This is a genomic window from Curtobacterium sp. PhB25, assembly GCF_004365375.1.
Classification (GTDB): Bacteria; Actinomycetota; Actinomycetes; order Actinomycetales; family Microbacteriaceae; genus Curtobacterium.
Window position 1 is genome coordinate 1 of the sequence record NZ_SODR01000008.1, and the last position, 225885, is coordinate 225885.

General features: G+C 71.2%; 224 protein-coding genes and 4 tRNA genes. 120 read left to right on the top strand and 108 right to left on the bottom strand.

The annotated features are described in order from the left end of the window. Positions 1–153: 153 nt before the first annotated feature. On the top strand, positions 154–768 hold the full coding sequence (locus tag EDF51_RS14920) for a TetR/AcrR family transcriptional regulator (protein WP_131844991.1): 615 nt from the start codon (positions 154–156) through the stop codon (positions 766–768). Between the two features lie 102 nt (positions 769–870). Here EDF51_RS14920 and EDF51_RS14925 read toward each other — a convergent pair whose 3' ends face one another. Beyond that, positions 871–1986 carry a Gfo/Idh/MocA family oxidoreductase gene (locus tag EDF51_RS14925; RefSeq protein WP_111083744.1) on the bottom strand — a complete coding sequence of 372 codons (1116 nt, stop codon included), beginning with the start codon at positions 1984–1986 and terminating at the stop codon, positions 871–873. Beyond that, on the bottom strand, positions 1983–2783 hold the full coding sequence (locus EDF51_RS14930) for a sugar phosphate isomerase/epimerase (protein WP_207906619.1): 801 nt from the start codon (positions 2781–2783) through the stop codon (positions 1983–1985). The genes EDF51_RS14925 and EDF51_RS14930 overlap by 4 nt, the downstream gene beginning before the upstream one ends. A gap of 255 nt (positions 2784–3038) precedes the next feature. Between EDF51_RS14930 and EDF51_RS14935 the strand changes: the two genes are divergently transcribed. From EDF51_RS14935 to EDF51_RS14955, 5 genes are all read left to right on the top strand, one after another. Next, positions 3039–4337: an MFS transporter gene (locus EDF51_RS14935; protein WP_123294465.1), complete on the top strand. Its 1299-nt coding sequence runs from the start codon at positions 3039–3041 to the stop codon at positions 4335–4337. Between the two features lie 4 nt (positions 4338–4341). Next, positions 4342–5574 carry an MFS transporter gene (locus tag EDF51_RS14940; RefSeq protein ID WP_131878030.1) on the top strand — a complete coding sequence of 411 codons (1233 nt, stop codon included), beginning with the start codon at positions 4342–4344 and terminating at the stop codon, positions 5572–5574. Between the two features lie 10 nt (positions 5575–5584). Then, positions 5585–6907, top strand: a complete 1323-nt coding sequence (locus tag EDF51_RS14945) for a carboxylesterase family protein (RefSeq protein WP_131878032.1) — start codon at positions 5585–5587, stop codon at positions 6905–6907. Positions 6908–7004: 97 nt separating this feature from the next. Next, positions 7005–7595, top strand: coding sequence for a TetR family transcriptional regulator C-terminal domain-containing protein (locus EDF51_RS14950; RefSeq protein ID WP_131878034.1), 591 nt, complete (start codon positions 7005–7007; stop codon positions 7593–7595). Positions 7596–7673: 78 nt separating this feature from the next. After that, positions 7674–8114 (top strand): NUDIX domain-containing protein, encoded by a 441-nt coding sequence (locus tag EDF51_RS14955; RefSeq protein WP_131878036.1) that lies wholly within the window; start codon positions 7674–7676, stop codon positions 8112–8114. A gap of 69 nt (positions 8115–8183) precedes the next feature. Here the strand turns inward: EDF51_RS14955 and EDF51_RS14960 are convergent, their stop codons facing one another. Continuing rightward, positions 8184–8441, bottom strand: a complete 258-nt coding sequence (locus tag EDF51_RS14960; RefSeq protein ID WP_166673569.1) for a hypothetical protein — start codon at positions 8439–8441, stop codon at positions 8184–8186. 7 nt (positions 8442–8448) lie between these two features. Further along, on the bottom strand, positions 8449–8817 hold the full coding sequence (locus EDF51_RS14965; RefSeq protein ID WP_131878040.1) for a VOC family protein: 369 nt from the start codon (positions 8815–8817) through the stop codon (positions 8449–8451). A 54-nt stretch (positions 8818–8871) separates the two neighbouring features. Between EDF51_RS14965 and EDF51_RS14970 the strand changes: the two genes are divergently transcribed. Continuing rightward, complete coding sequence (locus EDF51_RS14970; RefSeq protein ID WP_131878042.1) at positions 8872–9510, top strand: nucleoside/nucleotide kinase family protein; 639 nt, start codon at positions 8872–8874, stop codon at positions 9508–9510. Between the two features lie 37 nt (positions 9511–9547). Beyond that, a complete protein-coding gene (locus EDF51_RS14975) occupies positions 9548–10381 on the top strand; it encodes an SDR family oxidoreductase (RefSeq protein ID WP_132099269.1) in 834 nt (277 codons plus the stop codon). A gap of 115 nt (positions 10382–10496) precedes the next feature. On the opposite strand, the gene EDF51_RS14980 is transcribed toward EDF51_RS14975, so the two are convergent. The 4 genes from EDF51_RS14980 to EDF51_RS14995 all read right to left on the bottom strand — a co-directional run bounded on the left by EDF51_RS14980 (position 10497) and on the right by EDF51_RS14995 (position 14702). Beyond that, positions 10497–11819: an MFS transporter gene (locus tag EDF51_RS14980; RefSeq protein ID WP_243837135.1), complete on the bottom strand. Its 1323-nt coding sequence runs from the start codon at positions 11817–11819 to the stop codon at positions 10497–10499. Then, a complete protein-coding gene (locus EDF51_RS14985) occupies positions 11816–12472 on the bottom strand; it encodes an HAD hydrolase-like protein (RefSeq protein WP_123294473.1) in 657 nt (218 codons plus the stop codon). The genes EDF51_RS14980 and EDF51_RS14985 overlap by 4 nt, the downstream gene beginning before the upstream one ends. A gap of 193 nt (positions 12473–12665) precedes the next feature. Next, positions 12666–13361 carry an endonuclease NucS gene (nucS, locus tag EDF51_RS14990; RefSeq protein WP_111083752.1) on the bottom strand — a complete coding sequence of 232 codons (696 nt, stop codon included), beginning with the start codon at positions 13359–13361 and terminating at the stop codon, positions 12666–12668. Between the two features lie 9 nt (positions 13362–13370). Then, positions 13371–14702 (bottom strand): MFS transporter, encoded by a 1332-nt coding sequence (locus EDF51_RS14995; RefSeq protein WP_243837136.1) that lies wholly within the window; start codon positions 14700–14702, stop codon positions 13371–13373. Positions 14703–14820: 118 nt separating this feature from the next. Between EDF51_RS14995 and EDF51_RS15000 the strand changes: the two genes are divergently transcribed. After that, positions 14821–15948 (top strand): LacI family DNA-binding transcriptional regulator, encoded by a 1128-nt coding sequence (locus EDF51_RS15000; protein WP_208321855.1) that lies wholly within the window; start codon positions 14821–14823, stop codon positions 15946–15948. 57 nt (positions 15949–16005) lie between these two features. Here the strand turns inward: EDF51_RS15000 and EDF51_RS15005 are convergent, their stop codons facing one another. Further along, on the bottom strand, positions 16006–16602 hold the full coding sequence (locus EDF51_RS15005) for a TetR-like C-terminal domain-containing protein (RefSeq protein WP_123294474.1): 597 nt from the start codon (positions 16600–16602) through the stop codon (positions 16006–16008). Next, positions 16599–17690 (bottom strand): amidohydrolase family protein, encoded by a 1092-nt coding sequence (locus EDF51_RS15010; RefSeq protein ID WP_123294475.1) that lies wholly within the window; start codon positions 17688–17690, stop codon positions 16599–16601. The genes EDF51_RS15005 and EDF51_RS15010 overlap by 4 nt, the downstream gene beginning before the upstream one ends. 48 nt (positions 17691–17738) lie before the next feature. Between EDF51_RS15010 and EDF51_RS15015 the strand changes: the two genes are divergently transcribed. Further along, positions 17739–18668 carry an amidohydrolase family protein gene (locus tag EDF51_RS15015; protein WP_134195486.1) on the top strand — a complete coding sequence of 310 codons (930 nt, stop codon included), beginning with the start codon at positions 17739–17741 and terminating at the stop codon, positions 18666–18668. Here EDF51_RS15015 and EDF51_RS15020 read toward each other — a convergent pair. Continuing rightward, positions 18634–19272, bottom strand: a complete 639-nt coding sequence (locus EDF51_RS15020; protein ID WP_123294477.1) for a TetR family transcriptional regulator — start codon at positions 19270–19272, stop codon at positions 18634–18636. The genes EDF51_RS15015 and EDF51_RS15020 overlap by 35 nt on opposite strands. Positions 19273–19388: 116 nt before the next feature. Here EDF51_RS15020 and EDF51_RS15025 point away from each other — a divergent pair, with 116 nt between their 5' ends. Together EDF51_RS15025 and EDF51_RS15030 are read left to right on the top strand one after the other, a co-directional pair. Next, positions 19389–21128 (top strand): CocE/NonD family hydrolase, encoded by a 1740-nt coding sequence (locus EDF51_RS15025; RefSeq protein WP_134195488.1) that lies wholly within the window; start codon positions 19389–19391, stop codon positions 21126–21128. Beyond that, positions 21125–21781, top strand: a complete 657-nt coding sequence (locus EDF51_RS15030; protein WP_123294478.1) for a hypothetical protein — start codon at positions 21125–21127, stop codon at positions 21779–21781. Before EDF51_RS15025 ends, EDF51_RS15030 begins: the two co-directional genes overlap by 4 nt. Before the next feature lie 100 nt (positions 21782–21881). Here the strand turns inward: EDF51_RS15030 and EDF51_RS15035 are convergent, their stop codons facing one another. The 6 genes from EDF51_RS15035 to EDF51_RS15060 form a co-directional block, all read right to left on the bottom strand. Next, on the bottom strand, positions 21882–22685 hold the full coding sequence (locus EDF51_RS15035) for a MerR family transcriptional regulator (RefSeq protein WP_185094124.1): 804 nt from the start codon (positions 22683–22685) through the stop codon (positions 21882–21884). After that, complete coding sequence (locus EDF51_RS15040; protein WP_123294480.1) at positions 22678–23214, bottom strand: VOC family protein; 537 nt, start codon at positions 23212–23214, stop codon at positions 22678–22680. The genes EDF51_RS15035 and EDF51_RS15040 overlap by 8 nt, the downstream gene beginning before the upstream one ends. Positions 23215–23392: 178 nt before the next feature. Next, positions 23393–24199 (bottom strand): isocitrate lyase/phosphoenolpyruvate mutase family protein, encoded by an 807-nt coding sequence (locus EDF51_RS15045; RefSeq protein WP_132099274.1) that lies wholly within the window; start codon positions 24197–24199, stop codon positions 23393–23395. A gap of 101 nt (positions 24200–24300) precedes the next feature. After that, on the bottom strand, positions 24301–24537 hold the full coding sequence (locus tag EDF51_RS15050) for a hypothetical protein (RefSeq protein WP_132099276.1): 237 nt from the start codon (positions 24535–24537) through the stop codon (positions 24301–24303). A 226-nt stretch (positions 24538–24763) separates the two neighbouring features. Continuing rightward, the gene (locus tag EDF51_RS15055) at positions 24764–25936 is read right to left on the bottom strand and encodes a hypothetical protein (RefSeq protein WP_132099277.1); all 1173 of its coding nucleotides are present in this window, start codon (positions 25934–25936) and stop codon (positions 24764–24766) included. Positions 25937–26004: 68 nt separating this feature from the next. Next, the gene (locus tag EDF51_RS15060; RefSeq protein WP_243837137.1) at positions 26005–27342 is read right to left on the bottom strand and encodes an MATE family efflux transporter; all 1338 of its coding nucleotides are present in this window, start codon (positions 27340–27342) and stop codon (positions 26005–26007) included. 137 nt (positions 27343–27479) lie between these two features. On the opposite strand from EDF51_RS15060, the gene EDF51_RS15065 reads away from it, so the two are divergent. The 3 genes from EDF51_RS15065 to EDF51_RS15075 all read left to right on the top strand — a co-directional run bounded on the left by EDF51_RS15065 (position 27480) and on the right by EDF51_RS15075 (position 29567). Continuing rightward, the gene (locus tag EDF51_RS15065; RefSeq protein WP_132099278.1) at positions 27480–28070 is read left to right on the top strand and encodes a hypothetical protein; all 591 of its coding nucleotides are present in this window, start codon (positions 27480–27482) and stop codon (positions 28068–28070) included. Between the two features lie 85 nt (positions 28071–28155). After that, entirely contained in the window at positions 28156–28563 is a 408-nt protein-coding gene (locus tag EDF51_RS15070) for a hypothetical protein (RefSeq protein WP_132099279.1), read from the top strand. A 107-nt stretch (positions 28564–28670) separates the two neighbouring features. After that, on the top strand, positions 28671–29567 hold the full coding sequence (locus EDF51_RS15075; protein ID WP_132099280.1) for an exonuclease domain-containing protein: 897 nt from the start codon (positions 28671–28673) through the stop codon (positions 29565–29567). A gap of 129 nt (positions 29568–29696) precedes the next feature. On the opposite strand, the gene EDF51_RS15080 is transcribed toward EDF51_RS15075, so the two are convergent. From EDF51_RS15080 to EDF51_RS15090, 3 genes are all read right to left on the bottom strand, one after another. After that, positions 29697–30509 carry an isocitrate lyase/phosphoenolpyruvate mutase family protein gene (locus EDF51_RS15080; RefSeq protein ID WP_131880852.1) on the bottom strand — a complete coding sequence of 271 codons (813 nt, stop codon included), beginning with the start codon at positions 30507–30509 and terminating at the stop codon, positions 29697–29699. A gap of 22 nt (positions 30510–30531) precedes the next feature. Further along, on the bottom strand, positions 30532–30933 hold the full coding sequence (locus EDF51_RS15085) for a hypothetical protein (RefSeq protein ID WP_132099281.1): 402 nt from the start codon (positions 30931–30933) through the stop codon (positions 30532–30534). A 179-nt stretch (positions 30934–31112) separates the two neighbouring features. Next, complete coding sequence (locus EDF51_RS15090; RefSeq protein WP_132099282.1) at positions 31113–32450, bottom strand: solute carrier family 23 protein; 1338 nt, start codon at positions 32448–32450, stop codon at positions 31113–31115. Between the two features lie 81 nt (positions 32451–32531). On the opposite strand from EDF51_RS15090, the gene EDF51_RS15095 reads away from it, so the two are divergent. Then, a complete protein-coding gene (locus tag EDF51_RS15095; RefSeq protein WP_132099283.1) occupies positions 32532–34496 on the top strand; it encodes a M13-type metalloendopeptidase in 1965 nt (654 codons plus the stop codon). Beyond that, complete coding sequence (locus EDF51_RS15100; protein WP_131880861.1) at positions 34496–35434, top strand: serine hydrolase; 939 nt, start codon at positions 34496–34498, stop codon at positions 35432–35434. The genes EDF51_RS15095 and EDF51_RS15100 overlap by 1 nt, the downstream gene beginning before the upstream one ends. Before the next feature lie 9 nt (positions 35435–35443). Here EDF51_RS15100 and EDF51_RS15105 read toward each other — a convergent pair whose 3' ends face one another. From EDF51_RS15105 to EDF51_RS15115, 3 genes are all read right to left on the bottom strand, one after another. Next, positions 35444–36718, bottom strand: a complete 1275-nt coding sequence (locus EDF51_RS15105; RefSeq protein WP_132099284.1) for a hypothetical protein — start codon at positions 36716–36718, stop codon at positions 35444–35446. A 140-nt stretch (positions 36719–36858) separates the two neighbouring features. Then, positions 36859–37278: a GNAT family N-acetyltransferase gene (locus EDF51_RS15110; protein ID WP_123937197.1), complete on the bottom strand. Its 420-nt coding sequence runs from the start codon at positions 37276–37278 to the stop codon at positions 36859–36861. 137 nt (positions 37279–37415) lie between these two features. Then, positions 37416–38129: a DUF4232 domain-containing protein gene (locus EDF51_RS15115; RefSeq protein ID WP_123294503.1), complete on the bottom strand. Its 714-nt coding sequence runs from the start codon at positions 38127–38129 to the stop codon at positions 37416–37418. 99 nt (positions 38130–38228) lie between these two features. On the opposite strand from EDF51_RS15115, the gene EDF51_RS15120 reads away from it, so the two are divergent. Further along, the gene (locus tag EDF51_RS15120) at positions 38229–38504 is read left to right on the top strand and encodes a hypothetical protein (RefSeq protein ID WP_123294504.1); all 276 of its coding nucleotides are present in this window, start codon (positions 38229–38231) and stop codon (positions 38502–38504) included. Between the two features lie 3 nt (positions 38505–38507). Here EDF51_RS15120 and EDF51_RS15125 read toward each other — a convergent pair whose 3' ends face one another. Together EDF51_RS15125 and EDF51_RS15130 are read right to left on the bottom strand one after the other, a co-directional pair. After that, the gene (locus tag EDF51_RS15125; RefSeq protein WP_279586157.1) at positions 38508–38948 is read right to left on the bottom strand and encodes an NUDIX domain-containing protein; all 441 of its coding nucleotides are present in this window, start codon (positions 38946–38948) and stop codon (positions 38508–38510) included. Next, complete coding sequence (locus EDF51_RS15130; protein ID WP_123294506.1) at positions 38945–40267, bottom strand: glutamyl-tRNA reductase; 1323 nt, start codon at positions 40265–40267, stop codon at positions 38945–38947. The genes EDF51_RS15125 and EDF51_RS15130 overlap by 4 nt, the downstream gene beginning before the upstream one ends. 47 nt (positions 40268–40314) lie before the next feature. Between EDF51_RS15130 and hemE the strand changes: the two genes are divergently transcribed. From hemE to EDF51_RS15190, 12 genes are all read left to right on the top strand, one after another. After that, positions 40315–41412, top strand: coding sequence for a uroporphyrinogen decarboxylase (hemE, locus tag EDF51_RS15135; protein ID WP_134195489.1), 1098 nt, complete (start codon positions 40315–40317; stop codon positions 41410–41412). Beyond that, the gene (locus EDF51_RS15140) at positions 41409–42749 is read left to right on the top strand and encodes an FAD-dependent oxidoreductase (RefSeq protein ID WP_243837138.1); all 1341 of its coding nucleotides are present in this window, start codon (positions 41409–41411) and stop codon (positions 42747–42749) included. Before hemE ends, EDF51_RS15140 begins: the two co-directional genes overlap by 4 nt. 100 nt (positions 42750–42849) lie before the next feature. Next, on the top strand, positions 42850–43104 hold the full coding sequence (locus tag EDF51_RS15145; RefSeq protein ID WP_017887727.1) for a hypothetical protein: 255 nt from the start codon (positions 42850–42852) through the stop codon (positions 43102–43104). After that, on the top strand, positions 43101–43559 hold the full coding sequence (locus EDF51_RS15150; protein WP_134195491.1) for a phage holin family protein: 459 nt from the start codon (positions 43101–43103) through the stop codon (positions 43557–43559). Before EDF51_RS15145 ends, EDF51_RS15150 begins: the two co-directional genes overlap by 4 nt. Before the next feature lie 32 nt (positions 43560–43591). Then, positions 43592–43822, top strand: a complete 231-nt coding sequence (locus EDF51_RS15155; RefSeq protein ID WP_111083767.1) for a DUF3618 domain-containing protein — start codon at positions 43592–43594, stop codon at positions 43820–43822. A gap of 67 nt (positions 43823–43889) precedes the next feature. Further along, on the top strand, positions 43890–44633 hold the full coding sequence (gene hemQ, locus EDF51_RS15160; protein WP_243834039.1) for a hydrogen peroxide-dependent heme synthase: 744 nt from the start codon (positions 43890–43892) through the stop codon (positions 44631–44633). Further along, complete coding sequence (locus tag EDF51_RS15165) at positions 44630–45865, top strand: ferrochelatase (RefSeq protein WP_134195493.1); 1236 nt, start codon at positions 44630–44632, stop codon at positions 45863–45865. The genes hemQ and EDF51_RS15165 overlap by 4 nt, the downstream gene beginning before the upstream one ends. Then, on the top strand, positions 45862–46821 hold the full coding sequence (hemC, locus tag EDF51_RS15170) for a hydroxymethylbilane synthase (protein ID WP_134195495.1): 960 nt from the start codon (positions 45862–45864) through the stop codon (positions 46819–46821). The genes EDF51_RS15165 and hemC overlap by 4 nt, the downstream gene beginning before the upstream one ends. Positions 46822–46937: 116 nt before the next feature. Further along, positions 46938–47573: a uroporphyrinogen-III synthase gene (locus tag EDF51_RS15175; RefSeq protein ID WP_243837146.1), complete on the top strand. Its 636-nt coding sequence runs from the start codon at positions 46938–46940 to the stop codon at positions 47571–47573. Then, entirely contained in the window at positions 47570–48625 is a 1056-nt protein-coding gene (gene hemB, locus EDF51_RS15180) for a porphobilinogen synthase (protein WP_260154506.1), read from the top strand. Before EDF51_RS15175 ends, hemB begins: the two co-directional genes overlap by 4 nt. Further along, positions 48622–49953 carry a glutamate-1-semialdehyde 2,1-aminomutase gene (gene hemL, locus EDF51_RS15185; protein ID WP_123294513.1) on the top strand — a complete coding sequence of 444 codons (1332 nt, stop codon included), beginning with the start codon at positions 48622–48624 and terminating at the stop codon, positions 49951–49953. The genes hemB and hemL overlap by 4 nt, the downstream gene beginning before the upstream one ends. Positions 49954–50021: 68 nt before the next feature. After that, positions 50022–50486 (top strand): DIP1984 family protein, encoded by a 465-nt coding sequence (locus EDF51_RS15190; protein ID WP_123339224.1) that lies wholly within the window; start codon positions 50022–50024, stop codon positions 50484–50486. Between the two features lie 227 nt (positions 50487–50713). Here the strand turns inward: EDF51_RS15190 and EDF51_RS15195 are convergent, their stop codons facing one another. From EDF51_RS15195 to EDF51_RS15215, 5 genes are all read right to left on the bottom strand, one after another. Then, positions 50714–51307 carry a hypothetical protein gene (locus EDF51_RS15195; RefSeq protein ID WP_131844969.1) on the bottom strand — a complete coding sequence of 198 codons (594 nt, stop codon included), beginning with the start codon at positions 51305–51307 and terminating at the stop codon, positions 50714–50716. Positions 51308–51449: 142 nt separating this feature from the next. Further along, positions 51450–52280, bottom strand: coding sequence for an ATP-binding cassette domain-containing protein (locus EDF51_RS15200; RefSeq protein ID WP_243837139.1), 831 nt, complete (start codon positions 52278–52280; stop codon positions 51450–51452). A gap of 19 nt (positions 52281–52299) precedes the next feature. Next, on the bottom strand, positions 52300–53007 hold the full coding sequence (locus EDF51_RS15205; RefSeq protein WP_123294516.1) for a GntR family transcriptional regulator: 708 nt from the start codon (positions 53005–53007) through the stop codon (positions 52300–52302). A gap of 88 nt (positions 53008–53095) precedes the next feature. Continuing rightward, entirely contained in the window at positions 53096–54073 is a 978-nt protein-coding gene (locus EDF51_RS15210) for an MDR family oxidoreductase (RefSeq protein ID WP_134195499.1), read from the bottom strand. Positions 54074–54215: 142 nt separating this feature from the next. Then, on the bottom strand, positions 54216–55244 hold the full coding sequence (locus tag EDF51_RS15215; RefSeq protein ID WP_111083779.1) for a 6-phosphofructokinase: 1029 nt from the start codon (positions 55242–55244) through the stop codon (positions 54216–54218). Positions 55245–55332: 88 nt separating this feature from the next. Here EDF51_RS15215 and EDF51_RS15220 point away from each other — a divergent pair, with 88 nt between their 5' ends. Continuing rightward, positions 55333–56355, top strand: coding sequence for a DNA-3-methyladenine glycosylase 2 family protein (locus EDF51_RS15220; RefSeq protein ID WP_347876524.1), 1023 nt, complete (start codon positions 55333–55335; stop codon positions 56353–56355). Positions 56356–56453: 98 nt separating this feature from the next. On the opposite strand, the gene EDF51_RS15225 is transcribed toward EDF51_RS15220, so the two are convergent. The 3 genes from EDF51_RS15225 to EDF51_RS15235 form a co-directional block, all read right to left on the bottom strand. Next, a complete protein-coding gene (locus tag EDF51_RS15225; RefSeq protein ID WP_134195503.1) occupies positions 56454–57311 on the bottom strand; it encodes an NAD-dependent epimerase/dehydratase family protein in 858 nt (285 codons plus the stop codon). Positions 57312–57382: 71 nt separating this feature from the next. Further along, entirely contained in the window at positions 57383–58393 is a 1011-nt protein-coding gene (locus EDF51_RS15230; protein WP_134195505.1) for a TerC family protein, read from the bottom strand. Between the two features lie 109 nt (positions 58394–58502). After that, the gene (locus tag EDF51_RS15235) at positions 58503–58835 is read right to left on the bottom strand and encodes a hypothetical protein (protein WP_134195507.1); all 333 of its coding nucleotides are present in this window, start codon (positions 58833–58835) and stop codon (positions 58503–58505) included. 74 nt (positions 58836–58909) lie between these two features. Here EDF51_RS15235 and EDF51_RS15240 point away from each other — a divergent pair, with 74 nt between their 5' ends. The 3 genes from EDF51_RS15240 to EDF51_RS15250 are packed head-to-tail and all read left to right on the top strand — an operon-like array spanning position 58910 to position 60815. Further along, positions 58910–59599, top strand: coding sequence for a YceI family protein (locus tag EDF51_RS15240; RefSeq protein ID WP_134195509.1), 690 nt, complete (start codon positions 58910–58912; stop codon positions 59597–59599). Beyond that, positions 59596–60111, top strand: a complete 516-nt coding sequence (locus EDF51_RS15245; RefSeq protein WP_123294523.1) for a sigma-70 family RNA polymerase sigma factor — start codon at positions 59596–59598, stop codon at positions 60109–60111. The genes EDF51_RS15240 and EDF51_RS15245 overlap by 4 nt, the downstream gene beginning before the upstream one ends. Continuing rightward, positions 60108–60815: a zf-HC2 domain-containing protein gene (locus EDF51_RS15250; protein ID WP_134195511.1), complete on the top strand. Its 708-nt coding sequence runs from the start codon at positions 60108–60110 to the stop codon at positions 60813–60815. Before EDF51_RS15245 ends, EDF51_RS15250 begins: the two co-directional genes overlap by 4 nt. Positions 60816–60965: 150 nt before the next feature. On the opposite strand, the gene EDF51_RS15255 is transcribed toward EDF51_RS15250, so the two are convergent. Further along, positions 60966–61442 (bottom strand): MarR family winged helix-turn-helix transcriptional regulator, encoded by a 477-nt coding sequence (locus EDF51_RS15255; protein WP_131921995.1) that lies wholly within the window; start codon positions 61440–61442, stop codon positions 60966–60968. Positions 61443–61595: 153 nt separating this feature from the next. On the opposite strand from EDF51_RS15255, the gene EDF51_RS15260 reads away from it, so the two are divergent. Further along, on the top strand, positions 61596–61856 hold the full coding sequence (locus EDF51_RS15260; RefSeq protein ID WP_166673570.1) for a DUF4190 domain-containing protein: 261 nt from the start codon (positions 61596–61598) through the stop codon (positions 61854–61856). A 79-nt stretch (positions 61857–61935) separates the two neighbouring features. Continuing rightward, positions 61936–65508 carry a bifunctional proline dehydrogenase/L-glutamate gamma-semialdehyde dehydrogenase gene (locus tag EDF51_RS15265; protein WP_134195514.1) on the top strand — a complete coding sequence of 1191 codons (3573 nt, stop codon included), beginning with the start codon at positions 61936–61938 and terminating at the stop codon, positions 65506–65508. A 15-nt stretch (positions 65509–65523) separates the two neighbouring features. Here the strand turns inward: EDF51_RS15265 and EDF51_RS15270 are convergent, their stop codons facing one another. The 8 genes from EDF51_RS15270 to EDF51_RS15305 all read right to left on the bottom strand — a co-directional run bounded on the left by EDF51_RS15270 (position 65524) and on the right by EDF51_RS15305 (position 70195). After that, a complete protein-coding gene (locus EDF51_RS15270) occupies positions 65524–65721 on the bottom strand; it encodes a hypothetical protein (RefSeq protein WP_123339214.1) in 198 nt (65 codons plus the stop codon). Positions 65722–65731: 10 nt separating this feature from the next. Continuing rightward, entirely contained in the window at positions 65732–66274 is a 543-nt protein-coding gene (locus EDF51_RS15275) for a dihydrofolate reductase family protein (protein WP_134195516.1), read from the bottom strand. A gap of 65 nt (positions 66275–66339) precedes the next feature. Beyond that, entirely contained in the window at positions 66340–66681 is a 342-nt protein-coding gene (locus EDF51_RS15280; RefSeq protein WP_131844960.1) for a hypothetical protein, read from the bottom strand. Then, positions 66678–67673 (bottom strand): SDR family oxidoreductase, encoded by a 996-nt coding sequence (locus EDF51_RS15285; RefSeq protein WP_134195518.1) that lies wholly within the window; start codon positions 67671–67673, stop codon positions 66678–66680. The genes EDF51_RS15280 and EDF51_RS15285 overlap by 4 nt, the downstream gene beginning before the upstream one ends. Before the next feature lie 73 nt (positions 67674–67746). Further along, positions 67747–68520 (bottom strand): DUF2071 domain-containing protein, encoded by a 774-nt coding sequence (locus tag EDF51_RS15290; protein ID WP_208321856.1) that lies wholly within the window; start codon positions 68518–68520, stop codon positions 67747–67749. Beyond that, positions 68517–69350: a nitroreductase family protein gene (locus EDF51_RS15295; RefSeq protein WP_134195520.1), complete on the bottom strand. Its 834-nt coding sequence runs from the start codon at positions 69348–69350 to the stop codon at positions 68517–68519. The genes EDF51_RS15290 and EDF51_RS15295 overlap by 4 nt, the downstream gene beginning before the upstream one ends. 22 nt (positions 69351–69372) lie before the next feature. Next, positions 69373–69747, bottom strand: coding sequence for a hypothetical protein (locus tag EDF51_RS15300; RefSeq protein WP_123937217.1), 375 nt, complete (start codon positions 69745–69747; stop codon positions 69373–69375). Between the two features lie 10 nt (positions 69748–69757). Then, positions 69758–70195 (bottom strand): Lrp/AsnC family transcriptional regulator, encoded by a 438-nt coding sequence (locus EDF51_RS15305; RefSeq protein ID WP_111083794.1) that lies wholly within the window; start codon positions 70193–70195, stop codon positions 69758–69760. A 246-nt stretch (positions 70196–70441) separates the two neighbouring features. Here EDF51_RS15305 and ddaH point away from each other — a divergent pair, with 246 nt between their 5' ends. Beyond that, entirely contained in the window at positions 70442–71344 is a 903-nt protein-coding gene (gene ddaH / locus EDF51_RS15310; RefSeq protein ID WP_123294534.1) for a dimethylargininase, read from the top strand. After that, entirely contained in the window at positions 71344–72573 is a 1230-nt protein-coding gene (gene rocD, locus EDF51_RS15315; RefSeq protein ID WP_134195521.1) for an ornithine--oxo-acid transaminase, read from the top strand. The genes ddaH and rocD overlap by 1 nt, the downstream gene beginning before the upstream one ends. A gap of 105 nt (positions 72574–72678) precedes the next feature. Here rocD and EDF51_RS15320 read toward each other — a convergent pair whose 3' ends face one another. Then, positions 72679–73671 (bottom strand): SDR family oxidoreductase, encoded by a 993-nt coding sequence (locus EDF51_RS15320; protein WP_131844953.1) that lies wholly within the window; start codon positions 73669–73671, stop codon positions 72679–72681. Between the two features lie 378 nt (positions 73672–74049). Between EDF51_RS15320 and EDF51_RS15325 the strand changes: the two genes are divergently transcribed. Beyond that, positions 74050–75060: an aldo/keto reductase family protein gene (locus EDF51_RS15325; protein WP_134195523.1), complete on the top strand. Its 1011-nt coding sequence runs from the start codon at positions 74050–74052 to the stop codon at positions 75058–75060. 68 nt (positions 75061–75128) lie between these two features. Here EDF51_RS15325 and EDF51_RS15330 read toward each other — a convergent pair. The 3 genes from EDF51_RS15330 to EDF51_RS15340 all read right to left on the bottom strand — a co-directional run bounded on the left by EDF51_RS15330 (position 75129) and on the right by EDF51_RS15340 (position 75405). Then, positions 75129–75201 (bottom strand) — tRNA-Phe (locus EDF51_RS15330). A 1-nt stretch (position 75202) separates the two neighbouring features. Then, positions 75203–75279 (bottom strand) — tRNA-Asp (locus EDF51_RS15335). Between the two features lie 53 nt (positions 75280–75332). Next, positions 75333–75405, bottom strand: a tRNA-Glu gene (locus tag EDF51_RS15340). 258 nt (positions 75406–75663) lie between these two features. On the opposite strand from EDF51_RS15340, the gene EDF51_RS15345 reads away from it, so the two are divergent. Both EDF51_RS15345 and EDF51_RS15350 read left to right on the top strand, forming a co-directional pair. Further along, positions 75664–76941, top strand: coding sequence for a M23 family metallopeptidase (locus tag EDF51_RS15345; protein ID WP_131844951.1), 1278 nt, complete (start codon positions 75664–75666; stop codon positions 76939–76941). 33 nt (positions 76942–76974) lie between these two features. Continuing rightward, complete coding sequence (locus EDF51_RS15350; RefSeq protein WP_134195525.1) at positions 76975–78426, top strand: C40 family peptidase; 1452 nt, start codon at positions 76975–76977, stop codon at positions 78424–78426. Between the two features lie 201 nt (positions 78427–78627). On the opposite strand, the gene EDF51_RS15355 is transcribed toward EDF51_RS15350, so the two are convergent. Further along, the gene (locus EDF51_RS15355) at positions 78628–79119 is read right to left on the bottom strand and encodes an inorganic diphosphatase (protein ID WP_134195527.1); all 492 of its coding nucleotides are present in this window, start codon (positions 79117–79119) and stop codon (positions 78628–78630) included. Positions 79120–79183: 64 nt separating this feature from the next. Here EDF51_RS15355 and tilS point away from each other — a divergent pair, with 64 nt between their 5' ends. The 14 genes from tilS to EDF51_RS15420 all read left to right on the top strand — a co-directional run bounded on the left by tilS (position 79184) and on the right by EDF51_RS15420 (position 91934). Further along, positions 79184–80203 (top strand): tRNA lysidine(34) synthetase TilS, encoded by a 1020-nt coding sequence (gene tilS, locus EDF51_RS15360; RefSeq protein WP_134195529.1) that lies wholly within the window; start codon positions 79184–79186, stop codon positions 80201–80203. A 9-nt stretch (positions 80204–80212) separates the two neighbouring features. Beyond that, a complete protein-coding gene (hpt, locus tag EDF51_RS15365; RefSeq protein ID WP_111086933.1) occupies positions 80213–80764 on the top strand; it encodes a hypoxanthine phosphoribosyltransferase in 552 nt (183 codons plus the stop codon). Between the two features lie 135 nt (positions 80765–80899). Further along, positions 80900–82888, top strand: coding sequence for an ATP-dependent zinc metalloprotease FtsH (ftsH, locus tag EDF51_RS15370; RefSeq protein ID WP_123294542.1), 1989 nt, complete (start codon positions 80900–80902; stop codon positions 82886–82888). A 9-nt stretch (positions 82889–82897) separates the two neighbouring features. Then, the gene (gene folP / locus EDF51_RS15375; protein ID WP_208321857.1) at positions 82898–83764 is read left to right on the top strand and encodes a dihydropteroate synthase; all 867 of its coding nucleotides are present in this window, start codon (positions 82898–82900) and stop codon (positions 83762–83764) included. Further along, a complete protein-coding gene (gene folB / locus EDF51_RS15380) occupies positions 83761–84150 on the top strand; it encodes a dihydroneopterin aldolase (protein ID WP_123294543.1) in 390 nt (129 codons plus the stop codon). Before folP ends, folB begins: the two co-directional genes overlap by 4 nt. After that, complete coding sequence (folK, locus tag EDF51_RS15385; protein ID WP_123339201.1) at positions 84147–84704, top strand: 2-amino-4-hydroxy-6-hydroxymethyldihydropteridine diphosphokinase; 558 nt, start codon at positions 84147–84149, stop codon at positions 84702–84704. Before folB ends, folK begins: the two co-directional genes overlap by 4 nt. After that, positions 84701–85189, top strand: coding sequence for a DUF3180 domain-containing protein (locus EDF51_RS15390; RefSeq protein WP_134195531.1), 489 nt, complete (start codon positions 84701–84703; stop codon positions 85187–85189). The genes folK and EDF51_RS15390 overlap by 4 nt, the downstream gene beginning before the upstream one ends. 58 nt (positions 85190–85247) lie before the next feature. Beyond that, positions 85248–85769 carry a PH domain-containing protein gene (locus tag EDF51_RS15395; protein WP_111086938.1) on the top strand — a complete coding sequence of 174 codons (522 nt, stop codon included), beginning with the start codon at positions 85248–85250 and terminating at the stop codon, positions 85767–85769. 9 nt (positions 85770–85778) lie between these two features. Next, the gene (locus tag EDF51_RS15400; protein ID WP_134195533.1) at positions 85779–87536 is read left to right on the top strand and encodes a PH domain-containing protein; all 1758 of its coding nucleotides are present in this window, start codon (positions 85779–85781) and stop codon (positions 87534–87536) included. Continuing rightward, a complete protein-coding gene (locus EDF51_RS15405; protein ID WP_166673571.1) occupies positions 87533–88225 on the top strand; it encodes a Rossmann-like and DUF2520 domain-containing protein in 693 nt (230 codons plus the stop codon). The genes EDF51_RS15400 and EDF51_RS15405 overlap by 4 nt, the downstream gene beginning before the upstream one ends. A gap of 217 nt (positions 88226–88442) precedes the next feature. Continuing rightward, positions 88443–89969, top strand: a complete 1527-nt coding sequence (gene lysS / locus EDF51_RS15410; RefSeq protein WP_134195537.1) for a lysine--tRNA ligase — start codon at positions 88443–88445, stop codon at positions 89967–89969. Positions 89970–89998: 29 nt separating this feature from the next. Then, positions 89999–90202: a hypothetical protein gene (locus EDF51_RS15415; protein ID WP_111086942.1), complete on the top strand. Its 204-nt coding sequence runs from the start codon at positions 89999–90001 to the stop codon at positions 90200–90202. Positions 90203–90365: 163 nt separating this feature from the next. Continuing rightward, positions 90366–90497, top strand: coding sequence for a hypothetical protein (locus EDF51_RS20460; RefSeq protein ID WP_258373406.1), 132 nt, complete (start codon positions 90366–90368; stop codon positions 90495–90497). 378 nt (positions 90498–90875) lie between these two features. After that, the gene (locus EDF51_RS15420; RefSeq protein WP_134195539.1) at positions 90876–91934 is read left to right on the top strand and encodes a sigma-70 family RNA polymerase sigma factor; all 1059 of its coding nucleotides are present in this window, start codon (positions 90876–90878) and stop codon (positions 91932–91934) included. Positions 91935–92083: 149 nt separating this feature from the next. Here EDF51_RS15420 and EDF51_RS15425 read toward each other — a convergent pair whose 3' ends face one another. Then, positions 92084–93016, bottom strand: a complete 933-nt coding sequence (locus EDF51_RS15425) for an NAD(+)/NADH kinase (RefSeq protein ID WP_111086944.1) — start codon at positions 93014–93016, stop codon at positions 92084–92086. 70 nt (positions 93017–93086) lie between these two features. Here EDF51_RS15425 and EDF51_RS15430 point away from each other — a divergent pair, with 70 nt between their 5' ends. After that, positions 93087–93563: a Clp protease N-terminal domain-containing protein gene (locus EDF51_RS15430; protein ID WP_165901136.1), complete on the top strand. Its 477-nt coding sequence runs from the start codon at positions 93087–93089 to the stop codon at positions 93561–93563. A gap of 222 nt (positions 93564–93785) precedes the next feature. After that, on the top strand, positions 93786–96305 hold the full coding sequence (locus EDF51_RS15435) for an ATP-dependent Clp protease ATP-binding subunit (RefSeq protein WP_123294552.1): 2520 nt from the start codon (positions 93786–93788) through the stop codon (positions 96303–96305). 85 nt (positions 96306–96390) lie between these two features. Here the strand turns inward: EDF51_RS15435 and EDF51_RS15440 are convergent, their stop codons facing one another. Further along, positions 96391–96843: an SRPBCC family protein gene (locus EDF51_RS15440; protein WP_132099306.1), complete on the bottom strand. Its 453-nt coding sequence runs from the start codon at positions 96841–96843 to the stop codon at positions 96391–96393. A 98-nt stretch (positions 96844–96941) separates the two neighbouring features. Between EDF51_RS15440 and EDF51_RS15445 the strand changes: the two genes are divergently transcribed. Beyond that, complete coding sequence (locus EDF51_RS15445) at positions 96942–97484, top strand: amino-acid N-acetyltransferase (RefSeq protein ID WP_173170102.1); 543 nt, start codon at positions 96942–96944, stop codon at positions 97482–97484. 64 nt (positions 97485–97548) lie between these two features. After that, complete coding sequence (locus tag EDF51_RS15450; protein WP_132099307.1) at positions 97549–98217, top strand: hypothetical protein; 669 nt, start codon at positions 97549–97551, stop codon at positions 98215–98217. A 92-nt stretch (positions 98218–98309) separates the two neighbouring features. Here EDF51_RS15450 and EDF51_RS15455 read toward each other — a convergent pair whose 3' ends face one another. Together EDF51_RS15455 and EDF51_RS15460 are read right to left on the bottom strand one after the other, a co-directional pair. Continuing rightward, entirely contained in the window at positions 98310–99041 is a 732-nt protein-coding gene (locus EDF51_RS15455; RefSeq protein WP_132099308.1) for a DUF3800 domain-containing protein, read from the bottom strand. Positions 99042–99115: 74 nt separating this feature from the next. Then, entirely contained in the window at positions 99116–99325 is a 210-nt protein-coding gene (locus EDF51_RS15460; RefSeq protein ID WP_017887662.1) for a cold-shock protein, read from the bottom strand. 281 nt (positions 99326–99606) lie between these two features. On the opposite strand from EDF51_RS15460, the gene EDF51_RS15465 reads away from it, so the two are divergent. After that, complete coding sequence (locus EDF51_RS15465; RefSeq protein WP_132099309.1) at positions 99607–99990, top strand: SseB family protein; 384 nt, start codon at positions 99607–99609, stop codon at positions 99988–99990. 4 nt (positions 99991–99994) lie between these two features. On the opposite strand, the gene radA is transcribed toward EDF51_RS15465, so the two are convergent. Together radA and EDF51_RS15475 are read right to left on the bottom strand one after the other, a co-directional pair. Then, complete coding sequence (gene radA / locus EDF51_RS15470) at positions 99995–101356, bottom strand: DNA repair protein RadA (RefSeq protein ID WP_185021261.1); 1362 nt, start codon at positions 101354–101356, stop codon at positions 99995–99997. A gap of 10 nt (positions 101357–101366) precedes the next feature. Continuing rightward, on the bottom strand, positions 101367–102332 hold the full coding sequence (locus EDF51_RS15475; protein WP_133938706.1) for an SGNH/GDSL hydrolase family protein: 966 nt from the start codon (positions 102330–102332) through the stop codon (positions 101367–101369). A 143-nt stretch (positions 102333–102475) separates the two neighbouring features. Here EDF51_RS15475 and EDF51_RS15480 point away from each other — a divergent pair. Further along, a tRNA-Ser gene (locus EDF51_RS15480) sits at positions 102476–102565 on the top strand. Positions 102566–102667: 102 nt separating this feature from the next. Here the strand turns inward: EDF51_RS15480 and EDF51_RS15485 are convergent. Genes EDF51_RS15485 through EDF51_RS15525 form a run of 9 tightly spaced genes read right to left on the bottom strand, consistent with a single transcriptional unit; the run spans position 102668 to position 113576 of the window. Then, positions 102668–103087: a hypothetical protein gene (locus tag EDF51_RS15485; RefSeq protein ID WP_131844908.1), complete on the bottom strand. Its 420-nt coding sequence runs from the start codon at positions 103085–103087 to the stop codon at positions 102668–102670. Between the two features lie 41 nt (positions 103088–103128). After that, positions 103129–103542 carry a hypothetical protein gene (locus EDF51_RS15490; RefSeq protein ID WP_134195541.1) on the bottom strand — a complete coding sequence of 138 codons (414 nt, stop codon included), beginning with the start codon at positions 103540–103542 and terminating at the stop codon, positions 103129–103131. Between the two features lie 56 nt (positions 103543–103598). Continuing rightward, positions 103599–104207, bottom strand: coding sequence for a biotin transporter BioY (locus EDF51_RS15495; RefSeq protein ID WP_134195543.1), 609 nt, complete (start codon positions 104205–104207; stop codon positions 103599–103601). Between the two features lie 45 nt (positions 104208–104252). Beyond that, positions 104253–104945: a TetR/AcrR family transcriptional regulator gene (locus tag EDF51_RS15500; RefSeq protein ID WP_134195545.1), complete on the bottom strand. Its 693-nt coding sequence runs from the start codon at positions 104943–104945 to the stop codon at positions 104253–104255. A gap of 26 nt (positions 104946–104971) precedes the next feature. Then, on the bottom strand, positions 104972–106708 hold the full coding sequence (gene atzF, locus EDF51_RS15505; RefSeq protein ID WP_134195547.1) for an allophanate hydrolase: 1737 nt from the start codon (positions 106706–106708) through the stop codon (positions 104972–104974). Continuing rightward, entirely contained in the window at positions 106705–110394 is a 3690-nt protein-coding gene (gene uca, locus EDF51_RS15510; protein ID WP_208321858.1) for an urea carboxylase, read from the bottom strand. The genes atzF and uca overlap by 4 nt, the downstream gene beginning before the upstream one ends. Further along, positions 110391–111095 (bottom strand): urea amidolyase associated protein UAAP2, encoded by a 705-nt coding sequence (locus tag EDF51_RS15515; protein WP_134195549.1) that lies wholly within the window; start codon positions 111093–111095, stop codon positions 110391–110393. Before EDF51_RS15515 ends, uca begins: the two co-directional genes overlap by 4 nt. Continuing rightward, positions 111095–111934, bottom strand: a complete 840-nt coding sequence (locus EDF51_RS15520; RefSeq protein WP_134195551.1) for an urea amidolyase associated protein UAAP1 — start codon at positions 111932–111934, stop codon at positions 111095–111097. Before EDF51_RS15520 ends, EDF51_RS15515 begins: the two co-directional genes overlap by 1 nt. Before the next feature lie 13 nt (positions 111935–111947). Then, complete coding sequence (locus EDF51_RS15525; RefSeq protein ID WP_134195553.1) at positions 111948–113576, bottom strand: amino acid permease; 1629 nt, start codon at positions 113574–113576, stop codon at positions 111948–111950. Between the two features lie 224 nt (positions 113577–113800). Between EDF51_RS15525 and EDF51_RS15530 the strand changes: the two genes are divergently transcribed. Both EDF51_RS15530 and EDF51_RS15535 read left to right on the top strand, forming a co-directional pair. Further along, positions 113801–114820 (top strand): phosphotriesterase, encoded by a 1020-nt coding sequence (locus EDF51_RS15530; RefSeq protein WP_132099326.1) that lies wholly within the window; start codon positions 113801–113803, stop codon positions 114818–114820. A 46-nt stretch (positions 114821–114866) separates the two neighbouring features. Next, the gene (locus EDF51_RS15535) at positions 114867–116321 is read left to right on the top strand and encodes an aldehyde dehydrogenase family protein (RefSeq protein ID WP_111086482.1); all 1455 of its coding nucleotides are present in this window, start codon (positions 114867–114869) and stop codon (positions 116319–116321) included. On the opposite strand, the gene EDF51_RS15540 is transcribed toward EDF51_RS15535, so the two are convergent. Continuing rightward, entirely contained in the window at positions 116308–117510 is a 1203-nt protein-coding gene (locus EDF51_RS15540) for an MFS transporter (protein ID WP_159572869.1), read from the bottom strand. The genes EDF51_RS15535 and EDF51_RS15540 overlap by 14 nt on opposite strands. Beyond that, the gene (locus tag EDF51_RS15545; protein ID WP_131844897.1) at positions 117507–118013 is read right to left on the bottom strand and encodes a RidA family protein; all 507 of its coding nucleotides are present in this window, start codon (positions 118011–118013) and stop codon (positions 117507–117509) included. Before EDF51_RS15545 ends, EDF51_RS15540 begins: the two co-directional genes overlap by 4 nt. Before the next feature lie 100 nt (positions 118014–118113). Here EDF51_RS15545 and EDF51_RS15550 point away from each other — a divergent pair, with 100 nt between their 5' ends. The 5 genes from EDF51_RS15550 to EDF51_RS15570 are packed head-to-tail and all read left to right on the top strand — an operon-like array spanning position 118114 to position 125392. Continuing rightward, complete coding sequence (locus EDF51_RS15550; RefSeq protein ID WP_131844896.1) at positions 118114–119355, top strand: aminotransferase class V-fold PLP-dependent enzyme; 1242 nt, start codon at positions 118114–118116, stop codon at positions 119353–119355. Continuing rightward, positions 119352–120446, top strand: coding sequence for an FAD-dependent oxidoreductase (locus tag EDF51_RS15555; protein WP_131844895.1), 1095 nt, complete (start codon positions 119352–119354; stop codon positions 120444–120446). The genes EDF51_RS15550 and EDF51_RS15555 overlap by 4 nt, the downstream gene beginning before the upstream one ends. Beyond that, on the top strand, positions 120443–121990 hold the full coding sequence (locus EDF51_RS15560) for a gamma-glutamyltransferase (RefSeq protein ID WP_131844894.1): 1548 nt from the start codon (positions 120443–120445) through the stop codon (positions 121988–121990). The genes EDF51_RS15555 and EDF51_RS15560 overlap by 4 nt, the downstream gene beginning before the upstream one ends. A gap of 28 nt (positions 121991–122018) precedes the next feature. Then, complete coding sequence (locus EDF51_RS15565) at positions 122019–123959, top strand: primary-amine oxidase (RefSeq protein ID WP_131844893.1); 1941 nt, start codon at positions 122019–122021, stop codon at positions 123957–123959. Next, entirely contained in the window at positions 123959–125392 is a 1434-nt protein-coding gene (locus EDF51_RS15570) for an amidase family protein (RefSeq protein ID WP_134195555.1), read from the top strand. The genes EDF51_RS15565 and EDF51_RS15570 overlap by 1 nt, the downstream gene beginning before the upstream one ends. 102 nt (positions 125393–125494) lie before the next feature. Here EDF51_RS15570 and EDF51_RS15575 read toward each other — a convergent pair whose 3' ends face one another. After that, on the bottom strand, positions 125495–126190 hold the full coding sequence (locus tag EDF51_RS15575; protein ID WP_208321859.1) for a GntR family transcriptional regulator: 696 nt from the start codon (positions 126188–126190) through the stop codon (positions 125495–125497). Between the two features lie 110 nt (positions 126191–126300). On the opposite strand from EDF51_RS15575, the gene EDF51_RS15580 reads away from it, so the two are divergent. The 10 genes from EDF51_RS15580 (at position 126301) to EDF51_RS15625 (ending at position 137075) form a co-directional block, all read left to right on the top strand. Beyond that, positions 126301–126801 (top strand): hypothetical protein, encoded by a 501-nt coding sequence (locus EDF51_RS15580; protein ID WP_111086474.1) that lies wholly within the window; start codon positions 126301–126303, stop codon positions 126799–126801. A 142-nt stretch (positions 126802–126943) separates the two neighbouring features. Continuing rightward, positions 126944–127705 (top strand): amidohydrolase family protein, encoded by a 762-nt coding sequence (locus EDF51_RS15585; RefSeq protein WP_133938734.1) that lies wholly within the window; start codon positions 126944–126946, stop codon positions 127703–127705. After that, entirely contained in the window at positions 127702–128253 is a 552-nt protein-coding gene (locus EDF51_RS15590; RefSeq protein WP_208321860.1) for a hypothetical protein, read from the top strand. Before EDF51_RS15585 ends, EDF51_RS15590 begins: the two co-directional genes overlap by 4 nt. A gap of 113 nt (positions 128254–128366) precedes the next feature. After that, on the top strand, positions 128367–128972 hold the full coding sequence (locus tag EDF51_RS15595; protein ID WP_134195556.1) for an isochorismatase family cysteine hydrolase: 606 nt from the start codon (positions 128367–128369) through the stop codon (positions 128970–128972). Continuing rightward, positions 128965–130356, top strand: coding sequence for an amidohydrolase family protein (locus EDF51_RS15600; protein WP_134195558.1), 1392 nt, complete (start codon positions 128965–128967; stop codon positions 130354–130356). Before EDF51_RS15595 ends, EDF51_RS15600 begins: the two co-directional genes overlap by 8 nt. A gap of 110 nt (positions 130357–130466) precedes the next feature. After that, positions 130467–132047 carry an ABC transporter substrate-binding protein gene (locus tag EDF51_RS15605; RefSeq protein WP_166673572.1) on the top strand — a complete coding sequence of 527 codons (1581 nt, stop codon included), beginning with the start codon at positions 130467–130469 and terminating at the stop codon, positions 132045–132047. A 100-nt stretch (positions 132048–132147) separates the two neighbouring features. Next, positions 132148–133209: an ABC transporter permease gene (locus EDF51_RS15610; RefSeq protein ID WP_134195561.1), complete on the top strand. Its 1062-nt coding sequence runs from the start codon at positions 132148–132150 to the stop codon at positions 133207–133209. Beyond that, positions 133202–134962, top strand: coding sequence for a dipeptide/oligopeptide/nickel ABC transporter permease/ATP-binding protein (locus EDF51_RS15615; RefSeq protein WP_243837140.1), 1761 nt, complete (start codon positions 133202–133204; stop codon positions 134960–134962). The genes EDF51_RS15610 and EDF51_RS15615 overlap by 8 nt, the downstream gene beginning before the upstream one ends. Then, the gene (locus tag EDF51_RS15620; protein WP_243837141.1) at positions 134959–135777 is read left to right on the top strand and encodes an ATP-binding cassette domain-containing protein; all 819 of its coding nucleotides are present in this window, start codon (positions 134959–134961) and stop codon (positions 135775–135777) included. Before EDF51_RS15615 ends, EDF51_RS15620 begins: the two co-directional genes overlap by 4 nt. A 20-nt stretch (positions 135778–135797) precedes the next feature. Then, positions 135798–137075, top strand: a complete 1278-nt coding sequence (locus tag EDF51_RS15625; protein WP_134195563.1) for an amidohydrolase family protein — start codon at positions 135798–135800, stop codon at positions 137073–137075. 30 nt (positions 137076–137105) lie between these two features. Here the strand turns inward: EDF51_RS15625 and EDF51_RS15630 are convergent, their stop codons facing one another. Together EDF51_RS15630 and EDF51_RS15635 are read right to left on the bottom strand one after the other, a co-directional pair. Continuing rightward, entirely contained in the window at positions 137106–137792 is a 687-nt protein-coding gene (locus tag EDF51_RS15630; RefSeq protein WP_134195565.1) for an alpha/beta hydrolase, read from the bottom strand. Next, positions 137789–138439, bottom strand: coding sequence for a cyclase family protein (locus EDF51_RS15635; protein ID WP_134195567.1), 651 nt, complete (start codon positions 138437–138439; stop codon positions 137789–137791). Before EDF51_RS15635 ends, EDF51_RS15630 begins: the two co-directional genes overlap by 4 nt. A gap of 76 nt (positions 138440–138515) precedes the next feature. Here EDF51_RS15635 and EDF51_RS15640 point away from each other — a divergent pair, with 76 nt between their 5' ends. After that, positions 138516–139325: an N-acyl homoserine lactonase family protein gene (locus EDF51_RS15640; RefSeq protein WP_166673573.1), complete on the top strand. Its 810-nt coding sequence runs from the start codon at positions 138516–138518 to the stop codon at positions 139323–139325. 10 nt (positions 139326–139335) lie between these two features. On the opposite strand, the gene ppk2 is transcribed toward EDF51_RS15640, so the two are convergent. Further along, positions 139336–140244: a polyphosphate kinase 2 gene (ppk2, locus tag EDF51_RS15645; protein WP_123339522.1), complete on the bottom strand. Its 909-nt coding sequence runs from the start codon at positions 140242–140244 to the stop codon at positions 139336–139338. Positions 140245–140403: 159 nt separating this feature from the next. Between ppk2 and EDF51_RS15650 the strand changes: the two genes are divergently transcribed. After that, complete coding sequence (locus EDF51_RS15650; protein ID WP_131844884.1) at positions 140404–141405, top strand: aldo/keto reductase; 1002 nt, start codon at positions 140404–140406, stop codon at positions 141403–141405. A gap of 91 nt (positions 141406–141496) precedes the next feature. Here EDF51_RS15650 and msrA read toward each other — a convergent pair whose 3' ends face one another. The 3 genes from msrA to EDF51_RS15665 form a co-directional block, all read right to left on the bottom strand. Continuing rightward, the gene (gene msrA, locus EDF51_RS15655) at positions 141497–142018 is read right to left on the bottom strand and encodes a peptide-methionine (S)-S-oxide reductase MsrA (RefSeq protein ID WP_134195571.1); all 522 of its coding nucleotides are present in this window, start codon (positions 142016–142018) and stop codon (positions 141497–141499) included. A gap of 99 nt (positions 142019–142117) precedes the next feature. Beyond that, entirely contained in the window at positions 142118–142939 is an 822-nt protein-coding gene (locus EDF51_RS15660; RefSeq protein WP_134195573.1) for an aldo/keto reductase, read from the bottom strand. A 141-nt stretch (positions 142940–143080) separates the two neighbouring features. Then, the gene (locus EDF51_RS15665) at positions 143081–143539 is read right to left on the bottom strand and encodes a DUF4383 domain-containing protein (RefSeq protein ID WP_111086495.1); all 459 of its coding nucleotides are present in this window, start codon (positions 143537–143539) and stop codon (positions 143081–143083) included. 177 nt (positions 143540–143716) lie between these two features. Here EDF51_RS15665 and EDF51_RS15670 point away from each other — a divergent pair, with 177 nt between their 5' ends. After that, positions 143717–144073 carry a VOC family protein gene (locus tag EDF51_RS15670; protein ID WP_132099339.1) on the top strand — a complete coding sequence of 119 codons (357 nt, stop codon included), beginning with the start codon at positions 143717–143719 and terminating at the stop codon, positions 144071–144073. 79 nt (positions 144074–144152) lie between these two features. Here the strand turns inward: EDF51_RS15670 and EDF51_RS15675 are convergent, their stop codons facing one another. Genes EDF51_RS15675 through aztB form a run of 4 tightly spaced genes read right to left on the bottom strand, consistent with a single transcriptional unit; the run spans position 144153 to position 148403 of the window. Then, on the bottom strand, positions 144153–145337 hold the full coding sequence (locus EDF51_RS15675) for a hypothetical protein (RefSeq protein WP_134195575.1): 1185 nt from the start codon (positions 145335–145337) through the stop codon (positions 144153–144155). A gap of 20 nt (positions 145338–145357) precedes the next feature. Beyond that, positions 145358–146287: a metal ABC transporter substrate-binding protein gene (locus EDF51_RS15680; RefSeq protein WP_134195577.1), complete on the bottom strand. Its 930-nt coding sequence runs from the start codon at positions 146285–146287 to the stop codon at positions 145358–145360. Then, the gene (locus EDF51_RS15685) at positions 146284–147504 is read right to left on the bottom strand and encodes an ABC transporter (RefSeq protein ID WP_134195579.1); all 1221 of its coding nucleotides are present in this window, start codon (positions 147502–147504) and stop codon (positions 146284–146286) included. Before EDF51_RS15685 ends, EDF51_RS15680 begins: the two co-directional genes overlap by 4 nt. Then, positions 147501–148403, bottom strand: a complete 903-nt coding sequence (aztB, locus tag EDF51_RS15690) for a zinc ABC transporter permease AztB (protein WP_243837142.1) — start codon at positions 148401–148403, stop codon at positions 147501–147503. The genes EDF51_RS15685 and aztB overlap by 4 nt, the downstream gene beginning before the upstream one ends. Positions 148404–148453: 50 nt before the next feature. On the opposite strand from aztB, the gene aztA reads away from it, so the two are divergent. Further along, on the top strand, positions 148454–149086 hold the full coding sequence (aztA, locus tag EDF51_RS15695) for a zinc ABC transporter ATP-binding protein AztA (RefSeq protein WP_235036059.1): 633 nt from the start codon (positions 148454–148456) through the stop codon (positions 149084–149086). Positions 149087–149101: 15 nt separating this feature from the next. On the opposite strand, the gene EDF51_RS15700 is transcribed toward aztA, so the two are convergent. From EDF51_RS15700 to EDF51_RS15715, 4 genes are all read right to left on the bottom strand, one after another. Continuing rightward, positions 149102–150343, bottom strand: a complete 1242-nt coding sequence (locus EDF51_RS15700) for an MFS transporter (protein WP_131922048.1) — start codon at positions 150341–150343, stop codon at positions 149102–149104. A gap of 49 nt (positions 150344–150392) precedes the next feature. Further along, positions 150393–151421, bottom strand: coding sequence for a Gfo/Idh/MocA family oxidoreductase (locus EDF51_RS15705; RefSeq protein WP_243837143.1), 1029 nt, complete (start codon positions 151419–151421; stop codon positions 150393–150395). Further along, the gene (locus tag EDF51_RS15710; RefSeq protein ID WP_134195581.1) at positions 151418–152437 is read right to left on the bottom strand and encodes a Gfo/Idh/MocA family oxidoreductase; all 1020 of its coding nucleotides are present in this window, start codon (positions 152435–152437) and stop codon (positions 151418–151420) included. Before EDF51_RS15710 ends, EDF51_RS15705 begins: the two co-directional genes overlap by 4 nt. Positions 152438–152518: 81 nt before the next feature. Further along, complete coding sequence (locus EDF51_RS15715; protein WP_131844878.1) at positions 152519–153541, bottom strand: LacI family DNA-binding transcriptional regulator; 1023 nt, start codon at positions 153539–153541, stop codon at positions 152519–152521. A 216-nt stretch (positions 153542–153757) separates the two neighbouring features. On the opposite strand from EDF51_RS15715, the gene EDF51_RS15720 reads away from it, so the two are divergent. The 6 genes from EDF51_RS15720 (at position 153758) to EDF51_RS15745 (ending at position 160857) form a co-directional block, all read left to right on the top strand. Continuing rightward, positions 153758–155791 (top strand): beta-galactosidase, encoded by a 2034-nt coding sequence (locus EDF51_RS15720; protein ID WP_134195584.1) that lies wholly within the window; start codon positions 153758–153760, stop codon positions 155789–155791. Further along, a complete protein-coding gene (locus EDF51_RS15725) occupies positions 155788–156699 on the top strand; it encodes a sugar ABC transporter permease (protein ID WP_134195586.1) in 912 nt (303 codons plus the stop codon). The genes EDF51_RS15720 and EDF51_RS15725 overlap by 4 nt, the downstream gene beginning before the upstream one ends. After that, the gene (locus tag EDF51_RS15730; RefSeq protein ID WP_243648935.1) at positions 156696–157646 is read left to right on the top strand and encodes a carbohydrate ABC transporter permease; all 951 of its coding nucleotides are present in this window, start codon (positions 156696–156698) and stop codon (positions 157644–157646) included. Before EDF51_RS15725 ends, EDF51_RS15730 begins: the two co-directional genes overlap by 4 nt. 64 nt (positions 157647–157710) lie before the next feature. Then, positions 157711–159051 carry an extracellular solute-binding protein gene (locus EDF51_RS15735; protein ID WP_131844876.1) on the top strand — a complete coding sequence of 447 codons (1341 nt, stop codon included), beginning with the start codon at positions 157711–157713 and terminating at the stop codon, positions 159049–159051. Positions 159052–159187: 136 nt separating this feature from the next. Next, a complete protein-coding gene (locus EDF51_RS15740; protein WP_134195588.1) occupies positions 159188–160315 on the top strand; it encodes an XRE family transcriptional regulator in 1128 nt (375 codons plus the stop codon). Positions 160316–160317: 2 nt separating this feature from the next. Further along, positions 160318–160857 carry a hypothetical protein gene (locus tag EDF51_RS15745; RefSeq protein WP_131881016.1) on the top strand — a complete coding sequence of 180 codons (540 nt, stop codon included), beginning with the start codon at positions 160318–160320 and terminating at the stop codon, positions 160855–160857. A gap of 49 nt (positions 160858–160906) precedes the next feature. On the opposite strand, the gene EDF51_RS15750 is transcribed toward EDF51_RS15745, so the two are convergent. The 3 genes from EDF51_RS15750 to EDF51_RS15760 are packed head-to-tail and all read right to left on the bottom strand — an operon-like array spanning position 160907 to position 164386. After that, positions 160907–161647, bottom strand: a complete 741-nt coding sequence (locus EDF51_RS15750) for a copper homeostasis protein CutC (protein WP_131881018.1) — start codon at positions 161645–161647, stop codon at positions 160907–160909. Next, positions 161644–163209 carry a M81 family metallopeptidase gene (locus tag EDF51_RS15755; protein WP_207895506.1) on the bottom strand — a complete coding sequence of 522 codons (1566 nt, stop codon included), beginning with the start codon at positions 163207–163209 and terminating at the stop codon, positions 161644–161646. The genes EDF51_RS15750 and EDF51_RS15755 overlap by 4 nt, the downstream gene beginning before the upstream one ends. Then, the gene (locus EDF51_RS15760; RefSeq protein ID WP_111085915.1) at positions 163202–164386 is read right to left on the bottom strand and encodes an ROK family protein; all 1185 of its coding nucleotides are present in this window, start codon (positions 164384–164386) and stop codon (positions 163202–163204) included. The genes EDF51_RS15755 and EDF51_RS15760 overlap by 8 nt, the downstream gene beginning before the upstream one ends. A 216-nt stretch (positions 164387–164602) precedes the next feature. On the opposite strand from EDF51_RS15760, the gene EDF51_RS15765 reads away from it, so the two are divergent. From EDF51_RS15765 to EDF51_RS15785, 5 genes are all read left to right on the top strand, one after another. Beyond that, positions 164603–166399, top strand: coding sequence for a peptide ABC transporter substrate-binding protein (locus EDF51_RS15765; RefSeq protein ID WP_131881022.1), 1797 nt, complete (start codon positions 164603–164605; stop codon positions 166397–166399). A gap of 93 nt (positions 166400–166492) precedes the next feature. Next, the gene (locus EDF51_RS15770) at positions 166493–167452 is read left to right on the top strand and encodes an ABC transporter permease (RefSeq protein ID WP_131844871.1); all 960 of its coding nucleotides are present in this window, start codon (positions 166493–166495) and stop codon (positions 167450–167452) included. A 55-nt stretch (positions 167453–167507) separates the two neighbouring features. Then, complete coding sequence (locus EDF51_RS15775) at positions 167508–168401, top strand: ABC transporter permease (RefSeq protein ID WP_111085912.1); 894 nt, start codon at positions 167508–167510, stop codon at positions 168399–168401. Continuing rightward, positions 168401–170089 (top strand): ABC transporter ATP-binding protein, encoded by a 1689-nt coding sequence (locus tag EDF51_RS15780; RefSeq protein ID WP_131881024.1) that lies wholly within the window; start codon positions 168401–168403, stop codon positions 170087–170089. Before EDF51_RS15775 ends, EDF51_RS15780 begins: the two co-directional genes overlap by 1 nt. Next, entirely contained in the window at positions 170086–171009 is a 924-nt protein-coding gene (locus EDF51_RS15785) for an ROK family protein (protein WP_207895507.1), read from the top strand. The genes EDF51_RS15780 and EDF51_RS15785 overlap by 4 nt, the downstream gene beginning before the upstream one ends. A gap of 23 nt (positions 171010–171032) precedes the next feature. Here the strand turns inward: EDF51_RS15785 and EDF51_RS15790 are convergent, their stop codons facing one another. Next, entirely contained in the window at positions 171033–171749 is a 717-nt protein-coding gene (locus EDF51_RS15790) for a hypothetical protein (RefSeq protein ID WP_134195596.1), read from the bottom strand. A 122-nt stretch (positions 171750–171871) separates the two neighbouring features. Here EDF51_RS15790 and EDF51_RS15795 point away from each other — a divergent pair, with 122 nt between their 5' ends. The 3 genes from EDF51_RS15795 to EDF51_RS15805 all read left to right on the top strand — a co-directional run bounded on the left by EDF51_RS15795 (position 171872) and on the right by EDF51_RS15805 (position 176694). Further along, positions 171872–173158 (top strand): HupE/UreJ family protein, encoded by a 1287-nt coding sequence (locus EDF51_RS15795; protein WP_134195598.1) that lies wholly within the window; start codon positions 171872–171874, stop codon positions 173156–173158. Between the two features lie 114 nt (positions 173159–173272). Further along, positions 173273–175408 (top strand): metallophosphoesterase family protein, encoded by a 2136-nt coding sequence (locus EDF51_RS15800; protein WP_165918707.1) that lies wholly within the window; start codon positions 173273–173275, stop codon positions 175406–175408. A gap of 236 nt (positions 175409–175644) precedes the next feature. Beyond that, the gene (locus tag EDF51_RS15805) at positions 175645–176694 is read left to right on the top strand and encodes a carboxypeptidase-like regulatory domain-containing protein (RefSeq protein WP_131881030.1); all 1050 of its coding nucleotides are present in this window, start codon (positions 175645–175647) and stop codon (positions 176692–176694) included. Positions 176695–176710: 16 nt separating this feature from the next. Here EDF51_RS15805 and EDF51_RS15810 read toward each other — a convergent pair whose 3' ends face one another. Beyond that, complete coding sequence (locus EDF51_RS15810) at positions 176711–177193, bottom strand: hypothetical protein (RefSeq protein WP_131881032.1); 483 nt, start codon at positions 177191–177193, stop codon at positions 176711–176713. A gap of 148 nt (positions 177194–177341) precedes the next feature. Here EDF51_RS15810 and EDF51_RS15815 point away from each other — a divergent pair, with 148 nt between their 5' ends. The 4 genes from EDF51_RS15815 (at position 177342) to EDF51_RS15830 (ending at position 180261) form a co-directional block, all read left to right on the top strand. Continuing rightward, complete coding sequence (locus EDF51_RS15815) at positions 177342–178073, top strand: S1 family peptidase (RefSeq protein WP_131881034.1); 732 nt, start codon at positions 177342–177344, stop codon at positions 178071–178073. Positions 178074–178194: 121 nt separating this feature from the next. Next, complete coding sequence (locus EDF51_RS15820) at positions 178195–179082, top strand: SDR family oxidoreductase (protein WP_131881036.1); 888 nt, start codon at positions 178195–178197, stop codon at positions 179080–179082. 29 nt (positions 179083–179111) lie between these two features. Further along, the gene (locus EDF51_RS15825) at positions 179112–179417 is read left to right on the top strand and encodes a Dabb family protein (protein ID WP_165932417.1); all 306 of its coding nucleotides are present in this window, start codon (positions 179112–179114) and stop codon (positions 179415–179417) included. Positions 179418–179511: 94 nt separating this feature from the next. After that, a complete protein-coding gene (locus EDF51_RS15830; protein ID WP_131922061.1) occupies positions 179512–180261 on the top strand; it encodes a hypothetical protein in 750 nt (249 codons plus the stop codon). 10 nt (positions 180262–180271) lie between these two features. Here the strand turns inward: EDF51_RS15830 and EDF51_RS15835 are convergent, their stop codons facing one another. Further along, positions 180272–181120: a helix-turn-helix transcriptional regulator gene (locus tag EDF51_RS15835; RefSeq protein WP_123294637.1), complete on the bottom strand. Its 849-nt coding sequence runs from the start codon at positions 181118–181120 to the stop codon at positions 180272–180274. Positions 181121–181206: 86 nt separating this feature from the next. Between EDF51_RS15835 and EDF51_RS15840 the strand changes: the two genes are divergently transcribed. Then, entirely contained in the window at positions 181207–181989 is a 783-nt protein-coding gene (locus EDF51_RS15840) for an SDR family oxidoreductase (RefSeq protein WP_134195600.1), read from the top strand. A 91-nt stretch (positions 181990–182080) separates the two neighbouring features. Here the strand turns inward: EDF51_RS15840 and EDF51_RS15845 are convergent, their stop codons facing one another. Beyond that, a complete protein-coding gene (locus EDF51_RS15845) occupies positions 182081–183574 on the bottom strand; it encodes a putative Ig domain-containing protein (protein WP_131881042.1) in 1494 nt (497 codons plus the stop codon). Positions 183575–183715: 141 nt separating this feature from the next. Then, positions 183716–184558 (bottom strand): helix-turn-helix transcriptional regulator, encoded by an 843-nt coding sequence (locus EDF51_RS15850; protein WP_123937270.1) that lies wholly within the window; start codon positions 184556–184558, stop codon positions 183716–183718. Between the two features lie 101 nt (positions 184559–184659). Between EDF51_RS15850 and EDF51_RS15855 the strand changes: the two genes are divergently transcribed. Continuing rightward, a complete protein-coding gene (locus EDF51_RS15855; protein ID WP_123339147.1) occupies positions 184660–185343 on the top strand; it encodes an SDR family NAD(P)-dependent oxidoreductase in 684 nt (227 codons plus the stop codon). A 66-nt stretch (positions 185344–185409) separates the two neighbouring features. Here EDF51_RS15855 and poxB read toward each other — a convergent pair whose 3' ends face one another. Beyond that, on the bottom strand, positions 185410–187134 hold the full coding sequence (gene poxB / locus EDF51_RS15860; protein ID WP_134195602.1) for a ubiquinone-dependent pyruvate dehydrogenase: 1725 nt from the start codon (positions 187132–187134) through the stop codon (positions 185410–185412). Positions 187135–187223: 89 nt separating this feature from the next. On the opposite strand from poxB, the gene EDF51_RS15865 reads away from it, so the two are divergent. Next, positions 187224–187922 (top strand): phosphatase PAP2 family protein, encoded by a 699-nt coding sequence (locus EDF51_RS15865; RefSeq protein WP_134195604.1) that lies wholly within the window; start codon positions 187224–187226, stop codon positions 187920–187922. A 96-nt stretch (positions 187923–188018) separates the two neighbouring features. On the opposite strand, the gene EDF51_RS15870 is transcribed toward EDF51_RS15865, so the two are convergent. After that, positions 188019–189260, bottom strand: a complete 1242-nt coding sequence (locus tag EDF51_RS15870) for a multidrug effflux MFS transporter (protein ID WP_134195606.1) — start codon at positions 189258–189260, stop codon at positions 188019–188021. Positions 189261–189306: 46 nt separating this feature from the next. On the opposite strand from EDF51_RS15870, the gene EDF51_RS15875 reads away from it, so the two are divergent. Further along, positions 189307–189747, top strand: coding sequence for a MarR family winged helix-turn-helix transcriptional regulator (locus EDF51_RS15875; protein ID WP_243837144.1), 441 nt, complete (start codon positions 189307–189309; stop codon positions 189745–189747). Here the strand turns inward: EDF51_RS15875 and soxR are convergent. The 3 genes from soxR to EDF51_RS15890 all read right to left on the bottom strand — a co-directional run bounded on the left by soxR (position 189744) and on the right by EDF51_RS15890 (position 191876). Next, positions 189744–190226: a redox-sensitive transcriptional activator SoxR gene (gene soxR, locus EDF51_RS15880; protein ID WP_134195608.1), complete on the bottom strand. Its 483-nt coding sequence runs from the start codon at positions 190224–190226 to the stop codon at positions 189744–189746. The two genes, EDF51_RS15875 and soxR, sit on opposite strands and share 4 nt — an antisense overlap. A gap of 97 nt (positions 190227–190323) precedes the next feature. Continuing rightward, positions 190324–191370 (bottom strand): YdcF family protein, encoded by a 1047-nt coding sequence (locus tag EDF51_RS15885; protein WP_134195610.1) that lies wholly within the window; start codon positions 191368–191370, stop codon positions 190324–190326. A 50-nt stretch (positions 191371–191420) separates the two neighbouring features. Then, on the bottom strand, positions 191421–191876 hold the full coding sequence (locus tag EDF51_RS15890; protein ID WP_134195612.1) for a DUF1801 domain-containing protein: 456 nt from the start codon (positions 191874–191876) through the stop codon (positions 191421–191423). Between the two features lie 134 nt (positions 191877–192010). Here EDF51_RS15890 and mgrA point away from each other — a divergent pair, with 134 nt between their 5' ends. Next, on the top strand, positions 192011–193054 hold the full coding sequence (gene mgrA / locus EDF51_RS15895) for an L-glyceraldehyde 3-phosphate reductase (RefSeq protein ID WP_123294639.1): 1044 nt from the start codon (positions 192011–192013) through the stop codon (positions 193052–193054). 8 nt (positions 193055–193062) lie between these two features. On the opposite strand, the gene EDF51_RS15900 is transcribed toward mgrA, so the two are convergent. Beyond that, entirely contained in the window at positions 193063–194109 is a 1047-nt protein-coding gene (locus EDF51_RS15900; protein ID WP_134195614.1) for an aldo/keto reductase, read from the bottom strand. Positions 194110–194315: 206 nt separating this feature from the next. Between EDF51_RS15900 and EDF51_RS15905 the strand changes: the two genes are divergently transcribed. Beyond that, positions 194316–195581, top strand: a complete 1266-nt coding sequence (locus EDF51_RS15905; RefSeq protein WP_134195616.1) for an MFS transporter — start codon at positions 194316–194318, stop codon at positions 195579–195581. 3 nt (positions 195582–195584) lie between these two features. Here EDF51_RS15905 and EDF51_RS15910 read toward each other — a convergent pair whose 3' ends face one another. The 7 genes from EDF51_RS15910 to EDF51_RS15940 form a co-directional block, all read right to left on the bottom strand. After that, positions 195585–195932 carry a monovalent cation/H(+) antiporter subunit G gene (locus tag EDF51_RS15910; protein ID WP_243648940.1) on the bottom strand — a complete coding sequence of 116 codons (348 nt, stop codon included), beginning with the start codon at positions 195930–195932 and terminating at the stop codon, positions 195585–195587. Between the two features lie 5 nt (positions 195933–195937). Next, positions 195938–196282, bottom strand: coding sequence for a sodium:proton antiporter (locus tag EDF51_RS15915; RefSeq protein WP_123294605.1), 345 nt, complete (start codon positions 196280–196282; stop codon positions 195938–195940). Further along, positions 196279–196863, bottom strand: coding sequence for a Na+/H+ antiporter subunit E (locus EDF51_RS15920; RefSeq protein WP_123294606.1), 585 nt, complete (start codon positions 196861–196863; stop codon positions 196279–196281). Before EDF51_RS15920 ends, EDF51_RS15915 begins: the two co-directional genes overlap by 4 nt. Then, a complete protein-coding gene (locus tag EDF51_RS15925; RefSeq protein WP_111085886.1) occupies positions 196860–198551 on the bottom strand; it encodes a Na+/H+ antiporter subunit D in 1692 nt (563 codons plus the stop codon). The genes EDF51_RS15920 and EDF51_RS15925 overlap by 4 nt, the downstream gene beginning before the upstream one ends. Further along, positions 198548–199000 carry a Na(+)/H(+) antiporter subunit C gene (locus tag EDF51_RS15930; protein ID WP_111085885.1) on the bottom strand — a complete coding sequence of 151 codons (453 nt, stop codon included), beginning with the start codon at positions 198998–199000 and terminating at the stop codon, positions 198548–198550. Before EDF51_RS15930 ends, EDF51_RS15925 begins: the two co-directional genes overlap by 4 nt. Continuing rightward, positions 198997–201909, bottom strand: coding sequence for a Na+/H+ antiporter subunit A (locus EDF51_RS15935; RefSeq protein ID WP_134195619.1), 2913 nt, complete (start codon positions 201907–201909; stop codon positions 198997–198999). Before EDF51_RS15935 ends, EDF51_RS15930 begins: the two co-directional genes overlap by 4 nt. A gap of 109 nt (positions 201910–202018) precedes the next feature. Further along, a complete protein-coding gene (locus EDF51_RS15940) occupies positions 202019–202963 on the bottom strand; it encodes a zinc-binding alcohol dehydrogenase family protein (RefSeq protein WP_134195621.1) in 945 nt (314 codons plus the stop codon). A gap of 81 nt (positions 202964–203044) precedes the next feature. On the opposite strand from EDF51_RS15940, the gene EDF51_RS15945 reads away from it, so the two are divergent. Beyond that, positions 203045–203452 carry a MarR family transcriptional regulator gene (locus tag EDF51_RS15945; protein ID WP_111085883.1) on the top strand — a complete coding sequence of 136 codons (408 nt, stop codon included), beginning with the start codon at positions 203045–203047 and terminating at the stop codon, positions 203450–203452. Positions 203453–203456: 4 nt separating this feature from the next. Here EDF51_RS15945 and EDF51_RS15950 read toward each other — a convergent pair whose 3' ends face one another. Further along, on the bottom strand, positions 203457–204206 hold the full coding sequence (locus tag EDF51_RS15950; RefSeq protein WP_134195623.1) for an SDR family NAD(P)-dependent oxidoreductase: 750 nt from the start codon (positions 204204–204206) through the stop codon (positions 203457–203459). A gap of 45 nt (positions 204207–204251) precedes the next feature. Between EDF51_RS15950 and EDF51_RS15955 the strand changes: the two genes are divergently transcribed. The 6 genes from EDF51_RS15955 (at position 204252) to EDF51_RS20465 (ending at position 209387) form a co-directional block, all read left to right on the top strand. Further along, positions 204252–204974 (top strand): SDR family NAD(P)-dependent oxidoreductase, encoded by a 723-nt coding sequence (locus EDF51_RS15955; RefSeq protein ID WP_134195625.1) that lies wholly within the window; start codon positions 204252–204254, stop codon positions 204972–204974. Beyond that, positions 204971–205630 carry an FCD domain-containing protein gene (locus EDF51_RS15960; protein ID WP_131844846.1) on the top strand — a complete coding sequence of 220 codons (660 nt, stop codon included), beginning with the start codon at positions 204971–204973 and terminating at the stop codon, positions 205628–205630. The genes EDF51_RS15955 and EDF51_RS15960 overlap by 4 nt, the downstream gene beginning before the upstream one ends. A gap of 66 nt (positions 205631–205696) precedes the next feature. Further along, positions 205697–206317 (top strand): VTT domain-containing protein, encoded by a 621-nt coding sequence (locus tag EDF51_RS15965; RefSeq protein WP_165901140.1) that lies wholly within the window; start codon positions 205697–205699, stop codon positions 206315–206317. Between the two features lie 37 nt (positions 206318–206354). Further along, positions 206355–207233, top strand: coding sequence for an SMP-30/gluconolactonase/LRE family protein (locus tag EDF51_RS15970; protein WP_243837145.1), 879 nt, complete (start codon positions 206355–206357; stop codon positions 207231–207233). 7 nt (positions 207234–207240) lie between these two features. Continuing rightward, complete coding sequence (rlmC, locus tag EDF51_RS15975) at positions 207241–208392, top strand: 23S rRNA (uracil(747)-C(5))-methyltransferase RlmC (protein WP_134195629.1); 1152 nt, start codon at positions 207241–207243, stop codon at positions 208390–208392. 302 nt (positions 208393–208694) lie between these two features. Continuing rightward, positions 208695–209387, top strand: coding sequence for a transglycosylase family protein (locus EDF51_RS20465; protein WP_131844842.1), 693 nt, complete (start codon positions 208695–208697; stop codon positions 209385–209387). A gap of 88 nt (positions 209388–209475) precedes the next feature. Here the strand turns inward: EDF51_RS20465 and EDF51_RS15985 are convergent, their stop codons facing one another. Both EDF51_RS15985 and EDF51_RS15990 read right to left on the bottom strand, forming a co-directional pair. Then, entirely contained in the window at positions 209476–210516 is a 1041-nt protein-coding gene (locus EDF51_RS15985; RefSeq protein WP_134195631.1) for an LCP family protein, read from the bottom strand. Between the two features lie 78 nt (positions 210517–210594). Beyond that, positions 210595–211008 carry a MarR family transcriptional regulator gene (locus EDF51_RS15990; protein ID WP_131844840.1) on the bottom strand — a complete coding sequence of 138 codons (414 nt, stop codon included), beginning with the start codon at positions 211006–211008 and terminating at the stop codon, positions 210595–210597. A 122-nt stretch (positions 211009–211130) separates the two neighbouring features. Between EDF51_RS15990 and EDF51_RS15995 the strand changes: the two genes are divergently transcribed. Then, positions 211131–213260: an efflux RND transporter permease subunit gene (locus EDF51_RS15995; RefSeq protein ID WP_134195633.1), complete on the top strand. Its 2130-nt coding sequence runs from the start codon at positions 211131–211133 to the stop codon at positions 213258–213260. Between the two features lie 12 nt (positions 213261–213272). Then, positions 213273–213923 (top strand): GntR family transcriptional regulator, encoded by a 651-nt coding sequence (locus tag EDF51_RS16000; RefSeq protein WP_123294620.1) that lies wholly within the window; start codon positions 213273–213275, stop codon positions 213921–213923. Between the two features lie 193 nt (positions 213924–214116). On the opposite strand, the gene EDF51_RS16005 is transcribed toward EDF51_RS16000, so the two are convergent. Together EDF51_RS16005 and EDF51_RS16010 are read right to left on the bottom strand one after the other, a co-directional pair. Then, the gene (locus EDF51_RS16005; RefSeq protein ID WP_123294849.1) at positions 214117–214893 is read right to left on the bottom strand and encodes an IclR family transcriptional regulator; all 777 of its coding nucleotides are present in this window, start codon (positions 214891–214893) and stop codon (positions 214117–214119) included. A gap of 29 nt (positions 214894–214922) precedes the next feature. Beyond that, on the bottom strand, positions 214923–217169 hold the full coding sequence (locus tag EDF51_RS16010) for an FAD-dependent oxidoreductase (protein ID WP_134195636.1): 2247 nt from the start codon (positions 217167–217169) through the stop codon (positions 214923–214925). Between the two features lie 108 nt (positions 217170–217277). Here EDF51_RS16010 and EDF51_RS16015 point away from each other — a divergent pair, with 108 nt between their 5' ends. The 3 genes from EDF51_RS16015 to EDF51_RS16025 all read left to right on the top strand — a co-directional run bounded on the left by EDF51_RS16015 (position 217278) and on the right by EDF51_RS16025 (position 221029). Next, positions 217278–218630 (top strand): MFS transporter, encoded by a 1353-nt coding sequence (locus EDF51_RS16015; protein WP_123294851.1) that lies wholly within the window; start codon positions 217278–217280, stop codon positions 218628–218630. A gap of 88 nt (positions 218631–218718) precedes the next feature. Continuing rightward, positions 218719–220212: an LCP family protein gene (locus EDF51_RS16020; RefSeq protein WP_134195638.1), complete on the top strand. Its 1494-nt coding sequence runs from the start codon at positions 218719–218721 to the stop codon at positions 220210–220212. Positions 220213–220246: 34 nt separating this feature from the next. Beyond that, positions 220247–221029 (top strand): endonuclease/exonuclease/phosphatase family protein, encoded by a 783-nt coding sequence (locus tag EDF51_RS16025; protein ID WP_132099372.1) that lies wholly within the window; start codon positions 220247–220249, stop codon positions 221027–221029. A gap of 1 nt (position 221030) precedes the next feature. On the opposite strand, the gene EDF51_RS16030 is transcribed toward EDF51_RS16025, so the two are convergent. Further along, on the bottom strand, positions 221031–221747 hold the full coding sequence (locus EDF51_RS16030) for a hypothetical protein (RefSeq protein WP_133938963.1): 717 nt from the start codon (positions 221745–221747) through the stop codon (positions 221031–221033). Between the two features lie 198 nt (positions 221748–221945). Here EDF51_RS16030 and EDF51_RS16035 point away from each other — a divergent pair, with 198 nt between their 5' ends. Then, a complete protein-coding gene (locus EDF51_RS16035) occupies positions 221946–222872 on the top strand; it encodes an SDR family oxidoreductase (RefSeq protein WP_131881094.1) in 927 nt (308 codons plus the stop codon). A gap of 110 nt (positions 222873–222982) precedes the next feature. Here the strand turns inward: EDF51_RS16035 and EDF51_RS16040 are convergent, their stop codons facing one another. Continuing rightward, positions 222983–223300 carry a hypothetical protein gene (locus tag EDF51_RS16040; protein ID WP_123937293.1) on the bottom strand — a complete coding sequence of 106 codons (318 nt, stop codon included), beginning with the start codon at positions 223298–223300 and terminating at the stop codon, positions 222983–222985. 179 nt (positions 223301–223479) lie between these two features. Here EDF51_RS16040 and EDF51_RS16045 point away from each other — a divergent pair, with 179 nt between their 5' ends. Further along, entirely contained in the window at positions 223480–224163 is a 684-nt protein-coding gene (locus EDF51_RS16045) for a TetR/AcrR family transcriptional regulator (RefSeq protein WP_131881101.1), read from the top strand. Between the two features lie 37 nt (positions 224164–224200). Here the strand turns inward: EDF51_RS16045 and EDF51_RS16050 are convergent, their stop codons facing one another. Next, on the bottom strand, positions 224201–225730 hold the full coding sequence (locus EDF51_RS16050) for a threonine/serine exporter family protein (RefSeq protein WP_123937295.1): 1530 nt from the start codon (positions 225728–225730) through the stop codon (positions 224201–224203). Positions 225731–225885: the final 155 nt, after the last annotated feature.

Here is a 225885-nt window from a genome sequence, read left to right on the forward strand (position 1 = left end):
CTGCGCACTCGTCAACGACGACGCGGTACCACCCACACGAACCATCCCCGGATCTCGAACCGACTAATCAGTCCAAGAACCGGGGACCAGTCCACGGATCGCTGCGGGCCTCCAGACGGTGGCGGAAAAACCTTCCAGCGGTAAGTTGGGTGCATGACGCACCCCGCCGACGACGACGCGGCCCCGCCGCGACGCGGCGGGTACCGCAAGGGAGCCGAGCGCCGGACCCAGATCCTCGACGAGATGATCCGCATGGTCGCGGAACAGGGCGTCGACGCATCGTCGCTGCGGTCCGTGGCCGAGGCCCTCGGGATCACCCACGCGGCGCTCCGCCACTACTTCCCCAGCCGTGACGAACTGCTGCTCGCCGTCTACCGCGAGCACGAGGTGCGCGAGCAGGGGGCGCCCGACCGGTTGAAGTCGGCGATCGGGGACATGCGCGACAGTGCCTCGCGCAACCGTGCGGTGCCGGGCCTGGTGCAGCTCTACACGACGCTCGCGGCCGACGCCGTGCAGGAGGGGCACCCGGCGACCCGTGACTTCATGCGGGAGCGGTTCACGCGGCTCCGGGCCGACCTGGCCGCGTTGATCGCGGCGGACCAGGCGGCGGGACGGATCCGCGGCGACCTGGACCCGGTCGACCTCGCTTCGCTGAGCATCGCGGCGTCCGACGGGCTGCAGGTGCAGTGGTTGCTCGACCCCGAGGCCGTCGACGGCGAGAAGGTGCTGCGGTTGCTCGAGCAGATCGTGCCCGCGCCGCCGGAGTGAGCGCGGCGCGTGCGTTTCGTGAGCAGAAATGGTCGGGTCCCCGTTCGGGACCCGACCATTCCTGCTCACCAGGTGCGGCGCGGTGCGCGACGCACGACGTGACTACGCGTTCGCGGCCTCGGCGAGGACCGCGGCGGCGGGGTCGAAGTCCTCGGGGAGCGGCTGGATCGGGTCGATCGACGAGGTGATCTCGACGGACTGACCCGACTCGGCGGCATCGCGGATGCCGAGCATGACGTCCAGCGCGTGCGACGCGACGGCACCGGAGGCGCGCTCCGGGCGGCCCTCGGCGATCGCGCGGGCCAGCTCGACGACGCCCGTGCCGCGGCCCCAGGTGGAGCCCTTGTGCGTCAGCGTGGTCGGCTCGTCCTTGCCGAGCGTCCACAGCGTGCTGTCGCCGTCGAAGACGTTCGGGTCCGGCAGCACGATGGTGCCCTCGGAGCCGTTGATCTCGACGAAGCCGTTGCGGGGCAGCGCGTGCTGGAACGACAGGGTCGTCTGCGCCGACTGGCCGCCCTCGAACGAGATGAGCGCTGCGTGGTGCGTGGGCACCTCGACGGCGAACTCGGTGCCGGCGCGGGGGCCGGAACCGATCACGCGCGTCTCGCGGGACTTCGACGACACGGCCTGCACGCGCGAGGCGGCGCCGAAGGCGTGCAGGAGCGTCGTGACGTAGTACGGGCCGATGTCGAACAGCGGACCGGCACCCTGGGCGTACAGGAACTCGGGGTCCGGGTGCCACTGGTCCGGTCCGGGCACGTGGAACATCGTCGTCGCGGTGAGCGGCGTGCCGATGTCGCCGCGGGCGATGGCGCGGATGGCGGTCTGGATGCCGGCACCGAGGACGGTGTCGGGGGCGCAGGCGTAGCGGACACCGGCAGCGGCAGCGGCTGCGAGCAGCTCCTGCGCGTCCGAGGCGTTCGTCGCGACCGGCTTCTCGCTCCAGGTGTGCTTGCCGGCAGCGATGATCTGCTGGCCGACCTTGGCGTGCTCGGCGGGGATCGTGATGTTCACCACGATCTGGATGTCGTCGCGGGCGAGGAGCTCCTCGACCGTGCCGGACGCGGGGACGCCGTACTTCTCGGCCTGGGACGCGGCGCGCTCGAGGATGAGGTCGGCGACCATCAGGACCTCGACGTCGGCGAACTGGGTCAGGTTCGTCAGGTACTGGTCCGAGATGTTCCCCGCACCGATGATGCCGACTCCGATGCGGCTCACTTGTCGTTGTCCTTCAGCCATGCGAGGGACTCGGTGATGCCCTGGAAGACGTCGCCCGAGTAGGCGTCGAACTCGACGACGCGGATGGCCTGCGGCGCCGCGGCGAGGATGCCCGCCACGTCCACGTCGCCCTGGCCCGCGGGGGTCTGGTTCTCGAACGCACGCTGCAGCGCCTCGGGCACGACGAGCGCGCTCTCCGACGAGGGCAGTGCGGTGAGGATGTCACCGTCGACCTTGCCGTCCTTGACGTGGATGGCGACGACGCGGTCGCCGAGTGCCTTCAGGACGGCGGGGGCGTCGGCGCCACCGACGGTCGCCCAGAAGGTGTCGAGCTCGAGCACCGTCTCCGGGCTGATCTGCTCGACGAAGTGGTCGTAGACCGTGCGGCCGTCGACCTTGTTCGTGAACTCCCACTGGTGGTTGTGGTAGCCGAACTTCAGGCCGCGCGAGGCTGCCTCAGCGGTCAGGACGTTGACGCGCTCGGCGATCTTCGCGACGTCGTCGGCGGTCTGCCAGCGGTCGGTCGGGATGAACGGGTCGATGACCGTCTGGATGCCGAGGCGCTCGGCGGCGTCCCAGATCGGCGCGGTGTCCTCGGCGTCGATCACGGCGACGTGGCCGGACGGCGCCTTGAGGCCGGTCGCGGCGAAGGCACGCTCGAGGTCCGTGGCACGCTCGACGAACGCGTAGGGCTCGACGTTCTCGTACCCGATCTCGGCGACGCGGGCGATGGCCTTGTCGAGGTCTTCGGCGATGGCGTCTCGCAGCGAGTACAGCTGCACAGAAGTGGTGGGCATTGCAGAGGCTCCTTCGGTCCTGTCTGGGTGTCGCGGCGACCAGGTGTCGAAGCACCGGGTGTCGCAGTCCGTCGAGGAGCGATGCTCCACGGCGAGATCGATGACGACGCTACCCCAAAAACCACCCGGTGTGTAGTTTTTGCGTCCCCCCGTGTCGCACGTCGGTACATGAACGACACCTGTCGATGTATGCTCAGCCAGTCAAAACCGTGCACAGGACGGTTTTGGCCACCAGCATCGACTCGAGGAGGCGTCATGAGCACACCCGAACCCGGCAGCCCGGCACTGTTGCACCCCGAAGAGGGCATCACCCAGCCGATCAGCACCGTGAAGGTGGGCATCGGCTACCAGATCGCCCTGTTCCTCGGGCAGTTCGGCCTCTTCGTCGCACTCATGGCACCGGTCTACGTCAGCATGCAGCTCAAGGCGCAGGCCCTGGTCGGCGACGACGCGGCGAACGTCATCGGCTCGGTGCTGCCGATCGGCGCGTTCGGTGCGCTCATCATGAACCCCCTCGCCGGCGCGCTGTCCGACCGCACCCGCACCCGTTGGGGTCGTCGTCGGCCCTGGCTGCTGAGCGGTGTCGTCGTCTTCGCGATCGCCCTCGCCTGGATCGCCTACTCGCCCGACGTCCTGAACCTGACGCTGGCCTGGCTCCTCGCCCAGCTCGCCGCCAACGCGACGCTGGCCACCCTGCTCGCGAGCTTCGCCGACAACGTCCCCCAGCTGCAGCGCGGCCGCTCGTCGAGCATCATCGCCCTCGCGCAGAACATCGCCGTGCTCGCCGGCACCTACCTGTCGGTGTTCTTCGTCGCGAACCTGCCCGTGCTGTTCATCGCACCCGGCATCCTGGCGATCATCCTCGTCGCGGTGTACGCCGTGGTCGCCCGTGACGACCTGCCGACGTACAAGCTGAAGAAGTTCACGTTCCTGAACCTCATCGCCTCGTTCTGGACGAACCCGATCAAGAACCCGGACTTCGCGTTCGCCTGGTGGTCGCGCTTCCTGATCATCTTCGCCACCTTCATGTTCACGACCTACCGCCTGCTCTACATGGAGAAGCACCTCGGCATCGAGGACGCGAAGGAGGCCACCGCGGCCGTCGCCTTCGGTGTGCTGCTCTACACGATCGCGCTCCTGGTCAGCGCGGCGCTGTCCGGCTGGGCGTCCGACAAGATCGGCCGTCGCAAGGTCTTCGTCGGCGGTTCGACGGCGATGTTCGCCGTCGGCCTGGTCGTGCTCGCGCACGCCGACACCGTGAACGGCTTCTACGTGGCCGAGGTCATCATGGGCTTCGCGTACGGGATCTACTCGGCCATCGACACGGCGCTGGTCGTCGACGTGCTGCCGAACGCCGACCGCCCCGGCAAGGACCTCGGGGTCATCAACATCGCCAACGCGCTGCCGCAGTCGCTCGCTCCGGCCGTCGCACTGTTCTTCCTGAAGATCGGGTCGGGCGACGCCGCCGACAACTACACGCTCATGTGCTGGGCCGCCGGTGCGATCGCCATCATCGGTGCCCTTGTGGTGATCCCCATCAAGCGGGTTCGATAGCCGGATGCACACCTCCGGGGTCGACGTGGACCGCAGCCAGCTCGCCGGGTGGCGGAACGCGATCATCGTCGCGTTCGCCATCGGCGGGATCAGCCTGGCCGGCTGGGGTCCCCGGCTCCCGGAGCTCCGCGTCGAACTCGGTGTCGACATCGGCACCATCGGTCTCATGCTCGGCGGTGTCACGATCGGCTCGATCGGCGGCCTGCTCAGCGCCGCCCCGCTGCTCCGGCGCCTGGGCGGCCGACGCGCCCTGACGGCGGTCGCCGTCCTGGTCCCCGCCGCACTGGCACTCATCGGCATCGCCGCTGCGCTGCACTCCGTGCCGCTGGCGAGCGTCGGGTTCGTCGTCGCCGGTGCCGGGATCGGCGCGCTCGACGTCATGGCGAACGTCGAGGGCACGGCGATCGAGGCGCTCGCCGGTCGCACGTTGCTCCCGTTGATGCACGCCGCCTGGTCGGGAGGCGCGGCCCTCGGCGCCGGGATCGCCGCCCTCTGCGCATGGCTGGGCATCGCCCCCTCGGCCCAGTTGATCGGTGAGGCCGTCGTGATCCTGGTGGTCGGCGTGATCGCCATGCGTGCGATCCCGGACGGCACGCGCGCCGAGGAACACGACACGACGCTCACCCCGCGGCAGCGCCTGCGGCAGTGGGCGCGAGGCTGGGCGGACGTCCGACTGCTGCTGATCGGCGTCGTGATGCTCGGCGTCGAACTCGGCGAGGGGTCGGCGAACAACTGGCTCGCCCTGGCGGCCACCGACGGACACGGCCAGACGGCGACGGTCGGGGCCCTCTTCTTCACCGTGTTCGCGGTCTCCGAGGCCGCGACGCGCGTCTTCGCCGGCCCCGTCGTCGATCGACTCGGACGGGTCCGGACGGTCCGCTGGACGACCGCGCTCGGCATCCTCGGCGCCGTCCTGTTCATCGTCGGCACGACCTGGTGGCTCACGCTCATCGGCGTGGTCCTCTGGGCGGTCGGCGTCTCGATGGGGTTCCCGCTCGGCATGTCGGCAGCGGCGCAGAGCGGCCCGAACCCGGCTGCCCGGGTCAGCGTCGTCGCGTCGATCGGGTACTTCGCGAACTTCGCCGGCCCGCCCGTCATCGGCGCGATCGCCGAGCAAGTCGGCGCGCTCAGCGCACTCTGGTTGATCGCCGTGCTCTTCGTGGCCGCCTTCGCCGCATCCGGGTCGCTGCGTCCGGTCGCCGAACCGACCCACGAGCGGGTCAGCGACCCTCGGTAGCGTGGAGCCCATGCTCGACGCGACGCCTGCCCCGTTCGACACCCCGGCCGGTCGCATCGTCGGGACGGTGGACGGCGACGTCGTCCGCGTGCTCGGGATCCCCTACGCGCGGGCCGACCGGTTCGCGCCGCCGGAGCCGATGCCGCCCTTCGCGAGCGAACTGCACGCGTCGACGCCGTCCCCCGTGGCGCCGCAGCCGCACGCGCAGTTCGTCGACCAGCTGCTCGGCGAGGTCGAGGACATCACCGTCGACGAGCACTGCCAGCGCCTGTCGATCACGCTGCCCGCCGACGTGACGCCCGACGAGCGCCTGCCCGTGATGGTCTGGATCCACGGCGGCTCGTACGTCATCGGCGGCGGCGACCTGCCGATCTACGACGCCCGCGACCTCGTGACCGAGCAGCGCGTGATCGTGGTGTCGGTGACCTTCCGGCTCGGGGTCCTCGGGTTCCTGGGCGACGGGGCGTCGATCCCGGCGAACCTCGGACTGCTCGACCTGCTCGAGTCGCTCCGCTGGGTGCAGGCGAACATCGCCGCGTTCGGTGGCGACCCCGACCTCGTCACGGTGTTCGGGCAGTCGGCCGGCGGCGACGCAGCAGCCCACCTGATGATCAGCGACGGCGCGGCCGGGCTGTTCCGCCGGGCGATCATCCAGAGCGCACCGCTCGGGCTGTCGCGCGGTCGGTCCCGGATGAACCGCGCGATGATCCGGGCCGTCGGTGCCGTGCACGCCGACACCCCGCTCGACGACCTGCTCGAACGGCAGGCTCTCGGCACCCGGGCGGCCGCGCCGTACGGACTCGCGGGCGGGATGCCGTTCGGCACCCAGTACGGGTTCGCCCCGTTGCCCGTCGAACGCGACCTCGACGACGCCTGGAGCCGAGTCGCTCCCGACGTCGACGTCCTGATCGGTTCCGCGACGGACGAGACCGGCATGTACGTGCCGTTGGTCCGCGGTCTGTCGCGGGTCGCTCGGTCACGGATCCTGCGCCCGGCGCTCCGCTGGTGGGTGGTCCGTCCGCTCTCCGACGTCATCTACGGCCGCGACGTCCGACGCTTCACCGCGCGGCACCGCCGAGCCGGCGGGCGAGCGACGTCCTACCGGCTCCTCCGTGGCGTGACGACCGCGCCGACCGGCGCCGTCCACATGAGCGACCTGCCGCTGTTGCTCGGCGGCCGCGAGGCCTGGGCCGGCACCCGCTTCGTCCCCGAGCGCGACTGGCCCGAGGTCGAGCGGCGCGGCCGGGCCTTCCGTGCGATCTGGGCCGAGTTCGCCCGGACCGGCGCCGTCACCGCCCCGGACGACGAGACGCTGACCTTCGACCGGCACTGACGTTCGACTGGCACTGACCTTCGATCGGCTCTGACCGTCTTCGCGCCCCCTGAACTGGCGGTCGCGTGGTCGCCCCCGGGACCGGACAATCGTCAGCATGCCCACGCCCGACGCCGATCTCCGTGCACGCATCGTGTCCGGTGCGATCGCGGCGTACCGCGCGACGGACTTCCACCGGGTCGGACCGGACGAGGTCGCCGAGCACGCCGAGGTGCCGGTCGCCGAGGTCAGCCGAGCGTTCCCGATGTGGGAACTCCTCGTCGTCGCGGTCATCGACCGGTGGAACAACGGCAGCCGACTCGCGCTGTGGCCCGTCGCCGAACGGGACGGTGCCGTCGCGTACCTGCGTGCCCGGCTCGAGGCCGGCGTCACGGACCCGGCGCTCGTCCGGCTCCGGATCGCCGTGCTCAGCGCCGCGTCGAACCCCGGCCACCCCGCAGCCGGGTGGTTCCGTACCCAGTACACCCGGGCGTTCGAGGACCTCACCCTCGCCCTGGTCCGTGACGTCGTCGCTGCCCGCGAGCCACGGGGCGCCTCGCCCCGGCACGCCGCCGAGCAGCTCATGGCACTGTTCGAGGGGCTGCAGCTGCAGGCGATGGTCCGCGACGACGCCGAGCCGCTGAGCGGCTTCGACCGCGCCGTCGCCCGGATGCGGGTCGGCTGGGCAGCAGCGCGCGTCGACGCCTGAGGGCTCCGAGCGGGAGCACGGAGGGGAGGCACGGCGCGGCTTGCGTGCGTCGGCGCGCCCACCTGGCATGGTCGGCCCATGGAGTACACCGACTACGACACCCGGCTCGCCGCGTACGGCGTGATCACGGACGGTGACCGGGTGCTCCTGGCGAAGCTGCGCTTCCCCGAAGCCGGCACGTGGACGTTGCCGGGCGGTGGCGTCGAGTTCGACGAGACCGTCGAGCAGGCCGTCGTGCGCGAGGTCCGCGAGGAGACCGGGTACGAGTCCGAGGTCGGCGCCCTGCTCGGCGTCCGGCACCACGTCGTCCCCGCGGAGCGCCGGATCCACGCCAACGGGCGCCCGATGAAGGCCGTGCAGGTCGTGTTCCGCGCGACGGTCGTCGGCGGCGCACTGCGCGACGAGATCGACGGGTCCACCGACGAGTCGCGCTGGCTGCCGATCGCCGAGCTCCCGCACCACCGGCACGGGCTGCTCGTACCCGTTGCACTGGCGTGGGCGGGTGCGCTCACGCGCTGACCCCTCATCCGGCGGCCAGCGTCGCGAACTGTGCCAGGACGTCAGTGGGTACCGGCGTGGCTGACTCGGTCATCGCTCGCCCAGCAGGAATGAGATGCTGTCGAGCCAGTCCTGAGGCAGGTACTCGTCGGTGAAGAGATCGCGCCACTGCTCGGTCGGCGCGAACTCTCGTTCATCGAGGTCCCACTGCGCCCGGACCCGCGCGCGTTCGATGAGGAGTTCCTCGCGGGTCCAGTGTCGTCCCACTACAGCGGTCATGGCCGTCCTCTCGTCGGTGTGGGACGACGGTAGGGCGGTCAGTGGGGCCGGCGCGAGCTTTCTGAACACAACATGTTCAATCGGCGACGACGCTCAGGACGTTGCCCGACGGGTCGGTGAACCAGGCGATGAGCGGGCCGCCCTTGCGGTTCACACCCTTCTCGTCGGTCATCCCCTCGTACTGCAGGAACGTGATGCCCTTCGCGGTGAGCTCGTCCACCGCGGCGTCGACGTCCGGCACGGGGAAGTTCAGCACCGTGAAGGCCGCGGGTTCGTGCGCAGGCCCCTTCGGGTAGACGAGGACACCGTGGCCGTCGCCGAGCTGCAGGAAGAGCATGCCGTGGTCCTCGGAGACCTCGACCCCCAGGACGTCCTGGTAGAACTCCTTCGCCTCCGGGACGTCCCGTACCGAGAACCCGCTGAACGCCTTCGTCGCATCGACCATGCCGCCAGTGAACCACCCCGGTCCGGTGTCGGCGCGCTCTGCCAGGATGGGGCCGTGAGCCACCCGGACAGCAGCGTCGACGACGCCGTCGAGCGTGCGGTCGAGCTCGCCTCGGCGGGGCCCCGGGCAGTGCTCGGCATCGCGGGTGCTCCCGGTGCCGGCAAGTCGACCCTGGCCCGCCGCGTGGTCGCCGCCGTCGACGAGCGACTCGGGGCCGGCACGGCGGTGCAGGTGCCGATGGACGGCTTCCACCTGTCGAACGCGGCGCTCGACGCCCTCGGCCGGCACGACCGCAAGGGCGCCGTCGACACGTTCGACGCCGACGGCTACGTCGCCCTGGTCCGACGACTCGTCGCTGCCGACACCACCGTGTGGGCGCCGGACTTCGACCGCCGCATCGACGAGCCCGTCGCCGGCAGCATCGCCGTCCCGCCGACCGCCCGGCTCGTGGTCTCCGAGGGGAACTACCTGCTCGACGATGCCGAACCGTGGGCAGCGCTCGGTGACCTGTTCACCGAGACCTGGTTCTGCGCCGTCGACGACGGGGTGCGGGTCGACCGCCTGGTCGGTCGGCACATGCGCCACGGACGCGACCACGACGCCGCGCGCGCGTGGGCGGTGGAGGTCGACGGCGTGAACGCGGCGAGGGTCGCGCCCACGGTGATCCGTGCCTCCAGGACGGTGCGGACGTGACCAGCAGACCGACGCGACACCGATCGAAGGAGCGACCATGACCATCGCCATCACCGGAGCGACCGGCAACATCGGGGGCGCCGTCGCACGCGCGCTCGCCGCGGACGACGTGCCGTTCCGGATGATCGTGCGCGACGCAGCGCGCGCGCCGGAGCTGCCCGGCGCCGAGGTAGCGGTCGCGACGTTCGCCGACGCCGACGCCAGCCGGGCGGCGCTCGAGGGGGTCGACGTGCTCCTGATGGTGTCGGCGGCCGAGGCCGAGGACCGGCTCGACCAGCACCGCACCTTCGTCGCAGCAGCTGCCGAAGCCGGTGTGCGGCACGTCGTCTACACGTCGTTCCTCGGCGCGGCCGAGGACGCGACCTTCACCCTCGGGCGCGACCACTGGGCAACCGAGCAGGCGATCCGCGCGACCGACACGGCGTACACGTTCCTGCGGGACAGCTTCTACCTGGACTTCGTCGAGGACCTGGTCGGCGAGGACGGCGTGATCCGCGGGCCGGCAGGCGACGGCGCCATGGCGGCGGTCGCCCGTGCGGACGTCGCACGGGTCGCGACCACCGTGCTGCAGGACCCGGGTGCGCACGTGGACCGCACGTACGAGCTGACCGGGCCGGCGGCGTTCACGCTCGCCGAAGCCGCCGCGGTGGTGACCGAGGCGCGTGGCCGCACGGTGACGTACCACCCGGAGACGTTGGACGAGGCGTACGCGTCTCGTGCGCAGTGGAACCCCGAGCCGTGGCAGGCAGACGCGTGGGTGAGCACCTACACGGCGATCGCCGAGGGGGCTCTCGCGCACGTGTCCAGCGACGTCGAGCGGATCACGGGGCGGCGCCCGATGTCGCTGCGCGAGGTGCTCGCCGCGCGGTAGTGGGCGCGGGCGGGACTTCGTGAGCAGAAATGGTCGGGTCAGGTGCGGCGACCCGACCATTTCTGCTCACGAAGCGCCCCGCAGCGCAGCGCAGCGGGCGAACAAGCGGCGCCGCTCAGGACACGCGGCGCGCGGCGATCGTGCCGACGACCCCGAGCGTCAGCACCGACACGAGCACGACGAGCAGCGGCGCCGTCCAGTCCCCGGTCGCACCGTGCAGCGCCCCGGCGACGAGCGGCCCGGCCGAGCCGATCAGGTACCCGCCGCCCTGCACGAACGCGGACATCCGACGGGCATCGGCGTCGCTCGACACGATCCGCACGATCACGATGAAGATCACGGTGATGCCGCCGCCCTGGGCTGCGCCGCCGAGCACCGACCACAGCAACCAGAGCTGCGGGGCGAACAGCAGCCCGAGTGGCATCGCCAGCCACAGGAACGCGACGAGCGCGATGATCGCCCGCGGCCGCCACTTCGCCGCGAGCAGCGGGACCCCGAGCGCACCGACCACGGCCAGGATCTGGAACACCGACGAGCTCGCCCCGGACGACGCCTTCGAGAACCCGATCTCGTCGTGCAGCAGGGTCGGGATCCAGGCGGTCAGGGCGTAGTACGAGAACGCCTGGCCACCGAAGGCCAGCGTGAGCCCCCACGTGATGAGTCGTCGTGCGGGACGGACCGGCTCGGCGGCGGTGGCAGCAGCGGCCGCCGCGGCCCGGTCGGCGCGGATCGTCCGGATCGCCCCGGTGTCGAGCACCTGGTCGATCGGACCGGTGATCGGCAGGGGCTCGTCGTCGTCGGAGCGCACGGGGCGGCGCCACGCGGCCCGGGCACCCACTGCGTACGTCCAGGCGAACCCGGCGATGACCGCGAAGACCGCCCACACGGCGATCGCGACGGGCCAACCCCACAGCGCCGCCAGGGGAGCGGTCGCGAGTGAGGTGATCATCGACCCGACGTTGAGCGCCGACGTGTAGACGCCGGTGACCAGGCCGACACGCTCCGGCGAGGTGTCCCGCCGGATGACGACGGGAATCACCACGTTGCCGATCGTGATGCCGATGCCGATCACCGCGGTGCCGATGAGCAGTGCGGCGGACGACGGCATCGAGCGCACCACGGTGCCGGCGAGCACGATGACGAGCGACAGGGACACCGCACGCTCGGGGTCGGCCTTCGCGATGACCCAGCTGGCGAACGGCGTCGCCAGGGCGAAGCAGAGCACGGGAATCGTCGTCAGCAGCCCGGCGATCGTGGACGTCAGGCCGAGGTCGAGCCGGACGTCGCCGATGACCGGGGCCGTCGCGACGATCGGCCCGCGGAAGTTCAGTGCGATGAGGACGATGGCGGCGGGCAGCACCCACGCGGCGGCACGCAACCCCTGCCGCGTTGCGCCGGTCCGGCCGCGGCCGCTCGTCGCGTCGGTCCCGTCCGTCACGGCAGCAGGATCGGGAGCAGGTCCAGCGGGGTGGCGGCCGTGGCGATGGTGCCCTCGGCCTCGGCGGGGGAGCCGTACCCCCACTCGGCGAAGACCACCGGGACACCGTGCACCGTGGCGCCCTCGACGTCGTGCACCCGGTCGCCGATGAGCACCGGACGGCTGATGTCGAACCCTCGGGCGTCGAGGCGGCGCAGCGCTTCCTCGACGACGTCGGCCTTGCTCGACCGGACCTCGTCGTCGCTGGCGCCCGTGATGATGTCGATGTCCCCGGTGAGCCCGTAGTGCTCGAGGATGTACGTCGCCGGCGTCTCGGGCTTGCTCGTCGCGGTCGAGATCGGCAGCCCCGCGTCGTGCAGCGTCCGGAGCACGACGTCGATGCCGGGGAACATCGTCGAGTCGAGGGCGCCGTGCGAGAAGTAGTGCTCGCGGTACACGGCGAGGGTGTGCTCCGCCTGCGCCTCGTCCATGCCCATCGCGACCCGGAACGTGTCCATGATCGGCGGGCCGACGAACGACATCAGGGTGTCGTGGTCGGGCACCGGGACGCCCACGGTGCGGAAGGTGTGCGTCAGGCTCTCGAGGATGCCCGGCGCGGAGTCGCTGATGGTGCCGTCGAGGTCGAACAGGATGGCGGAGAACGGGCTGGTCATGTCCTGCCCACCCTACCGGCGGCGGTCGACGGGACCATCCTGGTGCCGCGCGCGACGGGGCGGACGTGCGCCGGGCCTCCCGGTCGGGCGGCGGCCGTCGGGCGGAACCTGGTTCCGGACACAGCACCACGCGATTCCGCGGTTCCGTGTCCGGAACCTGGTTCCGGCGGGAGACCCACCAACGCGACCGCGCTCAGAACAGGCGGGTGTGCCCGCCCTCGATGCCGCGCATCGCGTCGTAGTCGAGCACGAGGACGCGGATGCCGCGGTCCTCGGCGAGGGTGCGCGCCTGCGGTGCCACCGTCTGCGCCGCCAGCACGCCCTGCACCGGCCGCAGGTGCGGATCGCGGTTCATGAGTTCGAGGTAGCGCGTGAGCTGCTCGACCGCGTCGATGTTGGCGTTCCGCTTCATCTCGACCGCGACGCTCGCCCCGGCGTCGTCGCGGGCCAGGATGTCGACCGGCCCGATGGCGGTCATGTACTCGCGGCGGACCAGCGTGTGGCCGTCGCCGAGCAGTTCGATCTGCTCCGCGAGGAGCTGCTGCAGGTGCGCCTCGACCCCGTCCTTCACCAGACCCGGGTCGACGCCGAGGTCGTGGGTCTGGTCCGCGATGACCTCGTGGATGGACACGATCAGGCGGTCCTGGGTCTTCTTCTGCGTCACCGTCCAGACCTCGGTGATGCCACCGACGGTCTGCTCCTCGTCCGGCTCGCTCATCTCGATCGAGCACGGCGGGCTCATCCAGTTCAGCGGCTTGTAGCTGCCACCGTCGGAGTGCACGAGCAGTGAGCCGTCCGCCTTGAGCATGAGCAGACGGGTCGCGAGCGGCAGGTGGGCTGAGAGCCGTCCGGCGTAGTCGACGGAGCAGCGGGCGATGACGAGACGCACCCGGGAAGCCTAACGGGCGTCGCGTCCCGACCCGGACGGCGCGCTCGTCGCGTTGTCGGCGTTGCCGGCGCTGCCGGCCGGGAGGCGCGGCTCGCCCCCGCCGTGTCCGTCGCCGCCCCCGCGGGTCGGCCGGGCGGCGGCGCCGGTCTCACGGGCGGCACCCGACGCGAGTCCCGCCGCGATGATGAACACGAAGACGACCAGGAGCGCACCGAGCAGTCCGACGTGCTCGCCGAGGAACCCGATGAGCGGAGGACCGGCCAGGAACGCCACGTACCCGATGGTCGCGACGGCGCTGACCTTGGCGGCGGCCGTGCGGGGGTCGTCGGCAGCGGCCGACATGCCCATCGGGAAGCCGAGGCTGGCACCGAGGCCCCAGAGCACGACGCCCACGATCGCGAGCGGCACGTTGTCGATGAAGATGAGCATGCCGAGGCCGATCACCGCGACGGCGGCGCTGATGCGCAGGATCGGGACGCGCCCGAACTTGTCGATGAGGGGGCTGCCGGCGACGCGACCGACGGTCATCGCCGCGAGGAACACGGTGAGCACGCCGGCACCGGCGGCGTTGTCGAGCCCGTGGCCGTCGATCATCGCGAGCGGCAGCCAGTCGTTCGCGGATCCCTCGGCCAGGGCCATGCCGAGCACGATCACGCCGATCAGGATCGTGGACGGCTGTGCCCAGACCTGCATGCGGGTGAGCGGCGTCGCGACCGGGCTGGTGTCGGTGGAGACCTGCTCGGCGAAGCGGTGCTCGTCCTGGAACTTCGTGACGGCGACGAGCATCGCGGCGCTCGTGATGACGACCAGCACGATGAAGTGCACGGAGACGGGGATCTCGAGCCGCTCGGCCAGGGCACCGAGCCCGGCGCCCGCCAGCGTGCCGAGGCTGAACGCGGCGTGGAACAGGGGCATGATCGTGCGCCCACCGGCCTTCTCGGCTGCGGCGCCGGAGACGTTCATCGACACGTCGCACAGGCCGTTGCCGAACCCGAAGGCGATCAGGGCGATCCAGATGGCGGCGAAGCCCCACCCGAGCGTGACCGCGATGCCGGCGAAGACCATGCCGAGTGCCAGACAGGCGGCGGCGATCTGGATCCCGCGGCGTGCGCCGAGCTTGGCGACGATGTGGCCGGCGAAGGTCAGGCCACCGATCGAACCGACGGCCATGCCCAGGACGAGCAGACCCATCTCGAACGTGCTCGCGCCGAGGGAGTCGCGGACGCTCGAGATCCGGCCGAGCCACGTCGCGATGTCGAGCCCGGACAGGGTGAACACCACGAACACCGCGATGATCCAGGCCCTGGTGGTCGGGACGGTGCGGGTGGACGGCGTCGTCATGGTGGTCCCATCGTGCTTCGTTGCTGGTGGTCGTCGTGCGGGTCGCGCTGCGCGTTTTGTTCTGGGTCGGCCGCTATCGAATCGATTCGACCGCTTGTTCCCGCTACGCTAACCGGCGATGGACGAACCGGCAACAGCACTCGGCGCGTCGCCTTCCCGCGGCGGAGTCACCCGTCGGTCGCGCCCGACGCTGGCCGCGGTCGCCCGTGCCGCCGGTGTCGCGCCGTCGACGGCCTCGCTCGCGTTCAGCGGCAGCGGCCCGGTGTCCGAGGACGCCAAGGCCCGCGTGCTCGCCGCCGCCGCAGAGCTCGGGTACGGCGGTCCCGATCCCCGTGCGCGTTCGCTCCGTCGAGGGCGTTCCGGCGTCATCGGCGTCGTGATGGACGAGCGCCTGAGCGATGCCTTCCGCGACCCGGTCAACGTCCTGACGCTCGACGGCATCGCCGAGGTCGCCGGGGCTGCGGGGGCTTCGCTCTTGCTGGTCCGGAGTCCGCTCGACGATGAGCAGGGTGCCGGCCCGCTGGTGGATGCCCCGATGGACGCCGTCGTGCTCGTCGGGTGCAACGTCCGGATCGACCCGGCCGTGGCGGTGCTGCGGCGCCGGCAGATCCCCGTCGTCGCGATCGAGGCGGACGAGATCGAGGGTGCCGTGCCCGTCCAGCTCGACAACCGGGATGCCTCGCGCCGTGCTGCTGCGTACCTGCAGGACCTCGGGCACACTGCGGTCACGGTGGTGACGCTGCCGCTCGACGCTGCTCGTCGGCGGGGGCCGATCGACGACGACCGGTTCGCCTCGGGCATCGCGTTCACGACGCTCGAACGGCTCCGGGGCGTGCGCGAGGTCTACCCCTCCGTCGTGGCGGTCGAGACGGCGGGGAGCTCGGTGGAAGAAGGACGCCTGGCCGGCGTGGAGCTCTTCGCTGCCGATGGCCCTCGCCCCACCGCCGTCATCGCCCAGAGCGACCTGATCGCCGTCGGGGTGATCTCGGCTGCCCTCGACGCCGGGCTGCGGGTGCCCGAGGACGTCAGCGTCGTCGGGTTCGACGGCATCACGGTGGACGACAGCCTGTTGCACCGCACGCCGATCCGGCACCTGACCACGCTCGTGCAGCCGTTCGTGCAGAAGGGCCAGGCTGCCGCTCGTGCTGCGTTGGCGATGCTCGAGGGGGCGGAGCCGCAGCCGGCGTCGTTCATCTCGGAGTTGCGAGTGGGGGACACGACGGGGCCGCCGCCGGCTGTGCGCTGATCCCACCCCCGGATTCCGCCACACCCCTACGAGTCGGTCAGCGCAACTTCGCGACGATCACCGCGACAGGGCGGGAAGTACGACGTCATCGACGACCTCGACGATGTCGTCGCGGGACAGCGGGCCAGTGGTGAGGTGACGGGCGAGCACGAGTGCGGCGCCAGCGCTGACGCGTGATGGGCTGACAGCGCTCGAGGGGATCTCGCCACGGGCCGCGGCGCGTCCGAATGCTTCGGTCACGAGGCGTTGGCGCGGCTCGATGAGCAGTGCGACGATGCGCTGCCACATCTCGGGTCGTCGCTCTCGCTCCAGGAGAAGTGGTGCGAGGACCCGTCCGACGGGGGTGGTGAGCCCGTCCGCGAGATCGGACAGGAACGCGATGAGTTCGTCGCGGAGGTCACCGACCGGCTGGAGTCGGGTCCCCCCGGGGTGATCGCTCCGCTCCGCGGTGTCTTCGGTCCAGGCGAGGGCAGCGAGGACGAGCTGCTCCGGATCGGTCCAGCGCCGGTAGAGCGAGGCCTTGCCCGCACCGGCTGCCGCGGCGACGTTCTCGAAGGTGAGGCCCGCCATGCCGTGGTCAGCCAGCTGTTCGAGTGTGGCGGCGAAGATCGCGTGCTCGAGGTCAGCACCGCGCCGCCGGACGGGAGCGTTCACGAGATGAGTGTCCCACCGACCCACACAGCGCCCGGCTGAGCGAGGACGGCTGGGTCGACGAGGGGATCGCCGGTCGTGAGCAGGAGGTCCGCACGCAGCCCCACTTCCACACGCCCGCGGTCGTGCAGACCGAATGCCGCCGCTGCCCCGTCCGTGGCAGCGGTCAGTACCGCGCCGTTCGTCATCCCGGTGTCCCGCAAGAGGAGCATCTCCTCGTGGAGGGCCTCGCCGTGGCGAACCGGCGCGAACGGGGTCTCGTTCGCGTCCGTGCCGGCGACGACTGGCACACCGGCGGTGTGCATCCGGCGCACACTCTCGACGGCGTTCTCGAATGCGGCGTCGGCACGGTCCCCGAGCCGCGCGCGGGCCATCGCGCGCATCATGACGAGGGTCGGTGACGCGATGGTGCCCTGGTCGACCATCCGACGGACGGTCTCGCCCGGCAGCGGCCGGTCGAGCGGTGCGTGCGTGAGGATGTCGACCCCGGTGTCGAGCCCGCGGACGAACGACGCGGCGGTCACGACGTGGGCCACGGTCCGGAGCCCCCGGCGGCGTGCACCGTCGACCAGGGCCGTGATCGTTGCGACGTCGAGCGCGGGGACGTCGGTGGCGTCGGGGTCCTCGATGATGATCTTCACCAGGTCCGACCCGTTCGCGGCCCGCCAGTCCAGGTACCGCTCGGCATCGGCTGCGCTGCTCACGCCGCTCGCGTCCGGGAAGCCCATCCGAGCGATCTGGGTGCTGCCCGGTGCCGAGGCGGCCGAGCCCGCGCTGAGGAGCCCCGGGGCCCCCGGTGCTCGTCGCTGCTCGTCGACGAGGGAGTCCGGGTGTGTCCCGAGGTCGACCATCGTCGTGACGCCGGCTCGGACTGCGGACGACAGCGCCGCCGGGGAGCCCAGGTGGACGTGCGTGTCGATCAGGCCCGGAACGAGGAACTGCCCCGTTCCGTCGACGACCGGACCGCCGGCTGGAGCGACGGTCCCCGCGGGACGGACCGTGCTGATGTGTTCGTCGAACTCGACGTCGACAGCCTCGGTTGTGGTCACCCCGCCGGAGCTGGTGCGGACGTTGCGAATGGTCGTGGTCATGCGGTCTACGATACAGAATCGTTCACTACATGCAACGAGGAGCCATCGATGTCCGAACTGATCGACGTCCACGCACACTTCGTCACCGCGGACTACGTCGCAGCGGCCCGAGCAGCCGGGTACGAACAGCCGGACGGCATGCCCGCCTGGCCGAGCTGGTCGCTCGCCAGCCAGCTCGGTGACATGGACCGCCGCGGGATCGCCCGAGCGGTCCTGTCCGTCTCGTCGCCCGGAGTGCACTTCGGGGACGACGACCGAGCCGCGGAGCTCGCGCGGACACTCAACGACGAAGCCGCCGCGATCGCGGCCGCGCACCCGGACCGGTTCTCGTACTTCGCGTCCCTCCCGGTGCCGGATGTCGACAGTGCGGTCCTGGAGGCCCGGCGCACGTTGCAGGGACCGGGTGCGGTCGGCGTCGTCCTCGAGTCCAACGCGCACGGCCAGTACCTGGGAGATCCCGCGTTGGAGCCGCTCTGGGCCGAGCTCGACGCCCGCGGCGCGGCCGTCTTCGTGCACCCGACCTCGCCCGTCGGGTGGGAGCACACCGCCCTCGGGCGTCCTCGCCCGATGCTGGAGTTCATGTTCGACAGCACCAGGAGCATCGTCGACCTGGTGTTCGCCGGCGTCCTGGACCGGTACCCGGACCTGCGCGTCATCGTGCCGCACTCGGGTGCGACCCTGCCGGTCCTCTCCGACCGGATCGCCCTGTTCCAGCAGTTGTTCGGCGCCGCCGCCGGCACGATGCCTTGGAAGGACGCGATGCGGCGGCTCTGGTTCGACACGGCAGGCACGCCGTTCCCACTCGACGTGCCAGTCCTCGCCGAGGTCGCCGGGACGGATCGGCTGCTCTACGGCAGCGACTCGTGCTGGACACCGACGCAGGGCGTGGACGCGCAGATCGCCGCGCTCGACGATGCGCGCGACGCGACGAGTTGGCGGGAACTCACGACCCGGAACGCTCGGCGTCTGCTCGACTGACTCCGGCGAGGACGCTCTGGATCGCGGGTCCGGCGATCGCGACGACGGTGTCGTGGTCGGCTGCGAGCACGGCAGGGACCCCGAAGACCTGCCGGCTCGTGATGATCCCGACGAGCATGGCCGCGGCGAGCCCGGCCCGGAGCGCACGGTCCTCGTGATCGGCGCCGGAGGCTCCGTGCACGAGGCGGGCCTGGATGAAGTCCCGCAGCTGCGCCGTCGCGTCCTCGTTGACCATCGCACCTCGGAGCATCGCCATCAGCGGTTCCGACTCCTCCGGGGCGCCTTCCCAGGCCTGTAGGAACGCCCGGACGACACGCTCGCCGAGATGCTCGTCCGGACCCTCGAAGGCCGTGTCGAAGCGCCGGAGCGCGGACGGAGACACGGCCATCACCGCTGCGAACAGGTCGGCCTTCGACCCGAAGAACTGCATCACCTGCGAAGGGTCGACGCCGGCGTCCGCCGCCACGGCCCGGATCGTCGTGCCGGCGAAACCGTCGCTGGCGAACCGCGCACTCGCCGCCGCGAGGACCGTCGTGCGGGTGCTGGCCGCCCCGGGACGGCGACCCACGCGGGAGGTCGTCGCTGCTTCCGTCGTTCCGTCCATGCCCGCAATCTACTCCGCCGACGGGTTTCTCAACACGCGTTGAGTTCTTGCCGGATCGGACGTACGCTCGCCTCGACGACGAGCCCACGGAGGACTCCCGCACGAAGGAGAACACGATGACCGACCAGAGGATGACCGTCCCCTCCACCCCGCTGCCCGCTCCGCGCACGGGTGTGCTCACCCCCTTCGAGCCCGGCACCCGAACCCTCGAGGCCGGGTTCCGGATCGCGCCGCAGTTCAAGCCGCTGCCCGTCGACACGGTGTTCGACAAGGACGTCGCGATGCAGCTGCGCGACGGCACGACCATCCACGTCGACGTGTTCCGCCCGGTCGGTACCGAGCCGGTGCCGGTGATCGTGGCATGGAGCCCGTACGGCAAGGCGCAGGGCACGTCGCTCAGCGTGATGGGGGTGTTCGGGCTCGTCGGGCTGCCGAACAGCACGGTGTCCGGACTCGAGAAGTTCGAGGCACCGGACCCGGCGTACTGGGTCGAGCACGGCTACGCGATCTGCAACGTCGACATCCGCGGCGTGGTCGACTCCGAGGGCGACAGCGTGCTCTGGGACCGGCAGGAGGGCCGCGACGCGTACGACGTCATCGAGTGGCTGGCCGAGCAAGAGTGGTGCGACGGCAAGGTCGGCATGAGCGGCACGAGCTACCTCGCCGTGTCGCAGTGGTTCACCGCCGCCGAGCAGCCCCCGCACCTCGTCGCGATCAACCCGTGGGAGGGCGTCAGCGACGTCTACCGCGACCTCGTGAAGCGCGGCGGCATGCCCGACACCGGGTTCGCGCAGCAGCTGCAGGACGGCAGCTTCTTCGGGAAGGGCAAGAAGGAGGACATCCTCGCCGAGGTCGGCGCCCACCCGCTGATGACCGACCTGTGGGAGCAGAAGATCCCTGACTTCTCGAAGATCGAGGTGCCGGCGTACGTCGTCGCGAGCTACTCGAACACCCTGCACACCGCCGGGACCTTCCGCGCCTGGCGTCGGATCGCCAGCGACGAGAAGTGGCTCCGGATCCACAACACCCAGGAGTGGCCGGACTACTACGACCCGGCGAACGTCGAGGACCTCCGCCGGTTCTTCGACCACTTCCTCAAGGGCGCCGACAACGGGTGGGAGACCACTCCGACCGTCCGGTACTCGGTCCTCGACCTGCAGGGCGGAGACGAGGTCGCCGTGCCGGCTGAGTCGTTCCCGCCGCAGGACGCCGCTTCGACGAAGTACTTCCTCGACGCCCGGACGCGAACGCTGACCACGGCCGCGCCCGAGGCACCTGCAGAAGCGTCCTACGCCGTCGACGCGAACCCGGACGCCGTCTCGTTCCTGACCCGCTTCGACGAGGAGACCGTCCTGGTCGGATACCCGAAGGCGCACCTGTTCGTCGAGGCCCGGGGCGCCGACGACATGGACCTGTTCGTCCTCGTCCAGAAGCTCGACCGCTGGGGAACGCCGCTGCAGGCGTTCACCGTGCCGAACCAGTCGGCGATGGCGCACGACCTCACCGACCACGGCGCGACGATCCTGCGTTACAAGGGCTCCGACGGACGCCTCCGCGTGTCCGCCCGGCACCTCGACGAGGCGCTGTCGACCGACGACGTCCCCGCGCACTCGTTCGACCGCGTCGAGAAGCTCGCTGCCGGGCAGGTCGCCAAGATCGAGATCGACCTGTTCCCGGTCGGCCTGCGCTTCCACGCGGGCGAGCAGCTGCGGTTCATCGTGAGCTCCCGCAACCTGCTCGGCACGCTCATGCCGGCGATCCGCGAGTACGTCGGCGCGAACACCGGGCGGCACGTCGTGCACACCGGCGGCGACCAGGCCTCGTACCTCCAGCTCCCCGTCCGGGCCGCACGGTGACCGGCGCGACCGTCCGCCTGGCCGGCGAGGACACCGACTCGACCATCGACGGGTTCGAGCTGTTCTCCGCCCGCCGGGCGCTCGCGCTCCTGAAACGGAAGCTCGGCCGGGTCCAGCTGCTCGAGCTGCTCGAGGACGAGATCGCTGCGGGTGACGCGTTCCTCCGCGCCCACCTCGGACGCTCCGGCGGCGAGCAGGCAACCGGCACGACCACGCTCCGTGCACGGGGCATCAGTGCCGCGCAGTTCGGTGCGTGGCTCGGCGCCGCGTTCGCCCGCGAGGACGTCATGCTCGCCGGACACCCGGAGCACTACGGGATCCACGCCGAGCCGGGGCGCAACGTGAACATCGTCGAGACCCTCGACGAGTACGTCTGCTCGTTCTTCATGCGCCCCTGGGACGACAGTGCCGTCGTCGAGCAGGAGCTGCCCGCCGCAGAAGCGACTGCCGGTCGCCGGTCGCACATGCTGTTGGCGGACGGGACGGTGATCGGCTCGATCGCGAACTCCTTCGACGAGGAGCAGGACGGCTTCACCGCACGTCTGTCCGTCACCTTGCCGGCGACCTGCGCCCCGGCGGTGATCGAGCAGCACCTCGAGCACTTCGCCGTCGAGTTCCGCACCTGGATCCGCCGAGCCGCCAACGAGCGGTGACCACTCGAAGGCCGGCGATCCGCACGAGACGTTGGCTCAGGGCAGCGTTCGCTCCCACGTCGACGTCGGCCGCTCCGCGCGCGACCGTGAGCTGCGAGTCCTACTGCCAGGTGGCGGTGTCGGGGTCGATGCCGCGGGCGCGTGCGCCGGCGTCGATGATGCGACGCAACCATGAGGCGAGCCCGGCTCGGATGCCGTCGTAGTGTGCGGCGTACCCCGGATCGGCTTCGTACATGCGGCCGAGGACGACCTGCATCTGCCGGGTGATCGGGAAGTAGGCGGAGAACACCTCGCGGTGCTGTTCAACGAGAGCGTCCGCGGCCGGGCTGCCGGGTTCGACACCAGCATCCATGGCGTCGGCAAGGGCCTGATCAAGCGCCGCAGACGCATCGGCGACGGCCTGCCAGTCGTCCACGGTGCGTGACGCCGAGCGTTCGGCGTAGTGCCGCCACTCCGGCGTATCGCCGTAGAGTTGCCGCGCCTCAGCCGGCCACTGCGGATTCCATCCAGGCCCGAACGTCGCGGTCTGCTCCTCATTGGTCATGAGCAGCCCGTGCTCGTGGGCGTCGGCCATCCGGGCCAGGTCATCGCCCAGCGCGCTGAGATGCTCGATCCGCGCCGCAAGCTGGGACTGCTGGGCGCGCAGCGCAATGACAACGGCCGCACTCGGATCGTCGAGAACGTTCCGAATGGCTTCCAGGTCGAGCCCCAGCTCGCGGTAGACGACGATGCGCCGCAGCCGCTCGAGGTCGTCTTCGGCATAGAGCCGGTACCCGGCAGCTGACCGTGACGACGGCCTCGCAAGGGCGATCTCGTCCCAGTGATGCAACGTCCGGACCGTCACGCCCAGGCGCGCCGCGGCCTGACCAACAGTCAGGTCCACGGCGTCGCTGTCATCAGGCATGCGCTCCATTCTTCTCGCCGTCGGCGTCAGGTGCGGTGATGCCGATCGCTTCGAGGTTCTTGGCGGTCTGGCTGGTCGGCTCGAAGGGTTTCGCGGCAGTGAAGACGACTCGCACCTTCTCCGGCGTGATCACCTCGACATCGCGGGTGCCCCAGGGCGTGTCCCGCGGCTCGCTCACCACGCCCGCGTCGTGGGCTCGGCACGCGGTGACGAGGGTGTCGATCTGGTTCAGGACGCACGCGAAGCTGAAGCTCACCGCCGGCGCCTGATCCGGAGCGGACGCGGTTGGGACCAGCAGGACGTCCTGAAAGGCCCACCGGCGCAGGTGCACGAGCTGGCCCGGCACGCTGAACAGGTCGAAGAAGCCCAGGCCGCGGGTCCAGAAGTCGACGGAAGCGGCCAGGTCGGTTGTCGGGATCGTCACGAACGACGGCATCCCGTAGATCCCGTGGAACGGCTCAGGCGCGACCACGTCAGGGCCGGGGGCGGGGACCGGGCTCATCTCAAAGGCGTTGTAGTAGCTGCTCATGGGTCCACGTTCTGCCCTCACGCGGCGTGAGGGTCAAATCGGGGAACTCTGGGACCAACCTGTTGGCCCGGTTCACCGAGTTGGCGGCCCGCGTCCGGAGAACGATCGGTCGCCGAGACCTTCACCATCAACCCTTGGATTAGCCGAGGCAGACATGCAAGGAGCGAAGAGGACCTCGCTAGAACAGCGAGTTCAGCTCGCCGTAGTCGACGGCCGGCGTCAAGGACCCGTATGTGCCGGCAGTCAGCAGTTCCATAGCGGCCGATCGAGCAATCTCGTACGCGGCCTGCGCCATGCCCGAACCGACGCTCACGCGGGCCACTCCGAGTTCTGAGAGCTGCGCGGCAGTCAGGGAGCCGGGGCCGACCATCACGTTCAGCGGGCCGTCGATTGCCTCAGCCAGCGCTCTGATCGTGTCGGCGTCGCCAACTCCGGGTACGAAGACACCATCTGCTCCTGCTTCGAGGTACCGGTGTGCCCGATGGAGGGTCTCAGCGAACCGCTGCTCCGGCGAGACCAGGCCGGCGAGGTACACGTCCGTCCGCGCGTTGATGAACATCGGTACCCCGGCACGACCCGCTGCACGTCGAGCCGCGCCGATACGGTCCATGAGCTCAGCTGCGGGCAGTGCGCCGTCCTCGATGTTGATGCCGACTGCACCGGCTTCGAGAACTGCGTCGACCGTGTGTTCCACCCCGTCTGCGTCGTCGGCGTAGCCGGCCTCGATGTCAGCGGTGACCGGCACAGTCACCGCGCCAGCGATCCGAGAGACTGCCGCGACGGCCTCCTTTCGCCCGAGCGCGCTACCGTCCGCATGACCGAGCGACCATGCGACACCTGCGCTGGTGGTAGCGATGGCTGGCGCACCCGCAATCTCGACGAGTCGGGCGCTTGCTACGTCCCAGGCGTTGGCGAGAAGGAGCGGCTGTGCGAAGTCCTGGTGGAGCGTGTGGAAGGCGGCGGCCTGCGTGGTTCTGTTGTTCACCTGCGCAGTTCAGCCGAGCCGCGCTTCAGTTTCTGGCGGATATCGGACGACGCGGTCAGCGTTACAGCGGTTTCAATAGCCGGTCGTGAAGCGGCCGCCGGTCAGGAGGCGGCGACTGTGAGTGCCAGGACGATGACAGTCGCGCCGATCAAGACTCCGATCGCGCCAGCACCGATCACGCCCATGCGCGCGAGTCGCGGCCGGAACGGTACTCCGAGCCTGCCCCAGGATGACTCATAGATGGCGCGTGCAAGTCCGCGTGAGGTTGCAATCACGCCAATGCCGGCGACGATCACGAAGCACCCCATGGTGACCATCGCAAGTTGCTGTCCAGACATCGGGGCTCCGTTTCCGCTCCCAAGCACGCTACTCAGACCCGGGGCGCGCGCTTCGAGCTGTCCCGTAAGCCGGTCGACTACCGCGACTTCGTGCGCAGCGGTCCAGCTCCCCCCTCGAGCCCCGTGCTTCCTGATGGGGGCGTTCTCGGATAGGTGGTCCGAAACGATTCCGAATGACGGGACGTCAAACGAGGCGTTCCACCGACGCCCACCACGTGCGGAGGAATCAGCGCCGCCGCACCCCGAGCCCCACCACCGCCACGAGATTGACGGCGCTGCCGACCAAGAACCCCGTCGTCCCACCCGCGACTCCCGCGACCGGCCCGAGCACCGCCATGAGCACCGCCCCGACGACGAAGCCTGCGACCGACGCCAGCGCGACCTGCCGCGACCTCCCCGATGCGAGCAACAGCGCCGCAGGCACGAGCCCGACGGTGAACACCCACACCCCGACCATCAAGTAGCGCAGGTCAGCCACGGCAGCAGCCCCCTCGGCGGGGTAGACGATCGGCAGGAACCACCCGGCGAGCAGCGCCACCAGACCGAACACGACGGCAGAAGCAGCGGCGAACCCGACGACGAGCATCAGCGCGCCGCGAGACCGCAAGGACCCACCATCCGTCCGGTGCGCAAACGCCGGCACGAGCACCTGCCCCAGCGCCTGCCCGAGCATCGATGCCGGCGTCGCCAGGGTGAACGCCGCGGCGTAGACCCCGGCCTCGTGCGCCGACGAGGTCACCTGCGCCGAGATCATCGTCAATTGCAGCAACCCGTTCGAGGTCACCACCGCCAGCACGTTCCACGCCGCGAACCCGAGCACCCCTGCGGCGGGTTCGCGAGCGGCAGGGCCGAAGTCGTTCCACCGCGGCCAGCACGCGATCGCGAACACCGTGTACCCGATGGCCAGCGGCAGCAGCACGAAGGGCTCGAGCCGAGTGATGCACGCCACCACGAGCAGTCCGAGCGCGAGCACGCTCGTCACCGAGTCCCAGAGCGCTACCCGCGGCGCCCGGCCGTAGCCGAGCTGCGCTCCGCGGGCGTAGCAGTACAGCCCGTAGCCGACGACGACCCCGACACCACCGAGCACCATGCCGGGCCCGTTGCCCCAGGCGACCGCGACCGGCACGGTGACCGCGGCGAGCACCACGGTCGACACCAGCATCGACAGCCCGAGCACCCGGTTCACCGCGGCGTCCGACCGCCGACCCCGCAACGCGATCGCCAGGTACCGAGAGGCGGTGTTGCCCGCGGCGTTCGGCCAGAGCAGCGCGACGAACACCGACAGGGACAGCAGCGCCGTGGTCTGCCCGAGGGTCTCGGTGCCGAACACCCGCCCGACGACGACGGTCACGAGCAGCTTCGCGACGCCCTGCACCCCGATCCCGACCGTGGCGAGCACGGCCGACGACGCCACAGAAGACGACGGAGCCACAGGCACAGAAGTCCCGCTGGAAGAACCAGACCCGCTCACCGCGCCAACGCCTGTTCCACCCATCCACGCCGATGCGCGCGCAGCCCGAGCGTCACCGCCCGGACCCCGATGTACCCGAGGGCGAACGCCGCCCACAGCCCCGCGAGCGTCCCACCAGTCCACCACAGCAACGGCAGGTACACGACCAGGTTCACGCCTCCCGCGATCGCCAGGTACCGCGCATCCCCTGCGCCGATCAGCACCCCGTCGAGCACGAAGACGTACCCGGCGACGGGCATCCCGACGGCGATGAGCACCAGCACGGGCGGCAGCGCATCCCGCACGGCGGACGAGTCGGAGAACACCGGCCCGAGCACACCACTGACAGCCAGGGTCACCACGCCGAGCAGCGCCCCACCGACGATCCCGAGCAGCACGAGCCGCCGCGTCACCAGCCGTACCCGGGCCGGGTCCCGCGCCCCGAGGCCGTGCCCGACGAGCGCCTGCCCGGCGATCGCCAGGGCATCGAGCGCGAACGCCAGGGTCGAGAACACGGTCAGCCCGACCTGCGTCGTCGCGAGTCCTGCCGTCCCGAGTCCGGCGGCCGCGCCGACGGTCGCGAGCATCGCGATCCGCAACGACGCGGTCCGCAGGAACAGCCAGGCCCCGGACCGCAGTGCCCGGACGACGCCCGAAGCGCCGGGGCGAAGCGGCGCTCCCGATGATCGCGCGGCCCGCACGGCGATCCGGACGTAGACGATCGCCATCGCCCACTGCACGATGACGGTGCCGGCGGCGGAGCCCTCGACGCCCCAACCCGCGCCGTAGATCAGGAGGGCGTTGAGCAGTCCGTTCGCGACGAACCCGACGGTCGCGACGACGAGCGGGGTCTTCGTGTCCTGCAGCCCGCGCAGCAGCCCGGTCGAGGCGGTGACGACCAGGATCCCGGGCAGCCCGATGAGTGAGACCGTCAGGTACGCGGTCGCCGCCGCTGAGACGTCGGGCGACGCACCGAACAGGTCGACGAGCGGCCCGGCGAGCGGCCACCCGACGAGCGCGAGGACCACGCCCAGCACGAGTGCGAGCCACATCCCGTCGATGCCGGCGTGGACTGCGCATCGTCGGTCACCACCGCCGAGCGCGCGCGCCACGGCCGGCGTCGTCGAGTACGCCAGGAACACCAGCAGCCCGGTCACGGTCGACAGCACGGCACTCGCGAGTCCGACGGCCGCCAGCGGCGTCGCACCGAGGTGGCCGACGAGTGCGGTGTCGGTCAGCAGGAACAGCGGCTCGACCACGAGCGCGCCGAGCGCCGGCACCGCCAGGCGCACGATGTCGCGGTCGACCGCGCGCCGCTCGGCGGCGGTCACAGCGGGTCGCGTCGGTCGGTGCACCGACCCATTCTGTCGGCGATGCCGAGCGCGCGCGTTTCATAGCCCAGCTCGTGTCCCGAGGCTATTGGAAAGTGAGAATCCCTAACATGCCGCCCCTGCGTTGCCGATAGGCCCATCCACGTCGAAGGGAAGCACTGATGGCCGACAACAAGATGACGAAGTCCGCTGGGGAACACTGGGTGTGTTCGATGCTCGTTCGGCAGGGTTGGGGTGCCGCGCTGACGCGCGATGGGCTCGCGCGGACGGACATCCCCGCCGTGCATACCGAAGACCTCTCGCGCCCCGCGATCGAGGTGCAGGTCAAAGCGGCTCGAGCAGCCTCCAATGTGAACTACCCACTCGGCTCGAACTCGCAGCAGACGGCGCGCTCGGATCGAGAGTGGTTCGTATTCGTGAGCCTGCCGGAACAGTCCGACTACGTCTCGGCGCCCCGTTCGTTCATCGTTCCCCGAGACCACGTTGCGGCTGCAGCCTTCATCGCGCATGAAGATTGGCGAACGGACCCCGACGCGGTTCCGGGGACCCGGAACGCGGGTGTCGACAGGTCCCGTGTGCACATCAGCGTTTGGAGTCGGTACGAGGATCGGTGGGACCTGCTCGCCCAGCCGACCTCTGCTGTGCCGGTCATGTTGCCCGCGCGGTTCGAAGACCTCGCCTTCGGCGATCGCGTCGGACTCCCAGAGGGGCATCCTTGGCTCTTGAACCGTCCAGTTTGGGCGGACGCCTGATTCCGTCGGCGCACCTTTCGGAAGCATCGCCGCACCGATCGAGGCCAGGTCCGTCGTCGGACGGTTCGCTTGATACGTTCGCCACATGGAGAGCGTTCGACATGCTGAGCTGATCGCAGAGCTCGAGGCGTCTCGTGCTGAGGAATGGGGTCAGCGGGCTCTGCTCGCATGCCTCCGGAAACTCCGCGACGGCGGCCCGACCGAGGCGGCAAGCGTCGTCGTGCACGACGCCTGGGCCACGGCTGACGAGTTCCGCGTCGTCTACGACTCCCCGTGGCAAGGTCCTCGCGTCGGGATCATCCGCAACCGGTGGACGACGATCGACCGCACGGACGCCTACGCAACCGGCGACCCGTCGACTCCAGAGGAGTTCGGACAGAATGTCGCGGACTTCAACATCGGCGAACCACTTGGCGCTTACCTCGACACCCTCGATTTCGACGCCGCTGGCCTGGGCTGGTGGGGCCACATCCCGTTGCGCAGCCGACGCTGATCACTCTGCACTCGCTCGACTGTCGGTGACACTCGAGCGATGACCGGACACTCCAGTCGAGGGGGAGATGGAGCGAAGAACGAGCGGTTCTCACCTAAGCTGCCAGCATGACGCTGAGCTTCGTCGCCCTCGACTTCGAAACGGCCAACTTCGACCGTGCATCGGTTTGTGCCGTTGGCCTCACTACGGTCATCGACGGGGCTGTCCAGTCCACGACGTCCTGGTACGTCGAACCGCCCACTGGGCTGGACTTCACCAACACGTACCTCCACGGCATCGGACCGGACGACGTCGACGGCGCCCCGACGTGGTCCGAGACCCTCGGGCGGCTGCGCACCGTGACGAACGGGCTTCCCGTCGTCGCCTACAGTCCCTTTGACAAGGGCGTCTACAACGCGGCCAACTCGCTCACAGGAGCACCCGACCCGCAACTGGACTTCCTCGATGCTCTCGCCGTGGTCCGGCACCACTGCAAACTGCCCAGCCACCGTCTTCCGCTGGTCGTCGAACACTTTGCGTTGCCGGACTTCCACCACCACGAAGCCGGCGCTGACTCGCTCGCCTGCGCGCTGATCATCCTGCGCATCGCCGAGGAGCAGCAGGTCGAGAGCGTCGACGAACTCTGGGCTGCCGTACCAATCCGGTCGAAGGGCACCAACCGCGCTGGCCGTGTGTACCAGCGAAAGGCCGATCTTCCTCAACCGGCCGCAGAGGCTGACCCGGCGCACCCCCTGTTCGGAGAGGTGGTGTGCTTCTCTGGCGACCTCGACAGTTACACCCGCACCGAGGCGCAGACGCTCGTCGCTTCGTTCGGAGCGGTCGTCTCGGGCAACGTCACCAAGAAGACCACGTTGGTCGTGATGGGCGGCTTCGACCCCGCAACGCTGCGCCCCGGAACCTCCCTCAGCGGGAAGGTCCAACGAGCGAAGGACCTCGCCGCCACGGGCCAGACCATCGAGATCGTCACGGAGCAGACGTTCCTCGAGATCGTCGCCGTCGCGTAGCCCGAGCTCCGGCGCATTCCCGGGAGATGGGATCGAGCAAGTTCCCGGTCTGGGTGATCAGAACCCAGTTCCCGTCCTCGGCTGACGTCGTGACGGGCCTCCAGTCCGGTGGTCCCGCGTTTCGCGGGTTCAGTCGCGGACGACCTCGTTGATCGCGGCCCAGCCGAGCGTCGGTGGTGCCGAGACGACAGCACCCGGCGTGCCGATCATCTGTGCAGCCCAGTCGCCGGCGACGCTGTACGCGGCTTCGGCGATCGCCGATCCAGCGCTGACCCGGCTCGCCCCCGCCTGGGCGAGGTCACCGACCGACAGGGTCCCGGGCCCGAACGCGACGTTGAGGGGCAGCTCGATCGCGTCCACGAGCATCGAGATCGTGGCGGCCGACAGCGCTCCGAGCACGAAGACGCCACTGGCGCCGGCCCTGGCGTAGGCGTTCGCACGGGTGAGCGTCTCCTCCGCCCAGGCGTCGCTCCCGGGCACGCCCAGCAGGTGGGTGTCGATCCGAGCGTTGACGAAGAGTGGGATGCCGGCGTCATCCGCAGCCTGGCGGGCTGCGCGGATGCGGTCCTCCTGTTCCGCCACCGGCCGGAGGGAGTCCTCGATGTTCACGCCGGAGACGCCGAGCTCGAGGAACGCGGACACGGTCGAGGCGACGTCGCCCGGTGTCTCGCCGTACCCGCGCTCGATGTCGGCGGTGAACGGGACGTCGACTGCCGCTGCGATCGGCCGCACGGCGTCCAGCGCGCCGTCCCGGGTCAGATCGTTGCCGTCGCGGTGGCCGCGTGACCACGCGACGCCGGCGCTCGTCGTCGCGATCGCATCCGCCCCGGCCGAGAGGACGATGCGTGCGGACGCGACGTCCCACACGTTCGGCAGGACAACGGGTGCGCCGGGGACGTGCATCGCGGTGAAGGTGCGCGTGCGCTCGAGGTGCGTGCTCATCGTGCAATCTCAGCACACCGGCTCAGAACGGCCAGTCCGACGGGTGGGTCAGCGGCACTGCCACGATCTGCACGTCGTCTTGGTAGGCGATCCGTCCAGGGCTGTTGGTCCGCAGTTCCACCCACGCGACTCCGTACCGGTCGAGCAGGTCGAGGTAGTCCGCGCTCATCGTGAGCAGGGCCGTGGCACTCGTCCGGAACCAGGATCGCGCCCCTGGATTGCGTGCCTCGTCGAAGAGCCGCGTCTCCACGGTCGAGGGGTCCACGTACAGCCCCTCTGCTCGCTGGTTCGCGGCGACCAGCCAGCGGTCGTCGGTGTCGGAGAGGGCTCCGGCCGCGCGCAGACCGTTGGTCAGCGCGAAGATCCCGGGGAAACGACCACGTCGGTTGGGCACCGCGCTCTGGTAGCGGACGAAGTCGGTCACGGTCCGACGCTAGCGCCGTCGCGGTCGTGACCGCATGACTGGACGTGGGTGTCAAGGCCGGCCCACGTCGTCGACGTGCGTCATGACGGACGGGAGGCCCGTGGCGGCGCCGCCACGGGCCTCCCGTCCGGTGGTCCCACGTCGTCAGGCCGGACGCGCGTTCCGGCCGACCACTCGCGTCAGTCGGCGCGTGGTTCGGCGGGGACACCGCCGGTGGCGGCGTGTGCCTCTTCGGAGGTGACGGGCGTCGCCTCGTCGGTGCCGCGCGCCCGCCCGATCAGGTCCATCAGGTGGTAGACGACGATCGCGGCGATGGTGCCGAGGATGATGCCGCCGAAGCTCGCCTGGCCGAACGCGAACGTGAAGTCCGCGATGCCGATGATGAGCGCGATGCCAGCGGTCAGCTGGTTCTTCGGCTTCGAGAAGTCGACCCGGTTCTCGACCCAGATCCGGATGCCGATGACACCGATCAGACCGTACAGGGCGGTGGTCGCGCCGCCGAGCACGCCGGCGGGGACGGAGGAGATGACCGCACCGATCTTCGGGGAGAGGCCGAGCAGGACGGCGGCGATCGCGGCGACCCAGTACGCGGCGGTGGAGAAGACACGGGTGGCGGCCATGACGCCGATGTTCTCGCCGTAGGTGGTGGTGGCGGAGCCGCCGCCGGCACCGGCGAGCACGGTGGAGATGCCGTCGGCGAAGAGCGCCCGGCCGGTGAGGGGCGTGAGGTCGCGGCCGGTGAGCTGTCCGACACCCTTCACGTGGCCGACGTTCTCGGCGACGAGCGCCAGCACGACCGGCACGAACGCCAGGTAGATCGCGAGCTGCGACGGGTCGAACGCGGGAGCGGTGAACGTCGGCAAGCCGATCCACTTCGCGTCGCCGACCTTCGAGTAGTCGACCTGACCGCCGATGAGCGCCGCCACGTAGCCGATGAGCACGCCGATGACGATGGACAGGCGACCGATCAGCCCCTTGAACAGGACGGTGACCAGGATGATCGCGGCGAGGGTGATGACCGCGACGACCGGGGCGGCCGTGAAGTTGTCCTTCGCCGCAGGTGCCAGGTTGAACCCGATCAGGGCGACGATCGCGCCGGACACCACCGGCGGCATCAGGCGGTCGATCCACCCGGCGCCGGCCAGGTGCACGACGAGCCCGACGATCGCGAGCAGGGCGCCGACGACGATGATGCCCGACAGGGCGAGGGGGATGCCGCCGATCTTGGTGGCAGCACCGATCGGTGCGATGAAGGCGAACGACGACCCGAGGTAGCTCGGCAGGCGGTTGCCGGTGATGAGCAGGAACAGGATCGTGCCGATGCCGCTGAACAGCAGGGTCGTCGACGGCGGGAACCCCGTCAGCAGCGGCACCAGGAAGGTGGCGCCGAACATCGCGACGACGTGCTGCACGCCGAGACCGATCGTCCGGGCCCAGGTCAGTCGCTCGTCCGGTGCCACGATCGTCGTCGCGGAGACGGTCTTGCCGTCGCCGTGCAGCTTCCACGGAAGTCCCATGCGATGACCGTACCGGCAGCCGTGCGCAGGTGACGACGGACACCGACCTGCTGCATGGCGTCGGTGGCTATCGTGGACGGCATGACCGACGTCGCACGTGCCTCCGGCATCCACACTGACGAACTCGACCCCGCGGTGCGCCCCCAGGACGACCTGTACCGCCACGTGAACGGCACCTGGATCGCCGAGACGCCGATCCCCGACGACAAGGCCCGCTACGGCTCGTTCACGGTGCTGGCCGAGGCCGCCGAACTCGCCGTCCGCGCGATCATCGAGCGCTCGCAGCAGGCCGCCCCCGGCACCGAGGAGCGCAAGGTCGGTGACCTCTTCTCGTCCTTCACCGACGAAGCCCGGCTCGAAGAGCTCGCCACCGCGCCGATCGAGCCGCTCCTCGCCGAGATCACGGCCATCGAGTCCGTGCCCGAGCTCATCGCCACCGTCGGACGCTTCGAGCGCCTGGGGCTGCCGAGCTTCCTGCAGCTCTTCGTCGACAACGACCCGGGCGACCCCGAGTCCTACGTCGTGTTCCTCGAGCAGTCCGGCCTCGGTCTGCCCGACGAGTCGTACTACCGCGAAGAGCGCTTCGCCGACATCCGGACGAAGTACCGCGAGTTCGTCGCGGCGATGTTCCCGCTCGCCGGGTTCGAGGACGGCGGCGACCGCACCGAGCACGTCATCGCGCTCGAGACGGCCCTGGCGTCGAAGCACTGGGACAACGTCACCACCCGCGACAGCCAGAAGACCTACAACAAGCTGCCCTGGGCCGAGGTCGCGGCGCTCGCCGAGGGCATCGACCTGCAGACGTGGTGGCAGGCCATCGACGCACCGTCCGGCGCGTTCGAGACGGTCGTGGTCCGCGAGCCGTCGTTCATCACGGGCCTGGCCGAGCTCCTGCGCGACCAGCGGCTCGAGGTCTGGAAGGACTGGCTGCGCTGGCAGGTCATCCGTGGCTCGGCCGCGTACCTGACGAGCGCGTTCTCGGCCACGAACTTCTCGTTCTACGGCACCGCCCTCACCGGGGCGCCGAAGCAGCGCGAGCGCTGGAAGCGCGGCGTCTCCCTGGTGGAGGGCGCGATGGGCGAGGCCGTCGGCCGGATCTACGTGCAGGAGCACTTCGACGAGACCTCGAAGGCCACGATGGACGACCTCGTCGCCAACCTCGTCGAGGCGTACCGGCAGAGCATCACGGCGCTCGACTGGATGACCGACGAGACCCGTGCGCGTGCCCTCGACAAGCTCGACAAGTTCACGCCGAAGATCGGGTACCCGGTCAAGTGGCGCGACTACTCGGCGCTGCCGGTCGTGCCCGACGACCTGGTCGCGAACGTCCGCGCCGTCGCGTCGTTCCAGGTCGACCGCGAGCTCGGCAAGATCGGCAAGCCGATCGACCGCGACGAGTGGTTCATGACCCCGCAGACGATCAACGCGTACTACAACCCCGGTTTCAACGAGATCGTGTTCCCCGCGGCGATCCTGCAGTTCCCGTTCTTCGACGCCGACCGCGACGCCGCCGCCAACTACGGTGCGATCGGTGCCGTCATCGGCCACGAGATCGGGCACGGCTTCGACGACCAGGGCTCGCAGTACGACGGCGACGGCAAGCTCGAGAACTGGTGGACCGAGGCCGACCGCACGGCGTTCGAGGAGCGCACGAAGGCCCTCATCGCCCAGTACGACGCGCTCGTCCCGACCGAGGTGCCGGACGGCCACGTCAACGGTGCCCTGACGATCGGCGAGAACATCGGCGACCTCGGTGGCCTGTCGATCGCGTGGAAGGCGTACCTGCTGTCGCTCGACGGTCAGGAGCCCCCGGTCGTCGACGGCCTGACCGGTGCCGAGCGGTTCTTCCTGAGCTGGGCGCAGGCGTGGCAGATGGCGATCCGTCCGGAGGAAGCCGCGCGCCTGCTGTCGATCGACCCGCACTCGCCGAACGAGTTCCGGTGCAACCAGGTCGTCCGCAACATCGACGGCTACTACGACACGTTCGGCGTGACCGAGAAGGACGCGATGTACCTCGACCCCGCCGAGCGCGTCGCGATCTGGTGATGGTGGAGCCGGACGCGGCTCGGTCGTCACGCCGTCGGCGGCCGGAGGACCGCTCGGATGGTGGCGGTCGGGCCCGCGGTCGGCACAGCGGTCGGCCGGACGACCGCTTCGGCGCCACGACCGAGGCCCTCGGTGCCCTCGCCCTCGACGGCGCCGGCGTCAGCGCCTCGGTGATCGACACCTCGACCGGCAAGGCCCTGCTCGCGATCGACGACACCGTCGTGCAGCCCGTCGCGAGCCTCGGCAGGGTGCTGCTGCTGATCGAGGTCGCGGCACAGCTCGAGGACGGACGCCTGCACGGCGACCGCCTCCAGCGCATGGCACGGGACACCGCGACCGGCGCCGGGCTGTGGCAGTTCCTGCAGGAACCGACGATGCAGGTGCCCGACCTGGCGACCCTGGTCGGCGCCACCGGTGACACCTGGGCGATGAACGCACTGCTGTCGACGGTCGGCATCGACGCCGTCCGCGAGCGTGCGGAGTCGCTCGGCATCGAGCGGACCGCGCTGATCGACCGGGTGCGCGACCGTCGTGGTCCGGACGACGCCCCGGACGCCTCGGTGGCCCCGACGGGTGAGCTCGCGTGGGTGATGCGCGGACTGGCGCTCGGCGAGGTCGTGGACGAAGCGGTCTCGAACCGGGTGCTCGGCTGGCTGTCGCTGGCGAGCGATCTGAACCTGGTCGCCGGCTCGTTCGGCCTCGACCCCCTGGCGCACCGTGCGCTCGACCACGGGCTGCAGGTCGTCGCGGTCACCGGGTCGAGTACGGGCGTCCGTGCCGAGGCCGGGATCCTCCGGGGTCCGGGCTCGTCGGTCAGCTACGCCGTGACGGTGACGTTCGACGACGCCTCGTTGCAGCGGCGCCTCGCGGTCATCGAGGCACTGCGGACCATGGGCACCGAACTACTCGAGGCAGTGCACGCCCCGGCGCGCCGCTGACCGGGTCGCTCAGTTCCCCTCGGACGTTGCGTCGGGTGGCGGCACGCAAGCCGACTCGGCGGTGAGGCTCAACCCGTCGACGGTGCCGCGGATGCTGGCGGTGGCCGGGTCTGCGCCGGAGGAAGACGACCAGGAGTCGCGGCCCATCGCGCGGTCACTGACCCCGAGGCCCTCGGACGTCCAGAGCGCGGTCACGGCGTCGAACGGCTCCTGGGCGTCGTCGACCACGTCGAACACGGGCACCACGCTGAGCGCCGTCGCCCGGGTGCCGGTCGGGTCGGACGACCCGGACGTCGCGCACTGTTCGGTGCCCGTCGTCACGGTCGCCGGGACCCCGGCGGCGGCTGCTGACCGCTCGAGGAACGCGCGGAGCACGGTGGCGCGGTCGTCGACGTCTGCAGGGACCCACGGGGTCGGCGTGGGACTCGTCGGTGCGTCGCCGTCCGGACCGACATCCCGCGGCTTGGGTGCGTCGAGGGGGAGCCCGAGCCACCCACTGACCGCGCCGCTGCCCAGGTCGAAGGCGGTCCGCGGTGCGCGGTGTGCATCGGCTGCCTCGTCCGTCGTCGCGGCGAGGGTCTCGGCGACGTCGCCGAGCGGACGCACGCCGATCGACAGGGACGGCCGATCGGCCACTGCCGGGAGGCCGGAAGCGTCGTCGGGGGCCCGCGCCGCGTCTGCGTACGTCGTCCCGGGCGAGTAGTAGAGGCGCTCCACGTGGTGGTCGTCGGCGAGTGTGTCGATCATGCGCATCAGGGCCCGGCCGGGGTGCGTGGCCGTGACGTCGACGGACACGTCGCCGCGGCTCAAGGTCGTCGTCCTCGTCGTACTCGTGTTCGTCGGCTCTGGACCGGTGATCGTCCGCACACGTTTCGCTGCATCGCTGAAGCTGACGTCCCGCACGAGCCCGATCCTCGAACCGGTCGGGGTCATCCACAGCTGTCGCACGAAGGTCCGCGTGCGCAGCCGACCGGCCAGGCCGACGACCCTGCGGTCCATCGGATCGAGGCTGACCGGAGCGGTCTTCCGCGCAGACGGCACGTCGAGTGTCACCTGCAGCGTCGTGCCGGTGACACCGCGCTCGGCCGTCCGCCGGACCCGCTCGGCGACGGCGAGGTCGGCGGTGTCCGCGGTGACCCGGAGCGACGTGAGCCAGTTGTCCGGGTCGTCCTTGGCGTCGAACTGGCGGATCTCGCCCTCGGTCGAGCCCACGCCGGGCAGCCGATCGACGTCCGCGATCAGGTCCGCGAGCGCCGACTCCGACCCGTGCGGCGGCGGTGGCATCGTGCACGCTGCGAGTGCCAGAAGGGCCCCGAGTGCGGTCGCGATCGCTGCCGCGGACCGTGTTCGTCTTCGAGCCCCCATGCCGTGAGTCTAGGAACGGGCCGTCGCAGTGCGGTATCGGTCGCGAGACCCATCGGTGCTCAGCGGAGGACCACGAACGACCGCAACGGCTGCGGGGCGACGTCGTGGACCTCGACGAAGCCACGTGACTCGTAGAACGCGCGCTGACCTGGCTCCGCATCGGTGAGCAGGACCGTCTGGCGGACACCCGCGTACCGCTCGAGGACGGCGTCGAGCAACGCGCCGCCGACGCCGGACCGGTGCGCTTCCGGCACCACGAGCAGGTCCTGGACGTAGACGATCGTCACGCCGTCGGACACCGTGCGGACGAGCCCGAGCAAGCGGTCGTCGTCGTCGCGTGCGGTCAGCACGGTGTCGGAGCCCGCGATCGCCCTGGCGAGGGCGGCGGGGTCCTGCGTGTACGCGGTCCACCCGACGGCTTCGTAGAGGGTGAGGAGTTCGTCGGTCCCCGGTCGTTCGTCCCTGATGGCGAAGGTCACCGGTCCATCGTGCACGAGGCCCGAGGCGGCCAGGCCGAGGCCGACACCGCCGCCGGGCCTCCGGTGAACTGCCGGAGGTGCCCTTCGTGGGCATCACGGCGATCCGGCTGCCTGACGAGCCAGCCGTCACCCACCCGCTACGACGTCGCCTGCCCCTCCGGCACGAGCGCCTGCACGGACAGCAGCGACGCATCGGCGGACGAGCACGCCTGGTAGTCGGCGTCCTTCACGAACAGCGACTGCTTGGATCCGGGCGGGTACACGCGGAAGCCGTCCGGGGTCTTCGGCGAGCAGTCGGCCTTCGAGTAGTTCCCGGCCTGGACGATCTTGAGCGGCGCCACGGCGGTCTGCCCGGCGGCCAGGGTCACGGTCGGGTGCGGTGAGCTCTTCTCCTGGGTCGCTGCAGCACCGATCTGGGTGCCGTTGCCGCCGCCGACGAACGAGACGCCCGGCCAGCCCTGCAGGGTGCAGGTGGTCGAGCCGGTGTTCTGCAGGGCGAGGTGCACGATGACGCTGCCGGCCGCACCGCCGCTGCCCGGCTCGATGCTGGCGGCGAGCGAGGACGCGGCACAGCGACCGCCGGCGGCCGACCCGGATCCCGACGACCCGGATCCCGACGACCCGGATCCGGAGGACCCGGAACCGGTGCCGGCTGACGCCGACGAGCCGGACGACGGGGTCGCGGACGACGACGACGCCGACGAGGACGACGACGCGGACGGCGACGGCGCGGGTGCGGTCACCGTCTCGGTGGCGGAGGGTTCCCCGCCGGAGGCACAACCCGCCAACGCCCCGACTGCGACGAGCCCGGTGACGGCGAGCAGGAACTTCGATCGACTGCTGCGTTGCATGGTGCACAGGCAACCACCACCGGGAGATCGTGGTTCGGTCGGCATCCAGGGACCGCGAGCACACTCCGGAGCAAGGAACCCGAGCAGCGGAGGTCGGACATGACGGGCAAGCACGAACAGGCACGTGGCGACGAGGGCCGCGCGGACGGGGTCGAGACCCGCGCAGGTGCCTTCACGGACAGCGACATCCCCGGCGAGGAGCGCGTCACGACGACGGAGCCCGTCGGCGAGTTCGTCGCGAGCGACATCCCGGGCGAGGCCCGCCCGGAGTCGAGCGGACCCGACGGCGAGTACGTCGAGTCGGACATCCCCGGCGAGGCCGAACCGACGCAGGACGGCGAGACCGGCCACTACGTCGACAAGGACCAGGCCTGACGACTAGTCGATGCGCTCCGCCGCCACCAGGCGGCGGAGCGTCTCCACGCCCGCTGGCGGGCAGCGACCGGCATCCGCCGAGGTGACCCACTCGACCTCGTCCACCTCGGCCGAGGCGACGGGCGTGGCGGAGTCCAACGGGCCTCCTGGTCGGACCAGGAACAGCGTCATCGCGACCATCGTGCCTGGTGCCTGCCCATGGGCCGGCTCGAGGACGACACCGAACGGGTCGACGTCATCGGCGGTCACCCGCAGGCCGGTCTCCTCGTGTGCTTCGCGGATGGCGGCGTCGAGGTCGGTCTCGTGCGGCTCGGCCTTGCCGCCGGGCAGGTAGAGCACGTCGCGCGCTCGCGCACGCACCATCAGGACGCGTCGGTCCCGCACCAGCAGGAGCGCGCTGACCCGCAGCGTGGGTTGCTGGGTCGTGTCGGCCGGGAGGCTCAGCTCGCGTCCGCCTCGTCGGCGCGCTTCGAGACGGTCGGGTCCAGGGCGGTGCGATCGGCGAGCGGGACGACGGGCGCCGGCAGCTCTGCCTCGGGCTCGGGCCGCACGCCGAACAGGGCGTCGATGGCCCCCACGAACTCCTCGCCACGACCGGCACGGCCGAGCTCACGGGCCCGGACGGAGGGGCGGTGCAGCAGGACGCCGACCAGGTGCCGGAGCGCCCGCTCGGTGTGCTCGGCGGACTCGCCGTCGGCGTCGCCGCGGCGCTTGGCGCGGTCGATCTCGTCGTCGAGGATGTCGAACACGTGCTTGCGGAAGGCGACGAGGGCCGGGGTGGTGGACTGCTCGAGCGCCTGCGCCCGGAAGCGGGACACGGCGTCGTCGACCATCGCGCGGGCCTCGGACTCGGCGTTCAGCTCGGAGATCGGGGCGTGCAGGCTGATGGTCTCGAGGTCGAGCAGCTCGACGCCGTCGACACCGGCAGCGGCCGGGTCGACGTTGCGGGGGAGTCCGAGGTCGATGACGATGCGGCGGATGCCGTCGTCGAGGTCGGCCGGTGCGACGACCGGGAGCTCGCTCGACGTGCAGGTGATCACGACGTCGCTGGTGCCGATCGCGTGGCGCAGGTCACGGGCGGCGACGAGGTCGTGCTTCGCGGCGAACCAGGCGGCACGGCCCGAGGGCGAGAACACCTGGATGTGCACGGCGCCGCGGTCGCGCAGGGCCGCGATGGTGGTGGCCGCGTAGCTGCCGGTGCCGATCAGCAGCACGCGGGTGTGGGCCCAGTCGGTGACGCGCGACGACGCGAGCTGCAGGCCGAGGCGCACGAGCGAACGACCGGCGGCACCGATCCGGGTGCGGGTCTTGACGCCGCGCGAGGTGTGGGCGGCTTCCTGGAACAGCCGCTCGAGGTCCGAGGTGGTGGTGCCGTTGCTCCGGGCGTCCTCGAGCGAGCGGCGGACCTGGCCGGAGATCTCGGTCTCGCCGACGACGACGGACTCGAGTCCGCTCGACACGGCGAACAGGTGCTGCACGACGTCCTTGCCGCCGAGCACGTTGACCGAATCACGCAGTTCGGTGGCGTCCAGGTCGCTCGCAGCGGCCACGGCCTGCACGGTGGCGGCGACGGCGGAGTCGCGGTCGTCGCCGGCGATGTCGAGGTAGGCCTCGAAACGGTTGCAGGTGGCGAGGACGACCGCGCCGTCCAGGACGTCGGAATCCGTCACGAGGTGGCCTGCTGCGGCCGGGGCAGCGATGCTCAGTCGCTCCAAGAGGTCGAAGCTGGCGTTGCGATGCGACGCCGTGAGACAGATGAGCACGTAGCCAATGGTAACGCGCTCGATGGGACAATCATCCGGTGACCGACGTGACGACCACATCCCTCCCCGACTCCCACCCCCTGGCATCAGGGCGGACGAGCGGGTCCCGCCTCGTCCGGGCCCTGCGGGGTGACCGTCCGGAGACGCTGCCGGTGTGGTTCATGCGGCAGGCCGGTCGGTCGTTGCCCGAGTACCGCGAGCTCCGGGTGGGCACGGCCATGCTCGACGCGTGCCTCGACCCCGAGATGGCGTCGGAGATCACGCTGCAGCCCGTCCGCCGGCACGGGGTGGACGCCGGCATCTTCTTCAGCGACATCGTCGTGCCGATCAAGCTCGCGGGCGTGGACGTCGAGATCGTCCCCGGTCGCGGCCCCGTGCTCGGCTCACCGATCCGCACCGCGGCGGACGTCGACGCTCTCGAGCCGCTGGACCCGGCGGCCCTCGAGCCGATCCGGCAGGCGGTCGCCCGCACGGTCGAGCAGCTCGGCGACACCCCGCTGATCGGATTCGCAGGCGCACCCTTCACGCTCGCCGCGTACCTGGTCGAGGGCGGCCCGTCGAAGGACCACATCCGCGCACGGACCCTCATGCACGCGGAGCCGGAGACCTGGTCGCGGCTGCTGGCCTGGGCGGCCGAGGTGTCGGGGGCGTTCCTCCGGGCCCAGGTGCTCGCCGGGGCCTCGGCCGCACAGCTCTTCGACTCGTGGGTCGGGTCCCTGTCGCGCGCCGACTACGTCCGGTACGTCGCACCGCACTCGGCGCAGGCGCTGTCCCACGTGACCGACCTGGGCGTGCCGCGCATCCACTTCGGCGTCGGCAGCGGCGAGGTCCTCGCCGACATGACCACGCTCGGCACCGACACGGTCGGCGTCGACGCGGTCGGGGTCGACTGGCGGCTCCCGCTCGACGAGGCCGTCCGCCGCGTCGGCACCGGCGTCAGCGTGCAGGGCAACATCGACCCGGCGATGCTCGCGGCCCCGTGGGAGGTCCTCGAAGCGCACGTGCGCGAGGTCGTCCGCCGCGGTGGCGCCGCCCGCGCCCACGTCGTGAACCTCGGCCACGGTGTGCCGCCCGAGACCGACCCGACGGTGCTGACGCGCGTCGTCGAGCTGGTCCACTCGCTCGGTGACGGGTCTGCCGCGTGACCGACGTCGTCGTGGTCGGCGGCGGGATCGCCGGACTCGTCACGGCCCGTGACCTGGCGAAGGGCGGCGCGGACGTCGTGCTCGTCGAGTCGTCCGGCGTGCTGGGCGGCATGATCCGGCGGCACACGGTCGGCGGCCTCGACCTCGACATGGCGGCGGACTCCTTCGCGACCCGCACGGACGCCGTCGGCCGCCTGGCGATCGAACTCGGGCTCGGCAACGACGTCGTCGCCCCGGACCCGCGCGGTGCCTGGTTGATGACCCGTGACGGCCGGACGTCGCCGATCCCCGCGACCGGGCTCCTCGGCATCCCGAGCACCCCGATGGCCGCCGACGTGCTCGCCGTGGTCGGGCAGAAGGGCGGGCTCCGTGCACAGATGGACTCGCTGCTGCCCGGACCGGTCGGCGCCAAGGCGGAGTCCCTGGGTGAACTCGTCCGGCGGCGCATGGGGGAGCGGGTCCTCGACGACCTGGTCGTCCCGATCGCCGGCGGGGTGCACTCCACCCACCCGGACCAGCTCGACCCGGAGCGGGTGGCTCCCGGCCTCCGTGCGGCACTGCTCCGCGAGGGCTCGCTGGCCCGCGCGGTCCTGGCACTCCGGGCCCGCGCGGCAGCCGGTACCCCGGTGCAGGGGATCCGGGGCGGGATCGTCCGGCTCGTGGACGAACTCGTCGCCGACATGGAGACCTACCGCGTCGACGTCCGGCTGCACACCCGGGCGACCCGGATCGAGGCGCACGCGGTCGAGGTCGTCTCAGCCGACGGCACGGTCGAACGCCTGCCCGCGCAGCACACCCTGTCGTCGGTGCCCGATCCCGAGCGCACCGTGGCGCCGGACCGGACCGGGATCGAGCTCGTCACGCTCGTCGTCGACCAGCCCGAGCTCGACGCAGCCCCCCGCGGGACCGGGATGCTCGTGCACCCGGACGCGCAGGCCGTGTCGGCGAAGGCCCTGACGCACGCGACGGTGAAGTGGCCGTGGCTCGCCGAGGCGGCTGCCGGCCGCCACGTGCTGCGCCTGAGCTACGCGACGCCCGCCGACGCGACCAGCGCACCGGGCGCGAGCGGTCCCGACGACGCGGCCACGAGCCTCCCGGTCGACCCGGACGGACCCGTCGGCACCCGAGCGCTGCACGACGCGGCCACGCTGCTCGGCGTCCCCCTGACGGCGACGCAGGTCGCGGGCGCTGCGCGCGTCCGCTGGCACGGTCCGGACCTGACCGCTGCCGGGCTGGCCGAGGGGGTCGTCGGCATCGGCGAGGCCAGCTCCGGACGTGGCCTGGCCGGGATCACCGCGGCCGCCCGCACCGCTGCTGGACAGATCCTGGATTCCTGAGCGGACCCCAGACCGCCCGGGGGCTACTGTTGGTGAGACCGTCGGACGTATTCCGTTCGGCGCATGACCACCGCACACTGAACCAACGGAGGAATCGCACATGCGCGGAAAGCTCCTGTTCGTCGCCGGCGCCGCACTCGGGTACGTCCTGGGATCGCGAGCCGGACGGGCGCGGTACGAGCAGATCAAGACCGTCAGCGGCAAGGTCTGGAACAGCAACGGCGTCCAGAAGGGCGTGCACGTCGCCGAGGACTTCATCGCCGACAAGACCCCGGACGTCGCCGAGTTCATCGGTGAGACGACCAAGAAGGCCGTCCGCAAGGTCGGTCAGAAGAAGGACACCACCACCTCATGACCGACACCCGCGACCGCAAGTCGCGTTCGCTGTTCGGTCTGGTGGGCGACGTCCCGAAGCTCGTCAAGGGCTTGGTCAAGGGCGAGATCGACCTGCTCAAGGCCGAGATGCTCACGAAGGCCAAGATCTTCGGGCTCGCCGCGGGGCTGCTGGTCGGTGCACTCGTCATCGTGCTCTACGCGATCGGCGTGCTCCTGACCGCGGCCGTGATGGGCCTGGCGACCGTGATGCCGGCCTGGCTCGCAGCGATCGTGATCGCCGTGGCGATGCTGATCGTCGCCGCCATCCTCGGGTGGATCGGCTGGAAGCGCCTGAAGAAGGGTCTTCCGATCACGCCGAAGCGCACGATCGACAGCGTCAAGAACGACATCAACGCGGTGAAGGGGATGGGCAAGAAGCCCACTCCGCCCAGCCAGTACGGCAGCCGCAAGCCGGACGTCGGCGGCCGGTTCTGAGCCCCGACAGCCGCACCACCGACGGAGGAACCGTGACCGATCCGCACGACGATCTCGCAGACCGCGTCGCCGCGACCCGCGCCCAGCTGTTCGACACCCTCGACGCGATCGAGGACAAGCTCAACGTGCCGAAGCAGATCGGCATCGCGGCGTCGAAGGTCAAGCGCGGCATCGACGAGAAGCCGGTCCCGTACCTGGCCGGCCTCGCAGCCGGAGTAGCGGTGGTCGGGGGTATCGTCGTGATGGTGCTCCGACGGCGGTAGACCGCCCGAGCGCGGTCCACCGGGTGCGGGGCGGCCACAACCCTGGCAACCGATAGGACAAGGACCCATGAGTTCCGACGCGCCCGCTCCTGCATCCGCGCACACCTCTCCGCACGAGACCGACCCCGCGACGGGGATCGATCCCAACCTCATGACGGCGTACGCCCTCTGGGCCGTGTTCCGCAGGCCGCTCGGCCCGGTCCACCGCGTCGGTGACGACGCCGTGGCCGAGCTCGACGCCGTGGTCGCGTCCGCCGCCGAGCGCGGGGTGACCGTCCGTGGCTTCTACGACGTCTCCGGCTTCCGTGCCGACGCCGACGTCATGATCTGGCTGCACGGCGACGACGCGCAGGTCATCCAGGCCGTGCTGCGCGAGATCCGCCGCACCGGGCTGTTCCAGGACACCGAGCCGGTGTGGCACGTCATGGCGATGCACCGCGAAGCCGAGTTCAACAAGCGGCACACGCCCGCGTTCCTCCGTGGCAAGGACCCCGAGGCGTGGATCACGGTGTACCCCTTCGTCCGCTCCTTCGAGTGGTACCTCCTGCCCGAGGACGAGCGCTCGAAGATGCTGCGCGACCACGGGATCGCTGGTGCCAAGTACCGCCGCGTCCTGACGAACACCATCGCCACCTTCGCCCTGAGCGACTACGAGTGGATCCTGCCGCTCGAGAGCCCCGAGCTCGTCGACCTCGTCGACCTCATGCGCGACCTCCGGGCCACCGAGGCCCGTCTGCACGTGCGCGAAGAGGTCCCCTTCTTCACGGGTCGTCGCGTGACGACCGCCGAACTCCCGGAGGTGCTGTCATGACCGACACCAGCCTGATCACGAACGGTCAGCCCGTCCTCGCCGCCACCCCCGCGGCCGCTTCCGGCCCGGAGCACGTCGAGGTCCCGACCGCCTACGACGCGATCCTGCTCGCCGGCTTCGGTGGCCCCGAGGGCCAGGACGACGTCATCCCCTTCCTGCGCAACGTCACCCGCGGCCGCGGCATCCCCGACGAGCGGCTCGAAGAGGTCGCGCACCACTACCGGCACTTCGGCGGCGTGAGCCCGATCAACGCCCAGAACCGCGCGTTGAAGGCGGCGCTCGAGGCCGAGCTGGCATCGCGCGGCATCGACTTGCCGGTGCTCTGGGGCAACCGCAACTGGGAGCCCTACCTCGAGCAGGCCTTCACCGAAGCCGCCGACAAGGGCTACAACAAGCTCATCGCGATCGCCACGAGCGCCTACTCGTCGTTCTCGAGCTGCCGCCAGTACCGCGAGGACTACGCACGCGTGCTCGACGAGACCGGTCTGCTCGGCACCATCGAGATCGACAAGATCCGGCAGTTCTTCGACCACCCCGGCTTCGTCCGCCCGTTCGTCGACGGCGTCCGTGACGGCATGGCGAAGGCCATCGCCGAGAACGACGGCCTCGAGGTCGCGACCGAGCTGCACGTGCTGTTCTCGACCCACTCGATCCCGTCGACCGACGCTGCGAAGTCCGGCCCGGACTACCGCGGCTTCGACGAGCACGGCGCCTACGAGGCCCAGCACCTCGCCGTCGCGCAGGTCGTCCTCGACCAGGCGTGGGCGGAGCTGCTCGAGCAGCCCGAGCACGCGCACCTGCAGGGCACGTCCAAGCCCGCGTGGAAGCTCGTCTACCAGTCGCGGTCCGGCCCCCCGACGCAGCCGTGGCTCGAGCCCGACATCAACGACTACATGAACGAGGAGCTCAAGGGCGGCTCGACCCGCGCCGTGCTCATCGTCCCGCTCGGCTTCGTGAGCGACCACATGGAGGTCATGTGGGACCTCGACGAGGAAGCCACCGAGACCGCGCAGGAGCTCGGCTTCTGGTCGGTCCGCACGCAGACCCCCGGTGTCGACCCGGCCTACGTCTCCGGTCTCGTCGACCTGGTGCTCGAGCGCGTCAACGGCACCCCCACGAGCGAGCGTCCGCACCTGACCGACATCGGTCCCTGGTACGACGTCTGCCGCCCGGGCTGCTGCGAGAACGTCCGCGCTGGCTTCAAGCCCGCCGCCGCCGGCGTCGCACCGTGACCGACGCACCGAGCCCGATCCGGCTGGGCACCCGCGCCAGCCGGCTCGCGGTCGCGCAGTCGCAGGACGTCGCCGACCGCCTGGCAGCGGCGTCCGGTCGCCCGGTCGAGCTCGTCACCGTCACGAGCGAGGGCGACACGAACCGCGCCTCGCTCGCGTCGCTGGGGGGCACGGGTGTGTTCGCCAGCGCCCTGCGTGAAGCCCTGGTCGCCGGCGAGGTCGACGTCCTGGTGCACTCGCTCAAGGACCTGCCGACCGCGCCGTACCCGGGCCTGACGATCGCGGCCGTGCCGAAGCGTGCCGATGCCCGCGACGTCCTCGTCGCACGGAACGGCGCGACCGTCGAGAGCCTGCCCGAGGGCGCGAAGGTCGGCACGGGTTCACCGCGTCGCGTCGCGCAGCTCAAGGCGAAGCGCCCCGACCTGGACGTCATCGACATCCGCGGCAACATCGACACCCGGCTCGGTCGCGTCGACGACGACCTCGACGCCGTCGTGCTCGCCGCCGCCGGGCTCAGCCGCATCGACCGGCTGTCGGCCGCCACCGAACTGCTCGACCTCGGTTTCTGGCCGAGCGCTCCGGGGCAGGGCGCACTGGCGATCGAGACCCGTGCTGCCGAGACCGACACGAACCTGCTCGCCGCGCTGCGCAAGATCGAGCACGCCCCGACCCGCCTGACGGTGTCGGCCGAGCGCGAGGTGCTGGCGAAGCTCGAGGCCGGCTGCTCCGCCCCGATCGGTGCGACCGCGGTCGTGGACGCCGAGCTCCTGCTCGTCTCCGCCACCGTCTACAGCCCCGACGGCGCCGAGTACCGCACGGCGTCGCACGCGGCCGTGCTCGAGGGATCTGCGCAGGACCGTCTCGCCGAAGCACTCGAGGTCGGTGGCCGCGTGGCAGCCGAGCTGCTCGAGAACGGTGCCGGCGACCTGGCGGACCTCGCCGACTCGGTGAAGTAGAGCCCGTCACGGACACGCCCGCTCCCGTCGTCGTCATCCCCCGGGGTGGCGCGTGGGGCGAGCGCGTCGCAACGGCGGCTCGGCAGCGCGGGCTCGACCCGCGGGTCGTCCCCCTCATCACGACCGAGCCGCCGCTCGACTGCGGCCCGCTCGACCGTGCCGTCGCCCGTTTGGCCGGGTACGCGTGGGTGGTGGTGACCAGTGCGACGGCCGTGACGGTGCTCGCCGAACGCGTGACGGGCCTCCCGTCCGGTGTCCGCGTTGCGGCGGTCGGTGAGCCGACCGCCCGTGCCGCGCGTGCTGCGGGCTGGGTCGTCGACCTCGTGCCGGAGCAGGCCTCGGCCGCTGCCCTCGTCGACGCGCTGCCGGACACCGACGGCACCGTGCTCTTCCCGCGCTCCGAGATCGCCGCGCCGACCCTCGTCGACGGCCTGCGGGCCCGCGGCATCGACGTGGACGACGTGGTCGCGTACCGTACCGTGGGGACCGGCGACGAGCCGATCGCCCTCGACGCGGTGGCCGACGCGGTGCTCGTGACGAGCGGCAGCGTCGCCCGCGAGATCGCCCGCCGGATGACCCCGCTCGACCCCCGCACCCTCGTGGCCTGCATCGGCCCCGGAACCGCCGCCGACGCGCGCGCGGCCGGACTGCCGGTCCACGTCGTCGGACCCACCCGGTCCGCAGAAGCCCTGCTCGACGCCGTCGTCGAGGCCCTGAACCCCACCGCCCCCGAACAGGAAGGCCACCCGTGACCGGCCGTTTCCCCCAGGTCCGCCCCCGTCGACTCCGCGCCACCCCCGCGATGCGACGGCTCGTCGCCGAGACCCGGCTGCACCCAGCCGAGCTCGTGCTGCCGATGTTCATCCGCGAAGGCGCCACCGACGCCGTCGACATCTCGAGCATGCCGGGCGTGCAGCAGCACTCGCTCGACTCGTTCCGTCGCGCCCTGGTGTCGGCTGCGGAGGTCGGGATCGGCGGCGTGAACCTGTTCGGCGTGCCCACCACGAAGGACGCGACCGGATCCGGGGCGACCGACCCCGACGGCATCCTCAACGTGGCCATCCGCGTGGCGAGGGAAGAGGTCGGTGACGACCTGGTCGTGCAGTCCGACCTGTGCCTCGACGAGTTCACCGACCACGGCCACTGCGGCGTCCTGGCGGCGGACGGCTCCGTCGACAACGACGCGACCCTGCTGCGCTATCGCGACATGGCGGTCGCGCAGGCAGAGGCCGGCGCCGAACTGGTGTGCCTGAGCGGGATGATGGACGGCCAGATCGCCGCCGCGCGTGACGCGCTCGACGTCGCCGGGCACACCGGCACCGCGCTGCTGGCCTACGCGGCCAAGTACGCCTCCGCCTTCTACGGCCCCTTCCGCGAGGCCGTTTCGTCGTCGCTCGTCGGCGACCGGCGGACGTACCAGATCGACGCCGCCAACGGTCGGCAGGGGCTGCGCGAGGTCGCGCTCGACGTCGACGAGGGTGCCGACGTCGTGATGGTGAAGCCGGCGATGAGCTACCTCGACGTGCTCGCTGAGACCGCTGCTACTTCGCCCGTGCCGGTCTGGGCCTACCAGATCTCCGGCGAGTACGCGATGATCACGGCAGCCGCGCAGAACGGCTGGATCGACCGTGACGCCGCCGCGATGGAGTCGCTCATCGGCATCAAGCGTGCCGGCGCCGACGCGATCCTGACCTACTTCGCCGTCGACATCGCGCGGAAGCTCAACCAGGAGGCCGGTCTCCGCACCTCCGGCACCACCGCCGCAGTCGCCGGCATCGCCTCGACCGGGAAGGCCCCCGAATGACCACGAACGACCAGCTGTTCGGCCGCGCCAAGAACGCGATCCCCGGCGGCGTGAACTCGCCCGTCCGTGCCTACGGATCGGTGGGCGGCACCCCGCGCTTCCTGGTGTCGGCGAAGGGCGCGTACGTCACCGACGCCGAGGGACGTGAGTACGTCGACCTCGTGGCGTCGTGGGGGCCCGCGATCCTCGGACACGCGCACCCCGGCACCGTCGAGGCCGTGCAGCAGGCCGCCGCGCGCGGACTGTCCTTCGGCGCCTCGACCCCGGGCGAGACCGAGCTCGCCGAGCTCGTGAAGCAGCGGGTGTCGGTCGACGGCGACGGCCCCATCGAGAAGCTCCGCATGGTGTCGACCGGCACCGAGGCCACGATGACGGCGATCCGGTTGGCCCGCGGCTACACCGGCCGCGACCTGCTCGTGAAGTTCGCCGGGCACTACCACGGGCACTCCGACTCCCTGCTCGCCGAGGCCGGTTCGGGTGTCGCCACCCTGGCCCTGCCGGGCAGCGCGGGCATCACCGAGGAGACCGCGGCGCAGACCCTGGTGCTGCCGTACAACGACCTCGACGCCGTCCGCCGCGCGTTCGACGAGCACTCCGAGCGCATCGCCGGCGTCATCGTCGAGGCCGCCGCGGCGAACATGGGCGTGCTCGCTCCCGAGCGCGGGTTCAACCGCGCGCTCGCGCAGATCGTGCAGGCGCACGGGGCGCTGCTCATCGTCGACGAGGTCCTGACCGGGTTCCGCGTCGGGTCGGCCGGCTGGTGGGGCCTCGAGGCGTCGAAGGTCGTCCCCGACGGCGCCGGGTGGAAGCCCGACCTGATCACGTTCGGCAAGGTCATCGGTGGCGGCATGCCCCTCGCCGCGCTCGGCGGCCGACGCGAGGTCATGGACTTCCTCGCCCCGCTCGGCCCCGTGTACCAAGCGGGCACCCTGTCCGGCAACCCGCTCGCGGTCGCCGCCGGCATCGCCACGCTCCGGGCCGCGACGCCGTCGGTGTACGAGTCACTGAACCGCACGGCCTCGGTCATCTCCGCGGCCACGTCGGACGCGCTGTCGGCCGAGGGCGTCGCGCACACCGTGCAGCGCGCCGGCAACCTGTTCTCGTTCGCCTTCACGGACACCGCACCGCGGAACTACGACGACGTGCGGGCACAGGACGTGTTCCGGTACGCGCCGTTCTTCCACGCGATGCTCGACGCCGGGGTGACCCTGCCGCCGAGCGTGTTCGAGGCGTGGTTCGTCACGGCCGCCCACGACGAGCGGGCCGTCGGACGGATCCTCGACGCCCTGCCAGCAGCAGCGAAGGCAGCGGCCGCCGCGACGGCGTAGGCAGTGGCCGCCGCGGCGGCGTAGGGGTCGGCGCTCCGTGCCGGGGCCTCGGCTGGTTGACTGGCCACATGCAACTCGCCGAGGCACTCATCGAGCGCGCCGACCTGCAGAAGCGCATCGAGCAACTGCGCGGCCGCATCGCCGCGAACGCCCGCTACCAAGAGGGCGAGGAGCCCGACGAGGACGCCCGCGAACTCCTCGCCGAGGCCGAACGGTCGATCGACGCGCTCGAGGTCTTGCTCGCCCGCATCAACGCGACGAACGCCAGCACCACCGTGGCGTCCGGGCAGACCGTCACCGCACTGCTCGCCCGACGCGATGCCCTGCGGCTGCGGCACGCGCTCGTCACCGGAGCGGCGGACGCCACGGCCGGCACGAACGGCGGCTACCGACAGCTCCGCAGCGAACTCCGCACGTTCGCCGCGCTGCCGACCGCCGAACTCCGGTCTCGGGCCGACGCCCTGGCGAAGGAGATCCGCGAACTCGACGCGGTCGTCCAGCGCACCAACTGGGAGGTCACCCTGGTCGACTGAACAGCGGGGCGGTGCGTCGGTAGACGGACCGGGGCGGGTACGGACCCGACGACCGGCGGGCAACCCGGTCACCTGTCGGCGCAGTGGGCAGCGCCATGGCGAGAGCCGTGCACATCGCAGCCCAGCACGTCGCACCAGGTACGGTGCACACCGCACCACGCACAACCGCGTACCGACCGGACCGACGAGGGCGGGACAGGGGACAGCACCGCCCCACCCTCGACGGGTCAGGAGCAGTCGGCCTTGGTGAAGGTCGTGTCGAGCGTCTTCGAGGTGCCGTCGAACGCGTAGGTGTACCGCATGTCGACGCCCTCGTCGAGGAGGTCCTTCGTGTCGCTGTTCGAGCAGAGCGTCGGGCCGACCGAGTCGCGGATGGCGCTCTCGGTGATCGACGCCGGGTCGACGCTGGACGACACCGTGTAGTCGTAGTGGATCGCGTTGCCCTCGGCCTCGACGCCCGTCCACGACGTCACCGAGTCGACCTGCTTCGGCAGGTCGCTCTGCTCGCGGATCTGCACGACGGCCTTCGAGACCTTCTCCTCCGTCGAGTCGCTGAACGCGGCGGTGAGCGCCTGGCGGACCAGGAACGCGACGACCACGGCGACGACGACGCCGAGCAGTGAGATGAGGACGCGCTTGCCACGGGACTGCTTGGGCGGCGGGGCGTACGGAGCGCCGGCGGCAGCGGGCTGCGCGTACGGCTGCTGGCCGGGCTGCTGCTGCGCCCAGGGCTGCTGGCCCGGCTGCTGCGGACCGGGTTGCTGCGGGCCGGCGTTCGGCTGCGGCTCGGACCCCGGGTAGGGCGGCGGCGTGTTCGTCATGGTGTTCCCCCTCGTTGCGGTGCGCGGCCTGACACCGTCGTCCGGCATCGGGTCCCTCCCCGACACGGGCCGCGGACACCTGAGCAACCATCCAAGCACAGGCCGGAGCGCCGCAACGCGCCTGTCCGGCCCCCGCGACGGGTCAGGCGGAACGGCGTGCGGCCCAGCGGCCCTCGGAGCGCAGGATCGCGAGCGGGAAGTCGAACGCGTGCGACACCGCCGACGACGTGATGACCTCGTCCGCCGTGCCCTGTGCCACCACGGCACCGTCGCGGAGGAGCATCGCGTGCGAGGTCGACACCGGCAGGTCCTCGAGGTGGTGCGTGACCATGACGCTCCCGAGCTCGGGGTGTCGGTGCCGCAGGGCGTCGACCGTCTCGAGCAGGTGCTCGCGCGCGGCGACGTCGAGCCCGGTCGCCGGTTCGTCGAGCAGCAGCAACTGCGGCTCGGACATCAGTGCCCGTGCGATGAGGGTCCGTCCGCGTTCGCCCTGGGACAGCACGGGCCAGCGTGCGTCGCGTCGTGCGGCGAGCCCGACGTCGGCGATGTGCTGCTCGGCCAGTGCGACCTGCGCGGCCGTGGGCTCCCACCGCATCATGAGGTCGGTGGTGCCCGTCAGTCCCGTCAGCACCGTCTCGAGCACGGTGAGCGGGGAGAGCATCCGGTGCCGCGGGTCGACGTGGCCGATGTGCTCACGCAGCTCGCGGACGTCGACGCGTCCGAGGCGTCGGCCGAGCACCTCGACCGTGCCCGCCGTGGGGTGGCCCGTCGCCCCGAGCACCGCGAGCAGCGTCGACTTGCCGGCGCCGTTCGGTCCGAGGAGCGCCCAGTGCTCACCGCGGCGGACGGTCAGGTCGACCTCGTGCAGCAGGTCGCGGCCGGAGCGCGTCACACGGACGCCCTCGGCACGGAGCAGGACGTCGTCGGCGCGGAACTGGGCGCCCGCGGCGCGGAACTGGTCGGTGTCGGTCACGACTCCATCGTGGCCGACGTCAGCGCCGTTCGGTGCCGTCGGCCAGCGCGCCGCCCTCGGCGACGAACGCGCGGGCCTGCACGGTGTGCTCCTCGACGGTGCTGCTGAGCGAACGGATCACCGCGGCCGCTGCTTCGCCGTCTCGCTTCGAGATCGCCGCACGGAGCGGGTCGACGAAGTGCTTGACGTCCCAGAACATGCCGCTCTGGTGGGTCAGGGCGAGGAAGTTCGCGCGGGGCAGCAGCGAGGTCGACAGCTGGACAAGCAGGTCGTTGTCCGCCGCACCGATCAACTGGGTGACGACCGCGCCGACCTGTGTCGAGACGTCGCCGGCCCGCTCCTGCTCGGCGGCCGTGCGCAGGGCTTCCAGCGTGTCGACGAGGCGGGTGGCCGCAGCGTCGTCGAGCTTCGGGACGGCCCAGCGGGCGGCGAGCTCCGTGACGCCGGCGAGCACCTGGATGGTGTCGTCGAACTGCTTGGCGGTGGGCGACGCGACCCGGGTGTACCGGTTCGCCTCCATCTCGACCAAGCCGTAGTCGACGAGCTTGGCGATCGCCTCACGGATGGGCGTGCGACTGACACCGAGCCACTGGACCAGTTCGTCGTCGTTGAGCCGTTCGCCGGCCTGCAGCGTGCCGTCCTGGATCGCGGCCAACATCTTCTCGAGGACCACGTCGCGGAGCAGCTTGCGCGGCGAGTTCTCGACGGTCGACTTGGGTACCGGCATGACGGACTCCTCGTGTCACGGACGTTTGGTATCCAAACCCTAACGTGTCAATATGCAATCGTTTGCGGAATAACAGCATCCCAGAACATCAGCCACGCACGTCGACCACCGTGCGTCCGTGCACCCGACCGGCGACCACCTCGGCGCCGATCTCGATCGCCTGCTCCGGGGTGACGGTCCGGGTGACACCCGCCAGCAGCGCCGGGTCGAGGTCGGTCGCCAACCGCTCCCACGCCCGGTGCCGCAGTTCCGACGGGGCGTCCACCGAGTTGATGCCGAGCAGCGACACCGCACGCAGGATGAACGGCAGCACCGTCGTGGGCAGCGCGGAGTCCTGCGCGAGCCCGCACGCCGTGACGGCTCCACCCCACCGGGTGCCGGCCAGCACGTTCGCCAGGGTGGCCCCGCCGACGCTGTCCACGGCGCCGTCCCACGCGGCACGCTGCATCGGCTTGCCGGGCTCGGACAGGGCACCCCGGTCCACGACCTCGGTCGCGCCGAGGCGTCGGAGCGAGGCCTCGTTGGTGCTCCGGCCCGTCGACGCGGTGACCTCGTACCCGCGCGCGGCGAGCAGGGCGATCGCCACCGTCCCCACCCCGCCGGACGCACCCGTGACGAGCACCGGCCCGGCACCCGGTTCGACGAACCGTTCGAGCGCGAGCACGCTGAGCATCGCCGTGAACCCCGCCGTGCCGATCGCCGCCGCGAACGAGTCCTCGATCGCCTCGGGCAGGACCACGAGGGAACCGGACGGCAGCACGGCGTGCTGCGCCCAACCACCGTGCCGGGTCTCACCGAGCCCGGCACCGTTCAGCACGATGCGGTCGCCGATCGAAACGTCGTGCACACCCGGTCCGAGCGCCGACACGGTCCCGACGACGTCGATGCCGGGCACGAGCGGGTCGACCCGCGCGACGCCGGGGTTCCTGGCGAGGGCGAGGCCGTCCTTGTAGTTGACGCTCGAGTACGTGACGTCGACGAGGGCTTCGCCCTCGGTCGGATCGGGCAGGTCGACGTCGGCGACGGTGGGCGGGGCTGAACTGGACACGACTACGGCGCGGGTCATGCGCCGGACGCTACCCCGGGCCTCCCGGCCAGCGGTCCGTTCTTTCCCAGAACGCGTGCGATCCCTGGCGGAACCGGGCGTACCGGGCCGGAAAAAACGACCAGGTACGCCCGAAACGGCCAGGTACGCGTGCAGCGAGCGCTCACCCGAACATGATGGCGGCTTCGTCGAAGCGCGCCTGCGGCACGGTCTTCAACTCGCCGAGCGCCTCGTCGAACGAGACGTGCACGATGTCGGTGCCCTTCAGGGCGACCATCCGGCCCCATCGTTCCTCGACCACCGAGTCGATGGCCGCCAGGCCGAGCCGCGTCGACAGCACCCGGTCGTACGCGGTCGGCGTGCCACCGCGCTGGATGTGCCCGAGGGTCGTGGCACGCGTCTCGATGCCCGTCATCTCCTCGATGAGGGGCGCGAGGCGCTCGCCGATGCCACCCAGCCGCGGACGCCCGAAGGCGTCGAGCCCGCGCTCGGTGTGCGCGTTGTCCTCGTGGTCGGGGACGAAGCCCTCGGCCACCACGACGAGCGGTGCACGCCCGCGGTCGTAGGCGGCACGCACCCACTTCGCGATCTGCTCCATGCTCGTCTTCTGCTCCGGGATCAGGATCGCGTGCGCGCCCGCGGCCATGCCGGAGTGCAGGGCGATCCAGCCGACGTGCCGGCCCATGACCTCGGCGACCATGCAGCGGGAGTGCGACTCGCCGGTGGTGCGGAGGCGGTCCATCGCTTCCGTCGCGATCGCGACGGCGGTGTCGAAGCCGAACGTGTAGTCGGTGGCGCCCAGGTCGTTGTCGACCGTCTTCGGGACGCCGACGATCTTCAGCCCGGCGTCGGTCAGGCGCTTCGCCGCGGCGAGCGTGCCCTCGCCGCCGATCGCGACGATGGCGTCGATGCCGTGGCGGTCCAGGGTCTTCGAGATGTTCTCGACGCCGCCGTTCGGGCCCTCGAAGGGGTTCGTGCGGCTGGTGCCCAGGATCGTGCCGCCCTGCTTGGCGATGCCTTGGATGTCCTTGCGGCCGAGCGGGACGATGTCGCCGTCGACGACGCCGCGCCAGCCGTCCCGGAACCCGACGAACTCGTGGCCGTGGATGGCGATGCCCTTGAGGACGATCGCGCGGATGACCGCGTTCAGACCGGGGCAGTCGCCTCCGGAGGTGAGGATGCCGATGCGCATGGGAACTCCGTCGTCGGGTGGTGCGGGTGGGGGTCGTGGGGGACTGCGACCATCATGACTGACGGTGGTTGCGCATTACCATCCCGGTGTGACCCTGCTCGACTCCGCCTCGTCGTCCGCTGGTGCGTCCGGCGACGCGTCCGGCGCGTCCGGTGCGTCCGGTGACGCATCCGGTGCTCCTGGTGCGTCCGGCGGTGCGTCTCGCGTCGACACCGTGTACCGACCGGGAGGCCCGGTGAACGTCACGTCGACCCTGCGGCCCCTGCAGCGCGGCTCCGGCGACCCCGCCTACAAGGTGGTCGGCTCGGACGTGTGGCTCGCCCTGCGGACGCCCACCGGCCCCGCTGCCGTTGCGATCCGGCCGGCCGGCGACACCATCGCGGTCTCGGCGTGGGGCGACGGCGCTGCGTGGGCGGTCGAGCACGCGCCGGAGCTGCTCGGTCGCGGCGACGACTGGGACGGGTTCGACGTCTCCGGGCACGCGTTCCTCGCTGCCGCCCGACACCGGCAGCCCGGACTCCGGCTGCTCCGGACGAACACCGTCGTCGCGATGCTCGTGCCGGCGATCATGGAGCAGAAGGTGACCTCGCGGCAGGCGTGGGGCGCGTGGCGGTACCTGCTCCGTCGGTACGGCACGCCCGCGCCGGGTCCTGCGCCGGAGGGACTGACGGTGCCGCCGACGGCCGACGAGTGGGCGCGGATCCCGAGCTGGGAGTGGCACAGGGCCGGCATCGAGCCCGGACGGTCGGCGACGGTGATGCGCGCGGTGCGTGTGGCTCCGGCGCTCGAACGGACGCTGACGCTCGGTCGCGGCGGTTCGGTCGTGTCGGCGCGGCTCCAGTCGATCCCCGGCATCGGGAAGTGGACGGCTGCCGAGACCGCGCAGCGCTCCCATGGCGACCCGGACTCGCCGAGCGTCGGGGACTTCCACGTCCCCGCGCTGGTCGGGTGGGCGCTGACCGGGGGACCGGTCGACGACGACGGGATGCTCGAGCTGCTCGAGCCGTGGCGGGGGCACCGGGAGCGGGTCGTGCGGCTGATCGGCGGCTCGGGGTTCCGGAAGCCGTCGTTCGGGCCGCGGCTCACGATCCAGGACCACCGCGGGCACTGAGCGGTCGCGCCCGCGGCTCGCTTTCGTCCGCACCCTCTTCGCGACACGACACCAGGTGATCACGTGGTGTCCTGTCGGAGAACCGATGTCGCGCCGGGTCAGGGGTGGCGGACGCCCTCGCCGGCCAGCACGGCGCGGTAGCCCTCGCGGAACGTCGGGTACTGCGGCGCCCAGCCGGTGGACCGGAGCAGCGCGTTCGACAAGCGCTTGTCACCACCGGACTGCCGGGCACCGCCGTCACCGGTGACGGGCTCGGGAACGCCGAGCTCGTCGGCCAGGAACCGCAGCACGTCGTCGAGGCGGCTCGGTTCGTCGTCGGTGCCGAGGTACGTCGGCGCCGGGTCCTCCACGGTCGCCAGGTGCACGAGCGCAGCAGCGGCGTCGTCGCGGTGGATCCGGTTCGTGTGCGGTGAGACCCCCGGCGCCAGGCGAGCAGAACCGGAGCGGACCTGGTCAATCAGGCGCTCGCGGCCCGGACCGTAGACACCGGACAGCCGCACGAGCACGGCGTCGGGAGCACGGTCGCGCAGCAGCGCCTCGGCCTCGACCAGGACCTCGGCGGTCGGGGTCGCACCGTACGCCGGGGTGTCCTCGGTGACCTCGCTGCCGTCGTCGACGTCGTACACCGCGGTCGAGGACACCACGAGCAGGCGTGGATCGGCGTCCGAGGCGTCGATGCCGTCGAGCACGTTCCGCAGGCCGTCGACGTAGGTGGCGCGGTACTCGTCGACGGCACGGCTGCCCGCGGCGAAGGCCACGACGACGACGGTGGTGTCGGCGGGGATCTCGGGGACCTCGTGCCGCAGGTCGGCGCTGCGACCGGTGAGCGGCGCCGGGACCAGTTCGGCGCGGCGTCGGAGGCCGATCACGTGGTGTCCCCGGCGCGCGAAGCGGAGACCGGCTTCGGTCCCGAGGTCGCCGCAGCCGGCGATCACGACGGTGTCGTTGTTGTGCACCCGTCGACCTTGGCACGGGCAGCTGGTGGACGCTCCAGCGCCCGGTCTGGTGCCGCTCAGAGCACCTTCCGTCAGTCCGAGGTACGAGCGGGTTCTTCGTCCTTCGCCTCGACGCCGTCGTGGCGCATCCGCACGACGCTGGCCAGGGTCGACAGCGCCATCGCGGCGATGATCACGATCAAGGAGACCCAGGTGTTGATCTCCGGTGCCCACTCGATGTGCTCGCCACCGTTCAGGAAGGGCAGCTCGTTGTCGTGCAGTGCGTGCAGGACGAGCTTCACACCGATGAACGCGAGGATCACCGCGATGCCGTACTTCAGGTAGACGAGCCGCTCCAGCAGGCCACCGAGCAGGAAGTACAGCTGCCGCAGACCCATCAGGGCGAAGACGTTCGCGGTGAACACGATGAACGGGCTCTCGGTGATGCCGAAGATCGCGGGGATCGAGTCGAGTGCGAACAGCAGGTCGGTGGTGCCGATGGCGATCAGCACGATGAGCAACGGGGTGAAGTGCCGCACGCCGTCGTGGGTGGTCCGGAACTTCATGCCGTCGAACGTGTCGGTGAGGCGCACCCGACGGCGGAGCAGCCGGACGATGAAGCTGTCCTTCTGGTCGTCGGCATCGTCCTCGCCGCGGAGCTGCTGGATCGCCGTCCAGATCAGCCAGGCGCCGAAGATGTAGAAGATCCACGAGAAGTTCTCGATGAGCTGGGCGCCGACGAGGATGAAGATGCCGCGCAGCACGAGCGCGATGATGATGCCGAGCATCAGCACCTCTTGCTGGATCTTCTTCGGCACCGAGAACCGCGCCATGATGATGACGAAGACGAACAGGTTGTCGATGCTCAGGCTGTACTCGGTGAGCCAACCGGCCAGGAACTCACCTGCCGAGTCGCCGCCCGCGAACACGAGCATCAGGACCGCGAAGACCAGCGCGAGCCCCACGTAGACGCCCACCCACGTCGCCGACTCGCGCAGCGTCGGCACGTGCGGCCGGCGCGCGACGATGAGCAGGTCGGCGAGCAGGATCGCGACGATCGCGATCAGCGAGCCGACTTCGAACGCGACGGGGAGTTCGGGCATCTGGTGTGTTCCTTGCTGGTGGTGGGCGGGCACTCGAGCACGGCCGGGCTCGGTTGCTGTCCCCTCTAGTGTCGGGGACGTTCGCACACCGAGCGACCGCGTCCCGCGTTCAGTGACCGGGGCCGTCGACCGGTGGGTCCGCTGGGAACGGCCGTCGTGCGACCCAGATCTGTACTCCGACGAGCACACCGAGCATTCCGCCGAAGCACAGGAACACCCATCCGGCCGCCGGGTGGCCGCCACTGATGAAGACCGCACCGATGACGAACCCCGATGCGGCTCCGAGCCCGTGGAACACCAGCGAGACCACCGTCCAGCCCGGACTCGCGTTCATCGTCAGCTGAGCGTCCCGGACCCATCCCGCATCCCGCGTGCGCCGGAGCACGACGACCGTCGTGGCGATCGAGACGCCGACGGCCACCAGCAGCATGACCAGTTCCACGGCGCATCGACCTCCTCCGGCATCGTCGTCACGTCGACGATGAACGATCCAGACTGCCACCTCGTTGACCGGGTATGGGACTCCGCACACGCACCAAGGTCATCATCGGCATCTCCACCGGCGTCGTGGTCATCGCGGCCGCCGCCGTCATCGCCGGTCCGTCCATCTACGCGAACACCGTCAACGGACAGGCCGCCGCAGCTCCCTCCCTGGAAGCGACGTCGTCCGCCACCCTCGACGCAGCGGACGCCGACGGCACCTGGACCAGCACGAAGACCTCGTACGCCGGCTACCGGGTGCACGAGGTCCTGCAGGGGAATGATGTGAACGTGGTCGGACGCACGAAGGACGTCGAGGGCACCGCCGAGGTCGACGGCGGCTCCCTCGCGACGGCGACGGTCACGGTCCAGGTCGCGAAGATCTCCACCCCCGAGTCCGCGCGCGACGCCTACTTCCGGGACACCGCGCTGGAGACGGACAAGTTCCCGACGGCGACGTTCACGCTGACGAAGCCCGTCGACGTCTCGAAGGCGCTCGACGGCAGCGCGCAGGACGTCACCCTGACCGGCACGATGGACCTGCACGGCGTCACGAAGGCCGTCACCGCCGACGCGCAGGTGGCGGTCGGCACGGGAGGCACCGTCCAGGTCGCCGGCTCGGTGCCGATCACGTTCGCCGACTACGGCGTGAAGGCTCCCTCGCTCGGCTTCGTCACCGTGGACGGGAAGGGCACCGTCGAGTTCTCCCTCGACCTGCAAAAGTGACCGTGTCGAGTCGTTCCGCCGACGAGCTTCTCGCGACGCTGTACCGCGAGCACGGTGACGCGCTCACCCGGTACGTCCGGCATCTCACGCGGGACGGCTCGGCGGTCGAGGACGTCGTGCAGGAGACCATGGTCCGCGCTTGGCAGCGCCCAGCGGTGCTGGAACGCGCGCCGGACAGCGCCCGCGCCTGGCTGTTCACGGTCGCGCGGAACCTGGTCGTCGACGACGCGCGATCGGCTCGGAACCGCCGGGAGTTCGGCACCGAGCACCCCGTCGACCGCGCCGAGTCGGACCGCACCGACGCCGTGCTCGACCGCATCGTCGTGGCCGACGCGCTCGCCTCGCTCTCGCCGGACCACCGCCGCGTGGTGGTGGACGCCTACTGGCTCGGCCACACGGTGCCGGAGATCGCACGACGACACGACATCCCCGAGGGAACCGCGAAGTCGCGGCTGCACTACGGGCTGCGAGCCCTGCGGCTCGCACTGCAGGAACGAGGAGTGACCCGATGAGCGACGACCGGTACGCAGAGTGGGACGCGGCGTACGTGCTCGGGTCCCTGAGCCCGGACGAGCGGCTCGAGTACGAGCAGCACCTGGAGACGTGCGACCGTTGCACGGCCGCCGTCGCCGAGCTGGTCGGCCTGCCCGGTCTGCTCGCCAAGCTGCCGGCCGACCAGGCGATCGAGATCGCCGAACCGGACGGGAGGCCCGACACCGGTTCCGAGAGCACCCTCGCCTCGGTCGCGCACCGCGTTCGACACCGTCGCCGCCGTCGCCGGGTCTGGGTCGCCGCCACCGCGGGGCTCGCGGTGGTCGCTGCCGTCCTGGGCGGACTCGCCGTCGGCACGGCGGGGAACCGCGGCTCGGTGCAGGCCGGACGTGACGTCTCGGCATCGGCGACTGCGGACCGCTACAACATGACCGGCGCCCAGGGATTCGACGTCGACCTGGCCGTCAGCGGTGAACAGTGGGGCACCCGCTTCGACTGGGGTTGCTCGTACGGCGGCAAGGAGTGGGCGGCGGACGGCTCGGTCATGTACGACCTCGTCGTGGTGCGGTCCGACGGCACCGCGCAGATCGTCGGCTCGTGGACGGCCGCGGGCGAGGACGCGAAGGGACTGTCGGCGTCGACGGACATCCCGCGCGACGACATCGCGAGCGTGCAGGTGCGGCTCCGCGGCGAACAGGGAGCCCTCGCCGTCGTCGACCTCTGACCGCCCGCCCGCCGCGCCGCCCGCCGCCCCCCGAGCCCCCCGAGATTCCGAGATTTCGGCATCTGGGCGCAGCTCAGGGCCGTTCGTGGAACCTCGGCGCTCCCCGTGCGGCGAGTCGTGGAACCTCGGCGGGCGGACGTGCGGGGGCAGCTAGCCCGAGACGGCCTCGTCCGACACGTCGGGGCCGATCGCGTCCTGGACGCGCGCGCTGACGGACCGGAGGATGTCCGCGTCGGTCCCCACGGGCCTCCAGAACAGGTCTTCCAGCGCACCGGTGTGCGCGCGGATGCCGGCGAGCACCGCGCGGCGGCCGTCGGGGGTCATCTCCACCCAGCTGCCGCGGCCGTCGGTCGGGCAGTCGGCGCGTCCGACCAGGCCGCGGGAGACCATCCGTGTGACCTGGTGGCTGACGCGCGACTTCTCCCAACCGATGCCGGCGGCGATGTCGCGGACGCGCAGCCGGTGGTCCGGCTCGCGCTGCAGCCCGATCAGGATCTCGAACTCGGGGATGGAGATGCCGGCGCCAGCCTGGACGGCCTGGTCGAGCGCTCGATCGAGGCGTCGCCAGACGTCGTGGTAGGCGTCCCACGTCGCCCAGTCGTGGCCATCGTTGCCCTGCGTCGACATGCCGACCAGCGTATCCACCGTGGGGACCGACCGACCCCGCCGCCGCGTCTTTCATCCGTCCGGATGACCCGAACGGGGCGCTGCGGAGCGATCCGTCCGGCCCGTACGATGACCGGGCCGTGCAGCGCTCGGCGCGACGAGACAGGAACCCGCATGACGAACCCGTACGCACAGCCGCCGATCACACCGGTGCGCCCGACGAACACCCTGGCGATCATCGCGCTCGTGCTGGGGTTCGTGGTGCCCATCGGCGGGGTCGTCGTGGGGCTCATCGCGCTGCCGCAGCTGCGGCGGACGGGCGAGGCCGGCCGCGGTCTCGCGATCACGGGCATCGTCGTCGGCGCGGTCATCTCCGTCTTCACGGTGCTGCCGGTGCTGCTCATGCTGCCGGAACTGATCCGGGTCTTCGGCTGACGTCATCCCCCAGGACAGTTCCGAGCCGACGTGCGGCGCGCTCCAAGGTGAGGTCGGAGGTGCGGCATACGATCGGAGCATGCCGAGCGCCCGCCTCCAGGACTGCACCGACGACGCCGTTGCGCTGGTCCGCAAGTGGCTGGCGGCGTCCGCCGGGGCGAAGCCGGACGCCGGTGCCGCCCGTCTCGCCGAGGCCCTGCGCGACGAGCGTGGCCTCGACTTCACGCGCAGCTTCGTCGACAAGGTCATCCGCCCCGAAGACCCCCGGGTCGCGGCCCGCAACCTCGAGCAGGTCAGCCGCGACGTCCCCGACTTCCTCGCCTGGTACCTGCGCGGTGCGGTGACCCTCGGCGGCGGGTTCGCGACGATGGCGCCGTGGGCGGTCATCCCCACCGCACGGCGGATCCTGCGCCGGATGACCGGCCACCTGGTCATCGACGCGAGCACGGCGAAGCTCGGTCCGGCGCTCGCCAAGGTCGGTGGGCCGGGCACCCGGCTCAACGTGAACCTGCTCGGCGAAGCCGTGCTCGGCAGCGCTGAGAGCGACCGTCGGCTGCAGGGGACGATGGACCTGCTCGCCCGCGACGACGTCGACTACGTGTCGATCAAGGTCAGCTCGGTCGTGCCGCAGATGTCGATGTGGGCGTTCGACCAGACGGTCGAGCGGGTCGTCGACCGGCTCGTGCCGTTGTACCGGCTCGCGGCCGCTCCGCTGGCGTCCGGCGGCCCGGCGAAGTTCATCAACCTGGACATGGAGGAGTACCGCGACCTCGACGTCACCCTCGCGGTGTTCCGGACCCTGCTCGACCGTGACGAGTTCGCGGGGCTGCAGGCCGGCATCGTGCTGCAGGCCTACCTGCCCGATGCCGCCGGGGCGCTCGAGTCCCTGACGACGTGGGCGCAGGAACGCCGGGCCCGGGGTGGCGCTCCGATCAAGGTGCGGCTCGTCAAGGGCGCGAACCTGGCGATGGAGCACGTCGACGCGATCGTGCACGACTGGCCGCTCGCGACCTGGGGCAGCAAGCGCGAGACCGACTCCGCCTACCTGCGGATGCTCGACGCCGCGCTGACCACGGAGCGCACCGACGCCGTGCGCATCGGGGTCGCCGGCCACAACCTGTTCGACCTGGCGACCGCGTGGGTCCTCGCCCAGCGCCGCGGGGTGACCGACGCGGTCGACTTCGAGATGCTGCTCGGCATGGCATCGACGCACGCCGACGCCGTCCGCGCCGACGTCGGACAGATCCTGCTCTACACACCCGTCGTCCAGCCGGACGAGTTCGACTCCGCGATCGCGTACCTCGCCCGCCGCCTGCAGGAGAGCTCGAGCCCCGAGAACTTCATCGCCGCGGCGTCCGACATCGACCACGACGCCAGCGTGTTCGACCGCGAGCACGGCCGGTACCTGGCGTCGGTCGCGGCGCTCGACCAGCCGGTGCACGCGACGCACCGCACCCAGGACCGCCACCGGGCGCTCGGCGAGCCCGTCCTGCGCGACGCGTTCCGGAACGCCCCGGACACCGACCCCGCCGTCCCCGCCAACCGTGCGTGGGCGCTCGACGTCCTGCGCCGGGTACCGCGCTCGCAGCTCGGCGCGCAGACGATCCGCGGGGCCAAGGTGGCCGACCGCTCCAAGCTCGAACGGATCATGGCCCGCACCGCGCAGGCCGGCGTCAACTGGGGGCGGCAGGACCCCTCCGACCGTGCCGAGCTCCTCGACCTGATCGGGCACGAGCTCGAGACCCGCCGCGCCGACCTGATCGAGGTGATGGCGGCGGAGACCGGGAAGACGTTCTCCGAGGCCGACACCGAGGTCACCGAAGCCGTCGACGCCGCCCACTACTACGCCGAGCGCGCCCGCCGCCTCGGCGACATCGAGGGTGCCCGCTACGTCCCGCCACGCCTGACGGTCGTCGTGCCGCCGTGGAACTTCCCCGTCGCGATCCCCGCCGGTGGGGTGCTGGCGGCGCTCGCCGCGGGCAGCGGAGTCGTGCTCAAGCCGGCACCCGAGGCGAAGCGCAGTGGTGCGCTGCTGGCCGACGTACTCTGGGACGCCGGCGTGCCGCACTCGCTGCTGCAGCTCGTCGACCTGGCCGAGGACGAACTCGGCCGTGACCTGGTCGGGCACCCCGCCGTCGACCGCATCATCCTGACCGGCTCGGCCGACACCGCGCGATCGTTCCGCTGGTGGCGCGCCGGTCTGCCGCTCAGCGCTGAGACGAGCGGCAAGAACGCGATCGTCGTCACGCCGAGCGCCGACATCGACCTCGCAGTGCAGGACATCGTGCAGTCCGCCTTCGGCCACGCCGGCCAGAAGTGCTCGGCGGCGTCCCTGGTCGTCCTGGTCGGCACGGTCGGCGAGAGCGAACGCTTCCGTCGGCAGCTCGTCGACGCCACGCGCACGCTCCGGGTCGCCTGGCCCGACGACCCCACCGCCCAGGTCGGCCCGGTCATCGCCGAGCCCGAGGGCAAGCTGCGGCAAGGGCTCACCGAGCTCGGCCCGGGGGAGTCCTGGCTCGTGCAGCCGACGGCCCTCGACGACTCCGGGCGGCTGTGGTCGCCCGGCATCCGCGACGGCGTCCGCCCGGGCAGCGACTTCCACCAGACCGAGTACTTCGGCCCGGTGCTCGGCATCATGCGCGCCGAGACGCTCGAGCAAGCGATCGCGATCCAGAACGGCACGGACTACGGCCTGACGGCGGGGATCCACTCGCTCGACGCCGACGAGGTGGCGGACTGGCTCGCCAGCGTGCGCGCCGGCAACCTGTACGTGAACCGCGGCATCACCGGTGCGGTCGTCGGCCGGCAGCCGTTCGGCGGCTGGAAGCGGTCGTCCGTGGGCACGGGCACGAAGGCGGGCGGACCGATGTACGTCGCGACGCTCGGCCGGTGGGAACCGGTCCCGCGCACGGTGCACAAGAGCATCCAGCTGCACGGTCTCCCGCCGCGCGTGACCTCGGTGATCGAGGCCGCACGCAGCGGCTTGTCGTTCGAGGAGTTCGACCAGGTGCGGGCCGGTGCGCTGAGCGACGTCCGTGCGCGCGAGGAGCTGTACGGCGGCTCGCACGACCTGTCGGGGCTCGTGGTGCAGCGGAACGTGCTGCGCCACCGACCGCAGTCCGTCATCGTGCGGCAGGCCGAGGACGCCTCGGCGGGCGACCTGGTCCGCGCGCTCGTCGCTGCCACGGCTGCACGCGCCCACGTCCTGCTCAGCACCGCCCGCCCGTTGCCCGGCCCGCTCAGTCAGCTGCTGGCCTCGAGTCGGTCGCCGCTGGACGTCGTCGACCACCTGGTCGAGTCGGACCAGGACTTCCACGCCCGCGCTTCGTCCGGCGCCGTGTTCCAGGCGAACTGGACGAGTGGTGAGGACGACGAACCCGTCGACGCACTCGGGGACATGCTCGCGCAGGGGCAGGACCGACCCGTGCACACGGCGTTCGGCGGCCCCGGCGCACGGATCCGGCTCATCGGTGGCGATGCCCTGGCGCTCGAGGAAGCCCTCGGGGCGAGCATCGACGTCGCGATCCACGACGCGCCGGTGGTCGAGGCCGGGTTGATCGAGATGCTCCCGTTCATCCGTGAACAGTCGGTCTCGATCACCGCGCACCGGTTCGGGGACGTCGACGCGGACTTCGCTGACCTGCGCGTCTGACGTCCCCGGCTCGGGTCAGTCCTCGGTGTCGCCTGCTTCTTCGTCCTCGACGCCGGTCTCGTCCATCCGGTCACGCAGGTGGTCGGCCATCGCTCCGGCGCCCTCGCCGTGGTGGTCGTGGTCGACCTGTTCGATCAGGCCGTGCAGCTTCTCGTGGTTCGTGGCCTCGTTGGCGCCGTCCATGACGGGCTCGGTCTGCTCGTTGTCGCTCATGGCTCGGACGCTACGCCGGGGTGGCTGCGGACCGGTAGTGCAGCTCGACGGCACCGCCGGTGAACGGCGTCGTCCCGACCAGCTCGAACACCGGGGTCGGTGCCGCGACCGGTAGCAGCGGCGCACCGGCGCCGAGCGCCACCGGCATCACGGTGACGCGGAGCTCGTCGAGCAGCCCTGCTTGCTGGTACTGCGCCGCGAGCAGTCCGCCGCCGACGACCCAGACGTCGCGCTCGCCGGCGGCCCGTTCGAGGTCGGCCTGGTGGTCCGCGACCTCGCCCGACACGAAGTGCACGTCGGCGCCGTCCGGCACCGGCAGGTCACGCGTGGTGAACACCCACGTCGCCAGGTCCGGGTACGCCCACGTGTCGTCGTGCTCGAGCAGCCACTCGTACGTGGTCGAGCCCATGACGATCGCGCCGATGCCCGCGAAGAACCGGCCGTGGTGCTCCTGGAACGGCTCGAAGCCGAACTGCAGCAGCCAGTCGAGGTCGTCGTCCGGTGCAGCGACGAAGCCGTCCAGCGAGGACGCGACGGAGTAGGTGGTACCCATGCCCCGGACGCTACCGAGCACCCCCGACAGGCGTCAGCGCCGACGGACGTCAGTGCCGCCAGCCGTCAGCGCCGGCTGCCCCGACCGACGACGGCGACCTCGGCGACGGTGAGCACCGTGGCGATCCACACCTGCTGCAGGGCGAACCCGCGGCGTCGTGGGTCGAGGGCGAGCGGCACCATCGTCACGCCGTGCACCGCGTCGACGGCGGCGCTGAGCGTGTGCGCGTTCCCGGTGCCCGTGCGTGCGACGAGGGCGGCCTGCACGAGCTGCCGGACGCCGAGCACGCCGTGCAGCACGGCCTGGTCGCGACCACGAGCAGCTCGGCCCAGGTGCCACAGGCCGAGTCCGGCCCGGCACAGCTCGACGACGGCTGCACCCCGCACCGACGATCCGTGGCGGCTCATCGTCGTCGTCCGGCCACGAGTGCGACGGCCCCGGCCGCGCCGAGCGCCGCCCCGATGATGCCGTTTCCGATCCGTCGGTGTTCCACCCACCAGGTCTGCGGCGACCAGGCGTGCGCGGACTCGTCGAACACACCGTGCGCGCCATAGTCGCCCGGCACCGGCTCGTACAGGTTGTCGTGCAGCTCCTGTCCGTCCTTGTCGGGCGCCTGCTGCCCGGAGACGAGCGTCTTGGCGGCGTACCAGTCGGCGAAACGCCCGCTGATCCGGTTGCCGAGGATCGTGTAGACGGTCGACTCGCCGACCCAGGTGCGACGGCGCGGCCGCTCGGCCACGGCAGCGATCGCGCGCGCACCGACCTCGGGCTGGAAGATCGGGGCGACCGGCTGCGGGTGGTGCGGCAGCTTCGACTTCACCCAGCCGAACTGGATCGTGTTCAGGGCGGGCATGTCGACCCGCGACACCTTCACCTTGCTGCCCTGTTCGAGCAGCTCGGAGACGACGGACTCGGTGAACCCGACGATCGCGTGCTTCGCGCCGCAGTACGCGGCCTGCAGCGGGATGCCCCGGAAGCCGAGTGCTGAGCCGACCTGGACGACGTGTCCCTGGCCGCGGGGCACCATCCGGGAGAGCGCGGCACGGGTCCCGTTGACGAAGCCGAGGTAGGTGACGTGCAGCGCTCGCTCGAAGTCCTCGGGCGCGGTGTCCAGGAACTTTCCGAACACCCCGACCATCACGCCGTTCACCCACAGGTCGATTGGCCCGAGTTCCTGCTCGACGCGGTCGGCCGCGGCCTCGACGGCCTCGCGGTCGGACACGTCGGCGACCAGGGCCAGCCCGCGACGCCCCGCGGCCTCGACCTCGGCGACCGCGGCGTCGACGCCGTCCCGTCCACGGGCGAGGACGGCGACGTCCCACCCCCGCGCGGCGAGCTCCCGGACGGTCGCACGCCCCAGTCCTGCGGATCCACCGGTCACCACTGCCACTCGAGTCATGGCTCACTTGTACCTGCGGCCGACCATGCACCACTCAGCCGGTGTCCCCCGAAGCGGCAGCAGCAGCCCGGCTTCAACGCCCCCGACCGAACCGCGTCGTGACCCCCGCCGAGTAGAGCACCGAGTCCGGCTCCAACTCCGTCAGCCCGAACGGCAGCCCCGCGGCGCCGACCAGGTCGTCCCGCAGCGACACCACCGAGGCCCGGTGCAACGGCCACGCGTCGTGCTCGTTCGGCCAGAACCGGGTCCGCCCAGCCCGGTGCACGTGCATGCCCCACCGCGCGGTCAGGAACGTCTCGAGCGGCCCTGGCTCGTCCAGTACCTCGCCCACGCGGACGTCGAGCATCGACCGCAGGTGCGTCCCGTGCCGCCGCATCGCGTACCCGACGCGGCCGTCGCCGCTCCGCGACTCGGCGTCCGCCCACCAGTAGGGCAGTCCGGTGGCCACGCGTGCGCCGAGGGTCGGCAGCAGCTTGCCGGCGTCGAGCGACAGGAACACGACACCGTGCTGGCCCTGCTCGTCGACCGTGTAGACGCGGACGTTCACCTCGACGAAGTCGCCGATCGAGCCGGTCCGCCCCAGCGCCCCGAGGGGCGGGAACCGGGTGTCCTCGAACCGGAACCCGATGAGGCCCACCCAGGTGGTCACCCCGTCGTCGGTCCCGTCGAGCGCCATCGTGTCGGGTCGCGTTCCGGCTGGCAGCAGCGGGGCCACCGCCGACACGTCGACGCGCCAGTGCACGAAGACGACGTCGAGCCAGTCCTGCGAGATCCAGGGGCGGCCCGGCAGGCCGGGGGCGGTTCCCGGGAGGCCCGGGGCACTCTGGGTGGGTCGGGTGTCGGTCACGATGTGGTCGCCTCCGGTTCGATGTGGCCCGCGACGGGCGCGTCGTCCCACCCCTGCTGCGGGGTGTCGCAGGTGTCGCGGAACACGTACTGCGAGGGCCGCTTCCGCTCGCTCGACGTCCAGTCGATCGCGGGGCGGCGTCGTTCGGGCGGCAGGTACCCGATCCGGTAGACGGCCATGAGTTCGAGCGACTCGGGCACCCGGAGCAGCCCCTCGATGTCCGCCCAGGCACCCGGGGTCTCCATCGGGAAGGACACGAACTGGATCCCCAGCCCGAGCTCCGTCGTCGCGAGCCAGATGTTCTCCATCGCCGCGCCCATGCTGAACACGGAGTAGAAGCCGGACAGCTCCTGCTGCCGGTACTCGTGGCGGTCGAGCATCACGCCGAGCAGCAGCGGCGACCCGGCGACGAGCTTCCGGTTCTCCTCACCTAGGCTCTGCGGCACGCGGAGGGTGTTCATGAGCAGCTGCCCACGCTTCGTGAACACCTGCTTCGTGAACGGCCGGAGCGGCCCGGGCAGCTTGTCGAACAGCATGCCGTCGCGCCGCTCGTCCATCTCGGCCTTCGAGAACCGGAAGTACGGCTTGTACCGCTCGAAGAACGTCCCCTCGGCCATGGTGCGGGTCATCGAGCTGCCGCTGATCGCGGCGACCCGGTCGATCGTGTCGCGCTCCTCGACCAGCACGAACCGCCACGGTTGGCTGTTCAGCTGGGACGGGGCCCGGCCGGCGAGCTCCATGAGCAGCCGTTGGTGCCCCTCGGACACCGGGTCGGGCAGGAACGCCCCGTTCGTGGTCCGTCGGCGTCGGATGGCCTCGAAGAGCTCCACTGCTTCCCCTCGTGTCTCGTGGTCACGGTCGGCGCCGCACCAACAGCGCCCCCAGGTAGGACGGCACGGCGGCCACCGCGATCTTCCAGTGTGCTCCGGAGCGCGGGTTCGTGCGGGGCGCGAGCGCGAGCGGGACGAGTGCGGGCAGCAGGAACAGCGCCGAACGGTCACGGGTCCACAAGGGCGTCGTCGCGGCGGCCCCGGTGAGCGTCGCCGTCACGACGAACAGACCGTGGTGCACGACGCGGAGCTTCCTCGTCCGGATCAACCGGACGGCGACGGCCGTGCCCCAGAGGCAGTTCGCGACGTAGGCGAGGCCCGCAGCGGTGACCAGCCGACGGGCGGGACGCGATCCCGTGGGCGGTGATCCGCGCCTCCCGGTCGTGTTCCGTGCCATCTGCCGGACGTTACGCGGTGTCGCGACTGACCAGCTTGGAGAGCACGATCGCGGACCGCGTGTGGTCCACCTGCGGTGCGAGGCGGACCTTGTCGAGCGCCTCCTCCAGCGCGGACAGGTCCTTGGAGCGCATGTGCACGACGGCGTCGGCGCTCCCCGTGACCGTGCCGGCGTCGATGACCTCGGGCACGGTGTCGAGCAGCGCACGCAGCTCGTCGGGGGAGACGGTGCCGCGGCAGTACAGCTCGACCCAGGCCTCGGTGCCGCGGTCCTCGACGGCGGGGTCGACCTTGATCGTGAAGCCCTGGATGACACCATCGCCGACGAGTCGGTCGACGCGGCGCTTGACGGCCGATGCCGAGAGTCCGACCACCGACCCGATGTCGCCGTAGCCGGCGCGGGCGTTGTCCCGGAGTTGATCCAGGATGCGGTGGTCGAGCGAATCCATTGCACCCATCGTACGCGGACTTCTTGCGAGGTCGGCGGTTCGGACGCACGAAACGTGCGTCACCCGAACGGGTGCCACGGCGCTTCGCTCCCGGTACTGCACTTGCCGGACGGTCTGTGTCAGGATCGACGTGGCGTCGACCTGGTCCGCTACGGCGAGTGAGCCTGCATCTCGCCGGAGCACCTCTCCTTCGTTCCGTTTCGGTTCCTGGCAGGCTCGGGCCCCGGTCCCTTCTCAGGAGGACTGATGTCGAACACCGCACCCTCGACCACCGATGCACCGGCCCGTACCGCCACCAAGCGGACGATCCTGATGTGCAAGCCGGACTTCTACACGGTGAGCTACCGGATCAACCCGTGGATGCACCCGGAGGAGCCGACCGACACGTCGAAGGCCGTCGCCCAGTGGCAGACGCTCGTCGACGTGTACGAGCAGCTCGGCTTCGACATCTCGTACATCGACCCCATCGACGGCCTGCCGGACATGGTCTACGCGGCCAACGGCGGGTTCGTGCTCGACGGCATCGCCTACGGCGCGAAGTTCCAGTACCCCGAGCGCCAGCCCGAGGGCCCGGCGTACATGGACTGGTTCCGTCAGGCCGGCCTGACCGTCGCCGAGCCCGAGCAGACCAACGAGGGCGAGGGTGACTTCCTGCTCATCGGGAACACGATCTTCGCCGGCACCGGCTTCCGGTCGGACAGCACCTCGCACGACGAGCTCGCGACGATCTACGGCCGTGAGGTCGTCACCCTGAAGCTCATCAACCCGAGCTTCTACCACCTCGACACCGCCATCGCCGTGCTCGACCCGGAGCCCGACGCTTCCGGCCGGTCGAACATCGCGTACCTGGAGAGCGCCTTCGACGAGCCGTCGCTGGCGATCCTGCGCGAGCGCTTCCCCGACGCGATCATCGCGACGGAGGAGGACGCCGCGATCCTCGGCCTGAACTCCTACTCCGACGGGTACAACGTCGTGATCGCCGCGCGGGCTGTGCGGTTCGCCGAACAGCTCAGGGAGAAGGGGTACAACCCGATCGGCGTCGACCTGTCCGAGCTGTTGCTCGGCGGTGGCGGCGTGAAGTGTTGCACGCTCGACCTGCACCCGGTCGGCACCGGCAACTCGGTCGCCCGCTCGCTCGGGGTCAGCTGATGTCGGCGGCAGCGTCGCTCGGGGTCAACACCGCGGCGGCGCTCGCCGTCGAGGACCGCGCCCTCGCGCACAACTACAGCCCGCTGCCCGTCGTCATCGCGTCGGGTGCCGGAGCGACCGTCACCGACGTCGACGGCAAGCAGTACCTGGACGGCCTCGCCGCGTACTCCGCGGTGAACTTCGGCCACGGCAACCCGCGGCTGCTCGACGCCGCCCGGGCGCAGCTCGACCGGGTGACGCTGACCAGCCGTGCGTTCGTGAACGACCAGCTCGGGCCGTTCGCCACGGCACTGGCGGCGTTGACGGAGACCGAGATGGTCCTGCCGATGAACACCGGTGCCGAGGCCGTCGAGTCCGCGATCAAGGTGTCCCGCGCCTGGGGCTACCGCGTCAAGGGGGTCCCCGCGGACCGCGCGACGATCATCGTTGCGTCCGGGAACTTCCACGGCCGCACCACCACGATCATCTCGTTCTCGGACGACCCCTCGGCCCGGGATGACTTCGGTCCGTACACCCCGGGGTTCCGCACGGTGCCGTACGGCGACGCCGCTGCCCTGCGCGCAGCGATGGACGAGACCGTCGTCGCCGTGCTGCTCGAACCCATCCAGGGCGAGGGCGGCGTGGTCATCCCGCCGGCGTCGTACCTCCCTGAAGTCCGGGAGGTCTGCGACGAGTTCGGTGCGCTGTTCATCGCCGACGAGATCCAGTCCGGCCTCGGACGCACGGGCCACACGCTCGCCGTGCAGCGCGTCGGGGTCCGCCCCGACCTCATCACGCTCGGCAAGGCACTCGGCGGCGGCATCGTGCCGGTGTCCGCGGTCGTCGGCTCGCGCGCTGTCCTGGGGGTGCTGCGTCCCGGTGAGCACGGTTCGACCTTCGGTGGCAACCCGCTCGCCGCTGCCGTCGGCGCCGAGGTCGTGGCGATGCTCGGTGAGGGCACGTTCCAGCAGCGCGCACTCGACGGCGAACCGTTGCTGCGCGGGCTGCTCGACGACCTGCTCGGCAAGGGGGTCGTGTCCCACCGCGTCGCCGGACTCTGGGCAGGGATCGACATCGACCCGGCGCTCGGCACCGGCAAGGAGATCTCGAAGGACCTGGCCGACCGCGGGCTGCTCGTGAAGGACACCCACGGTTCGACGATCCGCTTCGCTCCGCCGCTCGTCGTCACCGACGACGAGCTGCGCACGGCGATCGGCACGCTCGCGTCGGTCCTGTCCGCGCGCGCCTGAGCCGCGCGCTCGGCGCCGCGCGCTCGGCGCCGCGCGCTCGCTTCGTGAGCAGAAATGGTCGGGTCGCCACACGGCACCCGACCATTTCTGCTCACCAAGTGCGGCTCACACCGCCCAGCGCGCCGCCAACTCGTCCATCAGCGCATCGAGGCGCTCGTCGACGACCTGCGCGTCGGGGTTGGCCTCGAACCAGGCGATGACCTCACGCACACCCTGCCGGTAGGGCGTCCGCGGCCGGTACCACGGCACGAGCGACCGGACCTTGCTGTTGTCGAACACCGAGCTGTTCGCCTTGTCGCCGAGCAGCGCCGCACCCCACTCCGGGTCCACGGCGTTGATGGCGTCCGCCGGCACGTGCACGATCTGCAGGTCGGACACCCCCGCCGCCGCCGCGATCTCGTGCGCGATGGCGTTCCAAGTCGGCGCCTCGTCGCTCGTGATCGTGAAGGCCTCACCGATCGCCGACGCGTTGTCGAGCAGCCCGGTGAACCCGACCGCGAAGTCACGGCTGTGCGTCAAGGTCCACAACGACGTGCCGTCACCGGTGATGATGATCGGCTTGCCGGCGCGCATCCGCGCCACCGCAGTCCAGCCACCGGTGAGCGGCAGCTTCGTCTCGTCGTAGGTGTGTGACGGCCGCACGATCGTCACCGGGAAGTCCTGCTCCCGGTACGCCTCCATGAGCAGTTCCTCGCACGCGATCTTGTCGCGCGAGTACTGCCAGTACGGGTTCTTCAGCGGCGTCGACTCCGTGATCGGCAGGTGCGTCGCCGGCGTCTGGTACGCCGAGGCCGAGCTGATGAAGACGTACTGCCGCGTCCGTCCCGCGAAGAAGCCGATGTCGGCCTGCACCTGGTCCGGCGTGAAGGCGATCCAGTTCACGACCACGTCGAAGTGGCGGTCGCCGAGTGCGTCCGCCAGGGCGCTGCGGTCCGACACATCGGCCTGGAGGCGCGTCACACCCTCCGGGATCGGCCTGCCCCCGGTGGTCCCCCGGTTCAGGACCGTGACGTCGTGGCCCTGTTCGGTTGCCTCCCGCACACAGGAGGCGCTGATCACGCCGCTCCCGCCGATGAACAACACGCTCGCTCCGGTCATGGATGCTCCCTCGCTCTCCGCGGCACCGCTCCGTGCCGCCACTTCCCTCCGATCCTGCACCTCGGCGGCTTGGCCACGTCGCGGATGCGGTTGGGTTTCCTGGGTCGCACGGCCCTTGAGCGCGCGAGTACTCAACCCGATGAGATGGATCGTCGGAGGGATGAGTCGAAAAAGGTCGTCTGCTGCGTACAGCCATTGGTCGGTCATACCCTGCATGTGCATCGATTCCGAGAAACCTCGGTCATCGCGCGGGCACGGCTAAATCCCGTGGGTCCGAAGCGTGAACTTTGTGAACGCCGCTGTGTCCCGGCATCGACCCGCGGACTACCGTCACGGGTCGAGCCGCACCGACGCGGCCACGACAGGAGTGACACGCACATGGAGTACCGCTACCTCGGCAACTCGGGCCTCAAGGTCTCCGAGATCACCTACGGCAACTGGCTCACCCACGCATCCCAGGTCGAGAACGACGCGGCGATCGCCTGCGTCAAGGCCGCCCTCGAGGTCGGCATCTCGACGTTCGACACCGCCGACGTCTACGCCAACACCGGCGCGGAAACCGTCCTCGGCGAAGCCCTCAAGGGGGAGCGGCGCCAGTCGCTCGAGATCGCCACCAAGGTGTTCGGGCCGACCGGGCCGAAGGGGCACAACGACACGGGGCTGTCCCGCAAGCACATCCTCGAGTCGATCGACGGCTCGCTGACCCGCCTGCAGACCGACTACGTCGACCTGTACCAGGCACACCGCTTCGACCACGAGACCCCGCTCGAGGAGACGATGCAGGCCTTCGCCGACATCGTGCGCCAGGGCAAGGTCCTGTACGTCGGTGTGAGCGAGTGGACCGCGGAGCAGCTCCGTGCCGGCGCCGCGCTGGCCAAGGACCTCGGGTTCCAGCTCATCTCGAACCAGCCGCAGTACTCGGCGCTGTGGCGCGTCATCGAGGAAGAGGTGGTGCCGACCTCGAAGGAGCTCGGCATCTCGCAGATCGTCTGGTCCCCGATCGCCCAGGGCGTCCTGACCGGCAAGTACAAGCCGGGTCAGCCGCTGCCCGAGGGCTCACGCGCCACCGACGACAAGGGCGGCGCGGACATGATCAAGCGGTTCATGCGCGACGAGGTGCTGTCCTCGGTGCAGGAGCTCGAGCCGATCGCGAAGGAGCTCGACCTGTCGATGGCACAGCTCGCCGTCGCCTGGGTACTGCAGAACGAGAACGTCGCGAGCGCCATCATCGGGGCGTCGCGTCCGGAGCAGGTGCACGACAACGCCGGCGCTGCCGGTGTCACGATCCCGGCGGAGCTGCTCAGCCGGATCGACGATGCCCTCGGTGCCGTGGTCGAGCGTGACCCGGCGAAGACCAACGACAGCAGCCCGAAGACCCGCGAGGCCTAGCGCCGACCCGGGCCAGACGGCTCAGACAACGGAAAAGGCCCCCTGCCGAAGCAGGGGGCCTTCACCGGTGGCTGGACACGGCATCGATCCGTGGACCTTTCGATTTTCAGTCGAACGCTCTACCAACTGAGCTATCCAGCCGTGGCGACCCTGACGGGACTTGAACCCGCGACCTCCGCCGTGACAGGGCGGCACGCTAACCAGCTGCGCTACAGGGCCATGTTGAATTGCTGTGGTGTTGCTCAGTACTACTTGCTCGCTCACTCGGAGAGTGACCCCAACGGGATTCGAACCCGTGCTGCCGCCGTGAAAGGGCGGTGTCCTAGGCCACTAAACGATAGGGCCGCAAGTGGTGCTTCGCGCTACCGATGGACAAGCATACGGATGCCCCCGGGGGTTCGCAAATCGGGCCGCGTTCCCGCGGAATCCCCGGCGTGTCGCGCCCGCCCGGCACCGGGTGCCGAGGTTGCGGTGCGAGCATCGTCACCGGCTCCACGCCCCTCGTCCGAGGGGCTGTGGGGCTGCGACACCTGTTGTTACTGTTGCGTCTGTTAACAGTGTTACGTGCGTGAGCCTTGCCGCGCTGTTACGAAATCGAGATACATGTCGACCTCACCTTCGCTCTCCCTCCGCAACCGCAGCCGCCTCGTCGCCGCCGCGGTCGCCGTCGCGCTCGCCGGCAGCACCCTCGCGGTCCTCGCCCCGGCGACGTCGGCCAGTGCCGCGAGCTACCCGAGCTGGTCCGAGGTGCAGAAGGCCAAGTCCTCGACGAGTGCCCAGCAGGCGAAGGTCACCGAGATCAAGTCGCTCATCTCGACCCTGAAGTCCGAGGCCGCTGCGAAGCAGAAGGCCGCACAGGCTGCCGGCGAGGCGTACCAGGCGGCACAGAACAAGTACGACGAGGCGACCCTCGAGCAGAAGACGCTCCAGTCCCAGGCGGACGACGCCGAGCAGACCGCCGCACAGTCCGAGGAGCAGGCCGGTCAGCTCGCCGCGCAGCTCGGTCGGGCCAGCGCCAACGACGTGACGACCGACATCCTCACGCACCCCTCGGACTCCGGTGACCTGCTCTACGAGCTCGGCGCCATGTCGAAGCTCAGCGAGCAGGCCGACGGCATCTACTCGCAGGCGTCGCAGGACCGGGGCACCGCGCAGGCGCAGGCCGACAAGGCGGACAAGGCCAAGGCGGCGCTGGGCGACCTCGCCGACGCGGCCCAGTCGAAGATGCAGCAGGCGCAGGGTGCTGCCGACGCGGCGCAGACCGCCGTCGACGCCCAGAACGACAACGAGTCGCGGCTCGAGGCCCAGCTGACCGCTCTCACCACGAAGCAGCGCGGTGTCGAGGCCGACTACCGCAAGGGCGTCGCCGCCGAGAAGGCCCGACAGGCCCGCATCGCCGCTGCTGCCGCCAAGGCAGCCGCGAAGGCCGCGGCGACGAGCCAGGGCGGTACCGGCGGCGGGACGGCCAACTCTGCCGGGTGGGTCCGTCCGGCCGGCGGCTTCCAGACCAGCGGCTACGGCATCCGCGTCGACCCGTACACGCACTACACGGCACTGCACGCCGGGGTCGACCTCGCTCCCGCCTGCTACGCCCCGATCTACGCGGCCCACGACGGCACCGTGACCTTCGCGGGCAACGGCGGCGGCTACGGCAACGAGGTCATCCTCGACAACGGCGGCGGCATCTCGACGGCCTACGGCCACATCGTCGACGGCGGGATCATGGTCGCCAGCGGCCAGCACGTCACCGCCGGGCAGCAGATCGCCAAGATCGGTTCGACCGGCTGGTCGACCGGGTGCCACCTCCACTTCGAGACCCGGGTCAACGGTGCTGCCGTCGACCCGGTCCCCTTCATGGCAGCGCGGGGGATCTCGGTATGAGCATCAGCGCAGCCGGGATGCGTTGACCCCGCCATGACCCTGTCCGCTCGCTCGTTCTCCTGCGGGATCGCCACCGTCGCCGTGCTCGGCATCGGACTGTCGGTCGTCATCGCCGGACCCGCCCAGGCCGCGCCGTCGGCACCGTCCTGGGACGACGTCAAGGCCGCGAAGTCGGATGCCGCCGACGCGCAGCAGACGGTGGACAAGCTGAGCGACCGGCTGACCTCGCTGCAGGCCGCCGCGGACCGCGCCGGCATCGTCGAGCAGCAGGCCGGGCAGGCGTACGCCCTCGCCGCCTCGCAGCAGCAGGAGGCGAAGGACACCCTCGCCGACCTGTCCGCGCAGTCGAAGCGGGCCAAGGGCAAGGCGGACGACTCCGCGGGCCAAGTGGCCGCGCTCGTCGTCGAGCTGTCCCGCACGGGCGGCGGCGACCTGTCGACGACGATGCTCACGGACGCCTCGGACTCCGGCGACCTGCTCTACCGCGTCGGCACGATGTCGCACCTGTCCGAGCGATCGGCGACGATCCTGGCCCAGGCCCGCTCCGACCAGAAGACCGTGGACTCGCTCGCCGACCAGCAGTCCGTGGCCACGACGGCACTGAGCAAGGCGACCGAGGCGACGAAGACCGCCTTCGCCACCGCCAACGACGTCTCCGCCGACGCCCAGGCCCGGGTGCAGAAGCAGCAGGACCAGCAGGACCAGGTCCTCCGCCAGCTCGCGTACCTCAAGGGCACGAGCGTCGTGACGGAGAGTGCGTACTGGAGTGCGCAGCAGGCCAAGGCGGCCGAGACCGCCCTGGCGGCCCAGACGAGCAGTGGCGGCGCCAGTAGCAACAGTGGCGGCACCGGCACCGGCACCTCCACGAGCCCGAGCACCGGCGGCGGCAGCACGAACGCCAGCCCGGACACCGGATCCGGTTCCGGCTCCGGCAGCGGCACGACCACCCCGTCGCGCCCGAGCACCCCGTCGAAGCCGAGCACGCCGGCCGCTCCCGCGCCCGCCCCGGCTCCCGCCAAGCCGAGCACGCCGACGCCGTCGAAGCCGAGCACCCCGGCGCCCAGCACTCCGGCACCCGCCCCGAGCAGCCCCTCGAAGGCGGCCGGTGCGATCTCGTACGCCCGCGGGCAGCTCGGGAAGCCCTACGTCCTCGGTGGTGCCGGCCCGAGCACCTGGGACTGCTCCGGCCTCGTCATGATGGCCTACAGCTCGCAGGGCATCGCGACCGGCGGCCACAACGTCGTCTGGCAGTACAACTACTTCGGCTCGATCGGCCGTCTCGTGCCGCTCTCGCAGCGCCAGCCCGGCGACATCCTCTTCTACTCGTCGAACGGAACCGCTTCCGGCGGTTACCACGACTCGATCTACACCGGCAACGGGATGATGGTCGAAGCGGCCCGACCGGGCGTCGGTGTGGTCGAGCGGGCGGTCTGGACGCCGAGCCAGCTCCTGCCGTACGTCGCCCGCCCGAGCGGTTCGCTGTAGCCCGCAGCCCGGTCTTTCCCATAGCGGCTGCGGTAGCAAGCGGGATCGGGCATACCTGCCCGGATCAGAGCACCAGGTACGCCCGTTCCCACCAGGTACGTCCCCGCACCGCCCGTCCCCCGCCCGGCAAAGCAACCCCGGACACAGAACGGCGCCCGCCCTCCGGATGGAGAGCGGGCGCCGTTCTGTGCCAGAGGAGCGTCAGTGAGCGGCGGGCACGTACGCGGCCTGGCCGGCCTGCACGATCGCCTCGGCCTCGGCGGCGTCGCCCCAGCCCTCGGCCTTGACCCACTTGTTCGGCTCGAGGTCCTTGTAGCGCTCGAAGAAGTGCGCGATCTCGGCCTTCGTCTGCTCGTCGACGTCCGAGATGTCCTGGATGTGCGTCCAGCGCGGGTCCTTCGCGGGGACCACGAGGACCTTCTCGTCCTTGCCGGCCTCGTCGCTCATCTTGAAGACGCCGACCGGACGGACCTTGACGCCCACGCCGGGGAACGTCGGGAACTCGAGGAGCAGCAGCGCGTCCACGGGGTCGCCGTCGTCGGCCAGGGTCTTCTCGAAGAAGCCGTAGTCGGTCGGGTAGACGAACGACGTGAACAGCACGCGGTCGAGGTAGACACGACCGGTCTCGTGGTCCACCTCGTACTTGTTGCGGCTGCCCTTGGGGATCTCGACGACGACGTCGTACGCGGCCATGTCTGTACTCCTGGTGTGTCGGTGGGGCTGTCGGTGGTCCCGAGAGCGCGGCTAACGTTACCGGGTGAACTCTCCGCGTCCCCGGCTGGACCCTGCCGTCGCCGAGACCCGCCTGGCGGTCCGCGACCTGCTCGCCACCGCGCTCGACGACGGCGTCGTCACCGCGGGTGACCTCGTGCTGGTCGCGCTGAGCGGCGGACCGGACTCGCTCGCGCTCGCCGCGGCCACCGCGTTCGAGGCGGGCAAGCAGGGGCTCCGAGCCGGGGCAGTGGTCGTCGACCACGCGCTCCAGGCGGGCTCCGAGGCGGTCGCGAGCCGCGCCTCCCGGCAGGCATCCGAGCTGGGTCTGGACCCGGTCGAGGTCCGCAGGGTCGCGGTCGGCTCCGATGGTGGTCCGGAGGGCGCCGCCCGGGAGGCCCGCCACGCGTCGATCGCCGAGGTCGCGTCCGCCGCCGGGTCGCCTCTCGTGCTGTTGGGACACACCCTGGACGACCAGGCCGAGACGGTGCTGCTGGGCCTGCTGCGCGGCAGCGGGCCGGACAGCCTGTCGGGCATGCTGCCGCTCGCACGGCGCGACCAGGGGCCGGCCTACGGCCGCCCGCTGCTCACCGTGCGTCGGCACGCGACGCGGCAGGCGTGCGCCGCCGCCGGGCTGGCGCCGTGGCACGACCCGCAGAACGACGACCCCGCCTACGCCCGGGTCCGCGTGCGGAACACCCTCATGCCGGTGCTCGAGCGCGAGCTCGGTGCGGGGGTGCCCGAGGCGCTGGCGCGGACGGCCGACCAGCTGCGCGAGGACTCTGCAGCACTCGACCACTTCGCCGAGGAGATGGCGGAGGACATCGCCGAGCACTCCGAGGCCGGCATCTCCCTGTCCGTCCGGGCGCTCGGGGCGAACCCGCCGGCGCTCCGGCAGCGACTCGTGCGCCTGGCGGTGGAGAGCGAGTTCGGCGTGACGCTGTCGCGCGTGCAGACGCTCGAGGTCTGCCGGCTCGTCACGGACTGGAGCGGACAGGGGCCGATCGACCTGCCGGGTGTCCGGGCGTCGCGATCCGGTGACCGCCTGTCGTTCAGTGCCGGTTAGGCTGGACCGGTGGAACTCTCCGACGTCCAGGCAGACCTGTCCGAAGTCCTCTTCACCCCCGAGCAGATCGACGACAAGCTCGCCGAACTCGCGGCGGTCGTCGACGCCGACTACGCGGGCCGCGACCCTCTGCTCGTCGGTGTCCTGAAGGGTGCCGTCATGGTGATGGCGGACTTCTCGCGGCACCTCAAGATGCAGGCGCGGATGGACTGGATGGCGGTGTCGTCGTACGGCTCCGGCACGAAGTCGTCCGGTGTGGTGCGGATCCTCAAGGACCTCGACACTGACCTGCACGGCCGCGACGTCCTCATCGTCGAGGACATCATCGACTCCGGTCTGACGCTGTCCTGGCTCAAGCAGAACCTGCAGTCCCGCGGTGCCGCGAGCGTCGAGATCGTCGCCCTGCTGCGCAAGCCCGAGGCCGCCAAGGTCGAGGTCGACGTCAAGTACGTGGGCTTCGACATCCCCGACGAGTTCGTGGTCGGCTACGGCCTCGACTACGACGAGCGCTACCGGAACCTGCGCGGTGTCGGTGTCCTGGCGCCGCACGTGTACTCGTAACCCGTCCAGGGGGTACTTGCCTCGGGTTGAGTTCGCCCGCAGAGGACACCCATTCTCGCCACAGAATCGCGGCCGTATGCTGACCTGCACGCAACTTCGGCAGAGAAAGGTGTCGGGCACTCGCGCCCGGATCACATGAACTTCAAGCGCATCTTCCGCGGCCCGTACCTCTACGTGCTGATCGCGCTGGCGGGCATCTTCATCGGCTGGAGCGTCATCAGCCAGGGCAGCACGACCGAGGTCAGCACCCAGAAGGGCCTCGAGCAGCTCGCCGACGGCAAGATCTCGTCCGTCATCGTCAACTCCACCGAGCAGCGGGTCGACATGATCACCCGCGACGGCGACAAGCAGGAGCAGTTCTACTACTCCACGCCCCGTGGCGAAGAGGTCATCCAGGCCGTCAACGACGCCAACCTGCCCAAGGGCTACGACGACCACGTGAACACGGGCAACTGGTTCCTGTCGCTCCTCGGCGTCCTGCTCCCCTTCCTGATCATCGGTGCCCTGTTCTGGTTCCTGCTCTCGAGCGCCCAGGGCGGCGGCTCGAAGGTCATGCAGTTCGGCAAGTCGAAGGCCAAGATCAACAACAAGGAGAACCCGCAGGTGTCGTTCGCCGACGTCGCGGGCTCCGACGAGGCGATCGAGGAGCTCCACGAGATCAAGGAGTTCCTGAAGGAGCCGGCGAAGTTCCAGGCCGTCGGCGCCAAGATCCCGAAGGGCGTGCTGCTGTACGGCCCTCCCGGAACCGGCAAGACCCTGCTCGCCCGCGCCGTCGCCGGCGAAGCGGGTGTGCCGTTCTACTCGATCTCCGGTTCGGACTTCGTCGAGATGTTCGTCGGTGTCGGTGCGAGCCGTGTCCGTGACCTCTTCGAGCAGGCCAAGGCGAACTCGCCGGCCATCGTCTTCATCGACGAGATCGACGCCGTCGGTCGTCACCGTGGTGCCGGCATCGGCGGCGGCAACGACGAGCGCGAGCAGACGCTCAACCAGCTGCTCGTCGAGATGGACGGCTTCGACGGCAAGACGAACGTCATCCTCATCGCCGCGACGAACCGTCCCGACGTGCTCGACCCCGCGCTCCTGCGTCCGGGCCGCTTCGACCGTCAGATCGGTGTCGACGCCCCGGGCATGGCCGGCCGCAAGCAGATCCTCGAGGTGCACGCGAAGGGCAAGCCGCTCGCTGCGAGCGTCGACCTGGAGCTGCTCGCCCGCAAGACGCCGGGCTTCACCGGCGCCGACCTGGCGAACGTCCTGAACGAGGCCGCGCTGCTCACCGCCCGGTCGAACGCGCAGCTCATCGACAACCGCGCGCTGGACGAGGCCGTCGACCGCGTCATGGCGGGCCCGCAGCGTCGGACCCGGATCATGTCCGACCAGGAACGCCTGATCACCGCGTACCACGAGGGCGGCCACGCCCTGGCGGCAGCGGCGATGCGGCACACCGACCCGGTCACCAAGATCACGATCCTGCCGCGCGGCCGTGCCCTCGGGTACACGATGGTGCTCCCGCTCGAGGACAAGTACTCGGTCACCCGCAACGAGCTGCTCGACCAGCTCACCTACGCCATGGGTGGACGAGTTGCCGAGGAGATCGTGTTCCACGACCCCACCACCGGCGCCTCGAACGACATCGAGAAGGCCACCGGCACCGCCCGCAAGATGGTCACCGAGTACGGCATGAGCCAGGCCGTCGGGTCCGTCAAGCTCGGTTCCGGGTCCAGCGAGCCGTTCGTCGGCCGTGACATGAGCGGCGGGACCGGGCGCGACTACTCGGAGAACATCGCCCAGACCGTCGACGCCGAGACCCGTGCGCTGCTCGAGGCCGCGCACAACGAGGCCTACCAGGTGCTCAACGACAACCGCGACATCCTCGACCGCCTGGCCGGTGAGCTCCTCGAGAAGGAGACGCTCGACGCCCCGGAGCTCGTGGAGATCTTCAAGGACGTCCGCAAGCTGCCGGAGCGCCCGCAGTGGCTCTCCAGCGACAAGCGTCCGGTGAGCAACCTGCCCGCGATCGACGTGCCCGGGCAGGCCGCCGCCACCGCAGCGGACCAGTCGGACAGCGAGTCGACCTCGAAGCCCCGTCGTCGCCCCTTCGGCAACCCGGGTATCGCCCCGGCGTAGGGGGCCGGCATGACCGACCTGCCGACGAGACGTGCTCGTCGGCTCGACACCCGCGGCGGTCCGACACCGGACCGCACGCGGGTGTTGGGCATCCTCAACGTGACGCCCGACTCGTTCAGCGACGGCGGGCTGCACCAGGCCTACGACGCCGCCGTGCAGCACGCGCGTGACCTCGTCGCCGCGGGCGCCGACATCATCGACGTCGGTGGGGAGTCGACCCGGCCGGGCTCGGAGCGCGTGCCGGTGCCGGTCGAGCAGGAACGCGTCCTGCCGGTCGTCCGGCAGCTCGTCGCCGAGGGCATCCCGGTGAGCGTCGACACGATGAACGCCTCGACCGCCGAACGGGCCGTCGAACTCGGCGCCGCGATCGTCAACGACGTGTCCGGCGGCCTGGCCGACCCGGACATGGCCCGTGTGGTCGCGTCGACCGGGGTCGGGTTCGTGGTCATGCACTGGCGCGGCCACAGTGACCGGATGTACCGCAACGCCGAGTACGTGCACGCCGTCGACGAGGTCCGTCGCGAGGTCGAGATACGGGTCGCCGAGCTCATCGTCCTCGGGGTGCGCCAGGAGCAGGTCGTGATCGACCCGGGCCTCGGCTTCGCCAAGCAGGGCGTGCAGAACTGGGAGATCCTGGCCGGCTACGAACGGTTCGCCTCGATCGGCCTGCCGGTGCTCGTCGCCGCATCACGCAAGCGGTTCCTGGACGGAGTGGGCAGCCCCGAGGGCGCCCCGCCGAAGGACCGCGACCTCGCCACCGCCGCCATCAGCCTGCTCGCCGCCGAACGCGGCGCGTGGGGGGTGCGCGTGCACGACCCGGCACCGACCCGTGCCGTGCTCGACGTCTGGGACGCCTGGAGGGCAGCTCGCTCGTGAACGACACCATCCGCCTCGTCGGGGTCCGCGCCCGCGGCCACCACGGGGTCTTCGACCACGAACGTGCCGACGGTCAGGACTTCGTCGTCGACGTCGCCGTGGAGCTCGACGCCCGCGCGGCCTCGGGCAGCGACGACCTCGACGCCACCGTGCACTACGGCGTGCTCGCCGAGCAGGTCGTCGCCGAGATCGAACGCGACCCGGTGGACCTGATCGAGACCCTCGCGGAGCGCATCGCGGCCGCGGTGCTCACCCACCGTGCGGCCCTGGCGACCGAGGTCACCGTGCACAAGCCGCAGGCACCCATCACCGTGCCGTTCACGGACGTCTCGATCACCATCCGCCGTGCCCGCGGGGCGACCGTGCCGGACGAGGAAGAAGAGTGAGCCGCGTCGTCGTCGCGCTCGGCGCCAACCTCGGCGACCGGGGGAGCACCCTCCGCGCCGCTGCCCGCGCGGTCGCTGCGCTGCCCGGGGTCCACCCGGTGGCGTCGAGCCACGAGGTCGAGTCGGTCGCCGTGACCCTGGACGGCCGCGACGACACCAAGCCGCGGTACCGCAACGCCGTCGTGGTCGTCGACACCGACCTCGAGCCGCAGGCGTTCCTCGACGCACTGCACGGCATCGAGGACGAGCACGGCCGCACCCGCGACGTCCGCTGGGGCGACCGGACCCTCGACCTCGACGTCGTCGCCGTCGACGACCTGCGCATCGACACCGCCACGCTCACCGTCCCGCACCCCCGTGCCGCCGAGCGCGCGTTCGTGCTCGCACCGTGGCTCGACGCCGACCCCGCGGCCGTCCTGCCCGGCGCCGGGCCGGTGGCCGACCTGCTCGCCGCCGTGGGGGACGACACCGAGCGCGTCGACGAGCCGCGCCTGTTCGCGGACGTGCCCCGCGCCTCCCGGGCCACCACCGAAGGGAACGTGACCCAGCCGTGAAGCCGACCCGTCCCTCCACCCTGTTCAGCATCGCCGTCGTGACCGCGGTGGCGGGCTTCGCGTTCGACGCGGTGCTCGCGTCGCGACAGTCGCCGACGCTGCTGCTCGCCGTGCCGCTCGGCTTCACGCTCGCGTTCATCGGCGTCGCCGTCGTGCTCATGGCGCGTCCCGTCCGCCGGCACGCCCGCGAGGGCGCGGGCCGGCAGCGCCCGGTCGACCCGCTCTACGCCACGCGCGTGGTGGTGCTGGCGAAGGCCTCGAGCATCTGCGGCGTCCTGTTCGGCGGTTTCGCGATCGGCCTCGTCGTGTACCTCCTGACCCGCTCGGTGACGCCTTCGCTAGGCTCGACCCTGCCGAACGTGGTCGCCGTCGGGGGCGGGATCGTGCTGACGGTCTGCGCACTCGTGGCAGAGCGCATGTGCATCGCTCCTCCGAGCGACGACGACGAGCCGGGCGACCCCCGGAACGGCACGACGGCGAACTGACCCGAGCACACCCCGCACGACGGCGAACTGACCCGAGCACACCCACTGGAGGCCCGCGATGGCGCGTGAACGACTCGACGAGCCGGGCCTCGGCCTGACCGGCATCGACTGGACCAGGGTGTCCGCGAAGCTCGTGTGGACCGAACTCATCACGACCCTGGTGATCGGCCTCGTGGTGACCGCCGGCCTGGTCCTGATCGGGATCGTGAACGACGGCTTCGGCTCGGGCGCCGGAACGGTCTGGCTGCTCATCGGCATCGTGGTGCTCGTCATCACGCTCGTCACCGCGGCGCTGACGCCCCGCCGGGTCCGTGCGATCGGCTACGCCCTGCGCGACGACGACCTGGTGGTCCGCCGCGGCCTGATGTGGCAGCGCTTCACGGCGGTGCCGTACGGACGCATGCAGCTCGTCGACGTGGCGCGCGGTCCGCTCGACCGGGCGCTCGGCATGAGCGAGCTGAAGTTCGTGACCGCCGCGGCCGCCACGAACGTCCGCATCCCCGGCATCCCCGCGACCGACGCCGACGAACTGCGCGACCGGCTCGTCGAGCTCGCCGAGTCCCGCCGCGCCGGGCTGTAGGGGGTCGCGGTGACCTTCCGACCCGGCCCGCCGCCGCCCGCCCCGCCCACGCGCGGGAACGCCGCTGCCGCAGCGCCACTGACCGACGGCGAGTGGCATCGCCTGCACCCGCTGACCCCGCTGCTCAAGGGCGGGATCTTCCTGATCGTCATCCTCGGCTACGTGCTGAACAGCCTGCGTGACCAGCTCGTCGAGTTCTTCATCCCCGGCGGCGAGCAGCAGGACGGCGACCCCGTCCGCTACGTCTACGAGCACGGCGTCGTCGGCTGGGTGCTGCTCGGCGTCGCGGTGTTCCTGCTCGTGCTGATCGGGCTCTTCTACCTGTCCTGGCGGATGCACGAGTTCCGGGTCACCGGCGAGATCGTCGAGGTCCGCTCGGGCGTGCTGTTCCGGAACCACCGCAAGGCCCGGCTCGACCGGATCCAGGGCATCAACATCTCGCGTCCGCTCATCCCGCGGGTGTTCGGCACGGCGAAGCTCGAGATCGCCCAGGCCGGCAACGACGCCAACGTGCAGCTCGCGTACCTCGGGGTGAAGGCCGCCGATGACCTGCGGCTGCGCATCCTCGTGCTCGCCTCGGGTGCGAAGGACGACGACCGTGGCAGTGGTCCGGCGCGCGCGTCGAACGGTGTGCTGCAGGACCGCGTCGACGAGATGTTCTCGCCCGAGCTCGACGCTGCCGCGGTGCAGGCCACCCGGATCGTCAAGGTGAAGCCCGGCCGGCTGATCGCGTCGATGCTGCTCTCCGGCACCACCGTCTTCATCCTGCTGGCCGTGGCGGCGATGATCGTCAGCGTCGCGCTCACCGGCGAGTACGGGATCCTGTTCGGCTTGTTCCCCGCGGTGATCGGTGCGGGCAGCTACTACGTCCGCAAGTTCTCGCGGTCGCTGCAGTACACGATCGCCGAGACCCGCGACGGCATCCGGATCGGGTTCGGGCTCGTGTCGACCTCGAACGAGACGCTGCCCCCCGGCCGCATCCACGCCGTCAGCGTCGCGCAGCCGCTGCTCTGGCGCCCGTTCGGCTGGTGGGACGTCCGGATCAACCGGGCGACGAACGCGGGCAACGGGGCATCGAGCAACCAGCAGGCCTCCGCCATCGTGCTGCCCGTCGGCACCGCGGCCGACGTCCGCGAGGTCCTCGACATCATCCTGCCCGGCCTGGTCGGCACCGTCGTCGCGGGCCCCGAGGCGTCGCAGGAGGCCCTGCGGGAAGGCTCCGCCGAGGCCGTCAGCGTCGTCGACGACAGCCTCACCACGAGCGGCGACGAAGGTGGTTTCGTGCACTCCCCGCGCCGCGGCGCCTGGCTCCGGCCGTTCGCGTTCCGACGCAACGGGTACCGGTTCGTGCAGGGCGCGGTGCTGCTCCGGCTCGGCGCCGTCTGGCGGTCGCTCGTCATCGTGCCGCTGCCCCGGGTGCAGAGCGTCAAGGTCGAACAGGGTCCGCTCGAGCGTGCCCTGCGGCTCGCCGCCGTCCACGTGCACACCGTCGCCGGGCCCGTCTCGGCCCGCGTCGGTGCGCTCGACGCACGGGACGCGCAGCGTCTGTGGTCCGAGACGACCCAGCGCGCCGTCGAGGCCGCTGCGGTCGACACGTCCCACCGGTGGCGCGAACGGGAGGCCCGTCCCGCGTCCGCCAGGCACGCTGCGGACGTGCCGTGGCCCGGGACCGGAGCCTCTGCCGGACCCGACGGCGACCACCGGCCCGGCACCGTGCCTCCCGGCCCGGGGTGGAGCGACGTCCCGCCCACCGGGGCCGTCCGATGAGGGCCGGGCGCCTCGGCGTCGGCGTCGTCGGGGCCGGACGGGTCGGACCCGTGCTCGGCGCCGCACTCGCGAACGCGGAGCACGCGGTCATCGGGGTGACCGCCGTGTCCGCCGAGAGCCGTGACCGTGCCGAGGCGATGCTGCCCGGCGCTCCCGTGCTCGCGACGCCGGACTTGGTCGAGCGGAGCGAACTCGTGCTGCTCGCCGTGCCGGACGACCAGCTGGCCTCGCTCGTGCAGGGCCTGGCGGACGCCGGCATCTGGCAGCCCGGACAGCTCGTCGTGCACACCAGCCCGGACCACGGCGTCGGCATCCTCGCCCCCGCGATGGCGGCCGGTGCGATCCCGCTCGCCATCCACCCCGCGATGGCGTTCACCGGCACCAGCGTCGATCTCTCGCGGCTCCGTGACGCCTACTGCGCGGTCACCGCTCCCTCGCCCGTGCTGCCGATCGCGCAGGCCCTGGTGGTCGAGATGGGCGCGGAGCCGTTCGTCATCGCCGAGGCGGACCGGCCCGCGTACGCCGACGCCGTGCGTGCCGCCGTGAGCTTCTCGACCGCGATCGTGGACCAGTCGGCGGGCACGCTCTCCGGCATCGGAGTCGACCACCCCGGCCGGGTGCTCGGTGCGCTCGTCCGCTCCGCCGTCGACAACGCACTGACGGCCGCCGACGGGCAGTCCACGCTGTAGGGGCATGGCGGTCGGTCACGACTCCCCGCTCAGTTCCGCCGAGTGGTCACGAGCCGTCGGCCCGCGGCGCTCCGGCCGACGGAACGTGACCGGTCGGCGCCGCGCCGGCGGGGAGTCGCGACCAGTCGAGGGGACCCGTCCGGGCACGGTTCGGGGGCGGGCGTGCGGCGCGGGTAGCATTTCCCCCGACCCCCACGACCATCGGAGCCGCACCCGCATGACCGACGAGACCGCCACCACCGACACCGCGATCGCCGACGCCGCCGCACTGGCCGAGCAGGAGACCAGCGAGCAGCGACAGGTCCGGCTCGACAAGCGGGCGAAGCTCCTCGAATCGGGCATCGAAGCGTACCCCGCCGAGCTCCCGATCACGACGACGATCCCGGCGGTCCGCGATCAGTACGCGCACCTCGAGACCGGCGAGGAGACGCAGGACGTCGTCGGTGTCGCCGGCCGCATCGTGTTCTCGCGCAACACCGGCAAGCTCTGCTTCGCGTCGCTGCAGTCCGGCGACGGGTCCCGCATCCAGGCGATGGTGTCCCTGGCCGAGGTCGGAGACGAGTCCCTCGCACGCTGGAAGGAGTTCGTCGACCTCGGCGACCACGTGTTCGTGCACGGCCGTGTGATCTCCTCGCGCCGCGGTGAGCTGTCGATCATGGTCGACGAGTGGGCGATCGCGGCGAAGGCGATCCTGCCGCTGCCGAACCTGCACAACGAGCTGAACGAGGAGACGCGGGTCCGCCAGCGCTACCTCGACCTCATCGTCCGCGACGAAGCACGCGCCACCGTCCGCGCGCGTGCCGCCGTGATGTCCTCGCTCCGCCAGACCTTCACCGAGCACGAGTACCTCGAGGTCGAGACGCCGATGCTGCAGACCCAGCACGGTGGCGCCTCGGCCCGTCCGTTCGTGACCCACTCGAACGCCTTCGACACCGAGCTCTTCCTGCGCATCGCGCCCGAGCTCTTCCTGAAGCGCGCGGTCGTCGGCGGCATCGACCGGGTGTTCGAGATCAACCGGAACTTCCGCAACGAGGGTGCCGACTCGTCGCACTCGCCCGAGTTCGCGATGGTCGAGGCATACCAGGCGTACGGCAACTACGAGCAGATGGCCGACCTGACGCAGGAGCTCGTGCAGCGCGCTGCGCGGGCCGTGACCGGTGGCTCGCTCGAGGTCACCCTGCCCGACGGCAGCACGTACGACCTCGGCGGCGAGTGGCCGCGCATCGACATGTACGGCTCGCTGTCCGAGGGAGCCGGTCGCGAGATCACCCCGGAGACCCCGCTGTCCGAGCTGCAGGAGCTCGCCGCTGCCGAGGGCGTCGAGGTCGCGCACGCCACCCACGGCAAGTACGTCGAAGAGCTCTGGGAGCACTTCGTGATCGACTCGCTCGACCGCCCGACGTTCGTGATGAACTTCCCGGTCGACACCTCGCCGCTCACCCGCGAGCACCGCACCCGACCGGGCATCGTCGAGAAGTGGGACCTGTACGTCCGCGGCTTCGAGCTCGCGACGGCGTACTCCGAGCTCGTCGACCCGGTCGTGCAGCGGGAGCGCTTCGTCGAGCAGGCGAAGCTCGCAGCCGGCGGCGACCCCGAGGCGATGCGCGTCGACGAGGAGTTCCTGCGGGCCCTCGAGCACGCCATGCCGCCGTCGGGTGGCATGGGCATGGGCGTCGACCGCCTGCTCATGGCGATCACCGGCCTCGGCATCCGCGAGACGATCCTGTTCCCTCTGGTCAAGTAAGTCCCGGTTCCCCGGGGTACGATGCTCCGGTGCCGCATGGAGTCGTGACCGGGATCATCTTCGCCCTGACGCCGACCATCGTCGTCGGCCTCATCTTCTGGTTCGTGATGCGCGCCATCATGCGGGCCGACCGCACCGAGCGTGCCGCGTACGCCAAGGTCGAGGCCGAGGAGCGTGCCCGGTTCGAGCGGGAGCACGGCGTCCCCGCGCCGGCACCGGCCTCGGCCGAGTAGCGCCGCCCGACCCAGTCCTGTCCGAAGGCCGTCGCCCCATCGTGGGCGGCGGCCTTCGACGTCTGTGCCCCTCCAACGTCCGCGCCCCCTCGACGGCTGTGCGCCCTCGACCGGTCACGCACCGTTCACCTCGCCGTCGCGCGCCGGGGTGAGCATCGTCCGCATGGCAACCACACATCCCTTCACGGGTCGCAGCCTCGTCGGTGACATCGAGAGCGAGTACGACGAGTTCGACCGAGACGCCGACCTCGAGGCGTCCAAGCGCCGGGACGGGTGGCTCGAACCCTCCTGGTGACCCCCACCCACTCGGTTTTCGGGGTACGACCACCGGATCGCATCGATCCGGCCGGACGTACCCCTTTTGCATGTCCGGAAGGCGCGGCACCATGGGGTACAGGTTCGGAAACGCGTGAGAAACACGCCTGCAACGCCGGAAACATCACGTCATACCCTTGATCCGCGGCGGTTCGGGGGACCACACTGGCAGCATCGCTGTACCCCACGGGGGACGGTTTCGATGACGAAGCACGGAGATGCCTGAGAATCATTCCGATCGGTTTGTGGGGTACACCTCCGGACCGCTTTACTCGTGAACACCCCAAGCAGCACCCAGAAGCACCACCCCCAGCACCACCGCACGAAGCCATCACCGCCGAACGCAGGGAGCAACACCATGACGATCGCACCGGCTGCACCGAGCACCACCCGCCGCGCCACCACGAAGAAGGCAGCGGCATCGAAGACCCAGGCCGCCGAGTCCACGACGACCTCCCTCGACACCGAGGTCGAGGCCGACGAGCAGCTCGCCGGTGTCCGCGGCGCCTCCGTCGACCAGGTCGGCGACTACCTGCGCCACATCGGTCGCCTCTCGCTCCTCACCGCCGAGGAAGAAGCGCAGATCGCCCGTCGCATCGAGGTCGGCCTGTTCGCGGAGGAGAAGCTCGCGACCGAGAAGGGCCTCGCGAAGACCCTGCAGCGCGAACTCCGCTGGCTCGTCCGCGACGGTGAGCGCGCCAAGGAGCGCATGATCACCTCGAACCTCCGTCTGGTCGTCAGCATCGCGAAGCGCTACTCGCAGCGGGGCCTGCCGTTCATGGACGTCATCCAGGAGGGCAATCTCGGCCTGGTCCGTGCGGTCGAGAAGTTCGACTTCACGCAGGGCTACAAGTTCTCGACCTACGCCACCTGGTGGATCCGCCAGGCGATCTCGCGTGGTCTCGCCGACAAGGCCCGCACGATCCGCATCCCGGTCCACACCGTCGAGCTGATCAACAAGATCTCCCGCACCGAGCGCGATCTGACCGTCGACCTCGGCCGTGCGCCGATGCCCGACGAGGTCGCCGCCGAGCTGAGCATGTCGGTCGAAGAGCTCGTCGACCTCAAGGGCCGTTCGCACGAGCCGGTCTCGATCCACACCGTGGTCGGCGACTCCGATGACAGCGAACTCGGTGACTTCATCGAGGACGAGGACGCTGCGTCCCCGAACGAGCTCACCGAGATCACGCTCCTGCACCGCGACATCCGTTCGATCGTCGCCGAGCTGCCGAGCGAGGAAGCCAACGTGATCCGCATGCGCTACGGCCTCGACGACGACAAGCCGATGACGCTCGACGAGATCTCGAAGATCGTGCACACGACCCGCCAGGCCGTCAGCCGGGTGGAGTCGCGCGCCAAGCTGCGTCTGTTCGCCAAGGCGGTCTCGCAGGACATGCAGCTGTACCTGACCGACTGAGGTCAGCAGGCTTCGGCCGGCGCTCGCGTCGGCAGGGGAACCCGGGTCGGTCTGTGGGAAGACGATCCGGTGGGGTGATGGGAAGGCCCGCTCGAGCACTGCTCGAGCGGGCCATTCACGTTCGTGGGCGTAGGCACCTGCCCGGACCGCTACTGGTCGAGTTCGCGCCCGAGCTTCTGCCGCAGGTCGCTCGGGATCAGCTCGATGAGCTGGTCGGGTCGTACCGGCAGGTCGAGCAGGCTCAGCTTCACCCGACCGGTGCGTCCGTGCCGCTCGGCGTCGAGTCGCACGACGCTGCCGGCGTCCTTGCGGAGGCGGACGTCGATCTGCGCGCCGGTGGCGACCTCGCCGACGACGAGTCCGTCGACCTCGAGTGCGGCGCTCCTGGTGCCCTCCGCGATGTCGAACCGGTAGCGCTCGCGGGCGGCGAGCACCACGGCGCGGTCGATGCCCGCCATCGGGGCGACCGGGGTGACGACGGACCCGGAGAGTGCGGGGGAGAGCACCGGGCCACCCGCGGCGTAGTTGTACGCGGTGGAGCCGGCCGGGGTCGCGGCGACGATGGCGTCGGCGCGGTAGTAGCCGTAGCCGAGCCCGCCGACGCTGAGGTCGGCCGACACCTGGCCGGAACCGGGGCGCCGCACGATCGTCAAGTCGTTGAACGCCAGGTAGTCCGTGCGTGCGCCGCTCCAGGACAGCCGGGCCTCGAGCGCGTGGTGCGGCTCGAGCTGGTACTCGCCGGCCGACAGCCGGTCGAGCGCTGCCTCGAGTTCGGGCGGTTCGATCTCCACCAGGAACCCGACGTTGCCGTAGTTCACGCCGAGCACCGGCACCGGACGCTTCGCCACGAGTCGCATCGCGCCGAGCATGGTGCCGTCGCCGCCGAGGGCCACGACGAGGTCGACGCGTGCGGTGAAGTCGTCGTCCTCCACCGCGGTGATGCCCCCGCCGATCCGCTGTGCGTCGGCTCGGCGGGCGACGAGCTCGCCCCGGCCGGACGCGTTCCATCGCTGCAGGGTCGTGACGGACTCCTGCACGTTCTTGGTCGGGTGGACGACGAGGCCGACGACGGGCTGATCCATGACCGGATGGTACCGAGCCGCGCTGAACCGAGGGCTGTTCAATTGCCATCGCATGCGATATTCTGAATACATGCAGATCGCTCAGCTGTCCGTCGCCCTCCCCACCGTCCGGCAGGGTCGCGAGATCGTGCTGCTCGCCGACCTCGAGTCCCACGAGACGGGCTTCGGCTTCGTCGACGCGGAGCACCTCCTGCTCGCCTCCGTCACCCTCTGCAACGGGATGCCCCGGTTCCGCCCGGTCCTCGAGGCGCACGGGGTCAGCCCCGAAGCCGTCCGCTCCGAGATCAGCGTCTTCGTCGGTGCGCGGGCGGCGTGCCCCGACGAGCACGATCGGGTCGCCTGCACACCGGCGGCCGCCCGGGTCCTCGCACGAGCAGCCGTCCTCGCTGGTCCGGCCGAACGTGTCCGCCCGGTCCACGTCGTGCTGGCCGTCCTCGACGGCGTCGACGACCCCTTCATGGGGTCGGCGCACGACGTCCTCGACGCCCTGGGCGTCGAGCCGCGCCGCTTCCGGCGTGCCCTGCGCCGGGCAGCGCGCCGCGCCTGACACGCGACCCAGGAGCGATCGGGAGGCCCGTGGCGGACGCCGCCACGGGCCTCCCGTCGTCTGTTCCGTTCGCTCACTGCGCACATCGCGCAGTGAGGTCACGCCCACGGCGAACAGGGGCAGCCCGCACGGGGAGCGCTGGTTACTCTCGGAGTACGTGACCGGACTCAGACGAGACCGGACCAGCTGTCGGCTCCGTCAGAAAGGGCCAAGGGAGAGCACATGTTCGAGAGATTCACCGACCGAGCCCGTCGTGTTGTCGTCCTCGCTCAAGAAGAAGCGAAGATGCTCAACCACAACTACATCGGCACCGAGCACATCCTCCTCGGCCTGATCCACGAGGGCGAGGGCGTTGCTGCCAAGGCGCTGGAGTCGCTCGGCATCTCGCTCGACGCCGTCCGCGAGCAGGTCCAGGACATCATCGGCCAGGGTCAGCAGCAGCCGACCGGGCACATCCCGTTCACGCCGCGTGCCAAGAAGGTGCTCGAGCTGTCCCTGCGCGAAGCGCTGCAGCTCGGCCACAACTACATCGGTACCGAGCACATCCTGCTCGGCCTGATCCGCGAGGGCGAGGGCGTCGCAGCCCAGGTTCTCGTGAAGCTCGGCGCCGACCTCAACCGGGTCCGCCAGCAGGTCATCCAGCTCCTGTCCGGCTACCAGGGCAAGGAAGCGGTCGCCGTCGGCGGCGAGCAGCAGCAGAACGCGCAGCAGGGTTCGCAGGTCCTCGACCAGTTCGGTCGGAACCTCACCCAGGCCGCGCGCGACGGCAAGCTCGACCCCGTCATCGGGCGCGAGAAGGAGATGGAGCGGGTCATGCAGATCCTCTCCCGCCGCTCCAAGAACAACCCCGTCCTGATCGGTGAGCCCGGCGTCGGCAAGACCGCCGTCGTCGAGGGCCTCGCCCAGGCGATCGTCAAGGGCGATGTGCCCGAGACGCTGAAGGACAAGCAGCTCTACTCGCTCGACCTCGGATCGCTCATCGCCGGGTCCCGCTACCGCGGTGACTTCGAGGAGCGCCTGAAGAAGGTCACGAAGGAGATCCGCACCCGCGGCGACATCATCGTCTTCATCGACGAGATCCACACGCTCGTCGGTGCCGGTGCTGCCGAAGGTGCGATCGACGCCGCCTCGATCCTCAAGCCCCTCCTCGCCCGCGGTGAGCTCCAGACCATCGGTGCCACCACGCTCGACGAGTACCGCAAGCACTTCGAGAAGGACGCAGCACTCGAGCGTCGCTTCCAGTCGGTGCAGGTCAACGAGCCGTCGCTGCCGCACACGATCAACATCCTCAAGGGCCTGCGCGACAAGTACGAGGCGTTCCACAAGGTGTCCATCACCGACGGTGCGATCGTCTCGGCCGCCAACCTGGCGGACCGCTACGTGCAGGACCGCTTCCTGCCGGACAAGGCCATCGACCTGATCGACGAGGCCGGCGCACGCCTGCGCCTCTCGATCCTGTCGGCGCCCCCGGAGCTCCGCGAGTTCGACGAGAAGATCTCGACGGTCCGCGGGTCGAAGGAAGCCGCCATCGAGGAGCAGGACTTCGAGAAGGCAGCCAGCCTGCGCGACGAGGAGAAGAAGCTCCTGGGTGAGCGTCTCCGCCTCGAGAAGCAGTGGCGTGCCGGTGACGTCGCCGCGTCCGGCACCGTCGACGAGGGCATCATCGCCGAGGTCCTGGCGCAGGCCACGGGCATCCCGGTGTTCAAGCTCACCGAAGAGGAGACCTCGCGTCTCGTCTTCATGGAGAAGGCACTGCACCAGCGGGTCATCGGTCAGGAAGAAGCCATCTCGGCCCTGTCCAAGACCATCCGCCGGACCCGTGCCGGTCTGAAGGACCCGAACCGCCCCTCGGGCTCGTTCATCTTCGCCGGGCCCACGGGTGTCGGCAAGACCGAGCTCGCCAAGGCGCTCGCCGAGTTCCTGTTCGACGACGAGGGCGCACTGATCTCCCTCGACATGTCGGAGTTCGGTGAGAAGCACACCGTCTCGCGTCTGTTCGGTGCCCCTCCCGGGTTCGTCGGCTTCGAAGAGGGCGGCCAGCTCACCGAGAAGGTGCGCCGCAAGCCGTTCTCCGTGGTCCTGTTCGACGAGATCGAGAAGGCCCACCCGGACATCTTCAACTCGCTGCTGCAGGTGCTCGAGGAAGGCCGTCTCACCGACGGTCAGGGCCGCGTGGTCGACTTCAAGAACACCGTCATCATCATGACCACGAACCTCGGTTCGCAGGGCATCGCCGGTGGTCCGGTGGGCTTCCAGGTCGAGGGTGACTCGGCCGTCGGCTACGACCGCATGCGCGGCAAGGTGAACGAGGAGCTCAAGAAGCACTTCAAGCCGGAGTTCCTGAACCGCGTCGACGACACGATCGTGTTCCCGCAGCTGTCGCAGCCCGAGCTGCTGCAGATCGTGGACCTGTTCGTGAAGCGCCTGGCCGACCGTCTGCTCGACCGCGACATGACGGTGGAGCTCACCCTCCCCGCCAAGGAGCAGCTCATCAAGGTCGGGTTCGACCCGTCCCTCGGTGCACGCCCGCTGCGTCGCGCGATGCAGCACGAGGTCGAGGACCAGCTGTCCGAGCACATCCTGCAGGGTGAGCTCACCGCCGGTGACCACGTGAAGGTCGACTTCGTCGACGGTGCGTTCCACTTCGAGACCGGGCGTCAGCCGGGCCGCGAAGAGGTCCTCGCCGGCGCAGCCGCGGTCGAGACCGCGACCGACGCGCCCCAGGGCGAGATCGAGTCCTAGGACCCGACACCAGACAGACGGGAGGCCCGGTGCCAGCTGGCACCGGGCCTCCCGTCTGTCCGTGTGCGGACGTGTCAGCCCGTGATCACGCCTGCACGTCGCCGCGCCAGCCCGTGTCGGTCGGAGCCGACTCGACGCGCTCCTTGTAGTTCTGCAGGTCCTTCTTGATGGCGTGGCCACCGACGCCGACCGCAGCGCCGAGCTTCTCGAGGAAGCCGGACGGCTCCCAGTCGATCTGCGCGGTCACACGCGTCTCGGCGTCGGAGAGCTTGTGGAAGGTGACGACGCCGGCGTGGTCGGTCTCGCCGTCCTTGACGGTCCAGGCGACCCGCTCGTCGGGGTGCTGCTCGGTGATGACGGCGCGGAACTCGCGCTCCTGGCCGGCGACCTTCACGGTCCAGTCGGTGGTCTTGTCGTCGACCTGGACGATCTTCTCGACCTCGTCGAGGAAGTGCGGGAACTCCTCGAAGCGGGTCCACTGACCGTACGCTGCGGAGACGGGGACGTTGACGTCGACGGTTTCGATGATCTGAGGCATGGTGTGGACGGTAGGCGGCCGCGCCTGGGCGCAGTACAGCGGGATGTCCCCCGGAGCGGTCGGCTGCCGCTCGTCCACGCCCGGCTATGGTTGTCGGGATGACAGAGCACGGGAAGCACGCGTTCCACGAACGTGACGAGCACGGGATCCTGGTGCGTCCGGCACTCGCCTCGGACGTCCCGCACATCCAGCGGCTCATCGCCCCCTACGTCGACCGGCGCATCCTGCTCGGCAAGGAGAACGTCGCGCTCTACGGCTCGATCCAGCAGTTCCGGATCGCCGAGGGCCCCGACGGTGTGCCGATCGGCTGTGGTGCCCTCGCCGTCTTCTGGGACGACATCGCCGAGGTGCGCACGCTCGCCCTCGACGCCGACTGGATCCACAAGCGCGTCGGACACCGGATGCTCGAGGCGCTCGAACACGACGGCCGTGAACTCGGCGTCGCGCGGATCTTCTGCCTGACGTTCGAGGTCGACTTCTTCGCGAAGCACGGGTACCTGGAGATCGGCGAGCAGGTCGTCGAACCGGCGGTCTACGCCGAGCTGGTCCGCTCGTCGGACGAAGGGGTCGCGGAGTTCCTCGACCTCGCCCGGGTCAAGCCGAACACCCTCGGCAACACCCGCATGCTGAAGATCCTCTGACGCTTTCGCGCGGCACCCGGCGGGGGTCCCGCACCGGGCATCCGCGGTTGTCTACCCTGTGCGCATGTCGTCGTTGCGTCACCCCGTCGGGCCCGAGAAGCCGGTCGTGTACTGGCGCCGTCGTGCAGCCGTGCTCGGCGCACTCGTGATCATCGTCGTGGTGATCGTGCTCATCGTCGTCGGACGGGGGAGCGCGTCGACCCCGACGGCAGTCCCCACGTCCTCGCCGTCCGCTTCGGCTTCGGCTTCGGCCGGTGGTGCGTCGTCCGCTGCCCCGTCCCGTTCGGCGTCGGCATCTGCGTCGGCGTCTGGGTCGGGCGCTGCCGACGGGTCGACGTGCAGCAAGGACCAGGTCGTCCTGACGCCCGTGCTCGACAAGGAGGCGTACGGCCCCACCGAGGACCCGAAGATCGCCATGTCGATCAAGAACACCGGCACGAACTCGTGCCACCTCGACCTCGGGTCAGCGCAGCAGGTGCTGACGATCAGCTCCGGCGAGGAGCAGTACTGGTCGTCGAAGGACTGCCAGACCGGTGGCACGAACCAGGACGTCACGATCAAGTCCGGGCAGACTCTGACCACGCCCGCGATCGCTTGGGACCGCACCCGGTCGTCCACCACGACGTGCGATGCGTCCCGCCCGGCGGTCTCGGCCGACGGGGCCAGCTACCACCTGCAGGTCACGGTCGGGAACCTGAAGTCGAAGACCTCGGTGCAGTTCATCCTGCAGTAGCCCGGCGTCGCGTGGGCTGGTAGCCTCGATGCAAGTGGATTGGGAATGCCCGATCGGCGTCGAACCCCCGGAAACCCCGGGGGTTCTCGCTTTCACGGGTACACCTTCAGGCCCCAGCCCCTTACCGAACCAGACGGCGACTTCGGCATGCGCTCGAGGATCCGGTCCCACGCGCGGTTGGGCTGCTCGGGCTTGAGGAGATGTGTGCCGATCGGACGAGCGACGAGATCGGCGATCTGGAGCCCGGCGCTGTTCGTCTGCTTGCTCGCGATCTTGAAACGGAAGGTCTCGGCCATCCCGCGCATCTTCGTGGTGGTCATGATGCGGTCGAACTCGGCCTCCAGCTCCCGGTCCTCGGAGCGGCCCCGGCTCTCGAAGACCACGAACGTCTCGCACCGGGATGCTCCCCGATCCTGGAGCTGCAAGAAGACCCGTTCGAGCCCGAACTCGAGCGCGACGTGGTAGGGACTCGTGTCCTCCCCGACCCGGCGGACGAACTCGTGCTTCCGGATGGCGGATGCAACCACCCCGAAGCGCTCATCGAACACGGCGTCGACTCTTGCCATGAAGTCGCTGCGGACGGAGGCGTTCAGGAGGATGTCGAACGGCGGAGCTGACTGACGCATCTCCCGCTCGTGGAGGACGACCATGTCGTGGTTGAAGAAATCGAACTTGAGGCGTTGCACGAGCGGAACGATCCGGTCGACGTAGACGTCGACGGGGAAGATGCAGAACGCGAGCACGAACATCGGGTAGTCCGGATTGATGCGCGTGAGACTGTGATCTCCGCTTTCGTCGACGTAGACGATGTATCCACTGCGCACTGGTCCAACATATCAGTGGACAGTAAACGGCCCCGCCGTCCAGAGGACGACGGGGCCGTTCGAAGCTGATGTGATCAGCCGAGGACGGTGATGTTCTCCGCCTGCGGGCCCTTGCGGCCCTCGGTGATGTCGAACTCCACCTTCTGGTTCTCCTCCAGCGACTTGTAGCCGTTGCCGGCGATCGCGGAGAAGTGCGCGAAGACGTCAGCGCTTCCGTCGTCCGGGGCGATGAAGCCGAAGCCCTTTTCGTTGTTGAACCACTTGACGGTACCGGTAGATGCCATGATGGCGTTTCCTTAGCTTTCTTGCGTTCCGCCATGGTGCGATCGCACCTGCGGAGCCCCGACGTACGTCGACGGGGGTGATGCGCCACGCGGGCAGGTGCCGGCGGGACGGGTTCGGGGTCAGGCCTGATGGCCAGTGACCCTGGTAGTCCGAGTTGAGGGGCAAACCACCTCGCCCGAACGTTGAGCGCCGCCGAAGCGGTTCCACCAGGCTAGCGTGCTCAGGGCCGACTGGCTACCCGTGCGTCACTGAACGACGAAAATCTGGTGGAATTGCTCAGATGGCAGACAAGGAACAGCGCTTCCGGAGCGAACAGCTCGAGGAAGCCCTCGCGAAGCAGGACGTCGCTGCGGTGGCGTTCGCGCTGCGCAACGACATCGTGATCGTCCCCCGGCTCGTGACCGGCAAGAAGGAGATGCAGGTGCGGGTCTTCGGGCGCGAAGGCTCTGAACAGCGCATCCTGCTGCTGTTCTCGTCGGCGGACGCCTACACGGCGATGGTGCCGGACGAGAAGATCCGGCAGGTCATGGTCTACGACGGACCGCGGCTCGAGGAGTTCCTCGCCGCCCACCTGGACATGCTCGAGGGCGTGTTCTTCGACATCGCCGGGCCGAACACCATGCAGGCGACCCCGGGGGACCTGCTGGCCGCATTGCGCGCTTAAGCGATCAGAACGCGCGGTCGAGCTCGCGCTCGCGAGCTGACTGCGTCATCGAGAACGCCACACGCAGTGCTTCGCGCAGATGCCCGGAGTCGGCACCGAGGACTGTCGTGAAGCCGAGTCGGCTCGCCTCGTTCACCCGTTGCTTGGTCCCCGTGGCCGGACGGATCTCGCCCGCCAGGCTGATCTCGCCCACGGCCGCGAGCGTGTGCGGGTACGGACGGTCCCGTGCTGCACTCGCCAGGGCCAGTGCGATCGCCAGGTCGGCGCCGGGTTCGGTGAGCTTCATGCCGCCCACCGTCGAGACGTAGACGTCGGCATCGGAGAGCTTGAGGCCGGCTCGGCGTTCGAGCACCGCGAGCAGCATCGCCACGCGTGAGGCATCGACACCGTTCACGACCCGACGGGGCTGCGGCGCGGAGCTCGGCACGATGAGCGCCTGGACCTCCACCGGGAGCGCCCGACGCCCCTCGAGCGCCACGGTCACGCACGTGCCGGAGACCGGGGTCGCGTTCTTGGACATGAACAGGCCGCTGGGGTCCGGGACTTCGTGGATGCCGTCGCCGCCCATGTCGAAGCACCCGACCTCGTCTGTGGGGCCGAAGCGGTTCTTCAGTGCCCGGACGAAGCGGAGCGCGGTCTGCCGGTCGCCCTCGAAGTGGCAGACGACGTCGACCAGGTGCTCGAGCAGGCGCGGCCCGGCGATCGTGCCGTCCTTCGTGACGTGGCCGACGATCAGGACGGGGAGGGCGCGGTCCTTCGCGATGCGGATCAGGGTCGAGGCGACTTCGCGCACCTGGGAGGTGCCGCCCGCGATGCCGTCGATCGAGCTGGACGAGATGGTCTGGACGGAGTCGGCGATGAGCAGGTCCGGCTTGACCTGGTCGATCTGGCCGATGATGACGCCGAGGTCGACCTCGCTCGCCAGGTAGAGGTCGTCGTGCATCGCCCCGGTGCGCTCGGCCCGGAGCCGGACCTGGTCGACGGACTCTTCCGCACTGACGTAGAGGACGCGCTTGCCGGAAGCGGCCGCCCGTGAAGCGACCTCGAGCAGGAGCGTGGACTTGCCGACGCCGGGTTCGCCGGACAGCAGGACCGCGGCACCGGGGACGACCCCGCCGCCGAGCACGCGGTCGAACTCGCCGATGCCGGTCTGCCAGCGCTGCACCGTCGTGCCGCGGGCCTCGGTGATGGGGCGGGCCGCGCGGGCCCCGGTGACGGCGACGGCCGCCGTGCCCCGGGTGCTCGCCGAGACCGCCGAGGAGTCCTCGACCGTGCCCCAGGTCTGGCACTCGCCGCACCGGCCGACCCACTTGACACTGGTCCAGCCGCACTCGGTGCATCGGTAGAGGGACTGCGGGCGCGCCATGTCGTCGAGGCTAGGCCGTGCCGCCGACATCGCCGGAGCGGTGCACCGGCTCGTCGGGCAGTGCGATCGACCCCGTCATCCGGTTGCGGATCCGTTCGACGGGATTCGGTCGGTTGGCGTGGTCGAGTGCCTCGGCACCGTCGGTGTCCTGCTCGGCACGAGCGTTCGCGACCGCCCCGGCCTCACGCCCGAGGTTCTCGGCCTCACGCGCCGAGAGGTAGTGCCGGATCGCCGCGACCGTGTCGACCCGGGCGTCGACCGCCGGCTCGAACGCGCTCGCCCAGACCTCGTACCCCCGGTCGTTCGGGTGGAACAGGTCGCCGTAGCTGTTGAAGAACGTGCGACGGACCCCGACCCGCTTCGTGATCGTGTGCAGCGGCGCCACGGTCAGCCCGAACTCGGCGGCCACACGGTGCACGATCTCGTTCGCCACCGCCACCTTGCGCTCACGGTCCGGCACGAACATGCACGGCAGCTCGGCCACCACGGCGTGCGACGGCACCGCGCCGTAGATCGCCCGGATGTTCCGCTCGAACTTGTCCGGGTCGAAGTCCGCGATGTCGTTCGCCCCGATCGACACCGTGCAGATGTCGGGTGTGTACTGCCGGAGCTTCGGCAACTGGTCGCGCTTGGCGCCCCAGGTCGTCGAGCCCGAGACGCTCAGGTTCACGACCCGCACCGACTCGTGGGAACGGTGCCGGATCCGTCGCGCCAACAGGCCCACGTACCCGCGGGACGGCACCGTCGCGCCCACGCCCTGCGCCGCCGAGTCGCCGATCGCCACGTACAGGAGCTGCCCCTCGTGCTGCTGTCGCTCGTGCCACCAGTCGGCGTGGATCGGCAGCATGTCGACCACCCGTTGCGCAGCCGCCCGTTGGCCCTTGACGCCGGCCCGGGCCCCGACGGCGGCTGCCCCGAGGACACCGGCCCCACCGAGGACGGACGTCAGGAGTGCGATGAGCGTGCGGGTCTTCATGCCGTGGACGGTACGCCCGCAGGCCGAGTCGACGACGTGGGCGGCCTGTGGGTGTGGGAAGAGCCCTGGGGGTGACCGCCTGTGGAGGGCGAGCCGACGTCGGGTGGCGTGACGGGCCTCCCGGATCGTGTAAACTCTTTCCCGGTACCGTGTCCGAGCGGCCGAAGGATCATGTCTCGAAAACATGTGTGGGGGCAACTCCACCGTGGGTTCAAATCCCACCGGTACCGCCACTTCTCAGAAAACCCCCGGTCACGCGGGGGTTTTCTGCATTTCCAAGTGCAGCACCGATCGCCCTCGAGGGCGTGAGCGACCGGGGCGCTCTGCAGCCGGGTTCAGCGCCGCTTGCGGAGTGCGTTCGTCGCCCACAACGCGACGGCGATCAGCACGGGCTGGAACAGGAGCCGGACGAACCGCTTGGTGTCCGTGTCCAGGCCGAAGCCGTCACGGTGGTGCATCCACTGGGCGATGTTGCCCGGGAAGATCGCGGTGAAGAACACCGCTGCGACCCACCCGACGGTGGCCTGCCGACGCACCAGCAGCACGAGGGCGGCGCCGAGGGAGATCTCCGCGATGCCCGAGGCCAGGACCGTGACGTCCGGGTCCAGGGGGACGAACTCCGGCACCTGGGCCCGGAACTCCTGGCGTGCGACGGTGAGGTGGCTGATGCCGGCCCAGGTCATGGCGGCACCCAGCAGGATGCGGACGACGGTGCGGGGCTTGGTCGAGCGGGAAGTGCGGCGGCGGGAGGTCATCAGGGGCACGTGCCTTTCACAGGGGATGGTGGAGCGGTGCGTCAACCGACGCTGCGGATGCGACGCCGGCGGGTGAGCTCGAACACGACCAGTGCACCGGTCCCCACGAGGAGGCCGACGCGATGCGCGCGGGCCACTGCCGTCGCGCCGGAGACGGCCAGTACTGCGGCGGCGACGGTTCCGACGGTGACGGTGCGGTCCTCGAGGTCGATGCCGGTGCGCACTGCTCCGAGTGCGGTCGCTGCGGCAGCGGCTGCGACCGCTGTCGCCGACCGTCGTCGGCTTCGTGCGAGGGTTGCGCCGGCTGCGATCTCCAGCAAGGGCACCAGCACTGCGTGCGGGAGGCCGGGGACGAAACCGCGCTCCCGCATCCGGTGCGCCCGGACCGGCAGGGGTCGCGTCATCGACGTGCCTGCTCCGTGCAGGGCGAGGAGCGTACCGGCGGACCGGATCATCGGTTGAGCGCAATCATGTTGTGCACAACCTAACACGATGGCCCGCCGAGTGCGCCTCAGCGTCCCGCGTCCCGCGCAGCCACGCGTCGCCGGACCGCCGCCGTCCACCCGAGCGAGATGGCACCGGCACCGAGCAGCGCCTTCACCGCACCGCCGAGGACGAACGGGTACAGCCCGAACTCGAGCGTCTGCTGCAGGTTGAGCCCGAGCGACACCGCGAGCCAGACCATGCCGACCGCGAAGGTCACGACGGTGCCGAGCACGAAGGACAGCACCGAGTTCCGCAGCGGACGGTCGCCGAAGCGTTCGGCGATCCACCCGACGAGGGCTGCGGCGGCGACGAAGCCGACGATGTACCCGCCGGAGGGACTGACGAGCACGCCGACCCCGGCCGAGCCACCCGCGAAGACCGGCAGCCCGATGACTCCGAGCAGCGCGTAGACGAGCATCGACAGGGCACCGCGGCGCGCACCGAGGGCACTACCGACCAGCAGGACGGCGAGCGTCTGCCCGGTGATCGGGACGGGCCAGAGCGGGACGGACACCTGTGCGGCGCCGGCGGTGAGCAGCGCGCCACCGAGGACGAGCGCCGTGCTCACGACCGCGGTGCGGGGGAGCAGCGCATCGGCGAGCGGACGGTGTGCGGCGGGGGAGAGCGCGGTCATGGCAGAACCTCCAGGAGGGACGACGGAGACGAACGGAAGAGCTGGTCAGACGGTGACGGCGGCGAGCAGTGACTCGGCCTCGCGGCGGGCATCCGCCACGGCAGTGGTGTCGAGCCCGCACGCTCGCAGGCAGGTCGCGACGATGGCGTCGCGGTCGGCCTCCTCGACGCCGCCGACGCGGCGGAGCTGGATGACGGTCTCGGCGAGCTGGATGAGGATCCCACCGAGCCGTGACGGCGAGATCGCGACGGCGACGTCGGAGTCGGCGGCGAGCGACCCGAGGCGCCCGTAGGTGTCCCGCAGCTCGACCCGCTCGGCCCGGAACCCGTCGTAGCGCTCGCCCTGCACCTCGGGCAGCAGGTAGAGCGTGCCGATGTTGTGCGGGGTGCGGGCGAGGGTCTCCACGTCGATCAGGACGAGCGCGGCCAGGGCACCGGCGGCGGTGGCGGACGCCGGGACCCGCTGTTCGAGCTCGCGGACGATCTCGAGGCTCGGCCGGACCGAGGTCGTCAGGAGCTCGACGAGCATGTCGTCCTTGCCGGCGAAGTGGTAGTACAGCGAGGCCTGGCGGATGCCGACCCGCTCCGCGATGGCTCGGGTCGAGGTGGCGCTGATGCCGTTCTCGACGAACAGTGCGGCGGCGGCGTCGAGGATCTGGTCGCGGGGGCTGAGCGCCGAGTCGGCGTTCGGGACGGCCCGCGGACGGCCGGGGCGTACGGGCCGGTCGTCGGAGGACATGCCCCCATCCTGACAGCCGGGGTCCGTCACGCCTGCTCCCGGTACGCGCGCCACCCGCCGTGGTGGGTGATGTCCCGGGCGCCCTCGACGGCGAAGGGTTCGACCAGGAACCCGGTGACGTCGGTGCCGTCCTCGAGTGCCACGGTGCCGATGGCCATCGGCGCGGGCAGGGACGCCACGAAGGTGCCGAACCCGGCGGCGGGCAGCCGCCAGACCTCACCGGCGATGCTCGACCCCGACCCCGACCCCGACCCCGAAGCCGAGCCGGAGCCCGAGCCCGGCCCCGACCCGGGCGCGTCAGCGCCGGACGCGACCGGACCCACGCGGACCAGCCCGGGCTTTGGCGGCACCGTGTCGAGGGCGTACAGCCGGTAGTCGGACGCGGTGCGGACCTCCCGGACGAACGATCCGCCGGACGCGACCAGCTGGCCGTTCAGCGGCTGGTCACGGAGGTGCGCTCCGACGACCAGCAGGTCGACGGTGGGCGCGAGGAACGCGGCGCCGAGCGCCGCGAGCCGTCGGTCGGTGAACGCGGGACCGGTCAGCATGACCCCGAACGGCAGGCCGTCGACGAACCCGGCGGGGACGGCGAGCGAGGCCATGTCGAGCAGGTTGGCGAAGTTCGTGTACCGGCCCATCCGGCTGTTCGCGCCGATCGGATCGGCCGCGACCTCGTCGAGGGTGGGGTGCCACGTCGTGGTGGGCGTGAGGAGCGCTGTGGTGCCGGCGAGGGCGGCGCGTCCCGCGGCGCCGAGCACGTCGAGGCGTTCCTGGTCCGCGAAGAGGTCCGCTGCCGTGGGTCGGGCGCCACCCAGGACGATGGAGGCGACCGACGGGTCCAGGTCGTCGCCGACCAGGTCGCGGTGCGCCTCGACGTGCGCGCCGACGGCGGCGTACCGCTCGGCGACGAACGCGCCGTCGTAGAGCAGCGACGCTGCGTCGAGCAGGGGTGCGATGTCGACCTCGACCACCTGGTGGCCGAGTGCGCGGAAGCGCTCGACGGCGGCGGCGAAGGCCTCTGCCCAGCCCGGCGCGAGGCCCTCGAGCTGCGACGGCAGCGGGATCGCGATCCGCGGGACGGCGGGCACGTCGGCGAGGGCGACGTCGATGCGGGCGAGCGGGTCGGTGTCGTCCGGACCGGCCATCAGCTCCGCCGCCGTGCGGGCGAGGTCGAGTGATCGGGCGAAGACCGTGACGCAGTCCTGCGAGCGGCAGGCCGGCACGACACCGGTGTTCGGCACCAGGCCCTTGGTCGGCTTCACACCGACCAGGTTGCCGAGCGCCGCCGGCACGCGGCCGGAGCCCGCGGTGTCCGTGCCGAGTGCGAAGTCGACGATGCCGAGCGCGACGGCTGTGGCGGAGCCGCTCGACGAGCCGCCGGAGATCCGCGTCGGGTCCCACGCGTTCCGGACCGCGCCGAAGGGCGACCGGGTGCCGACCAGGCCGGTGGCGAACTGGTCGAGGTTCGTCTTGCCGACGACGACCGCGCCGGCGGCGCGCAGGCGGGCGACGGCGGTCGCGTCGGCGGCGGGTTCGTACGCGTAGGAGCGGGCGGCGGCGGTCGTGGGCAATCCGGCGACGTCGATGTTGTCCTTGACGGCGAACAGGAGGCCGGCGAGGGGGAGCGTCGGGTCGACGGCCTCGGCCTCCTGCAGGACCGCGGCGCGGTCGCGCAGGGTGATCCAGACCTCGGGCCGGTCGACGGCGTCGATGCGGTCGAAGGCGTCGCGGACGCGGTCCGCGGCGGCGCTCGCCGCGCTCACGCTCCCGCTCCGATCGCGGCCAGGACCTGCCCCGGTGCGACCTGGTCGCCCGGCTTGATGTAGACCTCCAACACGTGTCCCCGTACCGGTGCGTGCACCATCGACTCCATCTTCATCGCCTCCACTGCCAACAACTTCTGTCCTTCGTCCACCCGGTCGCCCGGCCGGACGTCCACCTGCCACACCGTCGAGGTGAAGGGCGCGGTCACGGCCGTCGCCCCGGCGGGCAGGACGACCTCGTCCGCCACGACGGCGGCCGGTTCGTCGCGCACGTCGAACTCGCCGGAGGCTCGCCACCGCTCCTTCTCCTCGCCGAACGCTCGCGCTTGCTGCGCCCGGAAGTCCGCGATCGAGCTCGCGTTCGCCTCGAGGAAGCGGTTGTACGAGGCGATCGAGAACTCGCCGTCGACGGTCTCGAACGAGCCCCGTCCGGCGTCGGTCTCGGCCCGCAGCTCGAGCAGCTCGTCCGCGCCGACCGGGTACCACTCGATCCGGTCGAAGAACCGCAGCGCCCACGGGTCCTCCTGGAACAGCCCGCCGCGGCGGAACCGGTTCCAGATCTGCACGGTGCGCCCGACGAACTGGTAGCCGCCCGGCCCCTCCATGCCGTAGATGCAGAGGTACGCACCGCCGATCCCGACGGAGTTCTCGGCGGTCCAGGTGCGGGCCGGGTTGTACTTCGTGGTGACCAGGCGGTGCCGGGGGTCGAGCGGCGTCGCGACCGGGGCGCCGAGGTAGACGTCGCCCAGGCCGAGCACGAGGTAGCTCGCGTCGAAGACGGTGCGGAAGACGTCGTCGACGCTCTCCAGACCGTTGATGCGCCGGATGAACTCGATGTTCCAGGGGGTCCACGGTGCGTCGCTCCGCACGCCGTTCATGTACCGCTCGATGGCGAGGCGTGTGGCGGGGTCGTCCCACGACAACGGGAGCTTGACGGTGCGCGACGGCACGACGAGCTGGTCGGTGGGCGGGATCTCGTCCTCGAGTTCGCGGAGGAGCCCGGCCACGTCACGGGCCTTCAGGACCGACGCGTCGGTGTGCACCTGCAGCGAGCGGATGCCCGGGGTGATGTCGAGGACGCCCTTCGGCGCCTCCTGCTGCAGCTTCGTCATGAGCGCGTGCACGCGCATGCGCAGCGCGATGTCGAGCGTCATGTCGCCGTACTCGACGAGCACGTTGTCGTCGCCGTCGCGTCGGTAGGCGACGCTCGGGCGGACGTCGGTCGCCTCCAGGCGGGTGATCACGCCGTCGTCGCCGTCGCCCCCGGTGCGGGGGACGGTCCGGGAGGCCCGGTTCGCCTCGAGCGCGGCGGCGTCGGCTTCGCGGACGGGGACGAACCGGACCGTGTCACCTGGTCGGAGTTGGCCCAGCTTCCACAGGTCGCCGCTGGCGACCACGGCGGGGCAGACGAAGCCGCCGAGCGAGGGCCCGTCCGGACCCAGGATGATCGGGGTGTCGCCGGTGAAGTCGATCGCACCGACCGCGTACGGGGTGTCGTGGATGTTCGAGGGGTGCAGACCGGCCTCGCCGCCGTCCGTCCGCGCCCACTCGGGTCGGGGCCCGATGAGCCGGATGCCGGTGCGCGCCGAGTTGTGGTGCACGCCGTAGTCGGTGGCGTAGAAGACGTCCAGGTCGGCGCGGGTGAAGAAGTCCGGGGCGGCGTGCGGCCCCTCGGTCACGGCGATCTCCCACGCGTCGGTGAGTGCCGTGCGGTGCTCGGCCGGGGTCGGACCGCCGACCAGGCCCAGGCGGGCGCCCCCGGGGAAGGCGGGGTGCGCCGCGTCGGAGTCCGGGGAGCCCGGCCGCAGGACGTCGCCGGCGAGCAGCGCGCGACCGGCATGGCCGCCGAAGCCACCGAGCGTGAACGTGGCGGTGGAGCCGAGGTACGTGGGGACGTCGAAGCCGCCGCGGACGGCCAGGTAGGTGCGCAAGCCGGGCCCGGGGGCCGTCCCGACCGCCAGGGTCTGTCCGGCGCCGACGTCGATCGGCTCCCAGAACGGGACGGGGTCGCCGTCGAGGGTCGCGGGCGCCTGTGCGCCGGTGAGCGCGACGACGGCGGCGGTCGAGAAGCGCAGCGTCGGACCCGTCGCCGTGATCTCGAGCGCGGGGGCGCCGTCGGGGTTGCCCACGGCGCGGTTCGCCTCGGCGAACGACGCGGCGTCGAACGGTCCGCTCGGCGGGACACCGACCTGCCAGTACCCGACCCGGCCGGGCAGGTCCTGGATCATCGTCATGGTGCCCGGGGCGATGACGTCGATGCGCGGGTCCGGGTCGTCGGTCTCGTCGAGCGTCGAGGTGGAGTGCGTGGCGGTGCGGAGCTCGAGGTCGTCGGTCAGTGCACGGAGCAGCCCGGTGTTCGTCACGATGCCGTCGATCCGCGTGGCGGCGAGGCCGTCGCGCAGCCGGTCGAGGGCGTCGTCGCGGGTCTCGCCGGTGGCGATGACCTTGGCGAGCATCGGATCGTAGAACGCCGAGACCTCGGAGCCGGTCTCGACCCAGCCGTCGACGCGGAGTCCGCTCGGGTCGTCGGACTCGGTGGTCGCGCTCGGGAACACCGCCTGGGTGACGAGGCCACTGGAGGGCAACGAACCCTTCGCCGGGTCCTCGGCGTAGACACGGGCCTCGACGGCGTGGCCGTTCGGGGTCCAGGTGCGGTCGAAGACGTCGTCGCCGATGCCGTCGGCGCCGTCACGGGCCAGGCGGAGCATGAGGTCGACGAGGTCGACTCCGAAGACCTCTTCGGTCACCGGGTGCTCGACCTGCAGGCGGGTGTTCACCTCGAGGAACGACGCCTCTTCGCGCACCGGGTCGTAGACGAACTCGACGGTGCCGGCGCTGCGGTACCCGACGCTCGCGGCCAGGCGACGGGCGGACTCGTGCAGCTCGCTGCGGACGTGCTCGGGCAGCGCGGGCGCCGGGGCCTCCTCGATGACCTTCTGGTTCCGACGCTGCAACGAGCAGTCCCGGTCGCCGATCACCGCGACGCGCCCCTGGCCGTCGCCGAAGAGCTGGACCTCGACGTGGCGGGCCGGTCGCACCAGGCGTTCGAGGAAGATGCCGGCGGACCCGAAGGCCGCGGTGGCCGTGCGGGTGACGCTCGTGTACGCCGCGCGGACCTCGTCGAGGGTCGCGCACGCCTGCATGCCGATGCCGCCGCCGCCACCGGTGGCCTTGAGCATCACCGGCAGTCCGATGCGCTCGGCCTCGGTCACGGCGTCGTCGACGCTCTCGAGCAGGCCGGTGCCGGCGAGCATCGGGACCCCGGCTGCGGCGGCGAGCTCGCGCGCGGTGTGCTTCGCGCCGAAGCGGACGATCTGGTCGGCGGTCGGCCCGACGAACCGGATGCCGGCGTCCTCGCAGGCGCGGGCGAAGTCCGTGTTCTCCGACAGGAACCCGTAGCCGGGGTGGACCAAGCCGGCGCCGGTGTCCTTCGCTGCCTGCACCACGGCGTCGATGCGCAGGTAGGAGTCGCGGGCGGGCGCCGGGCCGAGGCGGACGGCGACGTCGGCTTCGCGGACGTGCGGAGCGGCCCGGTCGGCGTCCGAGTAGACGGCGACGGTCCGCATGCCGAGGGCCTTCGCGGACCGGATCACCCGGCGGGCGATCTCGCCGCGGTTGGCGACGAGGACGGTGTTCTGGTTCAGGGTCACGGTGTCGGTCCCGGTGGGGTCGGGCGCGGCGGTCACGGCTGGACCACGATCATGCGCAGTGGGGTGCAGGAGAAGTCGTTGCACGGGTTGTTCATCTGGGGGCAGTTCGACACGATGACGAGCACGTCGCGTTCTGCCCGGACGGCGACGCGCTTGCCCGGTGCGCTCATGCCGTCGACGATCCCGAGGGCGCCGTCGGCCTCGACCGGGACGTTCATGAACCAGTTGAGGTTCGAGACGATGTCGCGGGCACCGAGGCCGTGCCGGCCGGCCTCCGCCAGGAAGTTCTCGCGGCAGCCGTGCTGGTACTGGGTGTGGTGGCCGTACCGCAGGGTGTTGGACTCCTTCGAGCACGCGCCGCCGATGGTGTCCTGCCGGTCGATCTCGTTCGCGACGACCGTCATGAGCGGGTGCCCCTCGTTCGACATCAGCACGGTGCCGGTGCGGACGTAGGCGTTGCCCTGCGCGGCGAGCGTGTCCGGCACGCTGTAGCGCTCGTCGGGGTCGTGCGCGTCGTAGACCAGGCAGTCGGCGCTCTGGTTGCCGCCGACGTCGACGATGGTGAGCACCTGGCCGGCGCGGACGACGGCGGACCAGGGCGCGAGCGGCTCGACCCGGTCGTCGCGGACGACTTCGCCGGGGACGAGGGACTCGCTCCAGTCGAGGGCGACGTCGGGGGCGTGGACGGCGCCGACCGGGACGGTGGAGGTGCGGGTGTGCGTCGTCGTGTCGGGCATCAGAGGCCTCGTGCTTCCGCGTAGTCGATCGCGTTCAGGTAGGCGCGGGTGAGTTCGGGCGTCGCCGTGAACCGCTCGTCCGCGTCGGTCGTCGGTGCCCCACGCCAGGCGTGCACCCGGAGCGGGCCGACGGCGTACTCCGGCCGGGGGTCGATCGGGTGCGCGACGTTCGCGACGAGCACGAGCAGCGGCAGCTCGACGACGAGGGTGACGTGGTGCCCGGCACCGGCCGAACCGGTGAAGGTCATCGCCCCCTCGTCGTCGATCCGGACGCCCTGGAAGAACGAGACGCTCGGCGGCAGGTCACGCCTCGTCAGCCCGTGCTTGGCGGCGGCCTTCGCGAAGAGCGACCGGCCGCTCGGTGTCGGACCCTCGGGCGCCGCGCCACCGTACTTCGTCTCGTTCCAGGCGTCGGTGGAGGTTCCGCAGAAGGCGTCGTGGTGCCCGGACGTGTCCTCGGCCACCGTCGCCAGGGCCCGGCCGTCGCCGCTGAGCATTGGCGTGCCGGCACCGAGGTAGGCCTGCCACGGGATCTTCTGGGTGTCGGCGACGTTCAACCGCTCCCACGGTTCGAGGGCGTTGAACACCAGCACGTTGGCGCACGCCTCGCCCGTCGGGTCGTCGAACCGCAGCCGCGAGCCCCTGGCCAGGACCTTGTGCGTGTACCCGCCCGGTGCGACGGTCTCGGCCCACACCAGCTGCGCGGGGTCGACGCCCTCGGGGACGAACGGGGACGTCGACGCCGGCAGGTACGGCATGTACTCGGACTGCGTCCCGGCCTGCGCGCGCGCATCGGAACGCGAGGCGAGCACGCTGTCGGTCTGGTGGAGGTCGCGCATGGGGTTCCTTCGGTCAGGCTTCGACGGTCGCGGTCGCGGAGGCGGGTGCCTGGACGGCGGGGACCGAGGCGGTGGACGGGACCTCGGCGAGGGTGATCGGTCCGTGCGCACGGTGCCGCCGGGCCGACCACACCCAACCCACGAGCAGGACGGCGCCGATGAACAGCAGTGCGCTGTACTGCAGCCACCACGAGTTCCCGGTCAGGTCGTAGATCTCCGGGCGCGGCCAGATGAGGTTGACCGCCATGCCGATCTGGAAGGCGACGGCGAGGGCGTTGAGCGGGATGCCCCACCGGCCGAGTGTGAAGAGCGGCTTGCCGTCCTCGTCCACGCCGGCGGGGAAGCCGGACCGTCGGAGCCGGATGCGTTGGACCAGCAGGGGGCCGGTGACGCCGAGGTAGGCCAGGTAGAGCATCGCGATGCACAGGCTGGACAGGGCGGTGAAGATCGCGGACTGACCGATGTTGACGGCGAGTGCGAGGCCGGCACCGACACCGACGACGATCGACGCGGCGATCGGGGTCCCGGTCCGGGGTGAGACCCGAGCGAGCGTCCGGTGGAAGGGCAGGGCCTTCTCGCGGGCCATCGAGTAGACCATGCGCGCACCGGCGGTCTGCACGGCGAGGGTGCAGGCGAACACGGCGACCGCGACGGTGCAGAGGAGCAGTCGGCCGAAGACGTCGCCGAGCGTCGAGGTGATCACCCACGCGAGTCCCTGCGTCGCCAGCTTGCCGTCGGTCAGGCTCGGGGCGGCGACCAGGGCACCGATGATGAGCAGCCCGCCGCCGAGGCCGGAGACGGTGAGCGCGCGGACGATCGTCTTCGGGGTGGTCCGGCGGGGGTTGTGCGTCTCCTCGGCGAGCTCACCGGCGGAGTCGAAGCCGACCATCACGTAGGCAGCCATCAGGGACGATGCCAGGAACGCCCAGACGTAGGGTTCGGTGCTCGTCGAGCCGGCGGTCGTGAACACCACCGCAGGGCTGCGGTGCGGCAGCAGGAAGAGCGCGCCGATGAGCACGACGACGCCGATGATCTCGATCAGCACGCCGAAGCTCGTGACCCGCGCCATCAGCCGGACGCTCGTGATGTTCACCAGGGTCGTCACGACGAGCATCACGATGCCGAGCACCACCGCGTTCGCAGCACCGGTCGACGAGGCGAGGGAGGGGTCGGCTCCGGGGCCGCCGACGACCTGGAACCCGTTCCAGATCGCAGGGAGCACGGCCTGCACCGCGATGGCTGCGACGGCCACGGTGAGGATCTGCCCGATGATCATCGTCCACCCGGTGAACCACCCGAAGCGCGCGCCCGCCAGACGACTGGACCACTGGAAGATCGCGCCCGAGATCGGCCACCGGGCGGCGAGCTGCGCGAAGTTCAGAGCGACGAGCAGCTGGCCGCCGAAGACGAGCGGCCAGGCCCAGAAGAACGCGGCACCGCCGAGTCCGAACCCGAGGCCGAACAGCTGGAAGACGGTGGTCAGGATCGAGACGAACGAGAACCCGGCCGCGAACGACGAGAACGAGCCGACCCCGCGGTGGAGTTCCTGCTCGTAGCCGAGTCGGGCGGAGCCCTGGGGGTCGACGGGGTCGACGCTGGACGTGGCGCGCGGTGCGTGGAGCGGTGACTCTGGAGAGCGCATGGCTGCAGACCTTTCGCGGAGTACCTGTCGGGCGACAGGTAGTGCGACCAGTGTCGTGCGGACCCGTGTCGCCGTCGTTGCCCGGCTGTTTCGGGCACGTGACGGAAGGGGACCGCGTGTAAACGTTCGGAGTCGAGCGAGGAGCTCGGCGACACGTGTGGACAAGAGGGATCCAAACCGATGTAGATTGGATCCGTCAAGTCCGCCACCGCGAAAGGCACGTCGTGATCCAGACCGTCCTCGGCCCCGTCGAGTCGTCCGGGATCGGTGCGGTGTCGATGCACGAGCACCTGCTGACCGACGCGAGCGCCCTGCAGCGGCCCGGTGTCGAAGCGCTGGAACCGAGCCTCGCGGTCACCGCGGACCTGGCTGCCGCCCTGCGGTGGAGCCAGCTCGCACTCGCGGACAACCTGCGCCTCGACGACGTCGACCTGCTCGCCGACGAACTCCGCACCGCGCGGAACAGCGGCCTCGGGCTGGCCGTCGACCTGAGCTCCCTCGGCTTCGGCCCCGACCACGCCCGGCTGCCCGAGCTGTCACGGGCGAGCGGCGTCGGGATCGTCGCCGGATACGGGGCCTACCTGCCACGACTGCTGCCCGAGTGGTACCTCGACCTGGACACCGACGGGCGACAGGGGCTCTTCGAACGGGCACTGACGGACTCGGTACCCGGCACCACGTACCGCGCCGGGCTGCTCGGCCTGATGGGGACGACGACTGCGTTCGCGACCGCCGACGGACTCGAGGAACGCCGCAGTCTCACGGCGGCTGCACGAGCGGCGGCGACCACCGGCGCGGCCGTCGTCGTCCGGCTGGCCGCCGACGCCCGGAACGGCCTCGAGGTGCTCGCGCACGTCGTGGCCGAGGGGGTCGACCCGAGCCGGGTCGTGTTCTCGACCGTCGACGAGTTCCTCGACCTGCCCTACCTGCGCGACCTCGGCCAGGCAGGAGCCGTGCTCGAACTCTGCTTCGGCAACGAGGGCTCGCACGTCGGTCGCATCCGCAACGCCAGCGATCCGCAACGGCTCGACGCCTTCCTGGCCCTGCGCGAGAGCGCCCCCGACACCCGCTGGGTCTTCGGTCACGCCACCTGGACGAAGGGCCAGCTCCGTCGGTACGGCGGACACGGCCTCGACCACCTGACCGCCCGGGTCGTCCCCGGCCTCCGCGCACTCGGCGTACCCGACGAGGTCCTCACCCGGATCACGGTCGACGAGCCCGCTCGACTGCTCGACCGTTCCTGACCGAGCACCCCGACCCACCGCACCCACGTCCCACGGAGGAACCGTCATGAGAGACACGCTCGCACCCCTGGCCCCGCTCGAGCCGTTCCTCGTCGACGGCACCTGGACCGCACCCGACGGCGCCGAACTCCTCGACGTGCTCGACCCCGCCACCGAGGTGCTGCTCACCCGGGTGCCGCAGGCCGGTCCCGCCGACGTCGACGCCGCCGTGGCCGCCGCGCGCCGGGCACACGAGGACCGCCGGTGGAGCGGGATGAGCCCGCACGACCGCAGCCGCATCCTGAACCGCGTCGCGGACCTGATCGAGGAGCGGCTCGAGGAACTCGCCGTGCTCGAGACCCGCGACAACGGCAAGCCGATCGAGCGCTCCCGCGCCGACACCGCGACCTCGGCCCGGGTGTTCCGCTACTACGCCGGCGCTCCCTCGCGCCTGACCGGCACGGTCGTCCCCGTCGACGGCGGAGCGCACCACGTGTACACGACCCTCGAACCGGTCGGCGTCGCGGCGCTCATCCTGCCCTGGAACTTCCCGATCATGACCGGCGCGTTCAAGCTCGCACCGGCGCTCGCCGCGGGCTGCACGGTGGTCGTCAAGCCGGCCGAGCAGACCCCGCTCACGATGCTCCGGGTCGCCGCGATCTGCGAGGAAGCCGGTGTGCCCGCCGGCGTCGTCAACGTCCTGACCGGTGACGGCCGGGTCGGTGCCGCCCTCACCGCGCACCCCGGTGTCGACAAGGTCTCGTTCACCGGCAGCACCGAGGTCGGCCGCAAGGTGATGACCGCCGCGAGTGCGGACTTCAAGCGCCTGACCCTCGAGCTCGGCGGCAAGAGCCCGAACATCGTGTTCGAGGACGCCGACCTCGACGCCGTCGTGCTCACCGCGATGCGTGCGTCGTTCGGGCACTCCGGCCAGATGTGCACCGCGGGCAGCCGCCTGCTCGTGCAGCGGTCGGTCCTCGACGAGGTCACCGAGCGCCTGGTCGCCGCCGTCCGGAAGGTCCCCGTCGGCGACGGACTCGACGGCGGGATCACCGTCGGACCGCTCGTGTCCGAGGAGCAGCGGCAGCAGGTGCTCGGGTACATCGAGCAGGGCAAGGCCGAGGGTGCGACGGTCGCGGTCGGCGGCGGCGTGCCCGAGCGCCCGGGCTACTACGTCGAGCCGACGCTCTTCACCGGCGTCTCGAACACGATGACCATCGCGCGCGAGGAGATCTTCGGGCCCGTCGTCGGCGTCATCCCCTTCGACGACGAGGACGAGGCGATCGCCATCGCGAACGACCAGACGTACGGCCTCGCCGCCGGGGTGTGGACCCGTGACCTGTCCCGCGCCCACCGGATGGGCCAGCGGCTGCACGCCGGCACCGTGTGGGTGAACACCTACAACCTCTTCGACCCGGCACTGTCCTTCGGCGGGGTCGGCGAGTCCGGCCTCGGCCGCGACCTCGGCGAAGAGGCCCTGCGCGCGTTCTGCGAGTCGAAGAGCGTCGTCATCGCGCTCTGAGGTCGCGACCGGTGCCGCCGCCGTCGTGCCTGCCGAGTGCGGGCACCGCGGCGAGCTGCAAGGCGGCGAGGACGACGAGCGCCCACCCGGAACCGACCGCCGACACCAGGACCCCGCCCACGAGTGAGCCGACGGCGTAGCCCGCGCTGGTGACGGCCGAGAAGACGCCGACGCCGGTGGCCCGGGTGCGGTCGTCGAGCGTCCGGGTGCTCAGGATCGTGAGCGTCGGGAACAGCGGCGAGTACCCGGCACCGACCAGGACGGCACCGGCGGCCGCGGTCGGGAAGTCGTGTGCGACCGCGAGGACGACCAGCCCTGCGGCGAGGACGACCAGGGCTCCTCGTGCGGTGCGGACGGGCCCGATCCGGTCCGGCAGTCCGCCGAGGAGCAGTCGCACCCCGACGACGCTCGCTGCGAAGACCGTGAAGACGTTCGCGGCCCCGGTCAGTCCCTGCGCGCCGACGCCCTGCCCGACCAGGTGCTGGATGAGGAACGCGATCATGAAGCCCTCGGCCGCCCAGGCCACGAGTCCCGCCGCGCCCGGTCGTACGACGGCCCGCAGCACCGCCGCGAGACCCGCACCGGCCGGTCGCGCCGGGCTGCGGTGCACCGGAGCCGATCCGCCCCGCGTGAGCAGTGCCACTCCGAGCCCGGCGAGCTGGATGCCGATCGCGACGACCCACACGGTGCGGTGTCCGGCCGACTGGTACAGGTTCTCGCCGACCACGGGCCCCAGGGCGAGACCGATCCAGACGGCGAGCCCGAACAGGCCGAGTGCGCGGCTCCGCTGGGTCACCGGCACCTCGGCGACGACCCAGGCAGTGAGGGCGGTGGCGGTGGCCGCGTTGCCGGCGCCGAAGACGAGCCGGCTGACCGCGAGGCTCGGGACGCTCAGCGCGACGAGCACGATGCCGAGTCCGGCTGCCGCCAGCAACCCGGCACCGAGGAGGACACGTCGTGGACCGAGCCGGTCGCTCAGGATGCCGGCGAGTGGCATCGCGCCGATCGCCACGAACCCCGCGAGCGACACGAGCAGCCCACCGACGGCGGGGTCGGCGCCGAGCTGGTCCGTCGCCACCCGTGGCACCACCGGGGTGCTCGCACCGTTGACGACGTAGCCGGCGGTCGACGCCACGACGAGGAGCCAGAACGCGGTCCCCCGCGTGCCGGTCTCGGCGAGCGGTCTCACTCCCCGGCTCGGCGGGGGCGGCACTCCAGGCTGAGCCAGAGCTCGAAGCAGGCGCTCCGTGACAGGGCGGTCGCACCGATCGACGCGCGGCCCATCCGGCCGACGTCCGGTCCGAAGACGTCGAACAGCAGGTCGCTGGCCGCGTTCGACACCTGGTTGAGCTGCTCGAACCCGGGCGGGCAGAGGACGAAGCACAGCCCGCGGGACAGCGCAGTGACCTCGTCGAGCGAGCCGAGGGCGTAGCGGATCATGCCGAGGGCGTTGACCGCGGTGTAGCGGGCCGCTTCACGAGCCTGCTCGAGGGTGATGTCGACCCCGACCGACCCCGGGTGCAGCATCGTGCCGTCCCGTGACTCCGGGGTCATGCCGCTCAGCTCCAGCAGGTCGCCGGTGCGGTGGAACGCGCGGAGCGAGCTGCCGTACCGGCCACCGTAGGGCGGGTTCGCGTAGTCCGGGATGACGAGTCCGAGTTCCTGCGCGCGGGCTTCAGCGGAGTGCTCCATGGGACAACAGTATCCGGCGGTGGCGGTAATGGATACAACCTGTTTATGATGGGATCCATTAAGCGTCCGGGGGTGACGCGCACGAGGGAGGACCCGCGACATGACGATCGGTCTCGAGGACGGCACGATGGCCGCCCAGGCAGTGACGGCGATCGACGTGGCCGCCGAGCGGTCCCGCACCGCCGGCACCGCAGGGCGCCACTACTTCAACGCGGCCGGCGCGGGCCTGGTCAGCGACGGCGTCCTGGAGGCAGTGGTCACCCACCTGCGCCGGGAACAGCGGGTGGGTGGGTACGAAGCCGCCAACCAGGTCGCCGACGAGGTCGCCGGCGTCTACACCGCGGCCGCCACCCTGCTCGGGTCGGCGCCGGACGAGATCGCCCTGTTCGACAGCGCCACGAGCGGCCTGCGCGGTGTCTTCGACGCGCTGCGGCTCGGTGCCGGGGACACCGTCGTCGCACCCCGCTCCAGCTACGTCAGCCAGGCGCTCCGGTTGTTGGCCATGCAGCGGCACGACGACGTGCGGCTCGAGGTCGTGCCGAGCGACGCCACCGGTGCCATGGACCTCGAGGCCCTGGACCGCGCCGTCGCCGGAGCGAGCGGCCGTGTCGTCGTGAGCGCGGTGCACGTGCCGACCTCGTCCGGCCTCGTCGAACCGATCGCGGAGATCAGCGCCGTCGCCCGTCGCCACGGCGCCCTGACCGTCGTCGACGCCACGCAGTCCGTCGGCCAGATCGACATCGACGTGCGCGCCGTCGACTGCGACGCCCTCGTCACCACCGGCCGGAAGTTCCTGCGTGGGCCGCGCGGCACCGGGATCGCCTACCTGCGCCGCGGGATGCTCGAGGGCGTCGGTGCGTGGGCGCCGGATGTCCGCGGAGCCGTCTGGACCGGCGAGGATGAGTGGACGATGGACGGCACCGCGCGACAGCTCGAGACGTGGGAGTGCTCCGTCGCCGCACGGCTCGGCCTCGGAGTGGCGCTGCGCGAGGCCCTCGACCGCGGGCCGGCGGCGACCGAGGCACACCTGGTCGGCCTCGGCGCCCACCTGCGCACCGCGCTCGACGCCGTGGACGGCGTCACCGTGGCGGACCCGTCCGCGTCAGCGTCCGCGATCGTCACCTTCACGGTCGACGGCGTCGCCGGCAAGGAGGTCTCGGCCCGGCTCCGGCAGCGCCGCATCGACTCCATCTCCGTCCCCGCGAGCCACGCGCAGTGGGACCTGGGCGCCCGTGGCCTGCCGAGCGTCGTCCGCGTCTCGCCGCACGTGTACAACGACGACGAGGACGTCCGGGTCCTGCTCGAGGGCGTCGCGGACGTCGTCGCCGAGGTCCGCGCGTGACGGCCGTGCACGACGTCGTCGTCCTCGGACTCGGCATCCACGGATCCGCCGCCACGTACGAGCTCGCGCGCCGCGGCCTCGACGTCGTCGCGGTGGAGCGCTTCGCACCGGGGCACGAGCGCGGCTCGTCGCACGGCGCCACCCGGATGATCCGCCGCGCCTACCCACACCCGGTGTGGAACGACCTCGTCGACCGTGCGTACCGCGGGTGGGACCGCTGGGGAACCGCAGCCGGCGCGCCCTTCCTGCACCGGACCGGTGGACTGTACGCGCACCGGGGCGAGCCGACGATGCAGGGTGGGGCGAGCCTCCCGGTCGACCGCGCAGCCTGGCCGACGCTCGCGCCCTCGCTGCGTCCGCCCGAGTCGTACGGCGCGGTCCACGACCCCGACGCCGGTGTGCTCGAGGCCGCGCGGGCGCTCGCGTTCGCGCAGTCCGCCGCCGCGGCGGCCGGCGCCGACCTGCGGTACGGCGAGACCGTGCTCGACTGGCAGGTCGACGACGGCGTCGTCACCGTCCGGACCGACGCCGGCAGTGTCCGCGCGCGACGGCTCGTGCTCGCCGGCGGCGCCTGGGCGTCGCACCTGGTACCCGAGGCCGCCGCGTTCTTCGAGGTCTGGCGCATCGTCACGCTCACCGCGCCGACGGGGCAGACCGTGGCGCAGCCGCCCGCGCTCGGGTGCTTCTCGATCGACCTGCCGGAGGGGCTCGTCTTCGGGCTCCCGGAGACCGCCGGATCCGGCGCGAAGATCGGCATCGACGCCGGACCCGTGTGGGACCCGGACGTGCCCGTCGCACCGCCGACCGAGGCCGAGGTCGCGCACCTGGCCGAGCTCCTCGAAGGGTTCGTCCCCGGCATCGTCACCGCCGGTGCCCAGGCCGTCGCGTGCCTGTACACGATGACCCCGGACAAGCGGTTCGTCGTCGGCGCCCTGCCCGAGCAGCCCGAGGTGCTCCTCGCCGCAGCCTGCTCCGGCCACGGCTTCAAGTTCGGGCCGGCGATCGGTGCGGCCGTCGCCGACCTGGTGCAGGGCATCGACCGCCCCGACCTCGCGTTCCTCAGCCCCGCACGGATGGTGACCACCGCATGACCGCCCCAGCTGCACGCTCCACCCGACGCGTCGCCGTCGCCGCGCCGCACCCGGCCGCCCTCGACGCTGCGTCCGAGGCGGTCGCGGCCGGCGGGGACGCCATCGACGCCGCGCTTGCGGCGGCCACCGCACTGACCGTCGTCTACCCGCACCAGTGCAGCATCGGCGGGGACCTCGTCGCCCTCGTCCGTCGGCCAGGACGGCCCGTCGTCGCCGTGGTCTCCGCTGGCGCCGCACCGGCCGGCATCGACGTCGCGGCGCTCGCGCAGCACGACCGGATGCCCCGGCAGGGCGCCCAGACCGTCACGGTCCCCGGCGTCGTCGCGGGATGGCAGGCGATCGACGCACTCGGCGGCCGACTCGGGCTCGCCGACCCGTTGACCCGCGCAGCACGACTCGCGGCCGACGGGGTCCCCGTCTCCGCCGGACTCGGCCGTGCGATCGCGGTCCGGACCGACGAGCTCCACGCCGACCCCGGGATGCGCGAGGTCTTCACCGACGACGCCGGGGCGCTCCTGGCCGAAGGCGACCCGCTCGTGCAGCCGGCACTCGCCGCGACCCTGACCGAACTCGCTGCCGACCCGGGCGCGATGTACCGGGGACGGATCGCCGCCTCGATCACCGCCCGGCTGCGGGAACTCGGGGGCGCACACACCGAGGCCGACTTCGCCTCGCACGACGCCGAGCTCGTCGAGCCCCGCGGCACGACGATCGGCGGGGCCCGGTGGTGGGTCGCGCCGCCGCCCACGCAGGGCGTCGTGCTGCTCGGGATCCTGCCGGAAGCGCTCGCCGACGGCAGCGAGCACGGCACTGCGACCGCCGACCTCGTCGACGCCGTGCACCGTGCCGCGCTCGTCCGCCAGGCCGAACTCGGCGACCCCCGCGGCGGCTCCATCGACGTCGCGGCCATGCTCGACCCACGCGACTCCGGTCGGGTCGGCGCACTGCCCCGTGCCGGCCGTGCCCTCGGCGACACCGTCGCGGTGACCGCTGCGGACAGCGACGGCACCGTCGTCACGCTCATCCAGAGCGTCTACCAGCTCTTCGGCTCCGGCATCCTCGACCCGGGGACGGGCGTGGTGCTGCACAACCGCGGCTCCGCCTTCAGCACCGACCCCGCGCACCCCGCCCACGTCGGACCGGGCCTGCGGCCGCCGCACACCCTGTTGCCGGTGATCGCCGAGACCGACGACCTGGTGCTCGGCCTCGGCTGCCAGGGCGGCAGCGCCCAGCCGTGGATCCTCGCGCAGCTCGCCCGTGACCTGGTCGCCGCGGGCAGCGACCCCGACGAGGTCCTCGGCCGACCGCGGTTCGTGATCGGTGCGCGCGACCTCGGGCACGAGGTGATGACGCTCGTCGCCGAACCCGGTTCCGAGGACGCGATCGCCGCGGCCGACGCCCTCGGCCTGCCCATTGCCCGCACGGGCGGCCCCGTCGACGAGGCCGGGCACGTCCAGACCGTCCGGCTCCACGCCGACGGACACCTCGACGCCGCGAGCGACCCCCGCGCGGACGGCCGTGCCGTCGTCCTCGACGCCCACTGACCGCACGATCCACCCGAGAAGGAAGCCCATGAGCAGCACCCACGTCCTCGATCCGCTGACCTCCGTCGAGATCGCCTCCTTCGTCACCGCCGTCCGTGCCTCCGGGCGCATCGGGGCCCGGCCGCGCTTCTGGGGGATCGCGCTCGACGAGGAGAAGGCCAGGGGCACGACCGCCGGTGGCGCCCGTCCGGTGCGGATCGTCGTGATGGACCCGGACGCCCACGCCGCGTGGGAGGTGCGCGGGTGGACCGCCGGCCCGGACTCGCCCGCGATCGTCGAGCTGTGGACCGACGTGGACCACCGTCGCCCCGGCGTCTCGAGTGACGAAGCACGGCTCATCGCGCAGGCCGCACGGAAGTCGCCGCTCATCATCGAGGCGCTCGCGAAGCGCGGGATCACCGACACGTCGCTCGTCTGGGTCGACCCGGAGTCGATCACCGGCTTCGTGCCCGAGGACCTCGCCGACCGCCGCCTGAGCTGGGGCACGGTCTGGTACCGCGAGTTCCCAGAGGACAACGGTTACGCACGACCCGTCGCCGGGCTCGTCCCGATCCTCGACCTCGACACCCTCGAGGTCATCCGGATCGAGGACCACGGCGTCATCCCGATGGCGAGCGAGACCGGCGTCTACACCTCCGGCACCTGGGGTCCCGACCGCGAGGTCTCCGCGCTCGACATCGTCCAGCCGAACGGTCCCGGCTTCACGATCGACGGGCACGAGGTCCGCTGGCAGAACTGGACGTTCCGTGTCGGCTTCTCACACCGCGAGGGGCTCGTGCTGCACGACCTGTCCTACCGTGACGGCGACGTCGAGCGCCCGGTGCTGCACCGTGCGGCCGTCAACGAGATGTACGTGCCGTACCTGGACAGCGACCCGACCGCGTACCGGAAGAACTTCTTCGACTGGGGCGAGTACGGCGCCGGCCCGCTCACCGCGAGCCTCGAGCTCGGTTGCGACTGCCTGGGGGAGATCCGCTACTTCGACGTCGACTTCCTGGACGGCCACGGCGAACCGCAGACCATCGTCAACGGCATCTGCCTGCACGAGGAGGACGACTCGATCCTCTGGAAGCACGTCAACACCCGCACCGGCAGCGCCGAGGTCCGTCGCAGCCGCCGACTCGTGATCTCGAGCTTCGCGACCGTGGCGAACTACGACTACGGCTTCTACTGGTCGCTGTACCAGGACGGCTCCGTCGAGCTCGAGGTGAAGCTCACCGGCCTGATGTCGGTGTCCGGCATCGCCGACGGCGAGACCCCGCGGCACGGCCGGATGGTCGCACCGAACGTGCAGGCCCCGACGCACCAGCACTACTTCGCCGTCCGGCTCGACACCGCCGTCGACGGGCCGTTGAACCGGCTGGTCGAGGTGCACGCCGAGCCCGAGCCCGACGAGGCCCTGAACCCCTACGGCAACGCCTGCATCGCGGTCGAGACGCCGATCGGTTCCGAGGCCGACGGCGCCCGGATGACCGACCCGGCCCGCGCGCTGCACTGGCGCATCGAGAGCGAGTCCGCGCAGAACCGCTACGGCGAGAGCACGGCCTACCGACTGGCGGTCCAGAACACCGCGCAGCTGCACGTCCGCCCCGGCAGCATCGTCGAGCGGAAGGCGCCGTTCGTCGCGAAGCACCTCTGGGCGAGCGCCTTCGACCCCGAGGAGCGCTTCATCGCCGGCGAGTACCCGAACCAGGGCGAGCTCGGCGACGACGGGGTGCACGTCTGGCAGCAGGCGGACCGGTCCCTCGAGAACGAGCGCCTCGTGCTGTGGCCCGTCCTCGGCGTGCACCACTTCCCGCGTCCCGAACAGTGGCCGATCATGCCCGTCGACACGATCGGCTTCCGGCTCGAACCGGACGGCTTCTTCGACCGGAACCCCTCGCTCGACGTCCCGCCGTCGGCGACCAACCACTGCGCGCCGGGTGCCGGCCACGACCACGCGGCGCACGACCACGAGGGCGGCCGCTGATGCCCGCGCCCGAGCACACCCCGGAGCACCTCGCCGACTGGTCCGCCGTCCGCCTGGCCGACGCCGTCGCGAACCGCGAGGTGTCGGCGGTGGAGGTGATGCGCGCCCACCTGGACCGGATCGAGGAACGCAACCCGCGCCTCCAGGCCGTCGTCTCCCAGCAGCCCGACTCGGTCTCGTTGGCCGCGGCAGAAGCCGCTGACCGCCGCACCGCCGAGGCACGCGCCGCGGGCGAAGCACTCCCGCTCCTGCACGGCCTGCCCACCGCGGTGAAGGACCTGATGGACGTCGCCGGTCTGCCGACCACGAACGGCTCCGCGGCGTTCGCCGACGCGCGACCCGCCGAGCACGACAGTGTCCTGGCGACGCTGCTCCGCGACGCCGGGGCGCTCATCATCGGCAAGACGAACACGCCGGAGATGGGCCAGGGCGTCCTGACCTTCAACCCCGTGTTCGGCACGACCGTGAACCCCTGGAACACCTCGCGGCACGCGGGTGGGTCCAGCGGCGGTGCCGCAGCGGCGCTCGCCGGGCGGATGCTGCCGATCGCCGACGGTTCCGACAGCGGCGGGAGCCTGCGCTACCCGGCCGCGTTCTGCAACGTCGTCGGCGTGCGGCCGAGCCCCGGCCGTGTGCCGAGCGGCCGGACCGGCAACGCCTGGACACCGCACGGGGTCACCGGCCCGATGGCACGTGACTCCGCCGACGCGGCGCGATTCATGCAGGCGCTCGCCGTCGAGAAGACCGTCTGGCCGATGTCCGCGATGACCCAGCACCCGGTCCGTCCGGTCGAGCTCGACGGTCTGCGCATCGCGTGGAGCGAGGACGCCGGCGGCCTGCCGATCGATCCGGCCGTGCGGGCCGTGCACCGGGCGTTCGCCGAGCAGCTCGCCGGCCTCGGAGCGGTCGTCGAGGCGGACGAGCCCGACTTCGCGGGTGCCGACGAGGCGTGGGAGACCATCGAGACGTTCGAGTTCTTCCTGGGTGGGCGGCACGCCGTCGACGCCGGGGCCACCGGGTTCCGTCCCGACTACGTCCGGAACGTCGAGCAGGGGCGCGCCACCACGGCGGCGCAGCTCGCGGACGCGTACGAGCGTCGGACCCGGATGTACCGGGACACGGCTGCGGTGCTCGACCGGCACGACGTGCTCGTGCTGCCGGCGACGCCGGTGGTCGCGCCGCCGGCCGAGGTCGAGTGGGTCGACGAGGTCGACGGCCACCGCTTCGACCGCTACTTCACGTGGCAGATGCTCGCGAACCGGCTCACGCTGACGGCGCACCCGGTCGTGGTGACCTCGGCCGGGTTCACGCCCCAGGGGCTGCCGGTCGGCGTGCAGGTCGTCGGGCGGTACGGCCGCGAGGCCCAGCTGCTCGCGGTGACGCGCGCGATCGAGGAGGCCACCGGCTGGATCCGGCGGGCGCCGGTCCGGTAGACGGCCGGGACGGTCCGGTCGGGAGGCGCGGGTCGGTCCCGCCCCGTCGGTGCGGGACCGCGCGGCCCGGTCTCTCGCGCCGCTTTCGCTGGGCGCGCCGGGTCAGCCGGTGAAGACGGTGGACGAGCGGCGCTCGTACCAGTGCGCCAGGTGCTCGCCGGCGCGCAGGACGTGGTCGCGCATGAGCTCGCCGGCGCGCTCGCGGTCCCCGGCGACGAACGCCTCGATGAGCTCCTCGTGCTCGCGGAAGTTCTCCTCGCGGTGCCGGGAGTTCTCGCGGAGCACCAGGGCCGAGACGTTCCGGGGGAAGGCGTCGTTGATCTCGACGAGCATCCGGGTCAGCCGGGTGTTGCCGGAGGCCTGGTAGATGAGCCCGTGGAACTGGTCGTTGTCGCTGCCCTCGCGCTGCTTCGGCTGCTCGCCCTCGGCCGCCGCCAGGGAGCGCTCGTACATCGCCTGGTTCACGGAGCGGAGCTGCGCGATCGTGGCGTCGTCGAGCCGGTCCACGGCCCGACGGGCTGCGAGCGACTCGAGCTCGGCGCGGACCTCGTACGCCTCGCGGACCTCCCACGGCACCGGCACCCGGACCACGGCGCCGCGGTTCGGCACGACCTCGATGAGCCCGCCGGTCTGCAGCTGCCGGAGGGCTTCGCGGACCGGGGTGCGGCTGATGCCGAACTGCGCGGCGAGGTCGGCCTGGCGGAGCGGTGCACCGATGGGGATCTCGCCGGACATGATCTTCGCGCGGATCCGGGCGGCGAGGTCGTCGACGAGTGCATTGCCGTCGCTGGTGGTCACGTCGTGGTCTCCCTCGGTACGTCGTCACAGCGAACCCCCGCTGCGGATCCAATCCTGCCAGGTGTTGGATCCCGTTGCCGTATCCGACTCGCTCGTGATTGGATCCAATCATGTCCGTACTGCTCGTCGTCATGCTCGTCGCAGCCGTCGGTGCGCTCGGGCTCGGCATCGCTGGCGGGCGACGGGTCGGGCCGGTCGCACTCGTCGCCGAGGCGGTGATGCTCGTCGCGATGCTCGACGTCCACGTGCCGGCGCTCCACGTGGTGCCGGCGCCGTTCTGGGCGCTCCTGCTCGGTGGATGCGCGATGGGCACGGCTGCGGTGGACCGGTGGCGTCGCCGGAGTCGCCCCGGTGGTGACCACCTGCACGCGCTCGGGATGCTGCTCGGCGCGGTGTTCGTGCTGCTCGCAGGTGGCCATGCCGGTGCCGGTGCCGGCGCGGGGCACTCCCACGGTGCGGTGCTGCTGCCGGTCGGGGTGGCGGTCGCGGTGCACGCCGGTGTGGTGCTGTGGAACGTCGTCGGCGGCCGGGTGCCGCGGGTCGAGTCCGTGCGCCGGGCGGCGTCACTGGTGAGCGTGCTGGCCATGGGCGCGATGGTCGTCGTGCACTGAGCCGGCGCGGCGGGGGTGCGTCGCGCCTCCAGGCTGCGTGTCTCGCACCCCCAGTGCTACCAAATTGGATCCAATTCTGGCAGTATCGGATCACATGTGCGGGAGTTTCGCCCCACGAGCCGCCGACGAGGAGACGCCCACGATGATCATCGACGCCTACAACACCACCCAGGACCGCCGCGGCCGCAGTGACTACCTGAGCGGCGTGCGCCCGGGCGAGGAGCCGCCGGCGTACACGCCGTTCGACGCGAACCGGATCCTCGACCGCATGGACGCCGCGGGGGTCGACCGCGCCATGGTCTGCTCGCTCGCGCAGGGGATCGAGAACGACTTCCTGATGGACCTGGTCGCCGCGCACCCGGACCGGCTGTTCGGCTTCGGCCAGGTCATGCCGCAGTGGGAGAACGCCACCGACGAGATCCGTCGCTTCGCCGAGGGCGGGCTGGTCGGCCTGAAGCTGCACCCCAGCCTGCACGGCTACCACGTCGCGGACCACGGCCTGCTCGACCCGCTGTTCGAGGTCTGCGCCGAGCTCGGCCTGCCCGTGCTGATCAACGCACTCGACGACGCGTTCTGTGCACCGTTCTCGATCGAGGAGATCGCGAGGAACTTCCCGACGGTGCCGACGATCATCGCGCACATGGGTGCGGTGTGGAACGTGCCGGAGGCGATCATCGTCGCCGAGCGGAACCCGCACGTCTACCTCGAGACCTCGGCCACCCTGATGTCCGACGTCAAGCGGGCGTACGCGCGCCTCGGCGCGGAGAAGATCCTGCTCGGGTCGGAGTGGCCGGGCAGCGACTTCGACCTCGAGCGCATGAAGATCGCGAAGGCGATCCCGGACGAGGCCGACCGTGCCCTGGTCGAGGGTGGCAACATGGCGCGGATCCTGGGCTGGTCGTGAGCGACTCGACGGGCGGGGCTCCGTCCGGCGGCAGTGACCGTCCGGTGCTCGCCGGCCCGCCGTCCGGCATGGACGCCGCGGACCAGGAGCTGCTCCGGATCGCGTCGGACGTGCTCGACCGGCGGTACCGCACGGGGGTGCACGAGGTCGCCGCGGCACTCCGGCTCGACGACGGCAGTGTGGTCACCGGGCTGCACGTCGAGGCCTCGGCCGGCCGCGCGTCGGTGTGCGCCGAGTCCGCTGCGGTGAGCGCGGCCGTCGTCGCCGGGTCGCCGGTGGTGTCGGTCGTGGGGGTGCTCCGCAGGCCGGGCGGGACGATGCACCTGATCGAGCCGTGCGGGGTCTGCGCGGAGCTGCTCGGTGACCACGCGCCCGACGCCCGGGTGTGGGTCGCGGTCGGGGACGGGTTCGGGCCGGTCGGGGTCGCCGAGCTGCTTCCCTTCCGGCGGCGGCGGAGCGCGCGGGCGGCGGCTGGAGCGGTGACGGCGCCCGCGGGGACACCGCCCGGTTCGGCGACACCGCCCGGTTCGGCGACACCTGAGGTTTAACACCGCGGAAACACCCCGGACCCCTGCGGTGCCGGATCCCGTCAGAGGATGACGGCGACGGCGCGCACCGGTCCCCACCCGCTGCACGATCCGTCCCGGAAGGAACCACCAGCATGCTCGCCGTCTCCGGCAACCCCGTCCTGATCGTCGTCGACATCCAGGGCGGAGCTGCCTCGACGATGCCCACGCCCGGCATCCCCGTGATGGGCGGCCGTGCCGAGCGCGCACCGCGCGTCCGTGACCTCATCAAGCACTGCCGCTCCTCGGGTGTGCCCGTCGTCTTCATCCAGGAGGTCCACAAGCCGGACCTCGTCGACATCGGCCGTGAGCTCGACGGCGCCGAGGGCCCGCACTGCATCGAAGGCGAGGAGCAGACCGAGCTGGCCTCGTGGATCGACCCTCGGCCCGAGGAGTTCGTCATCCGCAAGCGGCGCTACTCGGCGTTCTTCGGCACCGAGCTCGAGATCGTGCTCAAGGCGTACAAAGCCGGCACCGTCCTGCTCGTCGGCGGACTCACCGACGTCTGCATCCACTACACGGCGGCCGACGCCCACCAGCACGACTACGCCGTCCGGGTCCTCACCGACTGCGTCGCCGGGTCGAGCGAACGCGCGCACGACGCGGCACTGGAGGCGATCGGGTACCTGCAGCGGGACGCCCTCGTGACCGCTGCGGACGTGCGCACCTGGCTCGACGAGCGGGAGGCCGTCGGTGTGTGAGGCGGCCGGCCGGTCCGCGCGGATCGTCGTCGGGCACGTCCGGACGATGGACCCCGGGGTGCCGACCACCGAGGCCCTGCTCGTCGTCGGCGACCGGATCGCGGCGGTCGGGACGCTCGACGACGTGCGGGCGGCGGCTCCGGAGGGCACGGCCGAGGACCACGTCGAGGGCACCGTCCTGCCGGGGTTCACCGACGCCCACGCGCACGCGCAGCGCGCCGGACTCAAAGCGCTGCAGCTCGTGGACGGCGACGCCGACGCCGCGACGTTCTCGGCCGCGATGCTCGCCGACGGCGACGCGGACCCGGACGCCCCGGACTGGATCGGGGACGCACCGCCGACGCTCGGGGACCGGCTCGCCGCGATCCGCCGCATCCAGCCGCTGCTGCACGCGATGGGGTTCACCGGTGTCGTCGACCCGGCCGTCACGCTGCCCGAGCTCGAGGGGTACCGGGAGGCGCACCGGCAGGGACTCCTGACCCTGCGTGTGGTCGCGATGCCCTACCCCGAGCTCGGCAGTGCAGCGGTTCCCGACGTCGATGCGGCCCTGGCGGTGCTCGACTCGATCGACGGCGTGACCGGTGACGGCGACGACCGCCTCCGGCTCGGCCCGGTCAAGGTCTACTACGACGGCGAGGGCATGAAGGGGCAGGCGCTGCTCGAACGGCCCTGGACCGGCGACGACCACGGCGTGCAGCGGATCTCGGCGGCTGACTTCGCACGCCTTGCAGCGTCGTGCGTGGCCGCGGGGTGGGGACTCGGCGTCCACGCGGTGGGCAGTCGTGCGGTCGCCGAGGTGCTCGACGGGCTCGAGGCAGCGGAACGGGACACGGGGCGATCGGTCGCCGGACTCCGCTGCCAGCTCATCCACGCGTACCTCGAGCCGAGCGTCGCGAGCGCCGACCGTGCGGCACGCCTCGGTGTCGTGGCGTCGCTGCAGCCCTCGATCGCCTGGAAGAACGCCGCCGGGCTGCAGCGCCGGCTCGGCAGCCGTGTCGACGAGGTCAACCCGATGCGGACCTGGGCCGACGCCGGCGCCACGGTCGCCATGGGCTCGGACGCGCCGTACTTCCCCTTCGACCCGCGTGAGGTGGTCCCCGTCGCCGCAGCCCGTCGGATGCGCGGCCTCGACGAGCCGATCGGCCCGGCACAGGCGCTCTCGGTGCTCGAGGCGGTCGAGGCCTACACGCGCGGTGCGGCACACGCGTCCTTCGCCGAGGATCGCCGCGGCGTGCTGCGCGCCGGCGCCCTGGCGGACTGGGTGCTGCTCGACGTGGACCCGGCCGCGTGCACGGTCGACGAGTTCGCCGCGGCGCGGGTCCTGCGCACCGACGTCGGCGGCGTGACGGTCTTCGACGCCGCGGCTCGTCCCGGGCAGATGTAATCCACTCGAAACATAGTTGGATGCGGATTGTTCTAAATTGGATCCAAGTTGGACCCGACCCTGGGACTGACTCCCTGGCATCACCCCGAATTCCACTGGAGGACAGCACCATGGTGAGGAAGCGCATCCTCGTCGGCGTCGCGTTGGCGACCGCCGTCGGACTCTCCCTGAGCGCGTGCACCGCGTCCGGCTCCGCTGACGGCGGCGACAGCTCGTCGAGCACCGACACGATCAACGCAGAGCTCTGGTACGCCCCGGCCACCTTCGACCCTGCGAAGGCCTCGGCCAGCTCGGACGTCGAGGTCGCACGACTCGGCTTCGACACCCTGCTCCGGCAGGGCGAGGGCGACGACGGCGGCTACATCGGCGGGCTCGCGACGAAGTGGGACGCCGAGTCGGCGTCGAAGTACGAGTTCACGATCCGCGACGGCGCCACGTGCTCCGACGGCACCGAGATCACGCCGACGGTCGTCGAGAAGTCCTTCGAGTACCTGGTCGGCCTCGACGACTCGGGTGCGCAGACCTGGAAGAACCAGGCCTTCGGCTCGGGTGACCCGAAGTTCACCGCCGACGACGCCGCCGGCACGCTGACGATCTCGCTCAGCGAGCCGTACTCGCAGCTGCTCGGCGGCCTGACCCGCCCCGGTACCGGGATCATCTGCCCGGCCGGTCTCGCCGACACGAAGGGCCTCGCGGCCGGCACCGTCGACGGCGCCTGGTCCGGCCCGTACACGCTCGCGAAGTCCTCGGCCGGCAAGAGCGTCTCCTACGCGCTGCGGTCCGACTACGACGCCTGGCCGGCGTGGAAGACCGTCACCGGTGAGCCGGCCAAGACGATCAACCTGACCGTGCAGGGCGATTCGAACACGAGCGCCAACCTGCTGCAGTCCGGCGGTGTCGACGTCGCACGCTTCTACGACTCGAACGCCGAGCGCTTCAGCGGCGACGACTACTCCACCGTGAAGTTCGCCAGCTCGGCCTACAACCTCGTGTTCAACGAGGCAGAGGGCTCCGGCTCGGTGTTCGCCGACGACCAGCCGCTCCGTGCCGCGGTCGCCCAGGCGATCGACACGAAGGGGTTCAACAACGCCGGTCTCGACGGACTCGGGGTCGAGCAGAACACGGTGAACGCGGCGAGCTACCGCTGCGCGGTGGACGACTCGTCGCTCGTGCAGTCCTACGACGCGAAGGCCGCGACGAAGGAGCTCACGGGCAAGACGATCCGCCTGCTCATCATGTCGAACTGGGACCCCGCCGCCGACTTCCTGGCGGAGTCGCTGCGGAACGCCGGTGCGACCGTGAAGGTCTCGGCACCGGACCCTGCCGACTGGACCAAGCAGATGCGCACCGAGCCCAAGACCTGGGACGTCGCAGTGGCGGCCGAGGACGCGCAGACCGGGCTGATCAACACCTCGATCGCGCGCTACGTCGGACCGACCTACGCCGAGGGCGGCACGAACGTGTCCTCGAGCGACAACCCTGAGGGACTCGCGGCCTACCAGGCGGCGATGGCCACGTCGGACGCCGACCAGCAGTGCGAGGACTTCGCCACCGCGCAGAAGTCGATCCTCGAGCGTGTCGACATGACCCCGCTCATCACGGACACGCACCGGTACGTCGCCCGCAAGGGCTTCGAGACCCACGTGTTCTCGGGCTACTGGGACGTCTCCGCGATGCGGATCGTCTCCTGATCGCCTGACCGAACGAGCACCACGCACCACGCACCACGCACCACGCAACGAGCACCACCGCACCACCCCAGCCCGGACCGGAGCACCAGGAGGACCCGCGATGAGCGCCACCACCGTCGACCATCTCCCCGTGCCCGGTCCGGGCACCCCCGGGTCTCCGGGAACCCCGACCGCCGCCGCACCCCGGGCCGCGAGCCTCGGTGGCGCATGGCGCCGCTTCCTGCTCCGCCGTGCCGTCGGACTCGTCATCAACCTGGCGCTGCTCGTCCTCGTGACGTTCCTCATCGTGCAGCTCATCCCCGGCGACCCGGCAACGGCCATCGCCGGCGACACCGCGACGCTCGCCCAGGTCGAGCTCGTCCGGCACCAACTCGGTCTCGACCAGCCGATCCCCGTCCAGCTGTGGCACTACGTCGCCGGCGTCGTGCAGGGCGACTTCGGTGACTCGTACAAGTACCGCGCGCCGGCGATGGACATCGTCATGACGGCCGTGCCGTACACGCTGACGATCACGATCGCCGCGGTCCTGCTGCTGCTCGTCCTCGGACTCGCACTCGGCATGACCGTCGGCGTCCTCACCCGCGGTGACCGGCACCGCTGGCTCGACGTCTCGTTCTCGGCGGTCACCGGCCTGATCTCGTCGATCCCCACGTACGTGCTCGCCACCGGGTTCGTCGTCGTCTTCGCGGTCCTGCTGCACGTGCTGCCGCCCGCGTACTCGCCGGCCTACGACTTCGGCGCGGCGGCGGTCCTGCCGATCGCCTCGCTCACCGTGGGCGGCACGTGCTCTGTGGCCCGCATCGTCCGCCGTGAGACCGCCGTCATCCTCGAGCAGGACTACATGCGCACCGCCCGCGGGTGGCGGCTGCCGGCGCTGTCGATCTACGCCAAGCACATGCTGCCGAACCTGCTCACCACCGCACTGACGCTGTCCGGGATCATCCTGACGGCCCTGCTCGGCTCGGCACTCATCACCGAGGCGGTCTTCGCGTGGCCGGGCCTGGGCGGCGTCATCGTGCAGGCGATCGCGGTGGACAAGGACTACCCCGTGATCCGCGCCGCGGTCTTCGTGATCGGGCTCATCTCGCTCGTGATCACCCTCGTCATCGACATCATCCTGGGTCTCATCGACCCGCGCACCCTCGGGGAGAAGCGTGGCTGACACCATCACCGCCGTCCAGGCGGCCTCGACCGACCCGGCATCGCGTCCCCGCACCTTCGCGTGGAACGGCGGGCTGATCGTCGGCTTGGCGATGTTCGGGCTGATCCTGATCGTGGCGGTCGTCGCACCGTTCGTGTTCGGCGCCCAGGCCACGGGCATCGGCGGTACCTCTGGGCTGGGGTCCACCGCCGAGCACCCGCTCGGTACCGACACCCTCGGCCGCGACATGCTCGCGCGCACCCTGGTCGCCACCCGGGCCACGGTCCTGATGGCGCTCGCCGCCACGGCCCTGTCCGCGATCGTGGGCATCGCGCTCGGCATCGGCGTCTGGCTCGCCCCCCGCCGGGTGCGCGAGCTCGGGCTGCGCGGGATCGAGTTCGCGGTCAGCTACCCGACGATGCTCGTCGCGATCATCGTCGCAGCGATCCTCGGGCAGGGCATGGTGCAGGTCGTCGTGGCCATCGCGGTCGCGAACATCGCCGGCTTCGCCCGTCTGACCGCCAACCTGGCGGCGAAGATCTCCACCAGCGAGTACGTCACCACCGCACGCCTGATGGGGGTCCCGGCGCACCGGGTCGCCATGCGGCACGTCCTGCCGAACATGGCCGAGCCGACGCTGATCCTGATCGCCGGTGCCTTCTCCGGCTCGCTCGTCGAGATCTCCGGACTGTCCTTCATCGGCCTCGGCGCGCAGACCCCCGCGTTCGACTGGGGAACCCTGCTCAACGACGGACTCGACCGGATCGTCGTGAACCCCGTCGTCATCGTCGGCCCCGCGGTCGCGCTGACCTTCGCCTCCCTCGCCGCCCTGCTCGTCGGGGACGGACTGGCCGCTGCCGCGAACCCGCGGTCGAACACCACGCGGTCCCGCACCACCCGCGCGACCGGCCCGTCGACGCTCGCGGTCGAGGACGACGCCGTGCTCGTCGCGGACGGCATCTCGGTGCAGCACGCCGCCAGTGGACGCGCCCTGGTCAAGGACGTCTCGTTCACCATCCGGCGGGGCGAGGTGCTCGGGATCGTCGGCGAGTCCGGTTCGGGCAAGTCGTTGACGGCCTCGCTCGTCGCCAAGCTGCTGGGCGAGGGGCTCGAGGGCTCCGCGCGGCGGCTCGAACTCGGCGGCGTCGACCTGCTCGGTCGTGTGCCGGACCGCGTGCTCGCCTCCCGCATCGGGCTCGTCTACCAGGACCCGGGCACCGCGCTGAACCCGGCCATGGTGCTCGGCATCCAGTTGTCCGACGTGCTCCGGATGCGGCTGCGGCACAGCCGACGTGACGCCATCCGGCTGCTGACGCAGGGCTTCCGCGCCGTGATGCTGACCGATCCCGAGGGCCGACTGCGCCAGTACCCGCACCAGTTGTCCGGCGGGATGAAGCAGCGCGCGATGATCGCCTCGGCGATGAGCACGAAACCCGATCTGCTCATCGCGGACGAACCGACGACCGCACTCGACGTCACCGTCCAGCGCGAGGTCCTGACCGTGCTGAAGCGGATGAACGAGGACTCCGGCACCGCCGTGCTGTTCATCTCCCACGACCTCGGCGTCGTCCGGGCCCTGTGCGACCGGGTCCTGGTGATGCGGAACGGCGAGATCGTCGAGCGCATCGACGACGTCGCGGGGCTCTCCCCGGACACCGTCGACCACCCGTACACGAAGCAGCTCCTCGCGGCCACCCCGGTCGTGACGGTGCGCAGAGAGTCCACCGTGCCCACGGAGTCCACGCGCACCGAGCAGGCGGAGGCACACGCATGACCGACACCACGACGCCGAGCGAACGCCGCGCGACCGACACCGGCACGGCCCCCATGATCGACGTCCGCGCCCTCGACGTCGCGTTCGGCTCGACGACCGTCCTGCACGGCGTCGACCTCCGGCTCGAACGGGGTCGGACGGTCGGCGTCGTCGGGGAGTCCGGCTCGGGGAAGTCCACGCTCGCGAAGGTGCTGGTCGGCACCGTGAAGCCCGCCTCGGGCAGTGCCACCGTGGACGGGGTCGACCTGGCGGCGGCCGACCGCTCGACCCTGCGCGGCTACCGGCGCCGGATCCAGATGATCCCCCAGGACCCGTACTCGTCCCTCTCACCACGGCGTACCGTCGCGCAGACCCTCGCCGAGGCGATCGACCCGGTCCGCCCCCGCGTCGCCACCCACGAGGACCGCATCGGCGGCTGGCTCGAACGCGTCGGGCTGTCGCGGGACATGATGCACCGCTACCCGCACGAGTTCTCCGGCGGGCAACGGCAGCGCATCGCCATCGCCCGCGGCCTGGTCATCGACCCGCACCTGGTCATCGCCGACGAGATCACCTCGGCGCTCGACGTCTCGGTGCAGGCGCAGATCCTGGAGCTGCTCGCCGACATCAAGGAGTCCCTCGGCCTCACGATGATGTTCATCTCGCACAACCTGGCGGTCGTGCAGCGGGTCAGCGACGAGGTCGTCGTGCTCTACCAGGGCGAGGTCGTCGAGGCCGGTCCGGTCGAGGAGATCTACGCCGACCCCCAGCACTGGTACACGCGCCGCCTCCTCGACGCGGACCCCGGCTCCGCACGCTTCAGCCTGGCCGGCTGACCGACCCAGGAAGGCCCGCAGTGGCGGCACGACTCCCGACGACCCCGCACGCCGACGGCGTGCTCCGACTGGTCGGCGCGACCCTGGTGGACGGCACGGGCGCTCCGCCGCGCGCCGACGCCGAGGTCGAGCTGCGTGACGGCGACGTCACCTACGTCGGTCCGCGGCGCACCCCGTCCGCGGAGGTCCTGACGATCGACCTGTCCGGCCGGTGGCTGCTGCCCGGGTTCGTCGACGCGCACGTGCACCTCAGCATGGTGCCGACGACGCCCGAGGAGCAGCGGGCACGGTTCCCGGAGGAGCACGTGCTCGAGGTCGCCGAGGTGCTCCGGAGCACCCTGCACGCCGGCGTCACGACCGCGCGGGACCTGGACGGGCTGACCCCCGGCTACCGCGACGCCGTCGCCCGGGGCACGGTCGTCGGTCCGCGCCTGCACCTCGCGATCGCCATGCTCTCGCCGACCGGTGGCCACGCCGACCCGGTCCGACCGAACGGGTCGCTGCCGGCCTGGGCCGTCCGGCCGGGAATGCCTGCGCCGGGCGTCGTCGACACCGACGAGGACGTCGTCCGGACGGTCCGCTCGCTGCTCCGCACCGGCGCCGACGCGATCAAGGTCTCCACGTCCGGAGGGGTCGGTTCGCCGACCGACGACCCGGACGACGTCGGCATCACCGAGGACCAGGTACGGCTCGTCGTCCACCTGGTCGGCGAACGCGGCGGCCGCCCGGTCACCGCCCACGCGCTCACCGACGCCGCGGTCCGTGCCGCCGTGCTCGGCGGAGCCGCCAGCATCGAACACGGCTACGACCTGCACGACGAGACCATCGCGCTCATGGTCGAACGCGGCACGGTGCTCGTCCCCACCCTCAGCACGCTCCTGCGCGAACTCGACCCGTCCACCGCCTCTGCGGAACGCCTCGCACAGCGCGCGGCACTGCACGCTCGCGGCCTCGACAGCGTGCGACGTGCCGTCGCCGCCGGCGTGCCCGTCGCGCTCGGCACCGACGCGGGTGTGCACCCGCACGGTCGGAACCTCGCCGAGCTCGCCCGCCTCGTGCAGGTCGGGCTCTCGCCGCTCGACGCGATCACGGCCGGCACGCTGCAGGGTGCCCGGCTGCTCGGTCTGGAGGCCCGGCTCGGCTCCGTCGAGCCCGGCAAGGCCGGTGACCTGGTCGTCTCGGGCGTCGACCCGCTCGCCGACGTCGGCGCGCTGGCCGACGCTGCCAGCGTGCGCGCGGTCCTGCAGGCGGGTCGTGTGGTCAAGGACCTGGACGGACTGGTGACCACGGCCTCCTGACCGTGGCACCACCCGCGCAGCCGACGGTGGTCAGCGCAGCGCGGCCACCGCGCGCTCGATGACGGCGACGACCCGGTCCGGAGCGGCGTGCGCGACCGCGTGGCTCGTGTCGACCTCGTGGACCACTGCACCCATCCGGGCGACGAAGTCGCGCTGGATCGCGGGCAGCAGGTGCCGGTCGCTCGTGGCGACCAGGTACCAGCTCGGGCGGGTCCGCCACGCGGGCTCACCGGTGGGCTGCTGGAACGCGGCGTCGGCGGTGACCCGCCCCTCGGCACGTGCGGCGAGCAGCACGTCCTCCGGGACGTCCCAGGCGAGCGCCAGCCGCGACTCCTCGTCGTCCTGTGCGATCCACTCGCCGGCCGGGCCGCGGTGCATGTACTGCGAGACGAGAGCGGGTTCCCGGGTCTCGACGATCCCGGAGACCGACTCGCCCGCGTCCGGAGCGAAGGCCGCGACGTAGACCAGTCCGACGACGCGGTCGTGTGTGCCCGCGTTCGTGATGACGGCGCCGCCGTAGGAGTGGCCGACGAGCAGGACCGGGCCGTCGATGCCGTCGACCAGGGCGCGGACCGAGGCCTCGTCGTCGCGGAGCGAGGTCATCGCGTTGTCGGCGAGCGTGTACGGGATGCGCCGGTTCCGCAGGAGCGGTGCGACGGACGACCAGCTGGACGGCGAACCGCCGGCGCCGTGGACCAGGACCACGTGGACGCTCATGCGTGGGTCGCCACGGCGAGGGGGAGCAGGACAGTCGGAGCGGGAGCGGCCTCGCGCCCCGCGAACGGCACCGGCTGGCAGACCATCAGGTAGTCGCCGGGCTCGACCTCGGACAGGTCCGCGTTCTCGAGGATCACGACGCCGGCGCCGCACAGGGCGACGTGTGTCGGCCACGACTCGGTGTGCGCCGGGGCCTCCATCGTCATGTAGTCGATGCCGGCGAAGCGCACCCCGCGGTCGACGAGCCACTGCGCGCCGCTCGGCCCGAGCCCGACCCACGTCTCCGACCGCTCGTTCCGGGTCAGCGCGTCGGTCGAGTTGCGCGTGCGGAACAGCACGCGTTCGGCGCCGGCCGCACCCGCCTCCTCGAGGTCGTCGGCGGTGATCTCCTCGACGACGTGTCGCAGGTCGAGGACTCGGACCGGGCCGACCACGCTCTCGAGCGCGATCTCGTCGACGGTCGTCGCACCGGGCACGAAGTGCGACGGGGCGTCGACGTGCGTGCCCGTGTGCGCACCGATCAGCCAGCGGGAGACGTCCGACGGGTACCCGTCCGCGATCTCCTCGACCATCTCGAAAGTGGGGCGCCGGCCCCAGTGCAGCATCTCGGTGTGGATCGGGATGTTGATGTCGATCACGTCGGTCATGGCGTCCTCCCGGAACTCCGGCACAATGGATTCGGATTGTTGCAAATTGTATCCAATCATCACGGAGGTGCAAGGCATGGCGAACGCGTTCGACGACACGACGCGCGCTGGACTCGTGGTCGGCGGTCGGCCAGAGCGGGTCGTGCCGCTCGTGCTCGGGTGGGAACCGATCCCCGAGTCGATCTCCCTGCGGGGCGGCGATCCCGCACGCTTCCTGCTCGAACCCGTCACCGCCGCGGCCGTCGTCTTCGACCACGGCTGGGTGCTCCTCGACGGTGGGTTCAACGTCGACCGCGTGCGCGACCCCGAGGAGCGGGCCGCGCACTACGAGTACGAGAGCTACACGGCGGTCGTGCCGCCGGGCGACGCGCTCGCCGAGGGGGTCGCGGCTGCGGGACTGGCCTGGGACGACCTGGCGCTCTGCGCTATCTCGCACGTGCACCTCGACCACACGGGCGGCCTGCGGCTCGTCCCACCGGGCACCCCGGTCGCGCTGCAGCGACGGGAGTGGGACTGGTTGCGGAGCGGCATCGGCCGGCGGGAGACGGTCGTCGTCGACGACGTGCTCGACGCCGACGTCCGGGTGTTCCTGCTCGACGGGGACACGGAACTGGCACCCGGCCTGACTGCACTCGACACCCGCGGACACACGCCGGGGCACCAGTCGTTCCGCGTCGACCTGCCGGATCGGACCGTGGTGCTCGCGTGCGACGCCGCCGACCTCGAGCGGAACCTCACCGAGCGGACTCCGTGTGGGTGGGTGGGGAGGGCCGGGGACGAGCTCGAGGCGCAGCGTTCGATCGACCGGCTGGCGGACCTGGCCGCCGAGCCCGGCGTCGAGGTCTGGCCCGGGCACGACCCCGAGTGGGCGGCCTGGCGGCGCTGAGCCACCACCGTCACTCGATGTCGACGTCCCGCTTGCCGCGCCGCACGATGAGCGGGTCCGGCTTGCCGATCACGTCGACCGCCTTGTCCGGGTAGTCGAACTGCGTCAGGAAGTACCGCATCGCGTTGAGTCGGGCGCGCTTCTTGTCGTTCGACCGCACGATGGTCCACGGCGCGTACCGCTTGTCGGTGCGCGTGAACATCGCCATCTTCGCCTCGGTGTAGTCCTCCCAGCGGTCGAGGGACAGCAGGTCGATGTCGGACAGCTTCCACCGGCGAACCGGGTCGAGCTGACGCATCGCGAACCGGGTGCGCTGCTCGCGGCGGGTGACCGAGAACCAGAACTTCGTCAGGTGGATGCCGGAGTCGACGAGCATCCGCTCGAACTGCGGCACCTGGGTCATGAAGGACTCGTACTCGGCGTCGTCGCAGAACCCCATGACCCGCTCGACGCCGGCGCGGTTGTACCAGGAGCGGTCGAACAGGACCATCTCGCCGGCCGACGGCAGGTGCTGCACGTAGCGCTGGAAGTACCACTCACCGCGTTCCCGTTCGCTCGGCTTGCTGAGCGCCACCACGCGCGAGGTGCGGGGGTTCAGGTGCTCCGTGAACCGCTTGATGGTGCCGCCCTTCCCCGCGGCGTCACGCCCCTCGAACAGCACGACGACCTTCTGGCCGGTGTCCTCGAGCCAGTACTGGCACTTCAGGAGCTCGATCTGCAGCTGGTACTTCGCGTACTCGTACTCCTCGCGCGGCAGCCGCTCGTCGTACGGGTAGTCGTCGCGCCACGTCAGGACGGGGTTGCCGTGCGGGTCGATGAGGTCCGGGTCGGCGGTGTGCCCGTCGGCGACGCTGTAGCCCTCGGTCCGGAGCTGCTCGATGTACTCCCGGAGTGGTTGCGAGTACGGCGCTGTGTCCACGGTGTCTCCTCTGCCCGCCGATCGGTCGGCTGGTCCCATCCTGTCCTGTGTGACCCGACAACTGCCCAACCGGACGTGTCCCTCAGGTGACCAAGCGGCTGCGTGACCCGAAGCGGTAGCGTTCTCGATGGCCTGTCCCCGACCCCGGATCGAGCAACGATGCCTGACGTCCACCTGCCTGCCGCCGACCGCTACGAGCAGCTCCCGTACCAGCGCGTGGGAAGGAGTGGCCTCATGCTGCCGCGCATCTCCCTCGGCCTGTGGAACAACTTCGGCGCCGACCGTGCACTCGCCACGCAGCGCGACATCGTGCTGCACGCCTTCGACCGCGGGATCACCCACTTCGACCTGGCGAACAACTACGGTCCGCCTCCCGGGTCGGCCGAGGAGCAGTTCGGCCGCATCCTCGAGTCGGACCTGCGTCCGTACCGTGACGAGATCGTGGTGTCGACGAAGGCCGGCTACGACATGTGGCCAGGCCCGTACGGTGACCGGGGATCGCGCAAGTACATGCTCGCGTCGCTCGACCAGTCGCTCGGGCGCCTCGGGCTCGACTACGTCGACGTGTTCTACTCGCACCGTCCGGACCCCGAGACCCCGATCGAGGAGACGGTCAGCGCGCTCGTGACCGCGGTCCGTTCGGGCAAGGCGCTCTACGCGGGCATCTCGAACTACGACCCGGCGCAGACCGCTGCGGCAGCCGAGGCGCTCGCCGCCGAGAACATGCACCTGCTCATCCACCAGCCGCGCTACAACATGTTCGACCGGGTCCCCGAGGACGGGCTCTTCGACGAGCTCACGCGTCTCGGCACCGGTGCGATCGTGTTCTCGCCGCTGGCCGGTGGGCTGCTGACGGACCGGTACCTGGACGGATCGGTTCCGGTGGGGTCGCGTGCAGCCGAGGGCCGCTGGTTCGGCGCGGACCGCATCGACGACGAGTACCTGACCACGGCGCGAGCGCTCAACGACATCGCTGCGGCCCGCGGGCAGACGCTCGCGCAGCTCGCGATCACGTGGGTGCTCCGGCAGCCGGCAGTCACGTCGGCGCTGGTCGGGGCATCGAGCGTCCGTCAGCTGGACGGCACGCTCGACTCGCTCGCGGGTGCCCCGCTCACCGACGAGGAGCTCGCGGCGATCGACGCACTGGTGCCGCGCGGCTGACGCACGCCGGATGCAGTGGGCGTGACCCAAGAGCAGACGGGAGGCGCGGTGCCAGCTGGCACCGTCCCTCCCGTCTCATGGTCTGTCGCTGCTAGACCGCCGCGGTCGCCTCGTCGCGGTGCGGGAGCTTCCACCCCGGGCGCACGAAGTGGCACGTGTACCCGGCGGGGTACTTCTCGAGGTAGTCCTGGTGCTCCTCTTCGGCCTGCCAGAAGTCACCAGCGGGCTCGACCTCGGTGACGACCTTGCCGGGCCAGATGCCGGAGGCGTCCACGTCGGCGATGGTGTCGCGCGCGACCTGCTCCTGCTCCGGCGAGGTGAAGAAGATCGCCGAACGGTAGGCGCGTCCGACGTCGTTGCCCTGGCGGTCCCTCGTCGACGGGTCGTGGATCTGGAAGAAGAACTCGAGCAGGTCGCGGTACGAGATCACCGACGGGTCGAAGACGATCTCGACCGCCTCGGCGTGGTCACCGTGGTTGCGGTACGTCGCGTTCGGGGTGTCGCCACCCGAGTAGCCGACGCGGGTGCTGATGATGCCGGGTCGGCGGCGGAGGAGCTGCTGCGCTCCCCAGAAGCAGCCGCCGGCGAGGATGGCGGTTTCGGTGGTGGTCATGGTGGCCTCCTGAGGTCGTCGTGCCGCTGGCTGCGGCACCGTGTGGTGCAACCGGCAACGGGGCTGCGGTGTTCCCGTGTCGCCGGATGTCGGATCGCGTCAGTTCGTGGTGTCCTCGAGCGCGTCGAGCGCGGCCACGTCGTCGGCTGACAGCACGAAGTCGACGTCGGCGTTCGCGGCGATGCGCGACGGGGTGGTGGACTTCGGGAGCGGCAGGACGTCCTTCTCGAGCAGGTAGCGGATCGCGACCTGGGCGACGGACTTGTCGTACTTCGCCGCGATCTCGGCGATCTGCGTGTTCTCGAGCAGGCCGCCGGTGGCGAGCGGCGAGTAGCCCTCGGTGAGGATGTCGTGCTCGCGGTCGAACGCGGTGGTCTCGTCCTGGGTGTTGCCGATGAACCAGCGGATCTGGTTGGCGTGCGGGACGACGTCGGTGCGGCCGAGCAGGTCCTCGAGGTCGGCGACGGCGAAGTTCGAGACACCGATCGAGCGGGTTCGGCCGGCGTCGTAGACCTCTTCCAGGACCTTCCACACCTCGACGTTGCCGTCGCGGTGGTCGGAGCCGATGGCGTCCCAGGGCCACGGTGCGTGCACGAGGTACAGGTCGATGACGCCGACGTCGAGGTTGCGGCTCGAGGTCTCGAAGGCCTCGCGGGCGCCGTCGGCGGTCTTGATCTCGGCGGGCAGCTTCGTGGTGACGAAGACCTCGTCGCGGGGGACGCCGCTGTCGCGGATGGCTTGGCCGACGCTGGCCTCGTTGCCGTAGGCCAGGGCGGTGTCGATGTGACGGTAGCCGGCGTCCAGGGCGGTGGTCGTGGCGGCGTAGGCGTCGTCGCCGGACGGGATCTGCCAGGTGCCGAAGCCGATCTTCGGGATGTGCAGGCCGTTGGACAGGGTGAACGTGTCGGTGAGAGCGGACATGCGACGGACAGTACGCCGCGGGTTGGTGGGCGTGTGGAGCGCCGCCGCCGCGCACCGCGCCCCTGTACGGCCATCGCGCCCCGACTCACGTGGGCGCGATGCCCGCCTGGGGGCGCGAACGCGTCAGGCGACGGTCGACTGTCAGCGCGTGCGCGCGCCGATGCGCGGCAGCACGAAGCCGAGGACGATCATCGCCACGGCGAGGAACGCGTGCAGGACGTTGTCCGCGCTGTTCAGGGGGACGAAGTTCGCGGGGTCCGCCATGCCGGCCGTGAACAGGCCGTAGACGAACAGGACCGCGTAGACGATGCCGCCGACGATCAGGTACAGGCGAGCGCCCGACGCCGAACGGGCTGCGATGAGTCCGACGATGCCGAAGAGCAGGTGCACGATGTTGTGCAGGACCGACACCTGGAACAGGCCCAGGAGCAGGGCCATGGAGCCGTGACCGGCCATCGACATCGAGCCCATGTCCATCGTGAGCCCGGGGATGAAGCCGGCGATGCCGACGATCAGGAAGACGACACCGAAGAGGAGCGCACCCTTCTGGGTCCACGTCGAGCCGGTGCGGTTGCGAGCGGTTGCTGCGTTGCTGGTCATGGTGAGACCTCTCTTGTCGAGCGCGCCACGGATGTTGCGCACAGGGTATTCGGGGCCGATGCGCAGTCGGATTGCAGGGGGCATCCGATTTCCGAACGTGCGGGTGTCCGCTGAACCGGCCCGCATGCCCCGCTGCCTACGCTCCGCCGTACGGCAACACCGACGGAAGGCAGCACCATGGCAAGCGGAGTCGCAGCGGTATGGGTCCCGGTCACCGACATGCAGCGGGCGGTCGCGTTCTACCGCGACACCCTCGGACTGACGGTCACGGACGAGTCCGACGACTGGAGCGAGATCGACGCGAACGGTCTGATGATCGGGCTGAACGGCCGTGAGTCGGCGAGCCCGTCGGGCGGAGGGGGAGCGGTCATCACGTTCCAGCCGGACGGGTCGATCGAGGACGAGTTGGCCAGCATCCGCGAGCGTGGTGCGGACGTGCAGGGCGAGATCAGCGAGCACCCGTGGGGCAAGATCGTCCCGTTCAAGGACAGCGAGGGCAACGACCTGCAGTTCTACGCGCCGCCGCAAGGCTGACGCGGTCCCAGGACGGACGGGAGGCCCGTGGCGGTGTCGCCACGGGCCTCCCGTCCGTCATACGGTCCCGTCGAGAGCGCTACGCGACCGCGATCTCGTTGGGCACGCCCGGCAGTGCGTCGCTGGAGGCGACGACCTTCCCGGTGGTCAGGTCCACGGCGTGGACCTTCCGCTCGGCGGGGTCGGTGACGTAGGCGATGTCGCCGGCGACCTTCACGGCGGGGTGGGCGTCCTGCCACTCGGCCGGACCCTCCCACGCGTCGATCACGGGGAACGAGTCGAGCTGCTCCCCGTTGGTCTCGTCGAAGGTGTGCAGGGCGCCGTCGTCACCGAGGACGACGGCCTCGTCACCGGGTCCGCGCGCGAGGTCGCGGAACGTGAAGCCGACCCCGTCGGGCATGTCCGCGACGGTGTACTTCCCCGAGGCCGCGTCGATCAGGGCGATCTGGTCGAGCAGGTAGCCCTCGCTGTCCGGGTCGTCGTTGTAGTCACCGACCGCGACCGACGACGTGTCCGTGGTGAACAGGTTGCCGGTGCGGCCGTACTCGGTCGGGGCGTCGAGCTTCTCGAACGCGCCGTCGGCGTAGACGAGCGCGCCGTCGGTGCAGCCGAAGACCGCGACCTCGTCCTGGACCGCACCTTCGCCGTGCACGTCCGGGCACGATTCGGAGCGGGTGAGTTCCTCGCCGTCGGCGTCCAGGGCTCGGACGCCACTCCGGCTCTCCTCGGTGCCGATGGTGGTCAGGAGCGTGCCGTCCTCGAGCTCGATCGCGACGCCGTGGTGCGCCGCCTCGGACTCGGTGGTCCGGGCGTCGGGCGGGGCGTCGCCGTCGAGGTCGGTGTTGTCGAAGGTCGTCACGTCGCCGGTTCCGTCGGCGAACAGGGCGGTGCGGTCGCCGTGCACGACGGCGTGCCCACCGGTGTCGGCCGGGAAGACCTCGTCGGTGAGGGCCGGGTCCGCTGCGGTGTCGAGCACCCGGAAGCCCTCGGGCACCGTGACGAGCACGTGGCGGCCGTCGCCGGCGGGGTTCACGCGGGTGAAGCCGTCGACGGCGTCGTCGGCCACGACCTGCAGGTCCTGGTCGAGCACGAGCAGGCCGCCGTCGTAGGTCAGCGTGATGCGGGTGCTGTCCGCCTTCGGGGTCGAGGTGCTCTCGGCGTCGGCGGCGTTCGTGGCGCACCCGGTCAGGGCCAGGGCAACGGTGCCGAGCAGCGCGGCCGGCAGTGCTGCGGCGCGGAGGGTCTTGGTTCTGGTTATGGGCATCACTGTACTGATTCTCATTCTCATCTAGAAATCGGAGCCGTCAGGCCGTCGACGATCGAGTCGGTGTTCGAGCGCATCATCCCGAGGTAGGTCGACGCAGCGCCGTCCTCGGTCAGGGACTCGGTCGCCAGCGAGCGGATCGACACCTGCACGTCGACCTCGTCCGCCAGGACCTCGGCCAGGCGTGCGGGTTGGGAGGCGTCGGCGAAGATCGTCGGGACGCCCGCGTGCTCGATCGCGTCCGCCAGGTCACGCAGGTCGGCGGCGCTCGGGGACGCCAGGGTCGTGCCGCTCGGGATCACGGCACCCACCACCCGGAACCCGTAGCGGTCGGCGAGGTAGCCGAACACGTGGTGGTTCGTCACCAGGGCCCTGCGATCGGCGGGGATGGTGTCGAACGCGGCGGTCATGTCGTCGTCGAGGGCATCGAGCCGGTCGGTGTAGGCCTCGGTGCCGGGAGCGTCGATGCCGACGGCGTCCAGCTCGTCGTCGAGGGCCTCGACCACGTCGACCATGCGCGCGGGGTCCGTCCAGAAGTGCGGGTCCGGGCCGCTGTCGTCGTCGGTGGTCCACTCCAGGGCGCCGATCGCGTCTCCGGCGGTGAAGACGGGTACGCCGTCGTCGCCCGCGGCGCGGACGTGGTGGGCCACCCCTTCCTCGAGCCCGAGGCCGTTCTCGACCACCAGGTCGGCGCTCCGGAGTCGCGCCGCCTGCTGCGCGGACACCTCGAACGAGTGCGGGTCGCCGCCAGGGGGCATGAGCACCATGACGTCCACGCCGTCGCCGACGACCTCGGTCACGACGTCGCCCAGGATGTTCGTCGTCACGGCGACGAGTGGACGGTCCGACCCGGCGGCGGTGCAGCCGGCTGTCGTGACGGCAACGGCTGTGACGACGAGGGCCACTGCCACCGCCCGCGCGGTGCGCCCGACCGGCGTGGTTCCGCTCACAGTCCCACCTCGGCGAACGCGACGGGCGCGAACGGGAGCTCGATGGTCCGGGCCACGCGGGCGCCGTCCGCGAAGTCGATCTCGTGCACGACGGCGGCCGTGGGGTCGGCCACGTAGGCGCGCTGCGCGTCGAGCTGCAGCAGCGGCGCGGTGTCGGTGTCGCTGGCGACCAAGGGGTCGGTCGTCGCGACCTTCCCGGTCGAGGCGGTCACCACGACCACCCGACCGGCGTCGTCGACCCCGACCACGTGCTCGTCCTGGTCGTCGACGGCGACCACCGCACGCAGCGGCCGTTCGGTCGGCACGTGCTGCCAGGAGCCCTGTCGGACGTCGAGCAACCAGAAGCCGGTGTCGCCCGCGAGTCCGGCGACCGTGGGGCGGCCGGCCCGTGCGGCGAAGGCGGTCGGACGCTCGGCGTCGTCCGGCAGTGCGACGAACGAGGTCGCACCGGCATCGTCGACGACGACCGCTCCGTCGGCGCAGCCCACCACGGCGCCGGCGCGGGTGACGATCCCACCAGCGGGGTCGGTGCAGGCCTGTCCGGCGCTGGTCGACCCGGTCGACCCGGTCTGCTCTCCGTCGGCATCGAGGACGCGGACGGTGTCGCCCTCGGCAGCCACCAGGTGCTCGCCGAGCGGCAGCAGCACGGTCGCGTCGAGTCGTGCGGTCTCGTCGAGCTCGCCCTGCCCGAGTGCTGCGCGGTCGAGCACCACCGCCTCGCCGCGCTCCGGCCAGGCGATCGTGGTCATCGTCTCCGACGAGTGCACCTGGACCGGACCGCCGCCCTCGAGCGTCCCGACGACGCGCGGCTCGGCGGCGTAGTAGTGCGTGTGGTCGCCGTGGTCGACGGTCCAGGAGCCCCCGTCGACGACCGTGGTGCGGTCGCCGTCGCTCGTCACCAGGAACCGACCGTCGGTCGCGGAGTGCTCGGCTGCGCCGACGCGGTCCAGGTCGGTGGTCTCGCCGGTGAGCAGGTCGTGCAACGCTGTCTCGCCGGTCGCGGAGACGGCCAGGAGGCCCAGCTGGGGTTCCTGGGACTCGGTCGCGCCCGCCACCCAGCCGTGCGGGGCCGTGGTCGCGCTGGCGTCGTCGGCCGGCGGTGTCGACGCGGTGGAGCACGCAGTGGCCGTCAGCGCGAGGCCGGTCGTCAGGCCCAGGGCTCCCAGGAGTCGCGGGAGTCGTGTGCGTGGGCGGTCGGTGGTCGGGTCGTGGTTCATGGTGCCTCTCGTGCTGGTGCTCGGACGGGGTGTTCGACGGGGTGGTCGACGGGGTGTGCGTCGCTCCGTGCGGTGGTGCGCGCGACCCCGCGGACGACGGCGGCGGTGGCGCGGGACAGGGCGACCCCGGCGACGGCGACGGCCGCGATGCTCGCGCCGGCCGCGGTGCCGGCGTGCCACGAGACGAGCAGGCCGACCAGGACGGCGACGACACCGAGCACCGCGCCGAGGAGCATCGTCGAGGCGACGTGCTTCGTCCAGGCGCGGGCCGCGGCGGCCGGTGCGAGCAGGAGCCCGACGACCAGCAGGGTGCCGACCGCGCGGTACGAGGCGACGACGGCGAGCGTGACCAGGCCGATGAGGACCACCTCGGCGAGGCGGGGGTGCAGGCCGAGCGTCGCGGCCTTGCGGACGTCGAAGGCCAGCGCCGTGAACGGTCGGTGGAACACGGCCGCAACGAGCAGGGCGACGGCGACCGCGATCGCCAGGCCGCCGAGGTCGGCGCGGGTGACGGCCAGCACGTCGCCGAACAGGATCGCGGTGACGTCGGTGGCGAAGGACCGTGACGCCGAGACGATGATGACCCCGAGCGCGAGCATCCCGACGAAGAGCAGCCCGATCGAGGTGTCGTAGGACAGGCCACCGCGCCGTCGCAGCGCCCCGACGCCGAACACCATCACCCCGGCACTCACGGCGGCGCCGAGCACTGCGGGGACTCCGGTGAGCGCTGCGATCGCGACGCCGGGCAGCATGCCGTGCGACAGGGCCTCGCCCAGGAACGCCATCCCGCGCACGAGCACCCACGTCCCGACGACGGCGCACAGGACCGCGGCCAGGGCGCCGCCGGTCAGGGCGCGCACCATGAAGTCGACGGTGAAGGGGTCGGTCAGCCAGGTCACGATCCGAGACGCTACATGAAAACGACTATCGATACTGATAGCGTGTTCAGGTGCCAGCAGTCGACACGCGACCAGCCGTCCGCCTCGAGCGGGTGACCGCCCTGCGCGGGGAGCGGACCGTCCTCGACGGCCTCGACGCGGCCTTCCCGGCCGGCCGGGTCACCGCGCTGACCGGACCCAACGGATCCGGCAAGTCGACGCTGCTCGACGTGGTGGCTGGCGTGCTGCGGCCGACCGCCGGGCGCATCACGGGCCTCCCGTCCGACGGCGTCGCCCACGTGAGCCAGTCCGTCCCGCCGACCACGCTCCCGCTCACGGTCCGCGCGACCGTCGCGATGGGGCGGTGGCGTCACCGGGCCTGGTGGCGTCCGCTCGGACGCGACGACCGCGTCGTCGTCGACGCGCAGCTCGAGCGGATGGCGATCGCGGACCTGGCCGACCGCCCGCTCGACGCGTTGTCCGGCGGCCAGCGGCAGCGCACGCTCGTGGCACTCGGGCTGGCGCAGCGGGCGCGGGTGCTGCTCGTCGACGAACCGACGGCCGGCGTCGACGCGGCGTCCGCGGCGCTCGTGGTGGCGGCGCTCGCCGCCGAGGCTGCCGACGGCGTGGTGGTCGTGCACGCCGCACACGATCCGGTGGCGATCGCCGCAGCCGACGCCGTGGTCACCCTCCCCGCGCCCTGACGGCGCGGATGGCGGTCAGGGGCAGGCGACGGCGACGGAACCCGTCGAGGTCGTCACCGGCACGGGTGCCGGAGCCTCGTCGGCGACCGGCGCCGCGCTCGAGCGGCGCAGCCCGAGGGAGACGAGCACGATCGCGCCCACGACGGCGACCCCTCCGGACAACCAGAAGTCCGCGGCGAGGCCGAACGACGACACCGCTGCGCCGCCGAGCACCGATCCCGCGGCGATCGCGAGCTGGATGGTCGTGACGAACAGCGCGAGCCCGGTCTCGGACCCGGCGGGCGAGGCGGTGGACATCCACGTCTGCATGCCGAGCGGCAACGCGCCCCAGACCAGCCCCCACACCACGAGCAGCACGAACACCCCGACGACGGAGTGCGCGAGCAGGGGGAGCAGGACCACGGCGACCGCGAGGGCGATCTTGGACACGCTGATCGTCCCGAGCACGCTCCGCCCCAGGGTGAAGCCGGCGGCGAAGTTCCCGACGATCCCCGCGACGCCGAACACCAGCAGCGCGAGCGTGACGGTGTCCGGGCCGACCCCGACCAGGTCCTGCAGGTACGGCGCGATGTACGTGTACGCGGCGAACTGTGCGGCGAACAGGAACGCGGCGGCGATCAGACCGACACGGGCACGGGGGACGCGGAGCAGCGAGCCGAGCGTCGCGAACCGGACCTGCTGCTGCGCGGGGATGCGCGGCAGCATCGCGAGCTGCAGGACGAGCGCGACCAGACCGAGCACGCCGCCGATGACGAACGCGAGCCGCCAGGTGGCGAGCGACGAGACGAGGGCGCCGAGCGGCAGGCTCACGACCGTCGCGACCGAGACGCCGGCGGTGATGAGCGAGGTCGCCCGGATCGTGGCGGCCGGCCGCACCAGTCGACCGGCGATGCCGGCGCCGATCGCCCAGAACCCGCCGATGCCGACGCCCAGGAGCATCCGGGCCACGAGCAGGACACCGAACGAGGGCGCGATCGCCGCGAGCCCGTCCGCCACCACGAGCAGCACGGTCAACGAGACGAGCACGACACGGCGGTCCACGCGCGAGGTCAGGACCGTGACGACCGGCGCCGCGACGGCACCGACCAGCCCGGTGGCGACGACCATGAGCCCGGCCGTGCCGATCCCGACGTCGAGGTCGGCGGCGATGGCGGGCAGGAGTCCGATCGGCAGGAACTCGGAGAGCACGAGGACGAAGGATCCGAGTGCGACGGACGTGACACCGAGCCACCCGCGGCGCTCTGCTGACGAGGTCATGGGTTCGTCAAGCAGTGCCGGTCGCGGGCCATTCCCGCGTGTCGTGTCGCTACTCGGCGGGTACCGGCACGGTGCGGCCCGACACCACCGACTCCTGCGCCGCGAGCACGATCGACAGGGTCCGCAGCCCGACGTGCACGTCCGGCTGCGGCTGCACGCCCGCCCGGACGGCGTCGACGAACGTCCGGAGCATCGCGGCATCGGGGTCGGCGCCGTAACGGGACTCGATCGGCAGCCCGGTCTCCGCGACGATCCCGCGAGCAGCCGCCCCGAAGAAGTCGAGCGACACCGTGCCGCCCGTCCCGGCGACGTCGAGCGTCAGTCCACCCCACACCGCCGAGGTGTCCGGCTTGCTCCACGAGCAGTCGATCGCGGCGACGACGCCGTTCGCGTACGTGATCGTGACGAGTCCGGCGGTCTCCGCCTGCGCCCGGGCCGCGTGCAGTGTGCGGTTCGCCACCGCGGTCACGGTGACGGGTGCCGACCCCATCAGGCCCTCGAGCAGGTCCGCGATGTGCACGACGTGGTCGACGATCGCGCCGCCGCCGGACAGTTCCGGCTCGGTGAAGCACGACCGGGTCAGGGGGAGCATGCCGTTGTTCGCGCCGCGGACCGAGAACAGCTGCCCGAGTGCTCCGGAGTCGTGCGCCGCGCGGAGCTTGTCGAACGCCGAGGTGAACCGCACCGGGAACGCCACCATGAGCATGACGCCCGCCGCCTCAACGGCGTCGCGGATCGCGAGGCCGTCCTCCCACGTGGTCGCGAGCGGCTTCTCGCACAGGACGTGCGCACCGGCGGCGGCCGCTGCCTCGACGAGTTCGCGGTGCCGGGCGTTCTCGCTCGTGACGACGACGGCGTCCGGGCCCCAGGCGAGCAGCTCGTCGTACGTCTCCGCGTAGTCGACCCCGAGCTCGTCGGCCAGGTCGCGGCCGCGGAGCTCGATGACCGTCTCGCCCGTGCTGACGCCGCCCGGATCGGCACCGCGGACCTCGACCCCGGGCATCGCGGTGAGGGCGGTGAGGTAGCCGATCGCGTGGGTGTGGGCGAACGACATCACGGCGATCTTCAGAGCGGTCACGCGCGAGCTCCCGTCGTCAGGGACACCGGCTGCCCGGTGTCCATCGACTCGAGTGCCGCGTTCGCGATCCGGACCGCCTCGGCGCCGTCCGCCGCCGTCACCCGCGGAGCGGCACCGCCGGCGAACGCCCCGAGGAACTCGGCCAGCTCGAGCCCGTACGGGTCGTCGGCGGGGTCGACCTCGGGCAGGAAGCCGTCCGCGGCGTCGGGCACCGCGAGGTCGGCGACGTAGTCCTGTTCGTCGAGCGACCGGTGCGCCAGGCTACCGCGCGTGCCCGTCACCGAGTACTCGGTCGAGAACGCGAGGTGCTGCGGTCCCCAGATCCCGGCGACGTGGCTGATCGCCCCGGACTCGTGCGTGAGCAGGACGTGTGCTGCCTCCACCGGCTCGGCCTCGGTGCCGGCACGGACGCCGACCGCCGACACCGTGGTGACGGGTCCGGCGACCGACCGCGCGATGTCGAGGTCGTGGATCATCTGGTCCATCACGATGCCGCCGGACAGTGCCCGGTCGGCGAACCACGCGGTGCGGGTCGGGAAGGCCCCGGAGCGCACGAACCGCAGGACCGCCAGGTCGCCCAGGAGGCCCGTGGTGACGGCGTCGTGCAGGCGCACGTACGCGGGGAAGAAGCGCACCACGTGGGCCGGGAAGAGCTGTCGGCCGGCGTCCCGCGCACGGGCCACCAGGTCCGCAGCGTCGGCGTCGGTCCGAGCGAGGGGCTTCTCCGACACGACGTCCTTGCCGGCGGCGAGTGCGGCCCGCACGACCTCGGCGTGGGCGAAGGTCGGCGTCACCACGTCCACGACGTCGACGGCCGCGAACAGGTCGTCGAGCGAGTCGACGACGGTGATCGACGACCCCACGGCGGCTGCAGCAGGGGCGAACGCCGCCGCGAGCTCCGGTGCACCGTCCTGCGCGTACACGACGACCGGGCCGAGGCGGAGCAGGCCGGGCATGTGCGCGTGGGCGATGCCGCCGGCGCCGACGAGGCCGATCCGGGGAGGGGTCGGGGGCATCGGGGCTCCTTCGCGGGGTGGACCGGTCGACGGTGACGGGGACCGGGCCATGCTACCGAGCCGCCGGTCGGAGGGTGGTGCTCAGGCGGACCCGCGCCAGACCACCTCGGTCGGCAGGATGAGTCCGTGCGGGCCCTCGTCGGCACCGGCGATCTGCGCGAGCACCTGCTGCGCCGCGCTCTCGCCGAGGGTGTGCGCGGGTTGTCGGACCGTCGACAGCGGCGGGTCGCAACGCAGTGCCCAGGCGCTGTCGTCGAAGCCGACGACGCCGACGTCACCGGGGACCGACCGGCCGCTGCGCTGCAGGACGTCCATCGCGCCGGCGGCCACGGCGTCCGAGGCGGCGAACACCCCGTCGAGGTCGGGGGCCCGGTCGAGGAGCTCACGCATGCCCTCGGTGCCGGCGGTGTAGCTGAACAGCGGGTTGCGGGCCACCAGCTCGGGGTCGAAGCGGTCGCCGAGCGCCGCGGTGAAGCCGGCCAGTCGGTCCTGCCCCGAGTCGCGGTCGAGCCCGGACGCGAGCATGCCGATCCGCTTTCGGCCGGTGGCGACCAGGCGCCGGGTGATCTGCTCGGCGGCCGCGCGGTTGTCGATGCCGATGTACGAGATGTTCGCGGCGTCGGACGGGTGGCCGACGAAGCACGCCGGCATGCCGATCTCCTCGATCGCCCGGGTGATCGGGTCGCCGTCGCGGGCGGACAGCACGATGGCACCGTCGACGAACCCGCCGCGCAGGTACTCGACGACGCGCTCGTTGTCGCGGGCCGAGTCGACCATGATCGTGACGAGCTGCTGGTCGGCCTGCGACAACACCGTGTTGGTGCCGATCAGGATGTTGCCGATGTTCGGGTCGTCGAGCACCTGGACCGACGGCTCGTGCACGATCAGGGCGATCGCTCCGGAGCGTCGGGTGACCAGGCTCCGGGCCGCCGCGCTGCGCACGTAGCCGACGCGCCGGACGGCTGCCCGCACGGCTTCGCGGGCTTCGGGCGACACGTACGGTTCGTCGTTCAGGACCCGTGAAACGGTGCCCCGGGAGAGTCCTGATTCGTCGGCGACGTCCTGGATCGTGGCGCGCTGGCGTGCGGTTCGGACCTCGGACATGCGGCAACCATATCCGTCCCACGACGGGCTCCAGCACGCGTCTTGTTGACAGCGGTCCGCTTCTGGTGTTCACTCTGGGAGCGCTCCCAGAACGATCCGAACCCGTTCGGTCCGGCTGGACTGGGAGCGCTCCCAGAACCTGGGAGACCTTCGCCGTCGAAGGGGTCGTCAACGACCGGAGCGGCAGCGGTCGCCCCGATCAGCGAGGACCCTGACGTGACCACGACCACCCTGCCGACGCCCGCCACCGGGGCGCTCGGGCTCGGCTCGACCGGGCTCGCCTTCGGGTGCGACTACAACCCCGAGCAGTGGGACCCTGCGGTCTGGGTCGAGGACGTCCGGCTGATGCGCGAGGCCGGGGTGAACCTGGTCGCGATCAACGTCTTCGGCTGGTCGCACGTCGAGCCGCGTCAGGGCGAGTACGACTTCACCGCGCTCGACACCGTCATCGAGCTGCTGCACGGCGCGGGCATCGGCGTCGACCTCGGCACCGGCACCGCCTCGACCCCGCCGTGGCTCACCACGCTGCACCCCGAGGTCCTGCCCGTCGTGGCGGACGGCACCACGCGCTGGCCCGGCGGGCGGCAGGCGTTCTGCCCGAGCTCCCCGGTGTACCGCGAGCTCGCCCTCGCCCTGGTCCGCGCCACGGCGGAGCGCTACGGCGACCACCCCGCGGTGAAGCTCTGGCACGTGTCGAACGAGCTCGGCTGCCACAACGCGCACTGCTTCTGCGACGTCTCGGCCGAGGCGTTCCGTGGCTGGCTCCGTGCCCGCTACGGCACCGTCGACGAACTGAACGCCGCGTGGGGCACCTCGTTCTGGAGCCAGCGGTACTCGGCGTGGGAGCAGGTGCTGCCGCCCCGCGCGACGCTGTCGTCCACGAACCCCGCGCAGACCATCGACTTCGACCGGTTCTCGTCCGACGAACTCCTCGGCCACCACCGTGCCGAGGCCGCCGTGCTCCGTGAACTGAGCGACAAGCCCGTCACCACGAACTTCATGGTCGCCGCGCACATCACCGCGCTCGACTACTGGTCGTGGACGGCCGACATGGACGTCATCGCGAACGACCACTACCTCGACCACCGCCTGCCCCGCCCGCACGCCGAGCTCGCCTTCGCCGCGGACACCACCCGCGGACTCGCCGGCGGAGCCCCGTGGCTGCTGATGGAGCACTCGACCGGCGCCGTGAACTGGCAGCCGCACAACGTCGCGAAGGCACCGGGCCAGATGCTGCAGGACACCGTCGCGCACATCGCCCGGGGCGCGGACGGCGTCTGCTTCTTCCAGTGGCGCGCGTCGGTGCAGGGCTCCGAGAAGTTCCACTCCGCACTGCTGCCGCACGCCGGCACCGATTCGCGCACCTGGCGCGACGTCGTCGCCCTCGGGGCGCTCGTCGAGCGGCTCGGCGAACTGCGCGGATCCCGGGTCGTCGCCGAGGTCGCGCTCGTCTTCAGCTGGGAGAACCAGTGGGCCGCCGACCTGGAGGCCCACCCCACCACTGCGCTCCGGTACCTGCAGCAGGTGCACGCGTTCCACGCCGCGCTCCGAGACCTCGGGGTCACGGTCGACGTCGTCGCGCCGGGCGCCCCGCTCGACGGCTACGCCGCGGTCGTCGTCCCCGAGCTCTACCTGGTGCGCGACGAGCACGCCGCCGTGATCGCCGACCACGTCGCCGCCGGTGGCCACGCGGTCGTCACCTTCTTCAGCGGGATCGTCGACGAACGCGACCGGGTCCGCACCGGCGGCTACCCCGGCGCCTTCCGCGACCTGCTCGGCATCCGGGTCGACGAGTTCCTGCCGCTCGCCGCGGACCAGGCGATCGCGCTGTCCGACGGCACCACCGGCACCGTGTGGTCGGAGCCCGTCGCGCTGCGCGGCGCCACGAGCGTCGTCGAGTACGCCGAGGGCCCGCTCGCCGGCTCCGCCGCGGTCACCCGCAACGACCACGGCGCCGGATCCGCCTGGTACACGTCCACCGTGCTCGAGGCCGACGCGCTGCGCGACCTGCTCCGCCGCGTGCTCGCCGAGGCCGGCGTCTCCCCGGATCCCGCGACCGCACCGGGTGTCGAGGTCGTCCGGCGCCGCGACGACCAGCACGAGTGGGTGTTCCTGCTCAACCACTCCGACCAGCCTGCCTTGCACACCGTCACGGGCCACGAGCTCGTCACCGACCGACCCGTCGACGGCGTCACCGTCCTCGACGCCGGCAGCACCCAGATCATCCGCACCGACAGGAACCGATCATGACCACCACCACCCAGCGGCCCCGCGCCGTCCGTCGTCGGGGCGGGGGCTCCCGCTACCGCCTGGCGATCGCGATCTTCGTGGTCCCGTTCGCCCTGCTGTTCACCGCGTTCTACCTCGTCCCGATCCTGTACGCCGTGTGGCAGTCGCTGCAGAAGATCGAGCGCCAGGGCACGTTCGGCGCCCCGACACAGGTGTTCGGCGGGCTGAGCCAGTACGCGCTCGTGTTCCAGAACAGCGCGTTCGGGGACTCGGTGCTCCGCGTGCTGCTGTTCGGTGTCGTGCAGGTCCCCGTGATGCTCGGGCTCGCGCTCCTGTTCGCGCTGCTGCTCGACTCCCCGCTGCTGCGTGGCAAGCGGTTCTTCCGCCTGGCCTTCTTCGCGCCGTACGCGGTCCCCGGTGTCATCGCCGCGATCATGTGGGGCTACCTCTACGCCCCGGACCTGTCGCCGTTCTCCGCCGTGACCTCGAAGGTCGACTTCCTGGGGTCCGGCACCGTGCTCTGGGCCGTCGCGAACGTCGTGACCTGGGTCTTCGTCGGCTACAACATGCTCATCATCTACTCGTCGCTGTTGGCGATCCCGGCCGAGATCTACGAGGCCGCCAAGCTCGACGGGGCCTCGCAGCTCCGGATCGCGCTGTCGATCAAGATCCCCCTGGTCGTGCCGGCGATCGTGCTGACCGCGGTGTTCTCGGTGATCGGGACGCTGCAGCTGCTGACCGAGCCGACCGTCTTCCGGCAGTTCACCTCGACGATCTCGTCGACGTTCACGCCCAACATGCTCGTCTACTCGACCTCGTCGGTGCCGAACTTCAACCTGGCGGCTGCGTTCTCGGTCGTCCTCGCCCTCGCCACGTTCATCCTGTCGATCGGGTTCCTCCGACTGACCCAGCGGAAGGCCGCCCAGTGACCGTCCACGCACCCACCCCGGGCGACACCGTGCGCGACGCGGGCCGACCGCTCGAGCCGAACCGAGCCTCCCGTCCGCACCAGCACGGTGCACGCGGGCCGCGGGAGAGCGTCATCTCGCGCAGCGCCGCGATGATCGTGATGGGTGTCTTCACCCTGTACTTCCTGCTGCCGATCTTCTGGCTGCTGGTCTCGTCGACCAAGACGGCAGCGAACTTCAACACCACGTTCTCGCTGTGGTTCAGCGCGACCTCGGTGCAGGACTTCTTCGCGAACCTCGCTGAGCTGTTCACGCGGCAGGACGGCATCTACCTGCGCTGGCTGCTCAACAGCATCGCCTACGCCGGTGTCGCCGGGCTGCTCGGCACCGTGCTGTCGGCGATGTGTGGGTACGCCCTGGCCAAGTACCGGTTCCGCGGTCGTGAGGCACTGTTCAACACGTTCCTCGGCGGCGTCCTCGTGCCGGCCACGGCGCTCGCCCTGCCGCTGTTCCTCATCTTCAGCCAGGTCGACCTGACCGACACGTTCTGGTCGGTGTTCCTGCCGAGCATCGTCAGCCCGTTCGGCGTCTACCTGTCGCGGTTGTTCGCGGCGTCGAGCGTGCCCGACGAGATCATCGAGGCCGCGCGCATCGACGGCTCCGGCGAGGTCCGCACGTTCTTCACCGTCGCCGTCCGGCTCATGTCGCCGGCGCTCGTGACGATCTTCCTGTTCCAGTTCGTCGCCGTCTGGAACAACTTCTTCCTGCCGCTCGTGATGCTCCGCGACTCGTCGCTGTTCCCCGTCACGCTCGGCCTCTACACGTGGAACTCGAGCGTGAACCAGTACCCCGACCTGCGCACCCTCGTGCTCATCGGGTCCTTCGTCTCGATCATCCCGCTGCTCATCGCGTTCCTGAGCCTGCAGCGCTTCTGGCGCTCCGGCCTCGGGTCCGGCGGTCTGAAGTAGCCACCCGACCAGCACTCCCTCCGCACACCAGCCCTCCCCACACCACATCCCGAACGGAAACAGCATGAAGACAACGAAGTTCCTCAGCGTCGCCGCCCTGGCGGTCGCCGCGACCGTCGCCCTCGCCGGTTGCAGCGCCGGCGGCAGCGGCAGCGGCGGCGGTTCCTCCGACACTGCAGCCGCGAGCTGCAAGCCCTCGAGCGGCAAGGTCACGCTCGACTTCACGACCTGGGTGCCGAACATGGACAAGGTCGTCGCCATCTGGAACAAGGCGAACCCGGACATCCAGGTGAAGACCTCGATCGTCGCGAACGGCAACAGCGGGACGTACCAGAACTTCTTCAACCAGCTCAAGGCGAAGCAGGCGCCCGACATCGGCCAGGTCGAGTACGACACCCTGCCGGCCTTCCGGGTGCAGGGCGGCCTCGAGGACATCGGTGCGTGCTCCGGCATCTCGGCGGCGAAGAAGGACTTCTCCGACGGCCTCTGGAACCAGGTCACCTTCGGCGAGTCGAAGTCCGTCTACGCCGTGCCGCAGGACTCCGGTCCGATGGCGCTGTACTACCGCAAGGACCTGTTCGAGAAGGCCGGGCTCGACGCCCCGAAGACGTGGGAGGAGTACGCCGAGGACGCCGTCAAGATCAAGGCGCTCGGCGGCAACATCACGAACTTCGCCAAGGGTGACGTCAACCAGTTCGCCGGGCTCGTGTCACAGGCCGGCGGCCAGTGGTTCGCGAACTCGGGTGACTCGTGGAAGGTCGACCTGACCGACGCGAAGTCGAAGAAGGTCGCCGACTACTGGCAGGACCTGATCGACAAGAAGCTCGTCAACACCCTGCCGAGCTTCACCGACCAGTGGAACGCCGCGTACGACAGCGGCCAGGACTGGACCTGGGTCTCCGCCGTCTGGGGTGCGAACACCATCTCGAGCGGTGCGCCGTCGACCTCCGGCAAGTGGGCCGTCGCGCCGATGCCGCAGTGGAGCGAGGGCGAGTCGAAGTCGGCCGCCTGGGGCGGTTCGTCGAACGTCGTCTTCGCCGGCAGCGAGCACCCCGCCGAGGCGTCGAAGTTCCTGGTCTGGCTGAACACCTCGACCGAGGCGCTGTCCGCACTGAACAAGGAGGCCAACCTCTACCCGGCGTCCTCCACCGGCGCCGAGCTCCCCGCGCTGACCGAGGGACTCCCGTTCTACGGCAACCAGAAGATCTACGAGGAGTTCGCGACCGCAGCGAAGGACATCCAGCCCTTCACCTGGGGTCCGACGATGACGCAGACCTACTCGGACGTCTCCGACGGTTTCGGCTCGGCGGCGTCCGGTGACGGCACGCTGCTCGAGGCACTCGAGTCCGGGCAGTCCAAGACGGTGGCGGCGCTCAAGGCGCAGTCGATCCCGGTCAAGGGCTGACAGCGCTGACGCGCTGACGGCGGACGGGAGGCACGGTGCCAGCTGGCACCGTGCCTCCCGTCCGTTGCTCGGTCACGCTGGCAAGCGCGGCATGTGATGTGTTGCCGTTTGCGATAATCGCAAGTACGCTAGCGACATGGCCGGATCCCTGGAACAACGTGTCGAAGCCGTCATCACATCGGTCGACCTCGGGCGAGCGGACTTCGCAGCCTCCATCGGCATCGACGCGAGCAAACTCTCGAAGTCGCTCTCGGGTCGGCGACGGTTCTCCTCCCTTGAACTGGCCAGGATCGCCGACGTGGGCCGTCGCAGCGTCGATTGGCTGATCACTGGACGTGAGCCGTTCCGACCGGTGTTCGCCCAGCGCGCCCGGCTCGCTGGTGTCGATGACGAAGCGGGGGCGAGGACGGTCGAACTCCTCGCCACTGGCGTTCGTGGCCTCGCAGCGGTCGACCGCCCGTTGGTCCTGCCTGAGCTCCCGCAGCTCGCCCAACGGTCGAGCTGGTACACGGTCGAGGCGGCTGAGCTCGCGCGTCGCTTCGTCACGGAGATCGGTCGACCGCTCGGCGGCCTGTCGACGCACGATCTCATCTCGGCCATCGAACGCGTCTTCGGCGTGATGGTCGTCGTCACCGACCTGCCGGAGGGGATCGACGGTCTCTCGTACGAGGACGCGCACTGCCGGGTGATCCTCCCCGCGACCACCGACCGGCCCCTGCGTCAGCGGTTCACGCTCGCGCACGAACTCGCGCACATCGCCTTCGGTGATGCTCGTCAGGGCATGCTCCAGGAACGAATGGGGACGGCGCGCTCGAACGTCGAGCGGCGCGCGAACAGCTTCGCCGCGGCATTCCTCGCCCCCGCGGACGAACTCAGCGCGGCGATCGGCGGGCGCTCGACGGCAGCGGCGTTCCCGGAGCTGGTCGGGCACTTCCAGCTCTCGCCCGAGTCGATGGCATGGCGGCTCTTCAACGAGAAGCACATCGGCGAGACCGACCGAGCAGGTCTGATCGGCCTGCGCGCTCGCTCGATCTACATGCAGCTCGGGAAAGCGGCCGAGTACGTCGACCTGTCGCACGCTGCGGGGGAGCCACGTCCGAGTTGGCTGCTCGTCAACGCTGCCCTCGATGCCTACCGCGACGGTGACACGACGGTGAAGCCCGTCGCGACGCTCCTTGGGTGGGCACCGCAGGATGCCGAGGAGTTCTTCGCGCTGGACGACGGATCGACACCGGTCCCAGAAGCCGGCATGACCGAGAACTGATCGTGGCGCTCCACTGGTTTCCGGACAACTCGCTGATCTGCAACTTCGCTGCCGTCGACGAACTCGACCTCTTGCGTGCCAGCCTCCACGGTGCAGGGAGGGTTGTGGAAGCCGTTGCGTTCGAGATCGAGCGTTCCACAGCCCATGTTCCGAACCTCGCCCGGCTGGACCTCCACGACTGGTTCGGTCCGGCGATCGAGTTCCGCGATGTAGTCGATCAGCTGCAGATCGAAGCGGTGCGCACGGGCCGCTTCGGCGGTAGCGACGAGAAGCCCCTCGAACACCTCGGTGAGAGCCAGACGCTCCACCTGCTCCGGACCCGCGCGGAGTTCGCGGGAAGCGTCTGGATAAGTGAGGACGGCGGGTCGCTCAGAGTGGCCGGGCGCATGGGCATCGTCACTCGAGACACGCGTGCTGTCCTCGAGGAACTCGTCGCGTTCGGTGAGGTGACGGCGCAGCGGGCTTACACGATCGCCGTCGCGATCGAGCAGGCCGATCGGCCGATCCTCAGGATGCCGACGTCCTCCCGCGACCTGTCGTGATCGGACCGGAGGCGCGCTGCGAGCTGGCGCAGTTGTTCTGAGACCAGTGTCAGGCGTCGAGGGCGCGTCGCGCGGCCGCTACGACCTCGGCGTCGGTCACGAAGTGCGCGGAACCGTCGTCGGCGCCGCCCATCGGGACCCCGGCGTGGGCGCTGTCCGGCGCGGCACGCTTGGCCGACAGGTGCACGGCGGCGGCGCCCGTCGCGACCAACGCCCGGATGTCGGCCGGGGTGACACCGGCACCGGCCATGACCTGCACGGGCCCGGCGGCGTCGACCATCCGGGCGATCGTGGCAGCGCCGGCTCCCGCGGTGGGGGCGCCGCCGGAGGTCAGCACGCGGGTGAACCCGAGGGCGGCGAGCGTGGCTGCTGCGGCGACGGGGTCCACCGCGTGGTCGATCGCCCGGTGCAGGGTGATCTCGGCGGTCGTGCTGACCGAGCGGGCGGCGTCGACGAAGCGGCGCAGGGCGTCATCGTCGAGGGTCCCGTCCGGGCGCAGCGCACCGACGACGACACCGGCGGCACCGGAGCGCAGGACCGTCCGGACCTCGCGCACCATGAGCTCGACCTCGTCGGGGGTGTGCACGAACCCGCCGGGGCGGCACCGGACCAGCGCGTGCGCCGGGATCCCGGTCTCGTGGGTCGTCTCGACCAGGGCCTGCGACGGGGTCAGCCCGCCGAGCTCGAGCCCGACGCAGAGCTCGACCCGGTCGGCCCCGCCGTCCCGTGCGACGACCGCACCCTGCGGCGAGGTGACCGCGATCTCGAGTGCAACGGGCGAAGGGGTCATGCAGAGGCTCCGAGTGGCTGGTCCGAGGCCGGGATGATCCTGGCGGTCAGGTCCGGGGCCTCGGGGAACACTCGATCGTAGGGGAACATCGGCCGCTCGATCCTGTGGTGCCCGAGGCGGAGCAGGTCCTGGTCGACACCACCCGGGGTGAGCGCGAGCATCCAGTCGGCGGCCATGTCGAACAGCTCCGGCTCGAGGTACCCGATCTTCACCACGACGACGTCGGCCTGCCGTGGTGCGAGGTCGAGGTCGGTGAAGTCGTGCTCGTGGTGGTACGGCTTGCGCAGCTTCGTCAGGATCGCGAAGACGCTGCCGACCTGCAGCACGACCTCGGTCTCGGCGTCGCGGTCGCCGTGCTTGACCGCGTGGACCCGCCCGGTCATGGTGATCGGTCCGGCGTGCACGGCATCGACCGACGCACCGGCGGTCACCGTGACGGTCGCACCCACACCGGCCTCGACCGCGGTCGCCACGGCGGCGGCGCCGGGGACGCTCGCGTAGATCAGGGTGGGGCCGTCGGCGCTCGCGAAGGCCGGGTTCGCGAGCACCTGTGTCAGACCCCAGGTCATGTCGCCGGAGCCGCCCGCGGTGGGGTTGTCGCCGGAGTCGGACACGAAGTAGGGGTGTGCGGCGCCGGGCGCGAGCGCGGCGGCCAGGCACTCGTCGAACGTGCCGGTGGGTGCGACGAAGACGAAGTCCTCGCGGACGTCCCAGAAGGCACGGGCGAGGCGCTCGGCCCCGGCGGCGACGGCGGCCTCGTCCCACCCGGTGACGACGGTGACGGCCTGGTCGCGGGGCTGGTCCGCCCAGGCGTAGCCGACCCAGATCGCGGCGTCGAGCACGCCGTCGGTCTGCTCGACGAGCGGCACCTGGGCGTACAGCGAGGCGGCGGGTTCGAGGCGGGTCGAGGTCTGCTCGCCGGGCAGCAGGACGGGGATCGGGATCCAGGCCTTCACGGGGCGCTGCGCTCCGGCAGGACGCGCGGTGAGCACGTCGACCAGGTTCCGGACGGCACGTTCCTTGGTCTCCATGGCGTCCTCGTGCGGGGCCATCCGGTAGCAGGTGACGAGGTCGACCTGGTGGGCGAGCTCGCGCGTGACGTTGCCGTGCAGGTCCATCGACGCCGACACGATGACGTCCGGGCCGATCACCGCACGGATCCGGCCGAGCAGGTCCGCCTCGGCGTCGTCGAGGCCCTCGACGACCATCGCGCCGTGGATGTCGTACCAGAGGCCGTCCACGTGCTCGGCGTCGACGATCGCGCGCAGTCGCGTGACGATCTCGGCCGCGAGCTCCTCGTAGGACGCCCGGTCCACGATGCCGCCGGGCAGCGCGTGCCCGATGAGCGCCCCGCGGAAGTCCGCCGCGTCCGACATCGCGGACAGGAACGGGTACCGCGCCACGACCTCGTCGCCACGGTCTGGGTGGAACGCCGGTGCGTGGGTGCGGGTGGGGGTGAAGGTCGACGTCTCGATGGCCAGTCCGGCGATGGCGACGACCGGACGACGGGCACCGGCGGGGACGGCGGGGACGGCGGGGGTGGCGGGCACGGTCTCAGACACGGACGCTCCTGTTCCTGGTGGTGGACTGCGGGATGGGGGTGGACAGCTCCTCGAGCGACGCGGCGAGGCCCCGCTGCAGTGCGAACTGCCCGGCACCGACGAGCCCGGCATCGGCACCGAGCGACACCGGCTCGATGGCCAGGTGCTGCGTCATGAGCGGGTGGCAGCTCTCGTAGAGCTGACTGCGCACGGCCGCGATGAACGGGTCGAGGGTGGAGAGGATGCCGCCCAGGTAGACGGCGTCCGGGTTGAAGAAGTTCACGTTGGCCGCGAGCACCTCGCCGAGGTACCGACCGGCCAGGCGCACGGCACGGGTGGCCTCGGGGTGGGCGTCCGAGGCGAGTCGGACGACGTCGGCGGTCGAGGAGACGTCGACCCCGGCGCCCGACAGGATCCGCACCAGGGCAGCTCCGGACGCGACGGTCTCGAGGCACCCGGTGTTCCCGCACGAGCAGGGGGTGTCACCGGCGGCGTCGATCCGCACGTGGGTGATGTCCCCGGCCGAACCCGTGGACCCGCGGTACAGGCGGCCGTCGATGACGATGCCCGCGCCGATCGCCGATCCGGCCTTGATCGTGATGGTCTGCCGGCGTCCCGGAGGCTGCACGCTCTGCTCGCCGGCGGCCATGCAGTTCGCGTCGTTGTCGACGATCGCCGGCAGGCCGAAGCGGTCGGACAGCCAGGCGGCCACCGGGAACCCGTTCCAGCCCGGCATCCGGCTCGGCAGGTCGACGACACCGGCCTCGACGTCGACGGGACCGGGCAGGCTGAGCCCGACCCCGCGTAGACCGGCGCGGCCACGGTCGTCGGCGAGCCGCTCGAGCAGGCCGGCCAGTCGCTGCAGGCCGGCGGTCGGACCGTCGGAGAGTGCGAACGGGACGTTCGCGACCGACTCGAGCGCGCCTCCCGGCAGCACGATCCCGACCCGCGCGTGCCCGCCGCCGACGTCGGCGGCGACCGCGTACTCGTCGACGCCGCCGATGCGGAGGACCTTGCGGGGACGCCCGCCGGTCGAGACGTCGGTGCCCTCTTCTGCGAGCAGCCCGTGCGACAGCAGCTGGGTGACGACGTGCGACACCGTCGACGGAGCGGCGCCGAGCAGTGTGGCGATCTCGGTGCGACTCGCGGCCTGACCCGAGGCGACGAGTTCGAGGACGCGAGCAGAGAGGTCCGTCACGACTTTCTCCAATCCGGGGGAAACGACGGTCGAACCGACCGAACACCCGGAGCCTAACCGGCGGAACGGCCCGTTCACCCTTTCGTCCAAACGGCAGAAACGCAGTTTTTACACGAAGATGTTTGTTTTTCCAACGGCTTTGGCCATTGACTGTGTCCGTGCCGCTCGGCACGCGTGCTCCACCTCCCCAGAACTCCCACGCACCAGGAGACACACATGACCAAGCCCCGCCGCTGGGCGCTCCTCACCGGAGCAGCGATCGCCGTGAGCGCCCTGCTCGCCGGATGTTCCGGGGGCGGTTCCGCCACCTCGAACGCGAATCCGGACGAGATCAACTACGCCCTTCCTGCGAACTTCACGCCCAACTGGATCCTGCCGATCGGCACCGCCGCGCACCTCAACACGAACAACGGTTCCATCGCGCAGTCGCTGTACGAGCCGCTCGTCGCGTACGACGGCTCCACCGGCAAGATCGCGTGGAACAAGGACGGGTCCGTCGCCACGGACGCGGAGTTCGCCGACGACGGCAAGAGCGTCGAGATCACCCTCGGTGACCGGCACTGGTCCGACGGCGAGGCGATCACGAGCCGCGACGTCGAGTTCTGGTTCAACCTGATCAAGGCGAACAAGGACCAGTGGGGCTCGTACTCGAAGGGCAAGGCGCCGGACAACTGGACCTCGTTCAAGACCGTCGACGACACCCACTTCACGATCACGTTCGACAAGGCGTACAACTCGGACTGGATGCTCGCCAACCAGCTGAGCCACATCATCCCGCTGCCGCAGCACGCCTGGGACAAGACGAGCGCGAGCGCCAAGGTCACCGACGCCGACGAGACCACCGCCGGCGCGAAGCAGGTCTGGAAGTACCTGAACACCGCGGCCGGCAAGATCTCCGACTACGCCACCGACGACCTGTGGAAGACCATCTCCGGTCCCTACGGCGTGAAGGCGTTCACCACCGCCGGCAAGGTCACCCTCACCGCGAACACGAAGTACGACGGCGGCGAGAAGCCCTCGATCACGACCGTCAACCTGCTGCCGTTCACGACGGCCGACGCCGAGGTGAACGCGGTCCGCTCCGGCGAGGTCGACTACGGCTACATCAACGCCACGGACATGGACCAGGAGTCCTCGTTCACGGCGAAGGGCTACGAGGTCGAGCCGTGGACCGGCTGGGCCATCACCTACATGCCGTACAACTTCAACAACCCGGACATGGGCGCCGTCTTCAAGCAGCTGTACGCCCGCCAGGCCGTGCAGATGTCGATCGACCAGAAGTCCCTGTCGAAGGTCGTCTTCAACGGCACCGCCACCTCGACCTACGGCCCGATCCCGCAGGCGCAGGAGTCCGACTACGTCTCCGACGTGCAGAAGGACAACCCGTACCCGTTCAGCACGTCGAAGGCCAAGGACCTGCTGACCAGCCACGGCTGGGAGGAGCAGGGCGGCACGATGGTCTGCACCGACCCGGGCACGTCCGACAGCCAGTGCGGTGAGGGCGTGAAGAACGGCACGAAGTTCACCATGGGTGTGCTGTCGCAGTCCGGTTCGACCGTGACCGACAACATGATGAGCGCGATCCAGTCCTCGCTCGCGAAGACCGGCATCGGCTTCACCATCAAGACCGCGCCGGTGTCGAGCGTGCTCTCGCAGACCCCGACGTGCACGAGCGACGAGGCCAGCTGCGACTGGGACCTGTCGTTCTTCGGTACCGCGGGCAGCTGGTACTTCCCGGCCTACCCGACCGGTGAGTCGCTCTTCTCGACCGGTGGTTCGGCGAACTTCGGCAGCTACTCGAACAAGCAGGTCGACGACCTCATCGATGCGACCACCACCTCGACCGACGCCACCGCCGTGCAGGACTACAGCGCCGCGGTCGCGAAGGACCTGCCGGTGATCTGGCTGCCGAGCCCCGACTACCAGATCTCGGTCGTCAAGAAGGGCCTGTCCGGGTTCGACCAGGACTCGCTCGCCAACTTCCACCCGGCCCAGTGGAAGTGGAACAAGTAGGACCGTGACCACGGACGGAAGGCGCGGTGTGCGCCCGACGCGCACCGCGCCTCCCGTCCGCTCCGACGCAACAACCCAGACGACGGAAGCCGCATGACCACAGCTCTCTACCTCACCAGGCGCGTCCTGCAGGCGCTCGCGGTGATCCTCATCGTCACGATCGTGGTGTTCTGCCTGCTGCACGCGCTGCCCGGCGGACCCGCCCGCGGTGTCCTCGGCGTCTCCGCGACGCCCGCGCAGATCACCGCGTTCAACCAGGCGCAGGGACTCGACCAGGCGCTGCCGGTGCAGTACCTGCGGTTCCTCGGCCGTCTGCTCACCGGTGACCTCGGCACCTCGTACACGCTCAACGAACCGGTGTCGCAGCTCATCGCGGAACGCCTGCCGAAGACCCTCGTCCTCACCGGCATCTCCGCCGTCCTCGGCCTCGTCGTCGCGATCCCGGTCGGCATGCTCCAGGCCGCCCGCCGCAACGGCGCGGTCGACTACGCCGCCACCGCGCTGGCCTTCGTCTTCTACTCGACGCCGGCCTTCTTCCTCGGCCTCATCCTGATCATCGTGTTCAGCCAGCAGCTGCCGTGGCTGCCGTCGCAGGCGCCGAGCGGCACCACGCTCGCCGAGGTGTTCCAGGACCCCGCCGGGCTCGTCCTGCCCGTCGTCACCGGAGCGCTCGCGATGATCGCCGTGTTCAGCCGCTACATGCGGGCCTCGACGCTCGAGAACCTGCAGGAGGACTACGTTCGCACCGCCCGCGCCGGTGGTGCCTCGACGATGACGATCCTGCGCCGGCACGTGTTCCGGAACTCGCTGACGCCCGTCGTCGCGATGCTCGGCTACTACCTGCCCGTGCTGTTCGGCGGTGCCCTCGTCACCGAGCAGCTGTTCAACTACCCCGGCATGGGGCTCCTGTTCTGGAACGCGGCGCAGTCGTCGGACTACCCGACGCTGCTCGGCTGCGTCCTCGTCATCTCCATCGCGACCGTCATCGGCACCCTGCTCGCCGACGTCGCGCAGTCCCTCATCGACCCGCGAGTGAAGGCGAGCCGCGCATGACCGCCGCGTCAATCATCGACACTGCGTCCACCCATGACGTGAAGGCGAGCCGCGCATGAGCGCCGTACAACTGGCACCCGAAGCACCGGGCGCTCCCGTCACCGTCGCGGCCACCGGGTTCCGGCTCGCCGCCCGTCGGTTCCGCGGCAACACGCTCGCCGTGATCGGCCTGGCCGTGATCGTCGTCATCGTCCTGTTCTGCTTCGTCGGGCCGTTCCTGTACCCGACCGACCAGACCCACACCCTGCTCGAGCAGGCGAACCAGGGTCCGAGCGCGGCGCACTGGCTCGGCACCGACGCCGTCGGCCACGACGTGCTCGGCCGGCTGATGTACGGCGGCAAGGTCTCGCTCATGGTCGGCATCGCCGCCGGGGTCCTGGCCACCGTCGTCGGTACCCTGTGGGGTTCCGTCGCGGGCTACGTCGGCGGCTGGGTCGACGCGCTGATGATGCGCGTCGTCGACGCGGGCATCGCGATCCCGGCGCTGTTCATCCTGCTCGTCATCTCGGCCATCACGACCCCCGGCGTCGCCGGGCTCATCCTGATCCTCGGGCTGGTGTCGTGGCTGGTGCCGTCCCGCCTGATCCGCGCCGAGACCCTGACGCTGAAGAACCGCGACTACGTGCTCACCCTGCGCGCGATCGGCGGCTCGCACGCCCGCGCGATCGGCAAGCACCTGCTGCCGAACTCGGTGTCCACGATCGTCGTCGCCGCCACGTTCCAGGTGGCCGACGCGATCCTGCTCGTCGCCTACGTCTCGTACCTCGGGCTCGGCGTGCAGCCGCCCGCGACGGACTGGGGCGGCATGCTCTCGGCGGGACTCACCGCCGCGTACTCCGGACGCTGGTGGCTCATCGTGCCGCCGGGTCTGGCCGTGATCCTGATCGTCTGCGCGTTCAACGCCGTGGGCGACGGACTCCGGGACGCCTTCGACGTGAGGGGCCGCTGATGACCACCGAACCGATCCTGCGGACGACCGACCTCGGCGTCTCGTTCAGCACCGAGTCCGGCACGGTGTCGGCCGTCCGGGGCGTGTCCCTGTCGGTCGCGCCCGGCGAGACGCTCGCCCTGGTCGGCGAGTCCGGCTCCGGCAAGTCCACGGTCGCGCTCGCCGCGATGGGGCTGCTCTCCGGCAACTCGACCGCGACCGGCAGCGCGCTCGTCGCCGGTCACGAGGTCGTCGGTGCTCCCGAACCGTCGCTCCGTGCCCTGCGGGGCTCGACGGTGTCGATGGTCTTCCAGGAGCCCGCGACGGCCCTCGACCCGCTCACCCGGGTCGGCGCGCAGATCGCCGAGGTGATCCGGAACCACCGAACGGTCACCGCCGCGCAGGCCGCGGCCGAGGCCGTCGACCTGCTCCGCCGCGTCGGCATCCCCGACCCCGAGTCGCGCACGCGGTCATTCCCGTTCCAGCTGTCGGGTGGGCAACGCCAGCGCGTGGTGATCGCGATGGCGATCGCGAACTCGCCGAAGCTGCTCATCGCGGACGAGCCGACGACCGCCCTCGACGTGACCGTGCAGGCCGAGATCCTCGAACTGCTCCGGAAGCTCGCCGTCGACACCGGCACGGGCGTGCTGCTCGTGACGCACAACATGGGCGTCGTCGCGGACTTCGCAGACCGCGTCGCGGTCATGCTGCAGGGCGAGATCGTCGAGACCGGCAGCGTCGAGGACGTCCTGCTCCGTCCGGAGCACGAGTACACGAAGCGGCTGCTCGCCGCGGTGCCGCGGCTCGACGTGGCGGGCGACCGTCCCGCCGCCCCGGTCGACGCGGGGTCCGCTGACGCGGCGGCCGGGAGGCCCGGTGCGGCCCCGGTGGTCGACCTGCGGGACGTCACGGTGACGTTCGGGCGCGGGGCGCGCGCCGTCCACGCGTTGCAGGGGATCGACATCGCCGTGCACGCGGGCGAGACGGTCGGCCTGGTCGGCGAGTCCGGCTCCGGCAAGTCCACCGCGGCCCGGGTGGCGCTCGGGCTCATCACGCCGACGTCCGGCACGGTGTCGCTGTTCGGGCAGGACCTGCGGACCGCGAAGGGCCGTGACCGCCGTGCACTCCGCGCTGGCATCGGCGTCGTGCTGCAGGACCCGGTGGCCTCGCTCGACGCCCGGATGTCCGTGGCGGAGTGCATCGCCGAACCGCTCGCCGTGCACCGCCGTGGGATGTCGTCGGCGGACCGTCGCCGCCGGATCGACGAGGTGCTCGACGCCGTCCGGCTGCCGCGGTCCCTCGCCTCGCGTGCACCTCGCGAGCTCTCGGGCGGGCAGCGCCAGCGGGTCTCGCTCGCCCGTGCCCTGGTGCTCGAGCCGCGGTTGCTCGTCGCCGACGAACCGACCTCGGCGCTCGACGTCAGCGTGCAGGAGACCGTGCTCGAGGTCCTCGGTGAACTGCAGGACGACCTGGGGTTCGCGTGCCTGTTCGTCTCGCACGACCTGGCCGTCGTGCAGCACTTCGCCGAGCGCGTCGTGGTGATGCGCCAGGGTGTCGTCGAGGAGCAGGGCACCACCGGCACGACTCTGCTCCACCCCACGACCGACTACACCAGGCGCCTGCTCGCCGCCGTACCCGTGCCGGACCCCGTCCTGCAACGGCAGCGCCGGACGGAGCGTCTCGCCTCGCTCGCGGCGGTGACCGCGTGACCCGGGTGATCGCCGGCGTCGACGTCGGCGGCACGAACACCAAGGTCGTCCTGACGACCCCCGACCTCGAGGTCATCGACCGCGTCGACCTGCCGACGCCCGCCCACGCGGGCGGGGCGGCGATCGTGACGGCCGCCGTCGGGGCGGTGACGGGCCTGCTCGTCCGGCACCGGGCCTCCTTGACGGGTGTCGGGGTGGGCGCGGCCGGCGTGGTCGACGCGGCCACGGGCACCGTCCTGGTGACGGGCAACTCGTTCACCGGCTGGGCCGGTTACGGCGTGACCCGCGCGGTCAACGACGCCCTCGGCGTGCCGGCGACGCTCGACAACGACGTGAACGCGTTCCTGCTCGGCGAGATCGCCACCGGTGCCGTCGCGGGGGAGTCCGACGTGCTCGGGATGACCCTCGGCACCGGGGTCGGCGGTGCGTTCGTGCTCGGCGGACGGCTGTTCGCGGGGCCGCGCGGCGCCGCCGGTGAGATCGGCCACGTGCCGGGCTTCGGTGACGCGCTGTGCACCTGCGGACAGATCGGACACCTCGAGACGATCGCGGGCGCGCGTGGCATCGCCGACCGGTACGCCGAACGATCCGGCCGGCGGCTGTCGGCGCGTGACGTCGCCGTCGCCGCACGCGCCGGTGACACGGACGCCGCTGCCGTCTTCCAGGCCGCGGGGTGGGGCCTGGCGCGCGCCGCCCTGCTCACCGCGGGGATCCTCGACGTCACGACGATCGTGATCGGCGGCGGCATCGCGCGGTCGTGGGACCTGCTCGAACCGGCCATCACCGCGGCGATCGCGGCCGAGCCCCCGGTGAGCGGTGCGACGATCCGGTTGGCGCAGTCGACCCTCGGGTCGGACGCCGTGGCGCTCGGTGCCGCGTCGCAGGTGCGCGCGCTCGTGCTCGAGGCCGAGCCGGCGTAGCGACGGACCCGGGGCGGGTCGGGTCAGCGCACCCAGACGACGATGCCGCGCAGGTCGTGCAGCACGGCCGCCAGACCCGCGCGCAGCGCGCGGTCGGCGCGCTCCTCCGTGAAGGTGGACGGGTCGTAGTGGCTCGACGGTCCGAGTCCTTCGCCACGGAAGCCGCCGCCGGTCCAGTCCGCGGCCGTCACGTTCGACGTCGGCTCGGCGATCTCGGCACCCACGACCAGGAACTGCTGGTGGAGCGCCGTCGGCGACACCGCGGCGAGCGGGTCGACCATGTGGTTGCCGACGCTGATCACCAGGTCGGACCGCTCGTCGATCGCCCGGGTGACCGCCGCGATCCGGTCGTCGGCGTCCGTCGCCGACACCCTCGTGACGGTGACGTCCTCGTCCGCCGCCCACGACGCGACGGCGTCGAGCAGGGTCCGGGTCGGGGCGTCGTCGGCGTCACCGGCGTCCGACAGCAGCACGACGTCGTAGTCGTCGGGGGCGTGGACCCCGGACCACGAACCCGGCTCCGGGTGGATGGTGGCCTCGGGTGCCGGCGGCTGCGTCGGGTCGGAGAAGCCCGCGCCGAGGGCACCGGCCGTGGCGTGCGCCGTCGCCGACGTGCCGGTGCCGGCTCCTGCGTCGGTCCCGCCGGGTGTCGCCGAGCACCCGGACAGCAGGGCGACGCCGGTGCCGACGAGGGCGACGGTGGTCAGCAGGACGGTCGTCCGGGCAGCGAGGCGGGTCACTGCATCATCGAAACACGTCGGTGTGCCGCACCGGGCCGGCTCCGGCGGCTGTCCGGCACCTGTCCCACTGCTGGTCACCACCTGTTCACCTGCCGGTCGTCCGAGGGCCGGATCGTCTGCGCGTGCCTTCCGGAACCCCCGTCGCGCTGCTGCGCGCCCGCCCTGCCCGTCCGTCCCACCCGTCCGCGCTGATCGCACGGGTCGTCGCCGCGCTCCTGCTGCTCGGGGTGGTCGTCGTCGGCGTGCTGGCCGGGGCGTCACCGGCGTCGGCGCACGGCTTCAGCTCGGTCGTCTACGCGAAGGTGACGTCGACGGAACCGACCGTCGTGCACGCGGAGCTCGGGCTCGAGTACGACCTGATGCTCGTGTCGGTCGCCACGAGCGAGCACGACGACGCATTCCACACGCAGGGGCAGAAGGCCTGGGACGACGGCGACTTCCCGGGGATGGTGTCGGCGGCCGAGGCGCACACCGACGCGCTCGGGAAGTACGTGTTCGACCGGTTCTCGGTGTCCGGCGCGGGTGGGCAGGCCTGCACGGGCGTGCTCGGCGACAGCGTCACGGTCGACCTGCAGGACGAGGTGCCGTACGCCCACGTGACGGCGGACTTCACCTGCCCGGAGCCGTCGGAGACGCAGACCGGACACGTCGTGACGTCGACGTTGTTCCCGGACAGTGAGACCTTCGTGCGCGACACCAAGACGATCGTCACCTACGACGTCGACGCGAAGCAGGGATCAGCGACGCTCGACGCTTCGCAGCCGTCGTTCTCGACCGAGCAGTCGGCCGGGCAGCGCTTCTGGGAGTTCTTCCGCCTCGGTGCCGAGCACCTGCTGACCGGCATCGACCACATCCTGTTCCTCGTCGCGCTCATCGCCGGGTCACGGCGCCTGCGCGAGGTGGTCTACACCGCGTCGGCGTTCACCATCGCGCACTCGATCACGTTCATCCTCGCCGCGCTCGGGGTGGTGAGCCCGCCCGCGATCGTCGTCGAGCCGCTCATCGCCCTGTCCATCGCCGCCGTGGCCGGCTGGTACCTGTGGCGGCTCTGGCGGCGCCGGTCGCGCGCCGACGAACTCGTGGTCGGTGAACACGGGCACTTCTCGCTCGACCGGGCGGGCTGGACACGCCTGGCCGTCGTGTTCGCGTTCGGGCTGATCCACGGGCTCGGGTTCGCCGGGGCGCTGGGCATCCACGAGGCGTTCTCGTGGCAGCTGCTCGTGTCGCTCCTCGTCTTCAACGTCGGCATCGAGGCCGTGCAGCTCGCGATCATCGTCATCGTCTTCCCACCGCTGTCCCTCCTGCGTCGGAAGGCCCACCGGGTCTCGCTCTGGGTCACCGGAGTCGTGACCGCCGGGGTGTTCGTGATGGGGATGATCTGGTTCGTCGAGCGGCTCGCAGCGGGATGACGGTGGTCCGCTCCTGAACAGCGACGACTTGTCACTCAGCGTTTACCAAGACGTTTCGCAGTGCATGCAGAGTCTTCCGTGCTGCACCATCCCACGTCTGAGAAACGGACCACCATGAGTCTCCTGTCCGGCGCCACCACACGGCGCAGAACCACCACCCTCCGCGTGTGCGGAGCCGTCCTCGGGGCCGCGCTCATCGCCGGCGCCTCGATGGTCGGCACGAACGTCGCATCCGCCGCGACGAACACCCCCACCACCAACATCTCCACCGGCGGCCCGCTCCACATCCTGCTGGGCGTCGGTGCCACCGAGAGCCAGCGCATCGCCTCGTGGTACTTCCCGACGAACGTCGCGCAGTCGCTCGAGATCCAGAAGACCGCGTCGATGACCGACGGGGTCTTCACCGACGCCAAGTCGACGATCGCCGCGTCGAAGGCCGCCAACACCGCAGTCGACACGAGCACGACGGACTCGAACACGAAGAGCATCGACGGCATCGCCGCCGAGTCGGGCTACATCAACGCCCACGCCACGATCTCGGACCTCGAGCCGAACACCTCGTACACGTACCACGTCGGTGCGGCGGACGGGTCGGCCTGGTCGGCGTCGTACACCTTCACCACGAAGAGCTTCTCCGGCGACTTCGACTTCCTGTTCTTCGGTGACCCGCAGATCGGTTCGTCGGGCTACGTCGACGACGACGGCGCCGGCTGGGCGGACACGCTGCGGTACGCCACGACGACCGAGCCGGACGCCGAGCTCCTGGTCTCCGGTGGCGACCAGATCGAGCACGCCAACAACGAGTACGAGTGGGGCGCGTTCGCCGACAGCAGCGACGTCCTCAAGCGCTACCCGTGGGCCTCGACCATCGGCAACCACGACGTCGGCGGCAAGGCGTACGAGCAGCACAACCAGGTGCCGAACTCGCTCAAGGTGCCGGACTTCTACCCGGGCGGCAACACCACCGCGAACTCGGGTGGCGACTACTGGTACATGTACAAGGGCGTCCTGTTCATCGACATCAACTCGAACGCCTACGCGGCCGGATCGGACGCTGCCCACGTGAACTACGTGCGCGACGTCATCAACCGCTACGGCGACGACGCGAAGTGGACCACGCTGGTCTACCACCACTCGATCTACTCGCCGGCCGACCACGCGAACGACAAGGACAACCAGCAGCGCCGGTTCGACTTCACGCGTGCGTTCTCCGACATGGGTGTCGACCTCGTCCTGCAGGGCCACGACCACTCCTACTCGCGCAGCTACGCGATCAAGAACGGCAAGAAGGCCAACGTCAACGAGCAGCCCGCTGCTCCCGAGGTCTTCTCCGGCCCCGGCGGCGTCATCTACATGACGGCGAACTCGGCCTCCGGCTCGAAGTACTACGACCTGACCGCTCCGGACGCCACCCAGAGCGGCTACGGCGCAGACCCGCTCGACCCGACCGGCAAGCGCCACTGGGCCAACTCGGTCGAGAACCAGGAGCACGTCCGCTCCTTCGTCAAGGTCTCGGTCACCGACGAGAAGCTCTCCGTGCAGGACATCCGCGCCGGCGACTGCACCACGCTCAACTCGGCGGTCCAGCACGGCAACGTCGACAGCTGCGGCGTGACGCTCCAACCGACCGCCACCGCCGACCCGGCCGCGATCGGTTCGACCGTCGACCAGTTCGACCTGCACGCCACGCTGCCCGCGACCGCCACGACGCTCGCGGTCTCCGCCGCGTCGCAGACCGTCAACGCGGCGAAGCCGGCCACGGTCACCGCGACCATCGCCGGTGGCATCGGCAAGCAGCAGGGCACGCTGACGGTCTCGGACGGCAAGAAGGTCCTCGGCACCGTCCCCGTCAAGAACAGCACCGCGACCATGACGCTCCCGAGCGCCCTGGCCATCGGCACGCACTCGCTCACCGCCAAGTTCGTCAACGCGGACTCGACCTTCTCGGGCACCGACTCGGCGACCGCGAAGGCCACCACCGTCACCGTCACGAAGGCCCCGTCCCGGACGGCGCTCAAGTACAGCGGCGGCAAGGCGACCGTGCAGGTCAAGGCCACGGGCTTCACCGTGAACGGCACCGCGCGGATCTACCAGGGCACGAAGCGCCTGGCGACCGTCACCGTCAAGAACGGCAAGGTCACCTCGGCGCTCGCGCTGAAGAAGGGCACGCACAAGCTGCACGCCGTCTTCGCCGGCACCGACAGCCTGACGACGAGCACCAGCCCGGTGCAGTCGATCGTCATCAAGTAACACCAGCGCACCAGCGCACCAGCGAAGGCCCCGCGACTCCGGTCGCGGGGCCCTCGTGCCGCGCGGCCGCAGGTCTCCGTGGGATCGATCGGCTCCGAACGCGTTGTGTGAGCGTTCGGTCACAGATGGTGCTTGTGAGCGATCGGTGACAGCGACCGCGCGCTCCGCGCGGGTCGCGGCTACGCTCCACACCACCGGGGCCAGGGGCGGCCCCACCAGGGGACCAGGGGCACACCATGACGGGACGACGACGCGCGACGGTCGGGATCACGACCGCACTCACACTGATCGGCGTGCTCATCGCGCCCGTCATCGCGCCCGTCACCGCGGCGGTGGCCGCTCCGGACGACGGTGCGCTCACCGTCATGCTGACCGACCCGGAGAAGCGGCCGCTCGCGATGGAGGGCGTGGTCGTCGACCTCCGCACCCCGGACGGCAGCACCGCTGACTCGGCGACGAGCGACCGCCGCGGCCGGATGACGTTCGACGCGGTCCCGGCAGGCACCTGGACGCTGCACGGTGAGCGCGAGGGCTCGTACGGCTTCGACGACGTGGTCCCGGCGGAGCGGACCGGCGTCGTGGTCAGCGCCGGCGGGCACGAGACCGTCGTGGTCGTGATGCGGCGGGGTGCCTCGATCGGCGGCACCGCCCACAACCCGTACGGCGCGGACCTGTCCGGCGCAGCGGTCGTCGTCCGTGGCTGGAACACCGGCACCGTGCGGCGGACCGTCACCTCGCCCGACGGTCACTACTGGGTGCACGGCCTGCCGAGCGACGACTACAGCGTGCAGGTCAACGCGCACGACGAGACGCTCGACTCGTGGCCGGCGTTGCGCAACGAGTCGTGGGGCTTCCACCGCGATCCCGGCTCCACTGCGGAGCGCTCGTACGTCCGGGTCGCGCACCAGGCCGGGGGCCGCACCGAGACGGTCGTGGACGGCATCGATGCGAGCTCGACCCGGGGCGTCACCCTGACCGGGATCCTCAACCCGCAGCTCGACACCGACTTCACCGGCGCCACCGTGCACGTGTACGGGGAGTCGATCGGCAGCACCTTCGACACGCACCTGAGCTACTGGTCGCCCGGTCGGGGCGGGACCTTCGGCGCAGTCCTGAGCCCCGGACGCTACAAGGTCGAGGTCGTCGGCTGGTCGCCGACCCAGCGCCGGTACGTGTCGTACTGGTACGGCGGTGAGGGCAACCGGCCCGTCGCGGACCGCGCGGCGTCGCACACGATCGTCATCCGCGACGAGAGCCGGTCGATCTCGTTCTGGAGCACCCACTGACGGGGCCGCTGATCCGTCAGCCGGCGCGTCCGTCGGTGGGTGCCGGCTCGGTGATGCGTTCACCTGTCGTCGGGTCCCAGCCGACCGTGCGGGGTTCGGCGGGTCGAACGCGGCGCTCGGTCTTCGGGAAGAACCCTCGCGTGGTCGGCAGGTAGCTCAGGACCGTCGCAGCGACGAGGGCGATCGGGTAGAGGAAGCCCACGGCCCCTGCGCCGAGCACGAGCCCGACCACGGTGTTCACCACGGCGAAGCCGGTCACGATGGCGAGCCAGAGCCGTGCGGACCCCGATCCGCGGGCCATTCGGATCGCCAGCCAGACGAACAGGGCCGCGAAGGCGAGGCCGATGAACGCGCCGACCAGTGCGACGGCGAGCCCACCGTTGGTGTTCACCACCGCGACGACCAGGAACCCGAGGCGGACGAGCACCACAGCGCACCAGATGCCGGACGCGATGGTGACGACGGTCGGGCGCGTCCTCCGAGCGGTGTTCGTGCTCATGTCGCTCCTTCGGTTTCCCGGTCGACACGATCCTAGGGCGGCCCCGTCCGCCGAAGTGCGGACTGGCGCGGCCCCCGAACGAGGGTCAGGATGCTGACCAGTTGCACAACGCAACGGGTCAGGTGCTTCCCCCGACAGAGGAGTCGTCATGAAGAAGTCCATCGCAGCCGCGTTCGCCGCCGCGGCCGTCATCACCGCGGGCGTGTTCGCCGCGTCACCCGCCTCGGCACTGCCGGCCAGCACGAAGGTCGTCGGTGGCGAGAAGGCCCCCACCACCTCGTGGGCCGTCCAGCTCGAAGCGTCGGGCGGCTCCATCCCGTCGGGCTACGTCAGCAACTGCACGGGCGAGCAGATCAACGCCTCGTGGATCCTCACCGCCCGTCACTGCATCGACGGCATCGGCGCGATGAACGTCTACCACTCGAACTCCACGACCAACCGGGGCACGGCCGTCGCCGTCGACCGAGTCAGCGCCTCGCCCGCGGGCGACATCGCGCTCGTCCACCTGCGGACCGCCTACTCGCTGTCCACCTACGCGCCCCTCGACCTCACCGCGACCGCCAAGTCGAGCGGCACCGGCACCGTCCAGGGCTACGGCCTGCGCGCGAACGCGACCCAGTCCGACGGGCTCTACCAGGCCACCGTCTCGCTCACCGGTGCGAGCACCGATGCGTACAGCGGTCGTGCGCAGCACCTCACCGGCGTGACCGGCGCCTCGAACCACGGCGACTCCGGCGGCCCGCTGCTCGTGAACGGCAAGGTCGTCGCCGTCTGCTCCACCGGTGACAGCGCCGACCCCGGCGCCGACACCAAGGCTGGCTCGAACTACGCCCTGCTGTCGCAGGCCTCGTCCTGGATCCGGACCACGGCCGGCGTCTGAAGCGACTGATGGACGGGAGGCCCGTGGCGACGCCGCCACGGGCCTCCCGTCAGTCATCAGCCGTGTCCCAGGACCGCAGCGGCTGAACGCGCGTCCACGCGCGACGACGACAGTGGAACGCATGAGCCAGTACGACAAGCGCGACCCGAACACCCTCTACCCGGCCCCGCCGTACCCGAAGCAGGAGCAGTCGCTGCCGGGTGCCGCGTGGAAGATGGACCCGAAGCCCGACCACGGCGAAGAGAGCTACGTCGGCCGGGAACGCCTCACCGGCTACCGGGGCATCATCACCGGCGCCGACTCCGGCATCGGTCGCGCCGCCGCCATCGCCCTCTCGCGTGAGGGTGCCGACCTGGTGCTGTCCTACCTGCCGGACGAGCAGGAGGACGCCGAACAGGTCCGCGACCTGCTCGAGTCCGAGGGGCGTCGCGCCGTGCTCTTCCCCGGGGACATCTCCGACGAGCAGTACTGCAAGGACCTGGTGCAGAAGGGCGTCGACGAGTTCGGCGGCCTCGACACCCTGGTCATGGTCGCCGGCCGGATGGACAGCAACGAGGACATCCTGACCCTCGACACGTCGATGTTCGACTCGACGTTCAAGACCAACATCTACTCGCTGTTCTGGCTGACCAAGGCAGCGGTGCCGCACCTCGAGCCGGGCTCCACCATCGTGACGACCGGTTCGATCCAGGCGTCGACTCCCTCGGCCGACAAGATCGACTACGCCGTGTCGAAGGGTGCGATCAAGCTCTTCACCGAGGCCGTCGCCCAGCAGCTCGCGCCGAAGGGCATCCGTGTGAACTCCGTCGCCCCCGGACCGGTCTGGACGCCGCTGCAGCCGGGATCCGACGACGCCGAAACCGTGTCGCACTTCGGCGAGACCTCGCCGTTCGGTCGGCCCGGACAGCCGGCCGAGCTCGGTGCCGCGTACGTGCACCTGGTGAGCCCGGAGTCGAGCTACCAGTCAGGGTCGACGATCACGATCGCCGGCGGAACGCCCGCGTTCTGATCGGCGTCGTGACAGACGAAGGAGACCACGTGTCAGGAGTGACGCACACCGTGCTGGTCGAGTGGGACGGAGCGGACCGGTCGTCCGAGGCCGACGCCCTGTCGCGCGAGCACCTGCCGCGGATCGACGGTGTCGAGTCCGTGCAGTCGGGGACGAGCGTGAGCACCGAGCGTCTGGAGGGCGGGTTCCACTGGATGCTCGTGGTCCGGTTCCGCGATCGGGCAGCGCTCGCCGGGTACCTGCCGCATCCGGAGCACCGGCCGGTGGCGGAGTTCATCGGTGGTGCGAGTGCCCGGGTCGTGGTGTTCGACGTCGAGGACGCAGCCGCCAAGTAACGCTCTGGTTGCGATGGACGCCGGGGGGCCCGTTGCCCGTCGGGCGTCGACGTACGGTGGATTGCTCGACATCCGCCGTCGGAGGGAACAGACGATGCCCGGCAACCAGAACCCGCGCGTGCAGGACGGTACGAAGCCACTGCTGGACGACGGTGGCGGCCTTGTGAAGGGTGCCGTCCGGACCACCGGGATCATCATTGCGCTCATGGCATCGACTGTGCTGGCAGCATGCTCCGGAGCGCCGGTTTCGACGCCGACCCGGACCGTTATCGCGACCGCGACCGCGAGTGCCGTCGCGCCGCCGGAGCCGACGGCAGACACGAGCACGCCGACCCCCACCGCGACGGAGGCGGCGTTCAGCCTGTCGGACCCCGCCACCTGGACGATCTCGGCGGAGGAGGTCGGCCCGATCGCCCTCGGTGGCGAACTCCAGGGGGAGATCGACGACCTGTCTGCGGCCTACACCCGCAGCTCGGATGCGTGCCCGGCCAGCCCGGAGACTTCGTTCTGGGAGAGCGCCGATGCGCCTTGGCTCGCTGTCGTCCCGCGCGGCGGCAACGTGGCCGGTGTCGCCGTCGGCGGTCTGAGCCCGGAACCGGTGACGACGAACTCGCCCGAGACCGCAGCCGGGATCGGTGTCGGCACTGCGCTGGCCGAGGTGCAGTCCGCGTACCCGGACCTGCAGTACACGGGCACCTACGGCGAGGAACAAGGACCGTTCTCGCTGTGGAGTGTCCAGATCGGCGGAAGTTACATCACGTTCCAGCTCGGGGAGGACGGCGCGACGGTCGGCATGATCTGGGTGGGTGCGGTCGCCATGCCGCCGTACGAGTACTGCGCCTGACGGGCCGTCGTTACCGACTGGGGGAATCGACACCCAGCAGGCCGAGGAGCGCGAGCGCGTCGGCATCGGGTGACCCGGGCGGGGCCGTGTAGAGGACGAGGTGCTGGTCCCGATCCGTCAACGCGAGGCTGTCGCAGTCGACCGTCACCGCCCCCACCGCTGGGTGGTCGAACGTCTTGGTGAGCACCGGTGTCGTCTGCACGTCGTGGCGATCCCACAGGCGCGCGAACACCGGGTTGCCGTCACGGAGTTCCTCGACGAGACCGACGACGTCAGGGTCGTCCGGGTACCGCGTTCGGCTCGTCCTAAGTTGCATGACGACGTGCCGCTGAAACTCGGCGCCGTCCGAGATTCCGTAGGGCCGAGCTGCCTGGTGGACGGCTTCGGTCGGGAAGGCGCGGCGGGCGAGGTTCCGGTCGGCCGGTGCGAGCAACGCGAAGTCCTCCATGAGCGCCGCCGCGAGGGGGTTCCAGGCGAGGACCTCGAAGCTGGCGGACAAGACGATCGCAGCGGTCTGCGGCAATCGTTCGACGAGCGCGAGGATGCTCGGGCGCACGTCACGCTGGACTCGGCCGACCTGCAACGGTGCCGTGCCGGACAAGGCGTGCAGGTGCTCCGACTCCGCCGATGTCAGCAGGAGCGATCCTGCGATTCCGGCGAGTACTTCTGCTGACGGGCGGGGCGCACGCCCCTGCTCGAGCCGGACGTAGTACTCCGTGGAGATGTGGGCGAGGACCGCTACTTCCTCACGGCGGAGGCCAGGCGTCCGGCGGCGCGACCCGGTCGGCAGTCCGACGTCCTCGGGGCGCAACCGCTCACGTCGTGAGCGGAGGAAGGCGGCGAGTTCCGGCTTGTCCATGACCCGAGTCTCCACCGGTTCCGGCCGGAGATCCTGGTACCGCTCGTACCTGTATCCGCACGCTCCCTCGGCGTGACGCTGAGCGCATGACGAACGACATCACATCCAACCCGATCGGCCTCTTGTCCGACAAGGTCATCCTCATCACCGGCGCGAGCCGTGGCATCGGCGCCGCGGCTGCTCGGCTCTTCGCGGATGAAGGCGCCCGTGTGGTCCTCGCTGCCCGCAGCGCCCACGCACTCGAGGGGATCGTCGCCGAAGTCCGTGCGGCCGGGGGCACGGCAGACGCTGTCGCACTCGACCTCGCGGACCCGGACAGCATCCGCGCGGCCGTCGAGCAGGTCGACGAGCTGCACGGCCGACTCGACGGGGCGTTCAACAACGGCGCCGCGATCCAGCAGCCCGGACCGCTCGACACCACCAGCGACGAGGACATCGATACCCAGTTCGCCGCGAACTTCCGCGGTCACTGGGTGGCGATGACCGCCGAGGCCGCGCTGATGCGTCGCTCCGGCGGCGGCGCGATCGTCAACACGTCGAGCATCGGCAGCCGCCGCGCGAACCCGGCGCTGCCGGCGTACGGCGCGATGAAGCGCGCACTGAACAGCATCACCGAGACGGCCGCGGTGACCTGGGCGCCCGAGCACATCCGGGTGAACGGGATCACGCCGGGTGGCACCGCGACCGAGATGATCGAAGCGTGGGAGGCGGCGACGCCTGGCGTCACCGCCCAGATCACCGCTTCGGTCCCACTCGGGCGGATGGCTGAGCCAGCGGAGGTCGCCGAGGTCGCCGCGTGGTTGCTCAGCGACCGCGCGGCGATGGTGACGGGGGCGATCGTTCCGGTCGACGGGGGTGCCGGGGCCTGACGCCCACCGCTACGCTGGAAGCACGACGGGCCGGCTACCGGAACGTCGCCAGCCAAAGGCCCCGCTTGCGGGGCCTTTGTTCGTGCACCCGTCAGTGCTGCTTCCGGCGGCGGACGGCCTGCAGTGCGACGACCGCGGCACCGATGACGGCGAGACCGCCGGCCCAGGGGAGCAGGTGCATCGCGTCCGACCCCGTGTAGGCGAGCTCGCCCGTGGTCACGGTCGGAGTGGCGACCGTGCCCGTGGGGGAGACGGCCAGAGCCGCGGTGGGCTGGACGTCGACCGCGAAGGCGGTGGCGAACCCGCTCGAGGCGACCTCGAGGGAGTGCGTCGACGCCTCGGGGAACGTGACGTCGGTCGCGACCCACGGATCGCGGCTCGGCGTGATGACGTCGGAAGGGTGATCCGAGGTCACCGTGAACGGCACCGGGTAGCCGTCGGCGTCGTCGACCTCGTTGCCGAAGCGGTCGACCAGGTGGCCGCTGACGAGCAGGGTCCCGCCCTGGTCGATGGTGGGCTGGCCGCCCTCGAACCCGGCCCCGAACCCGATGTACCCGCCGTCGGGCTGACGGGTGGTCTCGTTCTCGAACGTCCAGACGGTGCCGTCGCGTTCGATGACCCAGCTGGTGGAGTGCGCGGTGAGGAAGGTGTCCTTGTCCTCGGCGGTGACCTCCACGCCGAGCGGTGCGGCGGCGTCGATCGTGATGTTGACGTACTGCGACGCGGTCGTGGTGCCGCTCGTCGCGACGATGCGGAACGCGTAGGTGCCGGAGTAGCGGGGTTTCCCGGAGAGCGCGCCGGTGGCGTGGTCAAGGGACAGGCCGTACGGCAGGTACCCGGACTCGTCACCGTCGTCCTCGCTCGCGTACGGATCGTCGAGCGAGTAGTAGGCGGCCGAGTACGTCGGTGCGGGGAAGCCCTCTGCGGCGAACGTGTGGGTGAAACGCTCACCTGCGACCGCGGAGAACGTGATCGGGTCGTCTTCGGTCGAGGCCTCCGGGAAGGCCGCCGCGTGCGTGACGACGGCCGTCGTGGTCGTCGCGGACTCGTCGGTGTCGCTGGTGATCGTGACGCTGATGGTCTTGCCGGCGTCCGCGGCAGCGACGACGTACGAGTCGGTGGTGGTCGGCAGGATCGCGTCGCCGCTGGCCCACGTGTAGGTCAGCTCGCCGGTGAAGTCGTGCCCGGTCGCCGTCAGGGTGCTGCCGACGGTCGCGTCCCCGGTGATCGTCACGGTCGGCGTCGCGGCCGGTTCTGCTGTGACGGGCGCGGTGGGATCGGGGGTCGCAGTCGCGGCCGGCGTGCTGACCGGCAGGGACGGTTCCGCGGTGGGATCAGCTGTCGCCTCGGCCGTCGGCGTGGACGTCGCCGCGGGAACCGGCGGAGCCGACTCGTCAGCGCCGTCGGCCGTGCTGTCAGTGCCCTGCGCCGGGGACGCGGTCGCGGTGCTCGTCGGCGCGACGGGCTGCTCGTCGGCGAAGGCGGTCGTGGCCGTCAACGCGCCGAAGCCGGTGCTCAGGCCGATGACGGCGATGGTCGCGCCGATCGCGCAGGCGCGTCGAAGTGTTGCAGTGCTGTGCTGCACGGGTGGTCCCCTCGGGTGTGCAGTCCGGCAGGAGACCGGACGTCTGAGATCGCCGGAAGCCGGCGCTCTCGGATCGTAGCCAACCTTGGAACGGGCTGAGGGCCACGTCGCGAGCATCCCCCACGAATTGGGGGCGAGTGCTCACTCCACCAACGACTGCGTCCCCAGCACGATCGCCAGCGCCAACCGCTCGGCGTCCACCGACCTGGGCACCGCCGTGTACGCCAGGATCCGCAGGTCCTCCGGCCCGACGACCAGGGTGTCGCAATCGAGTGTGATGAGCCCGACGTCGGGGTGGTCGATCACCTTGCGGCGGGCCGTCTCGCCCAGGGCCGTCGCACCCGAGTCCCACAGTTCGACGAACCGCGGGCTCGCCGCCCGCAGGTCCCGCACGAGCTGCTGCAACTGCCGGTCGAGCGGGTAGCGGGCCGCGGTCATCCGGAGTCCGGCGACCAGGTTCTCCTCGAACGCCGCCTGTTCCGCGGGCGTGTGCACGGCGCGGCTGCCGGCACCGACCAGGTGCCGCCAGGCGGTGTTCCGTTCGTTCCCGCGCATCCCGCCGATCGGCCCCATCAGGGCTTCGTGCGGAGCGTTGGTCACGAGCAGGTTCCCGGCGGCGTCGAGCACCGCGACCGGGGTGTCCGCCAGCCGGTCGAGCAGCCGCTGCACGCTCGGCGGGATCCGCGACGGCACGACGTCCGCGCCCGGGGCCGCGTGCCCGGCGAGCCGGTACAGCAGCTCGCGTTCGGCGTCCGAGACCCGGAGGGCACGCGTCAGCGCCTCGACCACCTGGGCGGACGGCGACGTCGCGCGACCCTGCTCCAGGCGGGTCAGGTAGTCGGCGGAGATCCCCGCGAGGCCCGCGAGTTCCTCACGCCGCAGTCCCGCCGCCCGACGTCGTGGCCCGACGGTCATGCCGGCCGCAGCCGGGGTGACGTGGTCGCGGAGCCGTCGCAGGGTGTGCCCGAAGTCCGTGTCCGCCATGCCCCCAGTCTGCGCGCACGTCGCGGCCGCGTCCTGGCCCCACCAGTCCTACGACAACCGGGCGACTCCCTGCCGACCGCGTCGAGCGTGACGCTGGACCCATGACAACGACACTCATCACCGGCGCCACCCGTGGCCTCGGCAAGGAAACCGCCCGCCAGCTCGTCGCAGCCGGCCACACCGTCTGGATCGGCGCTCGCGACGCCGACCAGGGAGCGGCCGTCGCCGCCGAGATCGGCGCCCGCTCCGTGCAGCTCGACGTCCGCGACGACGACTCGGTCGCCGCAGCCTTCGCGCACATCGACGCGAACGGCGGCCTGGACGTCCTGGTCAACAACGCCGGCATCGCGATGTGGGGTCTCAACGGACCGGACGCGCTCGCCGTGTTCGACACGAACGCCGTCGGCATCGTCCGCACGACCGAGGCCGCGTTGCCGATCCTGCGCCGATCGGCCAGCCCCCTCGTCGTCAACGTCGGCAGCGCGCTCGGCTCGTTCACGGCGGTCCACGACCCGGACAGTGCGGCGTCGACCGTGCAGGCCGCGGTCTACGGCGCGAGCAAGTCGGCCGTCTCGATGCTCACGGTGCAGTACGCCCGCATCGCACCCGAGGTGCGCTTCGTGGTGCTCGAGCCCGGCTACACGGCGACCGAGCTCGGTGGGGTGCCGAACCCGCACGGTCGCCCCGTCGAGGTGAGCGCGGCGACCGTCGCGGCCGCCGCGAGCGTGGGCCCGGAGGGCCCGACCGGCGTGTTCCTGGAGGACGGCCAGCCGCTCGGGTGGTGACGTCGTGACGGACTGGAGGCACGGTGCCAGCTGGCACCGTGCCTCCAGTCCGCCGTGCGGTCGCGTCTACAGCAGCTGACGCGCGTTGGTCGACGCGAGGTCCAGCAGCTCGTCACCGCGACCGGACAGCACCGTGCGGATGGCGTAGAGCGTGAAGCCCTTCGCCTGCTCGAGCGTGACCGCCGGGGGCATCGACAGCTCCTGCCGGTTCGCGCGGACGGACACGAGCGCGGGGCCGTCGTGCGCGAGTGCGGCGGCCATCGCGTCCTCGAAGTCGTCGGAAACGTCGACCTTGAAGCCTTTGATGCCGATCGCCTCGGCGACCGCGGCGAAGTCCGGGTTCTGCAGCTCGGTGCCGTAGTTCACGAACCCGGCGGCCTTCATCTCGAGCTCGACGAAGTTCAGCGACGAGTTGTCGAACACGACGATCTTCACGGGCAGCTTGTTCTGCACGATCGTGATGAGCTCGCCGAGCAGCATCGTCAGGCCGCCGTCACCCGCGAGTGCGATCACCTGGCGGTCCGGGAACGCCGTCTGCGCACCGATCGCCTGCGGGACCGCGTTCGCCATCGTGCCGTGCACGAACGAGCCGATCAGGCGACGCTTGCCGTTCATCGTCAGGTAGCGCGAGGCCCACACGACGGGGGAGCCGACGTCGGGGATGAACACCGCGTCGTCGGCGGCGATCCTGTCGAGCACGCGCGCGACGTACTGCGGGTGCAGCGGTTTCTTCCGGCCCGCGGGGACTGCCAGGTCGTCGAGCTTCTCGCGGGTCTTCCGGTAGTGCTTCAGGGCGTTGTCGAGGTGCGTCGTCGGGTGTGACCCGGTCAGCAGGGGGATGAGGGCGAGCGCGGTGTCCTTCACGGTGCCGACCAGGCCGATGTCGACCGGGTGCCGTCGGCCGAGCTGCGACCCGCGGATGTCCACCTGTACGTGCTTCGCCTTGGCCGGGAAGAACTGCTGGTACGGGAAGTCGGTGCCGAGCATGAGCACGACGTCGGCGTCCTCCATCGCGCGGTACCCGGACGCGAAGCCGAGCAGGCCCGTCATGCCGACGTCGTAGGGGTTGTCCCACTCGATGTGCTCCTTGCCGCGCAGGGCATGCACGATCGGGGCCTGCAGCCGTTCGGCCAGCGCGATGACCTCGTCGTGCGCCCCGGCGACGCCGGCACCGGCCAGGATCGTGACCTTGTCGGCGCCGTTCAGCAGCTCGGCGGTGCGGAGCAGCTCGGCCTCGCTCGGCACGATGCGCGGCGTCGTGCGCTCGATGCGGGTGGTGCGGTCGTCCTTCGCCTCGGCGAGCAGGACGTCGCCGGGGATCACGAGCACCGCGACCCCACGCTTCTCGACCGCCTCGCGCATCGCGATCTCGAGCAGGCGGGGCATCTGCGTCGGGTCGGCGACGTACTCGACGTAGACCGAGCACTCGCGGAACAGCTCCTGCGGGTGGGTCTCCTGGAAGTAGCCGGAGCCGATCTCGGCGGTGGGGATGTGCGCGGCGATCGCGAGGACCGGGACGCGCGACCGGTTGGCGTCGAACAGGCCGTTGATCAGGTGCAGGTTGCCCGGGCCGCAGCTGCCGGCGCAGACCGCGAGCTCGCCGGTCAGTTCGGCCTCGGCGCTCGCGGCGAACGCAGCGGCCTCCTCGTGGCGGACGTGCTCCCACCGGATCGTGCCGTCCTTGCGCAGGGCGTCGGTGAAGCCGTTGAGGGAGTCCCCCGGCAGGCCGTAGACGCGGGCGACGTCGTTCTTGCGGAGGGTGGCGACGATGTTCTCGGCAACGGTTGGCATGCCTCCTGTCTACTCGCGGGCGGCTGCGCTGAGTGCTTTCAGAGGCTCGCCGGACCCGTGGTCGGAGTCCGGGCTGGGACGATGGTCGGATGACCGACGCGCCGCTGCTCCGCCCCCGCCGACCGGAGTCCGACGGCGCCGGGATCCTCGAGCCGTCGCCCTACCCGCTCGTCTCCGTCGCGATCGCGGTCATCGCCGTGGTCGTCATCACGCTCGTCGGGTTCGCCCTCGGCACCGTCGACCTCGGACTGTCGAAGGCCCTGAACGCCCTGCACACCGGCGCGATCGGGGCGTTCACCACGGCGGTCTACCACGTCATCAGTCCTGGGCCGGCGATCGGGATCACCGTCGTCGTCGTGGCCGTGATCTGGTGGCGCACCCGGAGTCTCCGTCCGGCCCTGGCCTTCGGCGGCACGATCGCCATCACGTGGGTGCCGTCCGCGGTCGTGAAGGAGATCGTCCACCGCGCCAGGCCCGACGTCGCCGTGCTGCCGCACCCGTTCCCGGTGCAGCCCGACCCCGGGTACCCGAGCGGGCACACCGTCTACATCACGGCGTTCGTGATCGCGCTGATCTGGCTGCTGCGCGAGACCCGGTGGCACCGACTCGCACTGACGCTCGGGGTCGTCGCGATCGTGGTCGTGTTCTTCTCGGTGTCGATCGACGCGGTGCACTACCCGACCGACGCGGTGGCCTCGATCCTGTGGGCGCTCGCCGTGGCCCCGGGGGTGCGGGTGGTGTGGGTCGACTGGCTCATGCCGCGGATCCCGTTCCTGCGGGGTCGGTAGTCGACGGGGCTGCCGACTCGGAACGACGTCCTGGTTGTCGTGCGACGTCGATGATGTCGTTCCGAGTCGACCCCGACCGAGTCGGCCCCGACCGGGTCAGGCCAGGCGGGTGCGACCCCGGGCGACGAGCAGCGCCACGACGGCCACCACGGCGGACGCGAGCATCACGATCGCCAGCGGTGCCGCCGTCACCGAGCCGCCGATGCTGACGAGCGGGGACACCAGCGCCGCGAGCCCGAACTGCAGCGCACCGAGCACGGCCGACGCGCTGCCGGCAGCGGCGGGGACCGCCCCGAGTGCCAGCGCCGTGGCGTTGCCGAGCACCAGGCCGAGCGAGCCGACCGCGGTGAACAGCGGGACCGCGAGCCAGAACACGGGTGCCGCGAAGACGACGAGCAGCGCGAACGCGACCGTCGAGGCGAACACCAGGGCGATGCCGAGCGACAGCACGCCGGTGACCGAGCGCGTCTCGGTGAGCTTGGCGGACACGATGCTCACGCCCATCAGGGCGAGCGCGTTCAGCCCGAACGCCAGGCCGTAGCCGACGGTGCCGAGCCCGATCATGTCCTGGTACAGGAACGGCGAGGCGGAGATGTACGCCATCATCACGGCGAACGCGAAGCCGAACACGGCGATGTAGCCGAGGAAGGTGCGGGAGCGCAGTGCACGGAGCGGCGAACCGGAGCTCTTCCGCTCCTCGCGCAGCACATCGCGGTGCGCCTTCAGGTGGGTCTCACGGATGACGGCGAGCACCGCGACGAGCATGACCACCGACAGGCCGAGGACGATCGACAGCAGGCCGCGCCAGCCGATCGGACCGGTGAGCAGGCCACCGAGCAGCGGAGCGACGACGGGGGCGACCCCGCCGACGATCATCATGAGCGAGAACGCGCGGGCTGCGGGCTTGCCGGTCGCCAGGTCGGAGATGACCGCACGGCTGATCACCATGCCGGCCGCACCGCCCAGGCCCTGCAGGAGTCGAGCCGCGATGAGCACGCCGATGTTCGGTGCGAACACGGCGGCGACGCTCGCGAGGACGCACAGTGCCGCGCCGGCGATGAGCGGCGGCACGCGGCCGAACCGGTCGGACAGCGGGCCGAAGACGAGCTGGCCGGCCGTGACGCCGACCAGGAACGCGGTCAGGGTGAGCTGCACGGTGGTGGCGCTCGCACCGAGCTCGGTGGTCATCTGCGGGAACGCCGGCAGGTACAGGTCGGTGGCGAAGGGGGCGACGGCGCTGAGCAGGCCGAGCACCAGCAGCAGCGGTGTCGTGATGCCCTGCTGCCTGGTCGCGGGTGTCGCGACGTGCGCGCGGATGGTTCCGGTGTCCGTGGTCATTGTTATGAAAGCATAACTCATTGCCGATCCTCGGTACAGTACGGACATGCACTCCGCCGTGTCCGACCACGTCCTCGCCGACCTCGCCGACGTCGTGCTGCGGATCTCGCGGGAGATCGACCCGCACGGTGCCGGGGCGCTCGAGATCGTGTCGCTCACCGGGACCGAGGCGCTCGTGATGCGCTGGGTCGACCGCAACCCCGGCACCTCGCCGAGCGCGACGGCCGAGGCGACGGCACTCAAGCGCAGCAACCTCAGCGTCGCGCTGCGGTCCCTGGTGGAGAAGGGGATGGTCGAACGTCGGCAGGACCCGGACGATGCGCGGACCGTGCAGCTGCACTCGACCGACGTGGCGCGGGAGAGCATCGGACGCCTCCGTGCGCACTGGGCCGGCAAGCTCCGCGCCGCGCTCGGCGACGACGACGCCGGGTTGCCCGAGGCCCTCGCGTTGCTCGACCGGATCGACGAGGGGCTGCGCGGGGTCTAGCCCTGCGGGGCGTCGTCCTCGATCGGCAGCAGCCGCCGAGCGCCGTGGCCTTCGTCGCCGAGCGTGTCGCCCGGGTTCACGACCGAGCACGCCCCGAGCGAGACGCAGCCGCACCCGATGCACTGCGTCATCTCCTGCTGCAGCCGCTCGAGTTCGAGCTGGCGTGCCCGCAGCCGTGCGCGCCACCGTTCGTTCAGTCGGTTCCAGTCGCGCAGGGACGGCATCCGGTCGGCCGGCAGCGTGCCGAACTGCTCGGCGACCTCGCTGAGCGGGATGCCGAGGCGCTTCGCCACCTGGATGATCGCGATCCGCCGTTCGACGTGTCGCGGGTACATCCGGGTGCCGCCGTCGGTGCGCTCGGGACGGATCAGGCCCTTTCGCTCGTAGAAGTGCAGGGCCGACGCGGCGACGCCGGTGCGTCGGACGATCTCGCCGATCGGGAGCAGGTCGGTCGGGCGGGGCGGCTGGATCTCGACCATGGTCGAGATCCTACGGTGGATCTCGACGCGACGAACGGGCGGACGGGAGGCCCGTGGCGGGCCCGCCACGGGCCTCCCGTCCGCCCGTCGGTCGCGTCTACCGCTGCTGGAACGACTCCCAGAGCAGGAACGCAGTGAACAGGACGAACGGCGTGCACGCCACCACGTTGAGCCAACGGTGCTCGACGACCACCGCGACGAACTCGCGCAGGAACGCACTCGGCACGTAGTACGGCGCCGTCGGCGAGCCGACCACCTGCGCCGGCAGGCCGAGCCGGCGGGCCAGGGTGGCGGCGCGGAGCACGTGGTAGTCGTTCGTGACCACGACGACCGGACCGTCGCGCCCGGCCTCGGCCTGCACGGCGCGCGAGAACCGCAGGTTCTCGCGGGTGTTGCGGGACTCGGTCTCGGGCCGGACGTCGTCGGGGTCCGCCCCGTTCGCCAGCAGGTACTCCGCCATCGCGGTGCCCTCGGCGCGCGGTTCGTCGTCGCCCTGCCCGCCGGAGGGGATCAGCAGCGGCCGACGCGCGGCGGCCCGTTCGGCGCAGTACACGACGAGTGCGCGGTCGAGGCGGCTGCGGAGCAGGGGCGGCACCTCACCGCGGATCAGCCCGGAACCGAGGACGACGATCGTGTCCGGCACGGTGCCGTGACGCATCCGGCCGTAGACGACGGAGTACACGGCGAACGCGACGAGGGCCACGGCGAAGTACCCGCAGACGAACACCATCAGCACGGCGACCGCGATCCGGGCGCCGTCCCAGAGCGTGAACCCCTCGCCGCTCGCGGACACGAACAGCGCGATCGCCACCGCCGGCAGCACGAACACGAGCACCCCCGCGACCAACGACAGGGTGTTGCCGAGACTGCGCCCCTCGGAGCGGAGCATCCGGAACCCGTTCGCGATGAGGGCCACACCGAGGACGACCACCGCGAGCGGGACGAGCAGCAGCACGGTGCCGACGACCAGGCTGAACCCGGGGACCACGAGCGTCAGCGCGGTCACGGCCGTCGCGAGCGCGAAGAACGCGGCCGCCGTCAGGAACACGCCGTTCCGGAGCATCCGCGGGTCACGCCGCCTGCTCGCGACGTACAGCAGCAGGAAGACCAGCGCGAAGCAGGCCGGCACCCCCACGGAGGTCATCGGTCGGCCGAACGGAGCGCGGTCATGCGCTCACGGTACCGGCCGCGGGGTCAGGCGACCGCGCGGCGGATCAGGTCGGCGACGGTGGCCTCGTCCACCTCGGAGAACTCCGGCGTGATCGCCCACGACGTCGGCCAGAACGTCCCGTCGTCGAGCGCGGCAGAGTCCTGGAACCCGACCGTCGCGTACCGGGCCTTGAACTTCGCGGCGTCCTGGAAGAAGAACGCCGCCTTGCCGTCCTGGTAGTACGCGGGCATGCCGTACCAGAGCTTCGGCGCGAGGTCGGGCGCGACCTCGAGCGCGGTCCGGTGGATGCGTTCCGCGAGACCGCGGTCCGGCTGGGGCATCTCGGCGATCTTCGCCTCGACCGCGGCGGCGTCCGCTGCCGCCTTCTCCGCCTTGGTGCCCTTCGTGCCGCGGGTGCGTTTGACCTCAGCGGCGTGCTCCTGCATCGCCGCGCGTTCCCCGTCGGTGAAGGTGCCCTCGGTCTTCGTCGTCCGTGCCATGGTGGTGCCCTTCCGTGTCGGTGCGTCGATCATGCACCCGATCACGCTCGTGGCGCTCGTCCGATCACGCTCGTTGCGCTCGTCCGATCACGCTCGTTGCGCTCGTCCGATGGCGCTGGTGGCAGGCTCGGACCATGACCTACATCGCCAGCGACGACCGCTACGACTCGATGACGTACCGCCGCACCGGCCGCTCGGGCCTCGACCTGCCGCTGCTCTCCCTGGGGTACTGGCACAACTTCGGTGACGACGTGCCGTTCGAGACGCAGCGCGCGATCAGCCGTCGGGCCTTCGACCTCGGCATCACGCACCACGACCTCGCGAACAACTACGGCCCGCCGTACGGAGCCGCCGAGGTGAACTTCGGGCGCCTGATGCGTGAGGACTTCCGGCCGTACCGCGACGAGATGGTCGTGTCGACCAAGGCCGGCTGGGACATGTGGCCGGGGCCGTACGGCCAGGGCGGCGGTTCGCGGAAGTACGTGCTCGCCTCGCTCGACCAGTCCCTGCAGCGGACGGGCCTGGACTACGTCGACGTCTTCTACTCGCACCGCCTCGACGCCTCGACCCCGCTCGAGGAGACGATGGGTGCGCTGCACACGGCGGTCCAGCAGGGCAAGGCGCTGTACGTCGGCATCTCGTCGTACGACGCGGAACGCAGCCGCCAGGCCGCCGCGATCCTGCGCGACCTCGGTACCCCGCTCCTCATCCACCAGCCGTCGTACTCGATGCTCAACCGCTGGATCGAGACCGAGGGGCTGCTCGACGCCGCCGGCGAGCTGGGCTTCGGCGTGATCGGGTTCACCGCGCTGGCGCAGGGCCTGCTCACCGGCAAGTACCTGGACGGGGTGCCGTCTGATTCCCGAGCCGCCGCCGGCAAGTCGCTCGACGCGTCGAGCATCACCCCGGAGGTCGTCGGGCACCTCCGGGCACTGAACGACGTCGCCGCGGCTCGTGGACAGTCCCTGGCGCAGCTCGCCCTGGCCTGGGCGCTCCGTGACGAGCGGGTGACCTCACTCGTGATCGGGGCGTCGAAGGTGTCGCAGCTCGAGGACAACGTCGCGGCGCTGGCGAACACCTCGTTCACCGACGAGGAGCTCCGCACCATCGACGAGCACTCGGTCGGCATCACCGACGTCGACCTGTGGGCGGGAGCGCGTGCCGGCGAGGTCTCCTGACCGCGGACCTACGAGCGGTTCGGTCCGGCGCCCACCGGGGTGCGACCGCGGAGTCGTTCGCGGCTGAGCGCCGGCAGCGCGAACCCGGTGTCCCGTTCGAGCACGTGGGTGCCCGGCGCGACGATCGCGTCGATCGCGTCGAGCAGCCCGTCGTCGAGGACGATCTCGGACGCCTGCACGTAGGCGTCGACGTGCGACACGGTGCGCGGCCCGATCACCACCGAGGACACGTCCGGGTGGGTCAGGGCGAAGGCGACCGCGAGCTCCGACACCGTGAAGCCGGAGTCGTCGGCCAGGCGTCCGAGCCGGTCGGCGACCTCGAGCTTCCGACGGTTCCGCGGGGCGCCGATGTCGTACGCGTCCGGGTGCTCGTCGACGTGCGGTGAGCGTGGTTGAACGGTGCCGTTGCGGTAGGTGCCCGCGAGCCAGCCGCCCGCGAGGGGTGCTCCGGCCAGGACCCCGAGACCGAAGCGGCGGGCGACCGGGAACACCGTGCGCTCCGCCGTGCGGGTGAGGATCGAGTAGGGCACGTGCGTCGCGGTGGCGCTCTTCGACCCGGACCGCAGCCACTGCGCCTCGACGAGCTCCTCGGCCGGGAACCCGGGGAGGCCGAACGCGCGGATCTTGCCCTGTGCCACCAGGTCGGCGAGGGCGTCGAGCGTCTCGTCGAGCGACGTCGCCGGGTCCGGCAGCGCCGGCTGGTACAGGTCGATGACGTCGGTGCCGAGTCGCTGCAGGGTCCGCTCCACGGCACGGAACATCCACCGCCGCCCGTTGCCGCGGTGCGCCGGGTCCTGGTCGACCGGGGCGCCGAACCGCACCGACAGGAACACGTCCTCGCGCCGTCCGGCGATCGCCGCGCCCACCGCGGTCTCGGCCAGGCCCGCGCCGTCGGCGTCCGAGACGTCGACCGACGTCACGCCGCGGGTGAGCGCCTCGAGCACGAGGGTCACACCGGCCGACGGGTCGTGGGCCGCGACGCCGGCGACGGCACGCGTCCCCAGCGTCAGCGAGCTGACGGGCGCCCCCGTGCGCCCCATGCGTCGCTGTTCCATGCGCGCCACGATATGGGCCGTGCGGGCCGCAGGACGGTCCGGTGACGAAGCATTACCCCTGGCCCTGACCGGAACGGTTGGTACGATGGGCGCAGTTCTGAAACACGCAGTGTGTATCTACCGGCCGCCGGCTCCCCGGCGGACAACGGCGGCACCCGATGGGTCCGCCCCCACCGAACCGGGCCGGGCCGAGAAGGCACACCCCCATGCTCCACGCCAGTCCCACCCCGTCCGCGCCCGCCCCGGAGCGCACGGACACCGCGACCGCCGGAGACGCCTCGCTCGTCTCCCTCGCCGGACGCTGGTACTTCCCGGTGGCGTTCATCGCCCGCCTGCCGTTCGCCATGATGGTCGTCGGGGTCCTCACCCTCGTCGTGGCCGCGCGTGACTCCGTCGCCCTCGGTGGCGTCAACTCCGCCTCGGTCGGCATCGGTGCGGCGGTGTTCGGACCGATGGTCGGCGCCGCCGCGGACCGGTTCGGCCAGCGTGCCGTGCTCGTCCCCGTCGGCCTCGTCAACGCGGCGCTGCTCGGCGCGTTCCCCTTCGTCGTCAGCGGCAGCGCGCCGGACCTCGCCGTGCTCGCGATGGCGTTCTGCATCGGGGCGTCCGCGCCCCAGGTCGCGCCGATGTCCCGGACCCGGCTCGTCGCCATCATCGCGCAGCGCATGCGGCCGGCCCGTCGCGAGAAGACCCTCAGCGGCACGATGGCGTACGAGTCCGCCGCCGACGAGACCGTCTTCATCATCGGCCCGTTCCTGGTCGGCATCCTCGCCAGCGCGATCGCCCCCTGGGTCGCCGTGGCGGGCGCCTCGGCCCTGACCTTCGTGTTCGTGACCGCCTTCGCGCTGCACCCCACCGGCAAGCTCGTGCTCGGGCAGCACGAGGAACTGACCCAGGCCCCGGCCCGCCAGCTCCTGCGTCCGCGCCTCGTCGTCGTGGTCGTCGGGATCCTCGGCATCGGCCTGTTCTTCGGCTCGACCCTGACGTCGCTGACGGCGTTCATGGAGACCCACGGCGAGGCGTCCCAGGCCGGCCTGCTCTACGGCCTGATGGGCATCGGTTCGGCCGGACTCGCGCTCGGGTCCGCAGCGTTCCCGCGGTCGTTCGGCCTCGGCTGGCGCTGGCTCGTGTTCGGTGTCGTCCTGCTCGGCGGCGCGATCGCGTTCTCGCAGGCCGACTCCGTCGTGGCGGTCGGCATCGTCCTGGCGATCATGGGCGTCGGCATCGGCCCGACCCTCGTCGCCCAGTACAGCCTCGGGTCGGACCGTTCACCGGTCGGCCGGTCCGCGACCACGATGACGATCCTCGGATCCGCCGTGATCGTCGGGCAGTCGATCGCCTCCGCCATCACCGGCGACCTGGCGGAGCAGCACGGCACGTCCGTCGCGATGGTGCTCCCCGCGGCCTCGGCAGCGGTCGTCGTGCTCGCGGCCGTCGTCAACCTGCTGCTGCGGCGCCGTACCGCCGCCTGACGATCAGGACTCGGTGTCGTCGACCAACAGGTCCTCATGCCGGTAGTCGTCGGCACGCAGCCCGGCGCGGGCGATCATGTGCGTCGAGACGGGCACCAGGAACAGCTGGAACACCATGATGGGCAGGACGACCCAGAACGCCGTCCAGGTCCCCACCGCGACGACGATCGCGGCCAGCCCGAACGCCAGCCCGAGCACTTGCGGCTTCGCCATGGCGTGCAGGCGGACGAGCGGGTCCGGGAACCGCACGATGCCGACCCCGGCGCCGAGGGACAGCAGCGAACCGATGAGCAGCAGGGCGAGCGCGATCCACGCCCGCACGCCGGCGCCGTCGAGGAACGCCTGGATCATCTCGGTCACGACTGCTCCTCTGCTTCGGCGGCGTGCTCGGGGGTGGTGACGCTCAGGCCCTCGTCCGACGGGTCCGAAGACGGCGTGACCGCTCGGGCCACGGCGACGGTCGCGAACACGCTCGTCGCCGCGATCACCACGAGCACGGGGATCCCGGTCAGGTCGCGCCGGACCACCATCGACGCCGCGATCACCACGAGCACGGTCGTCAGGACCATGTCCGATCCGATCATCCGGTCGAGGATCGTCGGGCCGCGCACGATCCGGAACACCGCGAGCGCGAGGGTGGCGCCGAGCAGGGCCAGGACCAGGGCGATGCCGATCCCCATGACGACGACGGCGGCGCTCATCGGGTGACCTCCGGCAGCGGTTCGGACAGTTCGGAGACGTCCTGCTTCGAACCGAGGGCACGGATGACCATGGCCTCGATGCCGAGGGCCTCGCGACGGGCGGCCTCGACCTGTTCGACCCGCTCGGTGTCGAGCACGTGCAGCAGCAGGCGCCGACGGCGGAGGTCGACGTCGGCGACGTACGAGCCGGGCACCAGCGAGATCGCGAGGGTCGCCAGCGTGAAGGTCATCTCGGCGGTGGAGTGCAGCTGCACGAGCGTGATGGAGCTCCGGCGGACACCTCGCGGGCGGAACGCGACCCAGGCGACCCGGAACGACGCCGTGATGACGAGTCCGGACCACACCACGAGGAACCGGACGGCGTGCACGATCGAGAACCGGGCCGACAGCGGGACCGGCGGGAGCGGCAGCGCCTGGGTGACCAGGAGCGCCACCACGATGCCGCAGAGCAGGGTCAGTGGTGTCCACGAGCCCCAGAGCAGGGCCCACAGGACGGTCAGTCCGGCGACGAGCGGGACGTCGTACCGCCACGCCACCGCGATGCGGCGGGCGTTCGCGACGTGTCGGGTGTCGGTGTTCACCGGTCACCCCCGAGGACGGCCTGCACGTACCGGTCCGGCGACTCGAGCGACTCCGCTGCGCGGCTCGCGTACCCGTAGAGCGGGCCAGCGACCACGGTGAGGGCGACGGATCCGAGGACCGCGACCGTCGTCACACCGACGAGCATGCGCGGCAGCCGGACCTTGGTCGGCGCTTCGCCGACCGTCTCGGTCGACCCGGTGGTCGGACGGGAGGCACTGCTCGCGTGGGGTGCGTCGGTGACCGTCACCGAGCCTCCTGGGTGGAAGGCCTCACCCGTCTCCTCGGAGACGGTCAAGGGGGCGGGTTCCGGCGACCGCAGGGCTGCGTGCGGTTCGGCGGTCGTCGCGTGCGGCGCCGCAGCCTCGGCCGCGGGCTTCGGCCGCCAGAAGGCAGCGTCCCACACGCGCATCAGCGCGTACAGCGTGAGGAGCGACGTGACCACGCCGGCGGCGATCGTGACGTACGCCAGCGGGGAGCCGTCCTCGGCTGCGGCGCGGAACAGCCCGAGCTTGCCGATGAAGCCGGAGAACGGGGGGATGCCGCCCAGGTTGAACGCCGGGATCAGGTACAGCGCGGCCAGCAGCGGCGCGGCCTTCAACAACCCGCCGAGCGACCGGGTCGACGTGGTCCCACCGACGCGTTCCATCAGGCCGGACACCAGGAACAACGTGGTCTGCACGACGATGTGGTGCACCGTGTAGAACACCGCGGCCGCCGTCCCCGCCACCGTCCCGAGCCCGACACCCATCACCATGAAGCCGATGTGGCTGATGAGCGTGAAGGACAGCAGGCGCTTGACGTCGGTCTGCGACACCGCGCCGAGCACCCCGACGACCATCGTCAACACCGCCACCACGAGCAGCACGTTGTTCAACTGCGGCCCGGGGAAGATCACCGTCTCGAGGCGGATGATCGCGTAGATGCCGACCTTCGTCAGCAGACCGGCGAAGACGGCCGTGACCGGGGCCGGGGCGGTCGGGTACGAGTCCGGCAGCCAGAACGCCAGCGGGAAGACCGCCGCCTTGATGCCGAAGCCGATGAGCAGCATCGTGTGCAGGAGCAGCTGCACGTGCTCGGGCAGCTCGGCGACGCGCTCGCTGATCTGGGCGATGTTGACCGTGCCGGTCGCGCCGTACACCAGGCCGATCGCGGCGAGGAAGATCGCCGACGCGATCAGGCTCGTGACGATGTACGTGGTGCCGGCCCGGACCCGCTGCTCGCTGCCGCCCAGGGTGATGAGCACATAGCTCGCCACGAGCAGCATCTCGAACGCCACGTACAGGTTGAACAGGTCGCCGGCGATGAACGAGTCGAGCACGCCCGCGGCCAGGACGAGGTAGGTCGGGTAGAAGATCGTGACCGGGGCCTCGCCGTCGTCGGCTGCGAGCCCCTGGCCGATCGAGAACAGCAGGACGATGAGCAGCACGCTGGCGCTCACCGTGAGGAGCAGGGCGCTGAGGCGGTCGACCACCAGCGAGATGCCGTACGGGGCATCCCACCCGCCGACCTGCACGACGATGGTGCCGTGGTGGTCGACGAGCACCATGAGGGTCGCGGCGACGGCGAGTGCGACGACGAGCACCACGACGGTGATCGCTCGCTGGAGCTTCTGGTGCCGCAGGAGGCCGAGCGCGACGGCGGCGCCGAGCAGCGGGACGAGGACGAGGAGCGGGACGAGCCAGGTCATCGGTTCACTCCGTCCTGGTGCGGTTGGTGTTCGTGCGGATCGTCGGCGTCCTCGGGGGACTTCGGGTCGAAGTCGGCTTCCGGGTCGTCGTCGGGGTCGTCGCGCGTGCGGCCGATGGCGACGTCCGCTTCGTCGACCTCGACCTCGTCGGCACGGGACAGCTGCCACGAGCGGTGGATGAGGGCGAGCAGGAACGCGCTGACGGCGAAGGTGATGACGATCGCGGTCAGGGCGAAGGCCTGGGGGAGCGGGTCGGTGATGCCCTCGGAGGACTTGCCGATCGGCGGGTTGCCGGCGGCGCCCGACATCACCAGCAGGAGCAGGTTCAGGGCGTTGCCGAGCAGCAGGAAGCCGAGCAGCATCCGGGTCAGGGACCGTTCGAGCAGCAGGTAGACGCCGCAGGAGAACAACACGGCCATCGCGATCACGAGGACGAGGGTGACGGTCATGTGGCGCTCCCTTCCGGGGTGGGGGCCTCGAGGGTGTCGCGGACCGACCCCTCGGTGGTGTCGCGGGTGGGTGCCCCGGCATCCTCGAGGCGTTGCCGGTCCACCTCGGCCCCGAGGCTGCGGAGGACGTCGAGCACCAGGCCGACGACGACCAGGTACACCCCGATGTCGAAGAACGTCGCGGTGACGAACTCGACGTGGCCGAGGACCGGGACGGTCGCCTCGAAGAACTCGGAGTACAGGGCTTCGCGACCGAAGAACAGCGGCACGATCGCGGTGATCGCTGCCGTCGCGACACCGAGTCCGAGCAGTCGACCGGCACGGACCGGGGCGGCGGCGCCGAGTTCGGCCGGGCCGCCCGCCAGGTACCGGGCCGCCAGCGCGATGCCGGCGACGAGGCCACCGGCGAAGCCGCCGCCGGCCGCGTTGTGCCCGGCGAACAGCAGGTAGACCGACAGGACGATGAGCCCGTGGAACAGCAGTCGGACCACGACGTCGAGGAGTGCCGAGCGGCCGGTCGGGATGGCGGCGCTCGTCGGCAGCCAGGCGCGCGGCTCACCGTCGGTGCGCTGGCCGTCGGCCGTCAGCTTCTCCGGCAGGTCACGGAGCCGGGGCAGCGTGTCCTCGCGGGAGTTCACGAAGATGAGGCTCGCGACGCCCGTGGCCGCGGCGACGACGACGGTGAGCTCACCGAGGGTGTCCCAACCGCGCAGGTCGACGAGCGCGACGTTGACGACGTTGAGGCCGTGGCCGAACGAGCTCGTGAGCGCCGGCAGGTCCGGCCAGATCGGGTCGGCGGTGCGCGCCGAGGCGGCGACGATGACGACGATCGCCAGCGTGAGGCCGGCCAGCCCCGCGAAGAGCGCGCGCACGATGCGGAACCGGCTCGGGTTCGTCGTCGCGATGCGCGGGGGGAGCCGCCGGAGCACCAGCACGAACGCGATGAGGGTGACGGTCTCGACCACGAGCTGCGTGAGGGCGAGGTCGACCGCGCCGTGCAGGACGAACAGGACGGACATGCCGTAGCCGGTCACGCCCACCAGGACGGCGGCGGCGAACCGGGTCTTCGCGGTGAGGACGGCGATGGCGCCGACGGACATCACGATGACGACCGGGATCTGGCCCCACGAGTCGGAGAACCGGACGTGGAACTCCCACGGCCCGCCGAGCACGAGGTTCGCGAGCGCACCCGCCACGAACACCGACAGGATCACCGTCAGGTAGTAGGGGAGCGAACCCCGCTGGACACCGGCGGTCAGGCCCGTCGCGAACCGGTCGAGGCCGCGCATGAGGTGCCGGTAGGTGCCCGAGGCGCTCGGGAACCCGGCGAGCTGGTGCTGCAGTGCCTCGACCGGACGTCGGAGGGCGAACAGTGCGAGACCGCCGACCAGGGTGACTGCCGAGATGCCGAGCGCCGGTTCGAGGCCGTGCCAGAGCGCGAGGTGGGGGACTTCCTCGCCGGGGAGCGAGGCCATCGTCGCCGCGGGCTCGATGCCGTGCGCGACGACCGGGGTCAGCAGGCCGAGGGCGAGACCGGTCAGCGCCAGGATCGACGGCACCACACCCAGACCGTGCAGGGCGTGCGGTTCCGTCTGGGCGACGTCCGGCTTGCGGGCGAACGCTCCCCAGAAGAAGCGGAGCGAGTACGCCACGGTGAGCACCGAGCCGAGCGTCACGCCGACGAGGGCGAACCAGGCCCAGCCGGCGTCGGGGCCGTGCAGCGACTCGGTGAAGCCGGTCAGCACGGCTTCCTTCGCGACGAAGCCGATCGTCGGCGGGATGCCGGCCATCGACACGAGCGCGAGGGCGGCCACGACGGCCAGCCACGGTGCCTTCCGGCCGAGGCCGCTCAGGCGTCCGAGGTCGCGGGTGCCGGTGGTGTGGTCGATCGCCCCGACGACGAGGAAGAGTGTGGACTTGAACGCGGCGTGCGCCACGAGCAGGGCGACCCCGCCGAGCGCCACCGCGGGCGCGCCCCACCCGGCGGCGAGCACGAGGAACCCGAGCTGCGCGACGGTGCCGTAGGCGAGCAGGAGCTTGAGGTCGGTCTGGCGGAGCGCCCGGTAGCCACCGATGAGCATGCCGAGGACACCGAGCACGGTGATCGTCTCGCGCCAGCCGTCGAGCAGCGCGAACGCCGGGGCGAGCCGGGCCACGAGGTAGATGCCGGCCTTCACCATCGCTGCGGCGTGCAGGTACGCGCTGACCGGGGTCGGAGCTGCCATGGCCGCGGGCAACCAGAAGTGGAACGGCACGATCGCCGACTTCGTCAGCGCGCCGAGCAGGACGAGGACCACCGAGACGGTGACGATCGGTCCGGTCGGCGGGGCGGCGATGATGCCGGAGAGCGAGGTCGTGCCCGCCGTGACCGACAGCATGACCAGGCCGGCGAGCATCGCCAGACCGCCGGCGGTGGTGACGACGAGGGCCTGCATCGCGGCCGCTCGGCTCGCACGCTTGTCGGCGTCGTGTCCGATGAGCAGGTAGGAGAAGACCGTGGTGGCTTCCCACAGGACGAAGAGCACGATGACGTCGTCGGCGAGGACGAGCCCGAACATCGACCCGGCGAACGCGGTCAGCACGCCCGCGAACCGGCCGATCCCCGGTTCGTCGCGCCCGAAGTACGAGGCGCAGTAGACGAGCACGAGGGCCCCGACGATCGACACCACGAGCGCGAGCACCCACGACAGGGCGTCCATCCGCAGCGTGATCTCGAGGTCGAGCTGCGGGACCCACCGGTGCCGTTCGACGACGCTGCCGTGCAGGGCCGCGTCCGTCTGCAGCACCGTCAGCACGGCGGCGGCTGCGGGCGCGAGGGCGGCCACGTAGAAGACGCGGCGGCCGAGGACGGGGGTCAGGGCGGGGACGATCAGGGCGACGATCGCGAACGCGACGAGGACGAGGACCATCGGGCACCTCCTCGGGGTCGGGCTGCAGTCCGGCTCACTGGGCCCTCACAGCCTAGGAAGAGTGGGATGTGGAGAACCTGTGCGACCGGACAGCCTGCCCGCGCTCGGTTCACACTGTGAACACCACTCTGCCCGTGCTCCCGGCGGGCTGTCCGGCCCACGTCGCTTCGACGTCCGCCAACCGCACGGCCGTCGCGTCCACCCGGACGGTGCCGTCCGCGATCGCACCGACGATGCCCGGGAGCTCGGCGACGAACCCGGCGCGGCCAACCGAGCCCTGCCCACTGCCGACGATCGTCAGGCCCGAGGCGCGCAGTGCCGCGGACGGGATCGTCGCCTCGTGGCCCGCGGTGGAACCGATCGCGATCCAGTCGAGTCGGCGGCCCGGGTCGGTGCGGGCGGTGACGACGGCGCGCATCACGTCGGCCGCGGGCTGGCCCCAGACGTAGTCGATGACCACGTCGACGTCGGCTGCCGCTGCGCCGAGGGCGTCGACGTCGGTCAACGGCAGCACGACGTCGGCGCCGAGGGCGGTGAGCGCCGCCAGCCGCTCCGGGTTGCGACCGCTCGCGACGACGTGTGCGGCACCGAGGTGCTTCGCCACCTGCACCGCCGCGGTGCCCGAGGCCCCGGTCGCGCCGAGCACGAGGACGCGGCTGCCCGGGGCGAAGTCGATCCGCCGGCGCAGGGCCACCCACGACGACAGCACCGGGTTCACACCGGCGGCCACGGTGACCGGGTCGGCACCGTCGGGCAGGACGACACTCGCCCGCGGGTCGACCGCGACGCGCTCGGCCATGGTGCCGCGGGTGTCGCTCGCGACGGCGACGTAGCGGAGCGTGCCGTCGGGGAACCGGGCGACGCCGTCGACGCCGGGGGCCAGGGGGAGCGCGCCCTCGCTGGTGTAGTGCGAACCGTCGGCCTGCGAGCGGACCCGCGGGTGGAGACCGGCCGCGACGACGTCGACGACGACCTCGCCGGGTCCGGGAGTCGGTTCGTCGAACTCCTGCCAGGTCGGGGCGTGGCCGAACTCGGTGACGACTGCTGCGTGCATGGTGTCCTCCATTTGCTTCGTGTTACGAACAAAGTAGTTCGCATCACGAAGTTCGTCAACTAGGCTGGAGTGGTGCAGGAGATGACCGAGGACGAGCAGCTCGTCGATGCCCTGGGCGAGGCCGCGTTCCGGACGATGGGGCCGCTGACCGGGCTCGCGGCCGATGCGGGGCTGTCGCTGACGCAGCTGCGGGTCCTCGCGATCCTGCGTGACCGTCGTCTGCGGATCGGTGACCTGGCGCAGTACCTGGGGCTCGAGAAGTCGACGATGACCGGGTTGGTGGCGCGCGCGGAGAAGAAGGGACTGCTCGCACGGCAGCCGAACGCGGACGACGCCCGTGCGGTGGACGTCGTGATCACCGACGCCGGTCTCGAGGTGGCGCGCTCGCTCGAGGGTGCGATCCGCGATGCACTGCTGCCGCTCACCGCCCGGTTGCCGGAGCGGGATCGGCGCCAGCTGCGCGCGCTCCTGGAGCGGATGCTGCGCTGACCCCTCAGCGGCCGTGTGCGCGTGCCGGGATCTGCGTCGCGAGCTTGCCGCCGGAGACGTCGAGCAGGGTGCCGGTGATGTAGCCCGACGCGTCGCTCGCCACGAAGACGAGCAGGTCGGCGACGTCGTCCGCGGTCTCCCAGCGGCGCAGGGACAGGGTGTCGAGCAGGCGGTCCTGGGCATCGGCCGGCATGGTCGCGAAGCCGTTCATCGCCGTCGGGACCATGCCCGGCGCGTACGCGTTGACAGTGATGCCCCACGGGCCGAGCTCCGACGCCAGCACCCGGGTGAACGAGACGACCGCGGCCTTGGACGCCGCGTAGGCAGCGCTGCCGACACTCGGGACGATCGCGGCGAACGAGGCGGCGTTGATGATCCGCCCCCGCCCCGCGGCCTGCATCACCGGCGCGACGGCCTGGCTCATCAGGAAGGTGCCGCCGAGGTTGACGTCCATGCACCGGCGCCAGGCGTCCCACTGCAGCTCGGCGACGGTGCCCTCGACGTTGATGCCGGCGTTGTTCACGAGCACGTCGATCGTGCCGTGCCGGGTGACGACCTCGTCGACGGCGGCCCGGACCGACTCCGGGTCGGCGACGTTGCACACGACGTGGTCGAGCGGGAAGTCGGGTTCGAAGGCCAGGTCGAGGGCGACGACGCGGCACCCCTCGGCGACGAAGCGATCGGCGAGCGTGCGTCCGATCCCGCGTGCTGCGCCGGTCACGACCACCACACGGTCGGTCAGGTCGAGGTGCATCGTTGCTCCTGTCGTCGGTTGTTGCAATAGGCATACTATTGCAGCATGGCGAAGCAACGGGTGCTCTGGGTCACCGGCGGCGGCAGCGGCATGGGTGCCGCGAGTGCCGAGGCCGCTGCGCGCGACGGGTGGACGGTGGTCCTGAGCGGGCGGCGCGTGGACCGGCTCGAGCAGGTCGCGGCGACGATCACGGCCTCCGGCGGCACGGCGGCGGTCCTGCCCCTCGACGCTGCCGATCCCGCTGCCGTCGCGTCTGCGCGGGACACCGTGCTCGAGCGGTTCGGACGACTCGACGCGGTCGTGCTCGCCGCCGGGCTGAACGCGCCGCGGCGCCGGTGGGACGACCAGTCGTTGCCGGACTTCCGCGCGATCGTCGACACGAACCTCACCGCGGTGGCCACGGTCGTCGACGCCGCACTGCCTGCGCTCCGCGAGTCCGGCGGCGTGGTCGTCGTGGTGTCGTCCTACGCCGGGTGGTCCTTCCAGCCCGGCGCCGGCGTCGCGTACTCCGCCTCGAAGACCGCGCTCGGTTCGGTCGTCCGGAGCCTCAACGAGCAGGAAGCACACCACGGGGTCCGGGCGACGCACCTGTGCCCCGGTGACGTCGCGACCGACTTCCTCGACCAGCGGCCGTCGGTGCCCGACGCCGCCGCACGATCGGTGATGCTGCAGCCGGAGGACATCGCCCGCGCGGTGTCGTTCGTGCTCGAGGCGCCGTCGTACATGCGCGTCGACGAACTCGTGGTCAGCCCGGTGTCCCAGCGGTGACCAGCACGTTCGACCGCGTCCTCGACCAGATCGGTGCCGCCGTCGTCGCCGGCGCCATCGCCGTGGGTAGCCGCCGGAGCATCGACGACCTGGTGGCGTCGACCGGGGCCAGTCGCAGCATCGTCCGCGAGGCCGTCCGCGTCCTCGTCGCCCTCGGCCTGGTCACCGCGCGGCGCCGGGTCGGCGTGACCGTCCTCGGCGTGCTGGAGTGGGACGTCCTGGATCCGCGGGTCGTGCGGTGGCGCCTCCGGGGCCCGGACGGTGACCGCGTGGCGGTCGAGCTCCGCGAACTCCGCGCGGCGGTCGAACCCGCCGCAGCCGCCGCAGCAGCCCGGCGGGCGCCCCTCGACGAGTGCGCGGACCGACGGGAGGCGCTCCGCACCACCGCGGACGAGCTCGCGGCCGCAGCGGCCCGCGACGACCGCCTCGACTTCGTGGCCGCGGACGTGCGGCTCCACGCGCTCGTGCTCGACCTGTCCGACAACACGCTGTACCGACGCCTGCACCGCGTCGTGGGCCAGGTGTTGCGCGAACGCGGGAGCATCCGCCCGGACCGGCACGACGTCGGCCTCCACCTCGCGCTCGCCGCTGCCGTCGTCGACGGCCACCCGGACGACGCGGCCGCGGCGATGCGGGCGATCGTCGAGCGCACGTGAGCGGTGCCCCGCCGACCTGGGAAGATGGAGTCCGGTGCGCTCCTCCGGCGCCCGTGGAGGGTGAGCGTGGACGCAGCACAGGACCTGGTCGTCCAGCTCATCGGCACCCCGTGGACGTTCGTCGTGGTCGGCCTCGTGCTCGCCGTCGGCAGTGTCGCGGTCTTCCTCCCCAGCCAGGCGCTCGTCGTCGCGGTCGGCACGCTCCTGGTGGGCGGTGACGGCGGCCTCCTGCCGGTCCTCGTCCTCGTCGTCGCGGCCTCGATCGGCATGGTCCTCGGCGACCTCGGGTTGTACCACCTGGCGCGCTCGGTCGACCTCGGCTCGAGGTCGTGGTTCGCGCGTCCGAAGGTCCGTAAGGCCCGGGACGCCATCGACGGCCGCTACCGTGCCGCTCCCGGGCGCATCGCGGTCCTCGGACGCTTCATCCCGATGGGCCGGCTGACGACGAACCTGGTCGGCGCGGACAGCGGGCTCGACGTTCGGCGGTTCCTGGTCAGCTGCGTGCTCGCCGACGTCGTGTGGGCCGCGTACTGCGTCGGCATCGCGGCGGCCACCGGGCGCTGGAGCCGCGAGCAGCCCTTCCTCGTCACGACCCTCGCGGTCGTGGCGTCGATCCTGCTCGGCCTCGCGATCTCGGCGATCGAGAAGGCCGTGCGACGACGCAGCGAGGCGGCGGCCGCGGCCTGACGAACGTAGGGTGGGGACACCGTTCGAAGGAGAACCCGTGCTGCTCGACGACCTCGTACCGGACCCTGACGCGCTCGAGCGCATCGCCACCGGCAGCACGTGGGCCGAAGGACCCTGCTGGATCCCGGCGTCCCGCACCCTGCGCTGGTCGGACATCCCCGGCGACCGGGTCCTGCAGTGGCACGCCGACTCCGGCGAGACCTCCACGTACGCCGAGGGCGTCGAGTTCACCAACGGCCGGACGCTCGACCGCGACGGCAGTGTCGTCCAGTGCTCGCACGGACTCCGGCGGGTTGAGCGCGACCGCGACGGCACCGTCACGCCGATCGTCGACGCCTGGGCCGGCGTGCGGTTCAACTCGCCGAACGACGTCGTCGTCGCCCGGGACGGCAGCGTGTGGTTCACCGACCCGGCCTACGGCATCACCCAGCCGCGCGAGGGTCACCCCGGCGTGCGCGAGTACGGCGACCACTGGACGTTCCGCTGCGGACCGTCCGGCGAGGACCTGCGCCCCGTCGCGACCGACGTCGACGAGCCGAACGGACTCGCCTTCGACCCGTCCGGGCAGATCCTGTACATCGCGAGCTCGTCGGGGGACGAACCGGTCATCCGCGCCTACGACCGCGGCGGTGACGGCGGCGACCTGCTCAAGAACGGCCGGGTGTTCGCGCGACTCGAGCCGGGCGAGGGCGCACCGGACGGCATCCGGGTCGACGTGCACGGCAACGTGTGGTCGTCGTCGCACCGCGGCGTCGTGGTGTTCGACCCCTCCGGCGAGCGGATCGGCGAGGTGGCCGTCCCCGAGGTGACGTCGAACCTGTGCTTCGGCGGCGACGACGGCACGACGCTGTTCCTGACGGCGACGACGTCGGTCTACCGGATCGCCACGACGACGCGGGACGCTGCCGTATCCTGACTCGGCCATGCAGTGCGACTACTTCGACCGCGGGGTGTGCCGGTCCTGCACGCTCATGGGGCAGCCCTACGCCGACCAGGTCCTCGACAAGGAGCTCCGCACCCGCGAACTCCTGCACGACGCCGTCGAGGCGGCTGGCGGCCCCGGAGCCGTCACGTGGTCACCGGCGATCACGAGCCCCGAGTCCGGGTACCGGAACAAGGCGAAGATGGTGGTCGGCGGTTCGACGGAGCACCCGACCGTCGGCATCCTCGACCACCGGCAGCGCGGCGTCGACCTGCGGCACTGCGGGATCTGCACGCCCGGCATCCGACACGCGCTGCCCCTGCTCGCCGACTTCGTCCAGACCGCGGGGTTGATCCCGTACGACGTCGCTGCCCGACGCGGCGAGCTGAAGTACGTCCTGGTCACCGAGTCGCCCGACGGCGAACTGATGGTGCGGTTCGTCCTGCGGTCCGAGGGGCAGGTGGCTCGGATCCGGCAGTACCTCGATGTGCTGCGTGACGCCCTGCCGAACGTGGTGGTCGTCACGGCGAACCTGCTTCCCGAGCACAAGGCCGTGACCGAGGGCGACCGGGAGATCGTCCTCACCGAGCAGGAGACGCTGCCGATGCGCCTCGGCGGGATCACGATGCACCTGCGGCCGCAGAGCTTCTTCCAGACCAACACCGCCGTCGCCACCGAGCTGTACGCGCAGGCCTCGGCGTGGATCGACGAGCTCGACCCGGCGTCGATGTGGGACCTGTACTGCGGCGTGGGCGGGTTCGCCCTGCACGCTGCGCGACCGGGACGAGCGGTGACCGGCATCGAGACGAGTGCCGAGGCGATCCGTTCGGCGAAGCAGTCCGCGCGCGAGGCCGGGCTCGAGGGGCTCCGGTTCGCCGCCGACGACGCCACCGAGCACGCACTCCGCGCCCGACCCGACGCGGTGCCCGAGCTCGTCCTGGTGAACCCGCCACGACGCGGGATCGGCGAGGCGCTGTCGACCTGGCTCGAAGAGTCCGACGTGCAGCACGTCGTCTACTCGAGCTGCAACCCGGTGACCCTGGCGAAGGACCTCGCGCGCATGCCCTCGTTCCGGCTGCGCCGCGCTCGTGTGCTCGACATGTTCCCCCAGACCGGCCATCTCGAGGCCGTCACGCTGCTGTCGCGGGCGTGATCCGGGCCTCCTGGCCGGCATTGCCAGGGAATTGCCAAGGTGACGTACCCGGGTACGGGTCGATGACCATGGCCATGGGCATCGAGGCGTACAGGTTCGAGTGCGGGGTACATAGCACCAACGGGTAGAACCGTTTGTCTCGGTTTGATAACGGTGAAGAGTTTCCTATGGTTGCCGACCGAGGTGCCGCCGGCCCGATGACCACTGCCCCCGGTGGCGCACCCCACAACTGACCGCGATCGGTCGGGGTGGGCAGTGGATTCCGCGTTCGAAGCGGCTCGTGACCCCGGTGGAGCAATCACATGAAGAAGCTTTCCCGTACCCGCACCATCGTCGGCGGCCTCGCGTTCGCCGGCATCGCCGCGACCGGTGTCGGCCTCGCGGCAACCCCCGCGAACGCTGCGTCCGGCTCGACCTGGGACGCCCTCGCGCAGTGCGAGTCCGGCGGCAACTGGGCCATCAACACCGGCAACGGCTACTACGGCGGCCTGCAGTTCAACCTCGGCACCTGGCAGGCGAACGGTGGCGTCGGCAGCCCCGCCGGCGCGAGCCGCGAGGCCCAGATCGCCGTCGCCGAGCGTGTCCTCGCCACGCAGGGCTGGGGCGCCTGGCCGGCCTGCTCGGCCCAGCTCGGACTGAGCGGCACGAGCGGTGCCGCACCGGCCGCCGCTGCTCCGGCTCCGGCAGCCCCCGCTGCTCCGGCCCCGACGCAGCAGGCCGCACCGGCTCCCGCTGCCCCGGAGCAGGCCGCACCGAGCACCCCGGCTCCGGCACCCGCGCAGGAGGCCGCCCCGGCAGCCACCACGCCGAGCAAGCCCGCCGCCGTGAAGACGAGCGGCAAGACGTACACGATCGCCTCGGGCGACACGCTCGACACCATCGCCACCAAGCTCAAGATCGACGGTGGCTGGAACAAGCTGTGGGCCGCGAACACGTCGACCATCGACGACGCGAACCTCATCTACTCGGGCCAGGAGCTGCAGCTCCCCGCCTGATCGTTCCGCCGAACGAACACGACGACGCCCCGCGACCTCGGTCGCGGGGCGTCGTCGTGCGTGGTGCGTGTCGGGCGGGACGGGAGCGCTACTGCTGGTTGTCGGCCAACCAGGCCGCGACGTCGGCGGAGCGCAACGCCTGCGACAGCGAGCGGACCGCCAGGTCGTTGAGCATCACGATGGACTGCCCGTCCGGCGAGGTTCCGGAGCCCGCAGTCGGCACCGTGAACGTCTCGAGGTCGTCGGTCCGGACGTCGCGCAGCGACCACCCGAGGCCGATCAGGGTCGGGAAGGTCAGTCCGGCATCCACTGCGAGGTGCTCGCTCGTCGCGGTGACGAAGTCCTGGATGCGCCCGGGGTCGGTGAGCGTGCCGCGGGAGAGCAGCCCGCCGACGACCCCGCGCATGAACGCCTGCTGGTTCAGCACGCGGGTGTGGTCGGCATCGGCGAACGAGTACCGCTCGCGCACGAAGGCGAGTGCGGCGTCACCGTCGAGCCGGTTCGCGCCGGCGACGAACTCGTGCTTGCCTGCGGCGAACGCCTGCCCGGAGTCGACCGTGACACCGCCGAGGGCGTCGGTCATGTCCTTGAACCCGGTGAAGTCGATCTCGGCGACGTGGTCGATGCGGACGTCGAGCAGCTGCTCGACGGTCTGCACGGTGAGCGGGACGCCGCCCCACGCGTACGCGGCGTTGATCTTGGCGCTCCCGTGACCCGGCACGTCGACCCACGAGTCACGCATGATCGACATCAGGTACACGGCCTGCCGGTCGGCCGGGACGTGCGCGAGCATCAGGGTGTCCGAACGGCCACCGGCCTCGGATGGCTTGCCGTCTGGTCCGCGTGCAGCTCGTGAGTCGGACCCGATGAGCAGGATGTTCTCGCCGCCGGACGCAGCGGGTCGGGTCCCGCTCGGGAACGGGTTCGCGATCGTGTCGTGGCGGGCGTCGAAGCTGCGCGCCAGGCCGCCGACGAAGATGCTCCCGACGACGGCGATCACGGTGGCGATGCCGACCAGCGAGCCGACCGTCGCGAGCAGTGCGACGAGGAGCGGGCGTCGGCGCCGCGGGTGGCGTCCGCTTCGGGTGGCGGTGTCGGCGGCCAGGCGGGCCGCCCGTCGTTCGGACATGCGGGACTCCAACGGGTTCGCGTCGGCGTGCCACCGACCGACCCATCGTACCGCATCTGGTATTTCAGGTACAGGGTGTCAGTTGTTCGGTTGCCGTGACTTCCCGAGCAGTTCCGTGAGTGCCGTCCGCAGTGCCGGGTCGTCCGGCAGGACCTCGCGCTCGATGTGCCGAGCGGTCTCCCACGCTCGGCGTCCGTGATCGGTCACGGTCACGAGGCGCCGGCGTCGGTCGTCGGGGTGCGGGGTGCGCTCGACGAGGCCGTCCCGCTCCATGCGCTCGAGGGTCCGTGACATCGTCTGCGGTTGCACCCGTGCCGTGCGGGCGATCGTGTCGGCGCCCGTGGGGCCCGTGCGGATCAGGATGTCGACCGCGATGAGGGCCGCGTGGGGCAGCCCGATGGCGCGGAGGCGTTCATCCCAGTCCCGCTCGACCGAGCGTGCCGCGGCCGACAACAGCCGGCCGAGGGGCCACTGCTCGGTCGTGTCGTCCATGGGCGCAGTCTACGGTCGCCAGCTGTCGCGGTCGGCGTCGCGGTCGGTGTCACGACGGCGTCACGACGGCGTCGCAGCCGTCTAGTAATCAGCATGCTGACGACCGGTGTACGCTCACCGTCGTGTCCCGCTTCCTCCGCATCGTCCTCCCCGCGCTCGTCATCGTTGTCTGGCTCGCGATCGCCTCCGTCGGCGGTCCGTACTTCGGCAAGATCTCCGAGGTGTCGACGAACGACCAGACCTCGTTCCTGCCGGCGTCGGCCGACGCCACGAAGGTGCAGGAGCGCTCGTCGGAGTTCCGGCAGGAGTCGGGCGCACCCGCGATCATCGTGCTCGAGCGCGACGGCGGCATGTCGTCCTCCGACCTGACCGCGGCGAAGGACCTCGCGACCCAGCTCGGTGACCGCGACGACGTCGAAGCCGTCAGCCCGGTGATCCCGAGCGAGGACGGCGACGCGGTGGAGATCGTCGCGACCCTCACCACGGCAGCCGACACCGGTGACGCGGTCGAGGCGATCCGCGCCGACGTCGACGACGCCCTGCCCAGCGGCGTCAGCGGCTACGTCACCGGACCAGCCGGGTTCACCGCCGACCTGACCGAGGCGTTCGCCGGCATCGACGGCCTGCTGCTCGGGGTCGCGCTCGCCGCGGTGTTCGTGATCCTGATCATCGTCTACCGCTCACCACTGCTGCCGATCCTCGTGCTCGGCACCGCGACGTTCGCCCTGTGCGCCTCGATCCTGGTGGTGTGGTGGCTCGCGAAGGCCGGGATCGTCACCGTGAACGGCCAGGTGCAGGGGATCCTGTCGATCCTGGTGATCGGTGCGGCGACGGACTACGCCCTGCTCTACACGGCGCGCTTCCGCGAGGCGCTGCGCGACCACCGCACCGGCTGGGGTGCGACGAAGGCGGCCCTGCGGGGGAGCCTCGAACCGATCCTGGCCTCCGGCGGCACCGTCATCGTGGGCGTGCTCTGCCTGCTGCTCTCCGACCTCAACTCGAACAAGGCGCTCGGTCCGGTCGCGGCGATCGGCATCGCGTTCAGCCTGCTCGCCGCCCTGTCGCTCCTGCCCGCACTGCTGCTCGCGTTCCGTCGAGCGGCGTTCTGGCCGCTGCGTCCCGCCTACGGCAGCGCCCACCCGGTGCTCACCGGTCCGGAGGCCCGCGGCGTCTGGGCCCGGGTCGGTCGGCTCGTCGCCAAGCGCTCCCGGATCGTGTGGATCGTCTGCACGGTGGGCCTGGTCGCGATGGGCACGGGCCTGGTCGGGCTCAAGGCCGACGGGGTCCCGCAGAGCGACCTCGTCATCGGTGCCTCGCAGGCACGTGACGGGCAGGACGTCCTTGCCGACCACTTCCCGGGCGGCTCCGGCAGCCCGGCGCAGGTCATCGGGTCGGAGCGTGACCTCGCCGCCCTCGTCGACGCCGTCACGGCGGTCGACGGCGTCGACGGGGTCGTCGCCGCCGCGAAGGACGCCCCGTCCGGCACCGTGCCCGTGACGAGCGACACGAGTTCCGCCGGCGGCGCCGCCGCCGCCGAGCCCACCGTCTCGCGCGGGGACGTGCTGCTCGAGGCCACGTTGTCCGACCCGGCCGACTCCGACGCGGCCGAGCAGACGGTCCGTGACCTCCGCACCGCCGTCGAACGGGTCGATCCCGACGCGGTCGTCGGTGGCGTCACCGCGACCGCCGTCGACACGAACGACACCGGGATCCGTGACCGCACGCTGATCATCCCCGTGGTGCTGGTCGTGATCCTGCTCATCCTGATGCTCCTGCTCCGCAGCGTCGTCGCCCCGCTCGTGCTCATCGGCAGCGTGATCGTGTCGTTCGCCGCAGCACTCGGCGTCGGAGCGCTCGTGTTCGACCACGTGTTCCACTTCCCCGGTGCGGACCCGAGCGTGCCCCTGTACTCGTTCGTGTTCCTCGTCGCGCTCGGGGTGGACTACAACATCTTCCTCATGACGCGGGTGCGGGAAGAGGCGCTGCAGCACGGGCCGCACGAGGGGGTCCTGCGCGGACTCGGGGTCACCGGCGGGGTGATCACCTCGGCGGGCGTGGTGCTCGCGGCGACGTTCGCGGCCCTCGGCGTCATCCCGATCCTGTTCCTCGTGCAGATCGCGTTCGTCGTGGCGTTCGGCGTCCTGCTCGACACGATCGTCGTCCGTTCGCTGCTCGTGCCGGCGATCGCGTACGACCTCGGTCGGCGGGCGTGGTGGCCGTCGCGCCTCTCGCGCGCGAACCATCACATGTGACACGCTGGGTGCATGCCAGTTCCTTCGACGCAGCCCGCCGCCGAGCGCAAGCTCCTCCGTGACACCGTGCAGGACAAGATCCGCGACGCGATCATGGACGGCACGCTGGAGCCCGGCGAACGGCTCAACGACGACGATCTGATCGCGTGGCTCGGGGTCTCCCGCACCCCGATCCGCGAGGCACTGGCGGAACTCGCCCGCGCCGGCCTGATCGAGATGGCACCGAACCGCTACACCCGCGTGGCGGCCCCGACGAAGGACGAGCTCCTCGACGCCTACCGCACGCTCGGCGTCATCTACGGGGGCGTCGTGCGCCTCGCGGTGCCCAACTTCACCGAGCCGCAGCGCAAGAAGATCGTGAAGATGCTCGACGACGTCATCGCGCGGGTCGGCGCCGACGAGCAGGACCAGGTCGCCCGCAACGGCGCCGACATCTACTCGCAGTGGGCGGACGCCTGCGGCAACCCGTCGCTCGTGCAGCTCTGCCGGTCGACCACCGACGGGCTGTCCTTCAAGCTCCGGGTCCCGGAGCTCGCTGAGCTGATCCCGGCCGCGGTGATCCTGCCCGAGCTCGACAAGCTCAAGGCTGCCGTCCTGGCGAAGGACCCGATCGCGGCAGAGCTCGCGATGGAGGCCATCCACCTGCTGCCGTCGCGCGCGTAGCGCCCCGTCGCCCAGCGCGACCAGGAGACGGACAGGAGGCCCGTGGCGATCCCGCCACGGGCCTCCCGTCCGCCGTCACGCGCGTCTCGGGCGCGAAAGCGACAGATGTCCGCGAACATTCCGCGGCAGACTGTCGCTTTCGCGGGAATCCCGGCGGGCGGCGGGCAGCGAGCCGCGGGCCGCGACGCCCGCGTCAGTGCGCGACGGCGCTGATCATCCCGAGGCCGACGCTGATGCGGTCGGCGACCTCGATGAGGTCCTCGGCGAGGGAGTCCAGGTCGCGGTCGCGCAGCTGCGTCAGGCGCCCCGAGATCGACAGCGCCGCTGCGATCCGTCCCGAGGCGTTGCGGATCGGTGCCGCGATGCAGAACCGGCCGAGCGCCAGCTCCTGGTTCTCCTCGCACCAGCCGCGCTTCGCCGAGGCGGCGAGATCGGCCGTCAGGGCGTCGTGCGTCGTGATCGTGTGGTCGGTGTACCGGGCCAGGTCGTCCCCGAGCAGCGAGCGCCGTTCGTCCGGCGACAGGTCGAGCATCAGCGCCTTGCCGAGTGCGGACGCGTGCATCGGCTGCCGCATCCCGATCATCGTGTGCGACTTCGGCGCGAGCGACCCCTCGAAGTGGCAGAGGTAGATGCACGACGCGGCGTCCTGCACGCCGACGTTGGCGGTCAGCCCGACGCGGTGCGCGAGTTCCTGCGCCGCCGAGCGGCTCTCGCGGTGCACCGGGTTGTGGTTGAGCCCCTGGCTGGCGAGCTCGAGCACGGCCCGACCGACCGAGTACGCCTGGGTCTCCGGGTCGCGTCGGACGTACTCGAGCGACTCGAGCGTCGCCAGGAGCCGCCCGGTGGTCGAGGTCCCCAGCCCGATCGCCCGCGCGATGTCGGAGGCGCGCACCGCGCCGTCGGACGCGCCGAGCGCACCGAGGACCGCTGCGGCTCGCTCGATGCTCTGGTTCGGAGGGGTGGTCGCCATCCCCTCATTCTGGCCCGTCCCGGCGGCCGTCAGGAGACCTTCACGGCGCTCGCGGTGACGAACGGGGACCCGTTCGTGGCGGTGACGACGACCCGCAGGGCGGCCGTGCGCACCGGATCGACGTCGTGGATGCGATGGCGGTGTCGGTTCGCGTCGACCGCGGCGAGCGTCCGCCAGGTCCCGTCGACGCACGCCTCGATCCGGTAGTCGCGGGCGAGTGTGGGCACGGCGTCCCAGGGGGTGCGGTGGTGGTGCAGGTTGATGAGGTCGGCGTCGACGTCGTCGTTCCAGACGATGCGCACCTGGCGGACGTCGACGGGCTCCGCCCAGTCGAGCGAAAGCACGGCTGCGCCGGCACCCGCGTCGGACGACCACATGTGCGGTCCGCCGAACGGGCGCTGGTGGCCGTCGCTGACCCGGGAGGCCCGCCACGCGTCCGTCTCGCCCGCTGCGGTGAACGCGAACGCGTGTCCGCGCAGGGCGCGCGCCTCCCAGTCCGTCACAGGCTGTCCGGACTCCTCGGGGATGTGGTCGTCGAACTGCTCGTCGTCGGCGGCGCGGGCGCGCAGGGCCATCACGCCGTAGGGGTGGCCGTCGGTCAGGACCAGTCGGACGCCGGGCTGCCGACGGACCACGACGACCGCGTTGCACGGTGCGTCCGGGTGGAAGTCCAGGTCGACCACTGCTTCGCCCGGTCCGGCGGCGACGTGTGCGGAGTGCGTGCGGACGTGGTCGATCGGGGCGTAGTTCTGGGGCTTGCCGGTGGTCCAGAGCTCGATGGTGAGGTCGGTGTCGTCGTCCGCCTCGGTGCGGAGCCGGAACTCGCCGAGCGCGGGGTCGGCGGGCAGGAGGATCGCGACGTCGCGGTCCAGGTCGAAGCGGTCGGCGGTCGCGAACGGCGTCGTGTCGATCGTGGTCAGCTCGCTGCTCGCGGTGATGCGGGCGGTGCGGGCCAGGTCGGCGGGGTCGTCGGCGCGGACCCCGATGACCGGTGCGTCCTCGCGCAGCAGGGTCTGCTGCAGCAGGGCGATCTGCTCGGTGCCGAGGGACCGTGGCGTCGTGCCGTGCCGGGCGACCAGGTGCGCGGCGGTGCCGGCTGCCTGCCCCTGGGCCGCGCAGGTGGCCATCACCCGGGTGGACCCGAACGCGACGTGCGACGCGGAGATGTCGCGGCCGGCGAACAGCAGGTTCGACACGTTCGCCGAGTACAGCGACCCGAACGGGATGTCGTAGGTGCCGTCGGTGTACCGCTGCTGGGCGCCGGCGGTCTCGGCGTAGACGCCCTCGACGGGGTGCAGGTCGATCGACCAGCCGCCGAACGCCACCGTGTCGGGGAACGAGCGCTGCTCGAGCAGGTCCTGCTGCGTCAGGGTGTGGTCGCCGACGAACCGGCGGTACTCGCGCTTGCCGGGGATCGCGCCCACCCAGTCGAGCGTCAGGGTGTCCGCGTCGAACGCCCCCGAGTTCTTGATGTGGTCCCAGATGCCGTAGACGACGCCCCAGAGCTCGTCGCGGATGCGTTCGTTCTCGGCGACGGTGTCGAGTTCGCCGCCCCACTCGATCCACCAGTAGTTGCAGCCGTTGTCGCCGGTCCGGATCGCCCGGTTCGCCAGGATCGGCGTCGTGGACAGGTCGACGGCGATCGACGGGGGGACGAACCGGTCGTACCGGCCGGTGTCGTGCGTCGAGAAGAAGATCGAACTGCCGAGCAGTTCGTCGTCGGCCGTTTCCGGCGCCCACTCCTCTCCGTGCTCGTCGCGGCCCTCGCGCCCGATGCGGTACTCGGCGCCGGCGAGGGCCCCGACGAGGCCGTCGCCCGTGCAGTCGAGGAACACCGGTGCGGTGAACGTCGTCTCGATCTCGGACCCCATGGTCCACCCCGTGACGGCGGTGATGCGTGGTGCGCCGCTGTCGTCGTCCGTCGTCTGCACCGTCCGCACGTCGGTGTTGAGGTGCAGGTGCACGTTCGGCTCGGCCCGGACCAGGTCCAGCACGACCTGGTCCCAGTAGACCGCGTTGCCCTGCGGGTTCCGGTACTGGTTCTCGAGGAAGAGCTCGCCCATGATCCCGGTCTCGCGGGCGAACCGCTGCGTGCCGTGCGCCGTCGCGCCGACCACCCACACCCGGATCTCGCTGGAGGCGTTGCCGCCGAGGACCGGCCGGTTGGTGACGAGGGCGACGTTCGAGCCGAGGCGGGCTGCGGCGACGGCCGCGCTGACACCGGCGAGACCGCCGCCGACGACCACGACGTCGTGGTGCTGTTCACGGGATTGCATGGTCGGAACGGTATCACTCGGTGGCGTGTCTTTCCCACTGTGTGGCAATGTGTGCCCGGCGAGTGCTATCGTCAACGAATTCTCGACAACGAAGTGTGAGGCCTACCCATGAGCGACGGAACCCGGACGCAACCCAGCGTCGATGCCGCCACCGCCCCCGACGTCCAGGTGGCCCTGGGCGACGACGCACGCCGCCAGGGCATGCGGAAGGTGATCGTCGCCGCGGGCGTCGGACACTTCGTCGAGTGGTTCGACTTCGGCCTCTACGGCACGTTGGCGACCGTCATCTCGCTGTACTTCTTCAAGCAGGGCGACCCGCAGGTCGCACTGCTGTCGGCCTTCGCCGTGTTCGGTGCCGGCTTCGTGATGCGTCCGCTCGGTGGGCTGTTCTGGGGGTCGCTCGGTGACCGGGTCGGCCGGAAGACCACACTGGCCACGGTCATCCTGATCACGAGCGGCGCGACCGCCGTGATGGGGATCCTGCCGACGTACCAGAGCGTCGGGATGCTCGCGCCGATCCTGCTCGTCGTGGTGCGGCTGGTGCAGGGCTTCGCCGCCGGTGGCGAGGGTGCCGGGGCGACGACGCTCCTGGCCGAGTACGCCCCGTCGAACCGGCGCGGCTTCGTGACGAGCTTCATCGACGTCTTCGGCTTCGCGGCGTTCATCGTCGGTGGTGGCCTGGTCTTCCTGTTCACGGCGATCGCCGGGGACGGAGCCCTCGAGTCGTGGGGGTGGCGTGTCCTGTTCCTCGTCGCGGTGCCGCTCGGCCTGGTCGGGTTGTACCTGCGCACGAAGCTCGAGGACACCCCGGAGTTCCGCGCGCTCAAGGCGAAGGGGGAACTCGCGAAGAACCCCCTCCGCCGCTCGCTCCGCACCGGGTGGAAGGCCCTGCTCTTCTGCGTCGGGTTCGTCGTCCTCAAGGCCGTCGGCCACTGGATCCTGCAGACCTTCATGCCCTCGTACCTGCAGGCGGACCTCGGGTACTCGCCGCTCGTCTCGTACGGGGTCGTCGTCATCGGCTTCCTGGTGATCGCCGGCCTCGTCCCGTTCTTCGGCCTGCTGTCGGACAAGATCGGCCGGAAGCCCGTGATGCTCGCCGGGTGCGCGGGGTTCCTGGTGCTGACCTACCCGACGCTCATGCTCATGGACGCCGGCAACTTCTGGGCCGCCGCAGCCGCGATGGTGCTGCTCGGGCTGTTCATGGCGGCGTTCGACGGGGCGGTGAGCGCCGCGATGGCCGAACTGTTCCCGACCGCCATCCGCTACGGGTCGATGGGCATCGCCTACAACATCAGCGTGGCGCTCTTCGGTGGCATCACCCCGTACTTCGCCACGTGGTTGATCAGCGCGACGGGCAACACGTTCGCGCCGGCCTTCTACGTGATGGCCGCCGCCGCGATCACCGGTGTGACGGTGCTCCGTGCGCGCGAGACGAACAAGCAGGGACTCGTCGCCGAGTGAGTCGAGCGCGGGCCGGTCGCAGGGGCTGTGGAGTGACCTTCCAGGCGGATTCCATGTCCCCTGCGCGCGCTCCGGTTATGGTTTCCCGGTGAGCAACGAACCCGAGCAGACGACGGAGCCCGCGCGCCGCGGTGCCGTGACGCCGCGCCACGGGCGCCAGAAGCGACGAGCGGGTGTGGTGTTCCCGGCGATCGCGGGTGTGCTCACCATGGCCGTCCTGCTGAGCGGTGGCTACGCGGCGTACGCGTACAACCAGCTGTCCGGCGGGGTCACGATCGTCAACGCGATCACCGGCAAGAAGGACACGAAGGACGACGTCGACGGCAAGGCGCAGAACATCCTGCTCGTCGGCGACGACCACCGGCCGGACAACGCCACCCCCGAGCAGATGGCGGAACTCAGCACGACGTCGGACGGCGGTGCGACGAACACCGACACGATGATCGTCCTGCACATCAACGCCGACGGCACGCAGGCGACGATGATCTCGTTCCCCCGTGACTCGTACGTCGACATCCCGGACGTGGGCAAGGGCAAGCTCAACAGCGCCTTCTACTACGGCACGCTCAACGGTGGCGGCGACACCGGTGGTGCGAAGATGCTCATCAAGACCATCGAGAACCTGAGTGGCCTGCAGATCGACCACTACGTGCGCGTCTCGCTGCTCGGCTTCTACCAGGTGGTCAAGGAGCTCGGCCCGGTCGAGGTCTGCCTGAACCAGGCGACCAACGACCCGTACTCCGGCGTCGACCTGCCGGCCGGCAAGTCCTCGCTGAACGCGAAGGAGGCGCTGTCCTTCGTGCGGCAGCGCCACGGCCTGCCGAACGGCGACCTGGACCGCAACGTCCGCCAGCAGTACTTCCTGTCGCAGGAGGCCCGGAAGGTCACCTCCGCCGGCACGCTGCTGAACCCGGTCAAGATGGGCAACATCCTCAAGGCCGTCGGTGGATCGATCCAGACCGACACCAACCTGATCGACCTCGCCTCGCAGATGCGGAACCTGCGCCCCGCGAACATCCAGTCGGCCACGATCCCGACCCTCGGCACGCCGACCATCTACGTGAACGGTTCGGCGCTGTCCATCGTCGAGGTCGACACCGTCGGGCTGCCCGCCTTCGTGCAGGGCCTGGTCGGCGAACCGGAGGCCTACGCCAAGGCCGGTCGCGCCCAGCCGGCCAACACCTCGGTCACCGTGCTGAACGGCAGCGGCGTCGAGGGTGCCGCGACCGCAGCAGGGCAGGTCCTGACGAGCCGCGGGTTCCAGGTCGCACCGGCCGGGTCCTCGGACACCACCAAGGCCACGCAGGTGCAGTACCCCGCCGGCCAGGAGTCCCAGGCGAAGGCGATCGCGGCAGCGGTGCCCGGTGCCGTCGCCGTCCGCACCAGCGCGGTCACCGGGGTCACGCTCGTGCTCGGCACCGACGGCAAGACCGCGAAGGCCGCCAGCGAGCCGAGCGCGACCGCGTCGAAGCCCGCGAGCACCGGTTCCGGGTCGAAGCCGAGCAAGCAGGCGTCCAAGGAACCCGCGCCGAAGTCCACCGACGTGCACAACTACGGCACCGAGGGCACCTGCATCAACTGAGGCCGTGGCCGGACCGGGTCGCTAGGTTCGAGGGGTGAGCAGCGCAACGCGTCCGATCGTCCTGATGACCTACAACATCAAGAACCCGGATCCGGAGCACGACTGGCCGGCCCGGCTCCCCGTGCTCCTCGACGTCATCCGCCGGCACGACCCCGACCTGGTGTGCGTGCAGGAAGCCTTCGCGCACCAGCTCGACGACCTGCGCGCCGGGCTGCCGGACCACGCCGACGTCGGACAGGGGCGTGAGGGCGGCACCGCGGGGGAACACCCGGCGGTCTTCTACCGACGCGACCGGTTCCGACCGACCGACGAGGGGTCGTTCTGGCTGTCGGACACCCCGGACGAACCGGTCTCGAACACGTGGGGCAGCCTGTTCCCCCGCATCGCGAACCACGCCGTGTTCCTGGACACCGACGGGCCGGCGGTCACGGTGCTCACCACGCACCTGGACCACGAACTCGGCGAGCACGGCGACGAGGTGCGCGGGAAGAGCGCGGCGCTCATCGTCGAACGGCTCGCGCGGGAGACCGGTCCGGTCATCGTCGCCGGGGACTACAACGAGCCGGCCGGCGCCGGAACCGCGTCACGGGTCTTCGCCGACGCCGGGTTCGACGACACCTGGCTGCTCGCGGGCGACCCGGGGGACCGGACGGCGACGTTCAACGACTGGCAGCCGCCGGTGGACACCGGGGAGCGCATCGACTGGGTGCTGACCCGCGGGGTCGCCGGCGTCGAAAGGGTCGTCATCGACCACGACGGGCCGGAGGCGTGGTTCGCGAGCGATCACTTCCCGGTGATCGCGACGATCCGCGTGTGAGTCAGCAGCTCCGCTGGGCGTGCACGGGCATCGGGGAGCCGAGCACCGTGACCGTGGTGTCGTCCGTCAGGGCCGAGACGCCGTTCGTGCCGGAGGAGTCCTGGTCGTCGGAGGAGCCCCAGCCTGCGCGCAGCAGCAACTGCCACGCGCGGAAGTCGTCCGAGCCGAAGGACACCCGTTCGGAGCGTGGGGCGTCCGCGATCTCGTCGGCGATGTCGTCGCCGACCTGGACGCCGCCGGGGCCGGTCAGCTCGATCCGTGCACCGAGCCGGCTGCGGACCTGGTCGCGCAGCACACGGACCTCGACGGCGTTGCCCGCCGGCGCATCGGTGGTCAGGGCCGCGACCCGGATGGCGCCGCCCCACGTGTAGGTGGTGCCGGCCGGGAAGCACGCGCCGCCGTCGCCCTCGGCGGTCTGCGTGCGCGACGGGGTGCCGAGCAGGCGGTCGAGCAGGCTCACGGTCAACCGGGAGTCGCGCATCGACGACTCGACGACGGTCTTCCCGCCGTTGCGGAGCACCAGGGACTCGGCGTCGAGCTCGATGGAGTCGACCCGCCGGAGCTTCGCGTTGGACACGTGCACCGGCGCGGCGTCGTGCGACGTCTCCGCCGCCACGGCGGAGTCCGCACCGAGCCCGGTGGTGCCGTCGAGCGCCAGCGCACCGGCCGAGAAGGCGAGCACGGCAGCGCCGAGCGCCAGCAGGGTCCGAGGGGTCACCGTTCGACGGTACGACCCTGATCCGTCCAGGACGACAGGTGTTACCGAATCGGGTCCTGGCCGTCACCGGACCGTGACAAACGAGGAAGACGCAGTTGCGGCCCTGGAGCGGTGCGGCCGGCGGACGCTGGCCGCACCGCGCGCCGGGGGACAGCCTCCTGGACGGCCCGTGGTGCGGCCCTGCGTACCGTCGGCGGCATGACGGACCAGCAGAACGACCAGGCAGGGCTCGACCAATACGCCATGCAGGACCCGACGAAGATGTACGCCGACAAGAAGCCCGACGAGCAGTACCTCGCGGGCGCCGGCACCGACGCCGAGATGGCGGAGAACGTCCCCGCCGACCACGGCGAGGACACCTACCGCGGCTCCGGACGGCTGACGGGCCGCAAGGCCCTCGTCACCGGCGGCGACTCCGGCATCGGCGCAGCGGTCGCCATCGCCTACGCACGCGAGGGCGCCGACGTCGCGATCTCGTACCTGCCCGAGGAGCAGGAGGACGCCGACCGCATCGTCGCGCTCATCGAGGCAGCCGGCCGCAAGGCCGTCGCGCTGCCCGGCGACATCACCTCGCTCGCGGTCTGCGAGCAGATCGTCGCCGACACCGTCGCGCAGCTCGGCGGGATCGACATCCTGGTGAACAACGCGGGCAAGCAGCAGAACGTCTCCTCGATCGAGGACATCTCGGACGAGGAGTTCGACGAGACCTTCAAGACGAACGCCTACGCGACCTTCCGGATCACGAAGGCCGCCGTGCCGCACCTGCAGCCGGGCTCGACGATCATCAACACGACGTCGATCCAGGCCTACGCGCCGTCGCCGCACCTGGTGCACTACGCGGCCACGAAGGCCACCGTGAACAACCTGGCGAAGGGCCTGGCTGCGCAGCTCGCGCCGAAGGGCATCCGCGTCAACGCCGTCGCACCGGGGCCGATCTGGACGCCGCTGCAGCCGGCCGGCGGGCAGCCGCCCGAGGCGCTGCCGTCCGCGGGCGAGCAGACCTACCTGGGCCGCTGGGGGCAGCCGGCCGAGCTCGCGCCGGCCTACGTGTTCCTGGCGAGCGGTGAGTCGTCCTACGTCGTGGGCGAGACGCTCCACGTCGACGGTGGGATGCCGACGCCGTAGCGCGTCGCTGCGGACGGGCCGGCGGGCCGACGGGCTGACGGGAGGCGCGGTGCCGGTGGGTACCGCGCCTCCCGTCGTCCGGGTGGTCCCGTCTGCGGGCCGTGGCGACGTCAGCAGGTGACCGCGCGCGCCATCCGCTCGAGGAGTTCCCGCGCCGACAGTGCTGCCGCGAGCTCGACCTCGACCGGGTTGATGCCGATCGCGTGCTCGAACGCGCGGCGGCGGGCCTGGTCGGCGATCGGCACCTCGGGGCGCTGGGGCAGCACGGCGATCGCCTGAGCCGCCGCCCCGAACGCGCCCGCGGGCCGCCCGAGCTGTTCCCACATCGCGCGGACGTCGTGCGCGACCTGCTCCGGGTCGCCGCCGAACTCGAAGCCGGCCGAGGCCATCGTCGCGAGTCCCTGTGCGGTGGGGTCGTTCGGGGTCATGCCCGGCATCGTCACACGGATCCGTGCGAACGCGCTGGGCGTGGTGTCGGTGTCCGTGTCCCCCCATGTGCTGACACCCGTACCGGGGATTCTGTTGTCCCCCGTTCTGCGTTTGGATGGACGTGCCCCGGACTCGGGGAGACCTCGGACAGGACGTCCGTGGAACGACGGAGGGCACGATGCTCGAGAACACCAGCGCCGACACGCAGGCCGCAGCGGCCGCGGCGGCCACCCTGCACCTCCGGATCACGATCGTGGGGGCCACCGTCGACCTGCTCCGTGACGTCCCCTTCCACGAAGCACGCGCCGTGCACGTGGCCGAGCGGATGGGCATCTCCGTCGAGGAGCTCCAGCAGCACTTCCCGTCCTGGGACGGCTTGGTGCTCGCAGCCGTCGACCGCTGGAACGGCGGTCGGATGGACGAGGTCACCCGCGAGGTCGGCGACGGTTCGACCGTCGAGCTGCTGCGCGCGATCGTCGCGTCGAACGCCGAGGACCCCGCGCTCATGCGTCTGCTCGTCGCCCTGCTGTCCGTCGCGGGCAACCCCGAGCACCCGATGGCGACCTACCTGCGGTCGCGCTACCAGCTCTTCTACGCCCAGGTGAAGCGCGGCCTCGAACACGACATCGCCGTCGGCCGCGCCCCGCACACCATGGAACCCCGGCGGGGAGCCGAACAGCTCATCGCGCTGTACGAAGGCCTGCAGCTCCAGGCCCTGCTCCGCACGGACCTCGACCTGGTGCCGGCGTTCGACCGTGCGGTGGCCCGACTCGAGCGCGGCTGGATGGAGCGCTACGAGCCGCAGGCAGCCCGCCGGCACGCGACGTGGAGCGACGGCGACGACGGCAGCTGGGACATCTGAGCCCGGACCGGCAGCGCCCGTCCGGAGCGCCGCACCGTCAGCGTCCGTCCGGAGCCGACCGTGACCCGCGCGGCACCGAGCCGTCGCCGGGGTCGTACCCGGTGTCGCGGATGACCCGGAGCGCGGTGGTGTCGTTGTGGACCGAGTGCACGACGACCCGACGGGTCCGCCGGAGCGCACGGCGCGCACCAGGTGTCGCGAACAGGCCGCCGAGCACGAGCCCGGCGCCGATCCCGAGCGCCACGGAGACCGCGGCCACGAAGTCGAGGGCCGCACTCGACGAGCCCGACATGAAGTTGAGCAGTGCGTTCGACACGGCGACACCGGGCAGCAGCGCTCCGCAGAACGCCGGCACCGCGATCGCCGCGACCGCGGTCCGCATCCGCGCCGCTGCGTAGGTGGACAGCACGCCGAGCAGGACCGCGGCCAGGAACGTCGCGCCGAGCAGCGGCAGGCCGAGCTGCCGCAGCCCCCACAGCGAGGCCCCCGCCGCCACCGAGAACACCACGGCGACGGGGATCACCCGCGCACTGGCCTGCTGCACGAAGCAGTTCGCCCCGGCCGACACCACCGTGAGCGAGAGTGACGCCCACAACGGCAGCGCCTGGGTGACGATGCCCGACGGGTCGACCTCGAGGTGCAGCCACTTCGTCATCGCGATCCCCGCGGGCACCCCCACGACGATGGCGGCGATGACCAAGCCGATGTAGAACGCCCGGGCGACCGCCATCGCACGGAAGCCGGAGATCGCGTCCTGGGCCCACGTCACGAGTGAGACGTGCGGCAGGAGCAGCACCACCAGGGCCGCCACCATCGTGGCGGCACCCGCCGGGTGCAGGACGCCGACACCGATGGCCAGGGTGCCGATCACCGACGCGACCGCTCCCTGCGCCCCGGACACGAAGAACTGCGGGTAGCCACGACCGGTCAGCCAGCGCCCGGACAGGATGATCCCGAACATCAGCACGAAGGCGCCGATGCCCGCTCGCCATCCGCCACCGGCCTGCATCGCGATCGAGGTCCCCAGGATCGAGAGCCCGACGTCGGCGAGCCACGTGGGCCAGCGCGGCGGCATCCGCAGCACCGCCACGAGGGCGCTCACGCCCGAGGTCATGTCCCGTTGGTCGTGGATCAGGTCGTCCACGATCTGGTTCGCGCGCGCGAGTCGGTCGAGGTCGGAGCCGTCGGAACTCACTGTCCGGACCTTCACGAGCGGCGGGATGTCGGCCGGCGCGTACTGGATCGTCACCGAGCTGCCGGAGAAGTCGAGGTCGAGCGGGGCCAGGTTCCACTTCGTCGACACCGCGACGACGGCGGTCTCGACGCTGCGGGTGTCGGCGCCGGAGGCGAGCATCACCTCGGCCAGGTCGAGGCAGAAGTCGACGATCTGGGCGGCGGTGTACTGGTCGCGCCCCTTGGCGTCGGGTTCGACGTGCTCGTAGATCGTGCCGCGCAGTCGGGCACGTGCGTCGCGCAGGTCGTGCTGCGCCAGGCTGCGGCGTCGGGGGCGGGGTGGCCGGTGTGGGCGCCCCGGCTTGGGCTCGCCGGGGAAGTGCTGCTCGGCCATCCGACCATGGTGCCAGTCGCGATCTGGACGCGACCAGAGCGGACGGGAGGCCCGGTGCCAGTGGACTGGTCCCCGGTTCTTGGACTGATTAGTCGGTTCGAGATCCGGGGATGGTTCGTGTGGGTGGTACCGCGTCGTCGTTGACGAGTGCGCAG

Coding starts and splice junctions, on each gene's coding strand:
- EDF51_RS14920 (WP_131844991.1), top strand. CDS start 154: ATGACGCACCCCGCCGACGACGACGCGGCCCCGCCGCGACGCGGCGGG.
- EDF51_RS14930 (WP_207906619.1), bottom strand. CDS start 2,783: ATGCCCACCACTTCTGTGCAGCTGTACTCGCTGCGAGACGCCATCGCC.
- EDF51_RS14935 (WP_123294465.1), top strand. CDS start 3,039: ATGAGCACACCCGAACCCGGCAGCCCGGCACTGTTGCACCCCGAAGAG.
- EDF51_RS14940 (WP_131878030.1), top strand. CDS start 4,342: ATGCACACCTCCGGGGTCGACGTGGACCGCAGCCAGCTCGCCGGGTGG.
- EDF51_RS14945 (WP_131878032.1), top strand. CDS start 5,585: ATGCTCGACGCGACGCCTGCCCCGTTCGACACCCCGGCCGGTCGCATC.
- EDF51_RS14950 (WP_131878034.1), top strand. CDS start 7,005: ATGCCCACGCCCGACGCCGATCTCCGTGCACGCATCGTGTCCGGTGCG.
- EDF51_RS14955 (WP_131878036.1), top strand. CDS start 7,674: ATGGAGTACACCGACTACGACACCCGGCTCGCCGCGTACGGCGTGATC.
- EDF51_RS14965 (WP_131878040.1), bottom strand. CDS start 8,817: ATGGTCGATGCGACGAAGGCGTTCAGCGGGTTCTCGGTACGGGACGTC.
- EDF51_RS14975 (WP_132099269.1), top strand. CDS start 9,548: ATGACCATCGCCATCACCGGAGCGACCGGCAACATCGGGGGCGCCGTC.
- EDF51_RS14985 (WP_123294473.1), bottom strand. CDS start 12,472: ATGACCAGCCCGTTCTCCGCCATCCTGTTCGACCTCGACGGCACCATC.
- EDF51_RS14995 (WP_243837136.1), bottom strand. CDS start 14,702: ATGACGACGCCGTCCACCCGCACCGTCCCGACCACCAGGGCCTGGATC.
- EDF51_RS15000 (WP_208321855.1), top strand. CDS start 14,821: ATGGACGAACCGGCAACAGCACTCGGCGCGTCGCCTTCCCGCGGCGGA.
- EDF51_RS15010 (WP_123294475.1), bottom strand. CDS start 17,690: ATGACCACGACCATTCGCAACGTCCGCACCAGCTCCGGCGGGGTGACC.
- EDF51_RS15015 (WP_134195486.1), top strand. CDS start 17,739: ATGTCCGAACTGATCGACGTCCACGCACACTTCGTCACCGCGGACTAC.
- EDF51_RS15020 (WP_123294477.1), bottom strand. CDS start 19,272: ATGGACGGAACGACGGAAGCAGCGACGACCTCCCGCGTGGGTCGCCGT.
- EDF51_RS15025 (WP_134195488.1), top strand. CDS start 19,389: ATGACCGACCAGAGGATGACCGTCCCCTCCACCCCGCTGCCCGCTCCG.
- EDF51_RS15035 (WP_185094124.1), bottom strand. CDS start 22,685: ATGCCTGATGACAGCGACGCCGTGGACCTGACTGTTGGTCAGGCCGCG.
- EDF51_RS15040 (WP_123294480.1), bottom strand. CDS start 23,214: ATGAGCAGCTACTACAACGCCTTTGAGATGAGCCCGGTCCCCGCCCCC.
- EDF51_RS15050 (WP_132099276.1), bottom strand. CDS start 24,537: ATGTCTGGACAGCAACTTGCGATGGTCACCATGGGGTGCTTCGTGATC.
- EDF51_RS15065 (WP_132099278.1), top strand. CDS start 27,480: ATGGCCGACAACAAGATGACGAAGTCCGCTGGGGAACACTGGGTGTGT.
- EDF51_RS15070 (WP_132099279.1), top strand. CDS start 28,156: ATGGAGAGCGTTCGACATGCTGAGCTGATCGCAGAGCTCGAGGCGTCT.
- EDF51_RS15075 (WP_132099280.1), top strand. CDS start 28,671: ATGACGCTGAGCTTCGTCGCCCTCGACTTCGAAACGGCCAACTTCGAC.
- EDF51_RS15080 (WP_131880852.1), bottom strand. CDS start 30,509: ATGAGCACGCACCTCGAGCGCACGCGCACCTTCACCGCGATGCACGTC.
- EDF51_RS15090 (WP_132099282.1), bottom strand. CDS start 32,450: ATGGGACTTCCGTGGAAGCTGCACGGCGACGGCAAGACCGTCTCCGCG.
- EDF51_RS15095 (WP_132099283.1), top strand. CDS start 32,532: ATGACCGACGTCGCACGTGCCTCCGGCATCCACACTGACGAACTCGAC.
- EDF51_RS15100 (WP_131880861.1), top strand. CDS start 34,496: ATGGTGGAGCCGGACGCGGCTCGGTCGTCACGCCGTCGGCGGCCGGAG.
- EDF51_RS15105 (WP_132099284.1), bottom strand. CDS start 36,718: ATGCCACCGCCGCCGCACGGGTCGGAGTCGGCGCTCGCGGACCTGATC.
- EDF51_RS15115 (WP_123294503.1), bottom strand. CDS start 38,129: ATGCAACGCAGCAGTCGATCGAAGTTCCTGCTCGCCGTCACCGGGCTC.
- EDF51_RS15120 (WP_123294504.1), top strand. CDS start 38,229: ATGACGGGCAAGCACGAACAGGCACGTGGCGACGAGGGCCGCGCGGAC.
- EDF51_RS15145 (WP_017887727.1), top strand. CDS start 42,850: ATGCGCGGAAAGCTCCTGTTCGTCGCCGGCGCCGCACTCGGGTACGTC.
- EDF51_RS15150 (WP_134195491.1), top strand. CDS start 43,101: ATGACCGACACCCGCGACCGCAAGTCGCGTTCGCTGTTCGGTCTGGTG.
- hemQ (WP_243834039.1), top strand. CDS start 43,890: ATGAGTTCCGACGCGCCCGCTCCTGCATCCGCGCACACCTCTCCGCAC.
- EDF51_RS15165 (WP_134195493.1), top strand. CDS start 44,630: ATGACCGACACCAGCCTGATCACGAACGGTCAGCCCGTCCTCGCCGCC.
- hemL (WP_123294513.1), top strand. CDS start 48,622: ATGACCACGAACGACCAGCTGTTCGGCCGCGCCAAGAACGCGATCCCC.
- EDF51_RS15190 (WP_123339224.1), top strand. CDS start 50,022: ATGCAACTCGCCGAGGCACTCATCGAGCGCGCCGACCTGCAGAAGCGC.
- EDF51_RS15195 (WP_131844969.1), bottom strand. CDS start 51,307: ATGACGAACACGCCGCCGCCCTACCCGGGGTCCGAGCCGCAGCCGAAC.
- EDF51_RS15205 (WP_123294516.1), bottom strand. CDS start 53,007: ATGCCGGTACCCAAGTCGACCGTCGAGAACTCGCCGCGCAAGCTGCTC.
- EDF51_RS15210 (WP_134195499.1), bottom strand. CDS start 54,073: ATGACCCGCGCCGTAGTCGTGTCCAGTTCAGCCCCGCCCACCGTCGCC.
- EDF51_RS15215 (WP_111083779.1), bottom strand. CDS start 55,244: ATGCGCATCGGCATCCTCACCTCCGGAGGCGACTGCCCCGGTCTGAAC.
- EDF51_RS15230 (WP_134195505.1), bottom strand. CDS start 58,393: ATGCCCGAACTCCCCGTCGCGTTCGAAGTCGGCTCGCTGATCGCGATC.
- EDF51_RS15240 (WP_134195509.1), top strand. CDS start 58,910: ATGGGACTCCGCACACGCACCAAGGTCATCATCGGCATCTCCACCGGC.
- EDF51_RS15250 (WP_134195511.1), top strand. CDS start 60,108: ATGAGCGACGACCGGTACGCAGAGTGGGACGCGGCGTACGTGCTCGGG.
- EDF51_RS15255 (WP_131921995.1), bottom strand. CDS start 61,442: ATGTCGACGCAGGGCAACGATGGCCACGACTGGGCGACGTGGGACGCC.
- EDF51_RS15260 (WP_166673570.1), top strand. CDS start 61,596: ATGACGAACCCGTACGCACAGCCGCCGATCACACCGGTGCGCCCGACG.
- EDF51_RS15265 (WP_134195514.1), top strand. CDS start 61,936: ATGCCGAGCGCCCGCCTCCAGGACTGCACCGACGACGCCGTTGCGCTG.
- EDF51_RS15270 (WP_123339214.1), bottom strand. CDS start 65,721: ATGAGCGACAACGAGCAGACCGAGCCCGTCATGGACGGCGCCAACGAG.
- EDF51_RS15275 (WP_134195516.1), bottom strand. CDS start 66,274: ATGGGTACCACCTACTCCGTCGCGTCCTCGCTGGACGGCTTCGTCGCT.
- EDF51_RS15280 (WP_131844960.1), bottom strand. CDS start 66,681: ATGAGCCGCCACGGATCGTCGGTGCGGGGTGCAGCCGTCGTCGAGCTG.
- EDF51_RS15285 (WP_134195518.1), bottom strand. CDS start 67,673: ATGACTCGAGTGGCAGTGGTGACCGGTGGATCCGCAGGACTGGGGCGT.
- EDF51_RS15300 (WP_123937217.1), bottom strand. CDS start 69,747: ATGGCACGGAACACGACCGGGAGGCGCGGATCACCGCCCACGGGATCG.
- EDF51_RS15305 (WP_111083794.1), bottom strand. CDS start 70,195: ATGGATTCGCTCGACCACCGCATCCTGGATCAACTCCGGGACAACGCC.
- ddaH (WP_123294534.1), top strand. CDS start 70,442: ATGTCGAACACCGCACCCTCGACCACCGATGCACCGGCCCGTACCGCC.
- rocD (WP_134195521.1), top strand. CDS start 71,344: ATGTCGGCGGCAGCGTCGCTCGGGGTCAACACCGCGGCGGCGCTCGCC.
- EDF51_RS15320 (WP_131844953.1), bottom strand. CDS start 73,671: ATGACCGGAGCGAGCGTGTTGTTCATCGGCGGGAGCGGCGTGATCAGC.
- EDF51_RS15325 (WP_134195523.1), top strand. CDS start 74,050: ATGGAGTACCGCTACCTCGGCAACTCGGGCCTCAAGGTCTCCGAGATC.
- EDF51_RS15345 (WP_131844951.1), top strand. CDS start 75,664: ATGTCGACCTCACCTTCGCTCTCCCTCCGCAACCGCAGCCGCCTCGTC.
- EDF51_RS15350 (WP_134195525.1), top strand. CDS start 76,975: ATGACCCTGTCCGCTCGCTCGTTCTCCTGCGGGATCGCCACCGTCGCC.
- EDF51_RS15355 (WP_134195527.1), bottom strand. CDS start 79,119: ATGGCCGCGTACGACGTCGTCGTCGAGATCCCCAAGGGCAGCCGCAAC.
- ftsH (WP_123294542.1), top strand. CDS start 80,900: ATGAACTTCAAGCGCATCTTCCGCGGCCCGTACCTCTACGTGCTGATC.
- folP (WP_208321857.1), top strand. CDS start 82,898: ATGACCGACCTGCCGACGAGACGTGCTCGTCGGCTCGACACCCGCGGC.
- EDF51_RS15395 (WP_111086938.1), top strand. CDS start 85,248: ATGGCGCGTGAACGACTCGACGAGCCGGGCCTCGGCCTGACCGGCATC.
- EDF51_RS15405 (WP_166673571.1), top strand. CDS start 87,533: ATGAGGGCCGGGCGCCTCGGCGTCGGCGTCGTCGGGGCCGGACGGGTC.
- lysS (WP_134195537.1), top strand. CDS start 88,443: ATGACCGACGAGACCGCCACCACCGACACCGCGATCGCCGACGCCGCC.
- EDF51_RS20460 (WP_258373406.1), top strand. CDS start 90,366: ATGGCAACCACACATCCCTTCACGGGTCGCAGCCTCGTCGGTGACATC.
- EDF51_RS15420 (WP_134195539.1), top strand. CDS start 90,876: ATGACGATCGCACCGGCTGCACCGAGCACCACCCGCCGCGCCACCACG.
- EDF51_RS15425 (WP_111086944.1), bottom strand. CDS start 93,016: ATGGATCAGCCCGTCGTCGGCCTCGTCGTCCACCCGACCAAGAACGTG.
- EDF51_RS15430 (WP_165901136.1), top strand. CDS start 93,087: ATGCAGATCGCTCAGCTGTCCGTCGCCCTCCCCACCGTCCGGCAGGGT.
- EDF51_RS15435 (WP_123294552.1), top strand. CDS start 93,786: ATGTTCGAGAGATTCACCGACCGAGCCCGTCGTGTTGTCGTCCTCGCT.
- EDF51_RS15440 (WP_132099306.1), bottom strand. CDS start 96,843: ATGCCTCAGATCATCGAAACCGTCGACGTCAACGTCCCCGTCTCCGCA.
- EDF51_RS15445 (WP_173170102.1), top strand. CDS start 96,942: ATGACAGAGCACGGGAAGCACGCGTTCCACGAACGTGACGAGCACGGG.
- EDF51_RS15450 (WP_132099307.1), top strand. CDS start 97,549: ATGTCGTCGTTGCGTCACCCCGTCGGGCCCGAGAAGCCGGTCGTGTAC.
- EDF51_RS15460 (WP_017887662.1), bottom strand. CDS start 99,325: ATGGCATCTACCGGTACCGTCAAGTGGTTCAACAACGAAAAGGGCTTC.
- EDF51_RS15465 (WP_132099309.1), top strand. CDS start 99,607: ATGGCAGACAAGGAACAGCGCTTCCGGAGCGAACAGCTCGAGGAAGCC.
- radA (WP_185021261.1), bottom strand. CDS start 101,356: ATGGCGCGCCCGCAGTCCCTCTACCGATGCACCGAGTGCGGCTGGACC.
- EDF51_RS15475 (WP_133938706.1), bottom strand. CDS start 102,332: ATGAAGACCCGCACGCTCATCGCACTCCTGACGTCCGTCCTCGGTGGG.
- EDF51_RS15485 (WP_131844908.1), bottom strand. CDS start 103,087: ATGACCTCCCGCCGCCGCACTTCCCGCTCGACCAAGCCCCGCACCGTC.
- EDF51_RS15490 (WP_134195541.1), bottom strand. CDS start 103,542: ATGATCCGGTCCGCCGGTACGCTCCTCGCCCTGCACGGAGCAGGCACG.
- EDF51_RS15495 (WP_134195543.1), bottom strand. CDS start 104,207: ATGACCGCGCTCTCCCCCGCCGCACACCGTCCGCTCGCCGATGCGCTG.
- EDF51_RS15500 (WP_134195545.1), bottom strand. CDS start 104,945: ATGTCCTCCGACGACCGGCCCGTACGCCCCGGCCGTCCGCGGGCCGTC.
- EDF51_RS15515 (WP_134195549.1), bottom strand. CDS start 111,095: ATGCCCGACACGACGACGCACACCCGCACCTCCACCGTCCCGGTCGGC.
- EDF51_RS15520 (WP_134195551.1), bottom strand. CDS start 111,934: ATGCGCGACCTCCACCAGACCGACAGCGTGCTCGCCTCGCGTTCCGAT.
- EDF51_RS15525 (WP_134195553.1), bottom strand. CDS start 113,576: ATGCGCTCTCCAGAGTCACCGCTCCACGCACCGCGCGCCACGTCCAGC.
- EDF51_RS15535 (WP_111086482.1), top strand. CDS start 114,867: ATGAGAGACACGCTCGCACCCCTGGCCCCGCTCGAGCCGTTCCTCGTC.
- EDF51_RS15545 (WP_131844897.1), bottom strand. CDS start 118,013: ATGGAGCACTCCGCTGAAGCCCGCGCGCAGGAACTCGGACTCGTCATC.
- EDF51_RS15550 (WP_131844896.1), top strand. CDS start 118,114: ATGACGATCGGTCTCGAGGACGGCACGATGGCCGCCCAGGCAGTGACG.
- EDF51_RS15560 (WP_131844894.1), top strand. CDS start 120,443: ATGACCGCCCCAGCTGCACGCTCCACCCGACGCGTCGCCGTCGCCGCG.
- EDF51_RS15565 (WP_131844893.1), top strand. CDS start 122,019: ATGAGCAGCACCCACGTCCTCGATCCGCTGACCTCCGTCGAGATCGCC.
- EDF51_RS15570 (WP_134195555.1), top strand. CDS start 123,959: ATGCCCGCGCCCGAGCACACCCCGGAGCACCTCGCCGACTGGTCCGCC.
- EDF51_RS15580 (WP_111086474.1), top strand. CDS start 126,301: ATGTCCGTACTGCTCGTCGTCATGCTCGTCGCAGCCGTCGGTGCGCTC.
- EDF51_RS15585 (WP_133938734.1), top strand. CDS start 126,944: ATGATCATCGACGCCTACAACACCACCCAGGACCGCCGCGGCCGCAGT.
- EDF51_RS15595 (WP_134195556.1), top strand. CDS start 128,367: ATGCTCGCCGTCTCCGGCAACCCCGTCCTGATCGTCGTCGACATCCAG.
- EDF51_RS15605 (WP_166673572.1), top strand. CDS start 130,467: ATGGTGAGGAAGCGCATCCTCGTCGGCGTCGCGTTGGCGACCGCCGTC.
- EDF51_RS15610 (WP_134195561.1), top strand. CDS start 132,148: ATGAGCGCCACCACCGTCGACCATCTCCCCGTGCCCGGTCCGGGCACC.
- EDF51_RS15620 (WP_243837141.1), top strand. CDS start 134,959: ATGACCGACACCACGACGCCGAGCGAACGCCGCGCGACCGACACCGGC.
- EDF51_RS15630 (WP_134195565.1), bottom strand. CDS start 137,792: ATGAGCGTCCACGTGGTCCTGGTCCACGGCGCCGGCGGTTCGCCGTCC.
- EDF51_RS15635 (WP_134195567.1), bottom strand. CDS start 138,439: ATGACCGACGTGATCGACATCAACATCCCGATCCACACCGAGATGCTG.
- EDF51_RS15640 (WP_166673573.1), top strand. CDS start 138,516: ATGGCGAACGCGTTCGACGACACGACGCGCGCTGGACTCGTGGTCGGC.
- EDF51_RS15650 (WP_131844884.1), top strand. CDS start 140,404: ATGCCTGACGTCCACCTGCCTGCCGCCGACCGCTACGAGCAGCTCCCG.
- msrA (WP_134195571.1), bottom strand. CDS start 142,018: ATGACCACCACCGAAACCGCCATCCTCGCCGGCGGCTGCTTCTGGGGA.
- EDF51_RS15660 (WP_134195573.1), bottom strand. CDS start 142,939: ATGTCCGCTCTCACCGACACGTTCACCCTGTCCAACGGCCTGCACATC.
- EDF51_RS15665 (WP_111086495.1), bottom strand. CDS start 143,539: ATGACCAGCAACGCAGCAACCGCTCGCAACCGCACCGGCTCGACGTGG.
- EDF51_RS15670 (WP_132099339.1), top strand. CDS start 143,717: ATGGCAAGCGGAGTCGCAGCGGTATGGGTCCCGGTCACCGACATGCAG.
- EDF51_RS15675 (WP_134195575.1), bottom strand. CDS start 145,337: ATGCCCATAACCAGAACCAAGACCCTCCGCGCCGCAGCACTGCCGGCC.
- EDF51_RS15685 (WP_134195579.1), bottom strand. CDS start 147,504: ATGAACCACGACCCGACCACCGACCGCCCACGCACACGACTCCCGCGA.
- EDF51_RS15700 (WP_131922048.1), bottom strand. CDS start 150,343: ATGACCTCGTCAGCAGAGCGCCGCGGGTGGCTCGGTGTCACGTCCGTC.
- EDF51_RS15710 (WP_134195581.1), bottom strand. CDS start 152,437: ATGCCCCCGACCCCTCCCCGGATCGGCCTCGTCGGCGCCGGCGGCATC.
- EDF51_RS15715 (WP_131844878.1), bottom strand. CDS start 153,541: ATGTCCGAGGTCCGAACCGCACGCCAGCGCGCCACGATCCAGGACGTC.
- EDF51_RS15725 (WP_134195586.1), top strand. CDS start 155,788: ATGACCACCACCACCCAGCGGCCCCGCGCCGTCCGTCGTCGGGGCGGG.
- EDF51_RS15735 (WP_131844876.1), top strand. CDS start 157,711: ATGAAGACAACGAAGTTCCTCAGCGTCGCCGCCCTGGCGGTCGCCGCG.
- EDF51_RS15740 (WP_134195588.1), top strand. CDS start 159,188: ATGGCCGGATCCCTGGAACAACGTGTCGAAGCCGTCATCACATCGGTC.
- EDF51_RS15750 (WP_131881018.1), bottom strand. CDS start 161,647: ATGACCCCTTCGCCCGTTGCACTCGAGATCGCGGTCACCTCGCCGCAG.
- EDF51_RS15765 (WP_131881022.1), top strand. CDS start 164,603: ATGACCAAGCCCCGCCGCTGGGCGCTCCTCACCGGAGCAGCGATCGCC.
- EDF51_RS15770 (WP_131844871.1), top strand. CDS start 166,493: ATGACCACAGCTCTCTACCTCACCAGGCGCGTCCTGCAGGCGCTCGCG.
- EDF51_RS15775 (WP_111085912.1), top strand. CDS start 167,508: ATGAGCGCCGTACAACTGGCACCCGAAGCACCGGGCGCTCCCGTCACC.
- EDF51_RS15780 (WP_131881024.1), top strand. CDS start 168,401: ATGACCACCGAACCGATCCTGCGGACGACCGACCTCGGCGTCTCGTTC.
- EDF51_RS15800 (WP_165918707.1), top strand. CDS start 173,273: ATGAGTCTCCTGTCCGGCGCCACCACACGGCGCAGAACCACCACCCTC.
- EDF51_RS15805 (WP_131881030.1), top strand. CDS start 175,645: ATGACGGGACGACGACGCGCGACGGTCGGGATCACGACCGCACTCACA.
- EDF51_RS15810 (WP_131881032.1), bottom strand. CDS start 177,193: ATGAGCACGAACACCGCTCGGAGGACGCGCCCGACCGTCGTCACCATC.
- EDF51_RS15815 (WP_131881034.1), top strand. CDS start 177,342: ATGAAGAAGTCCATCGCAGCCGCGTTCGCCGCCGCGGCCGTCATCACC.
- EDF51_RS15820 (WP_131881036.1), top strand. CDS start 178,195: ATGAGCCAGTACGACAAGCGCGACCCGAACACCCTCTACCCGGCCCCG.
- EDF51_RS15830 (WP_131922061.1), top strand. CDS start 179,512: ATGCCCGGCAACCAGAACCCGCGCGTGCAGGACGGTACGAAGCCACTG.
- EDF51_RS15835 (WP_123294637.1), bottom strand. CDS start 181,120: ATGGACAAGCCGGAACTCGCCGCCTTCCTCCGCTCACGACGTGAGCGG.
- EDF51_RS15840 (WP_134195600.1), top strand. CDS start 181,207: ATGACGAACGACATCACATCCAACCCGATCGGCCTCTTGTCCGACAAG.
- EDF51_RS15850 (WP_123937270.1), bottom strand. CDS start 184,558: ATGGCGGACACGGACTTCGGGCACACCCTGCGACGGCTCCGCGACCAC.
- EDF51_RS15855 (WP_123339147.1), top strand. CDS start 184,660: ATGACAACGACACTCATCACCGGCGCCACCCGTGGCCTCGGCAAGGAA.
- poxB (WP_134195602.1), bottom strand. CDS start 187,134: ATGCCAACCGTTGCCGAGAACATCGTCGCCACCCTCCGCAAGAACGAC.
- EDF51_RS15865 (WP_134195604.1), top strand. CDS start 187,224: ATGACCGACGCGCCGCTGCTCCGCCCCCGCCGACCGGAGTCCGACGGC.
- EDF51_RS15870 (WP_134195606.1), bottom strand. CDS start 189,260: ATGACCACGGACACCGGAACCATCCGCGCGCACGTCGCGACACCCGCG.
- EDF51_RS15875 (WP_243837144.1), top strand. CDS start 189,307: ATGCACTCCGCCGTGTCCGACCACGTCCTCGCCGACCTCGCCGACGTC.
- soxR (WP_134195608.1), bottom strand. CDS start 190,226: ATGGTCGAGATCCAGCCGCCCCGCCCGACCGACCTGCTCCCGATCGGC.
- EDF51_RS15885 (WP_134195610.1), bottom strand. CDS start 191,370: ATGACCTCCGTGGGGGTGCCGGCCTGCTTCGCGCTGGTCTTCCTGCTG.
- EDF51_RS15890 (WP_134195612.1), bottom strand. CDS start 191,876: ATGGCACGGACGACGAAGACCGAGGGCACCTTCACCGACGGGGAACGC.
- mgrA (WP_123294639.1), top strand. CDS start 192,011: ATGACCTACATCGCCAGCGACGACCGCTACGACTCGATGACGTACCGC.
- EDF51_RS15900 (WP_134195614.1), bottom strand. CDS start 194,109: ATGGAACAGCGACGCATGGGGCGCACGGGGGCGCCCGTCAGCTCGCTG.
- EDF51_RS15905 (WP_134195616.1), top strand. CDS start 194,316: ATGCTCCACGCCAGTCCCACCCCGTCCGCGCCCGCCCCGGAGCGCACG.
- EDF51_RS15910 (WP_243648940.1), bottom strand. CDS start 195,932: ATGATCCAGGCGTTCCTCGACGGCGCCGGCGTGCGGGCGTGGATCGCG.
- EDF51_RS15915 (WP_123294605.1), bottom strand. CDS start 196,282: ATGAGCGCCGCCGTCGTCGTCATGGGGATCGGCATCGCCCTGGTCCTG.
- EDF51_RS15925 (WP_111085886.1), bottom strand. CDS start 198,551: ATGACCTGGCTCGTCCCGCTCCTCGTCCTCGTCCCGCTGCTCGGCGCC.
- EDF51_RS15930 (WP_111085885.1), bottom strand. CDS start 199,000: ATGACCGTCACCCTCGTCCTCGTGATCGCGATGGCCGTGTTGTTCTCC.
- EDF51_RS15935 (WP_134195619.1), bottom strand. CDS start 201,909: ATGGTCCTCGTCCTCGTCGCGTTCGCGATCGTCGCCCTGATCGTCCCC.
- EDF51_RS15940 (WP_134195621.1), bottom strand. CDS start 202,963: ATGCACGCAGCAGTCGTCACCGAGTTCGGCCACGCCCCGACCTGGCAG.
- EDF51_RS15945 (WP_111085883.1), top strand. CDS start 203,045: ATGACCGAGGACGAGCAGCTCGTCGATGCCCTGGGCGAGGCCGCGTTC.
- EDF51_RS15950 (WP_134195623.1), bottom strand. CDS start 204,206: ATGCACCTCGACCTGACCGACCGTGTGGTGGTCGTGACCGGCGCAGCA.
- EDF51_RS15955 (WP_134195625.1), top strand. CDS start 204,252: ATGGCGAAGCAACGGGTGCTCTGGGTCACCGGCGGCGGCAGCGGCATG.
- rlmC (WP_134195629.1), top strand. CDS start 207,241: ATGCAGTGCGACTACTTCGACCGCGGGGTGTGCCGGTCCTGCACGCTC.
- EDF51_RS20465 (WP_131844842.1), top strand. CDS start 208,695: ATGAAGAAGCTTTCCCGTACCCGCACCATCGTCGGCGGCCTCGCGTTC.
- EDF51_RS15985 (WP_134195631.1), bottom strand. CDS start 210,516: ATGTCCGAACGACGGGCGGCCCGCCTGGCCGCCGACACCGCCACCCGA.
- EDF51_RS15990 (WP_131844840.1), bottom strand. CDS start 211,008: ATGGACGACACGACCGAGCAGTGGCCCCTCGGCCGGCTGTTGTCGGCC.
- EDF51_RS16000 (WP_123294620.1), top strand. CDS start 213,273: ATGCCAGTTCCTTCGACGCAGCCCGCCGCCGAGCGCAAGCTCCTCCGT.
- EDF51_RS16005 (WP_123294849.1), bottom strand. CDS start 214,893: ATGGCGACCACCCCTCCGAACCAGAGCATCGAGCGAGCCGCAGCGGTC.
- EDF51_RS16010 (WP_134195636.1), bottom strand. CDS start 217,169: ATGCAATCCCGTGAACAGCACCACGACGTCGTGGTCGTCGGCGGCGGT.
- EDF51_RS16015 (WP_123294851.1), top strand. CDS start 217,278: ATGAGCGACGGAACCCGGACGCAACCCAGCGTCGATGCCGCCACCGCC.
- EDF51_RS16035 (WP_131881094.1), top strand. CDS start 221,946: ATGACGGACCAGCAGAACGACCAGGCAGGGCTCGACCAATACGCCATG.
- EDF51_RS16040 (WP_123937293.1), bottom strand. CDS start 223,300: ATGACCCCGAACGACCCCACCGCACAGGGACTCGCGACGATGGCCTCG.
- EDF51_RS16045 (WP_131881101.1), top strand. CDS start 223,480: ATGCTCGAGAACACCAGCGCCGACACGCAGGCCGCAGCGGCCGCGGCG.
- EDF51_RS16050 (WP_123937295.1), bottom strand. CDS start 225,730: ATGGCCGAGCAGCACTTCCCCGGCGAGCCCAAGCCGGGGCGCCCACAC.